This window comes from Pedobacter aquatilis (genome assembly GCF_032678425.1).
Taxonomy (GTDB): domain Bacteria; phylum Bacteroidota; class Bacteroidia; order Sphingobacteriales; family Sphingobacteriaceae; genus Pedobacter; species Pedobacter aquatilis_B.
Map to the genome: position 1 here is coordinate 1 of NZ_JAVTSG010000001.1, position 230,686 is coordinate 230,686.

177 protein-coding genes and 1 pseudogene (1 of these 178 cut by a window edge) are annotated in these 230,686 nt (G+C 36.1%); 92 read left to right on the forward strand and 86 right to left on the reverse strand.

Translation table 11 applies throughout. The features are described from left to right. Window positions 1-742: 742 nt before the first annotated feature. The 12 genes from R2Q16_RS00005 (at window position 743) to R2Q16_RS00060 (ending at window position 14,582) form a co-directional block, all read left to right on the forward strand. A complete protein-coding gene (locus tag R2Q16_RS00005; protein WP_316734400.1) occupies window positions 743-1,690 on the forward strand; it encodes an outer membrane protein assembly factor BamD in 948 nt (315 codons plus the stop codon). 3 nt (window positions 1,691-1,693) lie between these two features. Then, window positions 1,694-2,020, forward strand: coding sequence for a DNA-directed RNA polymerase subunit omega (locus R2Q16_RS00010; RefSeq protein WP_231463127.1), 327 nt, complete (start codon window positions 1,694-1,696; stop codon window positions 2,018-2,020). A gap of 77 nt (window positions 2,021-2,097) precedes the next feature. Next, a complete protein-coding gene (coaBC, locus tag R2Q16_RS00015) occupies window positions 2,098-3,294 on the forward strand; it encodes a bifunctional phosphopantothenoylcysteine decarboxylase/phosphopantothenate--cysteine ligase CoaBC (protein ID WP_316734401.1) in 1,197 nt (398 codons plus the stop codon). Next, window positions 3,291-4,184: a DUF4835 family protein gene (locus R2Q16_RS00020; protein WP_316734402.1), complete on the forward strand. Its 894-nt coding sequence runs from the start codon at window positions 3,291-3,293 to the stop codon at window positions 4,182-4,184. The genes coaBC and R2Q16_RS00020 overlap by 4 nt, the downstream gene beginning before the upstream one ends. Before the next feature lie 287 nt (window positions 4,185-4,471). Beyond that, a complete protein-coding gene (locus R2Q16_RS00025; protein WP_316734403.1) occupies window positions 4,472-4,843 on the forward strand; it encodes a BlaI/MecI/CopY family transcriptional regulator in 372 nt (123 codons plus the stop codon). Window positions 4,844-4,951: 108 nt separating this feature from the next. Continuing rightward, window positions 4,952-6,862 carry a M56 family metallopeptidase gene (locus R2Q16_RS00030; protein ID WP_316734404.1) on the forward strand — a complete coding sequence of 637 codons (1,911 nt, stop codon included), beginning with the start codon at window positions 4,952-4,954 and terminating at the stop codon, window positions 6,860-6,862. 98 nt (window positions 6,863-6,960) lie between these two features. Continuing rightward, a complete protein-coding gene (gene recN / locus R2Q16_RS00035; protein WP_316734405.1) occupies window positions 6,961-8,613 on the forward strand; it encodes a DNA repair protein RecN in 1,653 nt (550 codons plus the stop codon). Between the two features lie 58 nt (window positions 8,614-8,671). Next, window positions 8,672-9,907, forward strand: coding sequence for a carboxypeptidase-like regulatory domain-containing protein (locus R2Q16_RS00040; RefSeq protein ID WP_316734406.1), 1,236 nt, complete (start codon window positions 8,672-8,674; stop codon window positions 9,905-9,907). 80 nt (window positions 9,908-9,987) lie between these two features. Continuing rightward, window positions 9,988-11,223: a carboxypeptidase-like regulatory domain-containing protein gene (locus R2Q16_RS00045; protein ID WP_316734407.1), complete on the forward strand. Its 1,236-nt coding sequence runs from the start codon at window positions 9,988-9,990 to the stop codon at window positions 11,221-11,223. An 81-nt stretch (window positions 11,224-11,304) separates the two neighbouring features. Beyond that, entirely contained in the window at window positions 11,305-12,540 is a 1,236-nt protein-coding gene (locus R2Q16_RS00050; RefSeq protein ID WP_316734408.1) for a carboxypeptidase-like regulatory domain-containing protein, read from the forward strand. Between the two features lie 60 nt (window positions 12,541-12,600). Next, a complete protein-coding gene (locus R2Q16_RS00055) occupies window positions 12,601-13,668 on the forward strand; it encodes a PA0069 family radical SAM protein (RefSeq protein ID WP_316734409.1) in 1,068 nt (355 codons plus the stop codon). Between the two features lie 41 nt (window positions 13,669-13,709). Continuing rightward, window positions 13,710-14,582 carry a hypothetical protein gene (locus R2Q16_RS00060; RefSeq protein ID WP_316734410.1) on the forward strand — a complete coding sequence of 291 codons (873 nt, stop codon included), beginning with the start codon at window positions 13,710-13,712 and terminating at the stop codon, window positions 14,580-14,582. Between the two features lie 47 nt (window positions 14,583-14,629). Here R2Q16_RS00060 and R2Q16_RS00065 read toward each other — a convergent pair whose 3' ends face one another. The 5 genes from R2Q16_RS00065 to R2Q16_RS00085 all read right to left on the reverse strand — a co-directional run bounded on the left by R2Q16_RS00065 (window position 14,630) and on the right by R2Q16_RS00085 (window position 23,504). Continuing rightward, window positions 14,630-15,151 (reverse strand): CAP domain-containing protein, encoded by a 522-nt coding sequence (locus tag R2Q16_RS00065; protein WP_316734411.1) that lies wholly within the window; start codon window positions 15,149-15,151, stop codon window positions 14,630-14,632. Between the two features lie 119 nt (window positions 15,152-15,270). Beyond that, window positions 15,271-17,817: an ATP-dependent Clp protease ATP-binding subunit gene (locus R2Q16_RS00070; RefSeq protein WP_316734412.1), complete on the reverse strand. Its 2,547-nt coding sequence runs from the start codon at window positions 17,815-17,817 to the stop codon at window positions 15,271-15,273. A gap of 648 nt (window positions 17,818-18,465) precedes the next feature. Then, the gene (locus R2Q16_RS00075) at window positions 18,466-19,338 is read right to left on the reverse strand and encodes an EamA family transporter (RefSeq protein WP_316734413.1); all 873 of its coding nucleotides are present in this window, start codon (window positions 19,336-19,338) and stop codon (window positions 18,466-18,468) included. 290 nt (window positions 19,339-19,628) lie between these two features. Next, window positions 19,629-22,268: a glycoside hydrolase family 78 protein gene (locus R2Q16_RS00080; protein WP_316734414.1), complete on the reverse strand. Its 2,640-nt coding sequence runs from the start codon at window positions 22,266-22,268 to the stop codon at window positions 19,629-19,631. Between the two features lie 84 nt (window positions 22,269-22,352). After that, window positions 22,353-23,504, reverse strand: a complete 1,152-nt coding sequence (locus R2Q16_RS00085) for a clostripain-related cysteine peptidase (protein ID WP_316734415.1) — start codon at window positions 23,502-23,504, stop codon at window positions 22,353-22,355. A gap of 493 nt (window positions 23,505-23,997) precedes the next feature. On the opposite strand from R2Q16_RS00085, the gene R2Q16_RS00090 reads away from it, so the two are divergent. The 4 genes from R2Q16_RS00090 to R2Q16_RS00105 all read left to right on the forward strand — a co-directional run bounded on the left by R2Q16_RS00090 (window position 23,998) and on the right by R2Q16_RS00105 (window position 29,222). Beyond that, window positions 23,998-25,647: a fimbrillin family protein gene (locus R2Q16_RS00090; RefSeq protein ID WP_316734416.1), complete on the forward strand. Its 1,650-nt coding sequence runs from the start codon at window positions 23,998-24,000 to the stop codon at window positions 25,645-25,647. A 25-nt stretch (window positions 25,648-25,672) separates the two neighbouring features. Next, complete coding sequence (locus R2Q16_RS00095; protein WP_316734417.1) at window positions 25,673-27,100, forward strand: fimbrillin family protein; 1,428 nt, start codon at window positions 25,673-25,675, stop codon at window positions 27,098-27,100. A 135-nt stretch (window positions 27,101-27,235) separates the two neighbouring features. Continuing rightward, window positions 27,236-28,216 (forward strand): AraC family transcriptional regulator, encoded by a 981-nt coding sequence (locus R2Q16_RS00100; RefSeq protein WP_316734418.1) that lies wholly within the window; start codon window positions 27,236-27,238, stop codon window positions 28,214-28,216. A gap of 1 nt (window position 28,217) precedes the next feature. Beyond that, a complete protein-coding gene (locus tag R2Q16_RS00105) occupies window positions 28,218-29,222 on the forward strand; it encodes an AraC family transcriptional regulator (protein ID WP_316734419.1) in 1,005 nt (334 codons plus the stop codon). Here the strand turns inward: R2Q16_RS00105 and R2Q16_RS00110 are convergent. Beyond that, window positions 29,214-29,447 (reverse strand): hypothetical protein, encoded by a 234-nt coding sequence (locus R2Q16_RS00110; RefSeq protein WP_316734420.1) that lies wholly within the window; start codon window positions 29,445-29,447, stop codon window positions 29,214-29,216. The two genes, R2Q16_RS00105 and R2Q16_RS00110, sit on opposite strands and share 9 nt — an antisense overlap. Before the next feature lie 573 nt (window positions 29,448-30,020). On the opposite strand from R2Q16_RS00110, the gene R2Q16_RS00115 reads away from it, so the two are divergent. The 5 genes from R2Q16_RS00115 (at window position 30,021) to ettA (ending at window position 35,278) form a co-directional block, all read left to right on the forward strand. Beyond that, the gene (locus R2Q16_RS00115; RefSeq protein ID WP_316734421.1) at window positions 30,021-31,064 is read left to right on the forward strand and encodes a DNA/RNA non-specific endonuclease; all 1,044 of its coding nucleotides are present in this window, start codon (window positions 30,021-30,023) and stop codon (window positions 31,062-31,064) included. A 24-nt stretch (window positions 31,065-31,088) separates the two neighbouring features. Next, window positions 31,089-31,502 (forward strand): hypothetical protein, encoded by a 414-nt coding sequence (locus R2Q16_RS00120; RefSeq protein WP_316734422.1) that lies wholly within the window; start codon window positions 31,089-31,091, stop codon window positions 31,500-31,502. A gap of 11 nt (window positions 31,503-31,513) precedes the next feature. Next, window positions 31,514-33,007 (forward strand): S8 family serine peptidase, encoded by a 1,494-nt coding sequence (locus R2Q16_RS00125; RefSeq protein WP_316734423.1) that lies wholly within the window; start codon window positions 31,514-31,516, stop codon window positions 33,005-33,007. Further along, window positions 33,004-33,246 carry a hypothetical protein gene (locus R2Q16_RS00130; RefSeq protein WP_316734424.1) on the forward strand — a complete coding sequence of 81 codons (243 nt, stop codon included), beginning with the start codon at window positions 33,004-33,006 and terminating at the stop codon, window positions 33,244-33,246. The genes R2Q16_RS00125 and R2Q16_RS00130 overlap by 4 nt, the downstream gene beginning before the upstream one ends. Before the next feature lie 352 nt (window positions 33,247-33,598). Next, window positions 33,599-35,278, forward strand: a complete 1,680-nt coding sequence (gene ettA, locus R2Q16_RS00135) for an energy-dependent translational throttle protein EttA (RefSeq protein WP_316734425.1) — start codon at window positions 33,599-33,601, stop codon at window positions 35,276-35,278. Window positions 35,279-35,328: 50 nt separating this feature from the next. Here the strand turns inward: ettA and R2Q16_RS00140 are convergent, their stop codons facing one another. The 4 genes from R2Q16_RS00140 to R2Q16_RS00155 form a co-directional block, all read right to left on the reverse strand. Further along, the gene (locus R2Q16_RS00140) at window positions 35,329-36,027 is read right to left on the reverse strand and encodes a GDSL-type esterase/lipase family protein (RefSeq protein ID WP_316734426.1); all 699 of its coding nucleotides are present in this window, start codon (window positions 36,025-36,027) and stop codon (window positions 35,329-35,331) included. A 22-nt stretch (window positions 36,028-36,049) separates the two neighbouring features. Further along, on the reverse strand, window positions 36,050-36,280 hold the full coding sequence (locus R2Q16_RS00145) for a DUF1456 family protein (RefSeq protein ID WP_123205800.1): 231 nt from the start codon (window positions 36,278-36,280) through the stop codon (window positions 36,050-36,052). A gap of 75 nt (window positions 36,281-36,355) precedes the next feature. Next, window positions 36,356-37,681, reverse strand: coding sequence for a DEAD/DEAH box helicase (locus R2Q16_RS00150; protein ID WP_316734427.1), 1,326 nt, complete (start codon window positions 37,679-37,681; stop codon window positions 36,356-36,358). A gap of 30 nt (window positions 37,682-37,711) precedes the next feature. Further along, complete coding sequence (locus tag R2Q16_RS00155) at window positions 37,712-37,921, reverse strand: hypothetical protein (protein WP_316734428.1); 210 nt, start codon at window positions 37,919-37,921, stop codon at window positions 37,712-37,714. Between the two features lie 218 nt (window positions 37,922-38,139). On the opposite strand from R2Q16_RS00155, the gene R2Q16_RS00160 reads away from it, so the two are divergent. Together R2Q16_RS00160 and R2Q16_RS00165 are read left to right on the forward strand one after the other, a co-directional pair. Further along, complete coding sequence (locus tag R2Q16_RS00160) at window positions 38,140-38,613, forward strand: ribonuclease H-like YkuK family protein (protein WP_316734429.1); 474 nt, start codon at window positions 38,140-38,142, stop codon at window positions 38,611-38,613. Window positions 38,614-38,687: 74 nt separating this feature from the next. Further along, entirely contained in the window at window positions 38,688-39,155 is a 468-nt protein-coding gene (locus tag R2Q16_RS00165) for an SRPBCC family protein (RefSeq protein ID WP_316734430.1), read from the forward strand. Window positions 39,156-39,158: 3 nt separating this feature from the next. On the opposite strand, the gene R2Q16_RS00170 is transcribed toward R2Q16_RS00165, so the two are convergent. From R2Q16_RS00170 to R2Q16_RS00190, 5 genes are all read right to left on the reverse strand, one after another. Continuing rightward, window positions 39,159-39,731, reverse strand: a complete 573-nt coding sequence (locus tag R2Q16_RS00170; RefSeq protein WP_316734431.1) for a DUF4468 domain-containing protein — start codon at window positions 39,729-39,731, stop codon at window positions 39,159-39,161. A 71-nt stretch (window positions 39,732-39,802) separates the two neighbouring features. Beyond that, window positions 39,803-40,819, reverse strand: a complete 1,017-nt coding sequence (locus R2Q16_RS00175) for a porin (RefSeq protein ID WP_316734432.1) — start codon at window positions 40,817-40,819, stop codon at window positions 39,803-39,805. Window positions 40,820-40,856: 37 nt separating this feature from the next. Further along, entirely contained in the window at window positions 40,857-42,260 is a 1,404-nt protein-coding gene (locus R2Q16_RS00180; protein ID WP_316734433.1) for an ammonium transporter, read from the reverse strand. A 344-nt stretch (window positions 42,261-42,604) separates the two neighbouring features. Further along, the gene (locus R2Q16_RS00185) at window positions 42,605-43,552 is read right to left on the reverse strand and encodes a TIGR01212 family radical SAM protein (RefSeq protein WP_316734434.1); all 948 of its coding nucleotides are present in this window, start codon (window positions 43,550-43,552) and stop codon (window positions 42,605-42,607) included. A gap of 413 nt (window positions 43,553-43,965) precedes the next feature. Continuing rightward, complete coding sequence (locus tag R2Q16_RS00190; RefSeq protein WP_316734435.1) at window positions 43,966-45,402, reverse strand: APC family permease; 1,437 nt, start codon at window positions 45,400-45,402, stop codon at window positions 43,966-43,968. A 277-nt stretch (window positions 45,403-45,679) separates the two neighbouring features. On the opposite strand from R2Q16_RS00190, the gene R2Q16_RS00195 reads away from it, so the two are divergent. The 4 genes from R2Q16_RS00195 (at window position 45,680) to R2Q16_RS00210 (ending at window position 51,679) form a co-directional block, all read left to right on the forward strand. Beyond that, window positions 45,680-47,938 (forward strand): sodium-translocating pyrophosphatase, encoded by a 2,259-nt coding sequence (locus tag R2Q16_RS00195; protein WP_316734436.1) that lies wholly within the window; start codon window positions 45,680-45,682, stop codon window positions 47,936-47,938. A gap of 127 nt (window positions 47,939-48,065) precedes the next feature. After that, window positions 48,066-49,523, forward strand: a complete 1,458-nt coding sequence (locus R2Q16_RS00200) for an amino acid permease (protein ID WP_316734437.1) — start codon at window positions 48,066-48,068, stop codon at window positions 49,521-49,523. Between the two features lie 98 nt (window positions 49,524-49,621). Then, window positions 49,622-50,956: a porin gene (locus R2Q16_RS00205; protein ID WP_316734438.1), complete on the forward strand. Its 1,335-nt coding sequence runs from the start codon at window positions 49,622-49,624 to the stop codon at window positions 50,954-50,956. Window positions 50,957-51,112: 156 nt separating this feature from the next. Continuing rightward, complete coding sequence (locus tag R2Q16_RS00210; protein ID WP_316735770.1) at window positions 51,113-51,679, forward strand: MarC family protein; 567 nt, start codon at window positions 51,113-51,115, stop codon at window positions 51,677-51,679. A gap of 193 nt (window positions 51,680-51,872) precedes the next feature. On the opposite strand, the gene R2Q16_RS00215 is transcribed toward R2Q16_RS00210, so the two are convergent. From R2Q16_RS00215 to R2Q16_RS00235, 5 genes are all read right to left on the reverse strand, one after another. Further along, window positions 51,873-53,042 (reverse strand): RsmB/NOP family class I SAM-dependent RNA methyltransferase, encoded by a 1,170-nt coding sequence (locus R2Q16_RS00215; RefSeq protein WP_316734439.1) that lies wholly within the window; start codon window positions 53,040-53,042, stop codon window positions 51,873-51,875. Between the two features lie 20 nt (window positions 53,043-53,062). Next, window positions 53,063-54,280, reverse strand: a complete 1,218-nt coding sequence (locus R2Q16_RS00220) for an amino acid ABC transporter substrate-binding protein (RefSeq protein ID WP_316734440.1) — start codon at window positions 54,278-54,280, stop codon at window positions 53,063-53,065. Between the two features lie 179 nt (window positions 54,281-54,459). Further along, entirely contained in the window at window positions 54,460-55,992 is a 1,533-nt protein-coding gene (gene guaA / locus R2Q16_RS00225) for a glutamine-hydrolyzing GMP synthase (protein ID WP_316734441.1), read from the reverse strand. Window positions 55,993-56,266: 274 nt separating this feature from the next. After that, window positions 56,267-56,725: a dCMP deaminase family protein gene (locus R2Q16_RS00230; protein ID WP_316734442.1), complete on the reverse strand. Its 459-nt coding sequence runs from the start codon at window positions 56,723-56,725 to the stop codon at window positions 56,267-56,269. Window positions 56,726-56,789: 64 nt separating this feature from the next. Next, window positions 56,790-58,223: an MFS transporter gene (locus R2Q16_RS00235; protein ID WP_316734443.1), complete on the reverse strand. Its 1,434-nt coding sequence runs from the start codon at window positions 58,221-58,223 to the stop codon at window positions 56,790-56,792. Between the two features lie 145 nt (window positions 58,224-58,368). Between R2Q16_RS00235 and R2Q16_RS00240 the strand changes: the two genes are divergently transcribed. After that, a complete protein-coding gene (locus tag R2Q16_RS00240; protein ID WP_316734444.1) occupies window positions 58,369-58,995 on the forward strand; it encodes a LysE family translocator in 627 nt (208 codons plus the stop codon). 686 nt (window positions 58,996-59,681) lie between these two features. On the opposite strand, the gene R2Q16_RS00245 is transcribed toward R2Q16_RS00240, so the two are convergent. The 14 genes from R2Q16_RS00245 to ubiE all read right to left on the reverse strand — a co-directional run bounded on the left by R2Q16_RS00245 (window position 59,682) and on the right by ubiE (window position 73,827). Then, entirely contained in the window at window positions 59,682-61,583 is a 1,902-nt protein-coding gene (locus R2Q16_RS00245; RefSeq protein ID WP_316734445.1) for an amidophosphoribosyltransferase, read from the reverse strand. A 353-nt stretch (window positions 61,584-61,936) separates the two neighbouring features. Next, on the reverse strand, window positions 61,937-62,755 hold the full coding sequence (gene murI, locus R2Q16_RS00250; protein WP_316734446.1) for a glutamate racemase: 819 nt from the start codon (window positions 62,753-62,755) through the stop codon (window positions 61,937-61,939). A gap of 170 nt (window positions 62,756-62,925) precedes the next feature. After that, complete coding sequence (locus R2Q16_RS00255; protein ID WP_316734447.1) at window positions 62,926-63,504, reverse strand: OmpH family outer membrane protein; 579 nt, start codon at window positions 63,502-63,504, stop codon at window positions 62,926-62,928. A gap of 56 nt (window positions 63,505-63,560) precedes the next feature. Then, window positions 63,561-64,091 carry an OmpH family outer membrane protein gene (locus tag R2Q16_RS00260; protein WP_316734448.1) on the reverse strand — a complete coding sequence of 177 codons (531 nt, stop codon included), beginning with the start codon at window positions 64,089-64,091 and terminating at the stop codon, window positions 63,561-63,563. Between the two features lie 98 nt (window positions 64,092-64,189). Then, complete coding sequence (bamA, locus tag R2Q16_RS00265) at window positions 64,190-66,736, reverse strand: outer membrane protein assembly factor BamA (RefSeq protein WP_316734449.1); 2,547 nt, start codon at window positions 66,734-66,736, stop codon at window positions 64,190-64,192. A 150-nt stretch (window positions 66,737-66,886) separates the two neighbouring features. After that, window positions 66,887-67,627: an isoprenyl transferase gene (locus R2Q16_RS00270; RefSeq protein ID WP_316734450.1), complete on the reverse strand. Its 741-nt coding sequence runs from the start codon at window positions 67,625-67,627 to the stop codon at window positions 66,887-66,889. A gap of 19 nt (window positions 67,628-67,646) precedes the next feature. Continuing rightward, window positions 67,647-68,438 carry a DUF6089 family protein gene (locus R2Q16_RS00275; RefSeq protein ID WP_316734451.1) on the reverse strand — a complete coding sequence of 264 codons (792 nt, stop codon included), beginning with the start codon at window positions 68,436-68,438 and terminating at the stop codon, window positions 67,647-67,649. Window positions 68,439-68,440: 2 nt separating this feature from the next. Beyond that, window positions 68,441-69,322, reverse strand: a complete 882-nt coding sequence (locus R2Q16_RS00280) for an NAD kinase (protein WP_316734452.1) — start codon at window positions 69,320-69,322, stop codon at window positions 68,441-68,443. Window positions 69,323-69,326: 4 nt separating this feature from the next. Further along, on the reverse strand, window positions 69,327-69,989 hold the full coding sequence (locus R2Q16_RS00285; protein WP_316734453.1) for a CBS domain-containing protein: 663 nt from the start codon (window positions 69,987-69,989) through the stop codon (window positions 69,327-69,329). Then, the gene (locus R2Q16_RS00290; RefSeq protein ID WP_316734454.1) at window positions 69,989-70,753 is read right to left on the reverse strand and encodes an alpha/beta hydrolase; all 765 of its coding nucleotides are present in this window, start codon (window positions 70,751-70,753) and stop codon (window positions 69,989-69,991) included. The genes R2Q16_RS00285 and R2Q16_RS00290 overlap by 1 nt, the downstream gene beginning before the upstream one ends. A gap of 158 nt (window positions 70,754-70,911) precedes the next feature. Then, a complete protein-coding gene (locus R2Q16_RS00295; RefSeq protein ID WP_316734455.1) occupies window positions 70,912-71,358 on the reverse strand; it encodes a GatB/YqeY domain-containing protein in 447 nt (148 codons plus the stop codon). 121 nt (window positions 71,359-71,479) lie between these two features. After that, the gene (locus R2Q16_RS00300; RefSeq protein ID WP_316734456.1) at window positions 71,480-72,238 is read right to left on the reverse strand and encodes an SDR family NAD(P)-dependent oxidoreductase; all 759 of its coding nucleotides are present in this window, start codon (window positions 72,236-72,238) and stop codon (window positions 71,480-71,482) included. An 84-nt stretch (window positions 72,239-72,322) separates the two neighbouring features. Beyond that, window positions 72,323-73,099, reverse strand: coding sequence for an outer membrane beta-barrel protein (locus tag R2Q16_RS00305; RefSeq protein WP_316734457.1), 777 nt, complete (start codon window positions 73,097-73,099; stop codon window positions 72,323-72,325). Continuing rightward, complete coding sequence (gene ubiE / locus R2Q16_RS00310; protein ID WP_316734458.1) at window positions 73,096-73,827, reverse strand: bifunctional demethylmenaquinone methyltransferase/2-methoxy-6-polyprenyl-1,4-benzoquinol methylase UbiE; 732 nt, start codon at window positions 73,825-73,827, stop codon at window positions 73,096-73,098. Before ubiE ends, R2Q16_RS00305 begins: the two co-directional genes overlap by 4 nt. Before the next feature lie 167 nt (window positions 73,828-73,994). On the opposite strand from ubiE, the gene yihA reads away from it, so the two are divergent. The 3 genes from yihA to R2Q16_RS00325 all read left to right on the forward strand — a co-directional run bounded on the left by yihA (window position 73,995) and on the right by R2Q16_RS00325 (window position 77,462). Next, complete coding sequence (yihA, locus tag R2Q16_RS00315) at window positions 73,995-74,618, forward strand: ribosome biogenesis GTP-binding protein YihA/YsxC (RefSeq protein ID WP_316734459.1); 624 nt, start codon at window positions 73,995-73,997, stop codon at window positions 74,616-74,618. 153 nt (window positions 74,619-74,771) lie between these two features. After that, a complete protein-coding gene (locus R2Q16_RS00320; protein ID WP_316734460.1) occupies window positions 74,772-75,629 on the forward strand; it encodes a UbiA-like polyprenyltransferase in 858 nt (285 codons plus the stop codon). Between the two features lie 126 nt (window positions 75,630-75,755). Further along, entirely contained in the window at window positions 75,756-77,462 is a 1,707-nt protein-coding gene (locus R2Q16_RS00325; protein ID WP_316734461.1) for a M3 family oligoendopeptidase, read from the forward strand. A 69-nt stretch (window positions 77,463-77,531) separates the two neighbouring features. Here R2Q16_RS00325 and R2Q16_RS00330 read toward each other — a convergent pair whose 3' ends face one another. Beyond that, window positions 77,532-78,764, reverse strand: a complete 1,233-nt coding sequence (locus R2Q16_RS00330; RefSeq protein WP_316734462.1) for an MFS transporter — start codon at window positions 78,762-78,764, stop codon at window positions 77,532-77,534. 268 nt (window positions 78,765-79,032) lie between these two features. On the opposite strand from R2Q16_RS00330, the gene R2Q16_RS00335 reads away from it, so the two are divergent. Both R2Q16_RS00335 and R2Q16_RS00340 read left to right on the forward strand, forming a co-directional pair. Next, window positions 79,033-80,982, forward strand: coding sequence for an amino acid permease (locus R2Q16_RS00335; protein WP_316734463.1), 1,950 nt, complete (start codon window positions 79,033-79,035; stop codon window positions 80,980-80,982). Between the two features lie 484 nt (window positions 80,983-81,466). After that, window positions 81,467-81,658 (forward strand): hypothetical protein, encoded by a 192-nt coding sequence (locus tag R2Q16_RS00340; protein WP_316734464.1) that lies wholly within the window; start codon window positions 81,467-81,469, stop codon window positions 81,656-81,658. A gap of 541 nt (window positions 81,659-82,199) precedes the next feature. Here the strand turns inward: R2Q16_RS00340 and R2Q16_RS00345 are convergent. Further along, entirely contained in the window at window positions 82,200-84,176 is a 1,977-nt protein-coding gene (locus tag R2Q16_RS00345; protein ID WP_316734465.1) for a KUP/HAK/KT family potassium transporter, read from the reverse strand. 346 nt (window positions 84,177-84,522) lie between these two features. Between R2Q16_RS00345 and R2Q16_RS00350 the strand changes: the two genes are divergently transcribed. From R2Q16_RS00350 to R2Q16_RS00430, 17 genes are all read left to right on the forward strand, one after another. Beyond that, window positions 84,523-84,972 (forward strand): T9SS type A sorting domain-containing protein, encoded by a 450-nt coding sequence (locus R2Q16_RS00350; RefSeq protein ID WP_316734466.1) that lies wholly within the window; start codon window positions 84,523-84,525, stop codon window positions 84,970-84,972. Between the two features lie 79 nt (window positions 84,973-85,051). Continuing rightward, a complete protein-coding gene (locus R2Q16_RS00355; protein WP_316734467.1) occupies window positions 85,052-85,663 on the forward strand; it encodes a fumarylacetoacetate hydrolase family protein in 612 nt (203 codons plus the stop codon). A gap of 4 nt (window positions 85,664-85,667) precedes the next feature. Continuing rightward, window positions 85,668-87,410: a M23 family metallopeptidase gene (locus R2Q16_RS00360; RefSeq protein WP_316734468.1), complete on the forward strand. Its 1,743-nt coding sequence runs from the start codon at window positions 85,668-85,670 to the stop codon at window positions 87,408-87,410. Between the two features lie 83 nt (window positions 87,411-87,493). Next, window positions 87,494-87,958 carry a thioredoxin-dependent thiol peroxidase gene (gene bcp / locus R2Q16_RS00365; RefSeq protein ID WP_316734469.1) on the forward strand — a complete coding sequence of 155 codons (465 nt, stop codon included), beginning with the start codon at window positions 87,494-87,496 and terminating at the stop codon, window positions 87,956-87,958. Between the two features lie 57 nt (window positions 87,959-88,015). Then, a complete protein-coding gene (locus R2Q16_RS00370) occupies window positions 88,016-88,861 on the forward strand; it encodes a transketolase (protein ID WP_316734470.1) in 846 nt (281 codons plus the stop codon). Window positions 88,862-88,950: 89 nt separating this feature from the next. Next, the gene (locus R2Q16_RS00375; protein WP_316734471.1) at window positions 88,951-89,907 is read left to right on the forward strand and encodes a transketolase family protein; all 957 of its coding nucleotides are present in this window, start codon (window positions 88,951-88,953) and stop codon (window positions 89,905-89,907) included. A gap of 417 nt (window positions 89,908-90,324) precedes the next feature. Next, complete coding sequence (locus R2Q16_RS00380; protein WP_290241075.1) at window positions 90,325-90,885, forward strand: RNA polymerase sigma factor; 561 nt, start codon at window positions 90,325-90,327, stop codon at window positions 90,883-90,885. Between the two features lie 33 nt (window positions 90,886-90,918). Beyond that, window positions 90,919-91,569, forward strand: coding sequence for a hypothetical protein (locus R2Q16_RS00385; protein ID WP_316734472.1), 651 nt, complete (start codon window positions 90,919-90,921; stop codon window positions 91,567-91,569). A gap of 13 nt (window positions 91,570-91,582) precedes the next feature. Next, on the forward strand, window positions 91,583-92,017 hold the full coding sequence (locus R2Q16_RS00390; RefSeq protein WP_316734473.1) for a hypothetical protein: 435 nt from the start codon (window positions 91,583-91,585) through the stop codon (window positions 92,015-92,017). A 71-nt stretch (window positions 92,018-92,088) separates the two neighbouring features. Beyond that, the gene (locus tag R2Q16_RS00395; protein ID WP_316734474.1) at window positions 92,089-93,291 is read left to right on the forward strand and encodes an aspartate aminotransferase family protein; all 1,203 of its coding nucleotides are present in this window, start codon (window positions 92,089-92,091) and stop codon (window positions 93,289-93,291) included. A gap of 117 nt (window positions 93,292-93,408) precedes the next feature. Continuing rightward, window positions 93,409-94,086: a response regulator transcription factor gene (locus R2Q16_RS00400; protein ID WP_316734475.1), complete on the forward strand. Its 678-nt coding sequence runs from the start codon at window positions 93,409-93,411 to the stop codon at window positions 94,084-94,086. A 70-nt stretch (window positions 94,087-94,156) separates the two neighbouring features. Then, window positions 94,157-95,485, forward strand: coding sequence for a HAMP domain-containing sensor histidine kinase (locus R2Q16_RS00405; protein WP_316734476.1), 1,329 nt, complete (start codon window positions 94,157-94,159; stop codon window positions 95,483-95,485). A 38-nt stretch (window positions 95,486-95,523) separates the two neighbouring features. Further along, a complete protein-coding gene (locus R2Q16_RS00410) occupies window positions 95,524-97,422 on the forward strand; it encodes a 7TM diverse intracellular signaling domain-containing protein (protein ID WP_316734477.1) in 1,899 nt (632 codons plus the stop codon). Between the two features lie 279 nt (window positions 97,423-97,701). Continuing rightward, window positions 97,702-100,614: a TonB-dependent receptor gene (locus tag R2Q16_RS00415; protein ID WP_316734478.1), complete on the forward strand. Its 2,913-nt coding sequence runs from the start codon at window positions 97,702-97,704 to the stop codon at window positions 100,612-100,614. Window positions 100,615-100,625: 11 nt separating this feature from the next. Continuing rightward, complete coding sequence (locus R2Q16_RS00420) at window positions 100,626-102,050, forward strand: RagB/SusD family nutrient uptake outer membrane protein (protein ID WP_316734480.1); 1,425 nt, start codon at window positions 100,626-100,628, stop codon at window positions 102,048-102,050. Window positions 102,051-102,130: 80 nt separating this feature from the next. After that, window positions 102,131-103,570, forward strand: a complete 1,440-nt coding sequence (locus tag R2Q16_RS00425; RefSeq protein WP_316734481.1) for a glycoside hydrolase family 30 protein — start codon at window positions 102,131-102,133, stop codon at window positions 103,568-103,570. Between the two features lie 72 nt (window positions 103,571-103,642). Further along, window positions 103,643-104,116, forward strand: a complete 474-nt coding sequence (locus R2Q16_RS00430) for a hypothetical protein (RefSeq protein ID WP_316734482.1) — start codon at window positions 103,643-103,645, stop codon at window positions 104,114-104,116. Between the two features lies 1 nt (window position 104,117). Here R2Q16_RS00430 and R2Q16_RS00435 read toward each other — a convergent pair whose 3' ends face one another. Together R2Q16_RS00435 and panB are read right to left on the reverse strand one after the other, a co-directional pair. Continuing rightward, window positions 104,118-104,804 carry an RluA family pseudouridine synthase gene (locus R2Q16_RS00435; RefSeq protein WP_316734483.1) on the reverse strand — a complete coding sequence of 229 codons (687 nt, stop codon included), beginning with the start codon at window positions 104,802-104,804 and terminating at the stop codon, window positions 104,118-104,120. Window positions 104,805-104,857: 53 nt separating this feature from the next. Beyond that, window positions 104,858-105,673, reverse strand: coding sequence for a 3-methyl-2-oxobutanoate hydroxymethyltransferase (gene panB, locus R2Q16_RS00440; RefSeq protein ID WP_316734484.1), 816 nt, complete (start codon window positions 105,671-105,673; stop codon window positions 104,858-104,860). Window positions 105,674-105,931: 258 nt separating this feature from the next. Between panB and carA the strand changes: the two genes are divergently transcribed. The 3 genes from carA (at window position 105,932) to R2Q16_RS00455 (ending at window position 109,214) form a co-directional block, all read left to right on the forward strand. After that, window positions 105,932-107,044, forward strand: coding sequence for a glutamine-hydrolyzing carbamoyl-phosphate synthase small subunit (gene carA / locus R2Q16_RS00445; RefSeq protein WP_316734485.1), 1,113 nt, complete (start codon window positions 105,932-105,934; stop codon window positions 107,042-107,044). Window positions 107,045-107,236: 192 nt separating this feature from the next. After that, complete coding sequence (locus tag R2Q16_RS00450; protein WP_316734486.1) at window positions 107,237-108,001, forward strand: ABC transporter ATP-binding protein; 765 nt, start codon at window positions 107,237-107,239, stop codon at window positions 107,999-108,001. 136 nt (window positions 108,002-108,137) lie between these two features. Beyond that, window positions 108,138-109,214 carry an ABC transporter permease gene (locus R2Q16_RS00455; protein ID WP_316734487.1) on the forward strand — a complete coding sequence of 359 codons (1,077 nt, stop codon included), beginning with the start codon at window positions 108,138-108,140 and terminating at the stop codon, window positions 109,212-109,214. A gap of 74 nt (window positions 109,215-109,288) precedes the next feature. Here the strand turns inward: R2Q16_RS00455 and R2Q16_RS00460 are convergent, their stop codons facing one another. From R2Q16_RS00460 to kbl, 4 genes are all read right to left on the reverse strand, one after another. Beyond that, the gene (locus R2Q16_RS00460) at window positions 109,289-109,864 is read right to left on the reverse strand and encodes a TetR/AcrR family transcriptional regulator (RefSeq protein WP_056870108.1); all 576 of its coding nucleotides are present in this window, start codon (window positions 109,862-109,864) and stop codon (window positions 109,289-109,291) included. Between the two features lies 1 nt (window position 109,865). Next, window positions 109,866-110,282 (reverse strand): hypothetical protein, encoded by a 417-nt coding sequence (locus R2Q16_RS00465; RefSeq protein ID WP_316734488.1) that lies wholly within the window; start codon window positions 110,280-110,282, stop codon window positions 109,866-109,868. Further along, window positions 110,282-111,322 carry a phenylalanine--tRNA ligase subunit alpha gene (gene pheS / locus R2Q16_RS00470; RefSeq protein WP_316734489.1) on the reverse strand — a complete coding sequence of 347 codons (1,041 nt, stop codon included), beginning with the start codon at window positions 111,320-111,322 and terminating at the stop codon, window positions 110,282-110,284. The genes R2Q16_RS00465 and pheS overlap by 1 nt, the downstream gene beginning before the upstream one ends. Window positions 111,323-111,470: 148 nt before the next feature. Next, window positions 111,471-112,658: a glycine C-acetyltransferase gene (kbl, locus tag R2Q16_RS00475; protein ID WP_316734490.1), complete on the reverse strand. Its 1,188-nt coding sequence runs from the start codon at window positions 112,656-112,658 to the stop codon at window positions 111,471-111,473. 248 nt (window positions 112,659-112,906) lie between these two features. Here kbl and R2Q16_RS00480 point away from each other — a divergent pair, with 248 nt between their 5' ends. The 12 genes from R2Q16_RS00480 (at window position 112,907) to R2Q16_RS00535 (ending at window position 136,562) form a co-directional block, all read left to right on the forward strand. Next, entirely contained in the window at window positions 112,907-115,354 is a 2,448-nt protein-coding gene (locus R2Q16_RS00480; RefSeq protein ID WP_316734491.1) for a DUF5686 and carboxypeptidase regulatory-like domain-containing protein, read from the forward strand. A 132-nt stretch (window positions 115,355-115,486) separates the two neighbouring features. Then, window positions 115,487-116,422: a rhodanese-related sulfurtransferase gene (locus R2Q16_RS00485; protein ID WP_316734492.1), complete on the forward strand. Its 936-nt coding sequence runs from the start codon at window positions 115,487-115,489 to the stop codon at window positions 116,420-116,422. A gap of 94 nt (window positions 116,423-116,516) precedes the next feature. Beyond that, the gene (locus R2Q16_RS00490; RefSeq protein ID WP_316734493.1) at window positions 116,517-119,396 is read left to right on the forward strand and encodes a triple tyrosine motif-containing protein; all 2,880 of its coding nucleotides are present in this window, start codon (window positions 116,517-116,519) and stop codon (window positions 119,394-119,396) included. Window positions 119,397-119,716: 320 nt separating this feature from the next. Continuing rightward, window positions 119,717-122,737 (forward strand): TonB-dependent receptor, encoded by a 3,021-nt coding sequence (locus R2Q16_RS00495; protein WP_316734494.1) that lies wholly within the window; start codon window positions 119,717-119,719, stop codon window positions 122,735-122,737. A 17-nt stretch (window positions 122,738-122,754) separates the two neighbouring features. Next, a complete protein-coding gene (locus tag R2Q16_RS00500) occupies window positions 122,755-124,308 on the forward strand; it encodes a RagB/SusD family nutrient uptake outer membrane protein (RefSeq protein WP_316734495.1) in 1,554 nt (517 codons plus the stop codon). 18 nt (window positions 124,309-124,326) lie between these two features. Next, window positions 124,327-125,205 (forward strand): LamG-like jellyroll fold domain-containing protein, encoded by an 879-nt coding sequence (locus R2Q16_RS00505; RefSeq protein WP_316734496.1) that lies wholly within the window; start codon window positions 124,327-124,329, stop codon window positions 125,203-125,205. Window positions 125,206-125,635: 430 nt separating this feature from the next. Then, on the forward strand, window positions 125,636-128,647 hold the full coding sequence (locus tag R2Q16_RS00510; RefSeq protein ID WP_316734497.1) for a TonB-dependent receptor: 3,012 nt from the start codon (window positions 125,636-125,638) through the stop codon (window positions 128,645-128,647). A gap of 11 nt (window positions 128,648-128,658) precedes the next feature. Next, complete coding sequence (locus tag R2Q16_RS00515) at window positions 128,659-130,131, forward strand: RagB/SusD family nutrient uptake outer membrane protein (protein ID WP_316734499.1); 1,473 nt, start codon at window positions 128,659-128,661, stop codon at window positions 130,129-130,131. Between the two features lie 76 nt (window positions 130,132-130,207). Continuing rightward, window positions 130,208-131,572, forward strand: a complete 1,365-nt coding sequence (locus R2Q16_RS00520; protein ID WP_316734500.1) for a glucoamylase family protein — start codon at window positions 130,208-130,210, stop codon at window positions 131,570-131,572. A 77-nt stretch (window positions 131,573-131,649) separates the two neighbouring features. Then, window positions 131,650-133,395 carry a family 43 glycosylhydrolase gene (locus R2Q16_RS00525; RefSeq protein ID WP_316734502.1) on the forward strand — a complete coding sequence of 582 codons (1,746 nt, stop codon included), beginning with the start codon at window positions 131,650-131,652 and terminating at the stop codon, window positions 133,393-133,395. A 22-nt stretch (window positions 133,396-133,417) separates the two neighbouring features. Then, on the forward strand, window positions 133,418-135,715 hold the full coding sequence (gene bglX / locus R2Q16_RS00530) for a beta-glucosidase BglX (protein ID WP_316734503.1): 2,298 nt from the start codon (window positions 133,418-133,420) through the stop codon (window positions 135,713-135,715). Window positions 135,716-135,782: 67 nt separating this feature from the next. Beyond that, complete coding sequence (locus tag R2Q16_RS00535) at window positions 135,783-136,562, forward strand: prolyl oligopeptidase family serine peptidase (protein WP_316734505.1); 780 nt, start codon at window positions 135,783-135,785, stop codon at window positions 136,560-136,562. A gap of 384 nt (window positions 136,563-136,946) precedes the next feature. On the opposite strand, the gene R2Q16_RS00540 is transcribed toward R2Q16_RS00535, so the two are convergent. Together R2Q16_RS00540 and R2Q16_RS00545 are read right to left on the reverse strand one after the other, a co-directional pair. Beyond that, window positions 136,947-137,675: a YebC/PmpR family DNA-binding transcriptional regulator gene (locus tag R2Q16_RS00540; RefSeq protein ID WP_316734506.1), complete on the reverse strand. Its 729-nt coding sequence runs from the start codon at window positions 137,673-137,675 to the stop codon at window positions 136,947-136,949. 115 nt (window positions 137,676-137,790) lie between these two features. Then, window positions 137,791-138,735 (reverse strand): NAD-dependent epimerase/dehydratase family protein, encoded by a 945-nt coding sequence (locus tag R2Q16_RS00545; RefSeq protein WP_316734507.1) that lies wholly within the window; start codon window positions 138,733-138,735, stop codon window positions 137,791-137,793. Window positions 138,736-138,925: 190 nt separating this feature from the next. Here R2Q16_RS00545 and R2Q16_RS00550 point away from each other — a divergent pair, with 190 nt between their 5' ends. The 14 genes from R2Q16_RS00550 to R2Q16_RS00615 all read left to right on the forward strand — a co-directional run bounded on the left by R2Q16_RS00550 (window position 138,926) and on the right by R2Q16_RS00615 (window position 155,403). After that, window positions 138,926-139,486: an RNA polymerase sigma factor gene (locus R2Q16_RS00550; protein WP_316734509.1), complete on the forward strand. Its 561-nt coding sequence runs from the start codon at window positions 138,926-138,928 to the stop codon at window positions 139,484-139,486. A gap of 105 nt (window positions 139,487-139,591) precedes the next feature. Continuing rightward, window positions 139,592-140,611 carry a FecR family protein gene (locus R2Q16_RS00555; RefSeq protein ID WP_316734510.1) on the forward strand — a complete coding sequence of 340 codons (1,020 nt, stop codon included), beginning with the start codon at window positions 139,592-139,594 and terminating at the stop codon, window positions 140,609-140,611. A 194-nt stretch (window positions 140,612-140,805) separates the two neighbouring features. Continuing rightward, window positions 140,806-143,736: a TonB-dependent receptor gene (locus R2Q16_RS00560; protein ID WP_316734511.1), complete on the forward strand. Its 2,931-nt coding sequence runs from the start codon at window positions 140,806-140,808 to the stop codon at window positions 143,734-143,736. Window positions 143,737-143,788: 52 nt separating this feature from the next. Further along, on the forward strand, window positions 143,789-144,694 hold the full coding sequence (locus R2Q16_RS00565) for a sugar phosphate isomerase/epimerase (protein WP_316734512.1): 906 nt from the start codon (window positions 143,789-143,791) through the stop codon (window positions 144,692-144,694). Window positions 144,695-144,948: 254 nt separating this feature from the next. After that, the gene (locus tag R2Q16_RS00570; protein WP_316734513.1) at window positions 144,949-145,533 is read left to right on the forward strand and encodes a gluconate 2-dehydrogenase subunit 3 family protein; all 585 of its coding nucleotides are present in this window, start codon (window positions 144,949-144,951) and stop codon (window positions 145,531-145,533) included. 24 nt (window positions 145,534-145,557) lie between these two features. Beyond that, window positions 145,558-147,258, forward strand: coding sequence for a GMC family oxidoreductase (locus R2Q16_RS00575; RefSeq protein ID WP_316734514.1), 1,701 nt, complete (start codon window positions 145,558-145,560; stop codon window positions 147,256-147,258). An 81-nt stretch (window positions 147,259-147,339) separates the two neighbouring features. Then, the gene (locus tag R2Q16_RS00580) at window positions 147,340-148,497 is read left to right on the forward strand and encodes a Gfo/Idh/MocA family oxidoreductase (protein ID WP_316734515.1); all 1,158 of its coding nucleotides are present in this window, start codon (window positions 147,340-147,342) and stop codon (window positions 148,495-148,497) included. Window positions 148,498-148,503: 6 nt separating this feature from the next. Continuing rightward, window positions 148,504-149,556: a sugar phosphate isomerase/epimerase gene (locus R2Q16_RS00585; protein WP_316734516.1), complete on the forward strand. Its 1,053-nt coding sequence runs from the start codon at window positions 148,504-148,506 to the stop codon at window positions 149,554-149,556. Between the two features lie 34 nt (window positions 149,557-149,590). Then, window positions 149,591-149,974 (forward strand): c-type cytochrome, encoded by a 384-nt coding sequence (locus R2Q16_RS00590; RefSeq protein WP_290241179.1) that lies wholly within the window; start codon window positions 149,591-149,593, stop codon window positions 149,972-149,974. Between the two features lie 25 nt (window positions 149,975-149,999). Next, window positions 150,000-151,457: a Gfo/Idh/MocA family oxidoreductase gene (locus R2Q16_RS00595; RefSeq protein WP_316734517.1), complete on the forward strand. Its 1,458-nt coding sequence runs from the start codon at window positions 150,000-150,002 to the stop codon at window positions 151,455-151,457. A gap of 83 nt (window positions 151,458-151,540) precedes the next feature. Beyond that, the gene (locus tag R2Q16_RS00600) at window positions 151,541-152,221 is read left to right on the forward strand and encodes a DUF1080 domain-containing protein (protein ID WP_316734518.1); all 681 of its coding nucleotides are present in this window, start codon (window positions 151,541-151,543) and stop codon (window positions 152,219-152,221) included. Between the two features lie 108 nt (window positions 152,222-152,329). Continuing rightward, the gene (locus R2Q16_RS00605) at window positions 152,330-153,568 is read left to right on the forward strand and encodes a nucleoside permease (protein WP_316734519.1); all 1,239 of its coding nucleotides are present in this window, start codon (window positions 152,330-152,332) and stop codon (window positions 153,566-153,568) included. Between the two features lie 80 nt (window positions 153,569-153,648). Beyond that, window positions 153,649-154,521, forward strand: coding sequence for a sugar phosphate isomerase/epimerase (locus R2Q16_RS00610; protein ID WP_316734520.1), 873 nt, complete (start codon window positions 153,649-153,651; stop codon window positions 154,519-154,521). A gap of 12 nt (window positions 154,522-154,533) precedes the next feature. Next, window positions 154,534-155,403: a sugar phosphate isomerase/epimerase gene (locus tag R2Q16_RS00615; protein WP_316734521.1), complete on the forward strand. Its 870-nt coding sequence runs from the start codon at window positions 154,534-154,536 to the stop codon at window positions 155,401-155,403. 145 nt (window positions 155,404-155,548) lie between these two features. Here the strand turns inward: R2Q16_RS00615 and R2Q16_RS00620 are convergent, their stop codons facing one another. After that, entirely contained in the window at window positions 155,549-158,158 is a 2,610-nt protein-coding gene (locus R2Q16_RS00620; protein ID WP_316734522.1) for a lamin tail domain-containing protein, read from the reverse strand. A gap of 47 nt (window positions 158,159-158,205) precedes the next feature. Between R2Q16_RS00620 and R2Q16_RS00625 the strand changes: the two genes are divergently transcribed. The 4 genes from R2Q16_RS00625 to R2Q16_RS00640 all read left to right on the forward strand — a co-directional run bounded on the left by R2Q16_RS00625 (window position 158,206) and on the right by R2Q16_RS00640 (window position 163,022). Then, window positions 158,206-159,195, forward strand: coding sequence for an aspartate-semialdehyde dehydrogenase (locus R2Q16_RS00625; protein ID WP_316734523.1), 990 nt, complete (start codon window positions 158,206-158,208; stop codon window positions 159,193-159,195). Between the two features lie 136 nt (window positions 159,196-159,331). Then, window positions 159,332-160,738 (forward strand): D-alanyl-D-alanine carboxypeptidase/D-alanyl-D-alanine-endopeptidase, encoded by a 1,407-nt coding sequence (dacB, locus tag R2Q16_RS00630; RefSeq protein ID WP_316734524.1) that lies wholly within the window; start codon window positions 159,332-159,334, stop codon window positions 160,736-160,738. A 509-nt stretch (window positions 160,739-161,247) separates the two neighbouring features. Next, window positions 161,248-162,543, forward strand: coding sequence for a phosphopyruvate hydratase (gene eno, locus R2Q16_RS00635; protein WP_290241202.1), 1,296 nt, complete (start codon window positions 161,248-161,250; stop codon window positions 162,541-162,543). A 179-nt stretch (window positions 162,544-162,722) separates the two neighbouring features. Continuing rightward, the gene (locus tag R2Q16_RS00640) at window positions 162,723-163,022 is read left to right on the forward strand and encodes an FtsB family cell division protein (protein WP_316734525.1); all 300 of its coding nucleotides are present in this window, start codon (window positions 162,723-162,725) and stop codon (window positions 163,020-163,022) included. Between the two features lie 99 nt (window positions 163,023-163,121). Here R2Q16_RS00640 and R2Q16_RS00645 read toward each other — a convergent pair whose 3' ends face one another. After that, the gene (locus R2Q16_RS00645) at window positions 163,122-163,742 is read right to left on the reverse strand and encodes a trimeric intracellular cation channel family protein (protein WP_316734526.1); all 621 of its coding nucleotides are present in this window, start codon (window positions 163,740-163,742) and stop codon (window positions 163,122-163,124) included. Then, window positions 163,729-165,813 (reverse strand): hypothetical protein, encoded by a 2,085-nt coding sequence (locus tag R2Q16_RS00650; RefSeq protein ID WP_316734527.1) that lies wholly within the window; start codon window positions 165,811-165,813, stop codon window positions 163,729-163,731. Before R2Q16_RS00650 ends, R2Q16_RS00645 begins: the two co-directional genes overlap by 14 nt. A 179-nt stretch (window positions 165,814-165,992) precedes the next feature. Between R2Q16_RS00650 and R2Q16_RS00655 the strand changes: the two genes are divergently transcribed. Continuing rightward, complete coding sequence (locus R2Q16_RS00655) at window positions 165,993-166,727, forward strand: murein L,D-transpeptidase family protein (RefSeq protein ID WP_316734528.1); 735 nt, start codon at window positions 165,993-165,995, stop codon at window positions 166,725-166,727. 93 nt (window positions 166,728-166,820) lie between these two features. On the opposite strand, the gene fabG is transcribed toward R2Q16_RS00655, so the two are convergent. The 12 genes and pseudogenes from fabG to sucD all read right to left on the reverse strand — a co-directional run bounded on the left by fabG (window position 166,821) and on the right by sucD (window position 180,221). Then, complete coding sequence (fabG, locus tag R2Q16_RS00660) at window positions 166,821-167,564, reverse strand: 3-oxoacyl-[acyl-carrier-protein] reductase (RefSeq protein ID WP_316734529.1); 744 nt, start codon at window positions 167,562-167,564, stop codon at window positions 166,821-166,823. A 117-nt stretch (window positions 167,565-167,681) separates the two neighbouring features. Then, window positions 167,682-168,758, reverse strand: a complete 1,077-nt coding sequence (locus R2Q16_RS00665) for an agmatine deiminase family protein (protein WP_316734530.1) — start codon at window positions 168,756-168,758, stop codon at window positions 167,682-167,684. 152 nt (window positions 168,759-168,910) lie between these two features. Continuing rightward, window positions 168,911-169,786 carry a carbon-nitrogen hydrolase gene (locus tag R2Q16_RS00670; RefSeq protein WP_316734531.1) on the reverse strand — a complete coding sequence of 292 codons (876 nt, stop codon included), beginning with the start codon at window positions 169,784-169,786 and terminating at the stop codon, window positions 168,911-168,913. A 789-nt stretch (window positions 169,787-170,575) separates the two neighbouring features. After that, window positions 170,576-170,794, reverse strand: a complete 219-nt coding sequence (locus R2Q16_RS00675) for a cysteine-rich CWC family protein (RefSeq protein ID WP_316734532.1) — start codon at window positions 170,792-170,794, stop codon at window positions 170,576-170,578. Window positions 170,795-170,914: 120 nt separating this feature from the next. Next, window positions 170,915-172,747 carry a hypothetical protein gene (locus R2Q16_RS00680; RefSeq protein ID WP_316734534.1) on the reverse strand — a complete coding sequence of 611 codons (1,833 nt, stop codon included), beginning with the start codon at window positions 172,745-172,747 and terminating at the stop codon, window positions 170,915-170,917. A gap of 234 nt (window positions 172,748-172,981) precedes the next feature. After that, window positions 172,982-175,366 (reverse strand): ribonucleoside-diphosphate reductase subunit alpha, encoded by a 2,385-nt coding sequence (locus tag R2Q16_RS00685; RefSeq protein ID WP_316734535.1) that lies wholly within the window; start codon window positions 175,364-175,366, stop codon window positions 172,982-172,984. Window positions 175,367-175,533: 167 nt separating this feature from the next. Beyond that, window positions 175,534-176,505: a ribonucleoside-diphosphate reductase small subunit gene (locus R2Q16_RS00690; protein WP_265854105.1), complete on the reverse strand. Its 972-nt coding sequence runs from the start codon at window positions 176,503-176,505 to the stop codon at window positions 175,534-175,536. A 455-nt stretch (window positions 176,506-176,960) separates the two neighbouring features. Next, window positions 176,961-177,341 carry a septal ring lytic transglycosylase RlpA family protein gene (locus R2Q16_RS00695; protein WP_316734537.1) on the reverse strand — a complete coding sequence of 127 codons (381 nt, stop codon included), beginning with the start codon at window positions 177,339-177,341 and terminating at the stop codon, window positions 176,961-176,963. A gap of 119 nt (window positions 177,342-177,460) precedes the next feature. Continuing rightward, a complete protein-coding gene (locus R2Q16_RS00700; protein WP_316734538.1) occupies window positions 177,461-178,087 on the reverse strand; it encodes a DUF6624 domain-containing protein in 627 nt (208 codons plus the stop codon). 33 nt (window positions 178,088-178,120) lie between these two features. Then, window positions 178,121-178,294, reverse strand: a pseudogene (locus R2Q16_RS20345) (TPR end-of-group domain-containing protein); the annotation flags it as partial. 244 nt (window positions 178,295-178,538) lie between these two features. Beyond that, window positions 178,539-179,042 carry a methionine-R-sulfoxide reductase gene (locus tag R2Q16_RS00705; RefSeq protein ID WP_316734540.1) on the reverse strand — a complete coding sequence of 168 codons (504 nt, stop codon included), beginning with the start codon at window positions 179,040-179,042 and terminating at the stop codon, window positions 178,539-178,541. Between the two features lie 306 nt (window positions 179,043-179,348). After that, entirely contained in the window at window positions 179,349-180,221 is an 873-nt protein-coding gene (gene sucD, locus R2Q16_RS00710; RefSeq protein ID WP_290240883.1) for a succinate--CoA ligase subunit alpha, read from the reverse strand. Window positions 180,222-180,588: 367 nt separating this feature from the next. On the opposite strand from sucD, the gene R2Q16_RS00715 reads away from it, so the two are divergent. Beyond that, the gene (locus tag R2Q16_RS00715; RefSeq protein ID WP_316734541.1) at window positions 180,589-181,011 is read left to right on the forward strand and encodes a cupin domain-containing protein; all 423 of its coding nucleotides are present in this window, start codon (window positions 180,589-180,591) and stop codon (window positions 181,009-181,011) included. Window positions 181,012-181,238: 227 nt separating this feature from the next. Here the strand turns inward: R2Q16_RS00715 and rlmF are convergent, their stop codons facing one another. The 11 genes from rlmF to truA form a co-directional block, all read right to left on the reverse strand. Then, on the reverse strand, window positions 181,239-182,237 hold the full coding sequence (gene rlmF / locus R2Q16_RS00720) for a 23S rRNA (adenine(1618)-N(6))-methyltransferase RlmF (protein WP_316734543.1): 999 nt from the start codon (window positions 182,235-182,237) through the stop codon (window positions 181,239-181,241). Between the two features lie 143 nt (window positions 182,238-182,380). Then, entirely contained in the window at window positions 182,381-183,649 is a 1,269-nt protein-coding gene (gene dctA, locus R2Q16_RS00725) for a C4-dicarboxylate transporter DctA (protein ID WP_316734545.1), read from the reverse strand. 345 nt (window positions 183,650-183,994) lie between these two features. After that, entirely contained in the window at window positions 183,995-184,828 is an 834-nt protein-coding gene (locus R2Q16_RS00730; protein WP_316734546.1) for a cyanophycinase, read from the reverse strand. 31 nt (window positions 184,829-184,859) lie between these two features. Next, window positions 184,860-185,885, reverse strand: coding sequence for an isoaspartyl peptidase/L-asparaginase (locus tag R2Q16_RS00735; protein WP_316734548.1), 1,026 nt, complete (start codon window positions 185,883-185,885; stop codon window positions 184,860-184,862). Window positions 185,886-185,892: 7 nt separating this feature from the next. Then, entirely contained in the window at window positions 185,893-186,984 is a 1,092-nt protein-coding gene (locus R2Q16_RS00740) for a cyanophycinase (RefSeq protein ID WP_316734549.1), read from the reverse strand. Between the two features lie 51 nt (window positions 186,985-187,035). Further along, the gene (locus R2Q16_RS00745) at window positions 187,036-188,427 is read right to left on the reverse strand and encodes a RagB/SusD family nutrient uptake outer membrane protein (RefSeq protein WP_316734550.1); all 1,392 of its coding nucleotides are present in this window, start codon (window positions 188,425-188,427) and stop codon (window positions 187,036-187,038) included. A gap of 11 nt (window positions 188,428-188,438) precedes the next feature. After that, window positions 188,439-191,840 (reverse strand): SusC/RagA family TonB-linked outer membrane protein, encoded by a 3,402-nt coding sequence (locus tag R2Q16_RS00750; RefSeq protein ID WP_316734551.1) that lies wholly within the window; start codon window positions 191,838-191,840, stop codon window positions 188,439-188,441. 64 nt (window positions 191,841-191,904) lie between these two features. Next, the gene (locus R2Q16_RS00755; RefSeq protein ID WP_316734553.1) at window positions 191,905-193,089 is read right to left on the reverse strand and encodes a FecR family protein; all 1,185 of its coding nucleotides are present in this window, start codon (window positions 193,087-193,089) and stop codon (window positions 191,905-191,907) included. 60 nt (window positions 193,090-193,149) lie between these two features. Next, window positions 193,150-193,737, reverse strand: a complete 588-nt coding sequence (locus R2Q16_RS00760; RefSeq protein ID WP_316734555.1) for an RNA polymerase sigma factor — start codon at window positions 193,735-193,737, stop codon at window positions 193,150-193,152. Between the two features lie 36 nt (window positions 193,738-193,773). Further along, the gene (locus R2Q16_RS00765; RefSeq protein WP_316734558.1) at window positions 193,774-195,546 is read right to left on the reverse strand and encodes an ABC transporter ATP-binding protein; all 1,773 of its coding nucleotides are present in this window, start codon (window positions 195,544-195,546) and stop codon (window positions 193,774-193,776) included. Between the two features lie 159 nt (window positions 195,547-195,705). Continuing rightward, on the reverse strand, window positions 195,706-196,470 hold the full coding sequence (gene truA, locus R2Q16_RS00770) for a tRNA pseudouridine(38-40) synthase TruA (RefSeq protein ID WP_316734560.1): 765 nt from the start codon (window positions 196,468-196,470) through the stop codon (window positions 195,706-195,708). A 110-nt stretch (window positions 196,471-196,580) separates the two neighbouring features. Between truA and R2Q16_RS00775 the strand changes: the two genes are divergently transcribed. The 5 genes from R2Q16_RS00775 (at window position 196,581) to R2Q16_RS00795 (ending at window position 202,761) form a co-directional block, all read left to right on the forward strand. Further along, window positions 196,581-197,048 carry a DUF4293 domain-containing protein gene (locus tag R2Q16_RS00775; RefSeq protein ID WP_316734561.1) on the forward strand — a complete coding sequence of 156 codons (468 nt, stop codon included), beginning with the start codon at window positions 196,581-196,583 and terminating at the stop codon, window positions 197,046-197,048. Between the two features lie 3 nt (window positions 197,049-197,051). Beyond that, window positions 197,052-197,525, forward strand: coding sequence for a DUF4293 family protein (locus tag R2Q16_RS00780; RefSeq protein WP_316734562.1), 474 nt, complete (start codon window positions 197,052-197,054; stop codon window positions 197,523-197,525). Between the two features lie 402 nt (window positions 197,526-197,927). Next, complete coding sequence (locus R2Q16_RS00785; protein ID WP_316734563.1) at window positions 197,928-199,817, forward strand: DEAD/DEAH box helicase; 1,890 nt, start codon at window positions 197,928-197,930, stop codon at window positions 199,815-199,817. A 186-nt stretch (window positions 199,818-200,003) separates the two neighbouring features. Beyond that, window positions 200,004-201,590 (forward strand): bacillithiol biosynthesis cysteine-adding enzyme BshC, encoded by a 1,587-nt coding sequence (gene bshC, locus R2Q16_RS00790; protein WP_316734565.1) that lies wholly within the window; start codon window positions 200,004-200,006, stop codon window positions 201,588-201,590. Window positions 201,591-201,672: 82 nt separating this feature from the next. Further along, window positions 201,673-202,761, forward strand: coding sequence for an Ldh family oxidoreductase (locus R2Q16_RS00795; protein ID WP_316734566.1), 1,089 nt, complete (start codon window positions 201,673-201,675; stop codon window positions 202,759-202,761). Here the strand turns inward: R2Q16_RS00795 and R2Q16_RS00800 are convergent. The 9 genes from R2Q16_RS00800 to R2Q16_RS00840 form a co-directional block, all read right to left on the reverse strand. Next, window positions 202,758-204,182, reverse strand: a complete 1,425-nt coding sequence (locus tag R2Q16_RS00800) for an alpha-L-fucosidase (protein WP_316734567.1) — start codon at window positions 204,180-204,182, stop codon at window positions 202,758-202,760. The genes R2Q16_RS00795 and R2Q16_RS00800 overlap by 4 nt on opposite strands. Window positions 204,183-204,314: 132 nt before the next feature. Continuing rightward, window positions 204,315-206,225 carry a SusD/RagB family nutrient-binding outer membrane lipoprotein gene (locus tag R2Q16_RS00805; RefSeq protein ID WP_316734568.1) on the reverse strand — a complete coding sequence of 637 codons (1,911 nt, stop codon included), beginning with the start codon at window positions 206,223-206,225 and terminating at the stop codon, window positions 204,315-204,317. Between the two features lie 18 nt (window positions 206,226-206,243). Then, window positions 206,244-209,357, reverse strand: coding sequence for a SusC/RagA family TonB-linked outer membrane protein (locus R2Q16_RS00810; protein WP_316734570.1), 3,114 nt, complete (start codon window positions 209,355-209,357; stop codon window positions 206,244-206,246). Window positions 209,358-209,439: 82 nt separating this feature from the next. Further along, window positions 209,440-210,630, reverse strand: a complete 1,191-nt coding sequence (locus R2Q16_RS00815; RefSeq protein ID WP_316734572.1) for an ROK family protein — start codon at window positions 210,628-210,630, stop codon at window positions 209,440-209,442. A 142-nt stretch (window positions 210,631-210,772) separates the two neighbouring features. Beyond that, window positions 210,773-211,966 carry a signal peptidase I gene (lepB, locus tag R2Q16_RS00820; RefSeq protein ID WP_316734574.1) on the reverse strand — a complete coding sequence of 398 codons (1,194 nt, stop codon included), beginning with the start codon at window positions 211,964-211,966 and terminating at the stop codon, window positions 210,773-210,775. 66 nt (window positions 211,967-212,032) lie between these two features. Further along, window positions 212,033-212,767: a 4-hydroxy-tetrahydrodipicolinate reductase gene (gene dapB / locus R2Q16_RS00825; RefSeq protein WP_316734575.1), complete on the reverse strand. Its 735-nt coding sequence runs from the start codon at window positions 212,765-212,767 to the stop codon at window positions 212,033-212,035. 33 nt (window positions 212,768-212,800) lie between these two features. Beyond that, complete coding sequence (locus R2Q16_RS00830) at window positions 212,801-213,514, reverse strand: DUF5683 domain-containing protein (protein ID WP_316734577.1); 714 nt, start codon at window positions 213,512-213,514, stop codon at window positions 212,801-212,803. Then, a complete protein-coding gene (locus tag R2Q16_RS00835) occupies window positions 213,514-214,422 on the reverse strand; it encodes a ParB/RepB/Spo0J family partition protein (protein WP_316734578.1) in 909 nt (302 codons plus the stop codon). The genes R2Q16_RS00830 and R2Q16_RS00835 overlap by 1 nt, the downstream gene beginning before the upstream one ends. A gap of 7 nt (window positions 214,423-214,429) precedes the next feature. Further along, a complete protein-coding gene (locus R2Q16_RS00840; protein ID WP_316734579.1) occupies window positions 214,430-215,233 on the reverse strand; it encodes an AAA family ATPase in 804 nt (267 codons plus the stop codon). Between the two features lie 184 nt (window positions 215,234-215,417). On the opposite strand from R2Q16_RS00840, the gene R2Q16_RS00845 reads away from it, so the two are divergent. Beyond that, entirely contained in the window at window positions 215,418-215,939 is a 522-nt protein-coding gene (locus tag R2Q16_RS00845) for an NAD(P)H-dependent oxidoreductase (protein WP_316734580.1), read from the forward strand. A gap of 556 nt (window positions 215,940-216,495) precedes the next feature. Here R2Q16_RS00845 and R2Q16_RS00850 read toward each other — a convergent pair. Both R2Q16_RS00850 and R2Q16_RS00855 read right to left on the reverse strand, forming a co-directional pair. Continuing rightward, the gene (locus tag R2Q16_RS00850) at window positions 216,496-217,566 is read right to left on the reverse strand and encodes a DUF2891 domain-containing protein (protein ID WP_316734581.1); all 1,071 of its coding nucleotides are present in this window, start codon (window positions 217,564-217,566) and stop codon (window positions 216,496-216,498) included. Window positions 217,567-217,640: 74 nt separating this feature from the next. Beyond that, window positions 217,641-218,093 carry a hypothetical protein gene (locus R2Q16_RS00855; protein ID WP_316734582.1) on the reverse strand — a complete coding sequence of 151 codons (453 nt, stop codon included), beginning with the start codon at window positions 218,091-218,093 and terminating at the stop codon, window positions 217,641-217,643. A 211-nt stretch (window positions 218,094-218,304) separates the two neighbouring features. On the opposite strand from R2Q16_RS00855, the gene R2Q16_RS00860 reads away from it, so the two are divergent. Continuing rightward, window positions 218,305-219,774: an ABC transporter substrate-binding protein gene (locus R2Q16_RS00860; RefSeq protein ID WP_316734584.1), complete on the forward strand. Its 1,470-nt coding sequence runs from the start codon at window positions 218,305-218,307 to the stop codon at window positions 219,772-219,774. Between the two features lies 1 nt (window position 219,775). On the opposite strand, the gene R2Q16_RS00865 is transcribed toward R2Q16_RS00860, so the two are convergent. From R2Q16_RS00865 to R2Q16_RS00885, 5 genes are all read right to left on the reverse strand, one after another. Then, the gene (locus R2Q16_RS00865; protein ID WP_316734585.1) at window positions 219,776-221,857 is read right to left on the reverse strand and encodes a S9 family peptidase; all 2,082 of its coding nucleotides are present in this window, start codon (window positions 221,855-221,857) and stop codon (window positions 219,776-219,778) included. An 86-nt stretch (window positions 221,858-221,943) separates the two neighbouring features. After that, the gene (locus R2Q16_RS00870; RefSeq protein ID WP_316734586.1) at window positions 221,944-223,377 is read right to left on the reverse strand and encodes a SusD/RagB family nutrient-binding outer membrane lipoprotein; all 1,434 of its coding nucleotides are present in this window, start codon (window positions 223,375-223,377) and stop codon (window positions 221,944-221,946) included. 10 nt (window positions 223,378-223,387) lie between these two features. After that, the gene (locus tag R2Q16_RS00875; RefSeq protein ID WP_316734588.1) at window positions 223,388-226,519 is read right to left on the reverse strand and encodes a SusC/RagA family TonB-linked outer membrane protein; all 3,132 of its coding nucleotides are present in this window, start codon (window positions 226,517-226,519) and stop codon (window positions 223,388-223,390) included. A 302-nt stretch (window positions 226,520-226,821) separates the two neighbouring features. After that, window positions 226,822-229,245 (reverse strand): outer membrane beta-barrel family protein, encoded by a 2,424-nt coding sequence (locus R2Q16_RS00880; protein WP_316734590.1) that lies wholly within the window; start codon window positions 229,243-229,245, stop codon window positions 226,822-226,824. A gap of 272 nt (window positions 229,246-229,517) precedes the next feature. Next, window positions 229,518-230,686: the 3' portion of a cyclopropane-fatty-acyl-phospholipid synthase family protein gene (locus R2Q16_RS00885; protein ID WP_316734591.1), read on the reverse strand. 70 nt of this gene lie beyond the right edge of the window; the window shows 1,169 of its 1,239 coding nt (coding positions 71-1,239); its start codon lies beyond the right edge, outside the window — the gene reads right to left on this strand; the stop codon is at window positions 229,518-229,520.

A 230,686-nucleotide genomic window follows, 5' to 3' on the forward strand; every position in this document is an offset into this window, starting at 1 on the left:
CGTTAAAGGCTTTTATTTGATGGTTTTTCGTTAACTGCATGGACATCAGGGAGAAAAAGTTGAAACTTTTTTGATGTTGGTTTGTTTAAGATATCCGTTTTTACCGCCGTAAAGGCTTTCCCGCTGATTTCCGCAGATAAAACAAAGGTAAGTTGACAGTGGTTAGTTGACAAGTTTAACCGTCCTAAAGGCTTTCCCGCTGATTTTCGCAGATAAATACCGCAGATTTTAGGGATTTAACTGCACATTGCCGATAATATTTACCACATGATATGTCTAAAAACATTGAAAAAGCACTCCGTTTTGAGACTCCAGTCTAAAAACCATTAATAATTAACCATCGGGTTGGTGCGGCGACAACAGGATTTGGAATGGAGGGCGGGACGGACTTTAATTGAAAAACCGAACCCTGATTTACTAATATTAATTTTTACCCCCTAAGACACCTAGAAAATTTCGTTAAGTTCTTTTGAAAACTGAAATTTGAAGATTGGTAATTAATGTTTTTACCATATAAGGTATAAGGTCATTTAAGGTACACGCCCTGCTTTTGATAATTGTTTATTGTGCATTGTTAATTGGAATTTGTTTATTGATAATTGATAATTTGAGCTGGAAACACTTGTTCGTAATAAAACATGTTAAAAATTGTTAACTATATATATGTAGTGAATTGCAATAAGTAGCTTAGCGGCCAATTGTTTTATATTGATGTTATCGTATTATTAATTATCTTTGCAGAATGTTTAAAATTAAACACTTATTTATTTTAGTATTTATTGCCGCTTTAGGTATGGCGGGTTGTAAGAGTCGTTTCGAGAAATTGAGAGCGAGTAACGATGTTGCAAAAAAATACCAGGAAGCCATTAGATTATATAATAAGCGTGATTTCAGTAAGGCATTGGTGCTTTTTGAAGATTTATCGCAGAAATATCGTGGACGTGAGCAGGCTGAAGGTTTGAACTTTTACTATGCTTATACCTTATACAAATTACAAGATTACACTACTGCGAGGTATCAGTTTAAGAGTTTTGCAGATACCTACCCGGCGAGTAAGGATGCTGAAGAGGCACGTTACATGGCGGCATATTGCTATTACTTAGAATCGCCTGTTTTTTCATTAGACCAGGAAAATACTTACAAAGCTATTGATGCTTTGCAATTATTTATAAACTTATACCCTACAAGTGAGCGTGCTGCAGCTGCTGCGAAGTATATCGGTGTATTAAGAACTAAACTAGAGGACAAGGTTTTCGAAAATGCAAAGCTTTATTTAACTACTGGCCCTAGTAACGTAGAAAATTACAGAGCTGCAGTTATTGCCTTGAAAAATGCACAAAGAGATTACCCGGATATTAAATATGCGGAAGAAATGGATTTCCTGATGATTAAGGCTCAATATATGTACGCTAAAACCAGTATTCCAATTCGTCAGGAAGATAGGTATAATGAGGCTACATCATTGTATGAAGAATTTACAGAGAAATATGCTACAAGTAAATTCACAAACGATGCCAAGCAATTAAAATCGGATATTGAATCTGGTATTAAACAAAATAAAGCTGAATTGGCGATGTATGCCGCAGACCAAGCTAAATACATGGAAATGATTAAGAAAACCAGTAAGGTAAAAGATACTGTTTCTCAAAAACCAACTAACGCAGATAATACGAATATTAAAAACAATTAATACATGAATACTAACAAACCTGCTATACCGAACACTACGGTTACCAGAAATGTACACGATTTAGACAGAACTACTGATAATCTTTATGAATCATTAGTTGTGATTGCTAAAAGAGCAAATCAGATTTCTAATAATATGAAAGAAGAATTGCATGGTAAATTAGCAGAATTTGCTTCGAGCAATGATAACCTTGAAGAGATTTTTGAAAATCGTGAGCAAATCGAAATCAGCAAACATTACGAGCGTATGCCGAAACCAGTTTTAGTAGCTATGGATGAATTTTTGAATGAGAAAGTTTACCATAGAAATCCGGCTAAAGAACAAAAATAAAATTAGCCTAGCGCACAGAGTTTGGAGCTAAACGTTTTGCGTGTGCGCTAATGCACTCTGTTTTAACTCTTCGCTTGATGCTTAAAAATAAAAACATAATACTTGGCGTTTGCGGCAGTATTGCAGCTTATAAGTCGGCCTTTTTGGTTAGGCTTTTAGTTAAGGCTGGTGCAAACGTTAAGGTTATTTTAACTCCCGATGGTGCTAATTTCATAACACCACTTACACTTGCTACACTTTCTAAAAACCCCGTTTACACTCAATATTTTGAGGAAGAAACAGGTGTTTGGAGCAACCACGTTGAATTAGGCCTTTGGGCTGATTTAATCATCATTGCCCCTACCAGTGCAAATACACTCGCTAAATTGGCTACCGGAATTTGCGATAACCTGCTAACTGCGGTTTATCTATCGGCTAAATGCCCGGTTTATGTTGCACCTGCAATGGATTTAGACATGTGGAAACATGAAACTACGCAAGGCAATATCGCGAAGATTAAAAGCTTTGGAAATATTGTTATCAACCCAGAAAGCGGTGAATTGGCTAGTGGATTGTATGGTGCGGGCAGAATGGCAGAGCCTGAAGAAATCGTTTCTTTTTTGGAAAATTCGATAAAAAGCGGATTACCGTTTTACGGTAAAAAAGTTATGGTTACTGCCGGACCAACCTATGAGGCGATAGACCCGGTTCGTTTTATAGGTAACCATTCATCAGGTAAGATGGGCTTTGCCATCGCAGATGAGCTGAGCAAGCTTGGTGCAGATGTTACTTTAATTGCCGGACCAACCGCACAGAAATCAACACAAGCTCTAAAGAGAATCGATGTAGTTAGTGCCAAAGATATGCTTGATGCCTGTACATCTATTTTTAAAGAAACTGATGTAACGGTGATGTGTGCCGCTGTTGCCGATTACAAACCTAAAACCGTTTCTACACAAAAGATTAAAAAATCCAATAGCGAATTTAACCTCGAGTTGGAGAAAACAGCTGATATTTTAGCCTCACTTGGTGCAACCAAAGCGCCAAACCAAATTCTAGTTGGTTTTGCTTTGGAAACCAATGATGAAGAAAACTACGCTAAGGGAAAGCTAGAGAAAAAAAATCTGGATTTAGTTGTGCTGAATTCTTTAAATGATAAGGGCGCTGGCTTTAAATCGGATACAAATAAAATTACTATTTTTAACAAAGCACTTCAAAAAACAGCATTCGAGGTAAAATCAAAAGCTGGAGTAGCGGTAGATATATGCAATGAAATTTTAAAACTTATTAAATGATAAAAAGACTTGTTTGTTTACTAATCATCCTTGGTTTCGGAAAATTACATGCGCAAGAGTTAAATGCTCGTGTGCAACTTTTGGCGCCACAGGTATCGAACATAAGTAAGCAACAGCTCGATGTTTTGCAAAAAACACTGAGGGATTTTTTAAACAACAATAAGTTTACAACAGAAACCTACAAAGCACAGGAAAGAATTGACTGTAATTTCGTTATAACCCTAACCTCTTGGGATGGTGGTTCGGGTTATGCTGCAGAAGCTCAAATTCAGAGCAGCAGACCGGTTTTCAATTCGACATACAATAGCACACTGCTAAACATAAGCGATAAGAATTTCGATTTCAGTTATAATGATGGCTCAACAATCGATTTTTCGGATCAGAATTACATCTCAAATATTAGTGCGCTATTAACCTACTATGCCTATACAATAATCGGTTTGGATAAAGATAGTTTTGGCAAAATGGGCGGTAGTGCTTATTTCAAAAAGGCACAAAACATCATAAATCTGGCGCAGGTTTCGGGCAATACCGGCTGGCGTGCGGCCGATGGTTTGCGTAATCGTTTCTGGTTTAACGAAAATACCCTCAACCCTATTTTCGGCGAATTGCGAAATTTTATTTACAATTACCACTTCAAAGGCTTAGACCAGCTTACCAACGATGATAAAGGTTTAATGCCAATTGTTGCGGCCTTAACCGAGCTTCAAAAAATGGATAAGCAAAAGTTAGGTTCCATCTTTCCTAATGTTTATTTCGCCTCAAAGGCCGAAGAAATTACAAACGTTCTGACTAAACTAAATACTCAGGAGCGTTTAAAGGCTTACAATCTTCTGTCAGAAATTGACCCGGCAAATATCGGGAAGTACGAAGGTTTAAAAAGTAATTAGTTTTATAATTTCTTGTAAAGCAATTTCCCTAATTCATTTTATCGTAAGTCCTGCTTTACGCTTTATTCCGCTGCGCTCCATGTTCGCTGCAATCAGGTTTAAAAAACATACTTCAGCAAACAAAAATTCCGCTCCCTCCTGCTCAAATTTAAAATCATTGTGCAACGTTTACGCTAAGTCTGCGTCATGTAGTTAAAACAGTTTTTGTTAAAAATCTGTTAAATAATTTTTATAATACGAATAACTTCGTACATTTGATTACGAAATAATTCGTACAACTGTAACATATGAGTAATAATAATATCAAACCAACAGAAGGTGAAATGGAAATCTTACAAGTGCTTTGGCAAAAAGGCCTTTGCACAGTAAGAGAAGTACATGAAGCTTTAAATAAAAAAGATTCTGGTTACACAACTACCCTAAAGCTTATGCAAATTATGCACGAGAAAGGAATGGTAGAGCGAGATACTAATCAGAAAACGCATATATACAAAGCAATTGTAAATCAAGATAAAACCGAAAAGCAATTGGTAAACAAAATGATTGATAATGTATTCAATGGTTCGGCAGCCAGATTAGTGATGCAAGCTTTGGGTAATCATTCTGCAACAAGTGAAGAACTGGACGAGATTAAAAAATACCTGGATAGTCTTAAGTAGTTCATTAGTCATTAGTCATTAGTCATTAGTCATTAGTGAAAACAGGTTATCGCAAAGAATAGTATCAAACAAAAAATAAACTGATTATATAAAATTAGACCAAGTAAAATGGAAACTTTATTACCACAATTTATCAAAGCTTTTGGATGGAGCATTTTAAATTCTCTTTGGCAAAGTGCACTTATTTATGGCATTTTATTTATTGTTTTATTAAGCCTACCTAAGCTTGCCGCAAAGCATAAACATAATCTGGCATTTGGCTCTATCCTATTAATGTTTGGTTGCTTTGTTTATAATTTAACCAATATATTGCTAAAAAGCATTTCAGCTCCTAAATCGGTTGGACATATTGAAGACCTGAATGCAATTCAATATTTAAATAATATACCTGATAATCTAAACACCAAAATAGAGCAGTACTTTCCGATTGTAGTCGCATTTTATGTAATCGGCATTTTATTGCAGCTGTTTGTTATCGTGAAAGGCTACAATAAATTGGCTCGTTTTAAAAAGGAAAACTTAAGCCTAGTGCCAGCAGGCTGGAATGATATCTTTCAAAGGGTTACTGCAAATCTTAAAATTAGAAAATCCATAAAATTTCATTTATCATCTATTGTTAATGTGCCCTTGGTAATTGGCTATCTAAAACCTATCGTTTTGTTTCCCGTAGCATTAGTGAACGAATTAGATAACGACCAGGTTGAAGCTATTTTAATACACGAGCTTTCACACATCCGCAGGAATGATTTTCTATTAAACTTAATCAAAACAGCTATTGAAACCTTTCTATTCTTTAACCCATTTGTTTGGATGGCGGGCAGATTTATACACATAGAGCGTGAGCACGCTTGCGACGACCTGGTTTTAAAACTAACCGGAAAGCCATTAAATTATGCTCATGCCCTGCTAAAATTAGAATTATTGAAGGATAAAAACAGTCCGGCTTATGCTTTGGCAGCGACTGGCAACACTCAAAATTTATATCAACGTATTAAAAGAATCACAAATATGAAAACCAATTATTTAAACGCAAAACAGCAAATGGCTGCCTTAACATTGGGCGTTGCTTGCTTATTCTCTATCGCATGGATTAATCCTGCTAAGAAAGAAATCAAAAAAACATCAAAAAAGATAGAAGTTTTAACCGCTGGCCATATCAATACTAATGCAGTTGTTTTTATGGATACCACTAAAAAACGTAAAATCAGAATTGTAACGGTAGATGCTAATGGCAAAAGAACTGAATACAATTCTGTGAAAGACATGCCAGATAGTTTGAAAAAAGACTTTTACAATGATGAACTTTTTGGAGGAAGACGTGCATTTATTTACAGAAGTGATTCTGCCTTCAAGTTTAAGGATTCATTATTTAGTGCTAAAATCCATCGTGAGTTTTCATCACCGGCGGCACAATTAAAATGGAAAAAATACGGAGAAGATATTGCAAGAGAATTTTCTTCGCCGGAAGCGCAGGCCAAATGGAAAAAACTTAGCGAAGATATGAATAAGGAATATTCATCTCCCGAAGCACAGGCAAAATGGAAAAAAATAGGTGAAGATATGGCCAAGGAATATTCATCACCTGAAGCACAAGCAAAATGGAAAAAATTTGGTGAAGACATTGCAAAAGAATACGGTTCTCCAGAGGCACAAGCTAAATGGCAAAAAATGGGAGCAGATATGGCAGCCCAATTTAATACACCTGAATTCAGAGCTCAAGTTTTAGAACTACGGACCAAAGCATTAAAAAATGGCGAAAAATTGAGAATTTCAGCATTGAGCCGTTTAAATGCCGATACAGCATTTGTATTACACAATGATAATTTCCGTGCGCTGAAAAGTAGGGATGGCGTATACGTACTTGATAATTCATCAAGCAAACTCAGACAAAGCGAGGAATACAAAAAACTAAAGCAAAAATTTGATAAAGAAGTTAAAGAGCTGAGAGAAAAAATTGAAAAAGAAGAGCGAAAAGAGAAACCTGAAAAGCGTGAGCGAATTGAGCGAGACGAGAACTAAAAACCAAATCATAATATCTGTAAACAGCGAAGAAATATCTTCGCTGTTTTTATTTTAGGCTATTGGTAAAATAACTTTTTAGTATTTTCGCATTAGCTATGCTACAAAAACTTTCTATTCGTAATTACGCGTTAATCGACAGCCTCGACATTGAGTTTGATAAAGGCTTAAACATTATTACTGGTGAAACTGGCGCTGGTAAATCCATCATTCTGGGGGCTTTATCTTTAATTTTAGGTCAGCGGGCCGAGAGCAAATATTTCTTTAATCAGGATAAAAAATGTGTAATAGAAGGCACATTTCTTTTGGCTGATGAGCAATTGAAAGAAAGTTTTGAAGAAAATGACATAGATTTTTTTAACGAAACAACTTTGAGACGTGAGATTTCAATTGATGGGAAATCGCGTTCTTTTATAAATGATACGCCTGTAAATTTATCAACGCTAAAACAAATCGGCGAAAAACTGATAGATATTCATTCGCAACATGCTACGCAGGAAATTAACAATGCAGAATTTCAATTGCTCATGGTTGATTCATTATCTAACCATCAGGAACTGTTATCAGAATATAGAGCTGGTTTTAAAGCCTTTAAAAAAGATTCTGCCTCACTAAAAAAATTGATAGAAGAAGCAAGTGAAGCAAGAAACAAGCAAGATTACGAGCAGTTTTTATTTAATGAATTAGAACAAGCCAATCTACAGGTTAATGAGCAAGATGAGTTGGAGGCAGAATTAGAAAAGCTTACACATGCCGAAACCATTAAGCGTGCTTTATTGAACGGAAATACCTTATTAAATGATGGAGAGCCATCTGCAATTTTACTTTTAAAGGAGGCACAACTGCAATTGCAAGCTGTAGAAAAGTTCGACCCTGCAATTAATGCACTTTATGAAAGGTTAAAATCGTGTATAATTGAAATTAAAGATGTTGCTGACGAAATTTCGGTTATCGAAAATAATACGATGCATAGCGCTGAACGGTTAGACACGATTAACCAGCGTTTAGACTTACTATACTCCTTACAACAAAAACATCGTGTTGACGATAATACCGGATTACTTGCAATTCAGACGCAGCTTGAAAGTAATTTAAATCAACTTTTATCTTCTGATGAACAAATAGAAAAACTATCAAAACAAATTGAATTACTCAAGATAAAACTTAAAAAACAAGCAGCGGAATTAAGCAAAAACCGTACGAAAGCTATTAAACTTGTTCAAACTGAAACGGAAGAAACATTAAAGCAAGTTGGTATGCCTAATGCAAAAATGGTTTTGGCGCAATCACCGATTACAGAATTATCCAAAGATGGTTTAGACGAAATTGCTTTGTTATTTTCGGCAAATGCCGGACAAGCACCTGCTCCGGTAAATAAGGTCGCTTCCGGCGGTGAGCTTTCGAGATTAATGCTTTCTATTAAGGCTTTACTGGCCAAACATACTGCTTTGCCAACCATCATATTCGATGAAATTGACACCGGAATTTCAGGAGAGACGGCATTGAAGGTGGGCGAGGTGATATCAATTTTAGGTGAAAATATGCAGGTCATTTCAATCACGCACTTGCCTCAAATTGCAGCGAAGGGTAAGTCGCATTATTTTGTTTATAAAGCTGATGAAGGCGGAAAAACTACAACCGGAATTAGAAAACTGAAACAGGAAGAGAGGGTAAATGTGATTGCAGAAATGTTAAGCGGTAAAAATCCTGGTGCTTCAGCAATTGAAAATGCTAAGGAATTATTGGGTTAATTTGTCTAAATCATCATTATTACTTTCTAAACTAATAAATTAGTTTATATTTGTTTTAATGAAAAGATTATTCCTATTTTCTATTTTCAATCTGATTTGTATTGCTGCTTTTGCACAGAATGTTATTCTATCTGGTGTAATAAAAGATAAACGAGGTGAAGTTTTACCCGGTGCTGGAGTTTTTGTTAGCGGCTACAAAATAGCCACTGTTGCAAATAACAATGGTGCTTATACATTAGGATTAAAACCGGGCAATTATGATATTCTTTTCCAGATTATTGGTTATAAAACAGTAGCTAAAAATATTCTAGTAGAAGACAAACCGATAAAACTTGATGTAGTTTTAGAAGAAGATGCCATGCAACTTGATGAGGTAACCATAAAACCTGATCCTAACCGGGCAGGATACATCAGAATGTTTACCGATTTTTTTATTGGTACTACACCAAACGCTGCCCAATGCAAAATCATTAACCCTAATGTTTTAATCATCGATTACAGCAAGGATGATTCAAAACTGACTGTAAAAACCAATCAGTTTTTAATCGTTGAAAATAAAGCGCTGGGCTACCGCATAAAATACCAGATTAATTTATTTGAATGGGATAATAAGACCAACATTATTTATTACGAAGGCTTCCCATACTATGAAGATTTAAAAGGTGGCAAAGCACAAATGAGGCGTTGGGCTACCAAAAGAGATATCGCCTATCATGGTTCAAGCAGCCATTTTTTGACTAGTTTATACAACGGAAAATCTAAGGAAGAAGGTTTCATCATTAATAAACTCATCAGACAGGCTGATAAAACGCGACCATCAGATAGTTTGATTAATGCAAAAATTAAGCATTTTAGAACCGCAGCAATAAGTTCATCTGGAAATTTAAAAATAACTATTGGTGGAAATGATTCTTTATCTTATTGGGCAAAACAAAAGAATAAGCCAAAACAAATAGCTATTCTAAATCAACAAGAAGTTTTACCCGACACCTTAGTGAAGACATTTAACGAAAGTATTAAGAGTATTAATTTTAATGATGTTTTGTATGTAATATATACAAAAGAGAAAGAAGACCCATTATATGCAAATCGAATCGGCCTGTCAATTTCTCGCCCGTTAACAATGCCCGATTACCAGATTTCACTTATTAACTTATTAGTAGCACCCGTGTACTTTTATCAAAATGGAGGCACATACAATCCGCGTTCCATGCTATATGAGGGTTATTGGGGTTGGGAGAAAATTGCGGATAGTGTTCCGCTTGATTATCAGCCACAAAAATTAGTGAGATAGGTATATCAAATTATATTTAGATTGTTAAAACGGAAAACCTATTTTTATAAATATTCTGAATTCACTAACATTCCGTTCTCATGATTAAAATCATCACTATATTTATTTTTTTCATCCTTACGAGCATTAATACTTTTAGTCAGAATACTTTCTCGATTACCGGAAAAGTTAAAGATAACAAAGATGTATTGTCTGGTGTTGGGGTATTTGTAAGTGGTTACAAAATTGCCACAGTTACAAATAACGATGGCACTTACAGTTTATCGCTTAAAGCCGGAAGCTATGATATTCTTTTTCAATCGATTGGTTACAAAACATTAGTTAAAAATATTGTGGTTTCTGATAAAATAATAGTTCTTGATGTTGTTTTGGAGGAAGATACAAAACAACTGAATGAGATTACCATTAAACCAGATCCAAATCGTGGAAAATATATAAATCTGTTTACCGATCTTTTTTTAGGAACAACTCCAAATGCTGCACAATGTAAAATCATCAATCCAAATGTTCTGATAGTTGATTACAATCAAGACGATTCAAAAATGACTGTAAAAACCACTCAATTTTTAATCATCGAAAATAAAGCACTGGGCTACAGAATAAAATATCAGCTAGACTTATTTGAATGGAATGGTAAAACGAATGTAACTCGATATGAAGGTTATCCATATTATGAAGATTTAAATGGGAGCTATAGTCAAACCAAGCGCTGGACTAAAAAAAGAGATATAGCATATTTTGGTTCAAGCAATCATTTTTTCAGCAGTTTATTCTCAGGAAAATCTAAAGAAGAAGGTTTTATCATCAATAAAATGAAAAAACAAGTCGATAGGACAAGACCTTCGGACAGTTTAATTAATGCAAAAATTAAATATTTCAGAATATCGGGAATGGGTTCTGTAGGAAAACATAGACTAAATCCGGCAGATGATGATTCTTTGAACCATTGGACAGATGAAAAATATCGTCCTAAACAAATTGCCGTTTTACATCAGCAAAATGTTATGCCCGAAACATTGGTAGAAACATACAATGAAAGCATCAAGAGCATTAATTTTTCTGATGTTATATCGGTTGTATATACTAATGAAAAAGAAGAACCATCCTATTTGAATGATGCAATTCCTGTACCGCGACCTTCAAACATGCTCAATTATCAAGTTTCGCTAATAAATTTACTGGCCTCGCCAGTCTATTTTTATGAGAATGGCGGCATACAAAACCCACGCTCCATCATGTACGAAGGCTATTGGGCATGGGAAAAAATTGCGGATAGTGTTCCGCTTGATTATCAGCCAGAAAAACCCGTCAAATAGCAAAATGAAACTAAATGTTAAAATTGCTAAAACGGAAAACTTATTTAATAAATATTCTTCCATTTGGCTACATTAGCGTTCATGTATAAAAGCATTTTTGCATTACTTTTTATATTTCTTTTTTCTGTTGAAGCCTTTAGTCAGAATACCTTTTCGATAAGTGGGAAAGTTAGAGATAATGAAGGCGGTTTACCTGGCGCAGGCGTTTACTTAAGTGGGTATAAATTAGCCACTGTTGCCGATAATGATGGCAATTTTGTGCTTCCAAATTTAAAGCCAGGCAGCTATAGTATTTTGGTGCAAATGGTTGGATATCTTCCTTTTTCAAAATCTGTAATTGTAGAGGATAAATCAGTGAAGGTAGATTTAGTGCTTAAAGAAAATACGGTTTTACTAAATGAGGTTACCATTCGTGCCGACCCAAACCGGGCAAAATACATTAAGCAGTTTACCGAATATTTTATAGGCACTACGCCAAATTCAAAGCAATGCAAAATATTAAATCCGCAGGTCTTAAACGTAGATTTTGATGTAACTAAAAGCCTGCTTACGGTTAAAACAACAGAATTTCTTATTGTAGAAAATAAAGCGCTAGGCTATCGCTTAAAATATATGCTCGATTATTTTGAATATAATAGCCGTACACGAATCATCTATTTTTCTGGTCATCCATTTTTTGAAGAGTTCAAAGCATCGGCATCTAAAAAGAAAAAATATGTTGAAGCCCGTGAAATAGCATATTACGGCTCATCGCAACATTTCTTTCGCTCTCTTTATGAAAATAAAAGCAAGGATGAAGGTTTCATCATCAATAAAATTGTACAAACGCCAAATCCAAATCGATACCCTGAAAACTATATTAACGAGAATTTAGTAAAAATTAGAACGCTACCGGAAAAAACAGGCATCAGAAAAGAAGCCGGAAAAATTGATGCAGGGTTATTAGAATTTTGGACCAAACAAAAGGAAATGCCTCGGTTTATAGACAAGTTTAGCAGAGCTGAGGTAAATCCAGATACCTTGGTTCATGACCTGAACGACAACTTAAAGTGGATAAATTATACTGATGCACTTTGCATACAATACACAAAGGAAAAGGAATCACTGGTGTATTCTAAAACTGGCTTTTGGATTTTTCGCCCCCTGGATATTCCTGAACATGAATTATCTGTGGTGAAATTAAGCCAAGGTCCTGTTCGCTTTTATCCTAATGGAAGTATCTACGATTCTCGCTCCATGCTTTACGAAGGTTACTGGGCTTACGAAAAAGTTGGCGATATGGTTCCAATGGATTACATTCCGATTTCGAGAAGATAATTATACTAACAACTTATTCACACAGATAAATAATACTAAAAATATTAGTATTTTTAATCTATGATTAATGAGGAAGAAGATAGGTATTTTAAAGGTCGCGGAGCACAATTTAATCCCCACAATAAATTTTTAAAAGATAGCTATGTAAAGGAGCACGATGAAGGCATTGATGATTGGGAAGAAAGCGACCGAAAAACATCCTTCATTTTTGAAAACTCCAAAACCATTGTAAACAAGGTTGATAGTCCGGATGTAGGAATGGCATATTCCTTAAATCCTTACCAAGGCTGTGAACATGGCTGTACTTACTGCTATGCCCGAAATGCCCATCAATATTGGGGTTATAGTGCGGGCTTAGATTTCGAAAGAAAAATTATTGTAAAGAAAGACGCTCCTGCCCTTTTTAAAAAGTTTCTGGAACGAAAAGGCTGGGATGCAACTACAATTTCGCTTTCTGGTAATACAGATTGTTATCAACCGGCAGAGAGAAAATTTAAACTAACAAGGCAATTACTGGAAATTGCTTTGGAATACAAACAACCTATCGGGATGATTACTAAAAACTCGCTTATTCTCCGCGACCTTGATATTTTGCAAGAAATGGCAAAGCTTAATCTTTGCATGGTTTATTCCTCTATAAATAGTTTAAATGATAAGCTTCGCCTCGCAATGGAACCCAGAACCGCAACAGCAAAACAAAGGTTAAAGGTTGTTGAAGAATTGAGCAAGGCAGGCATTCCGGTTGGTGTAATGGTTGCACCTTTGGTGCCAGGTTTAAGCGACCATGAGATTCCAGCCGTTTTGAAAACCGTTGCAAATGCCGGAGCCATAAAAGCAGGTTACACAATTGTTAGGTTAAATGGTGCCATCGCACAAATTTTTGAAGATTGGTTACGCAAAAATTTTCCAGATAGGTTCGATAAAGTTTGGCACATGATTCAAAGTTGCCACGGCGGAAATGTTAATGATAGCCGTTTTGGTGAAAGAATGCGTGGTGATGGCAATATTGCACAAATGATAAGAGATAATTTCAGGCTACATTGCAGATTAAACGGACTGAATGTGAAAGAAATCAAACTAGACCACAGTTTATTTAGAGTGCCTGGTTCGCAAATATCATTATTCTAGTTTTTACTTGTCAATTAATTGATTAAAACTTAGTTTTAAAAATGAATATTGCTTTAATAACTTACGAAGATAAAGGTGCTTATGATAGTCCGACAGTTGAAAGTGAAGATGATAAACTTCTACTTTTCTTAAAAGAAAAAGGCTTAAATATTGAAATGGTAATTTGGAATGATGAAAAAATTAATTGGGAAAATTATCAGCTTGCAATATTAAAATCACCCTGGGATTATTTTGATTTATATGAAGATTTTAAAATATGGTTAAATCTTCTAGAAGAAAAAAACATCAGACTTCTAAATCCTATTGATGTTATTAGATGGAATGCCGATAAACATTACTTAAAAGATATTGAGGCGGCTGGATTAAATATTACACCAAGTATTTTCATTACTGATGGTGAGGAAATAAATCTTAATGCTTTTTTTGAAAAATTTAATACTGATAAACTTATTGTAAAACCTTGTGTTAGCGGTGGGGCTAAAAATACATTTAAGGTTACATTGGATAACGTTGAAGAGATTAATCAAAAACTGAGGTTGCTTATTCAAAAAGAAGATTTCATTATCCAACCGTTTCTACCAGAAATTTTAGAAAATGGAGAATGGTCGTTTATTTTCTTTAATGATATTTATAGCCATACTTTAGTTAAAAAAGCAAAACAGGGCGATTTTAGAGTGCAACCAGCGCATGGAGGCTCTGTACATGTTCAAAATCCAGATAAAGCTTTAATAGAAATTGCAGCAGAATATGTAAAGCTTTTCGCTAAAAATTGTCTTTACGCCAGAGTAGATGGCACATTTGTAAATAATCAATTTTTATTAATGGAACTAGAACTTATCGAACCATTTTTGTTCTTAAATACTTCTAATCAGAATTATGAGAATTATTATAATGCTTTAAAAGCAATGATTTAACTAATTAAAATTTTCATGGCAATCGCACAAGCCAATGTCATGAAAACTTATTGCCTTCCAAATTCCTGAGTCCAGTAACGGCCATCTTTTGCAGCACCCATTTCTTTAAAATTTGCACTCATCATATTTTTACAATGACCTTCGCTATTTAGCCAAGCATCAAAAACCGCCTGTTCATTCGGTTGTCCCGCAGCAATATTTTCGCCATAACTCATCCATTTATAACCAGCAGCGGTAATTCTATCGCCCGGACTTTTTCCATCTAAAGAGGTATGACTGAAATAACTATTGGCATTCATGTCCTTGCTGTGTGCTAAAGCCGCCGCCGCCAAAAGATTATTCCAGCTTAGTGTAGCAACAGCAGGCATAGCCGTGCTCCCACAATTACAGCCTTTAACTCTAACATCATTAACTAATTTCAATAATAAATCATTATTTAATCCTGTATTAAGTGAGGTTCCAGGATTTGTTGGGGTAATTTCCTTTTCGGGGATAATCTCGCTGTTCTTTTCACACGATGTAATTAAAAGAATTGCAGAAAGGGTTATTAATTGTAAAAGTTTTCTCATTGGGATGATTCAATTGCTTTATTGCAGTATTTTAAATGAACTAATAACGCAATCGCAACAAATTTATTACAAATAAATTCATGCAACGAAAAAGCCCCGAAATTTCGGGGCTTTCAATATTAGTTTGAAGAATCTTCTTCCTTCGGCTCTTCTTTTTTCTTTTCGCCTTTCTTGTGAATTACTGAAATCAGCTCTGTCTCTTTATCGTAATCGATTTCTAAAACATCACCTTCTGTTAATTCACCTTTCAGAATTTCTTCTGCAATCGGGTCCTCTAAGTATTTCTGAATTGCTCGTTTTAACGGACGAGCACCAAAATTACTATCAAATCCTTTTTCAGCAATATAGTCTTTCGCATTTTCGGTTAAGATAATATCGTAACCTAAAGTATGTACACGACCAAATAATGCCTTTAATTCGATATCAATAATTCTGAAGATTTCGTCTTTACCTAAGCTATTGAATACCACAACATCATCAACACGGTTTAAAAACTCTGGCGCAAATGCACGTTTTAAAGCGCTTTCAATTACACCACGACTATGCGATTCTGCCTGATTATTTTTAGCCGCAGTAGAGAAACCAACACCTTGACCGAAATCTTTTAACTGACGGGCACCGATATTTGATGTCATGATGATGATTGTATTTCTAAAATCAACCTTGCGACCTAAACTATCCGTTAATTGACCTTCATCTAAAACTTGTAATAAGATATTAAATACATCAGGATGTGCCTTTTCAATCTCATCTAATAAGATAACGGCATAAGGTTTTCTTCTAACTTTTTCAGTTAATTGTCCACCTTCTTCATAACCAACGTATCCCGGAGGCGCTCCCACTAAACGTGAAACCGCAAATTTCTCCATGTATTCACTCATATCAATCTGAATCAGTGAATCATCACTATCAAACATGAAACGAGCAAGTTCTTTTGCTAATTCAGTTTTACCGACACCAGTCGGACCTAAGAAAATAAATGAACCTATTGGTTTTTTAGGGTCTTTTAATCCAGCTCTAGTACGTTGGATGGCTTTTGTCAATTTCTTAATTGCATCATCCTGACCAATAATTTTCTCGGCAACTTTGTCGTACATGTTTAATAGCTTTTGGCTATCGGTTTGTCCGACACGTTGAACCGGAATACCGGTCATCATGGCTACAACTTCAGCAACATTATCTTCAGAAACTTCGTAACGTTTAGTTTTAGTTTCTGCTTCCCATTCCGCTTTAGCTTTATCTAACTCTTCAATTAGATTTTTCTCTGTATCGCGTAATTTTGCTGCTTCTTCGTATTTCTGACTGCGAACAACTTTGTTTTTCTCCAATTTGATATCTTCGATTTTTGCTTCGATATCAATAATGGTTTGAGGAACATGGATGTTTGTTAAATGCACCCTAGAACCTGCTTCATCTAAAGCATCAATCGCTTTATCTGGTAAGAAACGGTCAGAAATATAACGTGAAGTTAAAGTCACACAAGCCTCGATAGCTTCTTGAGTATAGGTTACACCGTGGTGTTCTTCATACTTATCTTTAATGCGACTTAAGATTTCAATGGTTTCATCAGGCGTAGCCGGTTCAACCATTACTTTCTGGAAACGACGATCTAAAGCACCATCTTTCTCGATGTACTGACGATATTCATCTAAGGTAGTTGCACCGATACATTGAATTTCGCCCCTTGCCAATGCAGGTTTGAACATATTTGATGCATCTAATGACCCAGAAGCACCACCAGCACCAACAATTGTATGAATCTCATCAATAAATAAAATTACATCAGTAGATTTCTCAAGCTCGTTCATTACGGCTTTCATACGCTCCTCGAACTGACCACGATATTTTGTACCCGCAACAAGCGAAGCTAAATCTAACGTAACTACACGCTTACCAAAAAGCACACGCGACACTTTACGTTGTACAATGCGTAAGGCTAAGCCTTCTGCAATTGCCGATTTACCAACACCAGGCTCACCAATTAATATCGGATTGTTCTTTTTTCTACGAGATAAAATTTGCGATACACGCTCAATTTCTTTCTCGCGGCCAACAATCGGGTCTAAACGACCTTCTTCTGCAGCCTTTGTTAAATCACGACCGAAATTATCTAAAACCGGAGTTTTCGATTTAATATCCGAAACTTTTTTAGGCGTGCTAAAGCTTTCTTCTTCACGATAATCATCATCGCCACCAGTTGATGCGCTGTTTGAAACATCGTCTCTGAAGCCATTTTTATTTACTTCAACTTCTTGTTTAAAAACATCATAAGTAACTCCATATTGCAACAATATTTGCGAGGCGATGTTATCATCATCTCTCAAAACGGATAGCAATAAATGTTCGGTGCCAATTAAATCGCTTTTAAATATCTTAGCTTCTAAGTAAGTAATTTTTAAAACTTTTTCTGCCTGTTTCGTTAATGGAATATTGCCCAAGTTTACAGTAACACTAGAAGTACCGCGAACAGCATCTTCAATCGAGCGACGTAATTTACCAGTATCAACTCCTAACGATCGTAAAATTTTTATAGCCATCCCATCGCCTTCGCGGATGAGGCCTAATAATAAATGTTCGGTTCCAATGTAATCATGCCCTAAGCGGAGCGCTTCCTCCCTACTAAAAGAGATTACATCTTTAACCTGTGGTGAAAATTTTGCTTCCATAATACCTTTCTTAACAGCTCGCCCCTAAACTATAAAATAAATTATAAAAAGAGTACTTGCTGATTTGTTTATTTTATCAACAATTGCGCCATACAGGTTGATAAAACCACCGTATGGAATCCCCGTACCAAAAAATTGTGGCAGTCCATTAGTCAAATCAATTAGCAATTATGTAAATAAATCTGAGTAATAAACTGTTTTTGCAGGCTTTAAAAGGAAAACTAATATCAATTCCTTTCGATTAATTCATTTTGTCGGTTTATTGTAAGGATTTTTAGCGATTATTTAACTGACAAATTGTAGCATTTCGCTTATGCAATTTACAAATTTTGACAGAAATATAAAAGCAACATGACATCATTTAACATAAACGTTGAACAAAAGCGAACAACTGCAACATCACAATAGTAGAGGTATATTACTATTATACGAAAATAACCCGTTTACAGTTGTTTTTGTTTTTAGAAAAGCAATGGCCTTGCTACTATGAATGCTAGTCCCGCTCTCGCTGCAATCTTTTTGCAGTTCACGTCATGCTATAGAACAGCCTGTCCCGAGACGCTTGCAGATAGCAGTTTATTTAAATTTGCTGCTAAGCAAAAAGTATTTTCGCTAAATCGGGTTTATTGAGCAAATGCTTTTAAAACATTAACATTCTGCCGCCGCATGCGCTTGCTTCTTTGCGGTTAAGGTTGCGCCGCCGCTTGCAATAATAACTAAAGCTACTGCAAGCCATTCGTTAACAGATAAATATTCGTGTAAAAAAATAAGTCCAGAAAGTGCAGCCGCAGCTGGTTCCAAACTCATTAAAATACTAAAAGTTTTTGCTGGGATTTTTTTGAGCGCACCCATTTCTAAAGTAAAAGGAATTGCACTTGATAATAATGCTAATGCCAAGCCAGATAACATAAATCCTGGCGTTACTTTCTGAAAAAGACCATCAAAGATGGCAACAGGTAAAACCAAAGCTGATGCAAAAATCATCCCAATGGTTACGGCTTTTCCCCCATCCATTATTTGTGAAATTTTGCCACCCATAACAATGTAGCCTGCCCAAAAAGCACCGGCCAATAAAGCCAAAAATGCGCCTAATAAATCTACGCCATTACCATTCCATGGCGCAATTAAAGCAATGCCAGCCGCAGCTAGTATCACCCATAAAAAATCTAAAATACGTTTAGAACCAGCTATTGCTAAAACCAAAGGGCCAATAAATTCGAGGGTTACGCCTAAACCAAGTGGAATTCTGGCAATGGCAAAATAAAACACCAGATTCATTGCCCCTAAAGTTATACCGTATAAAGAAACAGCTTTCCACTGTGCTTTGGTTAAGTTTTTTAAACTTGGTTTATTGTAAATAAATAGAATTATTGCTGATAAAACTATCCTTAAAGCCGATGTTGATGCAGGACCTAAAACCGGAAAAATACCCTTTGCAATTGCGGCTCCACCCTGTACACTTATAATAGATAATAGCACCGCCGGAACTGGTGGTAAAGTGAATGCTGCTTTATTTTTCATCGAAAAGGATATTTCCGCAAAAGTAATATTTTTAATCACATGCCGTAAAAGGGAATTGATTGAAAAAAAGCATTCGTTTATATAATGAAATGCTTATATTTAATAAAATTCAACTCTATGTTATTATTTGCTGTCCCTTTATATTTCGCTGCTTTTATTGGCTGGTTAATTTATGCAGGTTTGATTAAGAAAAATATTAAACAGAGCATGCAATTGGTGTATGTTGGGTCTATTTTCTCCCTTATCTGGATTGTAATTGCAGCACTATCCTACTGCTAAATTTCTAAAAATCATAACTTCGATGTGAAGCTATAAGTTCCAGAACCAACTTTTTCCTTTTTATCCGTTCCAGGTAAGGTGACAATTGCAGTAGAATTTACCGGGATAGTAACTTCTAGTTTGAATATGCCATTGGTTATTGTCCACGATGATTTTATTTTACCGTAAACGGTTTCCAATTCTCCCGTTGCACTTGTTAACTGTCCCCCTGGCTTTGGCGATATTTCAAAAACTTTGTAACCAGGATTTTCTTCAATTAAATTTATACCTGCAATATTTTTATACATCCAATCGCCAATAGCGCCATAAGCATAGTGATTAAATGAATTCATATCAGCCGTTTGAAAAGAACCATCTTGTTTAAGTCCATCCCAACGTTCCCAAATAGTTGTAGCACCCATCTTTACCGGATAAAGCCAGGATGGATAACTTTCTTGCAGTAGCAAGTCATAAGCCACATTTTGATAGCCAAATCGGCTTAATACATGACATAAATAAGGAGTACCTAAAAACCCTGTGGTTAAATGATTTCCATAACTTTTCACATTATCAACCAAACGCTTTGCAGCCTGCTGACGCAGATTCTCTGGAAGCATATCAAACTGTAAGGCTAAAACATAAGCGGTTTGCGTGTTCGAAACTAACTTTCCAGTTGGTGTCATGTATTCTTGCACATAAGCTTTCTTCACTTTCTCCAGAAATTCTGTATATTTTTTCACCTCATCCGTTTTACCCAAAACCTTTGAAGTATTAATTAATAACTGAACTGAATTTGCATAAAAGGTTTGCGCAATCATGTATTTATCGGTAACCGCTGCTCGTCCATCATTATCATCATTGGGGCGGTAAAAAAGCCAATCGCCAAAATGAGAACCACTATTCCATAAATTATCTTTAGCCTGACTTGAAATGTAATCTACCCACTTTTGCATACTTTGATATTGCGTTTCGAGTATATTTTTATCACCATAAGATAAATACATTGCCCAGGGAATAATCGTAGCAGCATCAGCCCAACCCGCAGAACCTGCATCTCTTTCATTAAGTACATTCGGGATAACATAGGGAACACTTCCATTTGGAAGTTGGTCTGCGCTAACATCTTTTAACCACTTTGTAAAAAACGATGAAACATCCATATTATAAGCAGCCGTGTTAGCAAAGGCTTGCGCATCGCCAGTCCAGCCTAAACGTTCGTCTCTTTGCGGACAATCAGTCGGAACGTCAACAAAATTCCCTTTTTGCCCCCATTCAATATTATGTTGTAATTGGTTTAGCAAAGGATTTGAAGTTGTGAATTTCCCGGTCGAAGCCATATTTGAATAAACTGCAACTGCGGTAAAATTTTCTGGCTTTAATTCACCCGGATAGCCTTCTACTTTAACATATCTAAAGCCTTGAAAGCTGAAATGAGGCTCAAAGGTTTCAACACCATCACCCTTAAGTATATAATTATTCTGTTGTTTTGCCGAACGCAGATTGGTTGTGTAAAAATTTCCATTTTTATCCAGAACCTCTGCATGGCTTAGCGTAATTTTAGTTCCGGCATTACCTTTAGCAGTTACCTGTACCCATCCAACCATGTTTTGTCCAAAATCTATAACAGTTTCGCCAAGCGGTGTTTTTAAAATTTTTAAGGCTTTAAATTCTTCATGCTTGCTCACCGAAGGTCCACTCATTCCAACTAATTTTTCGGTTCCTTTTTCTAGTATGCGAACAGGTTTCCAAACATCAGATTCTTTATAACCAACATTATCCCAACCAGACAATTCCTTTCTTGCATCATAAGTTTCTCCATCATAAATACTGGAAGCCAAAATTGGCCCGTTTGTACTCTTCCAGCTATCATCACTTATAATTAGCTCTTTTGTTCCATCGGTATATTCAACCTCAATTTGTAAAAGCAAAGCTCTGGTATCACCATAAAATCTACTTTGGTTTGAAAAACCGATTCTTCCTTTGTACCAACCATCACCTAAAGAAACCGCAATAACATTCTGCCCTTTTTTTAGCGTTTTAGTTATCGGATAAACCTGGTATTGAATATGATTTTTGTAACTGGTCCAGCCGGGTGTAAAATAATCATTGCTGATTCTTGCACCATTTAAATTTGCCATATACAATCCTTTTGCAGTTACGTAGGCATTTGCAGATTTTACATCTTTTTTAAGAATAAACTCTTTACGCAAAAGTGGACTTGCGAATGAAGTATCTTGTCCTTGAACAGTTATCCATTTCGCCTGCCAATCTTCAGGCTTTAATCCGGTTTGAAAATATTTTATTGCAGACCAAGCTGAAGTATTTCCATGATTATCTTTTATGCGTACTTGCCAAAAATATCTCGTTTTGGATGCTAGCTTACCACCAGCGTAACGAACAAATACAGATTGAGCACTTGCTTTAGATTGCTGCCACACTATTTTTTTTAATGATGTGGCTTCTGAAAGCCGAATTTCGTAATGGCTTTGTGAGGTGTTTTTTAAGGTTGAATTAATTTTCCAGCTGAAACCTGGATTAGCGTTATCAACACTCAGGGGATTATCGAGCATATCAACTGTTAAATCATAAGTAGATAATTTTTGTCCGTAAGATTGAACAAACAATAAAGTTAAGCTAAAAAGCAGTATACCCGATTTAAACGAAAGCCTCATAACGATTAGATTGATTTATATTGCAAAATATCAATAAAATCGCTAAATCACTACTGTTATTCAGCCAGATAAAAAAAATAGCAATTATAAATCAAAAGGAATATTAAAACCACTGGCATTATACCATTGTAGCTTTTTATAGTAAGTAAGGTTTACATCACCAGAAAATGGAATATAACAAGTTAAGCCTGAAAACTTTTTGATGGGAACACCTATAAAATTAGAAGTAGCGGCTTTATACAATATGGTTTTGCTTAATTGCGCATTTAGCAAACTTAAGTCAGAAGCACTAAAGTTATGTTCCAGAAAATCGCCAAAATCGTAAGTAGCAACGGGGAAATTGTAGGTAAAATCTAAACGTTGGATATTATCACTAACAAACTTATCTCCATATTTTTTTGATTTTGACATTAAAGATTTCATTTCAGTAGCAAGCGGAACCAATTCGCTCGTTTTTATCAAAACAACTGTTGCTGATTGCCTGTCATCCTGGTAAGCATTGTAATAATCGTAGTACGCCTTGGCAACATTAGGCAGTTGATCAGAAGTTTTAAAGAGCAATGATGTTATATTTTGATATGGAAAACTTTCGGCAATAGTTTCGGCAGGAGAAGCGATAATATAATTTGCTTTGTCTTTAAATTCGTATAAAACCTCTACGCCACCCATTGAGCAGGCATCAAAAATTATAAATTCCAAATTATTTGGCAGTGCATTTTTTAGGTCGATGATATCAATTTCCTTTCCCGTATCTCTTCCGAAAGATTTTGTTTTGATTGCCGTACTTACAGGCGCCCAAGCCGTAGCATGCGACCATAACACTAAACCATAACTTTCTGCCGGATATTCTTGTTGCGCGTACTTAACTACATCCTTCAAAAATTCAGCGTCAGATGCAGGGCTATTTTCAAAAACTTTAACCGTATCACTTACGAGTTTATTGACATCACTATCATATTTAATTTTTAGCAAATAAGAACGCACGCTACTCGTTTTGATGTATACCAATAAAGTACCATCCAAATCTGCTGCGCCTTTCTCCATCATGTTGATACTGTTCAAAGCATCATAACGTAAATCATTATTGGCTTCCATATAAACCAAAACCATCTTTTTTACAACCTGCTTTTCGGGCAAAACATCGACAGATTTTTTACATGAAAAACCTAATGAAATAAAGGCTATTATAAGTAGCGATTTTAGAACAGAACGCATTGCTAAATTTGATTTTTCCATTGATTTACTGCTCCAAAAATACTTATAAAATCATTTGTTGTTAACCATTCCTAAATGTGGTAGATACTTGAAACCGCTCAAAGTAAAAATCACTTCACCATAATTCACAACTTGTAGGTCTGCGCCACAAACACAGAAACAAACCATAAAAAGCCATAACAAAACTGATTATCAAAAAGTTAAAAATAAAAGTTTGCTGAATATTAGATTTTAAAGTAGATATCACATTTGAAATCGATAGAAACGCTTACAAAAAATCATATTAATAAAGTGTTATGCTTTAATTTTTATTTCCGAAAATGTTAACATAAGCTTTTCTTTCGCTTAATCAGCAGCGTACAATTTAGCCCTTTCTTTGTAGAGAAATTTAACTAAATCATTCTAACTACTCTCAAAAAACAACTAATACGTAAAACAAATAATACGTTTTTACACCTAATTCTGCAAAAGAATTTACCCTCCGAAACAAATAAAAAAACAATAATTATTAAGTATGAAAATTAAAAATTTACAAATTACATCTATGGCTATGCTTGTACTTTTAGGCGCTTCGTGCCGAAAAGACAATGCTCCAGAAGTTGGAAATGAAACTCGTACAGCCGTGCAGTTTTCATCGTCAATTAATGGGCAAATCAAAACAAAAGCAGCTGATAATAGCTGGGCCGCAAATGATGCAATCGGTGTGTTTATGAAAACCGGAAATGGTTTAACAAACATTCTTGCTGATAACAAATCGTATTTAACCACAGGTGATGGAGCATTTAAACCAACATCAGCAGATCAAACTATTTTCTATCCTGAAGATGGAAAAATGGTAGACTTTATTGCTTATTATCCTTACAAGCAAACGTTAACGGCTAACAGCTATTCGGTTGATGTTAATAATCAAAGTAACCAACCAGCAATCGATTTATTGTATGCAAATAATGCAACTGGTTTAAGTAAAACAAGTACAAATGCAAACCTTGTTTTCGCTCACCAATTATCAAAAATCGAAATCAGTGTTAAAAATGGTACAGGTGTAGCAGATTTGAACGGCTTATCAACCAACATCGATGGTGTTAAAACTATTGCCACTTTCAATTTAGCTTCTGGAACTTTAGGTACAAGTACGCAAGTTGCTAATGTATTGGCTAAAACAAGCGTAAAAAATGGCGTAACTGTATCTGAAGCTATCTTATTACCAACAACAGATGAAACTGCAACAAAAGTAATTTTCACTTTAGGCACTAAAACCTTCACTTGGGCTTTACCAACAGGAACTAAATTTGAGCAAGGTAAAAAATACAGCTACGAAATTGAGTTAAAAGGCGAAGGCACTGGAAACTCTGGTATCGCAGCATCTTTAAAAGCAATCATAACCAACTGGAATGATGTTCCATCTGGAAATTACAGCTTAGATCAGGAAACCGTTATCGTAACGCCGCCAACAATGTCTGGTTATATGGAAATGCCTTTAATCAATACTGACGAAAATACGGTATTTGTTTCTCATGATTTCCCGGGTAGAGCAGGTGTAAGAAACTATGCAATGCTTTACGATAAAAAATATAAGATGGCTTATTGGGTAGCTTATCCATTACACGCTTCTTATATCGGAAGTTCTGGTCGTAGTGATGCATGGGCATTTGATCCGAAAATCCCGCAAAGCGGACAAGTTGATTTAAGCAGTTCATTTGGTAATGGATATGACAGAGGTCACCAAATTCCAAGTGGCGACCGTACTGCTACAAGAGATTTAAATGCAACGACTTTCTATTATTCGAACATGACGGCTCAGGTTTCATCAATGAATCAAGGCATCTGGAACAATTTAGAGCAACAAGTTAGAACCTGGACTGCACAAAGTGATACACTTTACGTAGTAACGGGTGCAGAAATTAAAACTGCAACTGATGCAAACATTACTTATTCTAAAGGTTCTGCAATTCCTAAATATTACTACAAAGCTTTAGCGATGAAAAAAGGTAATACTTACTACACAATTGGTTTCAGAATCAACAATCAGGTAATCCCATCAGGAAATAATTACAACACTTACCGTGTAAGCGTTAGCGATTTAGAAAAAGAAACTGGATATACTTTCTTCCCTAAACTTTCTAATGAAGTTAAAGGCACAATTGATAATACCATCTGGAAATAAATTAAACCGAAATACAATTTAAAAAATGAGAAATCAGAACATTTTATTTGCAACAGCAATTTCGCTGTTTGTATTGAGCAGCTCTTGCAAAAAAGAAACTACACCAGAAGTACCAAACCAAAATGGTAATGCTGTTAAGTTTTCATCATCAATTAATGGTCAAATTAAAACTAAAGCCGTTAATGATACTTGGGAAACCAGCGATGCGATTGGTGTATTTATGAAAACCGGAACTGGTTTAACAAATGCTACAGCTTCAAATAAAAACTATAACACCACAGGTGATGGCGAATTTAAACCATCAACTACCGACCAAACAATTTTTTACCCTGCTGATGGCAGCACAGTTGATTTTGTTGCTTACTATCCATTCAAATCATCAATTCCTGGAAATATTTATTCAGTTGATGTGACAAACCAAAGCAGCCAAAGTGCAATTGATTTATTGTATGCAAACAATGCAACTGGTTTAAGCAAAACCAGCACAACTGCAAATCTTGTTTTTACGCACCAATTATCAAAAGTTGAATTCACTGTAAAAAATGGAACTGGTGTTGCTAACTTAACTGATTTAACTGTTGCTTTAGCGGGCTTAAACACTAAAGCAAACTTCGATTTAGCTACTGGTATTTTATCTGGTGCTTCACAAGTTGTTGATGTACCTGCAAAAACAACGGCTAAAACTGGTTCAGTATTAGCTGAAGCAATCGTTGTTCCAACGGCAGATGCTAGCGGCAAAGTTGTAACGTTCTCACTTCCGGCAGGAAAATTCAAATTAACATTACCTGCAGGAAGCAAATTTGAGCAAGGTAAAAAATATACTTACGAAGTTGAACTTAAAAACAGCCCTACTAACGAGCCTGTGGCAGTTGCTTTAACAGCTGTAATTACAAACTGGAATAACGTTCCATCTGGTTCATATGTTGTAGACCAGGATAAAGAAGTAGTAACGCCACCATCAGAGCAAGTACTTTATACTGAAACTTTTGGTGTAGGTGCTGCAACTGCAAGACCAAAAATCAGTGCTTATTCGGGTTGGGCTAATCCATCTTTCACTTTCAGCGATAGCTATGGTGCAACAGATTTAAGAACAATCAGTTCTTTCCCTGATAACATCCATGCCTGGTTACCAGCAAACAGAGATGCTTCTTTAAAAATCGAAAACATCGCGGTTACTGGTTTCACTAAATTGAAACTTAAATATGATTTAGCACCAAATGCTTCATCAGCAAGCTCTGCTTCAGATTTTAACGTAATCACAGTTAAAGTTAATGGCGTAGCGGTTACAGTTCCTAGTCGCCCGGTTGGTTTTGCAGATAACAACAAATTCTCTACAATCGAATTGAGCAACATCCCTGCGCAAGCTAATAACACTATCGAATTCTTTGGAGCTTCAACTGCAAATAATTTAGGTATGCGTTTAGATAACGTTGTAATTATTGGTGTAAACTAATTCAGTAATCATCCTTATTTCAAAGGCGTGTTTCTTAACTGAAACACGCCTTTTTTGTGTTTGGCTTGTAAATAGTATCTTTATTCCAATCTATAATCATCACCAAAAGTTGAAAACGCCCTAATTAAGTTCTACATGAGAGAAGTTATCCACCAATATGCTGTTGAACTCGATTGGATGGACGATATGGCAAAACAATTGGATGGCTATGTAGAAAATCATCTGATTAAAGTACCGGAACATGTTCTTTCTGGAACACGATATGCTTGCCCGATTGATGAAAACCTGACCGCTTTTTTACTTGATGTTACATACCATGAGGATGTACTATTCAAAATGCGAAACCAACGGGATGATTTTGTTGGCATTTATTTTAATTTAACCGAAGGTGATGCCATTCATTTGATGAACGAAGTATCAAGACCAGTTGGAAGATGGGCTATTAATTTGGCTATTGTTGATGCTACGCTTTCAGGAGATTATTTAATTAAAGCAGGAAGCGTTACTTACATGATTTCGATTTTCCTTAAGAAACAAATACTTAAAGAATATATTGAAGCCTTACCAACCTTAAGCGAACACGCTGATGCTATTTTTGATACCGATAAAAACACGATTATCCGATTTGATAGAATGACAAGTGAAGCCTGGCATTTGATGAACGATTTTAGAAAAATTGATTTCAACAATCCATTGTTTGATACTTATTTCAAGGCAACTGTTTATGGCCTAATGTCGAATTTTATGGATCAGATTGTACACGAAGAAATTATCCTCGAAAAAGTTAATCAAACTGATATTGTAAATATTATTACTGTACAGGAATATCTAATTGCGCATATTAAAGCTCCATTTCCTGGTATTACTTTTATTGCCGCAATGGCAAACATGTCTGAAACGAAGTTTAAAACACTCTTCAAAAAAATTACTGGTTCAACCGCACACACTTTCTTCTTAACCAATAAAGTTAATTTAGCAAAGGAAATGCTCGAAACCGCCAATTATTCCATCAGCCAAATTGCAGATGAACTTAACTTTTCTGATGCTTCGCATTTAATAGAACAGTTTAAACAAGTTTACGGGCAAACTCCGAAGGATTATTTAAATTTTCTCTGATATGGATTTGGATAGAAAAGTGTTTCCTTATCATTATACATTAGAACCCAATTGGCAAGTTCAGTTTGCCAATATTTTAGGCGCTAAACTCATCGATAATAAAATAATCGAACTACCAGAAAAATTAGGAAAAGGTTCTTCAATTTTTTTACAAGTTATGCCCGGTTTATCAGTCTTTCTATTAGATATGACCTTTAAAATTCCGGTTTCTATTGTGCGTACACCAACAGACCAGCAAATTTATATGGCTTACTTTGATATGGGCGATGAGATAACGACACATCTACTCGACGGAACAATACATCGCGTAGGTTATAATGCTAAACTTGGGCTTGCTTTCATGGATTCGACCGTAAAAGGCGTAATTATGCCTCCGGTTAATGAAAGGTGTTATAGTCTGCGTTTAATAATCGATAAAAAAATCATTCGGGAATTTTTATATCAGAAAAAAGGAATGGAAATTTCAGATAAACTGCTTGACCATAGTTGCAATACACTTTTCTTTTACTCACATATCGATAGCCGCAGCAAACACTTGCTCAACAATTTAAAAAATATTTCCTTTAACGAGCCTTCTTTTCAACTAAAATTAAAAAGTACTGCGCTATTTATATTCAGTTACTTGTTAGAAAGAGCAAGTGAGTTTAAAACCACTTACAATAAATTATCCGAAACGGATATTAACAACATTACAAAAACTTCAGATTACCTACTCGATAATTTACTTAAAGAATTTCCTGGTTTAGATTTTTTGGCAGCTATGGCCGAAATGTCTGTTTCAAAATATAAAACGCTATTCAAGAAGATTTTGAAAGACTCGCCAAATAAATTTTTCCTGAGTGAAAAACTGCATCTAAGTCAAGTGCTGTTAAAAAACGGAACTTACAAAAATATAACCGATTTGGCTTACTACTTGGCTTATACAAAACCCAGTTACTTTTCAGAAGTTTACAAACAAAAGTTTGGTGTGCTTCCAAGCAAAGATTTAGTTAAACAATCAACTTAAAAATTTAAGAATTAATAACTCATCAATTTTCGGATTGCTTGAAACATTTAGCGAAGTGCTTTCGCCCAGGCAAGTAACTTCCAAACCTTTACAACTGCATTCCAAAACCACAAAACCAGCACTATCAACATTATCTGCATATTCACTTGCAACATCAGCATGTATTAATTCATTTGGAAAAATAACCGGATGTCCTGAAACCACAATATATTTCTTAAGTACCATAGCAATTAATTTTAATACAAAATTACCGCAGCGGCGATTTTCAGACCTCCAATAAAAGACATTTGTATAGGAAAACAAGACCGATTTTATGTATTGAGATTTACTTTATCAAACTGAGCTTCACCTGAGGCGCCTTACTAAAAAAACCGACATATTTAGGTTCGCCCGAGCAGGATGATTTACTCAGTTTACTTTCTGCTGATTTACTTCTCAATTGATGTTACATACCCGGTTAATATGAACAGGTTTTTCAGAAAATGGTCACCACAGACCAAAGTCAGCATAAACACCTGCATGCCTCCTGCATCATATCTCATTGGAATTTCAATCTCTGCATTCCCTCCTCCGTCCACTACTTAATTTTAGGTATTTTAATAATTTCTCATTCATAATCCAAACCGAATCCCTAACTTTCTAACTAGAAAATAGATAGTTATACATCTTGACCAAATATTGGGAATTAAAGCGGCCTCAGTATTCTCGACCAAATTATAAAAAATCGTGTCTGGTTCAGGCATCATATATAGAGCCTATGTTCACCATCAAAAACTAAACGCTAATAACTCAAAAACAATGGCTACACCGAAGCTCGGATACAATCCCGATTTCCTCAAACAACCGCTCCCCTTTCCCGAGCTCGATCTCAGTGATTGCGTACCTTTACTAGATGGCAAAGGACATGAAATCAAGTATACCCATTTCAGTCTTTTTCAGCACCGGGTCAGAAAACTGCCCTTACTGGCAGCGGTCAACATCAGTGGAGAGGCATACAGTGCGGCCAGCAGAACGGGCGGAGACGTTTGGAAATACTGCGAGCAAATTGATGAAAAGTACCAGATAGACAATTCCTTTTATTCTAAAGACTTGAACACCTTCGACCGCGGGCATATCGTGCGAAGGGTGGATCCATGCTGGGGAGATGAGCAAACCAGCACCCAAGCAGAAAAAGACACTTTCAACTGGGCAAACTGCAGCCCTCAGCATACAGACTTAAACCAGCGTTCAGGCATCTGGTACCAACTTGAGCAGCACATTATGGAGAAAGGTGTCAAAGACAAAATAGCAGATATATCCGTTTTTGCTGGACCTGTTCTGGACAAAAGGGATTTGAATTTCATCAAGCCATACAAAAACAACCCCATACAAATCCCTTCAGTATTCTGGAAAGTAATCGTATGGAAGAAAAGCAATGGAAAACTATACGCGGTTGGCTTTATTATGAGTCAGTGGGAATTCATCAAGGATAAAATGATAAACGGCGCAAAGATGGAACAGGCTATTTTGAAACCAAAAAAGAAGCTGGAAGATGATTATTTCGAAACCCTGAAGTTCAGCGACCATAAAACTTATCAGGTCAGCATCAAGGAAATCGAAAAAGCGACTGGCATCAGCTTTAGCTGGAGCGGCGTCAGTTTTCCATTTAAGAAAGCAAAAGCTCAGGCCATTACCGCTGAACCCGTAAAAAAGGTGGAAAGTTATGCGTCAGTTTTTAATGTGCGCTTATCCCCTGCCAGAAATAAAGAATCCGAGATAACCCAAACGCAAATCAAGGCCTTGGAAAAAGCAGGCGAAGGCTATAGATTAAAACGGTTTGAGCTTAAAAACATCACCCTTTAGCATATAAATCTTAATACCAAACAAATGAATCATTTATTATTAATCATTCTGGATGCAGCTACGTCAGCTGCTAAAGATGCCGGGGCATTCAATCCTGGAGATTTTGCGACCATTGGCTCAATGACAACCTTAGCAGGTTCTTCAACCATTATCTACATCATTTGCGGAACCCTCCAAAGGGTATTCAATTGGAATCCAAAATGGTTAGCACTTCTGCTTTCGCTAATATTCTCCTTCGTCATTGCCCTCGGCACGAATACTTTCGGTAGTACAGCTATAAAATACCTGATTGCATTTGTTAATGGCTTTATGATTTATGCGGCGGCAACGGGAACCAATACAGTTGTGGCCGGGAGCGGTGGCGGCGCAGGTAAGGAAAGTGCAAAGCCAGTAATAAAACCAAAACGGAATTTCCTCACCAGCTGGTTTGTTAACTAATCAAAAACATCATGCAAAAAAACAAAAGGCAGAACTACATCCTTTTACCGATCAACGGAACAGAAGTCAACGTAAAAAACAATCCGAAAGTTGCCGATTTCCTCAGCAATATGGACAACCATTTTAATATGCCGGAACTTTCGGCCTCGATGACCTTTAGCGCAAGGAATATGGCAAGTATTGAAGATCAGGAAATTGAAGTAACAGTTCTGGATTCGATAAAAAGCAATGGTGCAAAACTCGTTACTCTAGACAACCAGGAAATGGCCAGTTTCCGATTTTCCTATCCGGGACTGCGCATCATTCCCGAAAAATTTTATGAACTTTCAGCTACCAGAGAAAGTATACTGAACAAAATCACTTCACGTTTTGCGAACACTACTGTAGATATATTGATCACCGACAAGGACGGTAATCCAGTCGAAGGCGCTCTCGTTATCGCCTTCACCAATTACAAAAACAGGCAAGGTGCTGATGGCAAATCCAATACATCCGGACGGGTAAAGTTAAAACTCAATAAATCAAAAATAGAAAGGCTCCTGGTTTACCCCGCTCATTCTTTTTGGGGCATTTATAAAAAGAACCTGGAGTATTCCGTCCCTTTACATTTTAAACTCGACACCATCGACTTGGCAGCTGATGATAGCTTGCGCCATTTCTACCCGACCCGTACGTATCCACCAATAGAAAATAAGATTCGGATTGGGGTTATCGATACAGGGATAGGTCCACATGTAAATCTTCCTGTTGGGGGTGGGAAAAATCTGGTAACTGATGAAGAGGAAACAGACTTCAGCGACTTGGATGGCCATGGTACCCATGTAGCAGGCATTATTGCAGGGATAGGTGATATGCCTGGCCTTGCAGCCGGCGTAGACATCCTGGCCTACAAAGTATTTCCAAAAGATGAAAAGGCATCCAACTTCTATATTATGAAAGCCATCGAACAAGCTATTCACGATAAATGCGATCTGATAAATATGAGCCTTGGAGAGGAAGAATTGGACGAAGGCCTGACCAGTTCGATTAAGGATGCTTATGATGCTGGAATCCTTTGTTTTGCAGCAAATGGCAACGACTACCGTTCGCCGGTAAGTTTTCCTGCAGCATACAGTCTTTCTATAGCCGTTTCAGCCTTTGGCAGAAAAGATACCTTTCCAAACGGTACAACCCAGGTTGCAAATGTGTCAGCCCCGTACGGGATAGACAATAAAAACTTTGTGGCTGACTTTTCTAATAGTGGACCTGAAACTGATTTGACAGCCCCGGGCGTTGGTATCATTTCCACTGTTCCGGATGACAAATATGCAGTGATGGATGGCACAAGCATGGCCTGCCCTGCTGCGGTAGGAGCGGCGGCCAGATTGCTGTCAACAAGGCCCGACCTTTTGAAACTCAAGCGTGACCAGACCCGTGCCGATGAAATTCTCAAGTTTTTGTCAAAAAACATACAACCTATTGGATTTGGTGCTACCTTTGAAGGTAAAGGAATGTTAATCATATGAACTACATCATAAAACATACCGGGGCGGGAAAGCCTAATCTTGATAAAGTTAGAAAAGTAATCCAGGCACTTAAAGGCCACTTGATAGATGGGAGTAGCCTGCCGAAAATGGGGCTCGTCAAAATCGAGCCGCAGGAACTGGATAAGTTAAAACATGAATTAGAAGGATTCAATATTTTCCCAGAGAAGTCTTATAAAATTCCTACGACCGTAAAGAAACCCCACAAAACAGGATTTTGAAATATAGATAAGCTGAGCTAAATAATTTAACCCCTTTCTAAATTCGTGCTCGCCTGATTGCTTTTCCATCTTCGGAAAGAACTGGTTGTTAAAGAAAAGCGTATATTTTTCGGCACTTATTTCCTTTGATGCTATAGGTTCATCATAATTTTGTTTGGCGAAATTTTATAACTCTTCCCATACTCCTTTCGAGTAATTGAAATGTTATCCGCAAAAGTTATAGTATACCTCACAAACCACTTTGTAATCGCGTGGTTGTTTCTATCTTTGTAAGCAATTTTAAGCCTGGTACAATTTCTAATCTTAAAGGCTTTCTGCACAAAACATTATTAAAACATTATAGAAAACGAGCATGTCTGACGAGAAGATAATATTTTCAATGGCTGGCGTAAATAAGATTTACCCACCACAAAAACAGGTTTTAAAAAATATTTACTTATCATTTTTTTACGGCGCTAAAATTGGTGTTATCGGTTTAAATGGCTCTGGTAAATCATCATTATTAAAAATTATTGCGGGTTTAGATAAAACCTATCAAGGAGAAGTTGTTTTCTCTCCAGGTTACTCTGTTGGATATTTAGCACAGGAACCAATTCTAGATCCTGAAAAAACAGTACGCGAAGTTGTTGAAGAAGGTGTAGCAGAAGTTACTGCGATTTTAAAAGAATACGAAGAAATTAACGAGGCTTTTGGTTTAGAGGAAAATTACTCTGACCCTGATGCAATGGATAAATTGATGACCAGACAAGGCGAGCTTCAAGATAAAATTGATGCTTTAGGTGCATGGGAAATTGATTCGAAATTGGAAAGAGCGATGGATGCGTTACGTTGTCCGGACCCTGAAACCAAAATAGGCGTATTATCTGGAGGTGAACGTCGCCGCGTGGCAATGTGCCGCTTACTTTTACAACATCCTGATGTTTTATTATTAGATGAGCCAACCAACCACTTGGACGCTGAAAGTATCGATTGGTTAGAGCAATTCTTACAAAACTACGAAGGTACAGTAATTGCCGTAACCCACGATAGATACTTCTTAGATAACGTTGCAGGCTGGATTTTAGAATTAGATCGTGGCGAAGGTATTCCATGGAAAGGAAATTATAGCAGCTGGTTAGATCAGAAAGCAAAACGTTTAGCGCAAGAGGAAAAAACGGAAAGCAAACGCCAGAAAACTTTAGAACGTGAGCTTGAATGGGTGCGTATGGCACCAAAAGCCCGTCATGCAAAATCTAAAGCCCGTATTGCGAACTATGATAAATTGGCATCAGAAGACGGAAGAGAAAGAGAAGACAAATTAGAACTTTTCATTCCTGCCGGACCAAGACTAGGTAATGTTGTAATCGAGGCCACCAACGTAACCAAATCTTACGGTGATAAAGTTTTGTTTGATAACTTAAACTTTTCACTTCCACCTGCCGGAATCGTTGGAATTATTGGCCCGAACGGTGCGGGTAAAACAACACTTTTCCGTTTAATTACTGGGCAAGAAGAAGCTGATAACGGAACTTTCCGCGTTGGAGAAACAGTTGAATTGGGTTATGTAGACCAAATGCACAATGATTTGGATGCAGATAAAACCGTTTACGAAAACATTACCGATGGCTTGGATAATATCCAACTTGGAAATAAGGCCGTAAACGGACGGGCTTATGTTTCAAAATTTAACTTTAATGGCGGCGACCAACAGAAAAAAGTGGGCATTTTATCAGGTGGAGAACGTAACCGTGTTCACTTAGCCATAACTTTGAAAAAAGGTGCTAATGTGCTTTTACTCGATGAGCCAACAAATGATATTGATGTAAATACATTACGTGCGCTAGAAGAAGCTTTAGAAAACTTTGGTGGTTGTGCAGTAGTGATTAGTCACGATAGATGGTTCCTGGATAGAATTTGTACACACATTTTGGCTTTTGAAGGAAACTCTGAAGTATATTTCTTTGAAGGAAATTATTCTGACTATGAAGAAAATAGAAAGAAACGCTTGGGTGATGTTACGCCGAAACGCATTCGTTATAAAAAACTAGATTAATAAAAAACTCCCGATGAAAATCGGGAGTTTTTTTTTGACAACTTATTTTCCTATAGTTTCTTTATCGCCTCATCGGTTACCTTTTCCATAATCTTGTAACCAGCCAAATTTGGGTGAACGCCATCAGTTGTATATTCCGATTTTTGGCCATTTCTTTCATCAACCAAAGGTGTAAAATAATCCAAAATGGTTAAGTTTTCTTCTTTTGCATAAGCAACTATTTCTTTATTTAAGGAGATAATTTGGTCTGCTGCATTTTTCAAATTTTTATTCCATGGATATTCATAAATGGGTAAATACTTGCAGAGAATAACTTTAATATTATGAATCTTAGCCAATTCAGACATGCTTTTAATATTGTCCAAAATTGTTTTATTCGTAACATGCCCCTTGCTTCCTGCTAAATCATTACTTCCGGCTAAAATTATTACTGCATGTGGTTTTAAATCGATTACATCCTGTTTAAACCTGATTAGCAATTGAGGAGATATTTGTCCACTTACACCTCTATCAATATAAGTGTTGTTATTAAAATATGTAGGATTTTTTTGTTTCCATAATTCAAAAATCGAACTTCCTAAAAAAACAACTCGCTTCTCTCCTTTCTTTGGCAAACCAATTTCTGCATTTTCTTTCTTGTATTTTGATAAAGCTGCCCAATCATCAGATAAATCTTCAGTAACTTTTTTTTGAGCACAAGAGGCACTGATTCCAAGAATAAACAGAATCATCGATAATTTTATATTCATATAAATATATTAATAAGTTAAACTATTTTTTTTCCTCCCTCGGACCTCTTTTATAAATAACCAATCCGTTTAAGAAATTACGAAGAATCTGATCGCCACAAGGTTTAAAGTTTTCGTGATCATCATTACGAAAAATATCTCCTAATTCTGCCTTAGTAACCTTAAAACCAACTAAATCACAAATAGTAATGATATCTTCTGTTTTCAAAGAAAGTGCTACTCTTAATTTTTTTAATATATCGTTATTGCTCATATTTTAATTTTGAATGAATGAATTTCTCGAATGAGTGAATTGCTAACTTGCCTGTCTTTTTTTCCAACTAACCAACTAACTCGCCACCTCTAGTTTAAGTTTTTTACCTTTTATTTTCTCGCCGCTTAAAGCTTTCAAAAGTTTATCAACCTTAATTCTCTTAACGGCAACATAACTGGCTGTATCTTTCACTTCTATTAAGCCCAAATCTTCTTTAGCTAAACCACCTTTTTGAAGAAATAAGCCTACAATATCAATCTTGTTAATCTTATCTTTTTTGCCATTGGCAATGTACAAAGTTACCCACTCGCTTGCCTCTGGCATTTTATATTTTTCGCCAAGTTTTTCTTCCTCAATATCCTCAGGTAAATACTTATAGTTTTCATCATCAGTTAAAATCGCATAAGCAGTACCTTTAGCGTTCATTCTCGCCGTACGCCCGTTACGATGAATATAAGCGTCTTCTGTGTAAGGAAGTTGATAATGTACAATATGCTCTACTTCTGGAATATCTAAACCACGAGCCGCTAAGTCTGTTGTGACTAGAATTTTATGACTACCGTTTCTAAATTTTAAAAGTGATTTCTCTCTATCAAACTGTTCCATGCCACCATGAAAAACATCGTGCTCTAAACCTTTCTGAAAAAGTAAATCGCTAATCCTGTCTACTGTTTCGCGGTGATTACAAAAAACAAGTGTATTCTTGCCACCGATTTTACTCAGTAATTTGAATAGAACATCAAGTTTATCGGCAGCAGTTGGCGCAACAACTTTTTTTAATAGCAAATCGGGCTTAACTTTAACATCTTTTGAGAAATCAATTTCTACCGGTTCGGCTATTTTTACGAATGATGGAATTTCTTCCATTTTCGTAGCTGATGTAAGTATTCTCTGGCTTAGGGATAATAACGAACCAATGATGTACGACATATCCTGCTCAAAACCGAACTCCAACGATTTATCAAACTCATCAAGAATTAAAGTTTCAACGAAAGATTCATCAAAGTTTTGATGGTCTAAATGGTAAGCAATCCTTCCGGGCGTACCGATTAAAACCGCAGGCGGGTGCGCAAGATTATTTTTTTCGATACGAACAGCATGGCCACCATAACAGCAATTTACTTTATATGCTGTACCCATTTGCTTAAAAACCTGCTCAATTTGTAAAGCTAATTCTCTTGATGGCACTAAAACCAATGCCTGAACACCTTTCACATCAGGCTTAAGTTTAGAAAGCAAAGGCAAAAGAAATGCAAGTGTTTTCCCTGAGCCGGTTGGCGCAATTAATACAATATCCTGATTTGATTTTGCAGCATCTACAGATGCTTTCTGCATCTCATTTAAGGCTGTAATATTTAATCGTTTTAACGCATGTTCTACCATTACGCCAAAGATAAGCATTTACATTTTTGGTAACTAGAATTAAGAATTTTAGAAAATTCGCTTTAATCTTCTGATTACTGAAAAGCTCAACTTCTTTTCGAGCAACATCAGCATTTGTCCTCTTTTAGACATTGAGCTTAAAACTTTCTCATTAACGGCATCAACTGACGAAATAATTCTTTCAGTTAAATCATCTGTAAATTTATTAGCCCTACTTTGTTGTAACAATTGCAATTCCTGAATAAGTTCTGCTTTCATGGCAATAAGATTTTATAATGTTGTTATATAAATGTAACGTTTAATAAATTGAAATTGTTGCTAAAAGTTTTAAAACGATAAAAAAATCATTCATAACCTGTTGATAACTAATATTTTGTTAGCAAATAAACAACCTCCTATTAATACAGATTTAACTTTTAGCCCTTATTTTTATAAAAACCTGATTACCATTTGTTAACCTCAAAAAAACCACACCTATGACCTGGAAAAAATTTAGTGGCGAAGTAATCCAATCCTCAATCCTCGAAGAAGTAGAACAAGCTATCATCAGAGAAACAGAAAATGGCTACAAGTTAAAAGTTTGTATCGGAACAGACTCTCAAGTTAAAGGCCTAATAACCGATTTTGCTACCGTTATTGTATTGTTAAGAGAGCATCATGGTGGCTTTATGTACATCCATCAGGAAAAATCAGCGCAACAAGTTAGCATTAAAGAAAGAATGTTGATGGAAGTTCAAAAATCTATTGAAACTGCCTACTCCATCTGCGATTTACTTGATATTTATGATGTTGGTTTAGAAGTGCACGCCGATATTAACACGAATCCATCATTTAAATCAAACAAAGCATTGAATGATGCTATGGGTTATATTTTAAGTATGGGTTTTATTTTTAAAGCAAAACCAGAAGCCTTTGCAAGTTCTACCTGCGCAGATAAAATGGTGCATTAGATTTTGAGTTGATAATTTTCTAAGTTTGATAGCAACAAAACCCGTTTTTGGCTGTTGTGTTATAAACTTACAATTTGAAAACTTACCGCTTAGAATTTATTCAAAAAATCCCAGTGGATTTAGATACCGCTTGGGACTTTTTTTCATCTCCATTAAATTTATCTGAAATTACACCAGAAAGTATGACATTTGATGTAACTTCTCCAATAAAAAAAGATGAAAAAATGTACCCAGGAATGATTATAACCTATAAAGTAGCGCCGATACTTGGCGTGAAACTAAATTGGATGACAGAAATAACTCATGTAAAGGATAAAGACTATTTTATTGATGAGCAGCGTTTTGGTCCTTTTGCATTTTGGCACCACAACCACCAGTTTAAATCAACTGAAGGCGGTGTTTTAATGCATGATATTCTTCATTATGCAATTGGATATGGTTTTATCGGTACAATCGCAAATGAAATAATGGTTGCTAAAAAAGTTAACGAAATATTTAATTTCAGGCAAAAAAAGGTTGAAGAACTATTTGGCAAAATTTAATGCTTACCATTTTTTGGTCGATATACTTTCCGCTTTTCTAGGTTGAGCCACTACCTGAGCGGTCGCTAAGGTTTTTTTAAAATTCTCGCCCAATTTAACAGCTTTTGCATACACAGTTTCAGTTATGTCTTTCCAGGCTCCGGCAGATAATTTGCCAGGCGTTTTCTCCAAAGGTGTAGCAATATTGGTGGTCGCTACGTAATTTCCATATCGGTCTCGGTTATAAGGAATATAGGTTAAATCTGTAATCCAGTATCGGTATTTACCGTCTCTCGCCTCAAAATTAAAGGTATAATTAACTTCTCCGCTTGGATGCGAAGCCACCAAAATGGTTTTATCAATAATCATCCTTCCTTCAGAAATAATAGAACTATCAGTTAAAATCGATTTTAAAAAAGACTTTTTATTGATCTTTGTAAAGTTTTCTGCCCTTTGTACTAAACTATCCTTGTTTATTTTAACATCCACAACTTCGTAGTAAACATATTTGCCACGCTCATCCAAAGTAAATTGTTTTTGTTGCGCAAATCCGCAAAGGGATAAAAAAGAAAAAAATAGAACCAAACTGTATTTCATAATAAATAAAGATAATAAAAAGCCGCCGGCTTAAATTAACCGGCGGCATTATTTGGAGAGAAACTAATCTTTTAAAATGCGTAAACCGCAGCTAGAGAGAACTGACCAGCGTTTGGTGCAGCACCTCCGGTTTTGTTCATAAATGGTTTATCGCCATTATGATCTAACCTAACCTCTGGGATAAATGTTAAACCTCCAGATTTAATATTAGCTGTTAAAGTTAACCCTGTGTATGCCGTTCCGGCAACTGCGCCAACATCTTTAGTTTTAAAATATTCACCTCTTAAACCTAATGTTACTGCATCAGCAACCGCAACCTGTGGATATAAAGCAACTCCTGCATAACCACCTGCATCATCGGCCATATCATAATTTGCTGCATTTAAACCTAATTTGAATGCTTTTGTAATTTGGTATGATGTTGTTAAATCTACAATTGTTCCATAACCATATGGGTCAGCTCCTGTTAGGGCATTAATATAAGCGGTCCAACCTTCAACTGGTGCAATCATTAATTGACCACCAACACTTGATACGCCTCTGGTGGCGCTATATAAATTCCAATCGTTAAACAAACCAGCCATTAAACTAACTTTATCAGAGAATTTATAGGTTGCCTTGATACCTGCATTTTGGAACGGACCATTTGTAAATAAGTAAGAAGTTGAATAGTTGAAGTTTCCTACCGGAGAGATTACTTCGTATCCAATAAACGTTCCCATATATCCGGCAGTCATGGCGAACTTATCCGAGAAATCGTAATTCACATATAAGTTCTGAATGTGGAATGAAGAACCGCCACCTGCTGCATCCGGTATAGATTGCGATTGTCCGCGTGGGCCAAAAGAAATCTCACCTACAAATGAAGCTTTACCAGTTTTTTTCTTCAATACCAAATCTAACATCCCTAAAGAAACCGAGTTATGATCAGAAACAAAGGAAGTAGGAATATTAGGCATTTTTGCAAAATCGTACTTGTAATACGTATCTACTGAACCAGAAAATTCTAATGGTGACGTGGGCGCCTCTTGAGCCAGGGCACACGTAGTGCATGCCATACCAAATATGGCTGATAATAATTTTTTCATGTTTGAGCTATGAGTGGGTTTAGATATAAATTTTTGCTTATAAAGCTTCTTGAGCTGGTGCATGAGAGCTTACATAAGCAGCTCTTTCATCAACCAATAATGTTCCCTGACTGTATTTTTCGTTATGTTGTGAAGCATCAAGTCCCATTTCTTCTTCTTCATCAGATACTCTGATTGGATTAATCAGGTTAACCAATTTGAAAATTACAAATGATACCACGAAACTGAATGCAATTACAATAACCGCACCTTTTAATTGCGTTATGAAGAATTCAACATTACCATACAATAAACCATCTGCACCGGCAGCGTTTACAGTTTTAGTAGCGAAAACGCCAGTCAATAACATACCAACAATACCACCAACACCGTGACAAGGGAAAACGTCTAATGTATCATCAAGACTGGTTTTTTGCTTCCATGAAACGACAAGGTTAGAAATTACTGCAGCAATTACTCCAATAAAAATACTTGATGGAATGCTTACGAAACCTGCTCCTGGTGTAATGGCTACCAAACCAACAACAGCACCGATACAGAAACCTAAAACTGAAGGTTTTTTACCTCTTGCAACATCAAAAAACATCCATGATAAACCAGCAGCTCCCGCAGCAGTATTTGTAGTTAAGAAAGCAGAAACCGCTAAACTTCCGGCACCTAATGCAGAACCAGCATTAAAGCCAAACCAACCGAACCATAATAAACCTGTACCAATTAATACATACGGAATATTTGCTGGTGGAACTTCTTTATGCTCTAAGTGAGATTTTCTACGTTTTAAAACCAATGCGCCAGCTAATGCAGCCATACCAGCAGAAATGTGAACTACTGTACCACCTGCAAAATCTAACACACCCATTTTCAACAAGAAACCTTGTGGATGCCAAGTCCAGTGTGCCAACGGAGAATAAACAAAGATTGCGAATAAAACAATGAATAAAATGTAAGATGTAAAACGAATACGTTCAGCAACAGCACCAACCACTAATCCTGGTGTAATAATGGCAAACATTAGTTGAAATACCGCAAATAATGAAAGTGGAATCGTTAAATCAGCACCACCTTGTAAATGCGGAGCGCCAGAATTTACACCTTTAAAAAAGAAGAAAGTTGATGGATCTCCTAAAAATCCGCCAATTGTATCTCCAAATGCTAAACTGAAACCAACAACTATCCATAATACAGTGATAACACCTGCGGCTACAACACTTTTAATCATTGTCGACAGAACATTTTTACGATGAACCATACCACCATAGAAAAATGCAAGCCCTGGAGTCATTAAAAATACTAGAGCAGCGGCAATTAAAATGAAAGCGATGTCGGGTCCGCTGTATTTTCCTTCATCAAAATTAGGAAGAAGCGGAACAAATAGAGCCATTACTGCGAAAATCATGAGAATCACAAATGGTGCATACTGTTTTACTAGAATTTTAGCCATAGTTTTAAGTTTATTTTGTTTGGTTGAATAAATATTATATTATTTTCATAATTGTTTCGATAAAAATACAACATATTGTAATTTTTACACTATTAAATCAAATAATTATAACAAAAAACAATAATTTTTATAAAAACAATCAAATTTCAACTCAAAAAATAGGATAAATAGAAAAAACATTAAATTTAAATAGCAAATTTTACGAAAAACAAAAACACATATTTTTAGATAATTGTACGATTTTAACAGAATTATATAAAAAATTAGCATTATAAATAGCCATAAAACAAAAAAACCCACAAAAATTTGCAGGTTTCAACAAAATTATAAGGTAAATATCAATTTCAAGCAGAATACTCAGAACCCTGAATAACACCACGCTTTTCTATCTCTTTATCCATATACGTTTGAATTGCTGATTTATTTAAGCCCCAATTTGGCGCAATAAGTAAATCCCAATCAGAAATACCGAAAAGTCTTTGAATTACAATATCTGGTCTGAGCAACGGAATCAATTCGCAAAGCAAATCCGTATATTCTTCTAGCGTAAAAAGCTTAAATGGTTGTTTTTTATATTTTACACCCATAATCGAACCCTCTACTACATGTAAATGGTGAAATTTCACAAATTTTATCTGTGGAAAACGATTGATTTCGTGAATATAGCCTTTCATCATCTCTTTGGTTTCCCATGGAAAGCCAAAAATGGTATGAACGCACAAATCGAGTCTAGTATTTTCAAGTAGTTTTACCGCTTTAACAAACTCACCATGACTGCAACCTCTGTTTATCTGCTCTAAAGTTTCATCGTAAATAGATTCCATCCCCATTTCCAAATCCACATCAAATCTATCGGTATAACTTTCTAATAGAGCTACCTTTTCGGCATCGATACAATCCGGACGTGTACCCACCGCGAAACCCACAATATCTTCGGTATTTATAGAGAGTGCTTCATCGTACATCATCTTCAAATAATGTACCGGCGCATAGGTATTTGTATTCGGCTGAAAGTAAACAATGTATTTATCGGCTCTATAAGAGTTTTTGGCTCTCGCCATGCCCTCCGCAAGCTGATCTTTTATAGCTGGGTTTTTTCTGGATGGTTCTGGCGTGAAAGAATCAACATTACAATACGTACAACCGCCGTATCCCTTACTCCCATCACGGTTTGGACAGGTAAAACCGCCATCAACAATTACTTTAAAAACACGTTGCCCGTTATATTTTTCTCGCAAGTGTGTGCCGTAATTTTTATAACCCTTTATCCCTAAATCTACTTGTGTTCCCATTGCCACAAAAATACAAATAAGAATCGGGCTTTATTTAAACATCAATTTATTTTGAAAATGAAATGATTTGACTAAAACTCACCAGTTTTTAAAGTTTGGAAAGCAAAGATAGTGGAAGTATTACCGTTAGTCCCGTCAGCTGCTCATACCTGCCTGCGGTAGGTAGGCGCCTGCAGGCCTTCCCCACAAAGGCTGGTATCCGCGTTTGCCGGGTTTAGAAACGAAGTTACTTGCAATACAATAACCAATCTAAACCCGACCGGCAGCGGTATGCCGATTTTTCTTCGGCATTTAGCAAAGGGCGGGACCAGAGTAACCGATAAAAAACAGAACCTTGCTTTTCAAATTATTTTTGCACAAAAAAAAGGAGCGAATAAATCCACTCCTTATATATATGTATAACCTTAGAAATATTAGGCCTTTTTCCTATTAATAAAAAGATAAACAGGAACGCCCAATAAAACGATTAAAAGACCCGGCCAGGTATATTGTTGTTTATAAATAAGAAGCAAAATGCAGAATGCAGCACCAATTAATAAATATAAAATTGGTGTTACCGGATATAACCAGGTTTTATAAGGCCTTTCTAAATCGGGTTTTTTAAACCTTAAATAAATGACCCCGAAAACGGTTATCATATAAAATAACACGATAACGAAAGAAATCATATCTAAAAGATTCCCATATTGACCACTCAAACATAGTAATGATGCCCAAATACCCTGCATCCAAAGTGATTTTGCCGGAACGCCATTTTTGTTATTTTCTATCGCTGCCTTAAAGAACATACCATCTTTAGCCATCGTTTGGAACACTCTTGAGCCAGCCAACACAATTCCGTTAACGCAACCGAAGGTAGAAATCATTACCAATACAGCAATTACGATTGTACCAACACCACTACCAAAAATCTGTTCAGATACAACTACCGCTACCCTATCGTTAACCGCAAAAGCAATCCCATCTCTATCCAAACTATTCAGATAAACGAAATTGATTAACAAATAAAGAATCATTACGGCAGAGGTTCCCAAAACCATTGCCCTCACAACGTTTTTCTTTGGGTTTTCAATTTCGCCTGATACGAAGGTTACGTTTTCCCAGGCTACGCTTGAAAAAACAGAACCAACCATTGCAGCAGCAATTCCGCCCATTACCGTCATACCAGAAATAGATTCCCAACCTGATTTGGTAAAACTACCTCCAAAATCTGTTTTAAGGTTGTTAAAAGCATTCCAACCAAAAGCCATATTGCCCGACCAAAAGCTGTTTTTAACCAAAAGGAAACCCAATATAATTAAGCCTAATAAAGCCACAATTTTAGAGCCTGTAAAAATATTTTGCAACCATTTCCCGCTTTCTACACCTTTGGTGTTTATATAGGTAAGCAGTAAAATAACAACAATGGCTAGAATCTGTATCCAGGTAATTTTATAACTGCCACTTTGAAAAATTGGCGCAGCATCATTTAAAGCTGGAATTAGATAAGCTGTAAATTTCCCAAATGCAACTGCAACCGCAGCGATAGTTCCGGTTTGTATAACGGTAAACATACCCCAACCATAAAGGAAACCCATCATTTTGCCGAAAATTTCTTTTAGATAAGTATATTGTCCGCCAGCTTTTGGAAAAACAGCAGATAACTCACCATAAGAAATTGCGGCGGCAACTGTCATTATACCCGTAATTACCCAAACAACAATTAACCAATAACCAGAGCCTAAGTTTCTCATAATATCGGCACTTACGATAAAAATCCCGCTGCCAATCATAGAGCCCATTACCAGCATTGCTGCATCAAAAAGTCCAAGCTTCTTCTTAACAGGTCCTTTCCCCTCTAATTTTTCCATGTTTTAAATTGTTTTGTTTAGGTTTAGTTGCGGCTAATTTATTTAAAAAATCTAATTAGCAAGCTTATTAGATTGTATTATTTTAATGAAACAGAAAAATATTTATTGCTTCGTTAAATTTTATCTATCTAGTAATCAGTAGAAAATTATTTTATTATATTGCTAAACTAATAACCAAAACTAAACGATTAATTGTTTGCGATTTAAGTACCAACCATACTTAATATATATGAGTAAGCAAACATGAAATCAACAAATCAAAAACCAAATATTAACTATGGATTTTCTACAAAACAATTTAATTTATGCTGTTCCGGCTTTAGGGCTAATTGGAATTATCGTTATGATGATTAAAAGCGCATGGGTGAGCAAGCAAGATGCGGGCGACAAAAACATGCAAGAACTTGCCGGCTATATTGCCGACGGCGCAATGGCTTTTTTAAAAGCCGAGTGGAGGGTGCTCAGTATTTTTGCTGTGTTTACCGCTGCTTTATTAGCGTACTCAGGTACAATTACCGAAATTAATGGCGTGCCAATGCATTCGAGTTGGATAATTTCAATTTCTTTTATAATTGGTGCTGTTTTTTCTGCTACCGCAGGATATATTGGAATGAAAGCCGCTACAAAGGCAAATGTTAGAACCACACAGGCCGCAAGAACAAGTCTAAAGCAGGCATTAAAAGTATCATTTACCGGAGGTACGGTAATGGGATTAGGTGTTGCGGGTTTAGCAGTTTTAGGTTTAGGTGGATTATTCATCGTTTTTCTTTCTTACTTCGATGTAATCGGGACAGATGGCGCAGTTAGCGTTTTAAATATGAAAACTGCTATTGAAGTTTTAACTGGTTTCTCATTAGGGGCAGAATCAATTGCATTATTTGCCCGCGTTGGTGGCGGTATTTACACTAAAGCTGCTGATGTTGGCGCCGATTTAGTTGGAAAAGTAGAAGCGGGAATCCCGGAAGACGATGTACGTAACCCCGCAACAATTGCAGATAATGTTGGTGATAACGTTGGTGATGTTGCCGGAATGGGTGCCGATTTATTCGGATCATACGTAGCAACAATTTTAGCAACAATGGTGCTAGGACAAGAAATCAGCGTAAAAGATAACTTTGGCGGTATGTCTCCTATTTTATTACCAATGGTGATTTGTGGTTTAGGCATCATCTTTTCTATCATTGGAACTTGGTTCGTAACCATTAAGGATGAAAAATCTAATGTTCAGAATGCATTAAATCTTGGAAATTGGTCATCTATTTTAATAACTGCAATTTCATCTTTCTTTATTGTGAAATGGATGCTTCCTGAAACCTTAAAACTGCGTGGTTATGAGTTTTCGAGCATAAATGTTTTTTATGCAATTATTGTTGGTTTAGTTGTTGGTACAATTATGAGTGTGGTTACCGAATATTTTACAGCTATGGGCAAAAGCCCAGTAAATTCAATCATTCAACAATCTTCAACAGGCCATGCAACAAATATTATTGCAGGTTTATCAGTTGGAATGAAATCTACCGTAATTCCGATTTTAGTTTTAGCAGGCGGAATTATGGCTTCCTATCATTTTGCAGGTTTATATGGTGTTGCAATTGCAGCGGCCGGAATGATGGCAACAACCGCAATGCAATTAGCAATTGATGCTTTCGGACCAATTGCCGATAACGCCGGAGGTATTGCAGAGATGAGCCAGTTACCACCAGAAGTTCGTGAACGTACGGATAATTTAGATGCTGTTGGAAATACTACCGCGGCAACAGGGAAAGGATTTGCAATTGCATCTGCTGCATTAACTTCATTAGCATTATTTGCGGCATTTGTTGGTATTGCTGGTATAACTGCGATAGATATTTACAAAGCACCGGTTTTAGCAGGTTTATTTGTAGGCGGAATGATTCCATTTATTTTCTCTGCACTTTGTATTCAAGCAGTTGGTAAAGCAGCAATGGATATGGTACAGGAAGTTCGTCGCCAATTCCGCGAAATTCCTGGAATTATGGAATATAAAGCAAAACCTGAATATGAGAAGTGCGTTGCCATTTCAACCAAAGCGTCTATCCGCGAAATGATGATGCCGGGCGCAATCGCATTAATAACTCCGGTAATTATTGGTTTTACTTTTGGTCCAGAGGTTTTAGGTGGATTATTAGCAGGGGTTACCGTAACCGGAGTTTTAATGGGTATCTTTCAAAGTAATGCTGGGGGTGCATGGGATAACGCCAAAAAATCTTTCGAGCAAGGCGTTATGATTAATGGCGAAATGCACTATAAAAAATCAGAACCACATAAGGCATCCGTTACTGGCGATACCGTTGGCGATCCTTTTAAAGATACTTCTGGCCCGTCAATGAACATTTTAATCAAATTAATGTCGATTGTTTCATTAGTAATTGCGCCATATATTGCAGTTAAGGCAGGAAATATGCCACAAAAGCTTGAAGTAAGCAAGGAAATTAGAATTGAACGTAAAACAGATAGCTTAGGTAACACAATTACAGACACTTTAATTAACACAACAGACACATTAACACACTAGTTGTAAAATCATAGATATAATCACAATCAAAAGGGGTTTTTAAAAGAATCCCTTTTATTTTTTGGTAATTTTTATTTAGGTTTACCGCTTATTATCATAAATCAACAAACAAAATACTAAACAAACTATGAATCTTAAGAAGCCTATTGATGTGCTTATAGCAGAATCTGCTGAAAGTGGTGAAGGCACGCTCAAACGTACACTGAGCAGTACAAGCCTTGTTGCGCTCGGTATCGGAGCGATTATTGGGGCAGGTTTATTCTCATTAACTGGTATTGCTGCAGCTGATCACGCTGGTCCTGCGGTAACCTTATCATTTGTATTAGCAGCTGTTGGCTGTGCTTTTGCAGGCTTATGTTATGCAGAATTCGCATCAATGATTCCTGTAGCAGGTAGTGCTTATACTTATTCTTACGCAACCATGGGCGAATTTATGGCCTGGGTTATCGGTTGGGATTTAGTATTGGAATATGCATTGGGCGCCGCAACTGTTGGTGTTTCCTGGTCTGGATATTTCAATAAATTACTACACGAGTTTGGTATGGAAATGCCACTATACCTCACAAAATCATTTGCTGAAGTAGATGGCGGAGGTGTAAATCTTCCGGCTGTAGTTATTGTTTCGTTATTATCTTTAATGTTGATCAGAGGTACTAAAGAGTCAGCAAGCCTTAACAACATTTTAGTTATTGTAAAAGTAGCTGTAGTAATCATCTTCATCGCTTTAGGATGGAAATTTATTAACCCTGCTAACCACACACCATATATCCCTGCAAACACCGGAGTTAAAGGTGAGTTTGGTATTTCTGGTATTGCAGCTGGTGCAGCTTTAGTATTCTTCGCATTTATAGGTTTTGATGCCGTTTCTACTGCTGCGCAGGAAGCTAAAAACCCACAAAAAGGTATGCCAATTGGTATTTTGGGTTCATTAGTCGTTTGTACAATTCTTTATGTTTTGTTCGCTCACGTAATGACAGGCTTAGTACCATTCTCAATATTTAAAGGTGATGCTTCTCCTGCTGCTACAGCATTTAAAGTTACGGGTTATGGCTGGTTACAAATGGGCTTAATCATTGCAATTCTTGCTGGTTACACCTCAGTAATCTTAGTAATGTTAATGGGACAATCAAGAGTATTTTATACCATGTCGAAAGATGGTTTATTACCAAAATTCTTTAGCACTATCCACAGCACATTTAGAACGCCATTTAAAACAAACTTATTTTTCATGGTATTTGTGAGTATTTTCGCAGGTTTTGTTCCAGTAACTGATTTAGGTCACATGGTATCAATCGGTACATTGTTCGCATTCTCATTAGTGTGTATTGGTGTAATGTTACTACGTAAAACCGACCCAAACAGACCTCGTCCATTCAGAACACCATTAGTACCATTTGTACCAATTATGGGTGTGGTAGTATGCGTTTATTTAATGTCATCATTACCAATTGAAGCATGGATTAGACTTGCACTTTGGATGGGATTAGGTGTTGCTATCTATTTCTTCTACGGTAAGAAAAATTCTGTATTAGGAAATAAAGGAATAGTTGTTGAACCAACCGACCCACCTAAACCAGAATTATAGTTTAAATAATATTGAAGCCCCGAATTATCGGGGCTTTTTTTTATGCCAATTATTTCTTTAAGGATTTATTTGCTCTACATTTGCAAAAAAACCTTTGAATGAATCGTTGTTTAATATTTGGCAATCGCTACCTCCTACTTGCTGCATTTATCCTGGTATTTTCCTTTGGAACATTTGCCCAAAGAACAATAAACGACGTTATGGATTCTACGGTAGTAAACCATTTATTAATCATTTCTAAAAAATATGGCTCACTTTCTTTCAGTGGATATTTACAGCCACAATTTCAAATAGCGCAGTCAAATGGTACTTTAGCCGAATATCAAGGCGGCAACTTTGGAGAAAATACAAGCAACCGTTTTCGTTTAAGAAGAGGCAGATTAAGGGCAGATTATATGATGCTCACCGAAGAAGGTGCACCTTCAACCTATTTTGTACTTCAATTTGATGGAACAGAACAAGGTGTTGCAGTAAGAGATTTCTGGGGCAGATATTACGAGAATGAATGGAAGATTTTATATGTAACATTAGGTTTATCAGGCCGTCCGTTTGGTAACGAGCTTCAATTATCATCATCCGTTCGGGAAGCACCTGAACGCGGCCGGATGTCGCAGATTTTAATGAAAACTGAACGCGATTTAGGTGTAACTTTTACATTAAACCCTAGGTGGAAAGATGCAAAATTGAAAAATATTGTACTGGATTTGGGAATTTACAACGGTCAGGGTTTGGCTGGCCCAGCCGAATTTGATAACAGTAAAGACTTCATTTTCAGGTTGAGCCACAAGCCATATACAATAAAGCGCACACCCATCTCTATCGCGGGTGGCATTAGCACTTTACAAGGTGGTTTAAATCATCGCTTACCAGTAAGCTATAAAATGAAAAACATTAATGATTTGTGGTCGATGGTTAAAGATTCATCTGCAAATACAATTAATGCGGTTGCCCCTAGGCGCTACTATGGTGCAGACATTCAACTTGCAACAACTTACGAAAGCTGGAAATCAGAACTTAGGGCAGAAGTTATTTCCGGTTTACAAACCGGAACGGCAATAACTTCAACTACTCCGGGTTCTTATCCGGTAGATAATAAATCGATTGCGCTACCTTATTACACCCGAAATTTTAAAGGTGCCTACGTAACTTTTGTACAAACTTTAAACAGCACCAGTAACCAATTAATTTTAAAATACGATTGCTATGATCCAAATTCAAAAGTAAGGGGAATGGAAGTTAATGCAGCACAAGGACTTTCTGCTGCCGATGTCCGCTTTGATACTTTCGGTTTTGGTTTTTTGCACCATTTTAATCCTCACTTTAAAGCTGTTCTTTATTATGATATGATTAAAAATGAATCGACACAAATTTCTGGTTACGAAAACGACAGGAAAGACAATGTACTTACTTTACGCACCCAGTTTTATTTCTAGATAATTAATATAGCGTTACAACAAAATGCTATAACTTTACTTAAAATTACTGTATATGAAATAGCCTTCTGCAGAAACGCACAAACCCGCTGAACATAAATGGCTATTCCATATCCTCGCTAAAACTATAAATATCTACATATGAAACTTGATTTTATGAAATTCGATTTAAATCAGATTTTAACAACAACAATGGTACTTTTTGCCATTATTGATATTTTAGGTTCCATCCCGGTAATTATTGAATTACGCCGAAAGGCAGGCCATATCGAATCTGAAAAAGCTTCGTTGGTTGCCGCAGGCTTAATGATTTTATTCCTTTTTCTAGGTGAATCTATGCTTAAAGTAATCGGACTTGATGTAGAATCGTTTGCGATTGCCGGTTCATTTGTAATTTTCTTTATCGCAATGGAAATGGTTTTAGGTTTAACCATTTTTAAAGAGGAAGCACCTGAAACCGTATCGATTGTTCCCCTTGCATTTCCGCTAATTGCAGGCGCTGGAACCATGACAACCTTACTATCTTTAAAAACTGAATATCAAACTCAAAACATTCTGGTTGGAATACTACTGAATATTCTTTTCGTATATTTTGTATTGAAGAACACCAATCGCTTAGAGAAACTATTTGGCAAATCAGGCTTAAATATCTTGCGCAAAGCTTTCGGGGTTATTTTATTGGCAATTGCAATTAAATTATTTAGAAATAATACTGGGTTATAATGTCGAATTGTAACAAAAAATAAGTATATTTATCTAAAGAGAAAGGCTAAAAAATGAACGGCTTTGAAGAATATACGTTAATCATTGGTGTACTTTCAATAATTGTTGAAGTAATAAAATACATCAGGAAAAGTCTTAAATCTAAGATAGAGCATTCTTAGGCAATTAAATCTATTGCCCTTTATACAAACTTTTAATTCTGATCATTTTTAATCAGCCTTGCGACAAACATCGTATCTGCTTTATTTTCATAACCTTTAATTAGCTCCATCGACTCCAATCTCAGCGGTAAATTATCTGTAATATATTTAACAACTTCTTCATTTTCTGCTGAGAATGCAGAACAAGTAATATATATAAGTGGTTTATCTGATTTCAAATATTTAACAACATTCGTTACAATCGCTTTTTGCATTGAAGCAAATTGGGCAATTTTCTTGGCATCGAAAAAAGTTAGCATTTCCGGTGTTCTACCCCATGTTCCTGAACCAGTGCAAGGCGCATCAAGAATAATTCCATCAAAAGCGTAATGATGCAATATCTGATCATTATTCTTAAGTAAATCCAGTTCTTTTTTATGGTATTTTCTAATTCCTGCAAGCGCAAAACGTTCATCAAGATTGGTTAAAATACTTTCTCTTAAATCTGTTACCAGCAAATCTAAAACTGGCTCCAAGCTATGCAACAACAAGGTTTTTCCACCCGATGCTGCGCAGCAATCCCACCATTTATCCCACTTTTGTGGTTTAAAATACGAACCTGTATGTTGAGAGGATAAATCCTGAACCTGGTACTTCCCTTCGCTAAGCACAGTTTCTAATTTAGTACCATTCGCTAAGGCAATTGCAGTATCTGAGATGGCTTCAAAATTGACATCCGCCGCATTAAGTTGATTGTTAACTTGCCCAAAATCTTCTTGTTTTACCCGGATAAATAAATCAGGCTGAATAAAAAAAGAAGCGTTAAAATCTTTTTCATTAATACTTTCTGATAAACTATCATTAAATGGGTAAACGTCAGCAATATCAAAGTCGGGAAATTGAACGCTTACTAAAGCCAATTTTTTATCCAAAGGTTCTGTAATCAAATCCACCAGATTAGGCAAATTCTTTTCTACAATTAAACTCAACGTATTATGACAAACAAAATCGGAAATGCTTAATCTCAATTCATTGTTTAAGTTCGTCAAAGCCTTTCCCAATCTAAAAAAGCTATATAAATGCCTGGTTGCCCATCTCCTGTCTGATGAGCCCATCTGTTTATTTTGCTTAAAATAAGTTGGTAAAAATCGATGCAATGGCATTGAACCATCGTATGCATTTAAAATTTGTTCAAAAGCCTTAATCTGATGCTCTACTCTCATGCAACTATTTAATTGGAAATCTATTCAACAACATCTAAAGCAAAGTTTTTATAACGCAACAACATTAAACTGGTATTGATGTAACCATTTTGGGTATCGTGAATAAAAGAGAAATTGTTATGCAAACCCTTGTATTTTTCTTTAGTTAAGTATTCCAGGTAATCTTCTCCATAATTTGAAAGCAGTTTACTGAAATAATAACCAATATCAAATCCTTTAAATGCATATTCGCCGGGCTCAAAGCCATATTTAGCCCTGTATCTTTTGATGAAGTTAATCACATTCGAACTTTTATAATCAATTTTATAAGAAGAACTAATGATGGTATTCATGTTCTGCAATTTATCTGTCGGGTAATTTTGCTTACTCCAAAGCGGCTGACCAAAAAGATTGATCGCATAACCGCCACCAGGCAGATTTTTAAGCTTATATAATTTTTCAATTGTCGGCAATACGAAAGCACGGTCCGAAGAAGTAACAACAACAGCATATTGCTTACCCTTAATCATTTTGGTTTCAAAGGCAAAAGCAGATGCATATTCTTGAACAACAAACTTGTTTCCTTGTAAAGTCTGGAAATAATTACGAATTGGAGCTGCAAAAGCTTCATCTTCCGTTTTTTTAGTATTGATGATAACCACAATCGTATTTGCAGGATTTGAGTTTTTGCTGATGTAAGTCGCAATTTTCTTAGCGTGTAAATCGATATTATTTACAACAGATATCAGGTTTGGGTTGTTAAAATCTGATGGCTGAGAAGCCGCTAAAGGCGAAACAATATTAACATTATTAAGCTTTGAGTAATTGGTAATGTATTTTATTCCCTCCGGAAAAACAGGACCAACAACTAGATTGCTTTTTCTAAACTGCTCATTTTTAAAAATTGTGCCGATGTGTGCATTATCATCCTGCGTATCGTAAACACCAAGGTTAAAGTTTAATCCAGATGACGCTATAGAATCTACGCCCATTTTAAAACCCTGATAAAAATCAATCGGCATGGCGTACTTTTCTACATCAGCCTTGCTCATTGATTTTAACTTAACATTATCAAGATTAAAAGGAACAAGCAATGAAATATTTGCAGTAGAAAGTTTTTTTATGGTCTTTTTTTCAGGCGTTTTTTCCTGGTCTGTCTTTTTTTCTGCCTCCGTTTTTGTCGATCGTATTTTTGGAGAACACGATGCCAGTACAGCGACAAAACAGACCAACAAGCAATACCTAAATTTTAAAACCATAATTATATTTTAACAAAATATGCCAGCAAAGCTTATTCCACCTTGCTAGCATAATATACATTTAATTCAGTTTAAACTGAACACTCGAATCGAATACTTGTTTTCAGTACATCAAAATGATTGAGATTAACCGATCACTATTAACTGACAACTAGCCGCTGACAACTAACTACTAAATTCTATTCCCACTCAATAGTTGCAGGCGGTTTCGAACTAATATCATAAACAACCCTGTTGATGCCTTTTACTTTATTAATGATTTCGTTAGAAATTTTAGCCAAAACCGGATACGGTAAATGGCACCAATCAGCCGTCATACCATCAACAGATTCTACCGCACGAAGCGCAATTACATTTTCATAAGTACGCTCGTCGCCCATTACACCAACAGACTGCACAGGCAAGAAAATTGAACCCGCTTGCCAGATTTTATCATATAATCCAGCTGCTTTTAACTCATGCATGTAGATTGCATCTGCTTCTTGTAGTATGGCTACTTTTTCTGCTGTAACTTCACCTAAAATACGGATACCCAAACCTGGTCCTGGGAAAGGATGGCGAGCCAATATTAAATCATCAATACCTAAAGCCTTACCAACTCGGCGAACCTCATCTTTAAACAAAGTTTTCAAGGGCTCAACAACTTTCAATTTCATAAAATCTGGCAAGCCACCTACATTATGGTGTGATTTAATAGTAGCCGAAGGACCGTTAACAGAAATTGATTCAATTACATCAGGATAAATTGTTCCCTGACCTAACCAGTTTACACCCGTAACTTCATGCGCTGCATCATCAAAAACTTCAATAAAAACACGACCAATAGCTTTACGTTTTAATTCTGGGTCGGTTAATCCGGCAAGTTGACTCAAAAAACGGTCTTTAGCATCAATACCTTTAATATTTAAGCCCATATGCTTGTATTGCTCAAGTACCTGACTGTATTCATCCTTACGCAATAAACCATTATCAACAAAAATACAATGTAAGTTTGCGCCAATAGCTTTATGCAATAAAACCGCAGCTACGCTACTATCAACACCGCCAGATAAACCTAAAACAACTTTATCGTTACCTAAGGTTTGCTGTAATTCTGCAATAGTTGTATCGATAAATGCTGCAGAAGTCCAATCTTGGCTACATCCGCAAATATCTACTAAGAAATTTTCTAATAGAACTTTACCATCGATACTGTGCGTAACTTCAGGATGGAATTGAATCGCATAAGTATCAGAATCTTTAATGTGATAAGCGGCAACTTTAACGCTTTCTGTACTTGCAATTAATTCAGCATTTTCTGGCATTTGAGTAATGGTATCACCATGGCTCATCCAAACCTGAGAATCAATGTTTATACCTTTGAATAATTTATTCTCTTGATTTACAAAACTCAAATTTGCACGACCATATTCTCTTGTAGAAGAAGCCTGTACATCGCCACCAGATTGTTGCGCAATGTATTGAGCGCCATAACAAACGGCTAACAACGGAAACTTTAGATGAAACTGGGTTAAATCTACCTGTGGTGCATCTTCCTGACGAACAGAAAAGGGACTTCCAGAGAAGATAACACCTTTTACATCAGTGATATTAATTTCAGGAAGATTATTGAATGGATATATTTCACAGTAAATATTTAGTTCGCGAACTCTACGGGCTATGAGTTGTGTAAACTGCGAACCAAAATCGACGATAATGATTTTTTCTTGCATCCGCAAAGATATGCAAAGAAAGGGAATTGTTAAATTGTTTTTTCCATTTCTCGCCGCTCGTTTTCGTTATCAGTCTGAGCGTAGTCGAAGACCAACAATTAACCAAATAACCAACGAACAAATGACTAATAAGCCATTCAACAATTTAGCAATTCATCAATTAACTAATGGCCAATGAACTAATAACCAATAAGCAATTCAACAATTTAGCAATTTCAACAATTAACTAATGACCAATAAGCAATTCAACAATTTAGCAATTCAAACAATTAACCTATGATTCTATCAACCTCACCTCTACTCCAAACTTCCTTAAAAAATCTACACCTTCATCGCTTGGCAAACCTTTATAGGCGGCATAAGATTTTGAATAATAAACCAGTTTTATTCCGGAAGATAAGATTAACCTTGCACAAGCGATGCAAGGTGATAAAGTAGTGTACAACGTACAACCTTCTATTTTTGAACCATTTTTCGATGCATAAAGAATTGCATTTTCTTCAGCGTGTAAGGCTAGAGAACAACTTCCTTTACTATCTCTTGCACAACCATGTTCTGGCCATTCCTCATCGCAATTGTGCGTACCCGCCGGCGGACCATTATAACCAATAGAAATTATACGGGTATCTTTTGTTAAAACTGCACCAACATGGGCACGTACGCAATGCGAGCGTGAAGCCAGTTCAGTAGCTAGATTCATAAATATCGAATCGAAACTTGGTTTTTCAGTCATGCTTAAAATTAAAAAAGCCACAAAAGCTTACGCTTCTGTGGCTGCAAAAATAGTTTATTATATTTTAATGACCGCCAGAAAGTTTTTTATCAAAACTAATTCCTTGCGACCTTAAAATTCCGCTTACTTTCCAAGCATAGAAAGCTAAATAAGCAAAACAGATAATACCAACAATATAGCTGTATTGAATTCCAGTGAATTCTGAAACTGCACCCTGAAGCCAGCTAATAATACCGCCACCCATAATCATCATAATTAAGAAACTACTACCCTGACTGGTGTGTTTACCTAAGCCACTAACTGCCAAGGTAAAAATACAAGGCCATAATGTACTGCAGAATAAACCAACACTTGTTATCGCGTAAACACTTACCATTCCGGTGGTGAACATTCCAATTAATAAGGCTAAAATTCCAATTGCAGAGAAGATTAATAACATTCTTGCAGGATTACCTTTACTTGCCATATCAGCAATGATTAACACCAAAATAATTAATCCATAAACGTAAAAAGGCGCTAAATCATGGTCGGCAATTGCGTTTACAGCAAGGAAAATTCCAAATGCTAAATAAGGCGCAATAAACCTTAAAACCTTTTGTGTACTAACATTATCCGTAAAAGCTTCAACCGCACCCGTCCATCTACCAATCATCATGCTTGCCCAATAAAGAGAAATGTATGGTGCAATATCATGTAGAGCAAAGCCCAAATCTTTTTCCATGTAAGCAGGTAAGTTACTCGCTGTCGAAACCTCTACACCTACATAAACGAAGATTGCAATCATCCCTAAAACCAACTGAGGGTATTTTAAAGCAGAACCTCCAGAAGAACTTTCTTCAGTTGTAGATTCTACTAATGCTGGTCTATCTGGCAAAGAAGATAATTTTAAGAAAATAGCAACAGCGATGAAAGCTACACCTAAAATAAGGTAAGGAACTTTCACACTTTCAATACTGATATCAGAACTTGCATTCGCAGCCGAACCGAAAATTGCAAAACTTACAATAAGGGGACCGATAGTAGTACCAAAGTTATTAATACCACCCGCTAAAGTTAACCGCTGTGAACCTGTATTAATTGGACCTAGTGCAATTGCTAAAGGATTAGCAACAGTTTGTTGCAGTGAAAAACCCAAGGCTACAATGAATAAACCTGAAAGCATTAGTGGAAATGACCCCGTATTTGCCGCAGGATAAAACAATAAAGTACCAACGGCAGAAATAACCAGGCCTAAAGCCAATGAATTTTTATAACCTAATTTATTAACAATATCTTGTTTCATTAACACAGAAATACCATTATAAATTAATGCTCCAACTGTGTAAGCAATATAAAATGCCAATGAAACCAACTGACTTTCAGCTTGAGATAAATCGAAAGCTTTTTTGAAAACGGGTATTAAAATATCGTTACTGGCGGCTACGAAGCCCCAAAAAAAGAAAACGGTAACTAAGGGTATAAACTGCCCCCACTTCGTTTGTACTTGTTCTTTGCTCATTTTTTAAATTTAGTTTTAGTGGGGCTAAACATAATTAAAAAAAAATTAAAAAACGGCTATTTTGGAACAAGTACCTGTAACAAAATTAAAGTTGATTTGTTAAGCTATAAATTGCATATTCGCATATTCATAAACAACAGAATGCATGTTTGAAGCCATATTGTTAGGTATAGGGGCAGGGATAATTTCATCGTTTTTAACAGGGCCGGTATTTTTTGCAATGATTAAAACCAGTATCGAAAAGGGCTTTAAAGCTGGTTTTTCTTTAGCTGTTGGTGTCATTATAAGTGATGTTATTTTAATTTCCATTGTACTTTTCGGCAGTCAGTTTTTCGATTATAAGGAAGATTTCGATAAATATATTGGTACAATTGGTGGGGCTTTTCTCCTTGCTGTTGGTATATACTACCTGATTTCAAAAATTACTGTTCAGTATGATAATTCAACACTTCAAAAAGTAAGCAAACGTGGCTATGTTTTAAAGGGTTTTTTAATGTGCATCCTTACCCCCTCAACCTTAATGTTTTGGATAATCGTAAGCGGTATTATTTCGGTAAAACTAAATAACATGCTTAACGAAAAGTTAGTTTGCTTTTTTATTGCCATGTCTACGCAACTAGCAATTGATGGCGCAAAAAGTTTTTATTCCAGCAAACTCCGTTATAGAATAAAAGAAGATGCACTTAAAAAATTGAATAAAATTGCCGGAGTTATCATCATCTTCTTCGCCGTTTGGCTGATGTACAAAACTTACATCCAGTTTTACGCATAAAACTTTCACAAACGTAATTTTATACCTTTGATTTCTAGAGAATACTTAAAGTTGCGTTAACGCGAGATACTATGGCGGTTGACGGAAATTATTTGAAGCAATATTTCATTTTTTTTTTGAAGCGCAAAACCTGTGCTAATCAGTTCCGATAATCCCGCCATCGCTTCAAGTCCTCATTTCGCTGCGCTACATTCCGGGCTTTCCACTTTGTCGGGGCTATTTAACTAAAGTATGGCGCCATTAGGAGAGATTTAAAAGCTAAAGGTGCAGAGTAAACTTACGAAGTCTTTTATTGAAGTTGCTTAAAGACTTCGTAAGTTTAGCTTAGCCAATAGTTCTCTGGAATTAATATCGCCAACCAGCTAAGCCCAAGCAACAAATCTCCGTTCTACTTAAATCCGGCCTAATAAATTTTTGGGAATGCATTGTCCAACCCCAACCACGAACTTTGAAACAAAAATTTTAAGCCGGTGTTTTTTGTTTCTTTTTGACATCAAAAAGAAAGAGCCCGTCCGGCCAGGACAAAAAAAACAGTATGAAGTTCAAATAAAGAGGTTACCAACTCTTCAAGATGCGCTTCGCTAACATCCAGAATAGCAAAAATGACGGAAAAGTACCGAAATCGAGGCTACAAAAAAGGGTGAAAACTCTCGTTTTCACCCTTTTAAATTACTTATAAAACTAACTTAATAAGCCCTTTGATTATTCCCTTCTTTCCAATTAATAAAAGCCTTATTTACAACCTTATTACCACCAGGTGTCGGGTAATTACCAGAGAAATACCAATCGCCTTTATTTTTCGGACAAGCCTCATGCAAGTTTTCCAAGCTTTGGTAAATAACCTCAACCTCAGCAACCGTACCTTTTGGTGTAATAATTTGCGCAATTTTAGCCGAAATTTCTTCAGGTGTAAAAGGCTTATAGATTTCTTTTACATGGTTTACAATTTCTTCTTTAGGCAACAACAACGAAGCTTTACATTTTGCGTAAACATCTTCAATAATCTGCCACATACCACGTTCAGTTAGTAATTGTATTGCCGCATCAAAAGCCACAAACTGCCCCATCCTGCTCATATCTATACCATAACAATCCGGATAACGGATTTGAGGAGCCGATGAAACAATAATGATTTTCTTAGGATGTAACCTGTCTACAATTTTGATAATACTTTGCTTTAATGTAGTACCACGTACAATAGAATCATCAAGTGCAACTAAAGTATCTTTATGGTTATTAATAATGCCGTAAGTAGTATCATAAACATGGGCAACCATTTCGCTTCTATCTGCATCTTGCGTAATAAACGTACGAAGCTTTACATCTTTAACTGCAAGTTTTTCAACCCTTGGCGCTAATGATAATAATTCTTCAAGCTGCTCATCTGATAATTCTTCTTTTTTATGTAAGAGAATATCTTTTTGGTGCCTACGAACATATTGCTGAACACCATCTACCATACCAAAAAAGGCAACTTCTGCTGTGTTTGGTATGAAAGAAAACACTGTATTTTTTAAATCGTAATTTACGGCTTGAAGAATTTTGTCACTCAATAAACGACCAAGTTGTTTACGTTCGCGGTAAATTTCTACATCACTACCTTTTGAGAAGTAAATTCGCTCAAAAGAACATGACAATCGCTCAGTAGGTTCACGGAATTGCTCCATGCTTACTTCGCCATTTTTCTTGATAATTAGAGCATGTCCAGGATCAATTTCCTTAACATCTTTAAATTGAATATTAAATGCCGTTTGTAAAGCTGGTCTTTCAGAAGCAGCTACAACAATCTCATCATCATAATAATAATAAGCCGGACGAATACCAGCAGGATCTCTCATGATAAATGAATCGCCATTACCAACCATTCCGCAAATAGAATAACCGCCATCCCAGGTTTTAGCCGAGCGACGAAGAATATTTGCTACATCTAAATTATCAGAAATTTTATGTGTGATGGCTACGTTATCGTGTCCTTCTTTTTTATATTTATCAAAAAGATCTTGGTTTTCATCATCAAGAAAGTGACCGATTTTTTCTAAAACCGTAACCGTATCTGCTTTTTCTTTTGGATGCTGACCTAACTCGTACAATTGCTCTAATAATTCATCAACATTAGTCATGTTGAAATTACCTGCAATAACAAGGTTACGTGTCATCCAGTTGTTTTGCCTTAAAAAAGGATGGCAATTTTCGATACTGTTTTTACCATGCGTACCATAACGCAAATGGCCCAATAACACCTCGCCAATAAAGCTAACGTTGTTTTTGAGCCACTCTGTATCCTGCATTAGTTCGGGTGTATTTTCCTGAATATCAACAAATTTGTTTTGTACATATTCAAAAATATCTGCAACCGCATTCGAAGCCATGCTCCGATATCGGCTGATGTACCTACTGCCTGGTTTCATATCCAGTTTAATGGTTGCTATACCTGCGCCATCCTGGCCTCGGTTATGCTGTTTTTCCATTAAAAGATATAATTTGTTAAGGCCGTAAAGTGCTGTACCGTACTTTTGCTGGTAGTAAGAAAGTGGTTTTAACAGGCGAATAAAAGCGATTCCGCATTCGTGTTTTATCTGATCACTCATTGTGTGGGTTTGAAGCCGCAAAGTTATCCTTTTAAATACTCACAACCTAAACAAAAGTGTTTTCTTTTGTCACAATGGAGTTAATTTGGAACCAGTCTAACTTTTTTCAATCTGCCGTCTCAAATTTACTCACTTTGAATAACCGTCATTCCCGTGCAGGCGGGAATTTTAAAACAAATAATTAGCCCCTCGATTGGTGTTTCAACAACAAAAATACATAGATTTTTGATGCCCTCCATATGAACAAATATCTAAGTTATATAGCATAATAAGCCCACCTACATCGCACCGATATTGCACCCATAAGGCATGATGATTGCATGTAATAGGCATAAACTATGCGAGCATAATGTCTACATCTTGGCGGATTGCAGTTCTTCGCCGAAAAATATCGATGCGTTCTGATTAAATACATCACAATCTCCACTGGTATAAAAAAGGCGTTGTTTCTTTCTACCAAGTTCCTGCTCAATTTCCGGATGCCTGTTTAAATAATCTGCAAGGCTATTCGCAACAATTTCACCTTGTGTTAAAATATTAATATAATCTGGAAAGCTTGTACGCAGTTTAGGCATTAACAAGGGGTAATGCGTGCAGGCCAATAATATGCAATCTATATCAGCAGATTGCGCCATCAAAGCATCCGTATATTCCTCAATAAAAAAATCGGCTCCTGCTTGCAAATGCTCGTTATTTTCAATTAATGGAACCCACATCGGGCAGGCTTGTTGATAAACCTTAACTTCAGGGAAAAACTTATTGATTTCCAGCAAATACGATGCTGAATTTACTGTGCCCCTTGTACCCATAACCCCAACGTTTTTACTTGTTGTGTAATTACCAATTACTTCAGCAGTTGGCCTGATTACACCGAGCACTCGCCTATCGGGATACTTTGAAGGTAAATCTTTTTGCTGGATGCTTCTTAACGCTTTTGCTGATGCCGTATTACAAGCCAAAATAACCAATTTACAACCCTGTGCGAACAACCACTCTACACATTCTAAAGTATAACGGTAAATGGTTTCAAAAGAATGATCGCCGTAAGGTGAACGGGCATTATCACCTAAATAAATATAATCGTAATCCGGCAATTTCTCCGCAATAGAACGGAAAACCGTTAATCCTCCATATCCAGAATCGAAAATACCTATGGGTGATGATTGTAACATAGTTTATTGTTTTATTACTAAATTGTTTCATTGCCAACAATACAGCAATAAAACAATTTAGCCATTTAGTTTTAAATAATCTTAAAAATAAAAAACGGAACTAAGTTAAACTTAATTCCGTTTCATATTTTTTAAATAAGTATGAAGACTTACGGCTTCAAGCTATTGAATTATTTTTTCGGTGCTGCTGGTTTTGCTGCAGTTGCGGTAATGCCTAATTTCGTTTTTACAGCAGCAGTGATATCTTCGCCACCATCCCAGAAAATTAGGTTGTTACCACCTTGACCATTTTCAGTATCAAAAACGTAAGCTAAGCCTTTTTCTTTTGCTACAGCATTTACTGCGTTAGCAACTTTAGTGCTAATTGGTTGCATTAACTCACCTTGTTTAGTACCTAAATCTTGTTGAGCTTTAGTTTGAGTATCACCAATACGTTTTTGTAAATCTTGTAACTCAGTTGCAGCTGCTTGTAATTCTTTATCAACTGTTTCTTTGTTAGCCTCGCTACGAGTTTTTTCTTTAGCTTGTGCTGCAGTTAATTTCGATTGATATTCTTTAATCATCACATCGATTTCAGCTTGCTTAGTTTTACTTAAGTTTTCTAAAGTAGTTTGAGCTGTTTTAGACTCAGGCAAGTTTGCAAATACCTCTCCTGAATTTACGTGACCAATCTTTTGCTGTGCATTTGCCATATTCGCTGTAAACAATAAACCTGCTGCTACAAAGAATACGTTAATTAACTTTCTCATTTCTGTTTTACTTTTATTTTTTTATTTGTTTTTCCTAATTTTTCAGGGCGAATATACTAATTTTTTACAGCCCCTGGTTTGTAACCTAATTTTACAATTACATCGTTACTAACATCGTAACTGCTACTTGCATAAATCATCATTGTAGCTTCGCTGCTTTTATCAAAGATGAAATCTAAGAACTTAGCCTTTGCGATTTGTTTAATTACATCAGCAACTTTATCCTGAATAGGTTTAATTAATTTTACACGGCTTTGGAACAATTCGCCATCAGGACCAAACTTTTGACGCTGAAATTCCTTTGCAGCTTTTTCCTTTTCAATAATTTCGTTCTCTCTGCGTTTGCGCATATCATCAGTTAATAAAACCTGATCAGCCTGATAAGCTTTATACATCCTGTCGATTTCACTAAAATTCTGGTCAACTTGCTGCTGCCATTGTTTAGATGCGACTTCCATTTGGCTCAACGCCGATTTGTATTCGGGCATATGCTTTAGGATATACTCCGTATCTACATAAGCAAACTTTTGGGCAAAAGCGCCAAAAGTTGTGCAAAGTAAAAATGCAATTAAAAAATACTTTTTCATTTGTGTGTGTGTTTATGTTTTTATTAAAGCTAAGCCTTGTATAAACTCAACTAATAATGTTTTATTGCATAATTAATTATTTTTTTAATCAATAACAATTAAAATCCACCTAATTGTTGTGCGATACTAAACGTGAAGGCTTGCTTACCACCATCTGAGATACCAGGTATAGTATCAAATGCATGACCATAATCTATACCCAATAAACCAAAGATTGGTAAAAAGATACGAGCACCCACACCAACAGATCTTCTGATGTTAAACGGATTGAAATCACCAAATCTATTCCAGGTATTACCACCCTCAGCAAAGGCTAAAACAAATGCAGTTGCTTGTTGGCTTTTAATTACCGGATAACGAGCCTCAATTACATATTTAGTATAAATCGGACTTCCTGATGTTTGCGCCTGATTAACATTTGAACCATTAGGAATAACCGCATTGTTAGCATAACCACGCATCGCAATAATTTCAGAACCTTGTAAGAAGTCGAAACCTTGCATACCATCACCACCTAATTTGAAACGCTCAAATGCAGATTGACCTGTTGCACCGGTGTATTGACCTAAGAAACCGAATTGGGCTTGTGCTTTAATTACAAACTGACCACCAACTCTTTGATAAAACTGCGAATCGAATTTCCATTTGTGATACTCGGTAAATCTATATCTGGTTTTATCAGATGCTGTTGCATAGTTTACACCATTAAATAATGAATATGGTGGCGTTGCCTGAACCGTAAAACGGATGAATGAACCCGACAATGGATAAATAGGCGAATCCCTTGAATCGCGGCTTATTTCTTGTGATAAGTTTAAGTTATAAGATGTACCTGTGCTAAACAAGAATCCTGGGTAATTTTGAAGCACGTATTGTTGTAAACTAACCGCATGGCTTAACTGGAAATAGTTATCAGGCCAGTTTAATCTTCTACCCAAACTTACGGTAACACCGTTTAAACGAATTTTAAAGTAGTTAGGATTGCTCGAATCGCCAATACCGCTAGACTGTAATGAAGTAAAAGCACTTACACCAAAACTAACTGGCTTTTCACCACCAAACCAAGGTTGAGAGAAAGAGAAACTGTAAGATTGGTAAAATTTACCATTCGTTTGTCCACGTAAGCTTAATTTCTGTCCATCTCCTTTTGGTAATGGTTTGTAAGCTTTTAAATTAAATAGATTTCTTAACGAGAAGTTATTAAAGGTTAAACCTAATGTACCGATAATACGGCCACCACCAAAACCACCTGATAACTCAATTTGATCGGAAGGTTTTTCTTCAACAGCATATTCAATATCTACCGTTCCATCTGCAGGATTAGGGCGAGGTGTAGGAACCGTTTTTTGCTCATCAAAGTTCCCTAACTGACCAATCTCACGAACAGTACGAATTAAATCACTTTTGCTGAACTTTTGTCCCGGCTTAGTACGAATCTCACGTAAAACAACTTTATCGTTTGTAATTGTATTTCCTTTTAACGTGATGCGGTTATTGGTGTACTGCGGTCCTTCGTAAATACGCATTTCCACATCAACAGTATCACCATAAATTTTAGTTTGAACCGGGTCGATGTTAAAAGTTAAATAACCATTATCCGTATATAAACTATTAATATCGCCACCGTTTTCGCCACCACCGTTAATTTTCTTATCTAATTTATCTTCACTAAATACGTCACCTTTTTCGATAGATAGCACTCTGTTTAAAACATCAGTGTTATAAATCGCATTTCCAGCCCAGGTTACATTACCAAAATAGTATTTTTTACCTTCGTAAATATCCATTTTAATGTTAACCTTTTTGCTGTTATGTTGATAAATGCTATCCTTTAAAAGCTCAGCATCACGATAGCCTTTTTCGTGTAACTTGGCTATCATTTTAAGCTTATTCTCCTCGTATTTCTCTTTACTGAATTTACCCGAACCCCAGAAACGCCACCAGGCAAATTGCTTAGGATTTTTAAGGTATTTACGAAGCTTAGCAGCTTTAAAATCCTTATTTCCGGTAAAATCAATATGCTGAACTTTTACCCTGCTCCCTTTGTCAATATCAGCTACAAGAATTACACTGTTATCGGCATTAGGATCTTTACGTGTAGAATAATTGATTTTAGTGAAGAAGAAACCTTTATCCAATAAATACTTCTTAGCAATTGCCGAAGTAGTATTGTATAAGTTATCATTTACGATTTTGCCCGTTTTATCATTTAATTTTTCTTGAATAGCTGTTCTTTCAGATTTACGAACACCTTTCAACTCGATAGAACTTAAACGGGGACGCTCTACAACTTCGATTTCAAAGAAAACAGAATCCTGAACAAATTTTTCTATGTTTATTTTAACATCATCAAACAAACCTTGCGCCCAAAGCGTTTTAATTGCATCGGCAGTAGCTTCGCCAGGTAATACAACTTTATCACCTTTGGTTAATTTAGATAATGTGATTAAAACCTCTTTATCCAAATATTCAGTACCGATAATTTTTGTACCGCCAATAATATATTCCTTTGGGCTGAAATAATCTAAATCCAGGTTACCAACCTTTAATGTTGGGGTTACGGGAGCCTGAGTTTGCGGACGTATTTGAGCAAAGGCCGGAGCGGCTAAAAATAACAGGACTAAAACTTGAAATATTCTTTTCATTAAAATAATTTGTTCAGTAATGACCACCAAAAGTTAAAGTTTTTGCAAAGCAAAATTGCTTTTCTTTTATGCTTTCTGCGTGATTACATTTATCGTATAAATTGGGGCTAAGTTAATTTAAACCCTTGTTAAAAAGTGTTAAAAGAAAAATTAGTTTAATTGTTCACTAATTTTACCGAAACGACGTTCGCGTTTTTGATAATCTACAATGGCTTCAAAAAGATTTTCTCTTCTGAAATCTGGCCATAAAACATCAGTAAAATAAAACTCAGTATAAGCCATTTGCCAAAGCAAATAATTACTGATGCGATGCTCTCCACTGGTTCTAATCATCAACTCAGGATCAGGAATATTTACAGTGGTTAATTGAGCAGAAAATAGGTTTTCATCAATATCATTAACCTCTATCGAATTGTTTTTTACAGCCTCAGCAATTTTCTTGGCAGCATTAACAATTTCCCATTTTGCGCTGTAGCTTAATGCAAGTGTTAAAGTACACTTTTCGTTATGCGCTGTTTTATCCATCGCCTCTTTCAAATCATTAATACATTCTTGTGGAAGCGATTCGATATTACCAATTGCGTTTAACTTGATGTTATTTTTGTTTAAGGTTTCGGTTTCCTTATTGATGGTAGAAATAAGAATTTGCATCAAAGCATCAACCTCCTCTTTTGGGCGATTCCAATTCTCGGTAGAAAATGCATAAAGTGTTAAGTATTCAATACCAACTTCCACACAACCTTCTACAATATCTTTAACAGATAAAACGCCATGTTCATGACCGAAAACCCGCATTTTACCTTGGCCTTTTGCCCATCTACCGTTACCATCCATGATTACGGCGATGTGTTTTGGCAGGCGATTATAATCTATTTGTTCTTTAAATCCCATTAATTATGTCAAAATCAGCTTAAAAGGAATAGCATTTTGAGGATACAAAGGTAAAAGATATGCCAACACTAACAAATAGATAAGTGTCCCTTTTTCTAAAATCTCCTCTTTGTGTTCCAGGTACACCCGTTTGATGCAGAGATGGATCGCTTAAATTTAGTGGTGGATTACCAACCGAAACCTGATTTACAGGGTAAACACCACTAACATCATCCAGATAATCGGTAAATGCGGTACGGTAACCAAGCTCTGTAAATATACTCCAGGTATCTTTGTAATTATATTTTATACCACCACCATAAGGAATTGTTAAAACGGTGTTTTTATATCCGTTAGGCTGTCCTTCTGTTGCAAGATAATCCAATCTATATTTCTCGCCATCATATTTTATACTTGGCTTAAAATTCACAAAACCAACGCCTGCATACAAATAAGGTGTAAATCTTCTATTCCCACCGTTTATTGAATAATCAAAAAAATTGAAATCGAGTATTGCAGCACCTTCATTTAATGTTGTTTTAAAACTAAGGTTACGTTCTACAAATTGTTCGTTGCTTGAGTTGGCATCATTGGCCCTGATTTGGCCATAATTATAAATCGCCTTTAAACCGAGGTAAGCATTAAAATTACGCTTTACTAAAAGGCCGCCATTTATGCCACTAATTTGAACCGGATTATTTTGGTTCAGATCGCCAATATAACCAGCCCCTCCAGCCTGCAAACCAATTTCCCATGTTGCAAAGTATTGCGCCTTTGCAAGGTTGGCGAAAAATATAAAAAGGATGAAAAAGCTTAGTCGGTTTAGCGTCATACTTAATAGTTACGGGTATCAATGCCCCATAATAATTTATTCCTTAACGTGTTTAAATAAGTTTCATTGTTAAGGCGTATAAGATTTACGCAAAAATCGGCTTTTTTTATGGATATTTTTACTGAGCGTTCTACAGTTACCGTTCGGCTATCGCAAGAAACCAAGAACTTAGATTCTCTGGCCTCAACCTCAAATGATAAGGAACTGCTATCAGGTAGAACGACAGGCCTGACGTTAAGATTATGTGGCGCAATTGGTGTAACTACAAAATTTCTTGAATCAGGATAAATAATTGGTCCACCGCAGCTTAGAGAATATGCCGTAGAACCGGTTGGTGTTGCAATAATTAATCCGTCAGCCCAATAAGAGTTAATGTATTCGTTATTCATCTTTGCATGAATAATCATCATTGCTGAATTATCACGACGATGAATCGTAATATCATTCAGGGCAAAGTTTTCTTCGCCGAACAATCCATTTTCAGATTCGAGCAGCAAAAGTGAACGTTCATCCAAAGTGTATTCGCCATTTATCAAAGCTTTTAAAGCCGATTCTATTTCGGTTTTATTGATACTTGCCAAAAACCCTAACCTGCCAAAATTAATCCCGATAACTGGAATACCAGAGTTGCGAATTAAAGAAAGCGTATCAAGTAATGTACCATCGCCGCCTAAACTTAGCAAAACATCGGCGAGTTCTTTTAGCTCTTTGTGGTTATGAAAGGTTACTGTATTGGCAGGCAATTTAATTTTGCCGTGAAGCGAATTCTTAAATTTATAATGAAGAACTGGCTGTATATTATGGCTTTCTAAATGATTAAAAACTTCCTGTACGTAAGGCAAAACAGTATCGTTAAAATCCCTGCCATATATTGCGATTCTCATAAAATTAAACGTTTAAATAGTTCATAAAAGAATCGTAGCGTTCTTGAGAACCATCATCAACTTGAGTATTATTATAAACTTCTTTAACTTGATAGTCATAACGCTCAAAAGAAGCGACTAAAGAAGTGATTTCGGTTTTATTAACTTTTAACGTTACTTCTAACCGGGTAGAATTTTCAAACGAACTAACATAAGAAGATAATATCTGTGCATTATCGGCCTCAACTATCTGAGATATATGTGCCAAAGAATTATCTCTGTTGCTGATTTCAAGAACTATGATACCTCCGGGTTCGTTAACCGCATAGATTTCTGCAACTGCATTAACCATACTCGATATAGGAATTACCCCAACATAGTTTTTTTGAGCATCTAAAACGGGAATAGCCGTTAACTTCAGCGAGTTAAGTAGTTTAATTACATCATATACATGCGCATTAGAAAAAACAAAAGCATTTAAAAGATTAAGGGACGCATCTTTAATTGATGTTTCTGTGTTTCTTATTTCAAGCAAATCATCTTCCGCTAGCAATCCTAAAAACTGATTATCGGTAACTACAGGCATATGATTAAGCTTGAACTCATTCATGCGTTCTAAAGCTTTCTGCACTGTATCGTCAGTTTTTAATGGAAGTATAGCATTCGATATGATTTCCTCTGCAAACATTATTTAAGTAATATCCTATCTAAAAATTTCTGTAAAAATGAATTAAATATTTCCGGATGCTCCATCATTGGTGCATGTCCGCATTTATCAACCCAGTTTAATTCTGAGTTGGGTAATAACTGATGAAATTCTTCTGCAACTTCAGGTGGCGTAACCTTATCATTCTTGCCCCAAATTAATGAAACTGGTATAGTGATTTTGGTTAATTCCTTAGCCATGTTATGACGAATAGCCGATTTAGCCATCGTTAAAATTCTAAGCACTCTTGAACGGTCGTTAACAGTTTTGAAAACATCATCCACCAGTTCTTTAGTCGCCGTTGCCGGATCGTAAAATGTAAACTCTACCTTTTCTTTAATATAATCGTAGCTCTCTCTGCGGGGAAAAGAACCGCCGAAAGCATTTTCGTAAAGACCAGAACTTCCGGTTAACACTAAAGCTTTTACAAATTCCTGGTGTGCAACTGTAAAAACCAAGCCAACATGGCCGCCTAACGAATTACCAACCAATACAACCTGACTTAAATTTTTAAACTTTAAGAATCGGTGCACGTATCTTGATAAAGCCTTAACGCCTAGAGTTAAAATCGGCAAATCATAAATTGGCAAAATTGGTACAACAACGTGGTATCTATCTTTAAATTGATCTAAAACAGGCTCCCAATTGCTCAATTCGCCCATCAAACCATGCAGCAACACCAATGTCTCACCTTTTCCGGCTTCTATATATTTAAATCCTTCTTCTTCTATTACTTGGTAGTTCATATTAATTGATGGTATTGTGTTACTAAGTTAGTAGAGTAAATTCATATTTTGGCATTTATATGCCATTTTTCTGAAATAAAATCAAAAACGGTTCAAAAATTGCCTTTCAGACATCAAAAAGCATTTTTTGTTTTCGCTTTCAACTTATTGCTTTAAACCTAAGCTAATTTTTCTTTAACAATTTCAGCAATTAACTTACCATCGGCTTTGCCAGCAAGTGCTTTATTTGCTAAACCCATAACTTTCCCCATATCCTTAACTGATGTAGCACCAGATTGTTTGATAACATCTGCTATAATAACAGCGACTTCAGTTCTATCTAATTGTTTAGGTAAAAACTGATTTATAACCTCGATTTCTTCTTCCTCTACTTTGTATAAATCTTCACGATTTTGTTGCTTGTAAATATCTGCAGATTCACGACGCTGTTTAATGAGTTTTTGAAGAATTTTCAGTTCCGTTTCTTCAGTAATTTCTTCTGTTGCACCTTTCTCAGTTTTAGCCAAAAGCAAAGCAGCCTTTATCGCTCTTAAACCTCTTAATTGTGCATCATTTTTAGCCAACATGGCTTTTTTTATTTCTTGATCAATTGTATTTGATATCATCTTATTAGGTGTTAAATCGGTTATTCGTTTAAATTGATTAATTGCATGGTATTTTTGTCTAAATGATTAATTGTTCAGTTAACCAGCCTGAACAATTAGCCTAATCAGTTTAACAGTTAACCTATTTTCTATTTATTAATGTTGCCGTTGCTTGTGCGCTAGGCATAATTAACATATCATTTATATTTACATGCTTCGGTCTGCTAACTACATACCAAATTGCATCAGCAATATCATCTGCTATTAAAGGTTCAAAATTCTCATAAACCTTTTTTGCCCTTTCTTCATCACCTTTAAAGCGAACTACAGAAAATTCAGTTTCTACGGCTCCTGGATTGATAGAAGTTACCTTAATTTCGTGTTGCAATAAATCGATGCGCATGGCTTTTGTCAAGGCATCAACTGCATGTTTACTTGCGCAATAAACGTTTCCGTTTGGATAAACTTCTAATCCCGCGATAGAACCAATGTTTACGATATGACCAGATTTATTTGTAACCATCCAGTTTGAAACTACTTTGGTAACGTACAATAAACCTTTCACATTGGTATCAATCATATTATCCCAATCATCGGTATTGCCTTTATCAACTGGATCTAAACCTTGACTTAAACCAGCGTTATTAACCAAAACATCAACTTTTTTCCAATCAGTTGGTAGAACTTCCAGTAAATTAGTAATGGCATTTTTATCCCGAACATCGGCAACAATTTGCTTTACTGTAATTGCATACTTATCTTCCAGATGATGTGCTATATTACTTAATCGTTCCTCACGACGTGCCACCAAAATAAGGTTGTAACCATTTTGGGCAAAAATATGTGCGCTAGCCTTGCCGATACCAGAAGTTGCGCCTGTAATTAAAGCTATTTTAGACATTTTTTTTATGAATTTCGAACAAGCAATAATTTAAATATTGCTTAAACCATGGCAGCAAAGGTAAGTTTTTTTTGAAATGCTTAACTACTCAAAAAACAAGCTGAATGTAAAATGGCGCAACTTGGTTTTATCTAATGGATTAGCAAAAGCCGTATTGTCATGTTGCAACAAATCATTCAACGAATAAGATACTTTTATCTCTGGCGACATTTTGAAATACTCGAAATATAAATCAAAACCAATTCCGGTTTCGTAAGATAAATAGTTCCTTTTGTTTTTTAGAAGCTTATTCAAAGGGATTTCGCCCTCATCAAAGGTTTTCTTTTTAGAGGCAATATCCATTGAATATTTTGCACCGCCAATCCAATATGCCCTAAAATTATTTAGACGATTAGATTTAATTTTAAGCGTAAGCGGAATTTCAAACATAGTAGCCTGAACTTTCTTCTCGATAACCGTTTGAAAAGCTGGAGGTGAAACCGATGTATTAACAGGCTCCGGAATGGCTGGACCAGGTTCATATTCGTACCTTATAACCCTATCACTAAAAATTAAGGATGGCGTAGAACGCAAATCAAAGTTCTCTGAAATTCTTTTATTCACAACAAAACCTAATCCAAAACCCACCGATGGTGGACTTGAAATGGCAGTCATTGGCATAGTGAGCTGTCTTCCATCTTGCGGATCTAAGTAAACATCACGCCAGTTAGCCTTTTTTAAGATTTTGTATTCTGCTGAAATATATTGAAAGCTGAAACCAAAATGTAAGTCTTCATCATCTACACCCCCACCCCAATTTTGGGCAAAAGTAGTAAACGCCACCATTAAGAAGGAGATGATTAAGCTTACTTTTTTTATCATTTAGTACCGGTATATATCGAACTTATTCCAAACGTTAAAATTCTTTGTTTGGTACTTTTGAAACCTACTTTTTCCATCAAATTAGTAAAATCTTTACCATCAGGAAATGCTGCTACAGATTCTGGCAAATAAGTATAAGCTCTTGCATCTTTTGAAAACAACTTGCCAAAAAACGGTGTAACCTGCTTAAAATAGAAACTATATAATTGTTTAATTGGAAAGACACGAGGTTTAGAAAATTCTAGAATAACCATTTTACCACCGGGTTTTAAAACCCTAAACATGTCCTGCAATCCTTTTTCCAGGTGCTCAAAATTGCGCACACCGTACGCACAGGTTATCGCATCGAAAGTATCATCATTAAAATGCAAACCCTCTGAATCGCCAACCTGAACAGAGAAAACCTCGTTTAGGCTGCGTTCGTTAATTTTCTTTTTGGCAACTTCAAGCATACCTTCAGAGATATCGACACCAATAACCTTTTCTGGCTGAAGCTTCTTGATTGCTTCAAAGGCAAAATCTCCTGTTCCGGTAGCTACATCAAGTACAATCCTCGGATGGATAGATACCAGTTCCTTTATCGCTTTCTTGCGCCACAAAACATCAATACCTAAAGATAAAAAATGATTTAAAAAATCGTAAGTGCCTGAAATGTTATTAAACATGCTTGCAACCTGCTCTTTTTTAGTTGCATCTTCTGCTTGGTATGGAGTTATATTCTGATTCATGATATGTGGCAAAGATAGAGAAAAAGTCGGGAGTCAGAAGCCAGGAGATAGAAGTCTTAGGCGTATAAACTTACGTAAAACTCAATTTTACATTTCAACAAGATTAATCGTTTTTGACTATAGACTTCGGTCTTCGGACTTCCGACTCAAAACCATACCTTTGCTTTATGATTATTAAAACCGCAACTTTTGTTTGCAGCAACACCCAAATTTCGGCATTGCCGGCTCCACTTATGCCTGAGTATGCTTTTATCGGGCGTTCGAATGTGGGTAAATCTTCATTAATTAATATGTTGGTTACCCATCATGGCTTGGCTAAAACATCGCAACGACCAGGAAAAACCCAACTTATCAATCACTTCTTAATAAATGAAAATTGGTATATTGTTGATTTACCTGGTTATGGCTATGCAAAAGTTTCTAAAACGAGTAGAGAAAAATGGGAGAAATTCATCAGAGCCTACATCACCAAAAGAGAAAGCTTGCAATGCGTTTTTGTTTTGATAGACAGCCGTTTAGAGCCACAGCAAATTGATATTGAATTTTGCTATTGGTTGGGCGAAAAACAAATTCCTTTCTCACTAATTTTTACAAAGGCCGATAAACAAGGAATGACCATCACTCAAAAAAATGTAACCGCATTTAAGAAAAAGCTAGGTGATTTTTTTGAAGAAATTCCGGCAACTTTTATCACATCGGCAGAAAAAGGAACTGGTAGAGATGAGGTATTAAATTTTATCACGGAAGTAAATAAAGATTTCGTTGTACCAGCTGACTATAAAAGGTTTTAAGTTTTAATTCAATGGTTCAAGGCATTGGTTTATTGGGTAGCGATTGTACAATTAAACGATTATCAATTGAACAATAACCTAATCAACAATTAACCAATTGAGCAGTTTAACAATTAATTAATTCTACAAATCAAGCAGCTAACCCTGTTATTAATGAAAAAATACTTCTCACTCGTTTTATTTGCGCACTCCGTTTTTGCACTACCATTTGCTATGATCGGATTCTTTCTGGGCGTAACAACAACAGATAATCCTTTCTCCTGGTATAAACTGATTTTAGTATTGCTATGTATGGTTTTTGCTCGTAATTCGGCAATGGCTTTCAACCGATATTTGGATAGAAACATCGATGCTAAAAATCCACGCACTAAAATGCGTGACATTCCGGCTGGTAAAGTTTCTGCCCGTGAAGCGCTGATTTTTGTTATCGTAAACTGTATATTATTTGCTGTAACTACCTATTTTATTAATCCGCTTTGCCTGTCTTTATCGCCAATAGCGTTATTTGTTGTATTATTTTACAGTTACACTAAACGTTTCACGGCACTTTGCCATTTGGTTTTAGGCCTGGGTTTGGCACTTGCACCTATTGGTGCATATGTTGCCGTAACTGGACAATTTGCCATCGTACCCGTTTTATATTCATTCACCGTTCTATTTTGGGTAAGTGGATTCGACATCATTTATGCCTTGCAGGATGAAGATTTCGACAGAGCAGAAAAATTACATTCAATTCCATCGGCTCTTGGCATAAAAAATGCACTGAACGTTTCTGTTTTACTGCATATTTTTTCTGCTGCATGCGTTATCCTGCCTGTGTTTTTTACAACATTTAGCTGGGTTTATTATGTTGGAATAGTGTTTTTCTGTTCGATGTTGATATACCAGCACCTGCTTGTAAAACCTAACGACATTAGCAGAGTTAACCGGGCTTTCCAGACATTAAACGGTTACGCATCAGTAGTATTTGCAATATGCTTTTTAATAGATGCATACATAAGAACGAAATAGATTAGTAAATGATAGAATGAGTGGATTTACAAAAACTCGTCATTGCGAGGCACGAAGCAATCTTTAAACGAAAGACAAACTTATTCATCCAACCAGTCAATCATTCTCAATTCAATAACTAATAACATGATTATAAATAAAAAACCACGAAGATATATCCCCCAAGAACTTAACATCACTTGGGAAAGCTTAGAACCAATTTTTGCAGAATTACAAAACCGTGTGCTAAACAATTCTACTGAATTAGAGCAATGGCTTAAAGATAGGTCGGAAATTGAAGCTGCTTTAGAAGAAGATTTCGCATGGCGATACATTAAAATGAGTTGCGATACAGCTAACGAAGAATTGGTTAAAAACTTCCAATATTTCGCAACAGAGATTGAGCCGAAAATTTCGCCTTTATCTAACGAACTAAACAAGAAATTTAGCGAAAGTCCTTATATGGATGAGTTGGATAAGGAAAAATACTTTGTTTACAGCAGAGCTATAAAAAAAGCATTAGAACTTTATCGTGAAGAAAACATTGAACTGTTTACCGAATTACAGGTTAAACAACAAAAATATCAGGGTATAACTGGTTCCATGAGCGTTGAAATTAATGGCCAGGAATATACACTTGAACAGGCTTCAATTTTTGTTAAAGATTTAAACCGCGAGATACGTGAGCATGCATGGAAAACCATTCAGCAAAGAAGACTTGTAGATAAAGACGATCTAAATATTTTATTCGATGAGTTGATAAAACTACGTAATCAGGTTGCACTGAATGCTGGTTTCGAGAACTACCGCGATTACATGTTTCAAGCTTTAGGTCGTTTTGATTATACCCCACAAGACTGCTACGATTTTGCGAACGCAATTGAGAAAGAAATTGTACCAATTTTGAAAGAACAAGCAGAGAAAAGACGCGAAGCATTAACTCTAGAAACCTTAAAACCTTGGGATTTAGAAGTAAGTGTAAGCGGTAAGCCTGCACTGAAACCATTTAATAATGGTGAAGAGTTAATCGATAAAAGTATTGCTTGCTTTAATGCTATTGATGAAAAATTAGGAAGCAAGCTTGCAACCATGAAAGCGAATAATCTTTTTGATGTAGAAAGCAGAAAAGGTAAAGCTCCGGGCGGTTATAATTATCCGTTAGCTGAAACTGGTGCTCCATTTATTTTTATGAACTCTGCTAATTCGCTTCGCGATTTAACGACAATGGTTCACGAAGGCGGACACGCAATACATACATTTTTAACTGCTAATTTAGAATTAAACGATTTCAAACATTGCCCTTCAGAAGTTGCAGAATTGGCATCAATGAGCATGGAATTAATTTCTATGGATAATTGGGATGTTTATTTCGATAATGCAGAAGATTTAAATCGTGCTAAAAAAGAGCAATTAGCTGATGTTTTAAAAACTTTGCCTTGGGTTGCTGTCATCGACCAGTTTCAGCATTGGATTTACACCAATCCAAACCACACAGCTGCAGATAGAGAAGAAACATTTAAACAGATTTACAACCGCTTTGGAGCAGGCTTTGCCGATTGGACAGATTTAGAAAAAGAGTTCGGTAATGTTTGGCAAAAGCAATTGCACTTATTCGAAGTTCCTTTTTATTACATCGAATATGCAATTGCACAATTAGGAGCAATCGCAGTTTGGAAAAACTATAAAGAAAATCCTCAAACAGCTTTAGAGCAATATTTGGCCGCACTTTCTTTAGGTTACACAAAACCGATGAATGAAATTTACGAAACCGCCGGCATAAAATTCGATTTCAGTGCAGACTATGTTAAAGAACTTGCTGCTTTTGTAAAAGAAGAATTAGAGAAACTTGGTTAAATAAAAAATAATTTCAAAAGAAAAGCCGCAACTATGGTTGCGGCTTTTCTTTTGCCTAAATCTTTCAGGCTAATTTAAAGCTTCAGCTGAATCTTTCTTTCTTGTTTTCATAATCAGAAACATCACAAAAACAGAAAGTAAAATCATTACCAAATAGCTATGGCTCAAATTTAATTCATCTTTAGCAGGAATTAAATTTACTACTGAATAACTTAAGAAAGAGACAATTACGTAAGTTATCCCTCCAGTTAAACCACCGGCAATACCTGCATTTTTAGGAAATTTACTCAGACAGAAAGTGAAATAATTATTAAAGGTAAATCCTGCTCCTATGTGAATAATAAATGCAAAAAAGATTAACGACCATAGGTTGTTAACAAAGTTGATGCTAACGATCATCAGAAGTACAAAAACAACCTGTAATAAGCTATTAATCATCAATCTTCTAAAGAAAGGTTTGTTAATTGTAGCTTTCCCGATAAAACCACCAACCATCCAGGCAAAACCCAAAACAAGAGAACTGTAACCCGCTACCACAGGTGTAAAGTGTAGTTCATGCTCGATAATAAATGGTCCGGTCATATTATAAACCATCACCATACAATAAGCCAAGCCCAACATTACAATACCCAATGTAAAGCTGGTCGTTTTAATCATGCTGATATAAATGCCTGTAATTTTTTTGAGTTGAAAATCGGTAAAGTGTTTTAATGTTTCGCCACTAAATATTAATTCAAGTAATGCAAACACAAGGGCAAAGCCTGCAAGAAAGTGGAAATTTGATTCCCATCCAAAAGCTGTTTGCAAATAACCGCCAATAAATGGCGCAACAATTGGCCCGGTAGACCAAATAATAGAAAATAAACTCAGGTAATGTTTAAGTTTATCACCTGAAAACAAATCAACAAAATAAGCCCTTTTGGCCACCACAATTGCGCCCACAGAAAGTCCGTGGATAATCCTCATTAAATAAATAAGGTAAATGTTGTGGGTTATGGCAACGATTATACTTGCAACCGCAAAAATAAAGAGTGAATATAGTCCGATTTTATACCGCCCAAAACTGTCTAAAATACTGCCTATAAAAAGCTGTGCTACTCCATAGCTAATCAGAAATATGCTTAAGGTTAACTGAACCTGAATATCACTTACCTGCATTTCGCCAGCCATTGTTGGCAAAGAAGGAATATAAATATCTGTCGCAAAACCAGATAATGGAATCAATGCAAAAGCTAATATTGTGGAGATTCCTTGATGTTGTGGTCTGATGTATTTTATGTTACTTATTTCTACTTTGGGCATGATTGTTTTAATTTCCATCAAACATTAAGTTCAATTGATTTATTTAATATGCGGCAAAATTAGTGTTTTGGAGCAGGGCAGAATTACACAATTCAAACAATTTGCGTTTGAAAACAGATATTCAATAAATTTGACTTTCACTGTATAATTAGGCTTTTTTAAAAATGGATTTATCCATTCATAAATTGGTATCAAGAAATTTATACCCTGCTTTAAACGTTTTTAACTGATATTTTTTTAAGTTTGAGGAATACAACAACCAAAACAAATGTTCGAGAAGCTATTCAGGAAGAAATCTATTTCTAAGATATTACAAGATGCAGCAAAAGGCTATGGCGACCATGATAGTTCTTTGCATAAAACCCTTGGCGTACGCGATTTAACTGCTTTTGGTATTGCGGCAATTATCGGCGCAGGCATTTTCAGCACCATAGGTAAGGCTAGTGCCGATGGTGGACCAGCCGTAATTTTCTTATTTATCTTTACTGCGGTTGCGTGTAGTTTTGCGGCTTTTGCTTATGCAGAATTTGCATCAATGGTTCCGGTTTCTGGTAGTGCTTATACATATTCTTACGTTGCATTCGGCGAATTAGTAGCTTGGATAATTGGTTGGTCGCTCATTATGGAATACTCCATCGGTAACATTACAGTTGCCATTTCCTGGTCCGATTACTTTACAGGATTGCTCTCCACCATAAAAATACCCGCTCTTGGCATCAATGGTATTCATGTTCCGGATTGGATGACAATGGATTATCTAAGCGCTTATAACGGCCATAAACAAGCCGAAGCCCTATTGGCTGCAGGGAAAAACCTTGCCGATTTAGATACGGCTACAGCCTTGGCCAACAATGCTTGGTTAACCGCACCGCAGATTGGCGGCTTTCATATCGTTGCCGACATTCCGGCACTTGGCATCATTATTTTAATTACCTGGCTAATTTACCGTGGTATGAAGGAAAGCAGAAATGCAAGTAATGCAATGGTTGTGGTAAAACTTGCAGTTATTCTTTTGGTTTTGGCCGTAGGTATTTTTTATGTTGATACTAGAAACTGGAATCCATTTGCACCAAACGGCGTTAGTGGCGTTTTAAAAGGCGTTTCAGCTGTATTTTTTGCCTACATCGGCTTCGATGCGATTTCGACAACTGCAGAAGAATGTAAAAACCCTCAACGCGATTTACCTCGTGGAATGATGTGGGCTATTATAATTTGTACTATTTTATACGTTGCAATCGCCTTGGTTTTAACCGGAATTGTAAAATCTGATACCTTAGCCGTTGGCGACCCATTAGCATTCGTTTTCGATCAGATTGATTTGAAATTAATGAGTGGCATTATTGCCGTTAGTGCCGTTTTTGCTATGGCAAGCGTACTTTTGGTGTTCCAAATGGGGCAACCACGTATTTGGATGAGCATGAGCCGCGATGGTTTATTACCTAAATCATTCTCGAAAATCCACCCGAAATACAAAACGCCATCATTTGCCACCATTGTAGTTGGTTTTGTCGTTGCTGTTCCTTCGCTTTTTATGAATTTAACCATCGTAACCGACCTTTGTTCAATCGGCACTTTATTTGCTTTTGTACTTGTTTGCGCAGGCGTTTTGGTACTACAAAACCGTCCGGATGTGCAACGTGGAAAATTTAAAATCCCTTATGTAAACAGTAAATTTATTGTTCCTATAGCATTTATCGCAGCCATTATATTTTCATTTACACAATACGGAAAAGAAACAAAAGCATTCTTTTTAAATTCACCAAAAACGGTTCAAACTGTAAATTTTGTTACCTCTTTAAATGGCGATGAACTAAAAATCGTTAAGACAGAAATCATTAAAAATGCAGCGCCACAGATTATTTTAACCGATAAGGTTGATGCAGAATCTTATTTAAGCGGTTTACCTGCTGATAGATATGAACAGTTTATTTCGGCATCAAAAATCACGATAGAGAAAAAATACGAAAGTGGTTGGAGCCTTTTCAAGCATAAAATACCAATGTGGATTTTCTTAATCATTTGTGTTATTATTTGTTATTACTGCATCACTAAAAACCTTTCACTAATACCCGTTTTAGGTTTAATTAGTTGCTTGTATATGATGTGTGAACTCGGAATTTCAAACTGGATTGGCTTCGGAATTTGGCTGGTAATTGGTTTGGTTGTTTACTTTGCTTATGGATATAAGAACAGTAAACTAGCGAAAGAGCTACACTAATTTTTTTGGAAATGACTGTTTTGTATTGCTTTGAGGGTTTTAGTCCCGCTTTTACCAATAGTCCCGATGAAACCTGTGCAATGCTAAAGTTTGTTCAAAAAAATCAATTTAGCTGCCTAAATCGGGAGCTATTTGGTGCAATCGGGTTTAAATACAAAGGACTTCAATTATGGCTGAACCTTTAGCCGTAGAATTTTCATTTCCTTTTAAATTAGCTTCATTTCTCCTATTTATGGAATTAAAGATTCACTTTATTTCAGGTACGAAATGCCTGGAAATCATAAATCCGCATTAAAAACTGCTAAAGCTTAGTCTTTTTTTATAGCCTACATAGTTTTCATGGCAAAATCTGGAAGAAATACCTTAAACAACTCTATTCAGGAATAATCGTTTGATTATCAATATCTGTTGGGTTACCTTTTTATTTCCCGATGTATTCATTTTCAGTCAACAGATAAAAATTTAACAACAAAAACAAAAGACCATGAAAAATTTATTCAAATTAAGCTTCGTTGCTTTAGCTTTAAGTTTAACAATTGCTGCTTGCTCGGAAAAAAAAGCAGATGCTGCTGATTCTACAATGGTTGATAGCACTATGGCTGATACATCTATGAGCATGGGTGCCGATACGATGATGACTGATACCACTAAACAAGACAGCATGCCAAAAATGTAAGCTTAAAGTTGAGCTTTAAAAAAAGGTTTCCGGAAATTCCGGAAACCTTTTTTTATGGAATAACCAATCCTACACAATGAAAAAATTATGGTTAGAAAACAAACTTTGTTTCTAGCCCCGACATTCGCGGAAATACTTTTGGTAGCACTTGCATTCTAAAAATGCACAAATTTTAGCCAAAAGATTGGAGCATTGGCGGGAACAGATTTGCCAAGGAATGCTTGCTTTGCGCTCCAATTAATTCAGTAAATTAAATGCTTAATTATACATATAACTTAAAAAGATTTAGCTTCGTTAAGCACTTCATGGTTCTCCACTTCGGTCGAAATGACGGAACCAAAATAAAAAAGTCTCCTAAATATAATTAAGAGACTCTAATAAAATCGGTTATTTCTTTTTAATAAAGGCCATTATCGTAATTACGCCAAGTCCGGCAAATGAGGCAATCATATAATTATCGCTATAATTCCATTTTAGAATTTTTGCGATAGGTCCTAATAGGAAGAGGCATATCGCCACAATTAATAAATATTTCCTCACTTTAAACTGGTAATCTGTGCAGCTCTATATCGTCTGGTGTAACAAATATTAATGGTACTTTTTCTACATCAACATAACTACTATCCAAACCAAAACTTCGTTCTTCCGATAAACTCAATTTCTTAAGTATGAAATAGTAATCCATCACTGTACGCTCGTAAAAACTTAGATTTGTAAACTTTGATAAATGTTTTTCTAAAAGCACGAAACGGAAATCGCCTGCTATTTTATGTTTGTTTAACGATGTATACTGACTTGTAATATCGATTTCGCCATTTTTTACAAGTTCTTCCACAACCTTACGGTAAAGTAAATTTACCCTTTGCTCAATTCTAAAACCTAACCTAAAATCGATACGGATTAGCTTGCCTGGAATCAGGAATTCTACTTTATAATCGAGGGTATAAGGCTCATCCATTACATCAACGTGTACCAACCAATAAACATCGGCACGTTTTGGCTCTTTTTGAATAATGGAGTAAATTATCTTCGATTCGATTTCTGTTTTGAAGTTTGCACTTGTTAAGTAAACCAATTGAGATGAATATTTCGGAACAGATTCATCGCTACTTAACTCGCTTAAAATCTGATAGTAATCTTCAATTTCAACGTATTTAACAAAGCGGTTTTTAATCTTGCGAGAGTTATACCAGGTCCACATTACGCTTAGTAAAGCACAACCAATTAACAAGGTTACCCAACCACCGTGTACAAATTTGAATAGATTACCGGTTAAGAATGCTAACTCAATTGCACCATAAACTACCACAAAAATAACGATAATGTATTTCGGGAATTTTTTTCTAAGCATGTAAACGGCAACCAAAACGGTTGTCATTAAGAAGGTTAGGTTGATGGCTAAACCGTAAGCACCCTCCATATCATCAGAACGTTTAAAAATTAAAACGATAATAATACAGCCGATACAAAGCAACCAGTTAATGGATGGCACATATAATTGTCCTTTTTGAACACTTGGATAATTGATGCGCACTTTAGGCCAAAGGTTTAAACGAACAGCTTCAGATATTAACGTAAATGAACCCGAAATCATCGCTTGTGAAGCAATTACCGCAGCAGTTGTAGCCAATGCAACCATGTAAAGTACCATTCCCGGAGGCACTAATTCAAAGAAAGGATTTACAAAGTGAGGGTCGTAATTTGGATTTTTCAACACCCAAACACCCTGACCAAGATAATTAAAGATAAGCATGGCTTTAACAAAAATCCAGCTTACACGAATATTTTGTTTACCGCAATGCCCCAAATCTGAATACAAAGCCTCCGCTCCAGTAGTACATAGAAATACACCACCTAAAATGGCTAGCGCCCCCGGATTTGTAACCAGTAAATGAATAGCATAATATGGATTTAAAGCCTTGAAGATAGATGGATCGTGAATAATCTGATTTAAACCTGCAGCCCCTAAAGCCGCGAACCATAGAAACATAATTGGACCAAAAAGCTTACCAACCAAGTTTGTTCCAAATTGCTGAATAATAAATAAAAGCGCAATAATGGTTATAACGATTGGCAGTACTGAAACGGTTGGAAATTTGAGTTTTAAACCTTCTATTGCTGATGTAACGGTAATACTTGGGGTAATCATGCCATCAGCGAGCAAGGCTGCCCCACCAATAATTGCGGGAATAACCAACCACTTCGCCTTTTTACGCACTAACGAGTAAAGTGAGAAAATGCCACCCTCACCTCTGTTATCAGCTCGAAGGGTAATCATTACGTACTTAATTGTAGTTTGTAAGGTAAGTGTCCATATTACGCAGGATAAGGCTCCAAGAACTAAATCGGGATTAATGTACGGACCAGCAGCATGGCTTGTTTCAGCAATTTCCTTTGCTGTTTTAAAAATTGCCTTCAGAGTGTATAAAGGAGAAGTACCGATATCGCCAAAAACAATACCTAAACTTATCAAAACTCCGCCAGCTGTTAGCGCATTTACATTTTTATGATTTGACACTTCGTTAATAATTTTAGTGCGGCAAAAGTAAACTAACTATAACAATTTAACAACCAATTTATTGTGTATTTTTAACACTATAGAAGCTAAAAATCCCAAACGTTTGAAACAAGCCCTTAAAGGTTTTCTAAAACGTTTTTCTATTCAAAGAAAAAACCTGATACGTAAAAAAACAAAATTTATTGTTAAATTGTGTTAAAATAATCTGTTTAAATAAAATGTTTAATTTCTTTGTATTAAATTAATACATTTGCTATACAATTTGATGAAACTCTACCCAAAGATAATGCTTCTCACAAATATTACATGCATGTTTTGCATGCTAATGTTTTGTAGCGTAAAATCTTTGGCTCAGCAATCAGATAGTATTCGTTTTAGCCTTAAATCAAAGGCAAAAAAAAGCAGTAAAATTCCTGAAATAAAGGCTAACATTCAGCCATACAAACCACTTTACACACAAATTAATGGTGCTGGAATGTTCAATTCTTATTCGGGTACAAACCCAAAAGCAACCAGCGTTGCATCGAAAGATAAATTATTGACGATTGTTAAAATTTATCCAAATCCGGTTGAAGACCAGTTGAACATTATTTTATCATTAAATAAAGACACTTTAGTAACGATTAAGATTATTGATTTGTTGGGTAACGAGGTGGTAACCTTAGCAAACGAACGTTTAAACTCTGGGGAGCAAACCAAAAGCTTTAATATTCCAAGCAGATTAAATGCAGGTATTTACTTTCTAAGGGTTATTGCCGGCGCTGAATATCAGATAAAACGAATCTCAGTTTTATAACATCAATATCTTTTCTATTTTTGGGTTGTTCAGGAGATTTTCTTCAAAATCTCAATTTCACTATCTCAAATAATTTAGAATGAAAATCATAGCCATCGGCCGAAATTATGCCGAACATGCAAAAGAATTAAATAATCCCGTTCCAACAACGCCAGTTATTTTCTTAAAACCAGATACAGCTCTACTAAAAGATAACAAGCCATTTTATCACCCTGAATTTTCTAACGATGTACATTACGAACTGGAAGTTGTTTTAAAAGTTTGTAAAGAAGGAAAACATATTGCCGAAAAGTTTGCTTCAAATTATTATGATGAAATTGGTTTAGGCATCGATTTTACAGCGAGAGACATTCAATCTAAGCATAAAGAAAAAGGCTTGCCCTGGGAACTTGCAAAAGCTTTTGACAATTCTGCACCAGTAAGCAATTTCTTACCTAAAACAGATTTTGAAGACATGTATAACTTAAACTTTGAGCTTCAACTTAATGGCGAAACCAAACAAAAAGGATATACCAAAGACCTTTTATTCTCGTTCGAGAAGATAATAAGTTTCGTATCGCAATACATCACCTTAAAAAAAGGCGATTTGATTTTTACGGGAACGCCTGAAGGTGTTGGTAAAGTTAACAAAGGCGATAAATTAGAGGCTTGGTTAGAAGGCAAACAACTTTTAAATTTTGAGGTAAAATAATCGGATGCGCATTATAAAAAATATCAGAAATAAATCTTTATTCGCGACTCTACTTGTTTACATTTTAACTTCGAGCACTACCGTATTTGCCCAACAAATTTTTAGCAACAACAAATATCCCTTAACCTATTTCAGACAGCCTTTGGATATTACCCCTCCTGCTTTGGCTGGCTCTTTTGGCGAAATCAGAGGCAATCACTTTCACTCGGGTATTGATTTCAGAACCAATCAGCGAGAAGGTTACCCGGTTTATGCCGTAGCCGATGGTTATGTTTCGCGTTTACGAGTTCAAAATAGTGGCTTCGGACAAGCACTTTACATTAATCACCCAAATGGTTTTACATCTGTTTATGGACACGTTCAGCGTTTTGCTCCAAAAATTGCAACAATTGTAAAAAACTTAGAATACGAAAAAAAATCCTTTGAAATTGATGAGTTTCCAAATGAAACCCTAATTCCGGTTCGTAAAGGCGAAGTGATTGCTTGGTCTGGAAATCGCGGTAGCTCGGGCGGTCCGCATTTGCATTTTGAAATTAGAGATAGCAAAACAGAGGAAACCATTAATCCGCAGTTTTTTGGGATCGATATTCCAGATAACATCCCTCCTGTAATTTATAGTTTGTATGCTTACAAGTTAAATGGCAAGCCATTTACAGAAAACACACCTAAGCAGGCAATTGCAATAAGTGGTGGTGGTGGTGGCGTTTATAAAGCAAATGCGCCGGTAAGTTTAGTCGGCGAGATTGGTTTTGGAATAGTGACCACAGATAGACATAGTGGCTTATCGGGTTTAAATGGTGTTTATTCTATACAATTAGAACTGGATGGAAAATTGGTTTATACATCGGCACTAGAACGATTCGCTTTCGAAGACAGCAAAGCGATTAATTCGCATATCGATTATCCTACTTTTTTAAACACAAAACGTAGCATTCAAAAAAGTTTTGTCGAGCCAGGAAATCCCTTAAGCATTTACAGCAATTTGGTAAATAGCGGAAAAATTAATTTCATCGACGGAGAAATTCATCAATTAAAATATATCATAACTGACTCAAAGGGAAATGCTTCAACATTATCATTTTCTGTGCATTCGGGTGCTTCCGCACCAGCTGTAACCAGTATTCCGGCAGGAGTTAATTTTAGTTATAATAAGCTAAATGAATTTAATAATGATGAAATAAAAGTTGTTTTCCTAATGGGAACTTTATATAATGATTTAAATTTCAGCTACAAAAAAATGCCTAAACCAGCAGGCAATGCCTGGTCAAACATCCACCAAATCCATAATCGCTATACGCCATTGCATACCGGTTTTGAATTATCGATAAGGGCCGATAATTTACCGGAAGAACTTAGAGAAAAGGCATTGATTGTAAACACAAATGGTTCATCGCAAGGCGGAAGTTTTGTTAACGGATTTATTAAGGCAAATCCAAGAAACTTTGGTAGTTTTTACATTGCGGTTGATACCATTGCGCCACGCATCATTCCAACGAATATTTCGGAAGGAAAAAATATGGCAGGACTTTCAAAAATCTTTTTCAAAATCAGTGATAATCTTTCAGGCCTAAAAAGCTTTAACGGCTACATAGATGGCAAGTGGGTTTTAATGGAATTTGATGCAAAGACAGCTACTTTATGGCACAGCTTTGACGAACGAACAAGCTCGGGTAAACACACTTTAGAACTTGTTGTAGACGACACGAAAAATAACATCAAACGTTATTCTGTGTCATTTTTTAGGTAGCCTTAGTATTTTAGGCTAACCTAATCCTCAATTCGTTGTTATATTACTAAATTGCATAACAATACAATCAATCATATAAATATATGGCAGAATTAAAGGAAGGTGACATTGCTCCGGCAATCACCTCAAAAAACGAAAAAGGCGAGCAGATTTCCTTAAGTGATTATAAAGGAAAAACGGTTGTTTTATATTTTTACCCAAAGGATGATACACCTGGTTGTACCGCAGAAGCCTGCGATTTCAGAGATAATTATCAAGGTTTATTAGCAAAAGACATTGTTGTGCTTGGCGTAAGTGTTGATGATGAAAAATCTCACCAAAAATTTATTACAAAACATAGTCTACCTTTTACCCTACTTGCTGATACCGACCAGAAAATTGTAAATGATTACGGCGTTTGGGCAGAGAAAAACATGTATGGCAAAAAATATATGGGTACCGTTCGTACTACTTTTATTATCGATGGCGATGGAAAAATCTCGCACATTATTAAAAAAGTTGACACAAAAAATGCTACTCAACAAGTACTCGATTTAATCAATAACTAATTATGATATGGCAAGTAAAATATTAACTTTGCTATGTAACAACAACCTTATATTTTAATGAAACATACAATAAAAGAGCTAGAAGATATTGCCTCGCAAATCAGACGAGATATCGTTAGAATGGTTCACGGATGTCAATCTGGTCACCCGGGTGCTTCGCTTGGATGTACAGATTTTTTTACTGCTTTATATTTCGAAGTTTTAAATCACAAAACAGATTTTACAATGGAAGGCCACGGAGAAGATTTATTCTTCTTATCAAATGGTCACATTTCTCCGGTTTGGTATAGTACATTGGCTCATGCAGGTTACTTTGATAAAAGCGAATTGGCTACCTTCCGTAAGTTGGATTCGAGATTACAAGGTCACCCAACAACGCACGAACATTTACCAGGAATTCGTATTGCTTCGGGTTCACTAGGTCAAGGTTTATCTGTTGCAATTGGTGCCGCCTTAGCTAAAAAATTAAACGGTGATAAATCTCTTGTTTTTGCCTTATTAGGTGATGGAGAATTACAAGAAGGACAGAACTGGGAAGCAGCAATGTTTGCACCTTTCAATAAGGTTGATCATTTAATCGCATCTGTTGATTACAACGGTCAGCAAATTGACGGCCCAACGAGTAAAGTTTTGGCTTTAGATGATCTGCAAGCTAAATTTGAAGCTTTCGGTTGGCATGTAATCAATACAGATGGTAACGACATGAAAGCGATTGTAGAAGGTTTACATTATGCAAAAACCTTAACCGGAAAAGGTAAACCAATCTTAAACTTAATGAGCACACAAATGGGTGCTGGTGTAGATTATATGATGGGTACACACAAATGGCATGGTACAGCGCCAAATGATGAGCAACTTGCCGCAGCATTAGCGCAGTTACCTGAAACATTAGGAGATTATTAAAGTTGAAAGTTTAGAGTAGAAAGTTTAAAGTATTAAACGGAGAACAGAAAACGAAGGACGAAAAACGACAAACAATAAATAAAGACATTGTGAAAAAATACACATATACAGAAAAAAAAGATACACGTTCGGGTTTTGGAGCTGGCTTACATGAAGCTGGAAAGAAAAATGAGAACGTTGTTGCACTTTGTGCCGATTTAGTTGGCTCATTAAAAATGGATGCTTTTATTAAAGATTTTCCGGAGCGTTTTACACAAGTTGGTATTGCAGAGGCAAACATGATTGGTATTGCAGCGGGTATGACTATTGGAGGCAAAATTCCATTTACTGGTACTTTTGCAAATTTCTCTACAGGTCGTGTTTACGATCAGATTCGCCAATCAGTAGCTTATTCAAATAAAAATGTTAAAATCTGTGCTTCTCACGCTGGCTTAACTTTAGGCGAAGATGGTGCAACACACCAGATTTTAGAAGATATAGGTTTGATGAAAATGTTGCCAGGCATGGTGGTTATTAATCCTTGCGATTATAACCAAACCAAAGCTGCAACAATGGCTATTGCAGAATACGAAGGACCTGTTTATTTACGTTTCGGTCGCCCGGTTATTCCTGTGTTTACAGATCCTGATCAAAAATTTGAGATTGGTAAAGCTTGGATGGTGAACGAAGGCACTGATGTTACCATAATTGCAACAGGCCATATGGTTTGGAAAGCGATTGAAGCTGGCGAGAAATTAGCCGAACTTGGTATAGATGCTGAGATTATAAATATACACACCATTAAACCTTTGGATGATGAAGCCATCTTAAAATCGGTTAAGAAAACAGGTTGCGTGGTTACTTGCGAAGAACATAATAAATTTGGCGGTTTAGGCGAAAGTGTTGCCCGTTTGCTGACAACAGAATTTCTAGCGCCACAAGAGTTTGTTGCAACTAACGATACTTTTGGCGAAAGCGGAACACCAGACCAATTAATGTCTAAATATGGTTTAGATGCAGTGAATATTGTAGAAGCTGCTCAAAAAGTTATTGGCAGAAAGAAATAAATTATAGCGAACGCCCATTTGTAATATTTGGGCGTTTGTTATTTGAAAATGAGCGTACAGAAATTCTTGGATTCTTTAATCCCGCCATTTGCTCTAGTCCCGATGAAACCTGTGAAACAAGCAAGCACACAATTAAAAACAATAGTACAGTGCTTAAATCGGGAGCTGCCGCTTCTGTCGGGTTTAGAAACAACATTTCTACACCAAAAGCATTTGGCGAATAGTATTTTTATACTAACCGCAGTTAAATAAACCTGATTGAAGTGAAAAGCCCGCAATCCCGATTTTCTCGGGAGCGGACTTGTAACGAAAAGCAGGACTACAGTTATCGAAGAAATAATAACCTACATTTTCAAAAAATTTACTGATTAGTTAGCTAAAGCGTTTTTAAAACGCCACAACATCAAAATCCGATTAATGAAACAAGTTGAAGATTCAGAAATTCTTGCCATGTTCGCCGTTGAGCGCACTCGAAATGAAGCCTTTAACTTGTTATTAAAAAAATATCAGCAAAAAATTTACTGGCACATTCGCAGGTTGGTTCTAAACCACGATGATTGTGACGATTTGATTCAGGAAGTTTTTGTAAAAGTTTGGAAAAACCTGGATAAATTTAGAAGTGATTCTCAGCTTTACACCTGGATTTATCGCATTGCAACAAATGAATCCATTACTTTTCTAAACAAACAAAAGCAAAAAAATAATACCCCATTAGACGAGGTTTCGTCAGAACTTGCAGATAATTTAGTGGCTTCATCTTATTTTAACGGAGATAAGTTAGAGTTGAAATTACAAAAGGCAATTCTTACACTTCCAGAGAAACAGAGAATAATCTTCAATATGAAATACTTCGATGATATGAAATATGAAGAAATTTCTGAAGTGCTCGGTACATCCGTAGGAGCCTTAAAAGCATCATTTCATATTGCTGCAAAAAAAATTGAGGCTTTTATTACAAATGATGAGATTGACTATTAAACCTTTTCACATTTATTATATCATATAACAGTGATGAATGATAATTTAGAAAATAACGACTGGATTAAGGATGCGCCAATGCTTGCAACAATGGTTAAGCGCAATCCGTTTTTAGTTCCGAATGGATATTTCGAAAATTGTGAACAGGAACTTTTGAATCAGGTTTTTCTAGATAGTTTAAAGCAGAAAACGAGTGAAAATGCGTTTGAAGTTCCAACGAATTATTTTGAAGAATTAACGGAATTAATCGAAACCAGAATTGCACTCGAAGCCATTAATTTACCAAAAGGTTTTGCCGTACCGGAAAACTATTTCGAAACGCTACAAAGCCGTATAAATAGTAAAATTGCACTCGAGGAAATAACACCTAAAGAAGCTAAGGTAATTCCTTTATGGAAAAGAGGTTTTGTTAAATACGCTAGCGCGGCATGTTTTGTATTAATAGCATCTTTTGGTGTGTATTTCTATCAAAATAACCAAACAATTGCAACCACAAATGCTCAAATACAATCTGCTGAAATGGCAAATGAAGCAATGCTTTACGATATTGACGAAAGCACAATTATTGAGCATGTTGAAACGCAAAATAAATCAATAAAAACGAATGTTTCTGCCTCAGATACAGAAATGGAAAACTACATACTGAGTAATTATTCATCAACAGATTTAGCTCAGGAATTATAAAATTAATATAGAAATGAAGAATTTATTTTTTGCCGCTTTAATGTTAATGTTACCATCAATACTTTGGGCGCAGAGACCAAAAGGTGAAGAAATAGAATCGTTAAAGATTGCCTTTTTTACTAAAAAATTAGATTTATCGGCTGATGAAGCCAAAGTATTCTGGCCAATCTATAACGATATGCAGGCAGAACAGGCTACGCTACGTAAAGAACGTTTTCAAAAAATGATTTCGTTTAGAAAAGTAGATGAGATTGATAATTTAAGTGATGCACAAGTTCAAAGTTTAATCACCAGTGAGTTTGACTTTCGCCAGAGGGATTTGAATTTAGAAAAGAAATACTACTATAAATTAAAGTCTGCTTTGCCAATTAAAACGGTTGGAAAATATTACAGAGCGCAGGAAGCCTTTAAACGAGAGTTGCTGAATAGGTTTAGAGATAAACAATAATAAAAAAGACCTTGCAAAATGCAAGGTCTTTTTTATTATAACGGAAATTTACATTTCCGTACTTTTGCGTTATGCTTACACAACGCCAGTTGTTTTTACAACACAATGCCCAAACCTCTCCCGAACCTTTAATGCTCGAATTTGTAAGGGCAAAAGGTGTTTACATTTACGATTCAGCAGATAAAAAACATTTAGATCTTATTGCCGGTATTGGCGTTAGTAACGTTGGGCACTGCCATCCAGCTGTGGTTAAAGCTATACAGGAGCAAGCTGAAACTTATATGCATTTAATGGTTTATGGCGAATATGTTCAAACCCCACAGGTAAACTTCGCTAAAGCCTTGGCTGATATTTTACCTGAAAGCTTAAGCTGTACCTATTTTCTTAACTCAGGAACTGAAGCAGTTGAAGGCGCAATGAAATTAGCAAAACGCTATACAGGAAGAAAAGGTTTTATCGCTTGTAGAAATGCTTATCACGGTAGTACGCAAGGTGCAGAAAGCTTAATGGAAAGCGATTTTTATTCATCAGGTTACGGACCATTCTTACCAAATGTTAGCTTTATAGAACATAATAAATTGAGTGATTTAGAAAAAATCACCACAGATATCGCTGCTGTATTTATTGAACCCATTCAAGGCGAGGCCGGAATACGGGTTGCAGATTTAGATTACATGCAAGCTTTAAGAACAAAATGTACAGAAACCGGAACGCTATTAATTTTTGATGAAATTCAATCGGGTTTCGGCAGAAGCGGAAAAATGTTTGCTTTTGAACATTATAATGTGATTCCTGATGTGTTACTTTTAGCTAAAGGCATAGGCGGCGGAATGCCAATTGGTGCCTTTATCAGCTCGTTGGAAATTATGTCGGTGCTTTCGCACTCCCCTATTCTCGGCCATATGACAACTTTTGGCGGTCACCCGGTTTGTTGTGCGGCAGGTTTAGCTACTTTGCGAACGTTGGTAGATAACCATATTGTTGATGAAGTTGAAGAAAAAGGTCAACTTTTCAAGAGTTTACTGGTTCATCCGGCAATTAAAGAAATCAGAGGAACAGGTTTGATGCTGGCTGTAGAATTCGAGAATTTCGAAATCAATAAAAAAATTATTGATGCCTGCATTTTAGATGGTGTTTTATCAGATTGGTTTCTGCATTGCAGCAATTCTATGCGAATTGCACCTCCGTTAATTATTTCGAAAGAAGAAATTGAAGAAGCTTGCAGTATAATTCTTAAAAATATTAATTTAGTTGTGGGCGAAAGACGAAAGTAAAAAGCTGAAAGACTAAGCTTAAAACTAAATGCTGCAAGTTGAAATAAGAAACAGAAGACGAGCAACCAAATTATCGTCCTACATCTTGATACCTGATACTAAATACTCGATACTAAAATGAACGTACTAATAGTTGAAGATGAGAAAAGCCTGGCGCTTGAAATGAATGAATTTCTGAGTAAAGAAGGTTTTATTATTGAGCATGCCTGGAAAAAAGCATCAGCAGAAGAAAAAATTTTTGTAAACGGTTACGATTTTATTTTACTTGATTTAGGCTTGCCTGATGGTGATGGTTTTGAGGTTTTGAAGCAACTTAAATCGCTTAAAGATAGAGATGATGCTGTAATTATTTTAACGGCAAGAAGTGCGGTTGACGATAGAATTAAAGGTTTAGATGAAGGTGCAGATGATTATTTACCAAAACCGTTTTCGCTTAACGAATTGTTGGCAAGAATGCATGCAATCATCCGTAGAAAACATAAATTAGAGAAAAACGAGGTAAACATTCATGGTTTTGCCTTCAATATTCAAAATCGAAGCGTATCATTCGGAGAGGAAAGGCTAAACCTTACCAAAAAAGAATTCGAGATTTTTAATTATCTGGTATTGAATAAAAACCGGGTAGTTTCCAGAATGAGTTTAACAGAACACGTTTGGGGCGATATTTTGGAGGTGAATTCTGATTCTAATTTTGTCGATGTGCATGTAAAAAACCTTCGTAAAAAATTAGCAGCTGTTAATCCTATCGATTGGTTTGAAACGGTTAGAAGTATTGGTTACAGAATAAATTGCTGAGGAAGTTGAAAAGTTTAACGATTGATTTACCTTCACCTTTTACATCATCCATTTTACTTTTCCCTTAAAAATGAAGTTACAAGTTAAGTTTTCATTATATAACGCCATTACTAAAATTGCCATTATTTTAGTTTTGGGTGCTATTATTTTGTTTTCACTTGATAAAATTGCTTACAACCAGCTCGATAACCGTTTACTAAAGAAGAAAGCGAGAATTATCGAACATCTTGACAAAAAGGAAATTGATAGTCTACTGAGCAATCAGGAAAGTTTCACCGATTACAACATACTAAAAGAAGAGTTCATCATATTAACTGATATTGATGATAAGCAAAATAATGCCCCCGCCAATATCATTACCGAAAAGCGAGAAATTGAGGGCGATATTGAGTTTTACAGAATATTGAATTATAAATTTCAGTACCACAAAAATTGGTATAAACTTGAACTTGGCGAAAGTATGACTGCGTTAGAGGGCATAAAAAACTACATTCGGTTTTACATGCTCATTGTCTTGGTTATTTCTTTGCTGATTACGCTTGTTACCGATTTTGCCTTTACAAACTTCCTGTTAAAGCCTTTTTATTTAATTATTGATAAAAAAATAAATCGGGTTAATGACCCAATGCTATATAATTACGAAAATATCCCAACCAATACAGATGATTTCAAAATTTTAGATAACAGCGTGAATACGTTAATGAAACGAATAAATACACTTTTTTTATTAGAAAAGCAGTTTATCGCAAATGTGTCGCACGAATTACTTACCCCAATTTCGGTTTTGAGTACGCGATTTGAAAATATGCTAAACACGCCTCAAATACCTGTTGAGCACGAAAACAAAATCTTCGCTTCGCTTAAAACCCTCAATCGTTTAAAATTTATCATAAATAGTTTGCTGCTTATCTCAAAAGTTGAAAATAACCAATACTTAAAAACCGAAGAAATCAACCTTATAGAAGAATTAAGTGATATTTATGAAGACCTTGAAGATAGAATTCTTGACAAAGGAATAAACTACAACCAAAAGGTAAATACCGATTTTAGATTCATAGGAAATAAAGCATTAATTCATACTTTGCTAGTTAACATCATCAATAACGCAATAAAATATAATAAGCAAGGTGGACGAATTGATATTACGGATAAAATAAAAAACAAAAATTATTTAATTAAGATTAGCGATAGCGGGGTTGGCATGGCTAAAGAATTGTTGGAAGACGCTTTTGACAGGTTCAAACGTGGCAATACGGAAGAACATGGTTTTGGTTTAGGCCTGGCAATTGTGCAAAGTATTGCCAAATTCCATAAGATTGAAATCGAAATCGAATCAGATATCGGGGAGGGAACAAGCATAACTTTAGTTTTTTCTCCTGAGAAAACCCTGAATTCATAGTATTTACCAGATGGCTACAATTTCGTACCTTTCAACCCATGTCTTTGCAATCATTTTTCAAAAGTATATCTCTGCTAACTTGTTTTATTCTATTTCAGAATGAATTAAAAGCACAAAAGATTGTAGAAATACAGGATTCAATTCCGCAGCACATTTTTACTTTCAATGAAATACAAATTATCGAAGACCCAACCGATAAATTTTCTTTCGAACAGATTAAAAGTTCAGCATTCGAATCTATTTTCAAGGATAATCTTAGCAGTACACCCCAAACCAAACAGTTGAATAAAACGTATTGGTTCCGTATTAAAATAAAGCCAAATCAAAAGGCCGAAAAATCATTTCTACTTGAATTTTTCGACCAAACGATTGATAATATAATAGTTTACAGTCCACAAAATGATAACAGTTATAAAATAGATTCGCTTGGTGATTTAAAAAAATTTAAAGCTCGGTTAATAAATCATAAAAACTTCGAAATACCAATTAAAAATAATGGTACCGATGCTCAAACTTATTATTTCAAAATAAAATCTTCACAGATTTCGGATATCATCATTGTACTAAGAACCGCTGATTGGTTTATTTCTTATGCACTGGATGAATATTTCTTTTTTGGCATTTTTTACGGAATGATATTAGTATTCAGTTTTTACAATCTGATAATGTATGTCGCAATCAGGCAAAAACAATATCTGTATTATGTGCTGTATAATCTAAGCTTAGGTTTTTTTGAGATGAGTACCGATGGTATTGCCTATCAATACCTATGGCCAAATGCTCCGGGCTGGAATGAAGTTGCTTATGCTTTTGCTTTGTGCGCAACCAGTATTTTTGCCTTACTATTTACTAGGGAGCTTTTATTGGTTAAATTAAAAGCTCCAAAACTTAATACGTTAATATTAGGTTTAATTGCCTTCAGACTACTTTTTTTTATTTATTGCTTTCTTTTCAACCAGCTTTTATTTAGTTATAAATTTCTGGAAGCTATACCGCTTTCTGTAGCATTTTTTACCGGCATCTACATTTATAAGCAAGGCTACAAACCTGCCCGTTTTTTTGTGTTGGGCTACAGCTTTTTATTTACAGGCTTTTTGCTAAAGTTTTTAATTATGCTCGGAATTAGCGCTTTAAATTTTGGAGCGATAACCTATTACAGCTTAAGCTTTTGTTTTGTTGTGGAGATGATTTTTCTTTCGTTCGCCATTGGCGATAAAGTTCGGATATTAAAGAAGACGAGAGATAAGGCACAGCAAAAAATGATGAGGCAAATGGCCGTTAACGCTAAATTAAAAGATACGATAAATAGAGACTTAGAAGCGAAAGTTGAGGAGCGCACAAGAGAAGTTTTCCAAAAATCGTTAATTATCGAAAGTAAAAATCAAGCTTTAGAAGAAGTAAATACATTATTGCAACAACAGGCTGAAGAAATTTCGAGAATGAATGCACTACTCGAACAGGATAACGAGGAGTTACAGATTAATGTAGAAAAAGTTAGCCGTGATAGGGTAATGAATACTGAAGTTGATTTTGAGGAATTCAGCAAAATTTACCCAGACAAAGAAACTTGCTTTAAATTTCTGGCAGAATTAAAATGGAGTAAAGGTTATCACTGTAAGAGATGTAGCAATGATAATTTCTTTAATGGTCATATTTTACACAGTCGCCGATGTAGTAAATGTGGTTATGAAGAATCGGTAACTAGTTATACCATTTTTCACGGTACACGTATTCCAATTAATAAAGCATTTTATATTATTTTTCTCATCTATTCATCTAAAGGAAAAATCTCTTCTCATAAGCTTTCTGAGCTATTAACGATAAGGCAAAGTACTTGCTGGACTTTCGGTGCAAGAATTAAAAAAGTAATGGAAGACAGAAAAAAAACGCTAAAAAAATCAGGAAAAGATGGCTGGAGCCAATTAGTTATTGAATAAATAGCCTCAGTTAACGTCACAATTTTAATATTTTCTAAAATAATTTAATTGGTATTATAGCGTATAAAACTCTATCCGAAGCCTTCCATATTAAACCTCCTTATCAGCTGATTATCAACAGAAAGCATGTACAAAAGCCTACGGTATCAAAGCGTATCAAAAAACAAACAAACACTTACAAATCAGCAAGTTACACTATAATTAACATTCAAAAAACTTGTTTTTAACATTTAATCATCATTAACTTTACCTCATAATAATATTAACAACCAAAAAATTATGAGAAAAAAATTTACGTTGCTTATGGTATTTTTTCTTTGTGCTGTATCACTAAGTATGGCCCAGAATATTACCGTGAAGGGTGTGGTTAAAGATCAAAAGGGTCAGCCGATACCTGGAGTTTCGGTAAAAGTAAAAGGAACAAACCTAGGTGCTTCTACAGCAGATAATGGGACATTTTCTATTTCAGTTCCACAAAATTCAATTCTAGAACTCTCTTACATTGGCTACAAACCAATCGAAGAATCTATCGGTAACCGGACATCGCTAACAATTACAATGGCTGATGATAACCAACAATTAAATGAAGTTGTGGTTATTGGCTACGGAACAACCACTAAAAAGGATTTAACAACAGCGGTAGTTTCTGTATCCTCAAAAGATTTAGAAAACCAACCGATTACAAACCCGTTACAAGCAATTCAAGGTCGTGCTGCTGGTGTTCAGGTAAGTTCTCAATCTGGTAAACCTGGTGCAGGCATTTCTATCAGTATTCGTGGTAACACATCTATAACAGCATCTAATAGCCCACTTTATGTAATTGACGGCGTTACTTCGAGAGATGCAAGTTTCTTAAATGCTAACGACATCGAAACTATGACCATTTTAAAAGATGCTTCTGCGGCAGCAATTTATGGTTCTAGCGGAGCAAATGGCGTGGTGCTTATCACAACAAAAAAAGGAAGTGCTGGCAAATTAAAAGTTGCGTTTAATGCATTTACTGGTTTTTCTAATTTTTGGCAAACTCAAGATGTGCTAAATGGCGAACAATACACATCTTTGATGAGAGAATTAGGTTATACTACTTTTGGCGGTACTAATAATACTGATTGGCAGAAAGAAACCTTCAAAACAGGTACTCAAAACCAATATCAGGCATCAATTTCTGGTGGTGTAAAAGGTGGCCAATACTATTTCTCTACGGGTTACCAACAAGATAAAGGTGTAGTTGCCCCAGCAAAATTAGATAGGTTAACTGCAAATTTTAATGGTACTCAAAACATAACCCCTTGGTTAAAACTAACTGGAAATGCGGTGTTAACCTCAAGCACATCTATCGATGTTGGCGATAATAGCAGCGTTTCGCGTGGGGGCGTTATTCTTGGCGCATTAACCACTCCACCAACAATTGGCATTTTTGAAAGCAATGGTCAGTATACAACCATTCCAAATGCAGGTGGTTGGGATAATCCTTTAGCCTTAGCTTTTGGTTCGAATAATAGAAATCGTAATTTCAGATTTATTGGTGCTTTTGGTGCGCAAGTAAATTTCACGAAAGATTTGTTCTTTAAATCAACAATTAGCACAAATTCTAACAGAAATTTTTATCGCTATTTTACAGATAATTTCTTGACAACTTATGGTCGCCAGGAAAGAGGCGTTTACAGAGATAACACCACTAAAGACCATGTTTGGCTAAACGAAAACATCTTAAACTATACCAAAAACATTGGTAAAAATGCTTTTACTGCAACAGGTGGTTACACTTTACAATCTTCTGATTACAGATACAGTAATAATGAATTAACTCGTTTTTACGATACAAATGGCAATCCTACAGCACCATCTGTGGCCTTAACAATTCCTCAACGAGCGCAATGGAGTAAGCAATCTTACCTTGCTCGTGTTACTTACGCTTACGATAGTAAATACTTATTCAGCTCTAATTTCAGGGCAGATGGTTCATCAAGATTTGCTAAAGAAAATCGTTTTGGTTACTTCCCGTCATTCTCTGCAGGTTGGAGAATTTCGGGAGAAAACTTTATGAAAGAGAGCAAAACTATTAACGATTTAAAACTTCGTGGTAGCTGGGGTAAAGTTGGTAACGATGAGGGTATTGGAGATTATGCCTATTTGAAACTTTACAGTGTAAATGCTCAAGGTGAATACAACTTGCAGAATCCAGCTAATAATAATCTATCGTGGGAGAAAACTACTCAAACTAACATTGGGTTAGATTTAAGCATGTTTAATAGTAGAATTACTTTTGCTGCTGATGCTTACTTGAAGAAAACTGACGATCTTTTAATTAACGTTCAATTGCCTCCATCATCTGGTTTTGGCAGCCAAGCTTATAACATTGGTGCGATGGAAAACAAAGGTCTGGAATTTGTTTTATCGACTAAAAATTTCGACCGTGAGAAATTCAAATGGACGACAGATTTAAATTTATCGATTAATCGTAACAAAGTAACCAATCTGGGTAGTACCACTAAATCATTAGATTTTGCAGGAATATATGAACGTGATGCAGCTGTACGCGTTGTAGAAGGCATGCCACTTGGCAGTTTTTATGGTTACGTATTTACTGGAGTAAATCCCGCAACAGGCGCAGCGCAATATGCAGATACAAATGGTAACGGTGTAACTGGTTCAGCAGATCCGGCAGATAGAACTTTTATTGGTTCAGCACAGCCAAAATTTATTTACGGTGTTACTAATAACCTAAGTTACGGCAATTGGAATTTGAATTTATTCTTCCAAGGTGTTCAGGGAAGTCAATTATTTAATGCTTCAAGAATTGATATCGAAGGTATGTTCGATTCCAAAAATCAATCGGCAGCAGTTTTAAACAGATGGACAACTCCTGGCCAAATCACAAATATTCCTAAAGCACTTAGAAGTAGCTCAGAAAACTCATTAACCTCAAGTCGATTCGTTGAAGATGCTTCTTACTTACGTTTAAAAACAGCTACATTATCTTACAGTTTTGGTTCTTCAGTATTAGAAAAATTAAAAATGAGCAAGCTAACCTTATTTGCTACAGGATATAACTTATTAACGTTTACAAATTATTCAGGTTTAGATCCAGAAGTGAACGTAAATTCAGCAAATGGCCCATCTATGGGTGTAGATTATGGTACTTATCCGCAATCTAGAAGTATATTATTTGGTATTAATGTTGGATTTTAAGATTTAAGAAAATGAAATTACATATATATTCGTTTATAGCAGCCGCAGCATTAACTATAACATTGCAAAGCGGATGCAAAAAAGATTTCCTTGAAAAGGAGCCTTTTAACCAGGTAACAGGTGATGTTGCCTTTACTACAGCCGCCGGCGCAGAAAAATTAATGGCTGGAGCTTACGGTGGAATGTACAACGATTACCACATTTGGGATTACATGGTAAACGGTGATGTAACATCTGATAATGCTTATGCCGGAGGTGATAATCCTGCTAACATTCAAATTGATTTATTTACAACAAATTCTACAAACGGTAATGTTGGTCGCGATTGGAGTGGACTTTATTCAAATATCAAAAATGCGAATGAAGTTTTAGAGAACGTACCCAATATTAAGGATACAGCCTTAGATGCAAATGGTAGAAGAAACCAAATTTTGGGCGAGGCCTCGACATTAAGAGCCTACTTTTACTTTCATTTAGTTAGGTTATGGGGCGGAGTACCTTTAGTATTAAAATCACCTGCATCATTAGAAGAAATGCAAAAGCCACGTTCATCAGTTGATGAAGTTTATGCGCAAATTATTAAAGATTTGGAATATGCCTTACCAATTGTTCGTACTACTGCACCAAATAAAGGCATTATTACAAAAGGTATTGTTAATGCCTTATTAGCTAAAGTTTATGCGTCAAAACCTAATCCGGATTGGGCCAAAGTACAACAATATGCAGATGCTACAATTAACGGTGGCTACAGTTTATTAGGTTCTTTCGACCAATTGTTCGATGGTGCGCATAAAAATAACAGCGAATCTATCTGGGAAATGCAATATGATGGTTGGGGCGGCCCAAGCGGCAGAGGAAACTGGATGACTGGGGTAATTGTCGGTACAGGTTGGAAACGTTTCTGTACGCCAACAAACGATTTAATTTCAGCTTTTGATACCGAAGGAGATTTAATCCGTAAAAACACAAGTGCAAGCTTTAAAAATGTAAGTACAGAGGGTTGGTCTGACGATTATTGGTCTAAAGCTAATTATCCATTTATTAATAAGTATCGTAACGATGATTTGGCTAATTCGTACATTATCCGCCTTGCCGATATTAAATTATTAAAAGCTGAAGCTTTAAATGAATCTAGTTCTTCGGGTTTTTCTGCTGCAGCTACAATTGTGAACGAAATCCGTCGTCGTGTAAACTTAGGTAATACACCAGCTAACGATCAGGCAACTATGCGACTAGCGATTGAAAAAGAACGCAGATTAGAATTAGCTTTTGAAGGTCATCGTTGGTTCGATTTATTGAGAACAAATAGGGCTATCACCGTGATGAACGCACAAAGAAATGGAAGTGGTGCCAACTTAAATTATAATGTTACAGCGGCAAAATTACTATTCCCAATTCCTCAGGCGGAGTTAGACAGAAACCCAAACATACGCTAACAACAATATTAAAATCAAAGGCGACAATTGTCGCCTTTGATTTATGTTCATAAATCTTGAATTTATTAATCAAATTCCCTATGAAATTATTCTATAATATATGCTTGGCGAGTAGCATTCTATTTTCTGCTTGTGCTTGTAATAAATCAACTCAATCTGACACATCATCCAAAACAGAATCAACTGAACCTGTAAAAACTGATGTTAGTTTTTGGCTTACAAAAGGTGATCAATCTCAGCTGTTAAAAAAACAAAATATTGCGCTAAATTTCATCGAGTCTTCAAATGCAAATCCTACGATAGAAGTTGATCCTGGTGTGAGTTTTCAAAGCATTGATGGGTTTGGCTACACTTTAACTGGAGGAAGTGCAAGTTTAATAAATGCACTCCCTGCTGCTGATAAAGACAAATTACTAAATGAATTATTTGGCACAGCCGATGATGCAATTGGTGTGAGTTACATAAGAGTGAGCATTGGTGCATCTGATTTAAGTGCTTCCCCTTTTACTTACAATGATTTGCCAGATGGTGAAACTGACGAATCATTATCGAAGTTTTCATTATCAAAAGAACAAGCAGATTTACTTCCGATACTTAAAAAAATTGTCGCTATAAATCCATCAATTAAAATTTTAGGCTCACCGTGGACCGCTCCAACCTGGATGAAAACCAATAAGAGTTTTATAGGCGGAAGTTTGAAACCGGAATATTACGCTACATATTCAAAATATTTAGTAAAATATATTTCGGCGATGAAAGCAGAAGGAATTACTATTGATGCCATTACGCCTCAAAATGAACCCTTACATCCTGGTAACAACCCAAGCATGTATATGGAAGCACTAGATCAGGCTAAATTTGTTAAGGTATTGGGACCAATTTTTCAGGCAGCTGGTTTATCTACAAAAATTATTGTTTACGATCATAACGCAGATAAACCGGAATATCCTATTACAATTTTAAACGATGCCGATGCTAAAAAATATGTTGATGGTTCAGCGTTTCATCTTTATGCAGGCGATATTTCTGCATTGACAAAAGTTCACAATGCACATCCTGATAAGAATGTATATTTTACAGAGCAATGGGTTGGCGGTCCATCAAACTTTGCTGAGGATTTAAAATGGCATGTATCTACCTTAGTAATTGGAGCAACCAGAAACTGGAGTAGAAATGTACTGGAATGGAATTTGGCTGCCGATGCTAATTATAACCCACATACAGATAAAGGCGGATGCACAAGTTGTTTAGGTGCATTAACCATAGCACCAGCGATTAGCAGAAATGTAGCATATTATGTTATTGCCCATGCATCTAAATTTGTAAAACCAGGTTCAACAAGAATTGCATCAAACATTGTTGGCAATTTACAAAATGTTGCATTCAAAACTCCCGATGGAAAAACTGTGTTAGTGGTATGCAATAACAGCAATACGGATACCTCATTTAACATAAAATACAATGGGAAAATTGTGAGTTCAACCCTTGAAAAAGGTGCTGTTGCGACATACATTTGGTAATGTATTTACTATAATTGGCATGAAATTTATTAGCTTTATACCTTAAATAATAATATTAATCATCCATTTCAAATGAGAAAGCCTTTTATAATTCTAACAATTGCATCGATTTTTTTATTTGCTTGCCAAAGCGATAGTAAGAAATATACTACTGTTGATTCTACCATAATGAGTGGTAAACAGGCAGATTATAAGAGCCCTGATGAATGTTTTGAGTACAATAAAAACAACGATAAGGTATCATTGCTAATATATGGAACGGGCGATAACAAGGTTTTAGGTAAGCTATCTTATAATCTTTCCGGTAAGGATAAAAATGACGGTCAGTTTTATGGTCATAGCATTGGCGATACAATAATTGTGGATTATAAATTTCAATCGGAAGGTACTTGGTCTAAAAGGCAAGTGGCCTGGATTAGACAAGGTGATACATTATTAGAAGGTTTCGGCGAAACCTATCAGGATAAAGATGAAGTTAAGTTTAAAAACTACCGTAATCTTAACTATGGAAACGCTATCGTTTTAGAAAAAACAGACTGTAAGTAGTTTACATATTTTCAAATCTTTCCCAAAATCCATCAACTGGTAGTTTGGCAAAAATATTTACTGGTTCCTTTTTAACAGGATGTAGAAATTGAAGTCGTCTGGCATGTAAGCAGATGCTTCCTTTTCTACTTCCTCTGGGATAGCCGTATTTATTATCACCCACAATCGGACAACCCATTGATGATAATTGAACCCTGATTTGGTGCGAACGACCGGTTAATGGGTCAACCTCAATTAAAAAATAATCGCCAACTTGTCCAATTAATCGATAAGATAGCTCTGCTCGCTGACTTCCAGCTACCTCTGTTTTATAATACGTAACCACATTTTTCTGTGGATTTTTAACCAACCAGTGAATTAAAGTACCTGATGGATTTTCAGGTTTATTCTTAACAACCGCCCAATAGGTTTTTTTAACTTCCCGATTTTTGAATACGGCGTTCATCCGTTCCAGAGCTTTGCTTGTTTTCGCAAAAAGGATTACACCGCTAACGGGTCTATCTAAACGATGTACAACACCTAAGAAAGCACCATTAGGTTTATTATATTTTTGAGCAATGTATTTCTTTACTTGCTCATCGAGCGGCTCATCACCAGTTTCATCAACCTGTACAATATCTCCTGCCCTTTTGCTAATGGCAATAAGGTGGTTATCTTCAAAAAGTATGTCTTTATCGGTAATTGGCACTGTGAAATAAACTGTTTTCGGTTAATTGTTAAATTGTTTGAATAAATCCAGCCTTAATACTGCTCCTTTTCGTTTGGAAAGTCATTGGCTTTTACATCGCGGATATAAGATTGTGCTGCACCTAAAATATCATCATACAAGTTAATGTATTGACGTAAGAAACGTGGCTTAAAGCCTTTGGTTAAGCCAATCATATCATTCACAACCAAAACTTGCCCGTCGCAACCATTTCCAGCGCCAATACCGATAGTAGGAATATGTAAACTTTCAGTAACCTCCTTACCTAGTGCAGCAGGAATTTTTTCAAGTACAATAGCAAAACAACCAGCTGCCTGTAAAGCTAAAACATCTGTTTTTAACTTATTTGCTTCTTCTTCTTCTTTAGCTCTAACAGTATACGTTCCGAATTTATATATCGATTGAGGCGTTAAACCTAAGTGCCCCATAACTGGAATTCCGGCAGTAATGATACGTTGAACAGATTCGATAATTTCTTCGCCTCCTTCTAACTTCACACCGTGTGCACCAGATTCTTTCATAATTCTGATAGCAGAATTTAAGGCTTCTTTTGAATTGCCTTGGTAAGAACCGAAGGGCAAATCTACCACAACAAAAGCACGCTTCACCCCTCTAATTACCGATGCAGCATGATAAATCATCTGGTCTAAAGTAATTGGCAAGGTTGTTTCGTGACCAGCCATAACATTCGATGCAGAATCGCCAACAAGCAGAACATCTAAGCCAGCATCATCTAAAATGGTTGCCATAGAATAATCATAAGCGGTTAGCATAGATATTTTCTCACCACGTTGTTTCATCTCTTGTAAAATGTGCGTGGTTATGCGTTTTATTTCTTTATGTACCGACATTGGTTTTGTTTTGTTGAGCCAAAAGTATAAAGTTATATTCTAAAACGTGTAGTTTAATTCGTCATAATATTGAATTATTAGGGATGTTACAAAAAACTATACAAAACTTTAAATTTTTACATCATAAAAACCTATCTTTGTACCCCGAAATGGAAGGGATTTATTCATCTTTTTTTGCACCCAGCAAAATCGGCTTTAATGCCGAAAGCCATCCTTTTTTCAACTCTTTTTTAAATCAAAATTCTTATTGTATTAACCATGACTAACTACACCAAGTTACCTGCAATTTTATTACTAGCCGATGGAACGGTTTTTTACGGCAAAGCAGCCGGAAAAATTGGTACCACAACCGGTGAGATTTGTTTTAATACGGGTATGACAGGTTACCAGGAAATTTTTACCGACCCAAGTTATTTTGGGCAGATTATGGTTACCACTAACTCCCACATCGGAAATTATGGTATCCAAAAAGAAGAGATTGAATCTGATTCAATAAAAATTGCTGGTTTGGTTTGTAAAAATTATAACATCGTTTACAGCCGTAAACAAGCAACAGAATCTATTCAGGATTATTTCCAGAACGATAATTTAGTTGCTATTTCGGATATTGATACTCGTGCCTTGGTTCGTCATATCAGAGATAAAGGTGCAATGAATGCAATCATTTCATCTGAAATTACAGATTTAGAAGAGTTAAAGCTAAAATTAGCAGAAGTTCCATCAATGGAAGGCTTAGAACTTTCATCGAAAGTAAGCACAAAAGAACCTTATTTTTACGGCAATCCTGATGCTAGTTTAAAAGTTGCAGCTCTAGATTTAGGTATAAAAAAGAATATCCTTCGTAGTTTCGAAAACAGAGATATTTATGTTCAGGTTTTCCCGGCAAAAACTCCTTTTGCAGAAATGGAAAAATTTAATCCTGATGGTTATTTTATTTCAAACGGCCCTGGCGACCCATCGGTAATGCCATATGCTGTAGAAACCATTAAAGAAATTTTAGCTGTTGATAGACCAATGTTTGGAATTTGTTTAGGCCACCAATTATTGGCCGAGGCAAACGGAATCGGAACGATGAAAATGTTTAACGGTCACCGTGGTTTAAATCACCCGGTTAAAAATATTATAAAAAACCATTGCGAAGTTACTTCTCAAAATCATGGTTTTGGTGTTGTACCTGATGAGGTTAGAAACTCAGATAAAGTTGAAATTACTCACGTAAACTTAAACGATAAATCAATCGAAGGTATCCGTGTTAAAGGTAAAAAAGCATTCTCTGTACAATATCACCCAGAATCATCACCAGGTCCACACGATTCTCGTTACCTGTTCGATGATTTTGTTGAGGTAATGAAAGGCGAACTAGTTTGGTAGAAAGAGCAAAAAGTTAAAAGCTTAAAGCAAAATACTTTTAAATCTGCGAATCTGTGGCTCAAATAAAGGGCTACGATTCGCAGATTTTGTTTGAGTCCATTTTCATCTAGCAAAAACATCATTTTACCGACATTTTAGTTCTATTGTAATCAAATTCATTTTCTATTCATTTAAAGCTTCTTACATTCGCATATGCAAACAAACAAAGCCATCATCAGCGTAAAAAATCTTATAAAAAAATACGATGATTTTGTAGCCGTACAAGATTTAAGTTTTGATGTTTATGAAAACGAAATTTTTGGTCTTTTAGGTCCAAATGGAGCCGGAAAAACAACAACATTAGAGATTATTGAAACACTTCGCGATAAAACCTCTGGAGAAATAATTGTTGATGGTTTTTCGGTTGATAAGCAAGCCCATGAAATTAAGCAGATAATTGGCGTACAGCTACAGGCGGCTGGTTATTACCCAAACTTAAATTTGGTTGAGCTTATCGAACTTTTTGCAGGTTTGTATGGAGCAAACATTAAACCAATGGAAATGTTGGAAAAGGTAAACCTCCAAGACAAAGCAAAAGCTAAATACAAAGCACTTTCAGGCGGTCAAAAACAGCGTTTCTCTATCGCTACTACATTAATTAATCAACCTAAGATTATTTTTTTAGACGAGCCTACAACGGGTTTAGATCCACAAGCCAGACGAAACCTTTGGGATTTGATTACTGAAATAAGGGCAAATGGTACAACTGTAGTAATCACCACGCATTACATGGATGAGGCTGAACAATTATGCGACCGTGTTGCTTTCGTAGAACGCGGACAAATTATTGCATTAGATACGCCTGATAACCTAATCGACAATTTGGTAAACAGCGGTTTCGAAAGGAAAAAAGAAGTAAAAAAAGCCAATCTCGAAGATGTTTTCATTAACCTTACAGGCAAAGAGTGGAGAGAATAATTTTCTTTGAAAAGCAAAAACAGAATAAAAATTAACGTTACTCCCGCTTTCCGCTATAGTCCCGATGAAAAATCGGGAGCTGCCGCTTCAATCGGGTTTAAAAATCAAAAACACTTCAACTATTAAAAAATAGTCAATGAAAAAATACAGCAACACAACCGCTACCCTGGCTTTGGCAAAAGCTAGTTTTCGCTCCATAATGAGAAGTCCTTCGGCAGTGGTTTTTACACTTGCATTTCCACTAATATTTATTTTGGTATTTGGCTTTTTAGGTGGTGGTGGCACACATTTAGATGTTGGTATAACACCAGGTTCTGACGTTAACAATCCTGTAATTTCAACAATGGAAAATACAGGAATGATTCGTTTAGTTAGGGATAAATCAAAGGAAGAGTTTGATAAATTACTAGAAAAAGGAAATGTTGATGCAATGGTTGACGTGCACAGAAAGGTTAATTCTGCTGCATATTCTGTTAATGTAGTTTATACATCTGCATCTATGGATAAAGGAAATATTTTAAAATCAGTTTTAAATAATCTCTTTTACGATCAAAAATTAAAACCCTCTGTTGCCGAAATCAAAGAAAGTACAATTCATGGCAGAGAATATAAAACAATCGATTTTATTCTGCCCGGACAACTAGGTTTTTCATTATTGAGTACTGGTGTTTTTGGTACTGCATTTGTGTTTTTAAGTTTACGCCAAACATTAGTAATTAAACGCTTTTTTGCCACTCCGGTTAAACGATCAAGCATTGTTGTAGGCGAAGGTATTGCCAGAATTGGATTTGCATTAATTGGAGCTTTATTTATTATACTACTTGGCCATTTCTTTTTTGGCTTTACACTCGTTCATGGTGCACTCACCGTACTCAATATGATAATCTTAGCCACCCTTGGTATTATTGTTTTTATGGGCTTTGGTTTTATAATTTCAGGAATAGCAAAAAACGAAAGTATGGTTCCCCCCATTTCAAATATCGTAACCTTGCCGCAATTCTTACTTTCAGGTACTTTTTTTTCAATTGAGGCTTTTCCAAGTTGGCTACAACCAATTAGCAGAGCATTACCACTAACCTATTTAAATGATGCAATGCGGAAAGTTGCCTTTGAAGGCCAGGGTTTGTGGGATGTGAAATTCCAAATTATGATATTGGTAATTTGGGGAATTGGAATTTATGCAGTTGCGGTAAAAGTTTTTAAGTGGGAATAATTTAGCAACCAAGTAAAATAAAAAACGGGATGCTGCTTTTGGCAACACCCCGTTTTTTTTATGAGTATAAAATTTTATAAAGCTGCCTTCACTAAGAAAGGCAAAATCTCTTTTTGAAAACTAACAAAATTCTTGCGAACGTCTGAATCACTAACAGATGTAAAAGCAAAAGAGAATACAATACTTTTACTTGCCTTAAGTAAGAATGCTAAACCTTCTCTCCTTGCGGGATTATTTTTAAAGTTATCCAACTGAAGATAAGCAGCGAGCAATAAAGCTTCAAGCTGATCAGAAAGATGCTTTAAAAATTCTTGAGAGTTTGCATTCTCACGCACGAAATCCCAACCAATAAATTCATTACATGCCGTAAAAGAAAGTCGGCTTGTTTTCATTACAAGAGCTTTTAAATGTTCTTCTTCAGAGGCATAACTTACTTTATTTTGTAAAATCTCATGCAAGTTTTGGTCAAGATAATCCATTAAAATACTATCCAAAACTTGTTCTTTGCTCTCAAAGTATTTGTAAATGGTAGCTTTTGCTATCCTTGCCTTTTTAGCAATTTCATTTACACTGGTTTTATGATATCCGTATTTTCTAAAAAGTTCCTTTGCTGCCTTTTTTACGGTTTCTTTAATTTTTTCGGCTTCCATTCTAGTTGGTTACATGTAAATTGACGCCAGAGATGGCTACTGTATATTGCTTTAAAGCCCTAACAGCCGGGGCTTTTACGGGACTACCATCTTCAAGCAGAAATTTTGCCCCAGAACATGGGTCGGTGACTGTTATGGATGGATCATCCAAAGTAACAGCGCATTTTTGTTCAGGATTTACTGTACTGCAACGGTCGAATGCTACATAACCATTATCAGTTCGGCGATAGAGTACTAAACCAGCAACACCATAACCACTTAAAAGTACAGCTCCACCTGGGCTACTCAACCTGCTTAATCGCGGATCGGCCAATGGTAAGCTAAAATTCACTGAAACTTCTGGAATATAACTTACATTTTTTCCGCAACCCGTAAATAATACGAATGCCAGTAATAAGTTATATAAGTATCTCCTCATTAAATTAATGCAGATTTATATTGCTTCAGGAAACGAGCATCATTTTCAGAAAACAACCTTAAATCTTTAATTACATATTTTAAGTTTGCGATACGTTCGATACCCATACCAAACGCAAAACCGCTGTATTTTTTAGAATCGATACCACAGTTTTCTAAAACATTTGGATCTACCATGCCACAACCTAAAATTTCTACCCAACCACTGTATTTACAAAGTTGGCATCCATCACCTTTACAAATCGTACAAGAAATATCCATTTCGGCAGATGGTTCTGTAAAAGGAAAATATGATGGGCGGAAACGAACTTTTGTTCCTTCACCATAAAGTTCTTGAACAAAATAAAATAAGGTTTGCTTCAAATCTGCAAATGATACATTTTCATCAACATACAAACCTTCTATTTGATGAAAGAAACAGTGCGCACGTGCAGAAATGGCCTCATTACGGTAAACGCGACCAGGCATAATTGCTCTAAACGGCGGCTGACCTTGCTCCATCATGCGAACTTGTACAGATGAAGTGTGTGTACGCAAAGCGATATCACCCTTTTCGCCACCTTTTTTAATGAAGAATGTATCTTGCATATCTCTTGCAGGGTGTTCCTCAGGAAAATTCAAGGCAGAGAAATTATGCCAATCGTCTTCTATTTCCGGACCTTCAGCAACCGTAAAACCAAGCTTTGAAAAAATTTCGACAATTTCTCTTCTTACTAAAGCTAACGGATGACGAGAACCGATTTCAAAACCCTCACCAGGTAAAGTTAAATCTTGCTCATTAACCGCAGCGTGGGATTGAGATGCCTCAGTTGATTCTTTTAAGCTTTGATATTTTGATTCGGCAAGTTGTTTAAATTCATTTAATACCTTACCTAAAGAACGTTTTTCTTCAGTTGAAACGGTTTTAAACTCTTCAAAAATTTCTTTGATTATACCCTTACTTCCTAAATATTTAATTCGGAATTGCTCTAATTCATCAGCTTTTTCAGTTACGAAAGCGTTAATTTTCTCTGAGTATTGTGTTATTTTGTCCTGTAACATGGCTTCAAATATACGCCAAAATATCTTTATATGTATTAGCTATCGAGTTCAAAAATTCTCCTTAAAGCTATTTATTACAAGAAAATGAACTCAAAACGACAAAAGCCACATTGCTGTGGCTTTCGAAATTGATTTTATTAAAAGGTGATTAAATCACGCCTAACTCTTTACCAACTTTTGTAAAAGCTGCAATTGCTTTATCTAAATGGTGTTGCTCATGACCAGCAGAAAGTTGAACGCGAATACGTGCTTTACCTTGTGGCACAACCGGATAAAAGAACCCAATAACATAAATGCCTTCTTCTAACATTTTCGCTGCAAAATTTTGCGCAACCTTTGCATCATACAACATAACCGGCACAATTGGATGAAATCCAGGTTTAATGTCGAAACCTGCTTCAGTCATTTTTTCGCGGAAATATTTTGTGTTGCTTTCTAATTTATCCCTTAGTGATGTAGTTTCACTTAACATATCTAAAACAGCAATAGATGCACCAGCAATTGCTGGTGCTAATGTGTTCGAGAATAAATATGGGCGAGAACGCTGACGAAGCATATCGATAATCTCTTTTTTACCTGAGGTAAATCCACCAGAAGCACCACCTAAAGCCTTACCCAAAGTTCCGGTAATAATGTCGATTCTATCCATCACATCAAAATGCTCATGCGTGCCTCTACCATTTTTACCAATAAAACCAGTACAATGCGATTCATCAATCATAATTAATGCTTCATATTTATCGGCCAAATCGGCTATTTTATCAAGTGGTGCTACAGAACCATCCATCGAAAAAGCTCCATCGGTAACAATAATTCTATGGCGGCAATCTTTAGCTGCAATTAACTGCTTCTCTAAATCTTCCAAATCAGCATTTTTATAGCGGAAACGTTGTGCCTTACACAAACGCACCCCATCAATAATCGATGCGTGGTTCAATTCATCAGAGATAATAGCATCTTCAGCATTAAATAATGGCTCAAAAACACCACCATTGGCATCAAAAGCTGCTGCATATAAAATCGTATCTTCGGTTCCTAAAAATTTAGAGATTTTAGCTTCAAGCTCTTTATGTACATCTTGAGTACCGCAAATAAAACGTACTGATGACATGCCATAACCGTGATCATCTATTGCTTTTTTTGCTGCCTCAATTACTTTTGGGTGAGATGATAAACCTAAATAGTTATTTGCACAGAAATTTATTACTTCTGCCCCACCGCTTACCTTAATATCAGCGCCTTGTGGCGTAACAATAATGCGTTCGCGTTTAAATAAGCCAGCGTTTTCTATCTCTTCTAGTTCTTTCTGAAGAACTGGTTGTAATGTTTTATACATGGTTTTTACCGGTTGATTTTGCATCCAAAGTTATAAAAAAAACCGCTTTCAGATGTAAAATACCCTATGTAATACAATTATTTCAAAAACAAACGTTTGATATTTCTTGAAGATCTCAATTCTAAAACAAATTTCAAAAATCAACGCAAAAAATAATTTTTAACCAACTTAACAAACTTTAACACATGCCTGTGTGTATAGTGTTAAAACTTATTCGATATTTATAGCTTAACTAGTCTTTCTTTTTTATGTTTAAACTTTGCGCACTCGCTACCCTTTTGTTTTTCACTCAAACTGTAATTGCACAACAATTTACAATTTCTGGTACAATAAAGGATGTTGATGGCCAACCGATACCTTTCGCATCAGTCTATATTAAAAATACAACGAAGGGAACATCGGCGAACGTAGATGGTATTTATGAGCTTAGACTATCGAAAGGACAGCATACACTTACATTTCGAGCCGTTGGCTTTAAGCAGCAAGAGCAGATTGTAAATATTAACAGTTCAACTACCCTAAACCTAACTTTAAGTTCGGAAAGCTATACCTTAAATAATGTGACTATAAAGGCAAATGCTGAAGACCCGGCTTATGCGATTATGCGCAAAGCGATTGCACAACGAAAACAACATTTGAATGAGGTAAATTCTTTTACTTGCGATGTCTACATTAAAGGCGTTCAACGCTTAAAGGGCGCACCTAAAAAGTTTTTTGGTCAGGATATTAGAAAAGTAATGGAACTTGATACGAACAGACAAGGCATTATTTACCTCTCCGAATCACAAAGTAAATTCAGTTTTCGTAGGCCAAATGATGTTCATGAGGAAATGATTTCATCAAAAGTTGCAGGCAGAAATAATGCTTTCAGTTTCAATAAGGCATCAGATTTAATTATTAATTTTTACGACAATTACTTGCTTGAAAACACGTTAAGCTCTCGTGGTTTTATATCACCAATTGCAGATAACGCTATGTTTTATTACAAGTATAAATATCTTGGCGAAACAAAGGAGAACGGCGAAATCGTTAATAAAATTGAAGTAATTCCACGTAGAGTAAACGACCCTGTTTTTAGAGGAATAATTTACATTACCGATGAAAGCTGGCGCATTTACAATACTGATTTATATTTAACTAAAAACGCTGGAATCAATTTTATCGACACCTTAAATATAAACCAACAGTTTACAAAGGTTAAAGATGTTTATATGCCTACAAGCATCAATTTTCAATTCAATGGTAATGTATTGGGCTTTAAATTTGCAGGCTATTTTGTAGGAATTTATAGTAATTACGATGTTACTCCGGTATTCCCTAAGAATTTCTTTAGTGGAGAAATTTTAAAGGTTACCGAAATGGTTAACAAAAAAGATTCTTTGTATTGGACCAATAATCGACCAATCCCCTTAACCCCGGATGAAAAATTAAACTACACCGTAAAAGATAGTATCGCAAAGCGAAAAGAATCTAAAGTTTATCTTGATTCACTCGAAAAAGATAATAATAAGTTTGGTTTAGGAAAACTTCTTTTGAATGGTTATAGTATTAACGATCGTTTCCACCAGGAATATTATTCCTTCGACCCAATTTTAAAATCTATTTTTTACAATACTGTAGAGGGTTTTGCCATTAAATATGGTTTTACATACAGAAAGGTTTTCGAAAACAGAAGAACTTACAGCGTTCGTCCGGAGGTAAGATATGGTTTTGCAAACCAAAAACTAACCGGAAGCCTAACAGGAAGTTATTTTTACGATCCATTGAAAAGAGCTAGTATTGGTGCATCCTTTGGAAATGGAATATTTGATTTGAACAATTTCGGTTCAATGTCTCAACTTGGTAACACGATTAACTCCCTACTTTACGAAAAAAACTTCCCTAAATATTATGAAAAAAGCTTCGTAAATCTAAATACAACAAGAGAATTAGCAAGCGGTTTACAAGGTTCGGTTAGTTTGGATTATTCGAGAAACCACACGCTTACCAATAATTCAACCTTTAAATTCTTTGATAATAAGGAATTAGAATTTACTTCTAATAACCCATTTACACCTACAACTGAAACGCCTTTATTTCCAACCTACACTTCCGTTAGTGCAACAGCAAGCTTAACCTATACATTTGGACAAAAATATATAACCAGACCGGATGGGAAATTTTATACCGAATCTAGGTATCCGAGAATCACATTTCTTTACAAGAAAGGATTTAAAGATTTGCTAAACAGCGATGTTGATTATGATTTTATAAAGGCTGAGGTTTACCAGGACAGAATTGGCTTAGGCTTATGGGGCTATACTTCATTTTTAGTTGGAGCAGGTAAGTTTGTAAATAACAATCAAATGTATTACCCTGATTTCAAACATTTCTCAGGTAATATTTCAACTATTTTCCCTCCCAATTTGCGAAAATTTCAATACTTAGATTTTTACCAGTTTAGTACAAACAAACAATATTTCGAAGCGCATTTAGAACATAATTTTGCTGGTTTTTTCATAAACAAAGTACCATTATTGCGCAAAGCGAAACTTGAAGAGTTTATTGGTGGCGGCTATCTTTCATCACCAGAAAAAAGAAATTATAAAGAGTTTTATTTTGGATTACAACGCTTAGTGTTGAGAGCAAGTTATGGTTTCGCTTACGATGGCGGCAGAAAATTAACACAAGGCTTTAGAATTGCATACGGTTTTTAAAAGTTTTAGGTTGTAAGTTTTACGTTATAAGTAGTATACTCAAAAACTTATAATATAGAACGTAAAACTTACGACTCAAATTATTATCTTTGCCCCGCTTTAAACGCCGTTTGCAACGGTATCAACAGCGTTATGAAAAAATATCAAACACTACTTTATTATTGCTATAGTTACATAGCAGATGCAGAACAATTTGCTGCAGATCACCTTAAATTTTGTAAATCATTAGATTTAGTTGGACGAATTATCGTTGCTGATGAAGGTTTAAATGGAACAGTTTCTGGAACACCAGAAGCTTGTGAAACTTACATGAAAGCCATTCACGCGGACGAACGTTTTGCAAAAACCGAATTCAAAATTGATAATGTAGAGGAACTTTCATTCTTAAAAATGCACTGTCGTTATAAATCGGAAATTGTTCATTCAGGCTTACGCGATACCTCAATCATCAATCCAAATGAAAAAACAGGAAAACATTTAGAACCTGTTGATTTTATGAAAATGAAGGACGATGATGATGTGGTAATTTTAGATGTTCGCTCTAACTATGAGCATAATCTTGGTAAATTTAAGAATGCAATAACGCTTGATATTGAAAATTTCCGTGATTTTCCGGAGCAAATTAATAAGCTGGCACAATACAAGGATAAAAAGATTTTAACCTATTGTACGGGCGGTATTAAATGCGAAAAGGCATCTGCTTTGCTTTTGCACCATGGCTTTGAAGATGTTTACCAACTTCATGGCGGCATTATTAAATATGGTAAAGAAGCTGGTGGTAAAGATTTTGAAGGTAAATGTTACGTTTTTGATAACCGCATAGCTGTTGATGTTAATGAGGTTAATCCAACGGTTGTTTCTGTTTGTTACAATTGTGGCAAAACCACGCCAAAAATGATTAACTGTGCAAATCCTGAATGCAATGAGCACATTACCCAGTGCGATGATTGTGGCAATGATTTACAAGGCTGTTGTTCTACAGCTTGTACAACAAACCCGCGTAAACGCCCTTATGATGGCACGGGCTATTATGTTAAAGTACCACAACCTGTTTATAAAAACATTTAAGTTTATCATTTGTATAAATTTCTAGGTTTGTAGCTGAAAAATTTATACAAATTAAATTTAGTTACCTTGTGAATTAATGCTTTACTGTTTTTAGATGCAAAAATTCTTTCGTTGTTTATTGGTTCTGCTTTTATCTGCTTCTACACTACAAGCTGCGGATATTAAGAGCATTGGTGTTCCTTACATTCAGAATTTTTCAAAGGCAACCTATGCATCGGGCAACCAAAACTGGAGCATTTCTAAAGATAAAAATGGGGTAATGTACTTCGGCAATACCGAAGGCTTACTTACATACGATGGAAAATACTGGGAACAATACAAAATGCCTAACGGGCAAATTGTACGTTCGGTTGCAGCTGATAAAAATGGCAGAATTTATACAGGGTGTTTTGGCGATTTTGGTTACTGGTCTTATAAAGAAAATAAATTAAAATACACATCATTAACACATCTCATTCCCAAATCCGAACAGTTAAATGATGAGATTTGGAAGATTCACATTTTTGGCAAAAAAGTAGTTTTTCAATCTTTTAAAGCAATATATTCTTACGAGAATGGGAAAATTACCATTCTGAAAAACACTGGAAATTTTCTTTTCTCATACAAAATAGGAGAACGCCTTTTTGTTGAGGATAAAGGTTTATATGAGCTCAAGGCCGGAAAATTGGAATTTATCCAAGGTAGTGATGTCATCTGTAAAACGGGTGTACTTTCAATTTTACCATTTAAGGGAAATTCACTTTTAGTAGGAACTGGTAAAAATGGACTTTTCGTTTACGATGGTAAGTCATTTACGCCATTAAATACGCCTGCCAATGCCTTTCTATCTGCATTTCAATTAAATAATGGCGTTAAATTATTGGGTAAATACTATGCTTACGGCACCATTTTAAATGGAATTATCATAATTGATGAAAATGGAAACGTCATCCAGAGGATAAATAAATCGAGTGGTTTACAAAATAATACAGTTTTAAGTTTATATGTTGATAACGAACAAAACCTTTGGACTGGGCTAGATAATGGCATCGACCGCATAGAACTAAATTCGCCACTATATTTCTATTTAGATAAAACTGGAGTTTTTGGTACGGTTTATTCCAGCGTAATTTTTAACAATAAAATTTATTTAGGTACGAATCAGGGGTTATTCTATAGCGATTGGCGCAATGGAGAACAGTTTTCTAACCTAAACTTCAAGCTGATTCCAAATTCGCAAGGACAAGTTTGGGAGTTAACTATAATAGATAACCAGCTTTTGTGCGGCCATAATAATGGAACATTTAATGTTGTAGGCGATAAAATTGAAACTTTAACTAACTACAGCGGTGGTTGGACGATTAAAAAGCTAAACAGTAACCCAAATCTTTTAATTCAGGGTACTTATACTGGTTTACTTTTATTCAACAAGAATGCGGCCGGCAATTGGCAGTTTTATAAGAAGATTGCAAATTTCAATATGCCATCAAGGTATGTAGAACAAGATCATAAAGGCGAAATCTGGGTAAGTCATGCTTATAAGGGCTTATATAAATTAAAGCTAAGTGCGGATTACAGTACTGTAATTTCAAATAAATATTATGATGAGAAAAGTGGTTTACCAACAAACTACAATCTGAATCTATTCAACTTGGAGAACCAAATCGTTTTTGCGAGTGATGCAGGTTTCTTTACTTATGATAATCTCAGCGATAAATTTTCTAAATACAATGTGCTGAATAAAGCCCTCGGTTCTTTTGCTTCATCAAACAAAATTATAAGTGCAGGTGCTAAAAAATATTGGTTTATAAATCATGGAAAAACTTCGTTGGCTAATTTAAGCGAACCGGGTAAAATTTCAATTGATTCTAACCGTTTCAGCGTTTTGGATGGTAGAATGGTTCAATACTATGAAAATATCAGCCGTATTAGCGATTCCATTTATTTAATTAGTGTTGATGATGGTTTTGTGTTCTACAATGCCAATCAAAAAATAGAATCTACTCAGCATAAACTTTTGCAAAAGGTTTTAATTAGAAAGATTGAAGATATTACCGATAAATATGCTGTAATAAGCGAGAATGGAAATAATGGTACTGCTGTAGAAATCAAAAACAGCAGAAATAATGTTAGAATATCTTTCTCTCTTCCATACTTTAGGCAGGCGAAAATAAAATTTCAATACTACTTGGAAGGATATTCCAAAGACTGGTCGGATTGGAGTACCGCAACGCAAAAAGATTTTACCAACTTAAGCAGCGGAACATATATATTTAAAGTTAGGGCTAAAATAAACGACTCTTCAATCAGTGAAACCACAAGCTTTGAATTCACAATTCTTCGCCCATGGTACTTAAGCAACTGGGCTATATTATTTTACATTTTGATTTTTGCTTTTGCGCTAGCTTCTAGTAAAAAGATTTACGAACGTAAGCTCAAGAAAGACAGTCAGAAAATTACCGATAAGTTACAGGCAGAGCAAGAGGAGATTTTAAAGCAGGAGGCCGAGGCTAATGAACGACAAATTCATAAGTTGCAAACGGAAAAACTTCAGGCAGAACTAGCTTCAAAAAACAGAGAATTGGCAAACTCTGCAATGACTTTAGTTTACAAAAACGAATTACTCCAAAAACTGAGTGATGAAATTGTTAAGCTTAAGGATGAAAATGGCAAGAAACTTGGCGATGACCAACTTCGTAAAATCCAGAAAGTGATTAATGATGGAATGACAGACGAACGCGATTGGCATTTGTTTGAGAATAGTTTTAATGAAGCGCATGAAAGTTTCTTCAAGAAGCTTAAAGCTCAACATCCAGATTTAGTACCTAATGATTTGAAATTGTGTGCTTATTTAAGAATGAACATGAGCAGTAAGGAAATGTCATCCTTACTAAATATTACATTAAGGGGGATAGAAATTCGGAGGTATAGATTACGTAAAAAATTAAACGTTCCGCATGATAAAAATCTTACGGAGTTTTTAATGGAGCTGTAATTATAATATTCCTAACTCCCCTACAACACACTATTGCTTCAAAATGTAGCAATAAAACCGATGTAAAATCACTACATCATCACCTCTCATACAAGAAAAATACTTTACCTTCAATCCTTTGTGTATTTTGTACACCACCTAATAAACAAATACATACCTCAAAAGTTATATCGGTAGATTTTAGGCAAAATTATTTAATATTCCAGATAGTCTTTTTACTTATTAATTGCTTGATGTATTAATGTTGAGGTACATATCCTTGTGCAATCAAGAAAACTAAAGCACATTTGTCGCAAATTTTTTAACCAAATTAATAAAGCATGAAAAGAACTTTTACAAAATTTTCTGTTCTGGCTCTATTTTCTTTGCTTTTAACTAATCTAACATTTGCTCAAGACCTAACTGTTAAGGGTAAGGTAACGGACGGCGGCGATAAGTCGACCATTCCTAGTGTAAGCGTTATAGTTAAGGGTACGCAAATAGCCACACAAACAGACGCATCAGGTGCATACAGCATTAATGTACCACCAAATTCAACATTAATTTTTACATTCATAGGCTATGGAACTCAAGAAATTCCTATTAATGGACGTACATCTATTGATGTTATTTTGGCTTCATCAAACCAAGAATTGGAACAAGTTGTTGTTGTAGGTTACGGAACACAAAAACGAAAAGACTTAACTGGCTCAATTTCGAGCGTAAATGGTGATGAATTAGCAAAGATGCCTGCTATAAACCCTTTAGCTTCCTTACAGGGTAAAGTTGCAGGATTAACTGTTGTAAATTCTGGCGGCCCAGGTTCACAACCTGTAATCCGTATTAGAGGTATTAGTAGTACGAATAGCGCATCTCCTTTATATGTTGTTGATGGATTATTGCAGGAAAATATCGATTATTTGAATCCGGCTGATATTGAATCAATAGACTTATTAAGAGATGCATCATCAGCTGCAATTTATGGCTTAAGAGGTGCAAACGGGGTTATCGCTGTTACAACAAAAAAAGCAGCTCGTGGTCAAACTAGAGTTAACTTCAATTCAAACATTGGTGTTCAAAAAGTTATCAATAAAATTGATGTAACCGATGCTGATGGTTTTAAGAAACTTTATTCTACGCAATTAACAAACATAGGTGCAGCACCATTTGATTTTACCAACTACACAGCTAATACCGATTGGCAAAATGAAATTCTTCGCACTGCGATGATAAATACGAATAGTTTAAGCTTCAGCAATAGTGGAGAGAAATCAACCACCTTGGTTAATTTAAGCTATAATAACCAAGAGGGCGTTGTTAAATATACCAATTACGAAAAGTATGTTCTACGTTTAAGCGAAGAAATTAAAGTAACGAACAAATTCAGATTAGGAGGAGATATTACCGGCTTCTTCGCTAAACCGAACCAAACCTCGATAGGTTTAAATAGCGGTGTTTGGGCAGCTCCTATTGTCCCTGTTCAGCTGAATGAGAATACATATTATTCGATGCCCTCTTTTCAACGTGCTCAGGTCGGAAATCCTGTTTCGGCAATTATGCGTGATGATAGAACCTCAATTAATAAAGTTTACCGTTTCAACGGAAGCATTTTCGGTGAATTAACCTTTCTAAAAGATTTCAAGATTAAATCGACATTTTATGGTGATTTTGGCTTCAATAATTCCAGAGCATATACCAGACCTCCATTTTTTATAGCAAACATTGGTGAAAATGGTGCGCCTATTACAGTTGTTAGGGATGATCAATTTCGCTCAAGAGTTACCCAAAGACAATCCGAATCCCACAGATACCAACAAGACCATACTTTAACTTATGAAAAATCTTTAGAGGGCGGACATAGAATTACGGCCTTAGCTGGTTTTACATCATTGCGTTTTGCATCCTCTAATTTAATGGGTAGCAGAACAGACAGTACATTAGTAGTTCCTGGCGATCCTGATTTATGGTATTTAAATGTTATCAACGTAAATAATATCCTAACAAACGAAGGTGAAGGTAACGAAGAATCGAATGTAGGTGCATTTGCCAGAGTAAGTTACAGCTATAAGGACAAATATTTATTCAACGGAACCATTAGAAGAGACGGAAGTTCTCGCTTTGCTCCTCAAAACAGATGGGGAACTTTTGGAAGCATTGGCTTAGGCTGGGTGGCAAGTGAGGAAGCATTTTTCAAATCTTATGTAAAAGGGATTAATTATTTAAAATTACGTGCATCTTGGGGCCGTCTGGGTAATTCTAATGGTGTTTCACCAAACTTATATCAACAAGGTTTATCTAATGGAGCAACAGCTGTTTTCGGAGATAATGTTTACACAGCAGTACAAAATGCTTATATCCCTGACCCAAATTTAAGATTTGAAATTGTACAAGGTTTAGATTTAGGACTCGATTTAAAGGCGTTAAATAATCGTTTTAGTGCAGAAATTAACGTTTATAACAAAATAACAGATGGTATTTTAACCAGTTTTCCGCTTTTAGCAGGTCAACTACCTTTCTTTACCAACCTTGGTAAAATTAATAACCGTGGTATCGAAGTAAGTTTAGGTTGGGGAGATAAAATTGGAGATTTCACTTACAACCTATCGGGAAATTTTAGCTACAACAGAAACAGAGTTGAATCATTGGGTAATACAACTGAATTTCAAATCACGGGAAATAGTGGCATTAACTTAACTAATTCTGGTCAATCAATTGGTTATTTCTATGGTTATAGACAAATCGGCATCTATCAAACAGCAAGAGAGATGCTTACCCAAGCACAATTCTCTAATTCGCAACTTGGCGATATTGCTTACCAAGATACCAATGGTGATGGAGTAATTACCCCTGCTGATAGAACGTATCTTGGTACTCCATTTCCTCCTTACAGTTACGGCTTGAGTTTAAACCTAGGTTATAAAGGCTTTGATGCATTAATCGAAGGACAAGGTGTAGCCGGCAATAAAATCTACACACAACGCCGTACCGCTAATTTCGCAACGCTTAATTATGAAAGCAATAGATTAAATGCCTGGACAGGTCCTGGAACCTCTAATGTTGAACCGATCTTAGACAATACGAGAGGTAATAATTTTCAATTCAGTTCTTATTTCTTAGAGCCTGGAGATTATTTCAGAATTAGAACTGTACAATTAGGATACACATTTGCTCCTGCTTTAATGAATAAAATTGGCGCTCAAAAACTTAGAATTTATTTAAGTGGACAAAACCTCCAAACCTGGACAAAAGCTACAGGATATACACCAGAGGCACAGATAAGCAGCATATTAGGTGGTGGTGCAGATAACGGTGTATACCCAGTCCCTGCTATTTATTCATTCGGATTGAATGTTACTTTCTAACCAAATTAAAAGCTTAAATGATGAAAATATTTAATAGAAATAAAAGAAACATCGCATTTGGCTTATTGGCTATTATTGCAGTTTCGACAAACTCGGGTTGTCAGAAATTTTTAGACACCCAAAGGCAAGGTGAATACACCGCCGATGATTACCCATACCCTCAAGGCGGAACACCATACGATACATTTTTATTCTCGGCATATAGTGCGCTTAGATCTTACAACTATATTTCTGATGGCTTTATGGTGGCAACCAGCATCAGAAGTGATGATGCTGACAAAGGTAGTACACCTACAGATGGTGGCGCAGATGTAATTGCTATGGATAACTTTCCTGCCCTAACAAATGGAAGGGTTAATACCTTATGGACAGAATATTACACCATGATCAATAGGTGCAACACCATTATCGATCAAATCTATAATAATTCAGAAATTATTGCCAGCGAACAACAAAAAGTTCAGGCTGAGGCAGAGGCCAGATTTTTACGTGGTTATTCGTATTTCTTTTTGGTTAGGGCTTATGGAAGAGTTCCTAAAATTGACAAGGTTTTAGATGTAACTTCTAACATTCCTCAAAGCAGCCCTGAAGTTATATATGCGTTCATAGAATCTGATTTACAATTTGCTGCTGCAAACTTACCGTTGAGCTGGCCAACAAAATTTATTGGTCGGCCTACGAAAGGTTCGGCAAATGGAATTTTAGCAAAAGCCTATCTGTATCAAAAGAAATGGGGAATGGCTATGTCGTTAGCTAGCCAGGTTATGAATTCTGGGCAGTATGATTTAAGTGTATCATACAATGATATTTTTAGCGAAAAGGGTGAAAACAGTAAAGAATCTGTATTTGAAATTCAAGCTACTGCAAGTGCAACTGTTCCGACAAATAATGGTGTACAATACGCAAGTATTCAAGGTACAAGAGGAAATACAACTGAATGGAACAGAGGCTGGGGCTGGAATTCGCCAAGTGCAGTGCTAGAAGCTGCTTATGAACCAAACGACCCTAGAAAAGTAAGAACAATTCTTTACAGTAGTATTGCTGGTAAGGATAATTTTACGCTTTATGGTCAAAAAGCGCCTTTATTTCCAAGCGAAGTACCAAATACGAAATACAATCATAAAGTTTTAGTGAATCCAACGTTTATAGCTGCTTACAATAATAGAGGCGGCTGGTGGATGAATGTAAGGATTCTTCGCTATGCAGATGTAGTTTTAATGTTTGCCGAAGCAGCGAACGAAGTGGGAGGAGCAGCAAATACAACTTTAGCCTTAGATGCGCTCAATAGTGTTAGAACCAGAGCTAGAATTGGTGCTCCAACTGGTACCTTACCAAATATTTCCACAGCAGATCAAAATGTACTTAGAAACGCCATCAGACAAGAAAGAAGAGTAGAATTGGCTATGGAGCACGAACGCTTTTTCGATATCGTTCGTTGGGGTATTGATGCTGAAGCAATGCAAGCTGCAGGTAAAACAGGCTACAACCCTAATCGAGATAGATTATTGCCAATTCCGCAACAACAAATTGATTTGAGTAAAGGTGTGTTAACTCAAAACAATGGTTATTAATTTCAAATTCATATAAAGATGAAAATATACAAATCAAGATATTTACTGATTTTAATCGCAGTATCCACCCTCTTTTCAGCTTGCGAGAAAGATGGGAACCCGAATAATTTACCCGAATTAGATCCAAACGATTATGTGGGAACTGTAGGTGGATTTAAAACATCAGATGAAATATTAAAAGACAATCTGGTTGCTTATTTTAGTTTTGATGATACCTACAATGAAAAATTAACAAATACGGCGCCAACGTCTAAAACAGGAGACTCATTTGTTGATGGCTTTAAAGGAAAGGCCCTAAATTTAAATGCGGGTTATCTTTACTATGCGACTCAGTTTGCAGCATTTAAACAAGAAGCTTTTAAAAGCTTTACAATTAGTCAATGGATACAAATTTCAAATAATGGATCTAAAAGAACCATGTTAACTCAATTTGCAAGGCCGGGCATTTTTGATGGTAACTTGGATATTAGGCTAAATACAAACAGCTATCCGGCGAGCAACATTGATGTATTAAAAATTGGCCCAAGATTTTCGACTATTGGCGGAGGTTCTCAAGATAATTTAAATTCTACCAAAACCCCTAAAATTGGCCCCACAAATTGGGTTCACCTGGTGCTAAGCTATAATGGTTTAACTGGTAGATTTAATATATTAACTAATGGAGAAAATATTGGTAGTTTTTCTGATAGAGGAATCGGAAATAACCTGTTCAAATCTAATGAGCCAAATGAATTGATTTTCGGCGCTAACTATAATCTTATACCTGGTAAATTAATTAATACAAATACAGAGTATGGTTTGATGACTGGTAAAATTGATGAGGTAAAAATCTATAATGCTTTTATGCCTGATGCAGTAGTAAAAGCAATGTACGATTTAACGATCGCTGGAAAATAATTAATGTAATGGAGTCTGTATTTCAGACTCCACTACTATCATTAACCCATCCTAAAGAGGATTAGCACAACCATTCCTGTAAGTTTTAAAATGAAAAATTCATTCTGTTATTCTAATAAGAAATGTTTCCAAAAAGCTTGCATTTACCTCACCTTTAATAGTATTTACTTTCACATCACTACATCATTACCTCTCATAAGGATTTTTTAACCCTTCAAAAACACTTCGTGTACTTTTTACACTTGTGTAGGTGAATTTTATTTATCTAAAACATAAAAACTGCATTTTTAGCCCGATTTCCCATTTGGTATTTCTTTTTGTGATAGTATTTGCTTAATGATGATGTACTAATGTTGAGGTAAGATCACTTGCACAAGCAAAAAAACAACCTCACATTTATCATAACAATTAAACTAAATTTTAATAAAGCATGAAAAGAATTTTTACAAGAATTTCTGTTCTGGCCGTATTTTGTTTACTCGCAATTAACGTAGCATTTGCGCAAAACATTACTGTAAAAGGTATAGTTAGAGATGGGGGTGATAAGACCACTATCCCAAGCGTAAGCGTATTAGTTAAGGGATCAACAAATGGTACACAAACAGATGCATCAGGAGCGTTTAGCATAAGCGCACCAGCAAACGCAACGCTAGTATTCCAATACTTAGGTTACACAAGTCAAGAAGTTGCAGTTGGCAACAGAACTACATTAAATGTAGAATTACAATCATCATCACAACAACTAGAGCAGGTAGTTGTTGTTGGTTATGGGACTCAAAGAAAAGTTGATGTAACTGGATCAGTAGCATCATTAAAAGGTGAGGAAATATCTAAACAAGCATCTGTTAACCCAGTGAGTGCATTACAAGGTAAAGTTGCTGGTGTTTCAATCACAAATACAGGTACACCAGGTGCTTCGCCAACAATTACAATTAGAGGAACAGGAACCATTTATGGTAAAACTGGTCCATTGTATGTTGTAGACGGTGTTTGGTATGACGATATTAATTTCTTAAATCCAGCAGATATTGCTAGTATCAGTATTTTAAAGGATGCATCTTCACAGTCTATTTATGGTATTAGAGCTGCAAATGGTGTAGTTTTAGTTTCGACTACAAAAGGGAAAAGAGGTGATGCCGTTATTAATTACAATGGAACTGTTGGTTTCCAGAAAGTAACCAATCAAGTTGAAATGGCAAACGCATCTGAATATGCAACGGCAGTTAATGAAGCATATAGCTTGTTATCTCCGCCTGCAACGCCACTTTTTGCAAACACAAACTTAGGAGAAGGTACAAATTGGTATGATGTTGTTTTAAGAGATGCATTAGTTACCAATCACCAGCTTTCTATTAGTGGTGGTACTGAAAAATCGAGCTATAATTTATCTTTAGGTTATTTAGATCAAGATGGTATTGTTAAAGGAAACAATTACAAAAGGTATACCGCAAGATTATCGAATGACTTTCAGATTTTTGAGCCATTAAAGGTTGGTTACAATGTTACTGCAACATCAAGCAAATCAAAAGATGCACCATCTGGAATCTTTAGAGCGTTATATGCAGCATCTCCTGTAGTTCCTGTTTTTAATGCGGATGGCAGTTATGGAGACCCAAATGCATTCAACTTGGGTAATGGAAGTAATATGAATCCTCAGGCTACTTTAGATTTTTTTAATCAGAATACAACAAAATATAAAGTTACTGGTAATGTATATGCTGAATTAAAATTTTTAAAAGATTTCACATTCAAAACTAGTTTTGGTGGAGATTTCGGTCAGGAAGAAGTTGTTGGATATGTGCCAGTTTACAAAGCAAGTAATACACAACAAAGCACAAACAGTAAATTAGATATTGATCGTATTGAAAACAGAAACTGGATTATTGAAAACACCTTAACCTATGATAAAAAATGGGATGATCATAGCTTAACTGTTTTAGTGGGTCAAACTGCTCAGCGTAATAAAATGTACACCATAAATGCTGATGCAATGAATGTTCCTTACACTTCAGAAGGCGACTTATATTTACGTTTAGGTGATGCAGCAAGCAGAAGTATTGTAGATTTAGGTGAATTATCAACCTTTGCTTCTTATTTTGCAAGAGTTAATTATAGCTATAAAAACAGATACCTGTTAAATGCTTCAATTAGAAGAGATGGTGCTTCTCAGTTTTTTGGTTCAGACAATGTTTGGGGAAATTTCCCATCAATCGGTGCAGGTTGGGTAATCAGCAATGAAGACTTCATGAAAGACCAAAAGATATTCAGCAACTTAAAACTAAGAGGTAGCTGGGGTAAAGTAGGAAATGCAGGTGTGCCTTTTAATCCATCAACTCAAACAGTTGACCAATCGGCTGCATTAATTGCAATTTTTGGCGGTATTCCTTACACTGGCGCTAGTATCAGAACACTTGTTCCACCAACATTATTTTGGGAGAGAAGTGCAGGTACTGACGTAGGTTTAGAAATGGGCTTTTTAAATAATAGATTAACAATTGAAGCTGATTACTACAACAGAAAAACTGAACAAGCCATCTTTGATATTCCAGTTTTAGGAAGTTTAGGAACAGTTAACAGTTCTTTAATTGCAAATCAGGCTGATATCCAAAATCGTGGATTTGAATTTTTAGCAACTTGGGCAGATAAGACTGAGGGTGGTTTCAATTACTCAATTAGCGGTAACATCGGCATCAATGATAATAAAGTTCTGAATGTAACATCTGGTTCTAATCCAATTTATAAAGGTGGAGCAGGTATTACAAGTGGGTATCTTTCTACAAGAACAGTAAACAATCGTCCAATCGGTGAGTTCTTCGGATACCAGGTTGTTGGCGTTTTTCAAACAGATGCAGAAGCAGCGGCTTGGCCTGGATTTAAGAAAGGTGATTTTAAATACCAAGATACGAACGGTGATGGAGTAATCGATTTAAGAGATAGAGTTGTTCTTGGAAATCCAAATCCAAAATTCACTTATGGTGTAAACACAAATTTCGCATACAAAAACTTCGATTTGACTTTAGATATTCAAGGTGTTGCTGGTGTGGATGTTTTTAATGCTAATTTGAGTAATCGTTTTGGTAATGAAAATTACACTAAAGATTTCATCAATAACCGTTGGAATGGTGCAGGAACATCTAATACTTATGCTTCAGCAAACTTGGCTGGTGGTTTAAATAATGCCCCAAATTCATTTTATGTTGAAAAAGGTGATTATGTACGCTTAAGGAATATACAACTTGGTTATACCTTACCACAAGCTATTAGTAATAAAATGAAGATGCAGAGATTAAGATTATTCTTGAATGCTCAAAATGCTGTTAACATCTTCGGATATAAAGGTTTCAGTCCGGAAGTTGGAGGAACTCCAACAAATGCAGGTATAGATACAAATGTTTATCCATTATTCGCAACCTATAACTTCGGAGTTAACGTAACTTTCTAATTGATATCAAAATGAAAAAAAATATAAATATACAGTCTTGTATCATAGCTACTGCTTTTGGTGCAATGCTACTTACCGCATCATGCAAAAAAGATTTTCTTAATGTTCCACCTCAAGGCCAACAACCATCAGTTACATTTTGGAAAACTCCAGATGATGCACTAAAAGGCGTTAATGCAATCTATGCGCAACTTAGAAGTTGGGATAATGTTGCTTTTAATGCTATTTGTATTGAAAGTACTGGTTCTGATGAAGCAGATAAAGGTAGTACGCCAACAGATGCAACTTTCTTTAATCTTTACGATCAGTTTACGGTAACTTCAACTCAGGGTGCTTTACAAGGTTTCTGGACTGGACAATATCAGAATATTAATTTATGTAATCAGGTTCTTGATAACGTGCCGAACATTACTATGGATGCAACAGTTAAAGCGAGATATTTAGCTGAGGCGAAGTTTATTCGTGCGTATTCTTATTTTAGACTTGTTAGGGCATATGGAAGCGTTCCCTTAAGGTTAAATGTTCCTAAAGATAATTCAGAATATAACTTACCTCAATCGGATAAAGCTGCTGTTTATGCTCAAATTGAAAAGGATTTAACAGAAGCTGCCGCAGTATTACCACAATCATATGCCGCTGCTGATCTAGGACGCGCTACAAAAGGTGCAGCTTTAGGTATGAAAGCTAAAGTTGCTATGTACCAGAAAAAATGGGCGGACGTACTTTCGCTTACCAATCAGGTAATGGGCATGGGTTATGACTTGTTTGCTGATTATGAAAAAGGATTCAGAACTCAGAATGAAAATAGTGTTGAGTCATTATTTGAAGTACAGGCTGAGTTGATTCCAGGTAATCCTTCTGCCTCAACCTCTCAGTATAGCCAAGTTCAAGGTGTAGCTGGAGTAATGGGATGGGGCTTTAACACGCCTTCAGCAGAGTTAGCAGCAGCTTATGAAACTGGTGATCCACGTAGAGATGCAACGATTTTGTTTAAAGGAGAAATAACTCCTCAAGGTGATTTAGTTCCCACAACTGTACCAAACGAACGTTATAATCAAAAATCTTATGTGCCATTTAACACAAGAGTTTCTGGTTTTAATGAAGGTGCTCAACAAAACATCAGAGTTTTAAGATTTGCTGATATTTTATTAATGAACGCTGAAGCAGCAAATGAATTGGGAACTCCGGCGCAAGCTTTAGCTCCTTTAAATCGTGTACGCAGACGTGCTAGAGGTACAAATACTGCAATCTTAGCAGATATTACAACTACCGACCAAGCTGCGTTACGTTTGGCTATCTATAAAGAAAGACAAGTTGAATTAGCGATGGAAAACGATCGCTACTTTGATGTAATCAGACAAGGTAGAGGCTTAGCTGTTTTTGGTCCGAAAGGATGGAAAGCTAATAAAAATGAGGTTTGGCCAATTCCGCAAACTGAAATTGATTTAAGTGGTGGTATGCTTAAGCAAAACCCTGGCTACTAATTAATTTTTGAAAAAGGTTGCCAGCTAACTGGCAACCTTTTTTATATACACTGAAATCTACCTTACAAAAACAACAATGAAACTTACATTCCGCTACATTTTATATATATCGCTAAGCAGCTTATTGATTTCATCTTGTGCTGAAAAAGTAGTTCAAAAGCAAAACTCAGGTTCAACTATTAAAAAAGATTTATCGGACGACCAATTACTTGATCTGGTACAGAAGCAAACTTATAAGTATTTTTATGAAGGCGCAGAACCCATTTCTGGTCTATCAAGAGAGCGTTTCCATAGCGATAATGTGTACCCGCAAAATGACAAAGACATTATTGCTACTGGTGCAAGTGGTTTTGGGATTATGGGCACAATTGTGGCTATTGAGCGAAAGTTTATTACCAGAGCAGAAGGATTGAAACACCTACAAAAAGGAATAGATTTTTTAGCAAAGGCTGATCGTTTTCATGGTGTTTGGCCACATTGGATTTTACCTTCTGGCAAAGCGAAAGCATTTGGCGAAAATGATGATGCTGGCGATTTGGTTGAAACCTCCTTCTTAGCACAGGCTTTGATTTGCGTTCGCCAATATTATGCTAACGGTAATACGCAGGAAAAGGCTTTAGCTGCAAAAGCTGATGAATTATGGAAAGGCATCGATTGGAATTTTTACAGACAAAACAATCAAAATGTATTGTATTGGCATTGGTCGCCAAATTCAGGGTGGAAAATGAACTTTGCCATTACTGGTTATAACGAATGTTTAATTACGTATGTTCTAGCAGCTTGTTCGCCAACACATGGTGTTCCTGCCGAAGTTTATCACGAAGGTTGGGCTAAAAGCGGCAAGATAAATACGAACATCTCCTTATACGGACATCCGGTTAAGTTAAAACATAATGTAGTAGGCGAAAATGTTGGACCGCTTTTCTGGGCGCACTACTCTTATTTAGGTTTAAATCCGAAAGGTTTAAAGGATAAATATGCCAACTATTGGGAAGAAAATAAAAGCCAAACCTTAATTAATTATGATTATGCAATTAATAATCCGAAAGGTTTTAAAGGTTATGGTAAAAATTCATGGGGCTTAACGGCAAGTTATTCTGTTAAAGGTTATGCTGCACACAATCCTCAAGAGGATTTTGGTGTAATCTCCCCTACCGCAGCGCTTTCATCATATCCATATACACCAAAAGAAAGTATGCAGGTCATTAGAAACTTATATGAAAACCTACACGATAAAGTTTGGGGGGAATTTGGATTTTACGATGCTTACAGTGAAACTGAAAATTGGTTCCCGAAACGATACATAGGAATAGATCAAGGGCCAATTGTAGTAATGATTGAGAATGGAAGAACTGGTTTATTATGGAATTTATTTATGAGTGCACCAGAAGTGAAAACCGGATTAACAAAACTTGGATTTGAGAGCCCTGAAATAAAATAAATCATCATTGCTAGGTGCGAAGCAATTTCGGTTGAATAGATTGCTTCATGCTTCGCAATGACGAAAGAACTTTAAATATGAAGAAAACCATACTTATACTTTCACTAATCATCTTCTCTTTTGGTGCTTTTGCTCAAAAACAAAAAACGTATTGTAATCCAATTAATGTTGATTACGGTTATACGCCATTCGAATCATTTACAGAATGGGGTAAACATCGTGCAACTGCCGATCCGGTTATTGTAAATTACAAGGGTGAGTATTTGTTATTCAGTACAAATCAATGGGGCTATTGGCACAGTTCGGATATGTTGAACTGGAAATTTATCGAACGTAAATTTCTTCGCCCCTGGAACAAAACAAAGGATGAACTTTGTGCTCCAGGCGTTGGAATTATTGGCGATACGGTTGTAGTATTCGGAAGTACATATACCAAAAATTTCACTTTGTGGGGTAGTACAAATCCATTGGGGAATGAATGGTTTCCTTTAGTGGATTCCTTAGAAATTGGCGGTTGGGACCCTGCTTTTTTTACCGATGATGATGGTAAATTTTATATGTATAACGGAAGCAGTAACAATTACCCGATGTATGGTGTAGAATTAGACCGCAAAACTTTTAAACCTATCGGTACCCGTATGCCAATGTATTTGCTTCAAAGCTGGCGTTACGGATGGCAACGCTTTGGCGAATACATGGATGATACTTTTCTTGACCCATTTGCTGAAGGTGCATGGATGACTAAGCACAATGGAAAATATTATTTTCAATATGGTGCTCCCGGAACCGAATTCAGTGGTTATTCTGATGGTGTTGTTGTTGGTAGCAAACCATTATTTGATGGAATTCAAACTACACCACAATCCGATCCGCTAAGTTATAAAGGCGGCGGCTTCTCCCGTGGTGCTGGTCATGGCGCTACATTTCAAGATAACAATAAACAATATTGGCACATTTCTACGAGTATTATCTGTGTAAAAAACACTTGGGAAAGAAGAATGGGTATTTGGCCAACTGGATTTGATAAAGATGATGTAATGTGGACCAACACAGCATTCGGCGATTATCCACTCTATTTGCCATCTGAAAGAAAAGAAGGCGGACCAGCTGGACCGGGATGGATGTTAATCAATTATAAAAAACCGGTTACCGTATCATCAACCTTAGGAAGTTTTAATGCAAATAACGCAGTTGATGAAAGTATAAAAACGTATTGGAGTGCTAAAACAGCTAACAATGGCGAATGGATTCAAACGGATTTGGGCAGTTTAGCTACGGTAAAGGCCATTCAAATTAACTATGCTGATCAAGACGCAGAATTTATCGGTAAGCAAACCGGCATCTTCCACCAATACAAAATTTTATCTTCTGTTGATGGAAATAAATGGACAACACTTGTAGATAAAAGCCAGAATAAAACCGATGTGCCTCATGATTACATCGAACTGGAAAAACCTGTAAAAACCCGTTTCATAAAAATGGTAAACATCCATATGCCAACGGGAAAATTTGCCATTAGTGGTTTACGGATATTTGGAAATGGAAATGGTCAAAAACCCGATGCAGTTAAGAATTTAATCGTGTTGCGAACCGAAAAGGATAAACGAAGCGCATACATTAAATGGCAACCCGTTGATAACGCTTATGCCTATAATTTGTACTATGGCACGGCACCTGATAAGCTTTACAACTGCATAATGATACATGATTTTAACGAACATTGGTTTAAGGCGATGGATAGTCAAAAGGCGTATTATTTCTCGATAGAAGCTATAAATGAGAATGGCGTATCATCAAAAACTGAAGTTAAGAAAGTAGACTAGTAAAAGAATAACACACAATATAATGAGAAAAGCGAATATCCTATTTAGTTTGATTTTTGTGATGGCGATAAACAGTTTCGCCCAGACAAAAAAGCCGGTATCTGCTGAGGAGGCAAAAATGAATGCCTTTATCAACAATTTAATGGCTAAAATGACGGTTGATGAAAAAATCGGTCAGTTGAATTTACCAAGTTCAGGAGATATTACAACCGGACAAGCCAACAGCAGCGATATTGGTAAGAAAATCAGAACCGGACAAGTTGGTGGTTTATTCAACATTAAAGGTGTTGATAAAATTGCCGCCGTTCAAAAAGTAGCTGTAGAAGAAAGCAGAATGAAGATCCCTTTGCTTTTTGGAATGGATGTGATTCACGGATACAATACCGTTTTCCCGATTCCTTTAGGCATGAGTGCCACCTGGGATATGTATGCAGTAGAAAAATCAGCTAGAATTGCAGCTGTTGAAGCCAGTGCAAGCGGTATTAACTGGACCTTCTCTCCTATGGTTGATATTTCTCGCGACCCACGTTGGGGCAGAATTTCAGAAGGTAATGGAGAAGATGCTTATTTAGGTTCGGCTATTGCAAAAGCTATGGTTAAAGGTTATCAAGGCGATTTAAAAGCTAACAACCAGATTTTAGCTTGTGTAAAGCATTATGCGCTTTATGGAGCTGCAGAAGCTGGTAGAGATTACAATACCACTGATATGAGCAAAGTTAGAATGTATAACGAGTACTTACCTCCGTACAAAGCAGCAGTAGATGCTGGCGCAGCAAGTATTATGGCATCATTTAACGAAGTTGATGGAATACCGGCAACTGGTAGCAAATGGTTGATGACCGAGGTTTTGCGTAACCAATGGGGTTTTAAAGGTTTCGTAGTTACGGATTATACAGGTATCCCTGAAATGATTGCACATGGTATGGGCGATTTACAAACTGTTTCTGCTCTTGCTTTAAACGCAGGTGTTGATATGGATATGGTTGGCGAAGGATTTTTGGGCACTTTAAAAAAATCATTAGCAGAGAAAAAAGTAAGTATCGAGCAAATTAACAGGGCTTGCCGTTTAATTCTTCAAGCGAAATACAAACTTGGATTGTTTGAAAATCCTTATAAATTTTGTGATCCGAAAAGAGCAGAAACCGAAGTTTTTACACCTCAAAATCGTCAGGCGGCAAGAGAAATCGCTGCTGAAAGTTTTGTGTTGTTAAAAAACCAAAATAACATATTGCCTCTTAAAAAATCAGGCACTATCGGTTTGGTTGGTCCATTGGTTGACAATACGGCCAATATGTACGGAACATGGAGTGTTGCTGCACTTTTCGATAAGTCGGTTACGGTTTTACAAGGCATGAAAAATGCTTTAGGCGAAAATGCAAAAATTTTAACGGCTCGTGGTTCTAATTTCCTTGCAGATTCTGTAGCAGAACATCGTTATGTGAATATCCACAACAAAACTTACACCCACGATTCTAGAAGTGAAGAAGAAATGATTAAAGAAGCGGTTAACGTTGCTAAGAAATCTGATGTTGTGGTTGCTGTTTTAGGCGAAGGTTCTGAATTTACCGGTGAAGCAAGTAGCGTAACCGATATTCAAATGCCTGAAACACAAAAAAATCTATTGAAAGAATTAGCAAAAACAGGTAAACCGATTGTTTTGGTGCTTTTTACTGGTCGTCCGTTAGCTTTGAAATGGGAAAACGAAAATATTCCTGCAATTTTAAATGTTTGGTTTCCGGGTAGCGAAGCTGGAAATGCAATTTCTGATGTACTTTTTGGAGATGTTAATCCATCAGGTAAGTTAAGCGCAACTTTCCCTCAGAATGTTGGTCAGGTGCCGATTTTTTACGCACATAAAAATACTGGTCGCCCATTGGCAGAAGGTAAATGGTTCGAGAAATTTCGTTCAAATTATTTAGATGTAAGCAACGATCCGCTTTTCCCATTTGGATACGGCTTGAGTTATACAACCTTTACTTACGGCGATATCAAACTTAGCGCTAACACGCTTACAAAAGGCAAAAGCATTACCGCAACTATTCCGGTTACCAACAATGGTAGCGTTGGTGGAAAAGAAGTTGTGCAACTTTACACCCAGGATTTAATCGGCAGTATTACACGTCCGGTTAAGGAATTAAAAGGTTTTCAAAAGATTTATTTAAAAGCTGGAGAAACCAAAAATGTTACGTTTAGCATAGCTGAAAACGACTTGAAATTTTACAATTCCGATTTGAAATTTGTTGCTGAGCCAGGAGATTTTAAACTATTCATCGGTACAAATTCTAAAGATGTTAAGGAAGCTTCTTTCTCTTTAAAATAATATTAAAAAAATGGTTAGTTACACCCCGAGCTGTTGCGAAATAGCCGGGGTTTTTTAATTTTGTTATATGAAGAACATCATTTTAACAGTTTGCTTATCGTTTTTTGTATTGATATTAAAGGCTCAAGACTTAAGTAAATACGAAAAAGGCAACTTTATTAAGGGTAAAGATTCGATTTACTACAGAATCTTGTTTCCTGAAAACTTTAATCCAGCTCAAAAATATCCTGTTTTATTTGTACTTCATGGTCGTGGTGAGAGTGGGAACGATAATGAAAAGCAATTAACGCATGGTGCAAAATTATTTCTGAAAGATGAGGTAAGAAAAAACTTCCCGGCCATTATCGTGTTTCCGCAATGTACTGCCGATAGTTATTGGGCAAATGTAAACATTACAACAGACGAAAAAGGCAAGCGAAATTTCAGTTTTTTAGAAGGCGGCAAGCCAACCAAAGCCATGCATGCCTTACAGAATATGGTTAAGGATTTTTTAAAAAAACCATTTGTTAATAAAGAACAAGTTTACGTTGGTGGTTTATCAATGGGTGGAATGGGGACTTACGAATTGTTGCGAAGACAGCGCAAAACCTTTGCCGCAGCCTTTGCCATTTGTGGTGGCGACAATACAAATAACATTAGAAAATATCAGCATATTCCACTTTGGATATTTCATGGAGCAAAAGACGATGTTGTTGTTCCTGAGTTTTCAATGGCTATTGCCGAACGTTTAAAAACTGTTGGCAAAGAGGTGAAATTCACACTTTACCCAAATGCCAATCACAATAGCTGGGATAGCGCTTTCGCCGAACCGCAGCTTTTACCGTGGTTATTTGGGCATAAAAAATAAAATAATTAGAAAAGCAATTTCAGTACTAATCGGTTTTGATACTCCCGCCATTTGCTACAATCTTTTTTTAACTTCTGTTATGCTGAGGCACGAAGCATCTGTTTCGTCTGCAATAGATGCTTCGTACCTCAGCATGACAGCTTATTTAGTGTTGCTGCTTAAAAAAGTATTTCCGCTCCTGTCGGGTTTAAATTACATAGGCTAACCTAAGTAAATAGACCCGACATAAATGTAAAGCCCGGAGCCCGATTTTTCTTCGGGCGAGGACTTGAAATGTTGGCGGGACTGCTGTAACCGATGAGCAGGATTATTGCTCTTCAAAAAACAAAAAAAGGCTTGAAGAAAAACATCTTCAAGCCCTTTTTATGAATTGTAAATTTTGATTTACTCTGCCATGTTATGATAAACAGCCTGCACATCATCATCCTCTTCTAACTTATCAATCAATTTTAAAACATCTGCAGCTTGTTCTTCAGTAACTTCGTGGTGCGAAAGTGCAATACGCTCCAGTTTCGAACTTTTTAGCTCAATACCTTTTTCTTCCAACGCTTTTTGTAACGAACCAAAGTTTTCGAAAGCACCTTGCGCTACCGCAATATCGTTTCCTTCTTCATCGGCCTCTACATATAATTCTTCTAAACCAGCATCAATTAATTCGAATTCTAATTCCTCTAAGTCTAAGCCATCTGCAGGCACAAATCTAAAGATAGATTTGCGGTTGAAAACGAAATCTAATGACCCAGTTTTACCCAAAGAACCGTCAGTTTTATTGAAATAACTGCGCACATTGGCAACCGTACGGTTTGTATTATCGGTAGCAGTTTCAATTAAAACAGCAACGCCGTGTGGTGCATAACCTTCGTAAACAATCTCTTCGTAATTTGCCAAAGATTTATCTGAAGCACGCTTAATTGCAGCCTCTACCCTATCTTTTGGCATATTTACAGCTTTAGCATTTTGCATTGCTGTACGTAAACGCGAATTGGTTTCAGGGTTTGGACCTGATTCTTTAACGGCCATTACAATATCTTTACCAATACGGGTAAATTGTACTGCCATTTTACTCCAACGTTTAAATTTTCTCTCTTTTCTAAATTCGAATGCTCTTCCCATTTTTTAGTATCAAGTATTTGGTATCGAGAAGGGTTAATTGCTTAATTGCTTAAACTGTTTAACTGATGCTCAATAACGACTAACCAATTTAAACAGTTAATCAGTTTTTACCTTTTTATTTTTTTAAGTTATTTAACATATCAATTGTGAGTTTCGATAAATCGTACTCCGGTTTCCAGTTCCAATCTTTTGCAGCAACGCTATCATCAATAGAACGTGGCCAGCTATCCGCAATCTGCTGACGAGGATCTTTTTCGCCGTAAATTAATTTAAAATCCGGAATATGTTTCCTGATTTCTGCAGCTAAAATTTCGGGCGTAAAACTCACACCACCAAAATTATAACTACTTCTTACCGAAATTTTATCGGCCGGTGCATCCATCAATTCGATTGTACCACGAATGGCATCATCCATGTACATCATCGGCAACTCAGAACCTGCATTTAAAAAGCTTTGATAGCTTCCCTTTTTCAATGCATCGTGGAAAATATGAATTGCATAATCTGTTGTTCCGCCGCCTGGAGCAGCTTTCCAACTAATTAAACCTGGGTAACGGATGCTCCTAACATCCAAACCATATTTTTGGTGGTAATATTCGCACCAACGTTCGCCAGCAAGCTTACTGATACCGTAAACTGTATTTGGGTCCATTGTACAATATTGTGGCGTGTTATCCTTGGGCGAATTTGGTCCGAAAACGGCGATAGAACTTGGCCAGTAAACTTTTGCAGTTTTATACTCAAGTGCTAAATCCAAAACGTTTAATAATCCGTTCATATTCAAATCCCAGGCAAGTTTAGGATTTTGCTCGCCTGTGGCTGATAAAAGCGCAGCTAACAAATAAACCTGAGTAGGCTTATATTTATTAAAAATGCCATTTATCATTTCTTTATCTAAAACGTTTACAAACTCAAAAGGAGCCGAATTTTTTATATCATAATCTGGTCTGCGGATATCGCAGGCAACTACATGATCGTCACCATATATTTTGCGTAGCATGGTTACCAATTCAGTACCAATTTGTCCGTTTGAACCTAAAACAACTATATTTTCTTTCATATATTTTTGGGAGAATGAGCAAAGTTAAAAAAATGAGATAAAAGGGCTATAAAATATTTAAACTAAGTGATTAGCTTTAAAATTTCGTTCTGAAAAATGTTAATAAAACAGGCTCAGAACAGCAGTTTTTTACATTATTGATTAAATTAATTAATTACATTTACTATAATTGTAGCAGACCAAATAAATAATGATTCCCTTTGAGCCTGAAAATTCTGTTGATTTACTTAGCCGCCTGAAACAAGGCGATAAGTTGGCTTACGAGAAAATATACTTTGCTTTTAGTAAAGAGCTTTTGGTTGCTGCATTTAAAAAAACCGGCGACAGGGTAATTGCCGAGGAGCTGGTTCAGAACATATTTATCTCCCTTTGGGAAAAAAGAGAAACACTCCAGATTGAAAATTTGCAAGCTTATCTTTTTGGTGCCTTAAAGCTGAGTGTGATTAATCACATCCGCAGTTTGGTTACTGAGAATAAGTATATCGAATATCAGGCATTAAGTTATACCGAAAATAGTGATGATACGAATCATAGCATTGCGCTAAATGATTTATCGGGAATTATAGAAGAAAGCATCAATTCTTTGCCATCCAAAACGCAGGAAGTTTTCAGGTTGAGTAGGTATCAATACCAATCGGTTAAAGATATTTCGAATGAATTAAACATCTCTGAAAAGGCAGTTGAGTACCATATTACTCGTTCGATAAAAAGAATTAAAGAATATATTAAAAATTTTTATATATTTTTTTAATTGACAATCAGCAACTTACATAATTATTAAAATTATTTTAGGGTTAGGTTTAGGGATTAATACGCTTTGTGTTACTTGTATGTATAAAGCCAAATATTTTTCCTTATGAATCAGAAATCATTCATCGATTTACTTAACCGCTATAATAACGGTTTATGCACAGAAGCTGAAAAGCTTTGGGTTGATAAATGGTATCATAATTTAAACAACAGAAACTTTCAGGATATTTCATCAGCAGAACTTGCAGAAATGCAGGATAACATTTGGCAGAAAATAAATCCAGCTGAAACGATTAAACCAGTTTCTAGAACCAAAAAATTGTGGCCGAAAATTGCAATTGCAGCATCAATTATGGTTGCATTTTTAATTGGTGGCTTGTACATGGCGAATAATAACCATGCGGAGCAATCTTTTATCGATGCTAACGAGAATTTAAGCCTTATCACCAAAACAAATGATAGCACTGAGCCAATTTATTTCTTTTTGAGTGATAGTAGTCGAGTGAAATTAAAACCAAATGCAACTATTATTTATCCAGAAGCATTTGCTGCAAATAAAAGAACAGTTTATTTAAAGGGCGATGCTTTTTTCGAAGTAAGTAAAAATCGTAAAAAGCCTTTTTATGTTTACAACCAAAACATTGTTGTTAAAGTTTTAGGCACAAGCTTCCATGTAAAATCGGCAAAAAATGGCATTCCTGCCCAAGTAGCCGTTAGAACTGGTAAAGTTCAGGTTAATGAGAACGAAGAAAGCACCTTATTTAACATCAACGATAAAAAGGTAGCAAAGGCGATTTTATTAAAACCTAATCAAAAGGGTGTTTTTGCAAATCATAACTTAAATAAAACATTGGTTGATAAGCCTATTCCACTGGCAGAGGCATACAATGTAGCTACAAACTTAAACTACAACTTCAAAGAGGAAAGTTTAAAATCAATTTTCGAAACACTTACTGAAGCTTACGGCATAGATATTACTTCTGATAACGAGGATATTTTAGCCTACACATTTACCGGAGATTTGAGCAAAAAGGGTCTTTATGAGCAACTAGACCTTGTTTGCGGCTCCATTTCAAGCAAATACCAAATAAAAGGAACCAGCATTGTGGTTTCAAATAAAAACTAAAACCAAATATGAGTAATTATGAAAAGATCACTACTAACAAACAGCCCATAATCGCGGCACAACTTCCATAATATATTCTTAAAAAACAAAGCCGACAATGTGGGGCATTGCCGGCGAGTTAAATACATCTGAATGTATTCATGGTATTTCCATGTCCAATAAATCCAATCATTTAATGAACAATAACCAAATTTATGAAAAAAAATCAACTTATTTCGCTGGCTATATATGCAATGAGAGTTTCGATTTACCAAATACTTGCAATTACAATTTTTTCTTGTGCAGCACTTGCTAAAAACGCAGATGCTCAGGCCTTTCTTAATAAATCAATTTCAATTAAAGCTGATAAAACAGATATAAAAACCATTATTGAAAAAACAGAATCGTTAGCAAATGTGAAGTTTGTTTATAGCCCACAGCTTATCAATTCTGATAGAAAAATTTCAATCAATGTTGTTAATCAAAAACTTAAGTACTTTCTTGAGAATTCGCTAAAACGTTATGACGTGGGATATAGGATAGTTAAAGATCAAATTTTGCTCTATTCTATTCCCGCTAATAACAATTTAGAAATTTTGAAAGCATTCGATGGTACAGTAACTGGTAAAGTAACCGATAGTAAAGGCAATCCGCTTCCGGGTGTATCGGTAACTGTGAAAGGCAAAACTACAGGTACAACTACCGATGAAAATGGTAATTTCTCATTAAAAAGCTTAACCGTTGATAGCCGCGTATTAGTGGTTAGATATGTAGGTTACATTTCTAAAGAGGTAATGTTATCTCCAGGAAACGCTGATGAAAACATTAGCATTAGCTTAGCAGAAGATAACTTGCAGTTAGAAAGTGTTGTGGTAACAGGCGGAAATCCAAAGAAAAAATTGGAAAGTAGTGTTGCCTTAACATCAGTAAGTAATAAAGATATAACGAACAGAGCACCATTAAACAGTACAGATTTGTTAAAAGCTATACCGGGCTTAACGGTAGAAAGTACAGGTGGTGATGGCCCGGGTAACGTTTGGGTACGTGGGTTTCCTCAACAAGGTGGTTATATTTTCTTAGGTATCCAAGAAGATGGTTTACCGTTATTACCTACAGGTTTTAACACAAACCCATCGGTAGATCAGTATTATAAAACAGATTTAACCATTCAAAACATCGAAGCGATTAGAGGTGGTAACGCTGCAATTGTACAAGCGAATACTCCAGGTGCTGTTGTAAATAACATCAGCTATGCTGGTGCAGATAAACAATATGGCCAGTTCAAATTTACTACTGGTTTCTCTCAGGGTTTATATCGTTTTGATGGAAACACTGGTGGAAAAATAAATGACAACATCAAATACAACATTGGTGGTTTTTACAGAACAGATAATGGAGTTGTAGATCAAGGTTTTAATCCGGCTAACCAAGGTGGTCAGATTAAAGGTAACATGACTTTCAGCTTCAAAAATAACAAAGGTTTTATCAGAGTTTATGGTAAATATTTAAATGATAAAGTTCAGTTCTTACTAACCAGTTACTATCCTTATGATGGTACAGGTAAACCAACAACTTATCGTGATTATAATATGGCTGAGCAGTCTATCTTGCCTCGCCAAACTGAATGGAGCTACAACGATCCGTCTACAGGACTTCATAATTTTAGTTTAACTGATGGTATCCATACAAAATTAGGTTCTGCAGGATTTCAGTTTAATTATTTAACAGATGGCGGATGGCAAATCGTAAACAATTTTCGTTACCAAAATACACACACAAATAGTACCTACACTGCACCAGCAGGAATTAATGCAAGAACTGCTACAACGCCATATTACTATCCAGGTGGAGCAGTTGCGCCATTTGCAGCAGGAGATTACGTTGTAACTTCAAACGCACAAGGACAAATTAATAGTGATGTACAGATTGTAAACTATTTAGATTTAAGAAAAACGATTAAAAATCATAGTCTAAATATTGGTGCAGGTATACACCAATATAATCGCGATGATTTACGTTTTGGCTTCCGTTCTTTCACAGAATTTAAAGAGCATCCAAGTATTATTTTACAATCACCAACAGCACTGGAAAGAACTATCCAAAACAAAAACACATTTATTGGAGATACCAGAACATTATCACTTTATGCTGGTGATGAGATAAAAATCAACGAGAAATGGCGTTTAGATATTGGAGCGAGAATCGATAATCAAAATGTTAAAGGTGATAGACCATACTATGCATTAAATGCAAACGGTACAGTTAACATTTCTGCAGGCGCAAGTCCAAACATTTTAGGTTACACAGGTTATAATGAAACCTTAACCAATTGGTCAGCATCTGTTGGAGCAAATTACAAAATCAATTCAACAGCAAGTATGTTTGCTCGTGCAACGAAAGCATACAATGCACCAAATATTGGCGATTATAATGCATCAGCGTATAACGCGGCAAACATTAAAAAACGTCCTGTTTATTTAGGAGAAGTTGGTTTTAAATATGCTAAAAATAATTTAGCAGTTTTTGCATCGGGTAGTTATTCTGCAATTAAAAATGTGTCATTAACTATCAATGTACCAACAGTTGCTGCTGGTCAGCAAGCATTAATTGCTTTTGGTTCTACCCGTACATGGAGTGCTGAATATGAAGTATCGTACAAAATTGCTAAGCCATTAAGTTTACGTTTTACAGGAACTTTACAAGATTCGAAATATACAGATTACGAAGCGAACACAAGTGGAAACGCAGCAGTTGCAGCAGAATTTGGAAACCGAGTTTATAGCTTTACAGGTAATAGAACAGAACGTGTGCCAGTTCTAAATACAGAATTAGGTGCAAATTATGAGTATAAAAACTTCAACTTATATGTTGCAGCAAATTATGTTGGTAGCAGATTTACTTCTCCAAGTGAGAGTTATGAATTACCATCATATGTGGTGATGAAAGCAGGAGCTGGTTATAATTTCACTAAGAAAATAGCAATAAGATTTTGGGCAGACAACTTGTTAGATGCAAAAGTTTTAACCGAGGGTGATGTTCGTGGTGACCAATTTAGAGATTTCTCTCAAGTAGTACCAGGCTCACTTTTAATTGGAAGAACATTATTACAACGTACTTTCTGGGGTTCATTAGCTTATTCATTTTAACAAATAAAGCCGGAGCAAATGTTCCGGCTTTTTCATTTAAACAAAAAACATCATGACTAACAGAAGAGAATTTTTACAAAAAGCAGGATTAGCAGCAGCTGCTGCGTACCTTTCACCATCATTTATATCATCAGCCTTAGCAAATCCGGCCAAAATTTCTAAAATCGGAATTGGCCTTTTCACATTAAGAGACCAACTGGCGGCGGATGTAAATGCAACCATCCAAAAAGTTGCAAGCATTGGTTACAACCAAGTAGAAACCTATTACGGCTATCCAGGTAAATATGAGGTAAAAGGATTTTGGGGATTAGAGGCAAAAGATTTTGTTACCTTGTTAAAAAACAATAATTTAACTTCACCAAGTGGTCATTACAACACAACTGATTTCTTATCAGGAAAAGGTGATACTGTTTTAAAATCGCACATTGAAACTGCAGCAACAGTTGGGCAGAAATATTTTGTAATTCCGGCTTTACCAACAGATATCAGAACTAACGGCACCTTAGATGATTACAAGAAAATGGCTGCTCTATTTAATCAAGCAGCAGAACTTTGTAAAAAATCAGGTTTAAAATTAGCTTATCACAATCATAATTTTGAATATAAAGACCAAGGTAATGGTAAAACCGGATTTGACATTTTATTAAACGAAACGGATGCTAAATTGGTAGGCTTCGAGTTGGATATTTTCTGGGCAGTAAATGCAGGCTTAAATCCTGTGGAAATGTTTAAGAAAAATCCGGGTAGATATAAAATGTTCCATGTTAAGGATATGGATAAAACCGATAAGAGTGTTTTTGCCGAAGTTGGTTCAGGACAAATCGATTTTAAAAGCATTTTCGCTGCATCTAAAACTGCCGGATTAGATTACATTTTCGCGGAGCAAGATTTGGTTAAAAAAGATGTTTATACAAGCATAACTGAGAGCTACAATTATATAAAAAACAATTTAATTTAAGTTTATAATATTCATAAGTAAACACAAAACTTATTAGTAAAAATCGAACCAATTTTGAATTTAGTACAGCTCAACAAAATCGATTTAGAATAAAGTAAAATGAGGTCGATAGCATATTATTTAGAACGATTCCACGCAGTAACAATAGCATTGCATAGTGTTAATTATACACAGTCGATTTAATATTTCCGGCATATTTTTCTAATATTACTAAATCAATATATTACAACCAAAATATATAAAATACTATAACAATGCATAGAAGAGAAGCACTAAAAAACGTAGCTTTCTTGTTGGGAGGAGCCATCTCGGCAAGTACGATGGGCGTTTTATTCGAAGGTTTCACGCTCCCGGAAAACGAAAAGAATTTTGTATCGTTCTCTCCACAGGATGAGAAAATCTTTGCTGAATTTGCTGATATTATTGTACCAACAACTAAATCATCTGCCGGTGCAAAAGCTGCCGGTTTAGGCAAATTTATCCCAATGATGATGCAGGATTGCTATCCTAAAGAAATGCAAAATTCTTTTGCTAAAGGATTTCGTGAACTTCAGGCTAAATCGCTTAGCGATTTCAAAAAGAGTTATGTTGCACTAACGGTCCCGGAAAGAACTAAGTTGATGATTGATTTAAGAGCGATGTCATTGGCGCAAAACGAAACTAAATCTGAAGAAAACAAAGATTTGGTTTATTTCTTCATTACCGCAAGAGACTTAACTTTATTAGGCTACTATTCTTCGGAAATTGGTTGCACAAAAGCTCGTGAGTATGTTCTTGTACCTGGAAGATACGACGGCAACGCAAAATTAAAACCAGGACAAAGATCTTGGGCAACCTAATTTCTAAAACAACAACAAAACATCATGAATTTAAATACAAATTTAAAAGCTGAAAATACTTACGATGCTATTGTTATAGGATCGGGGATTAGTGGCGGTTGGGCTGCAAAAGAACTTACTGAAAAAGGTTTACGTGTTTTAATGCTCGAAAGAGGAATGAACATTGAGCACATTACTGGCTATGAAACCGCAATGAAAAGTCCTTGGGAGTTTAAACATGCAGGCAAACTAACCGAAGAGCAAAAGCGTACCCACCCAGTTCAGAAAAGAGATTACCCATATCAGGAAGCGAATGAAAAGTGGTGGGTAAACGATTTAGAATGTCCTTACACTGAAGATAAACGTTTCGATTGGTACCGTGGTTTTCACGTTGGTGGTAAATCGCTAATGTGGGGCCGTCAAAGTTACCGTTTGAGTGACCATAATTTTGAGGATAACAAAAAAGACGGACACGGGAGCGATTGGCCTGTACGTTATGCAGAACTTTCTCCTTGGTATGATTACGCAGAACGTTTTGCTGGCATCAGTGGTTCGAAAGAAAACTGGCCAACTTGTCCGGATGGTGAGTTTTTACCGCCAATGGATTTAAACATCGTAGAAAAATCGGTAAAAAGCCGCATCGAAGAATATTACAAAAGAGAGCGTATCATGATGATTGGCCGAGTTGCCAATTTAACTGTACCTCATAAAGGACGTGGAAACTGCCAATACAGAAATTTATGTAGTCGCGGTTGTCCATTTGGTGCATATTTCAGTACACAATCATCTACACTACCAGCTGCGATGGCAACAAAACGCCTTACAGTTAGGCCATATTCTATCGTAAATCATATTATTTATGATAAGGATACTAAAAAAGCAAAAGGTGTAATGGTAATCGATGCTGAAACCAACAAAACAATGGAATTTTATGCTAAAATCGTTTTCGTTAATGGTTCTACGTTAGGTTCTACTTTTATTTTGTTAAACTCAACTTCTGATGCACATCCAAATGGTTTGGGTAATGGAAGTGGCCAGCTAGGTCACAACTTGATGGATCACCATTTCCGTTGTGGTGCTTCTGGTGAGGCTGAAGGTTTTGATGATAAATACACTTATGGCCGTCGTGCTAATGGAATATACATTCCAAGATATCAAAATATAGGTAACGACAAACGTGATTATTTACGTGGTTTCGGTTATCAAGGCAGTGCAAACAGATCAAACTGGCAAAGTGATGTTGCCGAGTTATCTTTCGGTTCTGGTTTAAAAGAAAAAATGACTAAACCAGGTAAATGGACAATGGGTTTAGGTGGTTTCGGAGAAATGTTACCATACTACGAAAACAAAGTTTACATTGACCATAACAAAAAAGATAAATGGGGTCAGCCTGTATTAGCTATCGATTGCGAATACAAAGAGAACGAGAAAAAAATGCGTGTAGATATGATGAATGATGCTGCTGAAATGTTAGAAAAAGCAGGCATGAAAAACATCAAAACCTACGATGCGGGCTGCTATCCAGGCATGGCTATCCACGAAATGGGTACGGCCAGAATGGGCAGTGATCCAAAAACATCTGTTCTAAATAAATGGAACCAAATGCATGAAGTAAATAATGTATTTGTAACTGATGGTGCTTGTATGCCTTCTATCGCATGTCAAAACCCATCGCTAACATTTATGGCTTTAACCGCACGTGCTGCCGATTATGCAGTAAAAGAATTAAAGAAAAATAATATTTAAATATAGGTAAAAGCTGAAAGGTTTAAGGCGCAAGGTATATCCTATCGCCTTAAACCTTTTACCATATATCCTAAAATCGTTATGCAAAGAAAACTAAGAATGGGCATGATAGGTGGCGGCAAAGACGCCTTTATCGGTGCTGTACATCGCCTTGCAGCAAACATGGATGGTTTAATCGAATTATCTGCGGGTGCTTTAAGTGTAAATCCAGAAGTTGGATATGAATCAGGTAAATTGTTATTTCTACCAGACAACAGAATTTATAAAACTTATGAAGAAATGTTGCAAAAGGAAAGCGAATTACCTGCTGATGAAAGGATTGATTTTGTAACCATAGTAACACCAAACTTCGCCCATTTTGCTCCGGCGATGAAGGCTTTGGAGCTTGGATTTAATGTAGTAATCGAAAAACCTATTACTTTAACTTTAGAAGAAGCAAAACAGCTGCAAGCAAAGGTTAAAGAAACCGGGTTAACATTATGTTTAACGCACACCTATTCAGGATATCCGATGGTTAAACAAGCAAAGCAAATGGTTAAGGAAGGTGCTTTAGGCGCTATTCGTAAAATCATTGTGGAGTACCCTCAAGGTTGGTTAAGCAAGCTATCAGAACGCGAAGGAAATGCTCAGGCAGCCTGGAGAACTGACCCATCTAAAACAGGTAAAAGCGGTAGTATGGGCGATATTGGCACCCACGCTGCACAGCTTGCAGAATATATTTCAGGCTTAAAAATCACAAAAATTTGTGCTGATTTAAATATTGTAGTTCCGGGTAGAGCGATTGACGATGACGGTAACGTATTATTAAAATTTGATAATGGTGCTAATGGCGTTCTTGTCGCATCGCAAGTTGCTGCTGGCGAAGAAAATGCACTTAAAATTAAAGTTTACGGTGAAAAAGGCGGGATGGAATGGCATCAAATGGAGCCAAATACTTTAATTGTTAAATGGCTTGATGCTCCGGCACAAATCTATCGCACCGGAAATGGTTATATGGGCAGCTTTGCTAAGCACAATACACGAACACCAGGCGGGCATCCCGAAGGATATTTAGAAGCATTTGCAAATATTTATAAAAACTTTGCATTAACTGTTGATGCTAAATTAAATAAGCAAACGCCTACCGAAGAAATGCTTGATTTCCCTGGTACAGAAGATGGTATCCGTGGAATGGCATTTATAGAAAACGCAGTAAATTCAAGTAACTCTGACCAAAAATGGTGGGACTATAAAATTTAATCAATAATGACAACGATAAAAGGACCAGCAGTATTCTTAGCCCAATTTATTAGTGATGAAGCACCATTTAATTCATTAGATGGAATTTGCGAATGGGCAAAAGGGTTAGGCTTTAAAGGCATTCAAATGCCAACTCTTGATAGCAGATTTATCGACTTACAAAAAGCTGCTGAAAGTAAAACCTATGCTGATGAATTGAAGGGTAAAATTGCCTCATACGGTTTAGAAATTACCGAACTTTCTACGCATTTGCAAGGTCAGTTGGTTGCTGTTCACCCGGCTTACGATGATTTGTTTGATGCATTTGCACCAAAAGAAGTTCACAAAAACCCGAAAGCCAGAACCGAATGGGCAGTACAACAAATGAAATATGCAGCAAAAGCTTCTCAGAACTTAGGTTTAAATGCTCATGCAACTTTCAGTGGTTCATTATTGTGGCAATATTTTCATCCATGGCCTCAGCGCCCCGCTGGTTTGGTTGAAGAAGGTTTTGCAGAATTAGCTAAAAGATGGACTCCAATCCTAAATGAATTTGATAACTGTGGCGTAGATGTTTGTTATGAAATCCATCCAGGCGAAGATTTATTTGATGGTGAAACCTATGAAATGTTCTTGGCAGCGGTAAATAATCACCCAAGGGCATGCTTATTGTATGACCCATCACACTTCGTGCTTCAGCAGTTAGATTATATTCAGTATATCGATTTTTACCACGAAAGAATTAAAGCCTTCCACGTAAAAGATGCTGAGTTTAATCCGACAGGAAAACAAGGAACTTTTGGAGGTTACCAAAGTTGGGCAAATCGTGCAGGTAGATATCGTTCTCCTGGCGATGGGCAAGTTGATTTTAAAACGATTTTTAGTAAATTGGCTCAATATGATTTTAAAGGTTGGGCCGTTATGGAATGGGAATGCTGCATAAAAAACCAGGAAGATGGTGCGAGAGAAGGTGCAGAATTTATTAAAAAACATATTATAAACGTAACTGATAAAGCTTTTGACGATTTTGCCGCATCTGGTAGCGATGCTGCATTTAATAAAAGAATTTTAGGTTTATAATAGTAAACTAGCAAAACACACAAATAACAATAACATGAAAAAAACAATTTTAATTTTAGGAGCCGTAGTTATTTTTATGGCATCCTTTTCAAAGGCAGATTTAGAGAAGGAGAAAGCTGTTGCAACTGTTGTAGCGGCAAACAATGCATTTTTTCAGGTGTCAGCAGGAGAAAAACTGATTAACAAATCAGACTGTTTAGGTTGCCACAATAAAACCAATAAAATCATTGGTCCGGCGTATGTTGAGGTTGCAAAAAAATATGCAAACACTGAGAAAAATGTAAATTATTTAGCTGATAAAATTATTAAAGGCGGAACTGGCGTTTGGGGAACTATGCCAATGACAGCACACGCAACTTTAAAGAAAGAAGATGCTAAATTGATGGCAAAATATATTTTATCGTTAAGAAAAAAATAAAATAACCAACAAACCCTACTAAATAATGAAAACAGAGCAAGAAAATAAGAACACGAGTAACCGCCGTGATTTTATTAAAACCAGCGCCATTGCGGCGGCTGCATTTATGATTGTCCCTCGCCATGTTTTGGGCGGAAAAGGCTTTTTAGCACCAAGTGATAGATTACTTGTTGCCGGAATTGGTGCCGGTGGTAAAGGCCAGAGCGATATTGCCATGTTTGCTAAAAGCGGCAAAGCCGATATTGCATTCTTATGCGATGTTGATGACAGACGTGCCGCAGCAAGTGTTAAAGCATTTCCAAAAGCTAAATATTATAGAGATTATCGCGAGATGCTTGATAAAGAGCATAAAAATTTCGATGCAGTTTCTGTTTCAACTCCAGATCATAGTCATGCTATTCAAGCACTTGCAGCTATGCAATTGGGTAAGCACGTGTATGTTCAAAAACCATTAACTCACGATATTCACGAAGCCCGTATTTTAACAGCTGCTGCTAAAAAATATAAGGTTGTAACGCAAATGGGTAATCAAGGTGCATCAAATGATGGTCCTCGCCAAATGAAAGAGTGGTACGAAGCTGGTTTAATCGGCGATGTTCACACAGTTTACGCCTGGACTAACCGCCCCGTATGGCCTCAAGGTATTCCTTGGCCTGATAAGAAAGCTGAAATTCCTAAAGAACTAGACTGGAATTTGTGGTTAGGAACCGCTCCAGACAAAGACTATGTAGATAAACTAGTGCCTTTCAACTGGCGTGGATGGTGGGATTATGGAACCGGAGCATTAGGCGATATGGGTTGCCACTTAATTGAAGCGCCTTTCAGCGTTTTAAATTTAAAATATGCTAAAGAAGTTGAAGCAAGCGTTGGCTCTGTTTACGTTGATGAATTTAAACGCGGTTATTTCCCAGAAAGCTGCCCTCCTTCTAGTCACGTTACTTTAAAATTCCCTAAAACCAATAAAACCAAAGGTGATGTTACTTTACACTGGATGGATGGCGGTATTCAACCAGAGCGTCCGGCTGAGTTAGAGGCTAACGAAACTTTTGGCGATGGCGGTAACGGAACTTTATTTATCGGAACAAAAGGTAAAATGATGGCCGAAACCTACAGTGCTAATCCAAAATTATTACCACTTAGTAGAAATAAAGACATTAAAGTTCCAGAAAAATATGCACGTGTAAAAGATGCTGCAAATGGACACTATGCTCAATGGGTTGAAGCTGCTATTGCTGGTTATGGCAAACAAGAAGTAAGTTCTCCTTTCGAAATTGCTGGTCCGCTTACTGAAGCACTTTTAATGGCTAATCTTGCAATTAGAAGTTTCGACATTCAAAAAACAGTTAACGGAAAAGTGACTTATCCTGGCAGATACATGAAAATGCTTTGGGATAACGACAATATGAAGATTACCAATTTTGATGAAGCAAACCAATTCGTTAAACGCGAATACCGTAAAGGTTGGAATGAATTAACACTGTAAATTCCATTAAACCGTCATTGCGAGGTACGAAGCAATCTTTCTGAATAGATTGCTTCGTATTTTGTTAACAACATTTAAAAAACATGAAAAAAATCTTCCTATCTGCTTGTATTTTACTAGCAGTTACTCAAATATCAAATGCCCAAAAAGGATTTAAGCCATTATTTGATGGTAAAACCACCAAAGGATGGCACACATACAACAAACCTACAGTTGGTAGTGCCTGGCAAGTACAGGATGGTGCATTACACTTCGACCTCGCTGCGAAAGGCAAAGATGGCGGTGGCGATTTGGTTACCGATAAAGAATTTGGTGATTTCCACTTGAAATATGATTGGAAAGTTGCTCCAAAAGCCAACAGCGGATTAATTTTCTACGTGCATGAAGCACCACAGTATGGAGCAACTTACTCAACGGGTTTGGAAATGCAAGTTTTGGATAACGACGGGCATCCGGATGGAAAAATTACGAAGCACCGTGCAGGCGACCTTTACGATTTAGTAAAAAGCTCATCAGAGCCTGTAAAACCTGTTGGCGAGTGGAATAAAGCAGAAATCATCAGCAAAAAAGGAACACTTACCTTAATTTTAAATGGTGTTGAAGTTGTTAAAACTACCCTTTGGGATGAGAATTGGAAAAACCTAATTGCCGGAAGCAAATTTGCAACCTGGAAAGATTGGGGAACTTTCAAAACCGGAAAAATTGCCTTGCAAGATCATGGCGATGAAGTATGGTACAAAAACATCTTAATTAAAGAACTATAAAATACGGATGACGTAAGAGGGAAAATGTATAATGTGAATTACAACCCTCTTACATCATATCCATTATACCTCATCCATCTTACATTTTACATAAAACCAAATAAACTAATGAACAGCACAATTCGCTTCAAACTCTCTTTCATGATGTTCCTCGAATTCTTTATCTGGGGCGCATGGTTTGTTACCTTAGGAACATTCCTAGGCAATAACCTAAAAGCTTCCGGAGCAGAAACCGGAGCCGTATTTTCTACTCAATCCTGGGGTGCAATTATTGCCCCTTTTATAATTGGTTTAATTGCTGATAGATATTTTAATGCCGAGAGAATTTTAGGCGTTTTGCATATAGTTGGAGCAATTTTAATGTATCAAATGTATAATGCAACCGATGTAAGCGTATTTTATCCATACGTTTTAGGATACATGATTTTGTTTATGCCAACATTAGCATTGGTAAATTCTGTTTCTTTTAATCAAATGAAAGACCCTGAAAAAGAATTTGCTAATATTAGGGTATTTGGTACTATTGGGTGGATTATTGCAGGTTTATTAATCAGTTTTATTTTTCATTGGGATTCTCCAGAAGGTATCCAATCGGGCTTATTAAGAAATACCTTTTTAATGGCCGGAATTGCTTCATTAGTTTTAGGTGTATTTAGCTTTACCTTGCCAGCAACACCTCCTAAAGTTTCTGAAGGCGCTGTAAAGGTTAGAGACATTTTAGGTTTAGATGCATTGAAATTATTAAAGGATAAAAACTTTACTGTCTTTTTTATCTCTTCAATCCTAATCTGTATTCCTCTAGCTTTCTATTACCAGAACGCAGGTTTATTCCTTGCGGATATCAAAGTGGCTAATCCAACAGGTAAAATGGCGATAGGCCAGGTTTCAGAAGCGTTATTTTTACTAGCCATCCCAGTATTCTTTTCTAAATATGGATTCAAGAAAACAATATTAGTAGGTATGTTAGCTTGGGCGGTTCGTTACATTTTATTTGCTTATGGTAATGCCGGCGATTTAAGCTTCATGTTAATAATTGGAATTGCATTACACGGTGTTTGTTACGACTTCTTCTTCGTATCCGGACAGATTTACACAAACTCTAAAGCTGGAGATAAGGTTAAGAGTGCTGCACAAGGAATTATCACGCTTGCAACTTACGGTGTGGGTATGCTTATCGGATTTGCTGTTGCAGGTAAAATTTCTGATGCTTATAAATCTGCAGAAGGTATTATGGACTGGAAAATGGTTTGGATAATTCCGGCAGGTATAGCTGCTGTAGTTTTCGTACTTTTCGCACTAGTATTTAACGATAAATCTAAAGCAGAAGTAGCAGCTGCATCTCATTAATAAATTGATGGCATTTTAGCCCTTTATAAATACATCGAAAAGTAAGGCAATAGCTTTACTTTTCGATTAAAACTCAAAATATGATATCAAGAAGAAGTTTTATAATCAACAGTAGTTTGGCTGCCGCAGCGGCTTTATTAGTTCCATCTTTTGCCTGCATGGCAGATAAAAAGAATGTCGGTTTACAATTATATACACTTAGAGATGAACTTCCGAAAGATGTAAAAGGAACTTTAGAAAAAGTAGCAAAAGCTGGCTTTACTGAGGTAGAAACTTACGGTTTTTCGATTAAGGATCAGTTTTGGGGATTAACACCTGCCGATTTAAAGAAAATTTTAGATGACAATGGTTTAAAAGCTGTGAGTGGTCACTTTGGTTTAGGTTCTTATTTAACCGATGGTAAAACTGAAGAGTTAAAAGCAGCAATTGTTGCTGCGAAAGCACTTGGCATGGGCTACGTAACTATTCCTTGGTTAGAACCATCTATCAGAAAAAATGCTGAAGACTATAAAAATTTAGCTTTAAAAATTAACGAAGCAGGTAAAATGTGTAAAGCAGAAGGCATTAAATTGGCTTACCATAACCACGATTTTGAATTTGAGAAGCAAGGTGATACAACTGGTTACGACATTTTATTAACTAATACTGACAAGGATTTAGTAGACTTTGAATTAGATTTATACTGGGCAGTACGTTCTGGTAACGACCCTAAAAAATTGTTTACTGCAAACCCTGGTCGTTTCCCAATGTGGCACGTAAAAGATATGGACAAAACTAACCCAGCACTAAATGCCGAGGTCGGAACAGGTTCAATTGATTTCAAAGCAATTTTTGCCGAAGCTAAATTGTCTGGCATGAAGCACTTTTTTGTGGAGCATGAAACCAATTACAAGCCAAATCCAATGGGTTCTATCACAGCAAGCTGTAATTACATCAAAAAGGAAATAATCTAATAAAGCGCCAAAATGAATTCGAGAAGGACATTTATAAAACAAGCAGGTTTAGCTGCCGGTGCAGCTTTAATCCTACCCTCTTTAGCATTTGATAAAGCTACCAAAAATGTTGGTTTGCAATTGTATACATTAAGAAAGGAAATTCCAACTGATGTAAAAGGCGTAATCGAAAAAGTAGCGCAAGCGGGTTACAAAGAAGTTGAAACTTATGGTTTTTCTAATGGAAAGTTTTGGGGTTTAACGCCTAAGGAGTTTTTAAAATTGTTAAAAGATAATGGATTAAAAGCGCCAAGCGGCCATTATGGAATGGATGATTTTATGAAAACCGGAAGCACGGATAAATTAAAAGCCGATATTGAATCTGCTGCAGCCATTGGAGGAAAATATTTTACCATCGCTGGTGCTCATGTAGATGTAAGTAAAGGTGCAGATGGTTTCAAAAAAACTGCCGAGGGTTTTAATAAAGTTGCGGAAATTGCAAAGGCATCGGGTTTAAAATTTGCATACCATAATCACGATTTCGAATTTAAAAAATTCGAGAACACTACAGGTTATGATATTTATTTAACAGAAACGGATAAAAATCTGGTCAATTTTGAATTGGATTTATACTGGGTGGTTCGTTCAGGAAATGATCCTTTAGCTTTTTTCAAAAAATATCCAGGTCGTTTCCCGATGTGGCATGTAAAAGATATGGATAAGGCTAAGCCAGAACTGAATACAGAAGTTGGAAAAGGCTCAATTGATTTTAAATCGATTTTTGCTCAGGCTAAATTATCAGGGATGACAAATTTCTTCGTAGAACACGAAAACAATTATGTTCCAGATCCAATCGGCTCGATAAAAACAAGTTGCGATTACATCAAAGCTAATTTGGTATAAAAAGAGTGCCGTCATCTCGACCGAAGCGCAGCGTAGTGGAGAGATCTTTGGCCTAACTTAAAGGATTTCTCGACTTTGCTCGAAATGACGGATAAATCATTGCAAGCGAAGTCGAGAAATCTTTTTTATTTAAACCTTTCAAACCCTAATTCAGTTTTGCGGCCAAAACACATGTATTTTTAAAACGTTTTGTATTTCCTTTCAAATCGAAAACATCAAATACAACAACATAAATCCCGATTTTGGCTAAACTTCCATTATCATCCAAACCATCCCAAATCATGTTTCCGGACGTAGCTATCAATTGATTTTTCAGTAGCTTTCTTATTAAAATACCTTTATCTGAATAAATATTTATCGTTGCCAAACTTGAATTTTCAGCAAGTTGGTAATCTAAAGTTAAAAAGTCTTCAAAACCATCAGCATCAGGAGAAAAAGTTTTGTTTTTTAATATCACGAAGTTTTCATTTCCAGATAAGGTTACTGAATTTTTATAAGTTGGTGTTGCAAATCCAACGGTTGCCGCCGCTGATTTAAAGTTATTTGGTTCATTTGCATCAACTAAAAAAGAAACCCGTTCAATTGAAATTCCATCTTCATTCTGAATCAGTGGATGGTGGGTTTTAGCATCATAGTTTAATCTATCTATAACTAAATCATTACTCAAAAGAATTACCGAACCCTTGTCATTATTGTAAGTTGGCATTGATGATAATTCAATAAAATTATCTGGATTTTGCGCTAAATAATTTTGTTTTACGTTTGAACCATTTGTGCTGATAACCCAGTAACTAAACGGATTTATAAGTAAACTTTTATTAGCAACAGATTTGTGATTTGCTATAACTCCCTTTGTATCTAAATTAGCTATTTGCAGTTCTTTCAAATCCAGCTTTTGACTTGTATTGTTGTAAATCTCGACAAAATCAACTCCGTTTGCTTTCGGGTTAAACAATACTTCTGAAATTAAGATATCACGTTTCTCAATTTTCTTCGCCAAAAATAATTTTGCACTATTTGCAGCGGGGCTGATTAAATTTCCTGCACAGTCTGTTATATTTTGTGCGGTTAATGTATTTTCAATCCCCCTGGTAAAAGACGTAGAAAATTGAATATTGACGATGTTGAAATTAGGCGATTGTACAACAACGGATTTTGGACTGCCCAAACCATTATTTATAACATAATTGGAAAAAATACTGGCCGACAAGCTATCTACACTTTTAGAAAATTCAATTTGTACGGTTAAACTATCAATTACATTTGCCACCAATAATTTTGGAATTTCAGTACTTAACTGTGCTTGGTCAATAGAATTTTGCTTTCCTGGTGTGCCACCAGAAACATCGCTAGAAGCAATCCAATTTTGAATTCCTTTACAAACACTTTTACGGTCGATTAATTCTAAACTGAAACCGCCTTTTTTCTTCAAATCATCTTTATACCAAGTATCAGAATAAGCAACCTTATCAATAATCTTGCCCGTGTTATCCGTTATAGTGAGCACATCTTTATCATTATTTAAACTCGGCCAAGGTGATAATCCTATGGTTTTACCAAAAGGTTTAAACAAATTTTCATCCGCCTTTGCGGTAAGAATAACATGTTGATTTGGTTTAATTGTATCGGTTAAAAAAGTGTAAGTTGAAGTTTGATCAGCATACTTCCAGCCCTGTGTTAAAATGTATTCCTGGGTTGTATTCCAAATCTCCACAAATTCCTTTTGTGGCAAAGATGGACTTCCAGTTGGATTCGCAAATATTTCGTTAATTACAACATCACCATACTTTGGTATATATGGTTTAATGTAAAAGAACTCAGAATGACTATTAGGCAAAATGATATTACCCTTTTTATCTTTAACATTATTAATAAGTAAGCTGTAATTTCCAGATGTAAATTCTGCTGCAAATGTTAAACGATAAACATTTGCCAAACTTGTGGCTTCGACCTTGATTGGTGAACCATTGCCATTTGATAAAGCATAGTTACTTGATGCAATTGCCGAATTTATATCCATTGCTTCAGAAAATATAACCTCTAAAATGGTTGAATTCACCACTGCAATCCCTCTCAAACTGGGTGGAATTACATCAGGAACTAAATCATCGATTTTAAAATCATCAAAAATATATTGGTTATACCTTGAAGCTGTTGCGTATTTACAGAATACACCCGCGAATTCAGAAGTTTTAAAAGTATTATCCGTTACCGAACCTTCAAGATTAAAGTTGTTTCCTCCAGCAATATCTGTAAACAAACTCCATTTGCCCAAAGCATCTCTCGTAACTCTTATCTTAGCTAAAAATACGTTTGCATTTGCTCTCACCTTTTGCGGCCCACTTATAATTTTCGTTGTTGATGTTCCAGTCTGACGATATAAATGACAACCATCATTTACACCTGTCTCACCAATTTGAATAAAGTATCCGTTTAAACTTCCCTTTAGGTTTTCCTTATCAGAAGTTAGATAAATACGTACAAAATTGGTGGCCGTTGGATTAAAATTGAGCTGTACAAAAAACTCCCAACTTGTATCTAAACCCAATTTGTTAACCGTTGAAAGTGAAATGGTTTGAGATGCAATTTGCGATCCTTTGGATTGCAGTTGCTTTTGATTATTAACCTGAAAATAAGTTAAATCGCCATTCCATGGTGGATTTTGAGAGAAATCACCATCAGCGAAAGAATCGAAAACTTGGGAAAATGCAATTTTACTGAATAACAATAGGGATATAAGCAGAATTTTCTTCATATTTGGCTTATATCAATGTTTAATAAATATAATAATTAAAATTTAAAATGAAAGTAGCAGTAGTAGGTGCAACCGGTTTGGTTGGTACCGTTATGTTAAAAGTATTGGAGGAAAGAAATTTCCCTTTAACAGAGTTAATTCCCGTAGCATCTGAGAAGAGTGTTGGTAAGGAAATTACTTTTAAGGGTAAGAAGTTCCCAATCGTTAGCATGGATACTGCAATTAGCATGAAACCGGATATCGCTTTGTTTTCTGCTGGTGGAAATACTTCATTAGAACATGCGCCACGCTTTAAAGAAGCTGGAACAACAGTTATCGATAATTCATCGGCCTGGAGAATGGACCCGGCGATTAAATTAATCGTTCCGGAGGTTAATGCCCACGAGCTTTCTATCGATAACAAAATTATTGCAAACCCGAACTGTTCAACTATTCAAATGGTAGTTGTTTTAAAACCTTTGCATGATAAATACAAAATCAAACGTGTAGTGGTTTCTACTTACCAATCCGTTACAGGAACTGGCGTAAAAGCGGTTGAGCAATTGATGAATGAGCGCAAAGGTGTTGATGGCCCTAAAGCTTACGCTTATGAAATCGACTTAAATGTGCTTCCTCATATCGATGTTTTCATGGAAAACGGATATACCAAGGAAGAGATGAAAATGGTCAAGGAAACGAACAAAATTATGAGCGATGACAGTATTAAAGTTACTGCAACAACTGTTCGTATTCCAGTTATGGGTGGTCACTCTGAATCGGTAAATATCGAGTTTGAGAACGATTTTGATTTAGCTGAAGTACGTAGCATTTTAGAGAAATCGCCGGGTATTATTGTTGTTGATGATGTTGCAAACTTAAAATACCCAATGCCAAAAGATGCACATGAAAAGGATGAAGTTTTTGTTGGTCGTATTCGTAGAGATGAATCTGCACCTAAAGCGCTAAACCTTTGGATTGTTGCTGACAACTTACGCAAAGGTGCTGCAACAAACGCAGTTCAAATTGCCGAATATCTTTTACAAAAAGAATTGGTTTAAATAATATGATCCGTCGCTCTTAATTTATTTCAGAGTCTCTCAAAAAAGATGCTGATACAAGTTCAGCATGACGATTTATTCAAAAAAGTGATGTGTTTTTACCCATCACTTTTTTTATTTCCATTAATTTTATAAAATGAAATTTTTCAAAATCAGTATTCTTTTCATTTCCATATCAATTAATTGCTTTGCGCAAAACCGCATTCAAAATCTTGAAAAAGCTTTTAATAATTTATTGGCGGATGAACAGGCTAAACATGCCATTACCTCGCTTTGCGTTTTAGATGCCAATACAGGCAAAGTACTTTTTGCTAAAAACGAGCAGATTGGTTTGGCTACCGCATCTACTTTAAAAACGATTACTGCGGCTACGGCTTTTAGCATTTTAGGGAAGGATTTTCAGTTTCAAACCACATTAGGTTACAACGGAACTATTACCCCCGATGGAGCTTTAAAGGGCAACCTAATCATCATTGGCAGCGGCGACCCGACATTAGGTTCGTGGCGATATCAAAACAAAGAAAATGCAGTTTTAACGCAATGGGTTGCCGCGATTAAAGCATCTGGAATTAAAAAGATTGAGGGTTCGATAATTGGCGATGATAGAATTTTTGGTACGCAGACTACGCCCGAGGGTTGGGTTTGGCAGGATATTGGCAACTATTATGGCGCTGGAACTTCGGGTTTAGCTTGGAGAGAAAACCAATTTGACATTCATTTAAAACCTGGCTCGAGTACAAGTGATGCCGTACGAGTTGTAAAATCTGTTCCAGAAACACCATACATTCAAATTGTAAATGAATTAAAAACTGGTGTTTCGGGTAGTGGAGATAGAACTTATGCTTTTCTCCCACCCTACAACAATGTTGCATACTTACGCGGTAGCTGGGGTTTGGGTATTGGTAAATCGGGCATCTCAGTAGCACTCCCCGACCCTGCTTTTGATTGCGCCTACCGTTTACAGGATACTTTGAAAAGATTGGGGATTTCTACGAGTGAGCAAGTTACAACTGCAAGATTAATGGAATTAAATAAACAAACTGTTCCATCTATTACGCAAAAAATAAATACAATCAATTCGCCAACTTTGAGTGAAATTAGTTATTGGTTCTTGAAGAAAAGCGTTAATCTTTATGGCGAAACTTTATTGAAAACACTTGCCTTAAAATCTGGCAAAGCTGCAACAACATCTAAAGGTACAGAAACGGAGATTAATTTTTGGGCAAATAAAGGGATTGATAAATCGGCCTTAAATATTATTGACGGCAGCGGACTTTCGCCTGGTGATAGAGTTACCACTTCCGCGATGGCGAGTATTCTATTTCAAATCCAAAAGGAAAATTGGTTTGCTGATTTTTATAAAGGTTTGCCAGAATATAATGGCATGAAGATTAAAAGCGGTACAATTAATGATGTTTCGGCTTTTGCAGGTTACCATACTGATGCCGCAGGAAATAAATATGTAGTTGTAATTAATATAAATAACTACAGCGGGAACGGAATTAATAAAAAATTGTTTAGGGTTTTGGATGCATTGAAATAATTTTTATGAGCTTCTTTCACCGAATCGTTGACTGAAGTGAACGGCAATGATAAGCAAATTGCTTGCAAATCCGTCAGTTGAAACTGATGGATTTGCAATATTACTAACTTTATTTTGTATTGATTTTCTGCATTTATTGGCCTTTGAAAAGAATTTCCAAAGCCAAGTTTTTCAAACCCGATTGAAGTGGAAATACTTTTTTTAATTACTTCCGAAAAAGATCGCCGCATCGTTCCGCCTCGCAATGACGGAAATGATTAGAACTGACAGAAGGTGAAAAAAGATTGCAACGAAAAGCGGGGCTGATTTACCCGAAGAGCTGCTGAAACTGCTTTTCAAATTATCAATATTAATTTAAAATTAACTCGAAATTAAGGTCAAATTACTAACGTAACATTAAGCCTGAAAACGCTTTATTTATTTAAAAAATATACTAACTTTGATTTTAAACTTAGTAATTGTACTTTGTACACTAAGCAGGTTAAAAAATCAACAAAAAATCAAATAAAATGAGCATAATTGTTAATGTCCATGCGAGACAAATCCTCGATTCGAGGGGAAATCCAACAATAGAAGTAGAAGTAGTAACAGAAGCAGGCGCTTTTGGTCGTGCAGCTGTACCGAGCGGTGCATCTACAGGTCAATACGAAGCTGTTGAGTTACGTGACGGCGATAAAGCAACTTATTTAGGTAAAGGTGTTTTAAAAGCGGTTGAAAATGTAAATACCAAAATTGCTACGGCTTTAAGAGGTGTTGATGTTTTTGAGCAAAATGCTATCGATAAATTGATGTTGGAGCTTGATGGTACTGAAAACAAAGGTAACTTAGGTGCAAATGCAATTTTAGGTGTTTCTTTGGCTGTTGCTAAAGCTGCCGCTGATGAAATTGGCCAGCCTTTATACCGCTACATTGGTGGTGTTAATGCTAATACTTTACCAATTCCGATGATGAACATCATTAACGGTGGTTCTCACTCTGATGCGCCAATCGCATTCCAGGAGTTTATGATTATGCCAGTTGGTGCTCCATCTTTTTCTGAAGCTTTACGTTGGGGAACTGAAGTTTTCCATAGCTTAAAGAAAATTCTTCATGATAGAGGTTTATCTACAGCTGTAGGTGATGAAGGTGGTTTCGCTCCCACTTTTGATGGTACAGAAGATGCAATTGAAACGGTTTTAAAAGCAATTGAAACTGCTGGTTACAAACCAGGTTCTCAAATTTGTTTGGCTTTAGATTGTGCTTCATCTGAGTTTTACAAAGATGGTAAATACGATTACACTAAATTTGAAGGTGCTACTGGCGTTATTCGTTCTAGCGAGGAACAAGCGCAGTATTTAGCTGATCTTTCTGCAAAATATCCAATCATTTCTATTGAGGATGGTATGGACGAAAACGACTGGACTGGTTGGAAAAGCTTAACTGATAAAGTTGGCGACCGTGTTCAATTGGTTGGTGATGATTTATTTGTAACCAACGTAACGCGTTTACAACGTGGTATTGATGAAGAAACTGCGAACTCTATCTTAGTAAAAGTTAACCAAATTGGTTCGTTAACTGAGACCATCAATGCGGTTACTTTAGCTCAAAACAGTGGTTATACTTCGGTAATGAGTCACCGCTCTGGAGAAACTGAAGATGTTACGATTGCTGATTTAGCTGTTGCTTTAAACTGCGGACAGATTAAAACTGGTTCTGCATCTCGTTCTGACAGGATTGCAAAATACAATCAATTATTACGTATTGAAGAAGAATTAGGCGAGAATGCTCGTTTCATTGGTTCAAAATTCAAATACGCAAAGAAATAATATTCCGTTGGTTAAAACCAACGGCTATGAATTGTTAACAAGTTGAAAAACTTATTTGTAGAACATCCGGAGATTTCAAATCTTCGGATGTTTTTTTATACATTTACGTCATTGCGAGGCACGAAGCAATCTGTACATGAGATTGCTTCGTGCCTCGCAATGACGATTTTCTAAAACCTATGAAACGTTTAATAGAACTTTTCCGTAACAAATATTTCCTGGCAACCACTGCTTTTGCCGTCTGGATGTTGTTTTTTGATAAAAATGATATGATGTCTCAGTATGAATACCGCAGTCAGGCCAATAAATTACAGGAAGAAAAAGAGTATTTTGAGAAAGAAACGACTCAAATTAAAAAGGATTTAAACGAACTTAATACCAACCTTAACACTGCAGAAAAGTTTGCCCGCGAAAAATATTTCATGAAAAAAGATAACGAAGATGTTTTTGTTATCATTCATGAGGAGAAAAAGGATTAGGAATAAGATTTTTAGGATTTAAGGATTTTAAGATTTAGGCGACCTAATATTTCTATCGTTTTCATTTTAGATTTGCGAGCCAAAGCAATCTCATTCGCATCAATACTCAAATTTTGGTAGCGATAGCTTAAATCTTACAGCTACGATTCGAAACACAAAAATAAAGGCTACAACAGCCAGTTTTGCCACTACACTTTCTACATCGATTTTTATCAACAAGTAATAAAGCAAACCACCTAAAATACAGGCTGAAGCATAAATTTCTCTACGGAAAACCAATGGAATTGTATTAAGCAAGGTATCTCTAATGATTCCACCAAAACAGCCTGTAATTGTGCCTAACGTAATGCAAATACCTGGATTTAAACCATAATCAATACCTTTTAATAAGCCAACCATTGTAAATAAACCAAGGCCTAAACTATCAAACAGAAACAGCGTGATTCTCATTTTCTGTACATGAGTTTTGAAAAACATAGTTATCAGTGCAGTGAATAAAATTATCAGACAGGTTTGCATATCACGCATCCAGGCAACTGGAGTATCGCCAATAAGCAAATCTCTAACTGTACCGCCACCAATAGCCGTTACAAAAGCAATAATTAAAACGCCAAAAGGGTCTAGTTTTCGTTGCATGGCAGTAAAAGTGCCTGATATGGCAAATGCAATGGTTCCTAAAACCTCGATAACTTCCGATGTAGAAATATTATAATTCTCCATTGCGTTTACGTAAAAACCATTCGGTGGTTAGCAAAATCAAAATCAGCCCAAACAACCATTTCAGATTAATCAATTCATCATATTTACGGTCTTCGTAACTGATGGTTTTAATATTTTCGTTTTTAAGGATTTCATCTGCAATTTTCACCAAATCATTTGGTATAAAAAACTTTCCATCGCTTTGCTTAGAAATTGTATTGAGCAACTGATGGTTAGCTGTAGTTTGCTGATATTCGGCAATTAGGGCGTTCACATAAAAACTTCCAGAAGCTGAGAATTTTTTTCCACCCAAGGATGTATTGGCCACATAAGAATAATTTCCTGCTGGCATAGTTCCCGCATCTAACTGATAACCATTTTCAGTTTTTGAGAAAACATAGTTGAATAATTTACCTGCTTCATTTTTAATCTGTAGCTGCACTTCCGATTCATTTACAGGCTGATAACTTTCGTTATAAAGCGTTGCGTTGAATTGAATAGATTCGTTTTCATCGTAAGCTGATTTTGAGGTAAAAACCTTGAACCTTCGTTTATCATCCTTTACAGAAAGATATTGAATTGTTTTTGAAATCAAATCGTTTAAAGCCGATTGAGGGGTTTCATTTTCGGCTTCGGCCAATTTCCACCGCCATAAGCCCTCTCCCATCAAATAACCTGCTTTTAAGCCATTTTCATTTGTAAAGAAAAGCAAAGGCTGTTGGGTACTAATTTTGCCAATACGTTGATTTAAAACTGGTGTTGCACTCGCATTAACTGTTAATCTACCGAATGGCGCAAGCAAAGGGTCGAAATTGGAAAAGGTCTTTATATTTTCCTCAGTGAAGTTGAAAATGGTAAACCCGTTAGCAAAATCTGGATAAACTTCCTGAACTGAACCATTTGCAGAAGCTAAATTAATCTGATTTTGAATCTGGTTAAAAGCATTAACGCCACTCTGAGCACCTAAAACATACCAAATCGGCTTTTTCAAGATCAATGTTTTTTGCATAAAACTTGAAAAAGCATTTTGTACATCTGGTAATTGATAAAGTACGATTAAATCGAATTTTGATGGGTCCGTTGTATTTAAATCGTCTGCCAATACGAGTTTGGCTTCATAATGTTTGTTAAATGAAATTGCTTCTTTTAAAACACCCAAATCTGGATGTGGAGCTGCTGCAGCCAACAATACTTTTTGTCGCCCATCAATTACCTCAACATAGAAAGTTTGGGTATTATTTTTTGTGGTAATTTCATTTGATAAAGCATTTAGCTGAACAGTATATTTCTGAACGCCAATTTTACCAGCATGTAATTTAATTGGAATGGTTTTTACATATGAATTCCCAGATATTGAAATATTTTGTTGGTTAACCTTTGCTCCATTCTGATTAACTGATATGGTGGTATTTTCTCCATCACTTTGAAAGGCCTGAATTTGAACTTCAATAGTAAAATCATCATCCAAATAAACAATGTTATTATAATTTACATTAGAGATTAAAACATCTCTTTTCGGAATGTTGTCTCCCAGAGCTACAGTATAAATCGGTGCATTAATCTGGTTGATATTATACAAGGGATTGCCTCCATGGTTGAAAATCCCATCAGTAGCCAATATAATTGCGCCTACATTTCTGTTGGTATATTCATCTTTCATCTTCTGAAAAAAAGCAGACGCATCCGTTAATTTCCCTTGGTTCTTGAAGTCAAAACCATCCTTTACATTATCAGAAAAATTATAGATCTTAACTTCATACTTATCAGATAGCTTATCTTGTAGGCTTTTTAGATTCTTTTCATAAAGTTTCTGGTCAAAACCTACTGTTTTCACCTGACCAACAGACAGTGAATTATCGTGCCCGATGATGATTACGGGTTTATCTAAAGTATAATTTAGGGTTTTAATTAGTGGAGCAAATAACAACCAGGCGATAGCTGTAACTGAGATTATCCGTATTACTGCTAATCCATATTGTAATTTTTTTTCGAGATTTTTGTTGCCACGATAAAGTAACCAGGCATATAAAACGCCTAATGCTAGGCAACCCAGAAAATACAAAATAGAAGTACCAGCAAAAAAGCTATCCATATTTTATAAAGATGCTAATTTTGTGTTTAACCGCAAAGAACGGCAAGAATTATGCGAACTACCTTTTTTACCACGGAAACACTGAGTCCACGGAAAAAATATTTTTTAGTTCAATGTAAATCCTTGTTTCCGTGGCAAACATTACGTTTAAAATCTTAGCTTTAGCTAAATCAAAATCGATGAAACTAATCTGTTTAAGCTTTCTACTAACTTTAAGCGTAATGGCGAATGCCCAAAACAACTTCAAAGCAACTCAAATCAAATTCGAAAGAGTTGAAAAAGCGTATGCTGAAAAATGGGAAACTTTACAGAAGTTTTTAAAGGCTGAAGGATTTAATAATGACTTTTCAATGCTCATTAATGCTTACAAAGCAGAAGGAAAATTAGAAATCTGGTTAAAAAGTACCTCAGATAAGCAGTATAAATTATTTAGAACTTACGATTTCTGTGCACATTCGGGAGTGCTTGGTCCAAAAGTTATTGAAGGGGATGGGCAAACCCCAGAGGGATTCTACCACATCAATGTTTTTAACCCGATGAGCAATTTTCATTTATCACTTGGTGTAAATTATCCCAATTCGGTAGACTTAGTTAGAACTGGAAAGAATCGAAAAACTGGCGGTGATATTTACATTCATGGCAACTGCGTAACCGTTGGTTGCATTCCATTAACCGACGAGAAAATTAAAGAGGTTTATGTTTTAGCTGTTGAAGCGAAAAACTATGGTCAGGAAAAGATTCCTGTTAACATTTACCCTTTCAAAATGACCGATGGAAATTTGAAAAAGTTTTCAACTCAATTTCCAAATCAAGAAAGCTTTTGGAAAACTTTGCAACCTGGATATTTTGCTTTTGAGAAGAATAGAAACTCAGCAGAGATTAAGGAAGTTGGAGGAAAATACTTAGTTAGGTAAAAGCCAAAAGGCGTAAGGTTTAGGGTTAAAACCCACCTTACGCCTTTCATATTTTTAATTAATGGGAAGAAAACCTTCCACCCTAAACCTTACTTACAGCATCCCGCCGCAAACCGATAAAGTTTGTCCAGTAACATAAGCGCTCATATCTGAAGCTAAGAACACGCAAACATTAGCGATATCTTCTGTTTCACCAGCACGTTTAAGTGGAATATCCTTTTCCCAACCCGCAACAACTGCAGGGTCTAGTACATCAGTCATTTCAGTACGAATAAAACCTGGAGCTACAACATTTGCTCGAATATTTCTAGAACCTAATTCTTTAGCAACCGATTTTGTGAAACCGATAATACCTGCCTTTGATGCAGCATAGTTTGCCTGACCAGCATTACCCTGAACACCAACAACCGAACTCATGTTAATGAATACACCTTTACGTGCTTTCATCATCACTTTGGAAGCAGCTTTAGTTACATTGAAGATAGATTTTAAGTTGATGTTAATTACATCATCCCAATTTTCTTCGCTCATACGCATTAACAAACCATCTTTTGTGATACCAGCATTATTTACAACAATGTCGATTGTACCAAATTCTGCAACGATATCATTTATTAATTGCTCTGCCTGGTCAAATTTAGATGCATCAGAACGGTAACCTTTTACCTTGGTTCCAAAACTTTGTAATTCTTGTTCTAAGGCTTCACCTTTTTCTACTGATGATAAATATGTAAATGCTACGTTAGCACCTTGTTCAGCAAATTTCTCAGCTATTTTGCGACCAATACCTTTTGATGCGCCAGTAATTAATGCTGTTTTTCCTTCTAGTAATTTCATTATGAAATATTGTAAAGTTGAAATGTTTTAAAGTTGTAAATTTAATATAATTGGTTAACTGTTGAAATATGTTTAATTGCTTACTTGTTAGCTAAAAATGAAACTTTCAACAGCAAACTAAACCGCCGGCTCCTGCTGACTCAAACAGTGAAAACTGCCCAAACCCCAAATAATATCTACAGAGTTAACGCCAATCACTTTTCTATCTGGGAAACAACCTTGAATAATATCTAATGCTTTTTGATCATTAACATCATTAAAAACAGGCACAATTACTGCAGAATTTGCGATGTAAAAATTAGCATATGATGCCGGTAAACGGGTATCTTCATGAATTACAGGTGATGGCATTGGCAATTCTACAATATTTAATGAACGGCCATCTTTCAATTTCATGGCTTTTAAGGCCTCCAAATTTTCCTGCAATAAAATATAGTTTTCATCCAATGGATTACTTTCCACAACCGTTAAAACAGTATCTTCATTAACGAAACGAGTTATATCATCGATGTGTCCGTCTGTATCATCACCTACAATTCCATCACCCAACCACAAAACCTGCTCCTGCCCGTAATATTCAAGCAGGTATTTTTCAATCTGCTCCTTGGTTAAGTGCGGATTACGGTTCTCGTTAAGCAGACAAGCCGTTGTGGTTAAAACCGTTCCAGCACCGTTAAACTCTACCGAACCTCCCTCCATAACAATATCAGGTGTAAATAGAGGCAAATTGAAATGTTTTGCAATTTTTGTTGGCACCACATCATCCAAATCAAATGGAGGATATTTTCCGCCCCAGGCATTATAGCCCCAATCCACTACAGCTTTTTCGTTTCCATTCAAAACAAATGCAGGTCCGTGGTCTCTGCACCAAGCATCATTCGTTTCGTTAAAATAGAATTCGATTTGCGATAAATCAGCATCAACCTTTTCCAATTCTGCAACTGCAAAAGCTTTCATTTCTTCATCTTTTACATTAATGCGAACTTTTTCACCTTCGGCAACAATTTTAATAAACTCGCAATACGGTTTGTAAATTGTTTCTATTTTATCTGGCCAGCTCGCTTCTTTGTGCGGCCAACTTAACCAGGTTGCCTCATGTTTTGCCCATTCAGCTGGAAAAGAATAACCTTGTTGTTTTGGGGAGTAATCGAATTGATTGATATTTAAATCTTCTCTTGGAGGGAAATTTGACATTTGTTTTGTCTTATTAATAACGTTTTTACTTTGTCATTGCGAGGCACGAAGCAATCTCTTTTAAGCAAATTAGATTGCTTCGTGCCTCGCAATGACGAGCGCCACTATTCAAAGATGGCATTAATTATATCTTTGGTCTTTAAGCTTTCAGCTTATTCTCCATCAATAAACCTTTTCGTAATTGGCTGGTAAGAATCAATTCGTCTATCTCTCAAAAACGGCCAATGCTTACGCATATAGTCACTTTGGTCTAAATCTAATTCCACTACTTCAGTTTCTTCTTTATCATGCGAAGCCAAATAAAGCAATTTACCCTGTGCGTTTGTTGCAAAACTACCACCCCAGAATTTCATTGCGCCATCTTGCTCAAAACCAACACGGTTTACACTCACTACAGGTACACCATTGGCCACCGAATGCGAACGTTGAATCGTTTGCCAAGCGTTATATTGGTCTTTGTTTGTTTCTTCATCCTGTGTTGTATCCCAGCCAATTGCAGTTGGGTAAAACATAATTTCCGCACCCATCAAAGCCGTAATTCGCGAAGCTTCTGGGTACCATTGGTCCCAACAAATTAAGATACCGATTTTAGCAAACTTAGTCTCAAAAACCTTGTAGCCTAAATCACCTGGAGTGAAGTAAAATTTTTCGTAAAAAGCTGGGTCATCTGGAATATGCATTTTGCGATATTTACCTAAATATGAACCATCAGCATCTAAAACCGCAGTTGTATTGTGGTAAATCCCTGCAGTACGTTTCTCAAATAATGAAGCAATAATCACAACGCCTAACTCTTTCGCTACTGCCTGCAAAGCATCAGTAGATGGACCAGGAATAGCTTCAGCTAAATCGAAATTTGCATAATCTTCCACATCGCAGAAATACAACGAAGTAAAAAGCTCTTGCAAACATACAATTTGTGCACCTTTTGCAGCCGCTTCACGCACTTTCGCAATCGCCTTATCTAAATTTTCTTGCTTATCATTAGTACAAGTCATTTGTACCAAGCCAACATTTACTTTCTTCATATCTTCAAATGATTGAATTAATGAATTAGAGAATGATTGAATGTTTTATTACGCTTTACGAATTCATTCAAAATTCACTCATTCAAAATTAATGGGCAAAGTTACTATTTTGTTAAAAGTAGAACGGCATAATTTTGTAATTGTTTTTTGAAAAGCAATGACCGTAGCTCTTTCATTGTTAGTCGGGCTATCCGCTAAATCTTTTTGGCCCCGGCGTGAAACTTTCGTAGCATCTTTCTAAAGCGCTAAAAAGGCTTCGTAAGTTTAATCCAAACGAACCAAAAAGGATATCGCTCCTATCCCGTTTAGATGGGAAATATTTTGCTACTATGAGGGGTTGCAGAGTTTACAAATTTGGCTAAAGCCCATGCAGGTTCTTATATTCTCAGGCAGCTGAAGCAGCCTACAATGAATAACCGACCTATAGCGCTATTGCATTTCTTTGCCGTTGGTTTCAACCAACGGCAAAGAAATTGCTACTATATGAGGGGTTGCGAATTGCCAAGAGAACAAACCGTTGTTATTTAAACCCGACAGTAGCGAAAATCCTTTTAAAAAAAGTACAAACCCTAAATAATCTGTCATTCCGAGGAACGAGGATCTGCAACCGATGAAACAGATGTTTCATGCCCCAGCACAACAGAAGTTGTTTTTAAAAGATTGAAGCGAATGGCGGGATTGTCGCAACCGAAAAGCACAGAAACTTGCTTTTCAAATTTTTACTTAAAGAACTTAATGAAGGCGCTTCGACAGGCTCAGCATGACAACGGGTTATACAGAATCAAAAGATTAAACCCCTATTTCTTCTCGATATTCCTGTTGTAATTCGAAAAGGCATTTCGCACACAAACAACCATCATACAATTCAGAGATGTATTGCACCTCGTTAATACTGAGTTGAACGGCGCTACATTGGCATTTGGTATAAGAATTTGCCTTGCATTCAATAGCCGTTCCGCATCTTTCGCAGGGAATGATTTCGTGCTTGCTATGTTTTTGAGTGATCATTTGTTCAATGGTCAGTAGTTCATTGGTGTTTGGCGCATTAAACTAATGAACCAATGGCAAATGAACTAATGAATTAAAAACAAAGGTAAGTACAAAATCAGGCCTATAAAAATAAATAAGCTATTGCCAATCCACGTTCAATAGTTGATTAACAATTTTTGAACTATCTTTTAACATTTTGTTTTTATTTTTTTCAATATAAGAATAACAATAGTCAAAGTCAGATTCTAGGTCTCTAAATAAATCTTCTAACGACGAAAAGTTCTTAGTTATTTCTGTTTCCAAAATTGAGAAGTATAAAAATTTTCCTACATACCACTCTAAATGTATCCACAAATTTGTGTATTCGTTTATATAATCTCCCGAATGAACAATTTGATTCCTATGTAAATAGATTCTCTGTAATTGAAACCCTATAGAATCTTTTGAAGAGTCGATACGAGACAGTATATTCGAAAGCCTACCATCATCGAATTGTTTAATTGTATTTAGATACTCATGTGCTAATAAGCTTGATATTGTATTAAATTTTTTAAACTTTTTAACTGGATCGTCCTTAAACCAATCAAACCATTTAATCAAATCTTTGCCTGTAAAATTTTTAGGCAAACTAGATAAACCTATTGAATTAAAACAACCCTTATTTACATTGTTTACTACAATTATTCTCCTAATTAAGTATTGTATATCTCTAGCAATTGAGCCGAAGGAAAATGTTTTAGAAAAAATTTCTCTAATATTTTCAATATCAGATTTGTGACTTCTATACGGTAAAATACTTTCAATTGATGTCCATAATAATGAAAGTGAATTCTCAATAGACTTTGAGCCAATTGCTAAGTTGTAATAATAAATTGACCTTTTAAGCTGTTCGTTCTCTATGAAGTCCAAATTAGAATTTGTAACAAATGAACTTTTCGAACTTGTTTGTAGAGATCCAAACAATGTACTTTTTCTTGAAACAACACTGATTGGATCACCACTTATAATAATATTTTTGTAGATACTCCCTTTTATATTTGATTTTTTCCAGTAGCTATTTCTAAAAAAATTCGCAAAAAGTGATAATGAGTTTCTATCCCTGTAAACAACGATATTCTTTAAAAGCTCGTCATATCTATCCCTCACAAATGAAACAGGGTCTTTGACTGCGCAGTTATAATAAATGACTTCATCTCGAGGGCCAAATGCTCTTTTAGGACTAAAATCATTTTCAAATTCACTAGCTTTTCTAATATCGCCATCTCCAAGCTTATAGATAACTTTTTTTAATTCTTCAATCTCAATACTATTATTACCTATATATATTAAGATATCAAAATTTTCGTTTGAATGATTAAAAAAATCAAGAAATTTATTCAAGTTAATATGGTGCTTCCCTTCAATCCACCGTCTTAAAACTTCATTGAGAGAACTGATGCTATAACCCTGATGTAATAGGACAGGAATTGTTACATCAACCAACTCCGTTATTCTCGCAACTGTTCTTTCTATTTTATTTTTTTCGTTAAAATCTATTTTTTTTAATTCAGTAACAATATTTTTAAAATAGTATTTTTCTAGTTGTAAGCAGTGCTTTTTGAGAACGTGTAATAATATGTCTATTTTGTCTAGGCTATCATTTTTAAAAGCTTCCACTTCATTAAAATGAAGAATATATACTTTAAGATCTTGAAAATATAAATCTATTATTGTATCATTAACTATATTTTGTTTAACATTTTTCGATTTGGCTTCTCTAATCAGTTCGGCCAAAGTTCTTAAAGTTTTAATTCGTTTTTTACTTAATTCAGCTAATCTAATTAGCTCTTTTAATTGTGTGTAACCATTTATAGTCCTATGTTTCTTTGAAATTGTTTCATCGTAATCACATCTTTGAATAATTTTTTCAATAAAAAATCTTTCCAATTTAGTTGATTTTTCATTCCAAGTAGAATTCTTAGTTACCCACATTTAATTTAATAGTTATTTTTAAAATTGTCGTATTAAAAAATAAGGTTTTGAGCGTTTGCCCAAAACCTTACGATATTATTAGATTCATTACGCTGAACTTATTTCAGCGTCTTTTTTTTATTCAGATGCTGAAATAAATTCGAATGACGAGTGTATTAAGATTGCTTCATGCCTCGCAATGACGAAATGAATAACAAGCTTTCCGCTTTGGTCTTTCTGCTTTTAGTGCTGAGCTTATCCCGAACAGCTAATACAGCCTTCTTCCATTGAACAAACTGGTCCGTCAACGATTTCTTCTGCGACCTGGTCTTGAGTCATTTGAGCAGGAATAACCGCTTCAATCGCTTTACCACCTTGGTTTTCTACTGTAAATTTAACCGCTTGCGATGCCGCTTGTGTACGTAAATAGTACATACCTGTTTTCAAACCTTTCTCCCATGCATAGAAATGCATTGATGTTAATTTCGAAGTATTTGGTGCATTTACAAACAAGTTAAGCGATTGCGATTGGCAAATATAAGCACCACGGTCGGCAGCCATATCGATGATGTTACGCATTTTAATTTCCCAAACTGTTTTGTACAATTCTTTGATATAATCTGGAATTGAAGCAATAGCCTGGATTGAACCGTTAGCCAATATGATTTGATTTTTCATATCGTTGTTCCATAAACCTAGCGCTACCAAATCTTTCAATAAGTGTTTGTTTACTACTACAAACTCTCCACTTAATACACGACGAGTGTAGATATTTGAAGTATATGGCTCGAAACATTCGTTGTTACCTAAAATTTGTGAAGTAGATGCAGTTGGCATTGGCGCAACTAATAATGAGTTATATACACCATCTTTGACTACTTTTTTACGCAAAGCATTCCAATCCCAACGGCCGCTATCTGGGGTTACATTCCATAAATCGAATTGGAACTGACCTTTAGATAATGGGGAACCTTTAAAAGTTTGGTAAGGACCATGTTTTACTGCTAAATCGTTAGAAGCTGTCATCGATGCGAAATAAATCGTTTCGAAGATATCTTTGTTTAAACGTTTTGCCTCATCACTTTCGAAAGGTAAACGCATTAAGATAAAGGCATCAGCCAAACCTTGTACACCTAAACCAACCGGACGGTGGCGCATGTTTGAGTTTTCAGCTTCCTGAACTGGGTAATAGTTATGGTCGATGATTTTATTCAGGTTTAAAGTTGCCTGATAAGTTACATCGTATAATTTTTGGTGGTCGAAAGCACTGTTGATTACGAAACGAGGTAATGCTAATGATGCTAAGTTACAAACCGCAACCTCATCTTTAGAAGTGTATTCAATAATCTCCGTACATAAGTTAGAAGATTTAATTGTACCTAAATTCTGTTGGTTAGATTTGCTGTTCGCTGCATCTTTAAACAACATATATGGCGTACCAGTTTCAATCTGCGAATCTAAAATTGCAAACCAAAGTTCTTGTGCCTTAATGGTTTTACGTCCACGGCCTTCAGTTTCATATTTAGTATATAAATCTTCAAATTCTTTACCGAAACAATCTGCCAAACCTGGTGCTTCGTGCGGGCAGAACAATGTCCAATCGCCATTATCTTTAACACGTTGCATAAACAAATCGTTTATCCAAAGGGCATAAAACAAATCACGAGCACGCATTTCTTCTTTACCGTGATTTTTACGCAAGTCTAAAAATTCGAAAACATCTGCATGCCAAGGCTCTAAATAAATAGCGAAAGCACCTTTACGTTTACCTCCACCTTGGTCTACATAACGAGCAGTATCGTTAAATACACGTAACATTGGGATAATACCATTACTTGTACCGTTTGTACCACCAATGTATGAACCTGTTGCACGAATGTTATGAATGCTTAAACCAATACCACCAGCGCTTTGTGAAATTTTAGCCGTTTGTTTTAAAGTATCGTAAATTCCCTCAATACTATCATCTTGCATAGTTAACAAGAAGCATGATGACATTTGAGGCTTCGGTGTAGCTGCATTAAATAATGTTGGCGTAGCGTGCGTAAACCAACGCTCACTCATTAAGTTATATGTTTTAATTGCACTTTCGATATCTTCTTTATGGATACCAACAGAAACACGCATAAATAAATGCTGAGGACGCTCAACAATTTTACCGTTTACTTTCAATAGATATGATTTCTCTAAAGTTTTGAAACCGAAATAATCGAAGCCGAAATCGCGATCGTAAATAATAGAGCTATCTAAAATATCTGCATTTTTTGCTATAATTTCATAAACATCATCAGCAATAAGCGGAGCAGCTTTTTGTGCTTTCGGGTCGAAATATTCGTACAACATTTTCATCGTACCCGAGAATGATTTTGTGGTGTTTTTATGCAAGTTAGAAACCGCGATACGCGATGCTAACAAAGCATAATCAGGGTGTTTAGTGGTTAACGAAGCAGCAGTTTCTGCGGCAAGGTTATCCAACTCTGATGTAGTTACACCATCATATAAACCTTCAATTACCTTTTTGGCAACATCAATTGGATCTACAAGGTCTGAATTTAAACTATAGCACAACTTTTGAATACGAGCTGTGATTTTGTCAAATTGTACCGGCTCTTTCCGGCCATCTCTTTTTAGTACGAACATAATTTATGAGATTTATTTTTTAGTATCAAGTAGTAAGTATCAAGTATCAAGACCTGTTAATTACGTTTATAATTCTTATTAATTTTTTCTTGCTTTAAGATTGCTTCGTGCCTCGCAATGACGACAAGAGCAAGCTCTCAGCACTAGTCTTTTTGCTATAAGCTTTTCTAAAAGTCTTCATCTAAAGAAAACGCCTGTGCTTTATTATCGGCAGAGGTTAATACACCACTTTTCTGATAATCGCCAACACGTTTTTCGAAGAAGTTAGTTTTTCCTTGCAACGAAATCATTTCCATAAAATCGAAAGGATTTGTTGCGTTATAGATTTTTTTATAGCCCAATTCTTGTAACCATCTATCGGCAACAAATTCAATGTATTGGCTCATTAATTTTGCATTCATACCAATTAAGGCAACTGGTAATGCGTCGGTAACAAATTCTTTTTCAATTTCTACAGCATCGCTGATGATAGAGTGAACTTGCTCTTCGCTTAATTTATTGCTTAACATACTGTACAACAAACAAGCAAATTCGCAGTGAGAACCTTCATCTCTTGAAATTAACTCATTACTGAAAGTTAATCCTGGCATTAAACCACGTTTCTTTAACCAGAAAATAGAGCAGAAACTTCCGCTGAAGAAAATACCTTCAACCGCAGCAAAAGCAACTAAACGTTCTGCAAAAGTTCCATTATCAATCCAGCGAAGTGCCCATTCTGCTTTTCTTTTTACCGCAGGAACAGTATCAATAGCGTGGAATAAACGGTCTTTTTCTTCTGGATCTTTAATATATGTATCAATTAATAATGCGTAGGTTTCAGCGTGAATGTTTTCCATCATAATTTGGAAACCGTAGAAACAACGAGCTTCTGGCAATTGTACTTCACTCATGAAGTTAACCGCTAAGTTTTCGTTTACGATACCATCACTAGCAGAAAAGAAAGCAAGGATGTGAGAAATAAAATGTCTTTCGCCATCGTTTAAGCTATCCCAGTGTTTCTGGTCATCAGAAAGATCAATTTCTTCCGCCGTCCAGAAACTGGCTTCGGTTTTTTTATACATTTCCCAAATTGCCGGATATTTAATTGGCAATAACACAAATCTGTCTTTGTTTTCTTGTAGTAATAATTCCTGTTCCATACGCTGATATTTTTTTACTTCGTTTTAAACAGAGCCGACAAAACCACGCATCCATCAATTTTATATGATGATTGAAATGTTCTTTATCAAAACTCTAGAGTGAAAAGTGCTAACCTCGTCGCCTTGCAAACAACTGAGTTTTTAGTTAGGTAAATTTAAAATTAGTATCTGAGAGATATGCTCGTAAATTACTAAAAACTAAGCTTTTGTATTTGTTTTCTGGCGCAAGAAGTTGAAGAACTTTGTTAGAACAAATATATATACGACGCCTGTTTTTAGTGAACCAAAGTTGTTAACACTAGCTTGGATCTGGTGGAGAAATCAATCAGCTAAATATCATTTTCAATTAAAAAAAAAGCTAATTGTTTCTTTTCAAGGGTTTAGCAAACAAAAAAGAGTGTTAATAACTTAAATTTTGAAGATAAAACCAGTGTAAATTAGAGCTAAAAGGAATGCTACTCAACAGTATAGCTTAGCTCTACTTTGGCTACCCCTTTACGGTAAATACCAATCTGTTTTGCAGCACTTTCAGATAAATCTATTGCTAATCTTTTTGAGAAGGGACCACGGTCGTTAACCTTTACAATTACTGATTTTCCATTATCTGGATTGGTAACCGTAATCATTGTACCGAAAGGTAAAGTGCGATGTGCAGCGGTAAGTTTTTTAGCTCTGTATTTTGCGCCGCTAGTGGTTCGGCGACCTTCGAATTTTCTGTGGTAGTAAGTTGCTAGAACTGTTTTTTTTACGCTATCCGGTTCATTTGATGAATCAGAATTTTGTGCTTTACCTTGTAAAAAAAGGAAACATAAACTTAATAACAGAAAATACTTCATAGGCTAAAATTTCTTTATCGAGCCTGCAAATATAAGCATTTAGTTTATAATCAATAAATTGTGGAAAATTGAGCATAAAAGAGGATTAAACAAACCTGGTTTCCAACATCAAATTTCACCTACCATTTCACTCTGCTCGCCCATTCTTCATACTGTGGCAACATTTTTTTATAAGCCTCAATATCCCAGATTATATCCCATTGTTTAATATAATCAGCCAATGGTTGCAAACCCACAGACGCCCTTCTCTTGTCAACATTATCTGGATCAATTAAGGGTGATAAATAATATTTTTCAGGGTGGTCAGGAACTGAACTCATCTGACTACCATAAATTTGTTTCCTGCCATCACGTAGTGCAACTCTATCTTCTAGCAATGCAAGTGAACTGGCTTTAGCATTACCTTTTTTTACTGCAATTCGTAACATCGGCAAATACTTCTGTTGTATTTTTAAATTAGCATGTTGTATAACTAAGAATTGGGTGAGATTGCCTTTATTTCCGACCTTATCTTCGCCTAACCAACCATACTTATTTAAAATTTGAGTTACAGTTTCTGTATTCAAACTATCGTGATGATTCATCAACTTAACCAAACTATCAACTTTCTTACTTTTAAATCCGTCTTTCTTTTGGGCAGCTATATATTCTAATCTCAACCCCTGATCTGTTTCATAAACTTTCTCTAAAGTTAATTTTGCTTCTTTGTTGTAATTTGCCTCTATTTTATCGAGTTGAAGTTTCAATTTGTTGAGCGCTTTCGCCCATAGCTCAGAATCGTGTAGCGAATTTAGGTCTGAATCCTTTTTGATATGCTCAAGGTTAGACCAACCTTTATCAATACTAAGATTTAAAAATTTAAATGCGTTTTTCTCATCGCCGGCTAATGCGGCAACACAGGCCGCATTGTATAAAACATTTTTGTCCTTATGTTCGATCTTCAGTGCAGAAATATATTTTCATTCGACATTTTATAATCTTTAACACGGTAAAAACTATCTGCCTGAGCGATTAAACGAGTATAATTTTGCTGAGCGTTAACAGAATAGCTGATAAAAAACAACACAAAAATTATAGGTGTAATTATTTTCATAAACCCAATATAAAACTAATTAATTAGTTTTAAAAATTAATCTATAACAAAAAAGGTGTACCACTTTCGCTATACACCTCTACCTAACCCTACTATACCCACCTTTATTTTTTATCGGGTACGAAATTCATCGAGATAGAATTTACACAGTGACGAGTGTCTTTATTGGTAAATCCTTCGCCTAAGAATACATGCCCCAGATGTGCACCACAGTTTGCACAAACAATTTCTGTTCGCGAACCATCTGCATCAGGAATACGCTTTACAGCACCCTTAATTTCATCATCAAAAGCCGGCCATCCACAGCGGGCATCAAACTTACTCTCCGAACGATACAAAGCGGCATCGCAGCGTTTGCAAGTATATGTTCCCTTTTCAGTTGTGTGTTCATATTTCCCAGTACCGGGATATTCTGTACCTTTATTAACGATTACTCTCTCTTCTTCGGGTGTTAATTGATTCCAGTTCATTTTCTTCTTCGGTAATATATTTTTTTCTTGTTCTGCTTGTTTAACTTCTTTCTTCTCTTGTTTTTGTGCACAAGCCGATAAACTCGTAACAAAAACAACAGTCGAAACCAAAAATAGTTTATTTAACATCGTTCTCATAAATCAATATACGCTATAGATTTGGTTTTGGTTTGTTAGTTTAAAGGTTTGACTTAGTGTTTACAAAGGGATGATAAATTATAACCATTTCTTAAAGTTTACCACAGAGTTCACAAAGGTTTACCACAGAGAAAGCACCGAGCAAAGAATCTGCATTTTATGATACTCTGAAATTGATAATTTAACCTCTTTGCGCACTCTGTGTATTTCCTCTGCGTACTTCGCGGTTGATCCTTATCATGATTGAAACAAAAAAAGCGCCCCGAAATTAATCGAAACGCTTTCATTTATGTAAATTTTGAAATCTTACTTTGCTAATTCTTCTGCCATTGCAGCGCCAATCTCAGCAGGACTTTCTACTACACGAATACCACACTCACGCATGATTTTCATTTTTGCAGCAGCCGTATCATCAGCACCACCTACAATTGCACCAGCGTGGCCCATTCTACGTCCGGCAGGAGCAGTTTGACCAGCGATGAAACCAACAACAGGTTTAGTACCGTTTTCTTTAATCCAACGAGCAGCCTCAGCTTCCATTCCACCACCAATTTCACCAATCATGATGATACCGTGAGTTTCAGGGTCGTTCATTAATAACTTAACCGCTTCAACAGTTGGCGTACCAATAATTGGGTCACCACCGATACCGATAGCAGTTGTAATACCTAAACCAGCTTTAACAACTTGGTCTACCGCTTCGTAAGTTAAAGTTCCTGATTTAGAAACCACACCTACATGACCTTTTTTGAAGATAAAACCTGGCATGATACCAATTTTAGCTTCATCAGCAGTAATTACACCCGGGCAGTTAGGGCCGATAAGTGTAACATCACGGTCAGAAATATATTCTTTAACCTGAATCATATCCTTAGTTGGGATACCTTCGGTAATACAAACAATTACTTTAATACCACCTTCGGCAGCTTCCATAATCGCATCAGCAGCAAAAGCTGGCGGAACGAAAATGATAGATACATTTGCTCCCGTTTTATCAACGGCATCTTTAACAGTATTAAAAACAGGCTTATCCAAATGTAATTGTCCACCTTTGCCAGGCGTTACACCACCAACTACGTTTGTACCATACGCTAACATTTGTTCTGCGTGGTAAGTTCCTTCGTTTCCGGTAAAACCCTGAACGATAACCTTAGAATCTTTATTTACTAAAACGCTCATGTATCAATTTTTTTTGTGCAAATCTAATATTATTGAGTGGAAAGTCAAACCCAAAAGCATATTATTTGCCGCCTTTTTTCAGGAAAATGTAAGGATTTGGCTTATGGCAACTTCAGCCCCGCTTTCCGCTACAATCTTTTTTAAATGAGTGTCATTCTGAGGTACGAAGAATCTGCAGCTATGGAACAGATTCTTCGTGCCTCAGAATGACAGTATATCTCGGGCTACTGCAAATAAAAAAGTATTTCCGCTGCAATCGGGTTTAATTTACAAAGCTTGGTGCTTTTGGCAACACCAAACAAAACGCCTAAATTTACTGGTTAGCCAAAAGACTAAGGCTAAAAGTGAAACCTAAAGTAAAAACATAATGATACATAAACTTTTAACTATTGTATTTTTCACGACAATCTCAACTTTTGCCGCTAAAGCACAATCTATCGATACAGCAAAATACATCTTACAAAATGATAAAGATGTAGCCAAAACAGAACCGGGAACTCACAAAGGCGGTGGCGAAACCATTGGTTATAACTTTTTCGCTAATGCAAAAAATTTGAAGACAGCCTTCCGTAAAAGAATTTTAAAACCTGGTTCATCAATCGGTTATCATTTGCAGAAAGAAGATGAAATTTACTACGTTTTAAGTGGCAACGGAATCATGCAAATGAATGGAAAAACATTTCCGGTTAAACCCGGAGATGCTATTTTAACACGACCAGGAAGTTCGCATGGAATAGCACCAAACCCCAATAATGATTTGGTGATAATGATTGTTTATGAGAAAAAATAGGCCATCATACATATTTGTGCTTCAAAGCTTTACCCATAAACGGGATTGAAGTGGTATACTTTTTTTTGCCTCAACCTTGAATAAGCTGTCATGCTGAGGCACGAAGCATCTGCAACCGATGAAACAGATTCCTCGTTCCTCGGAATGACAAAAGTTAAAAAACACACAAACAAAAAGCCGGACTAACGTTAATGGTTCATCCGGCTTTTTTTCAATATATTTTTATTTTAAACGCTTTTAGCTTCAGCTTTAGAACTCTCGCTTTTCCATCCTTTAGCCCACTCTGCCTGCGCTGCATCATCTTTATAAGTCCAGGCTACAAAGCGACTAATCTTTTGCCCTTGGCTCATTTGTACCGTTCTCACTTCAAAAGCATTTGCCTTAATTAAGGCGTTATAAATACTTTTTAAGTTAGCGCTTTTCGAAACCAATGAGGTAAACCACAACACTTGATTTTTAATTTGCTCACTTTGGATGATCATTTGCTCTACAAAAGCACGCTCGCCGCCTGGGCACCACAGTTCAGCTTTATTTCCACCAAAGTTTAAAACGTGTTTTACTTCTTTTTCATTTCCACCAAGGTTACGCCATTTTTGACGGGTACCTTGTTCAGCTTCTTTTAATGAAGCGTGAAACGGCGGGTTACAGACAACTGCGTCAAAACGTTCTGTACGACCAACAATTCCTCTAAAAATACCCATTTTTGAACCTTGCTGACGAATTTCGATTGCGCCCTGTAAAGGTTTATTAGCTTCGATAATACGCTTTGCAGAGTCAACAGAAAGTGGGTCTATCTCCGAACCAACAAAACTCCAACCATATTCCTGATGACCAATAATCGGATAGATACAATTTGCACCAACACCAATATCAAGCACATTAACGTTTCCTCCTTTTGGGTTTTTCCCTTTATTGCTTGAACCTAGTAAATCGGCTACATAATGAATATAATCTGCTCTGCCAGGAATAGGCGGACAAAGAAAATCTTTAGGAATATCCCACTGAGAAATATTGTAATACTGTTTTAGTAATGCTCTGTTTAAAGCCTTAACAGCATTTTGATCTGCAAAATCGATAGAATCATCATTATGTTCGTTTTTAAAAACGAAACGTTTTAATTCTTTAGATGTTGCGGTAAGTTGTTTGAAATTGTAACGCGAGCGGTGTTTGTTACGGGCGTGTAATTCGCTTTTTTCCTTGCGATTATTTTGTTCTTCTTGAGCCAATGTGATTTGGATTAACTAAACAAGCTGTGTTGCTTGTTTCTATCACAAAGGTAGGATAAATAGTTGGGAGTTGTGAGTTTGGAGTCAGGAGTTGACAATTTATGTAGGTTTCGAGCCCGAAACTCACAACTCCAAACTCACAACTAACTTTCTTCATTTCTCTCAATTGTAGCGGGCTGAATTGCTTTCAAATACTTCGCCTCGTCAAATTGATTTTCGCTTTTAGCAATAACGATTGTGGCTACACCATTGCCAATAACGTTTGTAATTGCTCTGGCTTCGCTCATAAATCTATCTACACCAATTAAAATAGAAATGTGTTCAATCGGCATAATTTTGAGTGCCGTTAAGGTAGAAACCAAAACTATAAAACCACTTCCAGTTACACCTGCAGCGCCCTTTGAAGTAACCATAAGCACACCCAAGATGGTAATCTGTTGTCCGAGGGTTAAATCGACATGAAAAACCTGACAAAGGAATATTACCGCCATTGCCAAATAAATTGCCGTTCCATCTAAATTAAAAGAATAACCCGTGGGAATAACTAAACCAACCACTGATTTATCGCAGCCAATGGCTTCCATTTTTTGCATCATACTTGGCAAAGCCGATTCGGAAGAAGACGTGCCTAAAACAATTAAAATTTCTTGTCGGATGTATTTTAGATATTGCCAAAGGCTAAATTTATAATAGCGGCAAATACCGTTAAGGATTACAAAAATGAATAGAATACAGGTTAAATAAACTGAACCCATTAATTTCGCCATACCGAAAATACTTTGTAAACCATGCGTACCAATACTAAAGGCCATTCCGCCGAAAGCACCGATTGGAGCCAAACGCATAATTACTTTCATAATTTTAAATAACACCTTCGATATTTTATCAAAGGCATTTAAAACTGAAGTTCCTTCTCCTCCCAATTTATTTAAGCCATAACCAAATAAAATGGCGAATAATAAAATTTGTAAAATATTACCTTCGGCAAAAGCCGCCATTACATTATGAGGTATAATATGAAGAAAAAACTCCGACCAGTTCATGTCTTTAGCTTTATCTGCATAGCCTGATATTTTTTCAGCATCGCCCGCTTTTGCCACAACTCCAGCACCTGGTTTTAAAACATTTGCAACCAATAAACCAACCGCAATGGCTACCGTACTTACAATTTCGAAATACAATAAAGCCTTTCCACCAACTCTGCCAACCTTTTTCATATCGCCCATATGCGCAATGCCCAAAACGATGGTAAAGAAAATTATTGGCGCAATTAACATGCTTATCAGGTTTATAAATCCCTGACTTATCAATTTGGCAGTTGGTGCAAACCCTGGGAAATATGTACCTACGATTATCCCGATGGTGATTGCTACTAATACCTGAAAAGTTAAATTGGAAAGAATTGATTTCATCTATATGTTTTGAAGACTGAAATATAGGGTAATTTTTGCTTAGCGGCAAAGAATAATATGGTCAGTAAGTGTCATTCCTTTAGATTTGGAAATCAGAACTGGATTTTTTTTTGGAAATGAATGTTCAGCTTTAATGGCGGAATTTAGTCCCGCCAACCACTTTATTCCGCTGCGCTCCATGCTCGTTCATGTCGGGTTTAGTTACAAAGGTTTGTGCAGCAGAAACCCTTTCCAATAGCATTATTTAAAACGGTCGTCATTGCGAGGCACGAAGCAATCTAATAGCAAAAGAGATTGCTTCGTACCTCGCAATGACGACAGCCTAAAACAGTAAAACTAAAACAATTAAGGCTTTATATCAATTACATCGCCATCGGTAAAAATGCCAAATTCGGCTTTAGTAAACTTCAATAAACCCTTATCCGTTTTCTTCAAATTTTGAGGACTAGCAATTCTAATTACCTGACTTTCGCCTGCAACGGTAGCCTTATTTCCGTGAACAATAATTGCAGTGCTTTCATCAATCCCAACGCCAACCATATCTGGATGTGCAGCTAATGCAGAAATTAAACGATTATAACGGTTGCGTTTAAGAAAATGCTGATCGATGATTGTATTTTCCAACAAACCCATTCCTTGAGAAAACTCAATATTTTTATCCCAAAGTTTATTAAAGGTTTCCTTGTAAACAGTATCCAAAAGCTGCGTTCCGGTAATCATATACTTACTCATAACCGCCGCACCTGCACTTGTACCGGCAATTGTAGAACCATTTTTAAAAGCTTTATGAATCGCATCGTAAACTGGCGTGTTTAAAACGACTTTCATAAAACGACTTTGGTCGCCACCCAATATGTAAATCAGCTTTGCATTGGCTAAAGAATCTATCCACTTTTTATCATTTACATCATGCTTTGCGAAATTGAAATTTCTGATGACCCGATTATCTAACTTTTTTATTTGCTTGGCAAAAAAATCAAAGCCCGTATCCGGAACCTCACTCGACATGGGCAATACAATTATATAATCGCTAGCTTTTAAATTGGCAGTTTGAAGCATTTTCTGCATCAATTCATCAGAACGGTTTCCGCCACCAATGATGAATAAACTGCCTTTGTTTTGTGCAAATGAAGCGAATCCAAAAATGACTAAAATCAACGATAAAGATATTTTTTTCATCTGTATGTATTTGTTTTTAATCGTGCTGAACCTATTTATAAATACTTACTTCGACTTTACCATCCACAGTAATTGCACCACGGTACATACCTTCAGTATTAAATGGCATTGACATATTTCCTTTTTTATCCAATGCAATTAAACCACCATCGCCGCCCATTTTACCAACTTTCTCTATGGCAATTTTTGAGGCAGCATCAACTGATAAACCTTTGTACTCCATCAAATCAGAAATGGTTTTAGCAACCACATTGCGGATGTAAAACTCGCCCCAACCCGTACAAGAAACACCTGCGGTTTCATTATTACAATACGTACCCGAACCAATAATTGGGGCATCGCCAACACGACCATACTTTTTGTTCGTCATACCGCCAGTAGATGTGCCCGCCGCTAAATTGCCTGCTTTATCTAAAGCCACGCAACCAACTGTACCAAATTTATAATCGTGGTTTTTACTTCCCAAAAGTTCTGATTTTTTACTGCCGTGATCTAAAACTGCCTTTGTAGAATCTTCTTTAATCGCTTGTTGTAAACCATCCCAACGTTCTTTAGTCCAGAAATATTTCGGATCTACAATTTCCAAACCTGCATCCTTTGCGAATAAATCTGCTCCGACGCCAACCATCATTACGTGTTCTGATTTTTCCATAACGGCTCTTGCCGCAGAGATTGGATTTTTGATTGTTGTAACCCCGGCAACTGCACCGGCCATTAATGTTTTACCATCCATAATCGCTGCATCAAGTTCATTTCTACCATCGTGTGTAAAAACAGCACCCTTACCTGCATTAAAATGTGGATCATTTTCTAAAACGTGAATCGTTGCCTCAACAGCATCTAAACTTGTTTTACCATCTTTAATTTTTGCGTAACCTGCTTGTAAGGCTTCAGATAAAACTTTAATATATTCTGCCTCTTTTTCAGGAGTCATATTCTTTTTCAAGATTGTTCCAGCGCCGCCATGAATAACCATAACATATTTTTTCTGCTGCGCAGAAAGATTTACAGAAACAACCGCAAATGCTAATACCAAAAATAATTTTAATGCTTTCATTCTTATTTTATTGATCTTTTTTATTTAAAACTCCATTATCAATCCACCACCAATACCATTTACCACCTGTAGCTTCGCTCGCCTTAAAGTTAGCAACATTAAAATTACCACCGCCATTTACCGAAGCTGGAATTTCATAAACTGAAACAGCCTTTTGATTATTATTCCAAATTGCTTTTTTATTTGCTTCCATTTGTTCAGGTTGTCTTGCTTCATCAGATATCATAAAGTATGCATAGCTGTATGGTCTTGTTGCCGAATAATCACCAAAAACCTGTGCTTTTCCATCTTTATCAATACATACTGCAGTTCTTTCATCAGCTGCAATTCCCTTTGCCGCGATTTTCCAATCTTTATTTATCCTGCCAAGAAAAATCATCGATCGGCCTTCCCTATCTCTTGTTAAATAGTGCTGATCGGTAATTACATTTTCTAAATATGGCGACTTTAAAAAATCATTATTGTACAAGGTCACATTTGCATCGTAGGGATTGGTCAATGCCTGAGCAGAAGTTAAACCGCCGGTTTCACCGCTGAAATAAAAGCCGCCTAAAATGGCACATCCTGCACTTGTTCCGCCTAACGGAGCTTTCTTATTATTTAGAAGATAATTCAATGCTTGTTCGGTTTTTGTTCCTTTCCAATACCGCATATAATCCGATTGGTCGCCGCCGGCAATAAATACCATTTCCGCGTTGCGAATAATGTAAGCTACGGTATCATTATTAGCCAATTCTTTTGAATTAATTAAAAGTGTTTCAACGGAATTTACAGTCCCCAAACTATTGATATATGGGTTGTAAGCGTCTGTTCCGCTGGCACGTAAAACAACCACATCACCGCCTCCGCTTCTATCAATCATCCACTTAAAGGCTGCATCGACATCAGTTCCACCACCCATGAGTACCATACCACCATTTGTGGTTTTTGTGACGTTACTACTATCGCCAACAATTCCAATTGATGCAGGTCTGCGTTTTGCGACTGGCGTTGTTCCTCCCCCGCCTGTTGAAGGAGGAGCAGGCGTTACCGTTGCTTTCCCGCAACCCATTGCAGATATGCAATAAATCATCAACAGGATAAAAAATGATTGTTTCATATTTTAAAATATTAATGAGGCTTTATCTTATCGATAAAACCTCATATTTTATTAATAACCTGGATTTTGAACTGTATTTTTATTTACAGCAATTTCTGCAGACGGAATTGGAAACGAATACTGTGCTTGAGTAACCGGTAGCGTTACCGCACCTGAGGCATTAACAGCATCAGCAGCCAATCTTACAACTGGCAGGCTTCTTCTTTTTAAATCGAAAAAGCGATGACCTTCAAATGCCAATTCTTTATAACGTTCTTCTAAAATAGCGGTAATTAAGGTTGCTTTATCCGCAAAAGTTGCATTGATGTAACCGTTAATACGAGCAGCTCGTAAAGTATTTAAATCGCCTGCAGCATCACCCGTAGATTCTGCCTCGGCCTCTGCTTTTATTAAGTACATTTCACCAGTACGGAATAACTTTATATCCGTTAAACCTGGTGCCGTTGATGTACCACCGATATATTTATTTACCAAATATTGAGATTTTGTACCCGTTCTTGTTGCATCAAATTTAATATAAGATGTATAACGCAAATCATTAACCTTATCAAAGGTGTTAATTAATTTAAAGGCTGGTGCCCACAAAACAATGCCACCTGTTTGGCGGAAATAGAAATCGCCCAAACGAGAATCGGTTGTACCAACACGTTTTGCTTTCCAAATTACTTCGTTATCGTTTGCATCTGTCCATATACCAGGAAACTGCGCTTTTGTAGCCAAAGGATAAGCCGTAATTACCTCATTTGCATAAGTAATTGCTTCGCTCCAATTTTTCTCATATAAAGCCAATCTCGCTTGAATTGCAGAAACTGCAACCTTTGTTATGCGGGTTTTATCAGTAAATGTTGCTGGTATTAATGGTTTTGCGGCTACTAAATCGGCTTTTGCATTTGCTACGACAACCTCAAAGTTATCTCTTCCCGGATAACCGATTGCCGATGCTTTCATGTATGGTACACCTAGTGCACCGCTTTGGTATGAAGCTGCATAATTACGTAATAATTCAAAATGAAAATAAGCACGTAAGGCTAATAATTCTCCTCTATAACGTGAACCTGTTGCAATATCAGCACCTGTTAAAGTTAAGGCATCTAAGCCTGCAATTGTTCTGTTAATCCTATCTATTGCCACGTAAAACGATGCATACTGACTGGTTACCGAACCGCTGCCCGCATTATACAACCACCTGAAAGCATCGCTATTGCCAACGGTATTTTCTGTTGGAAACATCGCTTCATCAGAAACTGTAGAAACCACACCGATTGTTCCGCCATCCAAAAGTGCGTAAGCACCTAACACACCTAAATTAATATCGCCTATATTTCGATAAGCTTTATCTGGCGAGATGGAATCTGTTGGAACTAAATCCAGTTTTGTACAAGACGCCGTAAGGATTAACAACGACAATATAAGTACGTATTTTTGATATATTTTATTAATCATTGTTGTAAGTATTAAAAGTTAACATTTAAACCAGCGGTATAAGTTCTGGTATTTGGATATTGAAAACGACCGTAAACCGCATTATTTTCTGGGTCTAAACCTCTCCATTTTGTCCAGGTGAATAAATTTTGTCCTTGAACAAATATTTTTACGCCCTTGATTATTCTGGTTTTTTCCAAAACAGTTTTTGGAATAGAATATCCAATAGTTAGATTTCTCAACCTTAAGAAAGATGCATCCTGTATATCTTTAGAAGAAAAATTTCTTGGAATATCAAATCTCTGCAAAATTGCATCATTTCCTGTATCACCCGGAACCTGCCATCTGTTTTCTAGCATTCTAACAGTTTGGTTACTGGTTGCATAACGTTGATTTTCATTGTAGAAATCTTCGTTATTCCAACGCATAACATTTGATACAAATGAAAACAACGCCGATGCGGTAATTCCTTTATAACTTAAAGAGGTATTAAAACCACCGGTAAAAGTTGGATATAAACTTCCAGAATTGGTTGTGCTTTGCGTATTCACATTATAAGCTGTAGTTATAGAACCATCAAGATTATAATATTGTGCTTCTCCGGTTTGAGGATTAACACCTGCCCAATCTGGCGCAAAATAAGTTCCGTAAGGTAAACCCACTTTTAAAATACGGGTATCACCATCAGGATAAGAATCAACCAAATCAGTTACATGCAATATTTTGTTTTTATTATAACCTGCATTAACGCCAATGGTCCAGATAAATTCATTTGATTTAATTACATCGCCACTTACTTCAAATTCGACACCTCTGTTTTGCATAATACCTGCACTTAAGTTAAGTTCAGAAAAGCCTGATGTAGCAGAAAGCGGTTGATTGATAAACATATTTGTCGTTTTACGATTATAAAAATCGGCAGTAATGCGTAAACGGTTTTTAAGCATTGCTAAATCGAAGCCTGCATTAAATTCCTTAACATATTCCCAATCAAATTCTGCATTTCCAGGTGTAGTAGCTCTAATTGCAGCCACACCACCATATGATGTATTAACTGCATAAGTTGGCAAATACAAGAAATCGCCACCAAATGGACTTGCAGTAATACCATAACTTGCTCTAACTCGCAAATCATTAATCAAAGCACTGTTTTTTAAAAATTCTTCAGCTTTAACATTCCAGTTGGCACCGAATGAATAGAAACCATGCCATTTGTTTTCAGGCGCTACCCTTGTAGAACCATCATAACGATAGCTTGCTGTTGCTGTATATTTGTCATTGTAGGTATAACGAGCTACACCCATAAAAGATGCCAGTGCATTTTTGGTTTTACCACCAGTTGTTGAAGGTAAGAATGTTGCACTTCCGTTAGTTGCACCTGCCGGAGTTTCAGGTAAACGTCCATCTATACCATAAGCACTAAAGCCAAAAGAATTGTAATTATTATACACATATTCGTAAAAAGCAGAAGCTTCAAAATCATGCACATCATTAAACTTCTTGGCAAAAGTTAAGCCTGTTGTAGAAATAATGTTAAAGTTTCTTCTGTTGGCATCTGTTAAACGACCTTTACCACCTAAAGTATTGGCAACACTTCTGGAGCCATAGTAAGAATCAGGATTAACAAATTGTTGGTCGGTTGATTGACGATAATCAATACCAGCCCTTGTTGTAATTTTTAGTTCAGGTAAAATTTGATAAGCAAAAGCTGTACTGATGATAGATTTTAACTGATCTGTTTTATCTGATGAATTTAGCAAGCGTTCCAGAGCCTGACTACCTTCTCTTTGATCCAGAATAAAATAATTTGAACGATTTCCAGGATGAACCAAAGTACCATCTGATGCATAAGGATTTTCATAAGGCAGCGCATAATAAACCGATGCCATTGCTGTACCTGCTCCTGTTCCGCCCTCTCCTTCTGTAAAACTCGATTGAGAATAACCTAATGATAAGTTTACGCTTCCGCTGAATTTATCATCCTTAAAATCTAAATTACTTCTTAATGAATAACGATCTAAACCAGTTCGTTTAGCCACACCTTCCTGACTGTAATAGTTCAATGAATTGTAAAAACGCAAATTTTCATTTCCACCGCTAATACTTACTTGTTGCTCTTGAAATTTACCTCTCTGGAAGAAAATATCCCTCCAATCGGTATCAATTCTCTTTAAACTATCAATGATAAAATCTGCACGAGCTCTTGTTGCAGTAGTTCCGGCAGCGTAGGTTGGGTTTTTTGGTGAATAAGTCCAACCTGGTCCGATGTTACGACCAAAACTTGCACCAACTTCTTCTTCAAACTGTAAGCGTTGTGCGGTATTCATCATTTCGAAATTCGGTCTGCTCAAATTTGAGAAACCATATTGCGATGTATAATTAACGGCAAGTTTACCAGCCTTTCCTTTTTTGGTTGTTAAAACGATAACACCATTAGATCCTCTTGAACCATAAAGCGCCTTTGCTGATGCGTCTTTGAGTACCGTTGCCGATTCAATATCTTCAGGGTTGATGGTCTGGAAATAAGCCGCTTCGATTGGCACACCATCTAAAACAAATAATGGTGTAGAAGAACCGTTTACGCTTCCAATACCACGAATAACTACAGATGCACTTTGACCAGGCTGACCAGAAGTGGAAATAACACTCATACCCGGAACACGGCCTTGCAAAATCTGATCGACAGTTAACCCCGGAACATTATTAATTTTTTCAGCAGAAACCAATGAACTTGCAGCAGCAGATTGCGCCTTGGTATAATTGGTATAACCAGTAACAACCACATCACTTAACGTACCAGATGATAATGTTAATTTCAAAGTACCCATTTGTGTTTTAGCATTAACCTCTCTATCGGCATAACCAACATAAGAAATAACTAAAACAGCATTTTCATCAACATTTCTGATGGTAAAGTTTCCATTAGCATCGGTTGCATAAATTGCTGATTGCCCTTTTACACGTACTGATGCACCTGGCATTGGATTTCCTGCTTCATCAACAATTTTTCCGGTAACATCAATGGCTTTTGCCAATTCATTTGTGTTGGCTTTTGGAAAAATCAAGATGGTATTTTCCTTAATTTCCCAGCCAAAAGGTTGTGCTTTTAAAGCTTGTGTTAATACATCAGCTAATTCAGCATTTTTTAAGTCGATGGTTACAGGTTTTGATTTTTGCTGAATCAAATCGGTATCATACAAAAAGAAATAACCAGTTTGGCGCTTAATTTCTTTTAAAATTTTCACCAAAGGCGTATTTTTCTGACTAATATTTATGCGTTGTGAAAATGCATTTGCACTAACTTGCATGCACAAAACGGTCATTATGAAAATAAAAAGTTTCATAGCCCTTAAAAATTGATGGTTAAAATAATTTGGAGCAAAATCGTTTGGTTTACCCACATCGGTTTTACTACTTCGAGTGTAAAAGTTCATACATTCAGTTTGGTTTAAGGTTAAAATTGATTAGTTACATTGGCTTTTTAGGCCTTTTATTTGGTTATTTTTTTTCTGTTAAAACTTTTAGTTTTCGCCCTTCTTCTAGTTCGAATTTGATGTTCCCGGTTTTTTCGAGCATTTTTATTACTTCAGATAATTTTGATTTTCTGGGTACCATCCCATTATATCTCTTAGATGGAACATTAGCGTAATCAATTTTTACATCGTACCATCTTTCTAATTGATTAAGAATAACTTTTAGCTCCGAATCGTTAAATTGAAATAAGCCATTTTTCCAGGCGGTTTCATCATCGGTATCTACATCAGCAGTGATTTTTATTGATGCATTTTCATTCGCATTGTTAATTGCTTGCTCGCCTGGTTTCAATATTTTCGAAAATTTGGCATTACTCACCAAAACGCTTCCTTCTAATAAGGTTGTTTTAATGGTATTATCATCTAAATAACTGTTAATGTTAAAATGCGTACCCAATACTTCTACATTTTGGTTTCGACTTTGAACATGAAAGGGCATTGCTTTATTTTTAGCAACTTCAAAGTATGCTTCTCCGGTAAGTACAACTAAACGCTGCTTGCCTACAAAAGCTTCAGGATATTTAAGTGATGATGCCGCATTTAGCCAAACTTTAGTTCCATCTGGTAGTATAACCTGATATTGACCGCCTTTTGGCGTTGAAATTGTATTGTAAGCAAGATTTTTTTCGGCATTTAAAACCTTATTGTTTGCTACTGTATAAACCAACTGACCATCTTTTTCTTTAGATATTTTAATACCATCCTGGTCGCTTATATCTGAAGATGTGTTTTCATCTAGAACCACTTTAGTACCATCAGCTAGCGTTAATACAGCCTTATTTTTTCCTGGTAAAACATCGAGGGTTTTCTCTTGCGATTTAGAAATTGCAGAAAGCTCTGCTGATTGATTGATTTGAAAATAATAGTAACCACCAAATATGAGCGCTAGAACAGCTGCAGCAGAAATATATTTAAATAGTCTGGATACTTTTGGTTTATTGTTAGCAGCAATCTTTGCTTTAATAGCTTCAAAATTTAATTGTGCTGAATCTTGAATATCCCCCGCCGGATTTAGATTAGCGTTTTCATCGCTTTCACCTAAGAAATTATAATATTCTTCAATAAATCGAATTTCATCGGCATTCGCTTTGCCTGATAAATAACGTTCTAAAATCTTTTCTAAATCTTTTCGGTTAGGAAATGAATTCATTTTTCTGGCTTTTATATACTATGTACCAGATGATGGAAAATCTCCCAAAAGAAAATTAAATTATTTTAAGAAACTAAAATAAGCTGCTAAAAGGATTAAAAACATGTGCGTTAATTTAAATCTGAGCGCATGTGTTGCAGTAGTTAATTGATTTTGAACGGTTTTTTGCGAAACATTTAATTCAACTGATATTTTTGCTGTAGATAAACCCTCAAAATAATGAAGCAAAAAGATCTTACGGCGTTTTTCTGGAAGTGCCTTTATGAAAAGTTCAATTAGAACACGAACTTCTTTTTCGAGCAAATCTCCATCGGTTTGCAGGGGAGAAATTAATTTTTGTTCAAAAGTTAAATTGAATAAATTGTGTTTATTGCTTTTATGAAACTGTTTTAAAACCTGAAAACGAACGGCAGTATGCAGATAAGCCAATGGATTTTGCAAGTCGAGTTCAGCTTTTCTGTTCCATAAGTCGGCAAAAACATTTTGAATAATATCCTGACATTTCTCTTTCTCGGGCAAACGTTTGTAAGCCGCATTGTAAAGTTCTACCCAATGAAGCTTATAAATTTTACCAAATGCAACCTCGTCTCCTTGCCTTAATAGGTCAAAAAGTACATTATCGTTCTCACAATTACTCGAGGCTTCCAAATGATTAGGTTTGTTAGGAAACCAAACATAGTCATTTTAAGAGCTTTTAGCAATACCTTCAGAAGAGAATTGCAAATCGTAAAGCTTTTTGTAATAACCATTTAGCCTTAACAATTCTTGGTGGGTGCCCTTTTCCTTTATTTCGCCTTTATCCAGCACAATAATTTGGTTTGCCTTTTGGATGGTTGATAAACGATGGGCAATAACAATAGAAGTTCTGCCTTCCATTAAATTATCAATGGCTTTCTGAATCAGTAATTCTGTTTCAGTATCAACGGATGAAGTGGCTTCATCTAAAACCAAAATTGCAGGATTGTGAACCAGCGCCCTGATAAACGAAATCAGTTGAGCTTGTCCGGCAGAAAGCGTAGAGCCTCTTTCCATAACATTATACTGATAACCACCCGGCAAACGTTCGATAAAATCGTGAGCACCAACTTTTTTGGCTGCGTTTACCACTTCTTCAATGGTAATTTTTGGATTATTTAAAGTGATGTTATTTAAAATCGTGTCCGAAAAGAGGAAAACATCCTGTAAAACCGTCGCAATATTGCTTCGCAAATAATTCAATTCGATGTCGTGAATGTCGATTCCATCAACGGTAATTTCTCCCTTTTTTACTTCGTAGAAACGATTTAAAATATTTATGGTTGATGATTTTCCGGCACCGGTTGCCCCGACTAAAGCAACGGTTTCGCCTGCTATTACATCAAAGGTTAAATCCTTTAAAACATAATTTTCGTCATTATAAGCAAACCAAACATTTTTAAAACTGATATTTCCGTCAAGTTTTTCTGGGATGAGTTTTCCATTGTTTGGCGTTCGTTCATCTGTATCCAATACTTTGAAAACCCGTTCGGCACCAACCATCCCCATTTGTAGGGTATTAAATTTATCCGCCAGTTGGCGAATTGGGGTAAAAACCATACCCAAATACATAATAAACTGAGTGATGGTTCCTGGTGTAACATCTAAAGGTTTCGCCAAAATACTTTTTGAACCATACCAAATTAATAAACCTAAAGACATCGCCGATATTAATTCGACAACCGGAAAAAAGATTGAATAATACCAGTTTGAGCGAATATTTGCATCGCGATAGCGTTTATTTATGGCGTAAAACTTTTTATATTCTTGTCGCTCGCGGGCGAAATATTGAACGATAGAAACCCCTGTAATATGTTCTTGTAAAAAGGTATTCAGATTCGATACTTCATTTCTTATTTCCTGAAAGGCAACTTTAATTGACTTTTGAAATTTTCTCGTTGCCATTATTAAAAGCGGAATTGGCAAAAGCACAACCAAACTTAACTCCCAGTCGGTAAGGAGCATTACGGCAACGATTACAACGATTTGCAGAGAATCGCCAATCATCGAAATCAAGCCCTCAGAAAATATGTCGGCTATTGTTTCTAAATCGGAAACTGTTCTGGTAATTAACTGACCGATAGGTGTTTTATCGAAATATTTTAATCGTAATTGAGTGATGTGATTAAAAACGTTGATTCTTAAATCGCGAATAACGGATTGACCTAAAGTGTTGGTTAATAGCGTATGGCTGTATTGAATAAGTGATTGCAAAATCAGCATAAAAACCATGAGCATTGTCATGTTTACCAAGCCGCTGTAATTGCCTGTTAAAATATAGTTATCGAGTGTAAATTTGATTAAAAATGGACGAACCGGAGAAATAGCGGCGAGTAAAATGGTTAAAATAACCGACCAAACGAAAATAGCACGATAAGGCTTAACATATTTAAAAATACGTTTCAGTAATCCTGTGTTATATACGTCGCCTGTTACTGCCATTCTATTTTAATTTTAAATGAGTGAATTATTGAATGAATGAATGTATCCGCCATACAAAACATCATACCATTCACTAATTCTATATTTCAATCATTCTATAATTCACTAATTCTATTATTCAATAATTCACTAATTCTATTATTCAATAATTCACTAATTCTATAAAATCAATCGTTTTATGTAAGGGTACTCTACTTTAACTAAATACAAGCCACAAGCCGGTACGGATTGCCCTGCATTGCTTCTGTTTTTACTATCTATTATTTCTTTAAAATCTTTTAAATTTATTTCCTCCTTGCCTATTCTTACTAAAGTGCCTACAATTGCCCTAACCATATTTCGAAGAAAACGGTCGGCTTCTATAGTAAAAACCAAACTACCATTTTCTTCCTCAAAATGAGCTTTTACAATCTTACAGTTATTGGTAAAAGTTTGGGTGTTCGATTTACTGAAACAAGAAAAATCCGTATAATTTAATAATTCGTTTGCTGCCTCGTTCATCAAATTTAAATTCAATTTATCCTTAACCAACCATGATCGATTTAGCCTAAACGGATCTTTTTCAAAATGAATGTAATATTTGTAAGCTCTTGCAGTGGCATCGAATCTTGCATGTGCCTCATCAGCTACAGGAATAATTCTTTTAGCTGCAATTTGATAAGGAAGCATTGCGTTTATGCCACCAACTGCAGCTAAAACCTTTTCTTCTGTTATGTTTTCTATATCAAAATGAGCAAAAAAATCGGTTGCATGTACACCAGAATCCGTTCTGCCGCAACCTAAAGTTTCTATTGGTTGCCTAAAAATTATAGACATGGCTTTGTCCAACAGCTCTTGAACAGTTACTGCATTTGGTTGAATTTGCCAGCCATGGTACAAGCTGCCATCGTAAGCGATTTGTATGAAATACCTTTTTTTACTCAAAGCGATGCAAAAGTACGTTTTATCGATTAAGGATAAAAGAACAAAGATTTAAGATTAGGTCATATTATAGCCGCTTGCTATTTTGTCGCAAAAAAATATAATTTTGTAGCATGATACAACGAATACAATCTATTTGGCTTTTCTTAGCAGCTCTTACACTTATTTTGATGCTGTTTTTACCGATTACAACAAAAGTTGTTAATGGAGATGAAACTCATATTTTCACAAATGGTCTGCATTATTTTGTAAATGGAAAAACCGGAAAAGTATTAACTGTTGATGTATTCCTACCCTTGATTATTACACATGCAATACTGATAATATTGTGTTTTGTAAACATTTTCAGATTTAAAAACAGAAGTCAGCAGAAAAAAATTGCAATATTTACAATAGTTGCAATTATTGGTTTTGCCTTTTGGTGCAGCATTTATGCAAAAGAAATGCCAGGCGGAATAGAAGGTTCGAAATTTGGAATTGGCGCATATTTACCGGCTGTAGCCATATTATTTGTTGTTTTAGCCATTTTCGGTATTAATAAAGATGAACGATTAATACGCTCTGCTGAAAGGTTGAGATAATTTATGTGGAAGTGGATTAAGAACATATCTTTTTTAATTGCAACCATCACTATTGGTTCTATGTTCTTATTCCCGATTATTAATCAAAAGATTAATGGCATAGAAATCCCTATTTTATATACTTATGGTTATAACGAAACCTGGGATGTAGGTGAATTTATGGCGATCAAGATACGGCCAATTTACACGCTTTTACTCTCGAATATAGCTGCATGCATAATTTCTTTCTTCAATATTTTTAATTACAAAAGAAAAATATTGAAGAAAATTCTTTCAATATTTTCAATTACTGCTATCTGTTTCTTAACTATTCTCTGTATTATTTATGCAGTTCAGCTTCCACAGGAGGTAAAAAAATCCGCAACTTTTGGCGTTGGCGCTTACATGCCTGCTTTGGCAATATTATTTGTGTTTTTAGCCATTTTCGGTATTAACAAAGATGAAAGGTTAATAGGCTCTGCAGAAAGGTTGCGTTAATATTTATTCTGCTTTTGCTCTTTAAACCCGATTGTAACGGAAATACTTTTTGATTAGCACTAACTAAAATGTACTATCATGCTGAGGCACGAAGCATCTGCAACCGATGAAACAGACTCTTCTTACCCTAGCATTACAGCTGAATTTAAAAAGATTGTAGTGTAAAGCGGGGCAGTTTTAACCAATAAATAATCGGTTTTGATTTTCAAATATTTATGAATAATCATAGCTGATGAAGTGAAATTTACTCCACATCCATCTCCCATTAAACACCTTCCCTTTTACCTCATTTCTTTCTTCCTTATTTTCAAATATTTAGCTTAAAAAACTATTTCCTTAACAATCAATAAAATACGGATTATTAACCGTACCTTTGCGGCTCAATTAAAAAATAAAAGACGAATGACAAACCCATTTCAATTATTGGGGATAAGTGATGACGTCGTTAATGCCGTAAAGGACCTTGGATTTGAAAATCCAACGCCTATTCAGGAGCAAAGTATTCCTGTACTGTTAGAAGGCACTAATGATTTTGTTGGTTTGGCCCAAACAGGAACAGGAAAAACAGCCGCATTTGGTTTGCCGCTGTTAGAACTAATCGATTTTAAAGTAACAAAACCGCAGGCATTAATTTTATGCCCAACGCGTGAATTATGTTTACAAATCGCTAACGACCTTAAAAACTTTTCTAAAAACGTTGCTAATGCCCACGTTGTTGCCGTTTACGGTGGCGCGAACATTATGCAACAACTACGCGAAATACGCCAAGGCGTTCAAATCGTAGTGGCCACGCCCGGCCGTATGTTGGATATCATTGGCCGTAAGGCAATTGATTTTTCAAACGTTAAATATGTTGTGCTTGATGAAGCTGACGAGATGTTAAACATGGGTTTCCAGGATGACATCAATGACATTTTATCAACTACTCCTGATGACAAAAAAACCTGGTTATTCTCGGCTACAATGCCTGCAGAAGTTCGCCGTATAGCTAAAAACTATATGGATAACCCTGTAGAATTAACCATGGGCACAAAAAATACAGGTAACGTAAACATCGAACACGAATACTACATTGTTCGTGCCCGTGATAAATATGCTGCCTTAAAACGTATTGTAGATTTTAACCCTGATATTTTCGGTGTTGTTTTCTGTAAAACGAAATTAGATACTCAGGATATTGCTGAGCATTTAATTAAAGATGGTTACAATGCTGATGCTCTACACGGCGATTTATCGCAACAACAACGTGATAAGGTAATGCAACGTTTCCGTGAGCGTAACATGCAATTATTAATTGCTACTGATGTTGCTGCTCGTGGTATTGATGTAAGTGGTGTAACTCACGTAGTTAACTATTCTTTACCTGATGAGATTGAAAGTTATACTCACCGTTCTGGCCGTACTGGTCGTGCGGGTAAAACTGGTATTTCAATCTGTATCATCAACTCTAAAGAGTTAGGTAAAATCCGTCAGTTAGAGCGTATTATTGGTAAACAATTTACTAAAGCTGAATTACCTACCGGATTTGATGTTTGCGAAAAACAACTGTTCTCTTTAGTACATAAAGTACATAACGTAGAGGTTAATGTAGAGCAAATTGACCAATACATTCCTCGTATTATGGATGAATTTAAAGATTTATCGAAAGAGGATGTAATTAAACGTTTTGCTTCATTAGAGTTTAACCGTTTCTTAGATTACTATTCTAAAGCACCTGATTTAAATGCAGCTGTTGGAGATGATCGTGGTGAAAGAGGTGAGCGTGGCGAAAGACGCGGACGTGGTAGCGAAGGCTATACTCGTTTGTTTATCAACTTAGGTTCGGTAGATGAGTTTACTCGTGGGGATATGTTATCTTTCATCTGTAACAATGGTAAAATTGGTGGCAAAAGCGTTGGTAAAATTGATTTAAAAGGTGTTTTCTCTTTCTTTGAGGTTGAAGATGCAGTTGCTGACAAAGTTTTTGAAGGCTTCAAATCAGTTGAATTTAATGGTCGCCAGGTACGCATTGAAAAAAGCGGAGATGGTGGTCGTGAAGGTGGCGAAAGACGCGGTGGCGGAGAAAGACGTAGCGGTGGATTTGGCGGCGAACGTAGAGGCGGGGGTGGTTACCGTGGTGGAAACGGCGGTGGCGACAGAAGAAGTTCTGGCGGTAGCGGTAGACGTGAAGGTGGAAGCCGTGATGGTGGTGGTTTCAGAGATTTCTCTGGCCGTAGCCGTGAGGATAAAGGTGGAAGCGGACGCAGAGAAGGTGGAAACCGTGAAGGTGGCGAACGCAGAAAAAAATGGTAATTCACTAAACCAAATATTTTACAAGCCGTTTCGATTTTATCGAGGCGGCTTTTTTGTTTTATTTAACTGGGGCACAATATTCATCACTGCTGATTTTAATAAACGGATTAGCAATTATTATTTAAAAAATGTAAAATAGTTATTCAACTTTATGAATATCCTTAAATTGCACTACTTTCGCTAATTATGCAGGCAAAATATATTTCCTATCAGGAAACCGGTTCATTTTCGAAATTGGTTTTAGATTATATTAATAACGAAGAACAGCTTAAAGCTTTCTATAGTTATCGCCCTGATATGGAAGGATTGAGCGAAGCCATCAGCAAAAGAAATTTCTTAGGTGATAGAAATACGCTTGTTGAGGTTTTAAAAAACCAATATCAACAGCTTAATCCAAATAAATCTGTTACCAAAAACATCGAGCTTTTAGCTTTAGATAATACTTTTACCGTTACTACAGGCCATCAATTAAATCTTTTTACTGGCCCACTTTATTTCATTTACAAAATTGTAACGGCGATAAACCTTGCTATCGAACTTAAAATTGCCCATCCCGATAAAAACTTTGTTCCGGTGTATTGGATGGCAACTGAAGACCATGATTTTGATGAAATTAACCATGTTAACGTTGATGAGAAAAACATCAGTTGGATACAGAATACTAATGGCGCAACTGGAAGGTTAAGCACTAAAACAGTAGCCGCCGCAGTAACTGCATATAAAGGTTACCTAGGAATTTCAAAAAATGGCAAACACATTGCCAAGTTAGTTGAAAAAGCATATTTAGAACATGATAATTTAGCTGATGCGACAAGATATTTGGTTAATAATTTATTCGAAAAATACGGTTTAGTAATTGTTAATGCTGATGATAAGCAACTTAAAACCTTATTTAAATCGGTTATATTAGCAGATATTACCGAACAAAACAGCGCTAAAAACATCGACAATAGTTCAACAAACTTAGAAGAACTAGGTTATAAAACACAGGTTAATGGTCGCGATATAAATTTCTTTTATCTGAAAGATGATTTACGTGAACGTCTGATTTTTGAAAATGGCAAATATGTAGTTAATCATACAGAAATCAGTTTTACTGAGAATGAATTAAAAACTGAAATTGCCTCAAATCCCGAAAGATTTAGCCCAAATGTTGTAATGCGCCCAATGTATCAGGAAGTAATTTTGCCAAACATCGCCTATATTGGTGGTGGTGCAGAAGTTGCCTATTGGATGCAACTAAAAGCAAATTTCGATTATTACAAAGTAGATTTCCCTGTGCTATTGCTTCGTAATTCGGCTTTGTTAATTGATGAACGTAGTGCGAAGAACTTGTATAGTTTAGGCTTTTCTTTAGAAGACATCTTTTTACCTGTCGAGGAATTGAAAAATCTTTGGGTGAGAAAAAATTCTACTGCCCAACTGCTTTTAGCTGATGAAACCAGGGCAATTAATAGCATTTTCGACCAGATTAAACTGAATGCCTACAAAATTGATAAAACGCTTTCAGTTTCTACAGATACAGCCAAACAAAAAACCAATCATTTGCTGGCAAATCTTGAAAAAAAGCTATTCAGAGCTGAAAAAAGGAAACATGAAACGGCTTTAATACAAATAGAGAACGTTAAAAAAAGACTTTTCCCTAATGGAACCATGCAAGAAAGAATAATGAATATTGCGCCAATGTATGTAAATTATGGCGAAGATTTTCTTTCATCCTGTATTGAAAACTTCGAACCATTGGGTGGAGATTTTACTTTGCTTTTGCCTTAATCGAATCGTCATTGCGAGGCACGAAGCAATCTAATTAGAAAAGATTGCTTCGTACCTCGCAATGACGAAAAATTTACTAAAAATGAACTTCATTACCTTTACCGAAAATAAACTAAGAACCTTTACCTATAACGTTTTCAAAAAAATGGGTTGTTCTGATGAGCATGCTGAGCTTGCAACTGATGTTTTAATCCGTTCTGATTTACGCGGCATAGATTCACACGGTGTGGCTCGTTTAAGTGGATATGTTCGTCTTTGGGAGAAGAATAGAATAAACGCAACACCAGATATTAAAATTGTACACGAAACACCAACGACGGCAACTATAGATGGCGATGCTGGTTTAGGCTTAGTGGTTGCGCCTTTCGCTATGAAAGTTGCCATTGAAAAAGCTGAAAAATACGGTAGTGGATGGGTTTCGGTTAAAAATTCAAATCATTTTGGCATTGCAGGTTACCATGCTTTAATGGCGGTAGAAAATGATATGATTGGCATCAGCATGACGAATGCAAGTCCGCTGGTTGCGCCAACTTATGCCAATGAAAGATTGCTTGGCACAAACCCTATGTGTTATGCATTTCCGGCAGGAAAATACCCACCAGTAATTGTAGATATGGCAACTGCAGCAGCCGCAAACGGAAAATTAGAAATTGCGCAAAGGGCAAATAAGAATATTCCCGATGGCTGGGTTCAAGATAAAGATGGTGTAAATTCAAATAATCCAAACGAATTAAAAAGTGGTGGTTCTTTACTACCATTGGGAAGCGATAAAGACCATGGCAGTCATAAAGGTTACGGTCTGAGTGCCACTGTAGATATTTTATCAGCTGTGCTCTCAGGTGCTAATTATGGCCCTTGGGTGCCACCATTTGTGGCTTTCTTAGAGCCATCAGCAAATCCTGTTGGAGAAGGTTTAGGACATTTTTTAGGCGCCATGCGTGTAGATGGTTTTCGTCCGGCGGATGAATTTAAAAGTCATTTGGATAATTGGATTGAGCGTTTTAAAAGTGCCAAAACGGTGGATGAATCCAAAAAAGTTATTATTCCTGGCGAACCTGAACATGAATTTGAGCAGGAAAGAAAAATCAGCGGTATTCCGCTGATTGATGTTGTAGTTAATGACTTAAATGAACTTGCTGCAAAATTAGAGATTGAAGCGCTGAGTAATTAATCAGCCGCTTCAAATTCAAATGCTAAAGCCGCATCATTTTTAAGATTTGCAGGCAACTTTAAAGCAATTTTTCCATTTATATTTTTCCAGCTTATTTTTTGCCCTGTCGATAATAATTTAATTGAGCTTCCTTTCTTTGGCGAATTACCTTCCCAACTAATCACCGAAGGCTTTTCATTATTCGATAGGCAGTAAATTGCATATATCTGGTTTCCATCTTTACTTTGGGTAAACCAGGTTTTACCGCTATTATAATTCTTAGTGATTCGAGTATTGTAAATTGCCTTGCCATTTACGGAAGTCCATTTGCCAATTTCATTTAATTGAATTGTTACGTCTGTTGGCAAGGTGCCGTCTGGTTTAGGGCCGATACCTAAAAGTAAACTTCCACCTTTAGCAACAATTTCTACAAGCTTATGTACAACTTCTGCCGCTGGCTTATATTTATCGTTTGGCACAAATCCCCAAGCCCCTCCTAAAGTCATGCAACTTTCCCAAGGATAATCTAATTGTTTTTCTGGGATTCTTTGTTCTGGTGTTTGATAATTTTCATATGGACCGTGAACAGTTCTATCAACCATTAATAAACCTGGTTGCGCTTTTCTGGCCATCGTTGCAATTTTAGGCATATCAATATCCTGGCTCCATTTCGGAATATTTGCTCCCCAGGAAAGTACCTCTTCATTTACGGTTTCAAGCGGACGAACCCATCCGCCATCTAGCCATAAAATATCTACACTGCCATAATTATTCATTAACTCACTAATCTGGTTGTAGGTGAAATCCTTGAATTTATTCCAACGCCACGGGTATTTCCTGATGTCGTAATTGTTGTTTCTATCTGCCGTTGCATATTTTTGCCACCAATAATACTGCGAATGCCAATCAGGTTTTGAAAAGTAAGCACCAATCATAAAACCTTCCTTTCTAAAAGCATCAAAAACATATTTGGCAACATCGGCCTTTGGATTATTTGCAAATGGACCTTTAGCTATACTAAAATCACTTTCTTTTGTATCAAACATAGCAAACCCATCATGATGTTTGGTGGTAAATACAAGGTATTTCATGCCTGCATTTTTGCCTGCCGTAGCCCATTGCTCAGGATTAAATTTTGTAGGATTAAATTGTTTACTAAAATCCCAGTACCATTTTTTGTAATCTTCGTAGGCAATTGTGGTATCTCTTTCTATCCAATCTTCAGAACAGATGGTCCAAGATTCGATTATACCGGGAATTGCATAAAGCCCCCAATGTACAATCATACCGAACTTTTTATCTTGCCAGTTCTCTAACTTCTGTTTTACTAGCTCATCTTTAGGCCATTCGTAATGCGTTGACTGTGGCATAATATCGTTTTGTTGCGAATACGATAAAATAGAGTAGAATAGCAGAATAAATAAAAAGGAAAGTTTCTTCATACCTAAAAAATAAAAAAAGGGCAGGAAAATTCCTGCCCTGATAAAATAACTAAATTATTAATTAATATCCCAAAATATTTTGATGGTTAAATTTTCACTTTGGGAGCATTTCAAAATTTTATCAATCGCTACTTATGGCTTCTTAGCCCACCATAGTGGCGTTAATACCGCATCAGCGCCACCCAATGCCGTTACCGCTTGGGCATAGCCTTTACTGTTCGTATTTGGTAAACTTGATGGATATCTTAATCGCTGAGGGAAGAAATTCACACTACTTGTCATAAAACTTGAAGTATTTAAAGCTGGCAAATTTGGTAAATTATTTTCGATAGCCGGGTTTTCAAAGAATGGCAAACCTAAACGTCTCTGGTCGCTCCATGCTTCTAGTGGTAACCACGGCATTTGCGCAATATACTTTTGTGTAATAATTTTGGTCAATTGATCATTTTTAACAGTGCCACTTTTATACAAATCATTTTTAGGATAAACAATATTTGCTGTTCCAGCAACATTTGTATAACCATCAACATAGTTCATAGTGTAACTTGCGGCTGGTTCTGTAACGTGTGTCCAACTCACAGATGTTCCGGTTCTGCTAAATGATGTAGAAGTTAAGTATGCTGCTGCATGCGCAGATACACCCCAATAATCAAAACTAGCTTTAACACCTGCTTCATAAGCAGCCTGGCCACCCATTGGAACAGTCCATCCTCTAACTGATGCTTCTGCAAGTAAGAAATAAGTTTCCCAAGATGCAAACCAGATGCGTTGAGAAGCGCTTGCCCTAAACTGGTTACTTAATCTTGGCGTTGTACCTTCGTAACCCAACAATTGATTTTGTGAACCTTTAGTCCCCCAATCACCCGTAACTCCTGTATTCCAAGTATTTTTTGCTTCGATAGTTTTAACAACGGCTCCAGTTCCATCCAATAAATTACGCTGTGTATTTTTTGCGTCGCTAGTCCATGAAGGATAAGAGTTAAAATTTGGATTAGTAAAATCGCCAGGAACGATAAAAGTTTTATAAGCACGGGGATCGATAACATTTGGCAGACCATCTAACCAATATCCTGTTGATGGATCATTAGTTCTACTGGTAAATTGATTACTATATCTTACCCCGATATAATTTGCTGGCTTTATTGCACTCGCAAACGAAGCATCTAACTGATTTTGAGATTGGATTCCGCCTAAACCTATATATATGTTATTTAGAGTTGTTGATAAAAATTGAGCATTCCACTCTCTACTCATCACACCAGTTAAAGCATCCCATCCACCTTTTTCAGCTACTTTAAACATTTGATCGGCTGTAGTGATATATTTTGCACCAGTAGCAGCATCTTCAAATTCAGTTTTGGCTTTAGCAGCGTCAACTTCTGATAAACGCATTGCCAACCTCATCCTCAATGAATTAGCATATCTTTTCCATTTATCATAATTATAGCCATAAGCTGGGTCTAGGTTAGCTAAATTGCCCGGGTTAACAACTGTTTCATCTATTTTTGAAACAGCATCCTTTAATTCTGCCAAGCAGTAATAGTAAACAGATTTCACATCGGCAAATTCAGGGTTTGTACCGTTAAAAGCATTAATTGGAACTGGCCCGAAATTATCAGACATTTCACTAACCAGATATGCTCTCCATATGCGCCCAATTTGTACTAAATTTCTAGTATAAACCTTAATGTTGTTGTCTGCAATTTGTTTTTCACCTATTTGTATACCAGTATTGGCTGAGTTTAACCAATCTGCAACTTGATTATAATAAGCAATCGTCCATCCATCATTGTACGTTCCAGATGATAAACCACCGTTTCTGTGCTGATGAGCTGCTGTTTTCCAATATAATATAAATGAGCGCTCTGCTACATCAGGGTTCATTTGCGCTTGTATGATTGAATTATTTAGAAAATATTCTACCTGAACCTGATCTGCAGTTGCTGCAGTAGGACTAACATTAACATCATCAAATTTCTTGCATGATGAGACTGCAATTGCAGCCGCGATTAGCAAAGTTGAATTTTTGAATATATTTTTCATTTGATTATTTTTTATCGATTAGAAACCTAGAGATAAGTTAAAGAAGTAAGATCTTGTTGTTGGAGGACTACTGTTCTCAAAGCCTACGGCATTTGAACCGGTAGCAAAAACAGACTCAGGGTCAATACCATTCATGTGGCTCTTAATCATCCATGCATTATTTACAGATACACCAATTTTTGCTCTTTGAATAGGTGTTTTAGAAAGAAACTTTACTGGCAAATCGTAACTTAAATTTACGGTTCTTAATCTAATATTACTGGCATCGTATAAGTTTGCTTCGGTAATACCAATATTTCCATTTGCGGCTACAGCTTGCCAATATAATTGTGGGGATATACCCTTTGTATTTTTTTCATAGGCATTAGTTGCAGGATTTAAATAAACACCATCAGCCACTATATTTGCACGCTCTCCGTTAACCACTGTTACTGCAGCTGTACCATTAGCCTGCATTAGCGCATTTGAAGCGGAGAAAATCTGACCACCAAAACGAGCATCTACCTGAAATGATAAACTTAAGCTCTTATATGCAAATGTGTTCGTAATTCCTAGTAAACCTGTTGCGCCTTGGTTGCCTAATTTAACTGGATTAGAATCTTTTAATGGAATGCCATTAGCATCAACAATGATTTGACCATTGAAAGGACTTGAAGGATTGTTCACCCTTTGATAGCGGCTACCATAAATTTCGCCATAACGTTCTCCGGTTACTGCACGAACGCTTACATCATCATAACCACCTAAATTATATTGTGTAATGCTGTTATAAATATCTTCAACAGTATTAATGTTTCTAGAATAGTTTACACTTAAATTCCAGTTGAATTTGTTAGGATTATTTAAAATTCTTGCATCAGCTGTAATCTCAAAGCCTTGATTCTGCAAATCTCCGGCATTAATTTTCATTGAATTATACCCGCTTAAAGGATCTAATGGCAGGTTAATTAATTGGTTTGTTGCATTCGATTTATAATAAGTAACATCTAAACCGAAACGGCTTTTGAAAAAGCGTATCTCTGTACCTAATTCGAATGATTTTATAAACTCATTTCTAACATCAGGATTATATAATACCCCGTTTTTACCAGCAGTTGTATTTCCATTCGGATCTTTACCCAAAGTATAAGTATTAAATAATTGATACGGCTCCATATCATTACCTACTTCGGCATACGAACCTCTTAACTTTGCATAACTTAACCAACTTGGTAATGTACTTCCGTTTTTTGTGATCATATCTGTAATCACATAAGACAAACTTACAGAAGGATAGAAAAATGAACGATTTTCTTTACTCAAAGTTGAGGTCCAATCATTTCTAAAAGTTGCATCTAAAAATAGATAATCGTCATAACTTAATTGAGCAGAACCAAAAACAGAGTTGATTCTCTTTTTACTAAATCCTTGATCAACAACTGCAGCACTCATTCCATTATTTAATGAAAAGAAATCCGGCACATTCAATTCTCCTACACCACCCGATAGCGAAGAAAAATCTCTTGCCATCAAGTTTGTACCAAGCATAGCAGCTCCACCAAACTTACCAAACAAGTTGTCTTTTCTTGCGTTTAACATCGCACTGTAATTGGTTTCTTTAAAGTTTTGTTTTCCTGTACCATAGCTACCATTTGTTGGGGCCGGACTTCCAGAAAATGTTTTATTTTCTGTAGTTACACTGTACATGTCTGCACCAGCTCTAACTTCTGCATTTAACCAATCCGTAAAATTATATTTAATTGCTCCATTCAAAATATACCTGTCGCGAACGTCATTATTTGTGTTGTACATATTGTTCCAGTATGGATTTCTTTGATTACCACCACCATACCATAACATTTTACGGTATTGATCTGTAGCTGCTGAAAACTGGGTAACATCTAGTGAGCGGGGAAGATTGTAAATGGTCCAGAATGTATTTTCTCCCCTTGTTCCAGAAACAGGTCTGTTTACTGCATCAGAATTACTGTATTGAATTTTCGTATCAACCATCCATCTGTCATCTTTACCAAATTTTGTATTGGCCTTTGCCATTAAATTTGTTCTAGTTAATTTAACACCAGGAATCATACTTTTATCATCCATCCTGTTAAAAGAAGTATAGACAGATGTATTTTTATATTGCTGTTGGAAAGCAACGCTATTGTTAAGTGAAACGCCCGTTCTGAAGAAGTTATCAATATTATCATAGGCAGTTAATGGAACTTGTCTTCCATCCCAGTTTTTAACAGTTTGTCCGCCAATTTTAGGACCCCAGCTTAAATTTGAACGCTCATCGTAAATTCCATTAAGACCCTGTCCAAAATCATTTTGCATATCAGGATTCATGAAAATGTTTTCAATCCCAGTTGTAGAATTAACTGAAATACCTAAACCTTTTTGCGTACGTCCGGATTTTGTATTGATTAAAATTACACCATTACCGGCTCTAGAACCATAAAGCGCTGCTGCCGCACCACCTTTCAAAACCGAAATCGATTCAATGTCTTGAGCGTTAATATCCGAAATACCATTACCCATATCTAATGATGGATTCCAGAAGTCGTTGTTATTTGCACCTGTAAAATTTTCTACTGGCACACCATCAACAACTAAAAGCGGCTGATTATTTCCTGTTAATGAGTTATAACCACGTAAAACAATTTTAGATGAGCCCCCTGGACCATTACTTGAGCGGGTTACTTGTAAACCGGCAACCTTTCCAGTTAAAGCATTAGCCAGATTTGGCTCTCTAGCCTCAACCAAAGTTTCGCCTTTTACTTCCTGAACTGCATATCCTAATGATTTGCGCTCACGTTTGATGCCTAACGCTGTAACCACAACTTCATTAAGATCGTTATTTGCTGCAGTTAAGCTTACAGAGATATTATTTGATGAACTAACAGCCACTTCTTTTGATGTATAGCCTAAATAGCTAAAAACTAAAGTGTTTCCAACATTTGCCGAAATTGAAAACTTTCCGTTATTATCCGTTTGAGTAGCTTTAGTTGTGCCCTTAACGGTAACACTAACGCCTGGTATAGGTTCGGAACCATCGAGTACCGTACCTGTAATCGTTTTTTGTGCAAAGGCTACAGTTGTCAAAAGCGTTAACAACAACGCACTTAAGCACTTTAAGTACATTTTTTTCATGATTTGTTTAGTTTAAGTTAATTTGTTGAATTAGGTTTTAAGGATTTTTTGTTTGTGTTTTTACCATACAGTATTAATTATATTAATCAATTAGTGAATTTTCTATTATTAAACTAGCCGCAGCGAAAAGCCCGGCTTCATCCGTTAAGGTTGATAATTTTATTGTGGTTTGCTCGGAAATTCGGGGGATACAAAACTCATTTATGGCTTGTTGCACCGATGGCAATAACATTTTACCAGCTTTAGCGCCCCTACCACTCAATACAATACATTCTGGATTTAAAATATGTATAAGTGTGGCCAAGCCTTTGCCTAACTGAAAACCCGCTTTAGACAGAATAGAAATCGCGAGTGGGTCTTGAGCATTTACAGCATCCAAAAAATGTTCTCGAGGATGTTTGCTTTTATCTTTAAAGAGCTCGCTCATACTGGATACAATTCCCTCAGCAAGCAATTTTTCAGCCTTTTCTGCCATCACCAATAATGAAGTATCAACTTCCAAACATCCTCTTTTGCCACAAGAGCATAAATTGTTACTATCTGATAATGGAATATGACTAAATTCACCGGCATAACCGGTACTTCCTCTATATAGTTGACCATTTAAAATCATACCAAGTCCGGTTCCCCAACCAACATTGATAACCATCACATTTTTTAAACCAATCGCTTCACCAAAGTTTAGTTCAGCTAAGGCAATTAAGCTGGAATCGTTATCAATTTGAACCGGAAGTTTTATTTTTTTACTGATGTAATCTCGAAGTGTAGAATTACCTTTTACGGGTAAATAAGAACGGTTAACGCCCAATTCCGCATTTACGAAACCCGGCATACCAATACCCACGCCTAAAATATCTGTTTTACTGATGCCAGAATCCTCAATACTTTGACTTATAAAATCAATAATCAGATTAACATCAGCACTGTCATCAGACATTTCAAATTCCAGATATTTTGTAGGTATTATCGTTTTTCTTGATAAATCATAAATTGCCAATCTGGTAATCAACTGATCCATGGCAACTGCAACAATAAATTTTTTATTATCTGGGTTTAGTAAATAAATCGAGGCTCTTCTACCCCCTGTTGATGGAGCCAAACCTTGCTCCGTTATGAAACCCTCGCCAATCAGATTATTTACCACAGAAGTTACCAATGGCAAGCTTTTCTTAGTAAGCTTACTCAAATCGGTTAGTGATAATGCATTTTTATAATAAAGATACTTGATGATATCGGCCCGCAAGCGCTGATTCTTCTCAATTATAATCGACATTTTTTATTTGGTTTAAAACAAACTTAATAAAAAAAATCAAAACATAGCTAAACTTATTAATTTTTTTATTAAGTATTTTTTCAAACAAAAAAAGGCTTAAATCTCTTTAAGCCTTTTTTTGTTTGGATTCTGAAGTAAATTATTACTTAATCCCTCGTAATAACCTATTCCAACGGATTTTACTGAAGAAGCTTCCTTCACTATCCCAACTCATCCAGATAAATAATGCCTTACCCACAACGTGGTCTTCCGGCACAAAACCCCAATAACGAGAATCGGCAGAATTGTGTCGGTTATCACCCATCATCCAATAGTAATTCATTTTAAAAGTGTAAGTAGTTGCAGGTTTATCATTAATGTACCAAACACCAGCTTTTTCTTCCACTTTATTACCTTCGTAAGTTCTGATGGCTCTATAGTATAATGGCATTGTATTGCTATCGATATTTACCGTCCAGCCTTTTGCAGGAATTTTTATTGGCCCAAAATTATCACGGTTCCAAACACGTTTCGGATCATGTGGAAATGTACCTCCAGGTTCAATATCTGTTGAGGTAGCGGCAAACATATTTACCGATTTCACGAAATCAAATGCTTTAATTTTTTCTGCCAATTCTGGAGATAAGTCGCCAACATAAGTATTATCACCTATCAGTTGCATATCACCAAGTTTCACCTTTAAATCGTCAAAAACGCCGTAATTAAAATCCATCGTTTTAAATTCGATTTTATAAGGCATCATTCCAGTATTTATCAGAGATTCATCTTTATCGTTAATGTTAGCTATACCATTTTTCATGCTGATAACATCGCCAGCAATACCGATACAACGTTTAATAAAATTTTCACGTTTATCAACCGGGCGGCTCACAATTGTATACTGACTATGAATGGTTTCTCGACCGCTTTGTCTAACCAAATCGTAATAACTTGGCACCTGATTTTCTAACGCAACTGTATCACCTTCAGGGAAGTTGAAAACCACAACATCGTTTCGTTTGATATCACTCAAACCCGGCAAACGGTGGTATTTCCATTGAACACCATCCCAATAAGCTTTGGTTCCGGTAATCGGCATGGTATGATGTGCAAAAGGAAAAGCAACTGGTGTCATCGGTACGCGAGCACCATAGTTAACCTTACTTACAAAAAGAAAATCTCCGATTAATAACGAACGCTCCATCGAACCCGATGGAATCGTGTAAGCCTCAATAAAGAAAACCCTGATTATCGTAGCCGCAACAACAGCGAAAACAATAGCATCTACCCACTCGCGGGTTTTAGTCTTTTTCTTTTTATTGGCATCTTTCTTTTTCTGCCAGAATTTATAATTCATATATCTTGTTTAGTTGTTAACGATTAATAAAATCGGCTAACCATTATCTGCTTTATTAACATCAGCTTACTCAAAAATGTCAGTAATACTGAAGAATCCTTTTTTATCTTTTAACCATTCCGCGGCAACAACTGCCCCTAATGCAAAACCTGCTCTACTGTGCGCAGTATGCTTAATCTCAATATCATCAACCTCACTGCTGTAAATTACAGTATGTGTACCCGGTATATTTTCAATTCTATGCGATTCAATCAGTAGTTGTTCTCCTTTAGGGAAAACCTCTACATTGGTTCCAACCACCTCATTTAACCATTCAGATTTTCGCTCCAGATTATCAACAATACCTTCGGCTAAAGTTATGGCTGTTCCACTTGGTGCATCCAGTTTTTGAGTATGGTGAATTTCTTCAACCTGAACCTCATAAGCCGGATAATTATTCATCAGCTTAGCCAAAGTTTGGTTTAGTTTAAAGAATAAGTTAACGCCAATACTGAAATTAGACCCATAAAGTAAAGTATTGTTACTGCTGTTGCATTCATTTTTAACTTCCTGCAGTTTGCCATACCAACCTGTAGTACCCACAACCACCGGAACATTTGCATCGAAACAAACATCAATATTCTGTAAAACTGAATCAGGCGTACTGAAATCGATGGCAATGTCAGCCGATTTTAAGTTTTGACGGGTTAATTCTTCTTGATTGTCTACTGAAATTTTTAGAACGATTTCATGGCCACGTTCAACAGCAAATCTTTCGATAATCTGCCCCATTTTGCCATATCCTAAAAGCGCAATTTTCATTGGTTATATAATTTGTTTAGGTGATTTTATTTGTTAGAATTTTAACGAAAGTTTTAATCCTGGTGTGTTGGCAAATCCATACATGGTGTTTGGATTATTAATTAGCGCAGGACTTACATTAAACGAAAGCTTATCATCAACATCGAAAAAATTTAAACGAGCCGCAACATAAGCATCTATAATTTGAGCGGCATAAACTGCAAAGTAAGAAAAAATTACAATCTGGCTATTCCTTTTGTATATAGCTTGTGCATTCAAAACATCATCATTACGATATCTTGTTAAATCCGGGTTTTGCTGCATCCCCGGATTAGCGGCTCTATATTGAGCCTCAGTTAAGAAGATTTTATAATTTTTACGGCTTTCGATATAAGATAAAGTTAGAGCACCAAAACCCCCATAAATTAAACCTACTTTACCTAATGTATAGGTTTTTTGCCAAAAATGACCAGTTCGTTCACCTTTAGCATTTAACTTATCATGCAAAAGCTGGTTATTATACAACTGTCCCCAACCAGGAATAAGCATCGACCTGAAGACGGCTTTTCTTCCTGCTACTTTCCCCGGATTTACATATTTAACAGTGTCTACCTTTTTACGAGCAGTATCCATCGGTACAGCCTTAATAGGCCTTGCCTTAACAGTATCCGTTGATTTTAATAAAGTATCCTGTACCTGAGCCGAAGCCAGATTTGCGATGAAAACAAATACCAGAGATAGCGTTATTAAAATCCTGTTATTAAGCATTACCAATCTAATAACTCTAAAATTCTGTTCAGGTCTTCATCACTTACAAAAGGAATTTCTATAGCACCTTTTCCATTTTGCGCAACTTTTAACTTTACACGAGTGGCAAATTTAGAGGCTAAATCATCTTGTAACTTTTGATATTGAAAAGAAACGCCTTTTTCTTTCGGTTTTTCAGCTGCTTTTAGTGGCGCATGTTGAAGGTTGCGTACCAATTCCTCTACTTTACGAACAGATAAGCCCTTGTCTAAAATCTCCTGATAGATGAATAATTGTTTATCCACGCCGTCAACATTTATCAAAGCTCTTGCATGGCCCATGCTAATGCGCTGATCACGAATGGAAGCTTGAATTGCAGGCGGCAATTTTAGTAGACGCAAATAGTTGGTAACAGTTGTACGGTTTTTACCAACACGCTCACCCAATTGTTCTTGCTTTAAGCCAACCTCATCAATCATTCTTTGAAAACTCAAAGCAACCTCAATGGCATTTAAATTTTCCCGCTGGATATTTTCGATAAGTGCCATTTCCAACATTTGTTGGTCGTTTGCGCTACGAATATAAGCCGGAACCTGAGTTAAGCCTGCTAGTTTAGAAGCTCTAAATCTGCGTTCACCAGAAATTAACTGGTACTTATTTGCAGCAAGTTTTCTAACCGTAATGGGTTGTATTAAACCTTGTACCTTAATCGAATCGGCAAGCTCGTTTAAAGCAACCTGATCAAATTCTGTACGTGGCTGATAAGGATTGGTTTCAACTTCACTTAAATTTACATGACTGATGTTGCCAATCTGCTCCGTTTCGCTAACTGCATTTACTTGCTGTTTTGGCGGATGTGTAGATTCGCTATCATCTAAAAGCGCACTTAATCCTCTGCCTAAACCTGTTTTTCGCTGAAAAGATGTCATCTATTTTTTATAAAGTTGCCGTTCCTATATTTTCTTCTTCCCTTAATAAGCCGTTTTTCTTTACGATTTCGCGGGCAAGGTTAAGGTAGTTAATTGCGCCCTTGCAGTTTGCATCGTGCATAATAACCGATACGCCATAGCTTGGAGCTTCACTTAAACGGGTGTTACGTTGAATAATGGTTTCAAAAACCAATTCGTTGAAATGGGTTTTCACTTCCTCAACAACCTGGTTAGATAAACGTAAACGTACATCATACATGGTTAGCAAAATCCCTTCAATCTCCAATTCAGGATTTAGGCGATTTTGGACAATTTTGATGGTATTTAACAATTTACCCAAACCCTCCAATGCAAAATACTCGCACTGAACCGGAATAATTACCGAATCTGCAGCCGTTAAAGCATTGATGGTAATTAAACCTAAAGAAGGAGAACAATCTATAATAATGAAATCGTATTGATCTTTTATTTTCTCCAAAACCGCTTTCATTTTATACTCGCGATTGTTCAGGTTAATCATTTCGATTTCTGCACCAACCAAATCAATGTGGGCAGGTAACAAATCTAAATTAGGTGTATCCGTTTTCTGAATCGCCTGTAATGGGTCGATATCGTTAATGATACATTCATAAATGCTATCTTTTATATTCCGGGGGTCAAAACCGATACCTGAAGTTGAATTTGCCTGAGGATCAGCATCAACCAACAAGGTTTTATATTCTAAAACGGCTAAACTCGCCGCAAGGTTAATAGATGAAGTTGTTTTACCAACACCACCTTTCTGATTTGCCAATGCAATTATTTTGCTCATCTATATATCCGAAATTTACTTTACGTTTACGTTGGGTGACTTTAATTCTTGCCTTTTAATCGGCAAAAAGTTCTATTTTTGCGTTGTTTACGCCCTTTTTCTCAATCAGCTAAGATACAAACTATATGGTAATTTTAGCAATTACAACATTTGGGTTTTAAACATCTTATTAACAATTTACGCCATGATAACAATAATAGCGGCAACCAACAGACCTAATAGCAATACGCTTAAAGTTGCCAAATATTACCAATCAGAACTTTTAGCTAAAGGCTTAAACGCTAATATATTCAGTTTGGAGCATTTACCTGCCGATGTTTTAAATACCGATATGTATGGCAAAAGGTCAGTTGAGTTTCAGCAAATACAGGATTTAATCTCCAATACCGAAAAATTCATTTTCATAATGCCTGAATATAATGGTAGCTATCCTGGCGTTTTAAAGGTATTAATAGATGCTAGCAATTTCCCGGACAGTTTTTACGATAAAAAAGGAGCATTGGTTGGCATTTCTTCTGGCAAATACGGTAACATTCGCGGTGTAGAGCATTTTACTGGCGTTTGCCACTACATCCATTTGAATGTATTACCACTTCGTTTGCATATTCCAAATATCAAAACTGAACTTGATGTGAATGGAAATCTGATTAAAGAAGATACAGTTAAGTTCATCAATGAGCAGATAGATAAGTTTATTAGGTTTTAATCCCCCCTAATCACTCAAAACTCAATCATTCTTTCATTCAATCATTCCATCATCCAAAATTAAATCATTCATTAATTCTATAATTGATATGAAAAGCAAAACCTGCATTTCATATTAATGTTAGTCCCGTTTTTCGCTTGTACGCTTCGCTGCGTCGTACCTCCTTGCTGCAGGGTACCGCTTCAACCGGGTTTAAAAACGCTGTTTTCTGCAGTAAAACAAGAAATCTAGCGCAGTGCACTCTCGGGTAAATTTTTCAATCTCTATCTTGTCCAAAGATTTTAAGGTGTTTACATAAAGTATTTCGCTAATTTAATGAGTTGAATTGAAAAACTGCATTCCATAAAATAAACCCAGTAGAAGCGAGCACGAATCCCGTATTTACGGGAGAGTAAAGCGAATAACGGGGCTTTCGGAACCGATTAGCACCGAAACTTGCTTTTCAAATAAAAAATCATTCTTGTCTGAACGAACGCCATCAGAAAAAAGAAATTCTTTAAAAATATCAAACAAATCCTTCGACAAGCTCAGGAAGACAAGGCTCAAGTATGGTCGGCTATTCTAACGCATAAACTGCGAAAGATGCTAACCAATGGTCGCCGCCATAATTACCTGCAAAAACTAACGGTAAAGCATTAGCCAAAAACTTATTCGCCGTTTGCTCAAAGCGAAGTTTTAACTTGTGTCCTTTTGGTAATTCTTTGGCGATACCTTTCATACACCAAGCCCGCGTAAAAGATAAACCAACCAGGTGTACACCTTGATAATCATTTATATCACTGATTACAGGCAAATCGCTAATTCGTTGAATACTTCTTTCCTCGTAAAATTTATTTAACCAGCTTACAAATTGAGCATTAGGCAACACTCGACGCATTAAATCGGCAATTTCTAAACTTGGAGAAAAGAAATCAGAACCATCAGGCTCCAAATACGCTGGCGTAGTGGTATTGTTTAAATAGAAAGATTTGGCCTTTTCGTCAATCTGCTTTTCAAAGGCAACATCCTTAAATGTTTTTGCCCAATCTAAAGCGAAAACCAAACCAAAGGCTGTATTAGGATGCACGCCAGTTCTATTTGGATAAGTTTGCTTTGGTAAGTAAGTTTTCCAAAGTGTTAAAATTTGTCTGGTTAAAGGTTGTAAAGCTGCGTACCATTTTTTCGCATCTGGATTATCCCAGGTGTATAATTCCTGATCTAATTTTAACAACCAAGCCCAACCATAAGTACGCTCATAAGTATTTGCAACCTGATATTTAGTAAAATATTCGGCTTCGGCTTTCATCTTTTCGGGCGTGAAGGTTTTATTCAAAAGCGCAGTAATCTGTGCCTTATTTTTTAAATCTGGAATGGTTTTTAGCAACCGAATCAACATCCAATGTCCATGAACGGAGCTATGCCAATCTAAGCAACCATAAAACGCCGGATGCAATTCGCTCGGTAACAATCTGCCATCGACAGCGGTATTTGCAACATGCGATGTTTTATTCGGGAACTCCTGAATAATACAACCTAGCGGCATTTTTGAAAGCTTTTCAGCAACATCTGCAGTTAAGGCCGGAACAGTTTGCGCTTTTACCGAAAAACATAAAGCAGTAAATAAAAATAGAATAAAGATTTTTTTCATACTTGGGTTAGTTTGGGAAGCATACATTAAAATTCAATCATTCAAAACTCACTCAATCAATTATTCAAAATTCGTTAAGCCCCAAATCTAATCCATTTATCGCCTTCATGACCAAAAATAAATGAGCCCGGATGTATCATTTCTGCCAAATCTTCAATTAATGAAACTGCATTTTCAGCGGTTCTCAATCTGTTAACATCATCGTTTAACAATATAATTCGGTTATTTTTTACCGCTTGCCAATCCGCATTTAAAACAGATGGTACTTCACGCATTAAATCGGTTAAAGTTTTGCCTGGTTGGTAATAAATAATAAATGCAGCACTGAAAATATCGGTTTCAAACATACCGCCAGCTTGTGCAATTTCCTCTGCCAAAAAATAACCTGGCGTGTTGCTCACATCCAGACAAGCAACTGGCATTTTATCCATAAACTTAATTTTGTGCTCTACAATATCTAAACGTTCTTGTAAATCCTCTTGTTGGGTCGTTTCCAGACCAATAAATAAATCGTTTAAAAAAGACATCTGCATTAAATTTATTAATTTGTGCAAAAATAGCAATCCTTAATTTATGCAGGCCTCATTCAAGTATATATTTTGTTTTTTTTGGGTTGTCACTTTGTTTTCTTGTAAGGAAAAGTTAAATAGCAGCAATAAAAAAGTATTCAATATTAATTTAGATCAGGGTTTAACTTCTCTCGATCCTGCCTTTGCCCGCAATCAAAATGCAATTTGGATGACCAACCAGGTTTTTAACGGTTTGGTGCAAATCGATTCTGCCCTACAAACCATTCCTTGCATCGCAAAAAGCTGGCAAATATCTGATGATGCGCTAACTTATACTTTTAACCTGCGTAACGATGTATATTTCCATGATGATGCCGTTTTTAAAAATGGTAAGGGCAGAAAGGTTGTAGCAAGAGATTTTGCATATAGTTTTTACCGCTTAATCGACCCAAAAGTAGCTTCATCGGGCGGGTGGATTTTTAGCGACAAGGTTAAAGACCAAAATAATTTCATCGCTGTAAACGATTCTACATTCCAGATTAAGTTAGTCCGTCCGTTCCCCCCATTTATGAGTTTGCTTACTTCGCAATATTGCTCGGTTGTACCCAAAGAGGTTGTTGAACACTATGGCAAAGATTTTCGAAGTCATCCGGTAGGAACTGGTCCTTTTAAATTTAAATACTGGAAAGAGGGTGAAATTTTAGTGCTTTTAAAAAACGAACATTATTGGGAAAAAAATTCAAAGGGAATTCCTCTACCCTATTTGGATGCGCTTAAAGCTTCGTTTATCAGTGACAAACAGAGCGGTTTTATGAGCTTTTTGAAGAAGGATTTGGATTTTTATTACAGTGTAGATGGAAGTTATCGGGACGATATTTTAACCAAGAGCGGTAAAATGACTTCAACTTACAAAGGTAAATTTCAACTTACTAAAAGCCCATATTTATGTACTGAATATGTTGGAATATTGGTTGACAGCAGCTTATCTATTGTGAAAAACTCACCATTAAAATTAAAAAAAGTTCGCCAGGCGATAAATTATTCCATTGATAGAGAAAAACTTATTAAATATTTGAGAAATGGAATTGGCATTCCGGCAGCATCTGGTTTTATACCTAAAGGGATGCCAGGATTTGATAGTACAGCTGTTCATGGCTATCATTATAACCCAAAATTAGCAGCGAAATTATTGGTGGAAGCGGGTTATCCAGAAGGAAAAGGTTTAGGTGAAATTACACTGAACACCACAACAACTTACAAAGATTTAATTGAATTTATTCAGAGCGAACTTTCTGCCATTGGCATAAAAACAAAGATTGATGTAAGTCCGAGTACGAGTTTAAGGGATTTGATTTCTAAAAATCATGTTAACTTTTTCCGTGGAAGCTGGATTGCAGATTATGCCGATGGTGAAAATTATCTTTCGATGTTTTATTCGAAAAACAAAGTTCCCTTCGGACCAAATTATACGGCTTTTTACAACAAAGAATTCGACAAATTATTTGAACAAAGTTATTACGAACCTGATAACAATAAGCGTTTTGAATTGTACCGTAAAATGGATCAAATGGTTATGGATTATTCTCCTGTTGTTCCAGTTTTTTACGACCAATCGGTTGTAATGCTGCAAAATAACATAAGTGGATACCAGCTGAATCCACTTAGTTTAATGATATTGAAAAACGTGAAGAAAGATTAATTTACTTTTTATCCATCAGTTTCCTTTTCAAAAAATCGGCAGTTGCCTCACTAACTTTTAATCCATTAGAAAATTTCATCCAATGGTGTGTATCATCAGGAATGGCAAGAAACTCAAATTCGAATTTCTTATCTTCAAATCGCTTAGCTAAATCGACACTTTGGTTAAAGGCAACATTTCTATCATCATCAGCATGAATAATTAATGTTGGCGAAGTCCAGGTTTTGATGTAACTAACCGGCGAGGATTCTGCTGCTTTTTGAGCGGCTAGTGTAGCGTCGGGCGCAGCTTCCTTTGCATCAGCATTATTACTACTAAATCGATTGTTAACCCCATGAATATCGACTCCCGCAGCAAAAAGTTTAGAATCTTTACCTAAACCCAAAGCAACTAAATAACCGCCATAAGAGCCGCCATAAATACCAATTTTACTTTTATCGATGTTTGGCTGCGCCGATAACCACTCGCCCGCAGCTTTTATGTCCAGGTACTCAGAGGCGCCCTGTGCACCTGCATTTATAGGTTTATGGAAATCATAGCCATAGCCCAAGCCTAAACGATAATTTACAGAAAGTACCGTGAAACCCAATTCAACTAAATATTGATTCAAGGCGTAATCAATAGAATAATAATCCATCGGATTCCAACCTAAAAACATTTGCCTTTGCGGGCCGCCATGTACGTAAACTATTGCAGGATGTTTTTTAGCATTATTTTTTGGCGAAAATAACTGCCCATAAACTGTTTTTCCATCAGCAGCTTTGAAATTTACGTGTTTTGGCATCACCATTTCTTTAATTGGAAAATCTTTTGGAATTAAATCTTCACCAACTAAACTAATTTGCTTGTCGTTTAATACAGCTGGTAACAGAGGTCTTTCTGCTGTAGAACTTAAACAAAAAACGGTATTTCCATCACCAGAAATTACCGGATAAGATTCTATGCCCAAACCAGAACTAAGCGGTTTCATATCTGCCCTATCAATTGAGACTTTGTAAATATGCCTGCGGTCTAAATCATCGGAATTGATTCCAGTATTTGATGCAAACACTAAAGTTTTTTTATCATTGCTTAGTTTTACATTTTCAACAACAAAATTACCTGGCGTGAGCAGAATTCTGCCTGAACCATCAGTATTCATTGAATATAAATGTGGCCAGCCGTCTTCATAAGATGCAGAAATAATTTTTCCAGCAGCCCAATATAAATTTGCCCCGCCATCAATTGAAGGATAAGAACCCCTAATCGTTTCTGGTGCTTTCCAAATTTGCTTACTAGTATTTGATTTTAAATCGGCAACCCAAATTGCCCAAGGTTGATGTTTTTTAGTTAAGATAGAATCAGTTGCGCCACCGCTACCTGGTGTACGAACAAAAACCAATTTAGTACCATCGGGCGACCAAACAGGACTAGCATCTTTTGAAAATGATGGTGTTACCCATTTTATTGGTGTTTTAGCATTTGTATAAATACCGATAAAAGAATGATCAACACGGTTTGAAACAAAAGCCAGCATCTTTCCATCAGGCGACCATTTATAACCGGATTGGATACCTTTCATATTAACGATAACCTTAGCAGGAGCAGAACCATCTAAAGACGCAATCAATAACTGCCCTGATTTGGAGTACACAATTTGATTTTCTGTTGGAGAAATCGATGGGTTATCACCTTCGCCAATTAAATTAATTTTTCCACCTGCAAATGGTACTGAATATACCTCAACTTTAGGCATCAAAGGCATACTTGAAGCATTTACTGGTCCACCATCTCTACCTCCATGGTCGCCACCACGAACAAAAACCACCCATTTTCCATCATTAGAAATTGCCAGGCTGGTTAGTTCTTGTCCATCATCTTCTTTAAATTCAGTGATTTTAACAGCCTTATAATTTGGTGCTTCAGCTACATAAATATTTCTTTTACCTTGTTCGTTTGCCGCCCATGCTATTTTAGAACCTGTTGGCGCTGCAATCAGCTGACTTGGAAAAGGATAGCTTAAAACCGATTGCATGCTATATTTCTGAGCATGAACCTGAATAGTAAAAAATATCGAAACCGTAAACAAAGCTATTTTTTTCATTATCTAATGATTTTCAAATAAATTAAAGAAAAAAGCCCTAACCGATATACGGAAAGGGCTTGAAATTATTTTTTTTTATAAAATTGTTACTGATCCCACCATAACTTAGTTGTTCTAGGAACTTCTGTTGGAACATTTGCACCATTTTTACTTTTCTCTCCCTGAGGATAATCGTTTCTACGGATATAATCTGGTAAGGTAACGTTTACTGGAAGCGTAAAATCTTTATACTTATAATCATACCTTCTGGCATCATTCCACGCTTCAGGATTCAAATAGGTTGAAACATATTTCTCTTTAAAGATTAAATCTTTCGTGAAAGCTGCAACACCAACCGCCACACGGGCATCGGCTAAATAAGTTGCCTTATCAGCCGCAGCAACCTGAAATTTATCCATGTTTGCAGCGATGGCAGCTAAATATGCATTATAAGATCTGGTTTTGTCAGTTGCAAAAGCAGCCTCAGCTTCAATAAATTTCATTTCGGCATAGGTTGCAATAAAGATTGGAGAAGTTGCACTTGTCCATGTTGAATTCACTGAAATATAGCATTCATCTTTAACTGTATTAGCACCTGGTAATCTGTTTCCTGCACCATTTACGGTTCCGATGTAAACATTATTGACAGTTCTATCCGTAATCTTTGCGATTCTTGGATCAAACAAACCATAAGTAGTTCCGTTTAAATGGTCTATCAATTGCTCAGATAACCAACCTCCAAGAGATTGTGAAGCATTGCTGATTGCCACACTTGCCCAAAAGTTTCTAACACTGAACGTAGCCATCTGTGCATCTTCTGCATTTGAAGCGAACGAACTACTAACTGCAGCTAAAACAGCTGTTGGATTATAAGTTGAAGTTTTACTTACTTTATTCAATAATCTGGCCTTTAAAGCATAAGCAAATTTTAACCAGTTAGCTCTTTCGTTTGCACCTGTAGTACCATAAATGAAGTCGCTTGTTGCCGCTAGCTTTACCGTAGCATTGGTTTTTGCCAATTCTACAATTGCACCATCTAATAAAGCCATAGTTTGAGTGTAAACTTCTTGTGCAGTATCGTATTTTGGTGTAAAGTTTGTAATGTCGAAAGCTTGAGAAAATGGTGCAGCTCCCCACATATCATTTACCATTATCAGATTGTAGGCGATTAGCACATTGGCTACACCTAAATACTCACTTGAACCTTGCGCAACTGCCATTTTTTTCATTTCCGTAGCATCAGCCATGGCAAAATAAAGCGCATCCCAGGTTCCACTGAAATCTATTGCCTGATAAGTATCGCCTGCTCCGGCAGCAGCAGGGTTCGCTGTGTATTGAACATATGGAGCAATTGCACTGGCAACATTATAATTATTAACGCCAGCTTTAGCTGTTGATGTTGCAAGTAGCGAGGCTAAAGTTGGGGATGTTACCTGATTTGGATTTTTAGCAACATCATCAAAATAGCTGTCTTTACAGCCTTGAAAGGTAACACTAACCGCCAAAGCTGATAACACTGTATATTTTAAAATCTTTTTCATCGTTATCAAATTAAAAACCAACGTTTAGAGAAAACATAATTGTGCGTGCCGTTGGATAAGTAAATCCGGCAGAACCATCATTGTTACTGGCTGCATCATACGAGCTTGATTCTGGATCAACCCCGTAATATTTAGTCCATAACCACAAGTTATTACCTGTTACACCAACAGAAGCAGTTCTTATTGCTTTTTTAGGCAACCATTTTGTTGGTAAGGCATAATTTAAACTTGCAGAACGAAGACGAACCCAAGATGCGTCAGTAACGAATGGTTCAGAAACGTTTCTGTAAAATCTGCGGTAATAACCTTCTCCGTAATCCACACCATCAGGACCAAAACGCTGCCCCATGTAAACGGGCTTAGTATTTGGTTGTCCGTTTGCTAGAACACCTTCAAAAACTCTTGTAGTTCTTCTATCTGCAGTGTAATCTGGCAAACCGAAAGCTGAATAAAAATCTTCTAACCAGTTGTATTTCTCAAAACCTAAACGAGCATCAAACAATACATTTAGGCTAAATCTTTTATAGCTGAAATTATTGTTCATACCGATAACATAATCTGGTTGCGAATTTCCAAGAATTCTTTGCGTACCGCCAGAGATGATTGGGAAACCATCCGCACCTATAAGTAGTGGTAAGTTTTTATCTAAGAAATTACCATCCTGAGGTTGACCGCCAGAATATCTGTTAAAATAAGAACCATAGATATTACCAAAAGATTCACCTTGTACCAATTTCATCGTTACGCCTGCATTACCATAACCTCTCGCAGCACCATAAATAATATCAGTTGGCAAATAAAGAATTTTATTTCTGTTAGCAGATAAGTTTAAATTAACACCCCATTTAAAATCTTGTCCATCTATTGGTTTACCATTAATTACTAACTCAACACCACGGTTACGAATATTACCGGCATTGATTGATGTGGTAACATAACCAGTTGCTGATGTAATCTGCGCCCTGACAATTTGATCCTTACTTAATGAATAATAGTAACTAACATCAAAACCTAAACGACCTTTAAAGAAAGACATTTCTAAACCTGTCTCATAGGTATTTGTAAACTCCGGACGAAGATTTGGATTACCAAGATTTGAAGCCAAGGTTAAACCTGTTGAACCTGTTGGCAAACCTGTATAGGTACCAAAACCTGATGAAGCACCTGCATAGATAGGTGCATCCTTACCAAGTTTAGCATAAGATAATCTTAATTTTGCTTGACTGATAGAAGCCGGTAGTTTGAAATGGTCTGAGAAAACATAACTTAAACTCGCTGAAGGATAGAAGAATGACCTGTTTTCTTTAGATAAAGTTGAAGTAATATCATTTCTACCGGTTACGGTTAAGAATAAGAAATTTTTATAGTCGAAAGTAGCTTCACCAAAGAAACCAATCAATCTTTTTTGCTCAAAACTTTGAGACACACCAATGATTTTCGCATTTGCAAGGTTATAAAAATTATAAATACTTAGCTGACTTCCTAAACTACCAATGTTCTTAATTTTAGAATCGTACATCTCCTGTCCTAATCTCAAGGTAGCGTTTAAATCACTTGCTAATTTTGTGGTTAAGGTTGCAATAAAAGTCCCGTTTAAGGTTCTGGATTTGGCATTGTATTCGCCATAAAAACCTTGATCGTTATCATACACTTGCTCTCCAGCTATACCCATCGGACCAGGTGCGGTTCTAACACGATTATCATTATAAGTATCTAAACCAAAACGATAAGAGAAATTTAACCATTTAACTGGCTCATAACTAAGTGAAGCCCCGCCGATAAAACGATTCACATCACCCTTAAATTGGTTAGTTGCCGTACCCCAAATAGGGTTATTGGTTCCAATATACTTTTGTGTGCCGTTTTCATTAATATAATCAGCAACGTCATATCGTGGCGACCAATAAGCCAAACCTTCGCCAAATCTATCAGCACTGTAAGTGTAACCGCCCGCATTGCTAAAGTTCATGTTTACGGCAGCTTTAAACTTAGGACTGATTGTGATATCTGTGTTTAATCTTCCTGATAAGTTTTTATAATCAGTATTAGGCATCATACCTTTTTGGTATAATTGAGACACAGAAGAGAAAAACCTAATGGCTTCAGTTCCGCCAGCAACTGATACAGAATTCTTAACTTGTTGACCTGTTCCAAAAGCCCGGTCATAATTATCATACAATTGATCTGGATGCGTTGGATCGATAGCCTTTGCTTCAGCAATAGTTGGTCCCCAAGCCGGCCCGATGCCACTTGGTGGGTTTGCATAAACCCCTAAAACACCTTGTGTGTATTCTGTTTGTACAGCTGGTTTTTTTAATACTTGATCAAAACCATAGTTACTGCTAAAATTAATACTTATCCCTCCTGCTTTACCTTTTTTAGTTGTAATTACAACTACACCATTCGCACCTCTTAAACCGTATAAGGCTGTAGCTGCACCACCTTTTAAGATGTTGATGGTTTCGATGTCATCAGGATTAATATCTGATGCTCTGTTACTAACACCTCTTGCACCAAAAGCCGAACCAGCAGGATTCGCCCCTAGAGTTGACGTAGTATTATCAATTTGTACTCCATCAATTACATATAATGGATCACTAGGCGTATTCGGGTCGATAGAGTTAACGCCTCTAATTCTGATATTTGCACCCTGACCAGGCCCACCACCCATACTTGAAATTGTAGCACCTGCAATCTTTCCTTGTAAGGCATTAATTAAGTTAGGCTGACGGTTAAAGTTTAAATCTTCGCTATTAACTTGTTGAGCGGCATAACCTAAAGACTTTGCTTGCCTGGTAATACCTAAACCTGTAGAAACTGTAACTTCCTGAAGTTCTTGCGCATCAGCAACGAGTGAAATATTAACTGTGGTTCTAGTGCCAACGGTAATTTCCTGAGTAGTATAACCAATCGCGTTAATTACAATAACTGCATTTGTTTGTGGCACTTGTAAAGTAAAGCTACCATTACCATCTGTTGATGTACCGGTAGATGTTCCTTTTACTTTCACACTTGCACCGGGTAAGCCTTGACCATCATCTGAAGAAGTTACTTTTCCGGTAATGGTTTTTACCTGAGCCATTGCAAAAAAGCTCGAAAAAAGTACACACAGAAAGAATAGTGAGGTAAAGATTTTTCTCATATCTCTGTTGTTTAGGTTAATGTTGTTTAGTTATCTGCAATATATGTTTTTTAAAAGTAATTTCATATACCAAAACCACAGTAATGCTGTAAATTCTTGCAGAAAAATCAACAGAAATACTGTAGAAACCGCAACATCATGCAAATTAGAAATAAAAATAACGCAGAAAGCTTTAGAAAACCTAACATCAATACAATTTAAGTCTTCACGTTAGTGTATTTTACACACTTACCTGAAATACCTCACAAAAAAAGCCTTTCTAAATTTTAGAAAGGCTTTAATATTAATTTTAAAGGGTTTTATTATTGTTGTACACCACCCATTCCGCCTTGTTGCTGATCTTGTTTGGTATCATCATTTTTAATCTTTTTCTTCTCTGTAAATTTAAGTTTACCGAATGAATAGCTAAAATTAACACCGAATGAGCGAAGTGGGTAATAAATATTTTGGCTTTGGAATACTGTACCCGTTGCAGTAACAGAATTATTAACCGTTTGAATATGTAAATCGCGGTTAAATGGATTTAAAGTGTTAAAGCCTATGCTTCCTTTTTTCTTAAGGATTTCCTTTTTTATTGAAGCACCATAAAATACCATTGCATCTGTTTTACCTTGGTAAGTTCTTCTCGGAGAGTTAACCACACCAAACAATTCAAAATTATAGCCTTTACCAAAACCATAAGCCGATCTTCCGAAAATGTTATAGTTTAAGAATGTACCTGTACTCACATTTGTTAAACTATTACTTACTTCATAGGTATTTAAACCAAGGTTAGTCATTAAAGTCCACTTTGGTTTTGGATTGTATGAAGCAAAAACGTTAGCACCATAAGTTTGGGCAGTACCAACGTTAATGTAAGTTGTATATGTTTTATTTACACCATTATCTGCTATTGGCGAAATTGAACTTTCAATTACACCGCCAGTGCGACGATAGAAAACCGATGCGTTCAAAATAGAGCTTTTAATATAAGTACTGTAACCCAATTCAAAATTATCGCTTAATTCAGGGTTTAATTGCGGATTACCCTGCATAATATTGAACTGATCGCTTTCGTTACGGAAAGGATTTAAGTAAGATTGACCTGGTCTTTGTAAACGACGGTTATAGCTTAATTTTAAAGTTGTACTTCCTTTTAAAGTTTGAGAAATGATTGCACTTGGGAATAAATTCAGGTAATCATTTTTCTGCAAGCCACTGTTTTGTGTATTGAAATCAATTTTAGTGTATTCGCCTCTTAAACCACCTTTAAATTTTAATTTTTTAGTGATATCAAAACTAATCACACTATACACTGATGCAACATCCTGATTGTATTGGAAATCTTGTGCAGCATTATCAAACTGACTTTTAATATCACGTAAGATCGCTTTTGCACCAACTTCTAAAACAGTTGCCTTACTGAATGGATAGGTATAATCCGTTTGGAAAGTATATTCGTTATTTTTTCCTGTATTATTACTAATGGTTTGAAATCCGTTAGGAAAAGCTGCAGAAGTTAAGATATTACTGAAACTTGTAGGTGTTCTGCCCGATGAAACTTGTGCCGAAACCGAAAACTCTTCACCTTCTTTTTTACTGGTTTTTCTATAATCCACGTTCCAATCTAAGTTTCTGAATGTCATATCCATATCGCTTACATTTGTAGCTGGCAAACCATTAATTATGTAATTCGATTCGCCCGGCCCACCATTAGAAAAACTGTTCATTTTAACAGTTGTGCTTAAATTGTTGTAAGCGTTAAAATCGTAATCTAAACCAAAACTTCCATTATAACCCTGGCGACCCCATTTAGAAAAACCATCTTGCGATACACTATTTAAACTTCCATTATTTAAGGTCGTTTGGTTCAAAATTACCACTCTCGATTTTTGGGCATAAGCTAAGTTTGTACCCAAATTTGTATTTACGCTTAAACGACCAGTTTTAGCCGTTAAGTTAAATGAACCATTGTTTTGGCGTGTGCCTACCGATGCATTTACTGTACCGCTAACGCCTTGTGCATTCGATTTTTTAGTAATGATGTTGATGATACCACCCGAACCTTCAGCATCATATTTCGCCGATGGGCTTGTAATTACTTCTACCGTTTTAATCTGCTCCGCCGGAATCATTTTTAAAGCATCAGCAACACTGCTTGCCATCGTTCCAGATGGTTTTCCGTTAATTAAAACACGTACAGCACCACCACGAAGTTGAACGTTACCATTCATATCAACAGATAACATTGGCACTTTTCGCATAACATCAGTTGCATCGCCACCGGCGTTTGTACCATCAGCCTCTGCATTATAAACCATTCTATCGATTTTATTTTCAATAACTGCTTTTGTACCTACAATCTGTACATCAGCTAAATTATTTTCTGTTGATGAAATGACAACATTACCCAAATTAAAATCAGGTTTTGCAGGCGTTGTAGTAACTAAAACCGTTTTAGTTTTATAACCCATAAAGCCTATCATTAATTTATAAGCATCTGGAGCAACATTTTGCAAGGTTAGCTTTCCTTTTTCGTCCGTTACGCCACCATTTACAGATTTGCTGGTTTTTATAGAACTTAAAGATATAGTTGCGTAATCAATCGGTTTTTTCGTTAAAGAATCGATTACCGTTATAGAAATACGGCCGGTAACTGATGGTTTACTTGCTCCACCCATTCCAAATTGCGCATTCGCATTTAAAAATAGACCAAGGATGAAGGTTAATAGTAGAATTCGTTTCATGTAATAAATAGTTGTATTTGGTAATTAGTCTGCGCAAATTGTATTTTGTTACAACACAATAGAATACTTTTCACGCGACTAATGAAAATTGGTCGGCAAAGGTGCGATTTTTCTCGGTGAAAATTATGATTAATATAAAATGGATGCGGGAAACGGGTTAATGATCGTGGGATAATTGCATAAAAAATGGATAACAAACTTTTTGTCTATTATCCATCTTATATTTTTTTGAATGATTCGATACATCACCCATTTACATCTCACAAATCCCCTTACCTAGCGGTATTATTTGGTCTGCTGTAAACCAATTGCATTACATTTATATTTCGCATAGCAAAAGCAGCTTCGCAATAATTAAAATAATAATTCCACTTGCGGATGAAGGTTTCATCAAAACCTAAAGCTTTAACTTTATCTAAACGCTTGTTAAATTCCAGATACCATAGATGAAGTGTTTTTGCATAATCCAAGCCCATGTCCTTCAAATCTACCATTGTTAAATCTCCGGTATTATTTATGGCTTTGTTAATTGCTGCAACAGATGGTAATAACGAGCCTGGAAAGATATGTTTTTGAATCCAATCTACACCGTTGCGCAATTGCTCATAACGACTATCGGGTGATGTAATAACCTGAAAAGCAAAAATCCCATCAGGCTTTAGTAGCGATTGGCATTTTTTGAAATAGGTTTCCAAATATTGATGTCCAACGGCTTCAAGCATTTCAATGGAAACTATCTTATCAAAAGTACCTTCAATTTTTCTGTAATCCTGAATAATGATAGAAACTTTATCTTCTAAACCTTCGGCTTTAACACGCTCAACTGCGAACTTTTGTTGTTCTTTAGAAATGGTTACAGAAGTTATTGTACAACCATAATTCTTAGCTAAGAAAATTGCATTCCCACCCCAACCACTACCAATTTCTAGAACATGGTCGGTAGGTTTTACTTTTAGTTGTTTAGCTAATCTGTCGTATTTAGCATATTGAGAGTCTTCCAGTCCCATATCATCTGCTGTAAAATAACCACTGGAATAAGTCATGGTTTTATCCAGAAAAGTGGCAAAGAAATCATTATTTAAATCATAATGCTCAGAGATATTTTTTTGCGAGCCAGCCAAAGTATTCGCCCTGCGGATATGCGTAAGTTTGTTTACTATTTTAAATAAATTTAGCGCTATCGATTTTACTTTGCTCCCGGTAACTGATGGAGCGTTTTCGATATTTAAAAGCACCCATTTAATTACATTGGTAATATTTGAAGTATCCCATAAACCAGCGGTATAACCTTCACCAAAACCAATATCACCATAAAGCGCAATTGATTTAAAGAAATCAGGATGATTAACCTGAATATTTGCTTCGATATTTTGCACACCATCGCCGTAAACTAAAACCTCACCTGTTGGTAATGTAAGTTCTAGCTTACCAAAAGTCATTT

Excerpts from the sequence above, each read along its gene's own strand:
- R2Q16_RS00005 (WP_316734400.1), top strand. The coding sequence starts at position 743 with ATGTTTAAAATTAAACACTTATTTATTTTAGTATTTATTGCCGCTTTA.
- R2Q16_RS00010 (WP_231463127.1), top strand. The coding sequence starts at position 1,694 with ATGAATACTAACAAACCTGCTATACCGAACACTACGGTTACCAGAAAT.
- coaBC (WP_316734401.1), top strand. The coding sequence starts at position 2,098 with ATGCTTAAAAATAAAAACATAATACTTGGCGTTTGCGGCAGTATTGCA.
- R2Q16_RS00020 (WP_316734402.1), top strand. The coding sequence starts at position 3,291 with ATGATAAAAAGACTTGTTTGTTTACTAATCATCCTTGGTTTCGGAAAA.
- R2Q16_RS00025 (WP_316734403.1), top strand. The coding sequence starts at position 4,472 with ATGAGTAATAATAATATCAAACCAACAGAAGGTGAAATGGAAATCTTA.
- R2Q16_RS00030 (WP_316734404.1), top strand. The coding sequence starts at position 4,952 with ATGGAAACTTTATTACCACAATTTATCAAAGCTTTTGGATGGAGCATT.
- recN (WP_316734405.1), top strand. The coding sequence starts at position 6,961 with ATGCTACAAAAACTTTCTATTCGTAATTACGCGTTAATCGACAGCCTC.
- R2Q16_RS00040 (WP_316734406.1), top strand. The coding sequence starts at position 8,672 with ATGAAAAGATTATTCCTATTTTCTATTTTCAATCTGATTTGTATTGCT.
- R2Q16_RS00045 (WP_316734407.1), top strand. The coding sequence starts at position 9,988 with ATGATTAAAATCATCACTATATTTATTTTTTTCATCCTTACGAGCATT.
- R2Q16_RS00050 (WP_316734408.1), top strand. The coding sequence starts at position 11,305 with ATGTATAAAAGCATTTTTGCATTACTTTTTATATTTCTTTTTTCTGTT.
- R2Q16_RS00055 (WP_316734409.1), top strand. The coding sequence starts at position 12,601 with ATGATTAATGAGGAAGAAGATAGGTATTTTAAAGGTCGCGGAGCACAA.
- R2Q16_RS00060 (WP_316734410.1), top strand. The coding sequence starts at position 13,710 with ATGAATATTGCTTTAATAACTTACGAAGATAAAGGTGCTTATGATAGT.
- R2Q16_RS00065 (WP_316734411.1), bottom strand. The coding sequence starts at position 15,151 with ATGAGAAAACTTTTACAATTAATAACCCTTTCTGCAATTCTTTTAATT.
- R2Q16_RS00070 (WP_316734412.1), bottom strand. The coding sequence starts at position 17,817 with ATGGAAGCAAAATTTTCACCACAGGTTAAAGATGTAATCTCTTTTAGT.
- R2Q16_RS00075 (WP_316734413.1), bottom strand. The coding sequence starts at position 19,338 with ATGAAAAATAAAGCAGCATTCACTTTACCACCAGTTCCGGCGGTGCTA.
- R2Q16_RS00080 (WP_316734414.1), bottom strand. The coding sequence starts at position 22,268 with ATGAGGCTTTCGTTTAAATCGGGTATACTGCTTTTTAGCTTAACTTTA.
- R2Q16_RS00085 (WP_316734415.1), bottom strand. The coding sequence starts at position 23,504 with ATGGAAAAATCAAATTTAGCAATGCGTTCTGTTCTAAAATCGCTACTT.
- R2Q16_RS00090 (WP_316734416.1), top strand. The coding sequence starts at position 23,998 with ATGAAAATTAAAAATTTACAAATTACATCTATGGCTATGCTTGTACTT.
- R2Q16_RS00095 (WP_316734417.1), top strand. The coding sequence starts at position 25,673 with ATGAGAAATCAGAACATTTTATTTGCAACAGCAATTTCGCTGTTTGTA.
- R2Q16_RS00100 (WP_316734418.1), top strand. The coding sequence starts at position 27,236 with ATGAGAGAAGTTATCCACCAATATGCTGTTGAACTCGATTGGATGGAC.
- R2Q16_RS00105 (WP_316734419.1), top strand. The coding sequence starts at position 28,218 with ATGGATTTGGATAGAAAAGTGTTTCCTTATCATTATACATTAGAACCC.
- R2Q16_RS00110 (WP_316734420.1), bottom strand. The coding sequence starts at position 29,447 with ATGGTACTTAAGAAATATATTGTGGTTTCAGGACATCCGGTTATTTTT.
- R2Q16_RS00115 (WP_316734421.1), top strand. The coding sequence starts at position 30,021 with ATGGCTACACCGAAGCTCGGATACAATCCCGATTTCCTCAAACAACCG.
- R2Q16_RS00120 (WP_316734422.1), top strand. The coding sequence starts at position 31,089 with ATGAATCATTTATTATTAATCATTCTGGATGCAGCTACGTCAGCTGCT.
- R2Q16_RS00125 (WP_316734423.1), top strand. The coding sequence starts at position 31,514 with ATGCAAAAAAACAAAAGGCAGAACTACATCCTTTTACCGATCAACGGA.
- R2Q16_RS00130 (WP_316734424.1), top strand. The coding sequence starts at position 33,004 with ATGAACTACATCATAAAACATACCGGGGCGGGAAAGCCTAATCTTGAT.
- ettA (WP_316734425.1), top strand. The coding sequence starts at position 33,599 with ATGTCTGACGAGAAGATAATATTTTCAATGGCTGGCGTAAATAAGATT.
- R2Q16_RS00140 (WP_316734426.1), bottom strand. The coding sequence starts at position 36,027 with ATGAATATAAAATTATCGATGATTCTGTTTATTCTTGGAATCAGTGCC.
- R2Q16_RS00145 (WP_123205800.1), bottom strand. The coding sequence starts at position 36,280 with ATGAGCAATAACGATATATTAAAAAAATTAAGAGTAGCACTTTCTTTG.
- R2Q16_RS00150 (WP_316734427.1), bottom strand. The coding sequence starts at position 37,681 with ATGCTTATCTTTGGCGTAATGGTAGAACATGCGTTAAAACGATTAAAT.
- R2Q16_RS00155 (WP_316734428.1), bottom strand. The coding sequence starts at position 37,921 with ATGAAAGCAGAACTTATTCAGGAATTGCAATTGTTACAACAAAGTAGG.
- R2Q16_RS00160 (WP_316734429.1), top strand. The coding sequence starts at position 38,140 with ATGACCTGGAAAAAATTTAGTGGCGAAGTAATCCAATCCTCAATCCTC.
- R2Q16_RS00170 (WP_316734431.1), bottom strand. The coding sequence starts at position 39,731 with ATGAAATACAGTTTGGTTCTATTTTTTTCTTTTTTATCCCTTTGCGGA.
- R2Q16_RS00175 (WP_316734432.1), bottom strand. The coding sequence starts at position 40,819 with ATGAAAAAATTATTATCAGCCATATTTGGTATGGCATGCACTACGTGT.
- R2Q16_RS00180 (WP_316734433.1), bottom strand. The coding sequence starts at position 42,260 with ATGGCTAAAATTCTAGTAAAACAGTATGCACCATTTGTGATTCTCATG.
- R2Q16_RS00185 (WP_316734434.1), bottom strand. The coding sequence starts at position 43,552 with ATGGGAACACAAGTAGATTTAGGGATAAAGGGTTATAAAAATTACGGC.
- R2Q16_RS00190 (WP_316734435.1), bottom strand. The coding sequence starts at position 45,402 with ATGGAAAAATTAGAGGGGAAAGGACCTGTTAAGAAGAAGCTTGGACTT.
- R2Q16_RS00195 (WP_316734436.1), top strand. The coding sequence starts at position 45,680 with ATGGATTTTCTACAAAACAATTTAATTTATGCTGTTCCGGCTTTAGGG.
- R2Q16_RS00200 (WP_316734437.1), top strand. The coding sequence starts at position 48,066 with ATGAATCTTAAGAAGCCTATTGATGTGCTTATAGCAGAATCTGCTGAA.
- R2Q16_RS00205 (WP_316734438.1), top strand. The coding sequence starts at position 49,622 with ATGAATCGTTGTTTAATATTTGGCAATCGCTACCTCCTACTTGCTGCA.
- R2Q16_RS00210 (WP_316735770.1), top strand. The coding sequence starts at position 51,113 with ATGAAATTCGATTTAAATCAGATTTTAACAACAACAATGGTACTTTTT.
- R2Q16_RS00215 (WP_316734439.1), bottom strand. The coding sequence starts at position 53,042 with ATGAGAGTAGAGCATCAGATTAAGGCTTTTGAACAAATTTTAAATGCA.
- R2Q16_RS00220 (WP_316734440.1), bottom strand. The coding sequence starts at position 54,280 with ATGGTTTTAAAATTTAGGTATTGCTTGTTGGTCTGTTTTGTCGCTGTA.
- guaA (WP_316734441.1), bottom strand. The coding sequence starts at position 55,992 with ATGCAAGAAAAAATCATTATCGTCGATTTTGGTTCGCAGTTTACACAA.
- R2Q16_RS00230 (WP_316734442.1), bottom strand. The coding sequence starts at position 56,725 with ATGACTGAAAAACCAAGTTTCGATTCGATATTTATGAATCTAGCTACT.
- R2Q16_RS00235 (WP_316734443.1), bottom strand. The coding sequence starts at position 58,223 with ATGAGCAAAGAACAAGTACAAACGAAGTGGGGGCAGTTTATACCCTTA.
- R2Q16_RS00240 (WP_316734444.1), top strand. The coding sequence starts at position 58,369 with ATGTTTGAAGCCATATTGTTAGGTATAGGGGCAGGGATAATTTCATCG.
- R2Q16_RS00245 (WP_316734445.1), bottom strand. The coding sequence starts at position 61,583 with ATGAGTGATCAGATAAAACACGAATGCGGAATCGCTTTTATTCGCCTG.
- murI (WP_316734446.1), bottom strand. The coding sequence starts at position 62,755 with ATGTTACAATCATCACCCATAGGTATTTTCGATTCTGGATATGGAGGA.
- R2Q16_RS00255 (WP_316734447.1), bottom strand. The coding sequence starts at position 63,504 with ATGAGAAAGTTAATTAACGTATTCTTTGTAGCAGCAGGTTTATTGTTT.
- R2Q16_RS00260 (WP_316734448.1), bottom strand. The coding sequence starts at position 64,091 with ATGAAAAAGTATTTTTTAATTGCATTTTTACTTTGCACAACTTTTGGC.
- bamA (WP_316734449.1), bottom strand. The coding sequence starts at position 66,736 with ATGAAAAGAATATTTCAAGTTTTAGTCCTGTTATTTTTAGCCGCTCCG.
- R2Q16_RS00270 (WP_316734450.1), bottom strand. The coding sequence starts at position 67,627 with ATGGGATTTAAAGAACAAATAGATTATAATCGCCTGCCAAAACACATC.
- R2Q16_RS00275 (WP_316734451.1), bottom strand. The coding sequence starts at position 68,438 with ATGACGCTAAACCGACTAAGCTTTTTCATCCTTTTTATATTTTTCGCC.
- R2Q16_RS00280 (WP_316734452.1), bottom strand. The coding sequence starts at position 69,322 with ATGAGAATCGCAATATATGGCAGGGATTTTAACGATACTGTTTTGCCT.
- R2Q16_RS00285 (WP_316734453.1), bottom strand. The coding sequence starts at position 69,989 with ATGTTTGCAGAGGAAATCATATCGAATGCTATACTTCCATTAAAAACT.
- R2Q16_RS00290 (WP_316734454.1), bottom strand. The coding sequence starts at position 70,753 with ATGAACTACCAAGTAATAGAAGAAGAAGGATTTAAATATATAGAAGCC.
- R2Q16_RS00295 (WP_316734455.1), bottom strand. The coding sequence starts at position 71,358 with ATGATATCAAATACAATTGATCAAGAAATAAAAAAAGCCATGTTGGCT.
- R2Q16_RS00300 (WP_316734456.1), bottom strand. The coding sequence starts at position 72,238 with ATGTCTAAAATAGCTTTAATTACAGGCGCAACTTCTGGTATCGGCAAG.
- R2Q16_RS00305 (WP_316734457.1), bottom strand. The coding sequence starts at position 73,099 with ATGATAAAAAAAGTAAGCTTAATCATCTCCTTCTTAATGGTGGCGTTT.
- ubiE (WP_316734458.1), bottom strand. The coding sequence starts at position 73,827 with ATGAATCAGAATATAACTCCATACCAAGCAGAAGATGCAACTAAAAAA.
- yihA (WP_316734459.1), top strand. The coding sequence starts at position 73,995 with ATGATTATTAAAACCGCAACTTTTGTTTGCAGCAACACCCAAATTTCG.
- R2Q16_RS00320 (WP_316734460.1), top strand. The coding sequence starts at position 74,772 with ATGAAAAAATACTTCTCACTCGTTTTATTTGCGCACTCCGTTTTTGCA.
- R2Q16_RS00325 (WP_316734461.1), top strand. The coding sequence starts at position 75,756 with ATGATTATAAATAAAAAACCACGAAGATATATCCCCCAAGAACTTAAC.
- R2Q16_RS00330 (WP_316734462.1), bottom strand. The coding sequence starts at position 78,764 with ATGCCCAAAGTAGAAATAAGTAACATAAAATACATCAGACCACAACAT.
- R2Q16_RS00335 (WP_316734463.1), top strand. The coding sequence starts at position 79,033 with ATGTTCGAGAAGCTATTCAGGAAGAAATCTATTTCTAAGATATTACAA.
- R2Q16_RS00340 (WP_316734464.1), top strand. The coding sequence starts at position 81,467 with ATGAAAAATTTATTCAAATTAAGCTTCGTTGCTTTAGCTTTAAGTTTA.
- R2Q16_RS00355 (WP_316734467.1), top strand. The coding sequence starts at position 85,052 with ATGAAAATCATAGCCATCGGCCGAAATTATGCCGAACATGCAAAAGAA.
- R2Q16_RS00360 (WP_316734468.1), top strand. The coding sequence starts at position 85,668 with ATGCGCATTATAAAAAATATCAGAAATAAATCTTTATTCGCGACTCTA.
- bcp (WP_316734469.1), top strand. The coding sequence starts at position 87,494 with ATGGCAGAATTAAAGGAAGGTGACATTGCTCCGGCAATCACCTCAAAA.
- R2Q16_RS00370 (WP_316734470.1), top strand. The coding sequence starts at position 88,016 with ATGAAACATACAATAAAAGAGCTAGAAGATATTGCCTCGCAAATCAGA.
- R2Q16_RS00380 (WP_290241075.1), top strand. The coding sequence starts at position 90,325 with ATGAAACAAGTTGAAGATTCAGAAATTCTTGCCATGTTCGCCGTTGAG.
- R2Q16_RS00385 (WP_316734472.1), top strand. The coding sequence starts at position 90,919 with ATGAATGATAATTTAGAAAATAACGACTGGATTAAGGATGCGCCAATG.
- R2Q16_RS00390 (WP_316734473.1), top strand. The coding sequence starts at position 91,583 with ATGAAGAATTTATTTTTTGCCGCTTTAATGTTAATGTTACCATCAATA.
- R2Q16_RS00395 (WP_316734474.1), top strand. The coding sequence starts at position 92,089 with ATGCTTACACAACGCCAGTTGTTTTTACAACACAATGCCCAAACCTCT.
- R2Q16_RS00400 (WP_316734475.1), top strand. The coding sequence starts at position 93,409 with ATGAACGTACTAATAGTTGAAGATGAGAAAAGCCTGGCGCTTGAAATG.
- R2Q16_RS00405 (WP_316734476.1), top strand. The coding sequence starts at position 94,157 with ATGAAGTTACAAGTTAAGTTTTCATTATATAACGCCATTACTAAAATT.
- R2Q16_RS00410 (WP_316734477.1), top strand. The coding sequence starts at position 95,524 with ATGTCTTTGCAATCATTTTTCAAAAGTATATCTCTGCTAACTTGTTTT.
- R2Q16_RS00415 (WP_316734478.1), top strand. The coding sequence starts at position 97,702 with ATGAGAAAAAAATTTACGTTGCTTATGGTATTTTTTCTTTGTGCTGTA.
- R2Q16_RS00420 (WP_316734480.1), top strand. The coding sequence starts at position 100,626 with ATGAAATTACATATATATTCGTTTATAGCAGCCGCAGCATTAACTATA.
- R2Q16_RS00425 (WP_316734481.1), top strand. The coding sequence starts at position 102,131 with ATGAAATTATTCTATAATATATGCTTGGCGAGTAGCATTCTATTTTCT.
- R2Q16_RS00430 (WP_316734482.1), top strand. The coding sequence starts at position 103,643 with ATGAGAAAGCCTTTTATAATTCTAACAATTGCATCGATTTTTTTATTT.
- panB (WP_316734484.1), bottom strand. The coding sequence starts at position 105,673 with ATGTCGGTACATAAAGAAATAAAACGCATAACCACGCACATTTTACAA.
- carA (WP_316734485.1), top strand. The coding sequence starts at position 105,932 with ATGACTAACTACACCAAGTTACCTGCAATTTTATTACTAGCCGATGGA.
- R2Q16_RS00450 (WP_316734486.1), top strand. The coding sequence starts at position 107,237 with ATGCAAACAAACAAAGCCATCATCAGCGTAAAAAATCTTATAAAAAAA.
- R2Q16_RS00455 (WP_316734487.1), top strand. The coding sequence starts at position 108,138 with ATGAAAAAATACAGCAACACAACCGCTACCCTGGCTTTGGCAAAAGCT.
- R2Q16_RS00460 (WP_056870108.1), bottom strand. The coding sequence starts at position 109,864 with ATGGAAGCCGAAAAAATTAAAGAAACCGTAAAAAAGGCAGCAAAGGAA.
- R2Q16_RS00465 (WP_316734488.1), bottom strand. The coding sequence starts at position 110,282 with ATGAGGAGATACTTATATAACTTATTACTGGCATTCGTATTATTTACG.
- pheS (WP_316734489.1), bottom strand. The coding sequence starts at position 111,322 with ATGTTACAGGACAAAATAACACAATACTCAGAGAAAATTAACGCTTTC.
- kbl (WP_316734490.1), bottom strand. The coding sequence starts at position 112,658 with ATGTATAAAACATTACAACCAGTTCTTCAGAAAGAACTAGAAGAGATA.
- R2Q16_RS00480 (WP_316734491.1), top strand. The coding sequence starts at position 112,907 with ATGTTTAAACTTTGCGCACTCGCTACCCTTTTGTTTTTCACTCAAACT.
- R2Q16_RS00485 (WP_316734492.1), top strand. The coding sequence starts at position 115,487 with ATGAAAAAATATCAAACACTACTTTATTATTGCTATAGTTACATAGCA.
- R2Q16_RS00490 (WP_316734493.1), top strand. The coding sequence starts at position 116,517 with ATGCAAAAATTCTTTCGTTGTTTATTGGTTCTGCTTTTATCTGCTTCT.
- R2Q16_RS00495 (WP_316734494.1), top strand. The coding sequence starts at position 119,717 with ATGAAAAGAACTTTTACAAAATTTTCTGTTCTGGCTCTATTTTCTTTG.
- R2Q16_RS00500 (WP_316734495.1), top strand. The coding sequence starts at position 122,755 with ATGATGAAAATATTTAATAGAAATAAAAGAAACATCGCATTTGGCTTA.
- R2Q16_RS00505 (WP_316734496.1), top strand. The coding sequence starts at position 124,327 with ATGAAAATATACAAATCAAGATATTTACTGATTTTAATCGCAGTATCC.
- R2Q16_RS00510 (WP_316734497.1), top strand. The coding sequence starts at position 125,636 with ATGAAAAGAATTTTTACAAGAATTTCTGTTCTGGCCGTATTTTGTTTA.
- R2Q16_RS00515 (WP_316734499.1), top strand. The coding sequence starts at position 128,659 with ATGAAAAAAAATATAAATATACAGTCTTGTATCATAGCTACTGCTTTT.
- R2Q16_RS00520 (WP_316734500.1), top strand. The coding sequence starts at position 130,208 with ATGAAACTTACATTCCGCTACATTTTATATATATCGCTAAGCAGCTTA.
- R2Q16_RS00525 (WP_316734502.1), top strand. The coding sequence starts at position 131,650 with ATGAAGAAAACCATACTTATACTTTCACTAATCATCTTCTCTTTTGGT.
- bglX (WP_316734503.1), top strand. The coding sequence starts at position 133,418 with ATGAGAAAAGCGAATATCCTATTTAGTTTGATTTTTGTGATGGCGATA.
- R2Q16_RS00535 (WP_316734505.1), top strand. The coding sequence starts at position 135,783 with ATGAAGAACATCATTTTAACAGTTTGCTTATCGTTTTTTGTATTGATA.
- R2Q16_RS00540 (WP_316734506.1), bottom strand. The coding sequence starts at position 137,675 with ATGGGAAGAGCATTCGAATTTAGAAAAGAGAGAAAATTTAAACGTTGG.
- R2Q16_RS00545 (WP_316734507.1), bottom strand. The coding sequence starts at position 138,735 with ATGAAAGAAAATATAGTTGTTTTAGGTTCAAACGGACAAATTGGTACT.
- R2Q16_RS00550 (WP_316734509.1), top strand. The coding sequence starts at position 138,926 with ATGATTCCCTTTGAGCCTGAAAATTCTGTTGATTTACTTAGCCGCCTG.
- R2Q16_RS00555 (WP_316734510.1), top strand. The coding sequence starts at position 139,592 with ATGAATCAGAAATCATTCATCGATTTACTTAACCGCTATAATAACGGT.
- R2Q16_RS00560 (WP_316734511.1), top strand. The coding sequence starts at position 140,806 with ATGAAAAAAAATCAACTTATTTCGCTGGCTATATATGCAATGAGAGTT.
- R2Q16_RS00565 (WP_316734512.1), top strand. The coding sequence starts at position 143,789 with ATGACTAACAGAAGAGAATTTTTACAAAAAGCAGGATTAGCAGCAGCT.
- R2Q16_RS00570 (WP_316734513.1), top strand. The coding sequence starts at position 144,949 with ATGCATAGAAGAGAAGCACTAAAAAACGTAGCTTTCTTGTTGGGAGGA.
- R2Q16_RS00575 (WP_316734514.1), top strand. The coding sequence starts at position 145,558 with ATGAATTTAAATACAAATTTAAAAGCTGAAAATACTTACGATGCTATT.
- R2Q16_RS00580 (WP_316734515.1), top strand. The coding sequence starts at position 147,340 with ATGCAAAGAAAACTAAGAATGGGCATGATAGGTGGCGGCAAAGACGCC.
- R2Q16_RS00585 (WP_316734516.1), top strand. The coding sequence starts at position 148,504 with ATGACAACGATAAAAGGACCAGCAGTATTCTTAGCCCAATTTATTAGT.
- R2Q16_RS00590 (WP_290241179.1), top strand. The coding sequence starts at position 149,591 with ATGAAAAAAACAATTTTAATTTTAGGAGCCGTAGTTATTTTTATGGCA.
- R2Q16_RS00595 (WP_316734517.1), top strand. The coding sequence starts at position 150,000 with ATGAAAACAGAGCAAGAAAATAAGAACACGAGTAACCGCCGTGATTTT.
- R2Q16_RS00600 (WP_316734518.1), top strand. The coding sequence starts at position 151,541 with ATGAAAAAAATCTTCCTATCTGCTTGTATTTTACTAGCAGTTACTCAA.
- R2Q16_RS00605 (WP_316734519.1), top strand. The coding sequence starts at position 152,330 with ATGAACAGCACAATTCGCTTCAAACTCTCTTTCATGATGTTCCTCGAA.
- R2Q16_RS00610 (WP_316734520.1), top strand. The coding sequence starts at position 153,649 with ATGATATCAAGAAGAAGTTTTATAATCAACAGTAGTTTGGCTGCCGCA.
- R2Q16_RS00615 (WP_316734521.1), top strand. The coding sequence starts at position 154,534 with ATGAATTCGAGAAGGACATTTATAAAACAAGCAGGTTTAGCTGCCGGT.
- R2Q16_RS00620 (WP_316734522.1), bottom strand. The coding sequence starts at position 158,158 with ATGAAGAAAATTCTGCTTATATCCCTATTGTTATTCAGTAAAATTGCA.
- R2Q16_RS00625 (WP_316734523.1), top strand. The coding sequence starts at position 158,206 with ATGAAAGTAGCAGTAGTAGGTGCAACCGGTTTGGTTGGTACCGTTATG.
- dacB (WP_316734524.1), top strand. The coding sequence starts at position 159,332 with ATGAAATTTTTCAAAATCAGTATTCTTTTCATTTCCATATCAATTAAT.
- eno (WP_290241202.1), top strand. The coding sequence starts at position 161,248 with ATGAGCATAATTGTTAATGTCCATGCGAGACAAATCCTCGATTCGAGG.
- R2Q16_RS00640 (WP_316734525.1), top strand. The coding sequence starts at position 162,723 with ATGAAACGTTTAATAGAACTTTTCCGTAACAAATATTTCCTGGCAACC.
- R2Q16_RS00645 (WP_316734526.1), bottom strand. The coding sequence starts at position 163,742 with ATGGAGAATTATAATATTTCTACATCGGAAGTTATCGAGGTTTTAGGA.
- R2Q16_RS00650 (WP_316734527.1), bottom strand. The coding sequence starts at position 165,813 with ATGGATAGCTTTTTTGCTGGTACTTCTATTTTGTATTTTCTGGGTTGC.
- R2Q16_RS00655 (WP_316734528.1), top strand. The coding sequence starts at position 165,993 with ATGAAACTAATCTGTTTAAGCTTTCTACTAACTTTAAGCGTAATGGCG.
- fabG (WP_316734529.1), bottom strand. The coding sequence starts at position 167,564 with ATGAAATTACTAGAAGGAAAAACAGCATTAATTACTGGCGCATCAAAA.
- R2Q16_RS00665 (WP_316734530.1), bottom strand. The coding sequence starts at position 168,758 with ATGTCAAATTTCCCTCCAAGAGAAGATTTAAATATCAATCAATTCGAT.
- R2Q16_RS00670 (WP_316734531.1), bottom strand. The coding sequence starts at position 169,786 with ATGAAGAAAGTAAATGTTGGCTTGGTACAAATGACTTGTACTAATGAT.
- R2Q16_RS00675 (WP_316734532.1), bottom strand. The coding sequence starts at position 170,794 with ATGATCACTCAAAAACATAGCAAGCACGAAATCATTCCCTGCGAAAGA.
- R2Q16_RS00680 (WP_316734534.1), bottom strand. The coding sequence starts at position 172,747 with ATGTGGGTAACTAAGAATTCTACTTGGAATGAAAAATCAACTAAATTG.
- R2Q16_RS00685 (WP_316734535.1), bottom strand. The coding sequence starts at position 175,366 with ATGTTCGTACTAAAAAGAGATGGCCGGAAAGAGCCGGTACAATTTGAC.
- R2Q16_RS00690 (WP_265854105.1), bottom strand. The coding sequence starts at position 176,505 with ATGGAACAGGAATTATTACTACAAGAAAACAAAGACAGATTTGTGTTA.
- R2Q16_RS00695 (WP_316734537.1), bottom strand. The coding sequence starts at position 177,341 with ATGAAGTATTTTCTGTTATTAAGTTTATGTTTCCTTTTTTTACAAGGT.
- R2Q16_RS00705 (WP_316734540.1), bottom strand. The coding sequence starts at position 179,042 with ATGAGAACGATGTTAAATAAACTATTTTTGGTTTCGACTGTTGTTTTT.
- sucD (WP_290240883.1), bottom strand. The coding sequence starts at position 180,221 with ATGAGCGTTTTAGTAAATAAAGATTCTAAGGTTATCGTTCAGGGTTTT.
- R2Q16_RS00715 (WP_316734541.1), top strand. The coding sequence starts at position 180,589 with ATGATACATAAACTTTTAACTATTGTATTTTTCACGACAATCTCAACT.
- dctA (WP_316734545.1), bottom strand. The coding sequence starts at position 183,649 with ATGAAATCAATTCTTTCCAATTTAACTTTTCAGGTATTAGTAGCAATC.
- R2Q16_RS00730 (WP_316734546.1), bottom strand. The coding sequence starts at position 184,828 with ATGAAAAAAATATCTTTATCGTTGATTTTAGTCATTTTTGGATTCGCT.
- R2Q16_RS00735 (WP_316734548.1), bottom strand. The coding sequence starts at position 185,885 with ATGAAAGCATTAAAATTATTTTTGGTATTAGCATTTGCGGTTGTTTCT.
- R2Q16_RS00740 (WP_316734549.1), bottom strand. The coding sequence starts at position 186,984 with ATGAAACAATCATTTTTTATCCTGTTGATGATTTATTGCATATCTGCA.
- R2Q16_RS00745 (WP_316734550.1), bottom strand. The coding sequence starts at position 188,427 with ATGATTAATAAAATATATCAAAAATACGTACTTATATTGTCGTTGTTA.
- R2Q16_RS00750 (WP_316734551.1), bottom strand. The coding sequence starts at position 191,840 with ATGAACTTTTACACTCGAAGTAGTAAAACCGATGTGGGTAAACCAAAC.
- R2Q16_RS00755 (WP_316734553.1), bottom strand. The coding sequence starts at position 193,089 with ATGAATTCATTTCCTAACCGAAAAGATTTAGAAAAGATTTTAGAACGT.
- R2Q16_RS00765 (WP_316734558.1), bottom strand. The coding sequence starts at position 195,546 with ATGGCAGTAACAGGCGACGTATATAACACAGGATTACTGAAACGTATT.
- R2Q16_RS00775 (WP_316734561.1), top strand. The coding sequence starts at position 196,581 with ATGATACAACGAATACAATCTATTTGGCTTTTCTTAGCAGCTCTTACA.
- R2Q16_RS00780 (WP_316734562.1), top strand. The coding sequence starts at position 197,052 with ATGTGGAAGTGGATTAAGAACATATCTTTTTTAATTGCAACCATCACT.
- R2Q16_RS00785 (WP_316734563.1), top strand. The coding sequence starts at position 197,928 with ATGACAAACCCATTTCAATTATTGGGGATAAGTGATGACGTCGTTAAT.
- bshC (WP_316734565.1), top strand. The coding sequence starts at position 200,004 with ATGCAGGCAAAATATATTTCCTATCAGGAAACCGGTTCATTTTCGAAA.
- R2Q16_RS00795 (WP_316734566.1), top strand. The coding sequence starts at position 201,673 with ATGAACTTCATTACCTTTACCGAAAATAAACTAAGAACCTTTACCTAT.
- R2Q16_RS00800 (WP_316734567.1), bottom strand. The coding sequence starts at position 204,182 with ATGAAGAAACTTTCCTTTTTATTTATTCTGCTATTCTACTCTATTTTA.
- R2Q16_RS00805 (WP_316734568.1), bottom strand. The coding sequence starts at position 206,225 with ATGAAAAATATATTCAAAAATTCAACTTTGCTAATCGCGGCTGCAATT.
- R2Q16_RS00810 (WP_316734570.1), bottom strand. The coding sequence starts at position 209,357 with ATGAAAAAAATGTACTTAAAGTGCTTAAGTGCGTTGTTGTTAACGCTT.
- R2Q16_RS00815 (WP_316734572.1), bottom strand. The coding sequence starts at position 210,630 with ATGTCGATTATAATTGAGAAGAATCAGCGCTTGCGGGCCGATATCATC.
- lepB (WP_316734574.1), bottom strand. The coding sequence starts at position 211,966 with ATGAATTATAAATTCTGGCAGAAAAAGAAAGATGCCAATAAAAAGAAA.
- dapB (WP_316734575.1), bottom strand. The coding sequence starts at position 212,767 with ATGAAAATTGCGCTTTTAGGATATGGCAAAATGGGGCAGATTATCGAA.
- R2Q16_RS00830 (WP_316734577.1), bottom strand. The coding sequence starts at position 213,514 with ATGCTTAATAACAGGATTTTAATAACGCTATCTCTGGTATTTGTTTTC.
- R2Q16_RS00835 (WP_316734578.1), bottom strand. The coding sequence starts at position 214,422 with ATGACATCTTTTCAGCGAAAAACAGGTTTAGGCAGAGGATTAAGTGCG.
- R2Q16_RS00840 (WP_316734579.1), bottom strand. The coding sequence starts at position 215,233 with ATGAGCAAAATAATTGCATTGGCAAATCAGAAAGGTGGTGTTGGTAAA.
- R2Q16_RS00845 (WP_316734580.1), top strand. The coding sequence starts at position 215,418 with ATGATAACAATAATAGCGGCAACCAACAGACCTAATAGCAATACGCTT.
- R2Q16_RS00850 (WP_316734581.1), bottom strand. The coding sequence starts at position 217,566 with ATGAAAAAAATCTTTATTCTATTTTTATTTACTGCTTTATGTTTTTCG.
- R2Q16_RS00855 (WP_316734582.1), bottom strand. The coding sequence starts at position 218,093 with ATGTCTTTTTTAAACGATTTATTTATTGGTCTGGAAACGACCCAACAA.
- R2Q16_RS00860 (WP_316734584.1), top strand. The coding sequence starts at position 218,305 with ATGACCAACCAGGTTTTTAACGGTTTGGTGCAAATCGATTCTGCCCTA.
- R2Q16_RS00865 (WP_316734585.1), bottom strand. The coding sequence starts at position 221,857 with ATGAAAAAAATAGCTTTGTTTACGGTTTCGATATTTTTTACTATTCAG.
- R2Q16_RS00870 (WP_316734586.1), bottom strand. The coding sequence starts at position 223,377 with ATGAAAAAGATTTTAAAATATACAGTGTTATCAGCTTTGGCGGTTAGT.
- R2Q16_RS00875 (WP_316734588.1), bottom strand. The coding sequence starts at position 226,519 with ATGAGAAAAATCTTTACCTCACTATTCTTTCTGTGTGTACTTTTTTCG.
- R2Q16_RS00880 (WP_316734590.1), bottom strand. The coding sequence starts at position 229,245 with ATGAAACGAATTCTACTATTAACCTTCATCCTTGGTCTATTTTTAAAT.